The sequence below is a fragment of the Streptomyces sp. NPDC001606 genome (assembly GCF_053596835.1).
The window spans coordinates 57,035-227,594 of record NZ_JBSFHC010000014.1; the positions used below are offsets into that span (position 1 = coordinate 57,035).

At 71.9% G+C, this 170,560-nt stretch carries 146 protein-coding genes and 1 riboswitch (1 of these 147 only partly in view); of the genes, 52 read left to right on the forward strand and 94 right to left on the reverse strand.

Annotated elements, in window-relative coordinates:
- Both ACWCV9_RS24350 and ACWCV9_RS24355 read right to left on the reverse strand, forming a co-directional pair.
- A protein-coding gene (locus tag ACWCV9_RS24350) for a pyridoxal-phosphate dependent enzyme (protein ID WP_450789502.1) crosses the window boundary here: on the reverse strand, window positions 1-84 show its 5' end (the start). Its footprint begins 1,236 nt before the window's first position; only the first 84 of its 1,320 coding nucleotides appear in the window; it begins with the start codon at window positions 82-84; its stop codon lies off the left edge, out of view.
- Window positions 81-1,571: a Y4yA family PLP-dependent enzyme gene (locus ACWCV9_RS24355; protein ID WP_450789504.1), complete on the reverse strand. Its 1,491-nt coding sequence runs from the start codon at window positions 1,569-1,571 to the stop codon at window positions 81-83. The genes ACWCV9_RS24350 and ACWCV9_RS24355 overlap by 4 nt, the downstream gene beginning before the upstream one ends.
- A 295-nt stretch (window positions 1,572-1,866) precedes the next feature.
- Between ACWCV9_RS24355 and ACWCV9_RS24360 the strand changes: the two genes are divergently transcribed.
- Window positions 1,867-2,493, forward strand: a complete 627-nt coding sequence (locus ACWCV9_RS24360; protein ID WP_450789506.1) for a carbonic anhydrase — start codon at window positions 1,867-1,869, stop codon at window positions 2,491-2,493.
- Between the two features lie 69 nt (window positions 2,494-2,562).
- On the opposite strand, the gene ACWCV9_RS24365 is transcribed toward ACWCV9_RS24360, so the two are convergent.
- Window positions 2,563-3,990: a non-reducing end alpha-L-arabinofuranosidase family hydrolase gene (locus ACWCV9_RS24365; protein WP_450789508.1), complete on the reverse strand. Its 1,428-nt coding sequence runs from the start codon at window positions 3,988-3,990 to the stop codon at window positions 2,563-2,565.
- A gap of 511 nt (window positions 3,991-4,501) precedes the next feature.
- Here ACWCV9_RS24365 and ACWCV9_RS24370 point away from each other — a divergent pair.
- Window positions 4,502-5,938: an endo-1,4-beta-xylanase gene (locus ACWCV9_RS24370; protein WP_450789510.1), complete on the forward strand. Its 1,437-nt coding sequence runs from the start codon at window positions 4,502-4,504 to the stop codon at window positions 5,936-5,938.
- 66 nt (window positions 5,939-6,004) lie between these two features.
- Here the strand turns inward: ACWCV9_RS24370 and ACWCV9_RS24375 are convergent, their stop codons facing one another.
- On the reverse strand, window positions 6,005-7,354 hold the full coding sequence (locus tag ACWCV9_RS24375; RefSeq protein WP_450789511.1) for an extracellular catalytic domain type 1 short-chain-length polyhydroxyalkanoate depolymerase: 1,350 nt from the start codon (window positions 7,352-7,354) through the stop codon (window positions 6,005-6,007).
- 295 nt (window positions 7,355-7,649) lie between these two features.
- Complete coding sequence (locus tag ACWCV9_RS24380) at window positions 7,650-8,231, reverse strand: Dps family protein (protein WP_385840499.1); 582 nt, start codon at window positions 8,229-8,231, stop codon at window positions 7,650-7,652.
- 275 nt (window positions 8,232-8,506) lie between these two features.
- Here ACWCV9_RS24380 and ACWCV9_RS24385 point away from each other — a divergent pair, with 275 nt between their 5' ends.
- Complete coding sequence (locus ACWCV9_RS24385) at window positions 8,507-9,667, forward strand: low temperature requirement protein A (RefSeq protein ID WP_450789513.1); 1,161 nt, start codon at window positions 8,507-8,509, stop codon at window positions 9,665-9,667.
- A gap of 54 nt (window positions 9,668-9,721) precedes the next feature.
- Here ACWCV9_RS24385 and ACWCV9_RS24390 read toward each other — a convergent pair whose 3' ends face one another.
- Entirely contained in the window at window positions 9,722-10,441 is a 720-nt protein-coding gene (locus ACWCV9_RS24390; RefSeq protein WP_450789515.1) for an alpha/beta fold hydrolase, read from the reverse strand.
- A gap of 21 nt (window positions 10,442-10,462) precedes the next feature.
- On the reverse strand, window positions 10,463-11,434 hold the full coding sequence (locus tag ACWCV9_RS24395; RefSeq protein ID WP_450789517.1) for an alpha/beta hydrolase: 972 nt from the start codon (window positions 11,432-11,434) through the stop codon (window positions 10,463-10,465).
- A gap of 362 nt (window positions 11,435-11,796) precedes the next feature.
- Between ACWCV9_RS24395 and ACWCV9_RS24400 the strand changes: the two genes are divergently transcribed.
- From ACWCV9_RS24400 to ACWCV9_RS24420, 5 genes are all read left to right on the forward strand, one after another.
- Window positions 11,797-13,683: an amidohydrolase gene (locus ACWCV9_RS24400; RefSeq protein WP_450789519.1), complete on the forward strand. Its 1,887-nt coding sequence runs from the start codon at window positions 11,797-11,799 to the stop codon at window positions 13,681-13,683.
- A 96-nt stretch (window positions 13,684-13,779) separates the two neighbouring features.
- Window positions 13,780-14,442 carry a hydrolase gene (locus ACWCV9_RS24405; RefSeq protein ID WP_385840494.1) on the forward strand — a complete coding sequence of 221 codons (663 nt, stop codon included), beginning with the start codon at window positions 13,780-13,782 and terminating at the stop codon, window positions 14,440-14,442.
- A gap of 37 nt (window positions 14,443-14,479) precedes the next feature.
- Entirely contained in the window at window positions 14,480-15,004 is a 525-nt protein-coding gene (locus ACWCV9_RS24410) for a DoxX family protein (protein ID WP_450789521.1), read from the forward strand.
- Window positions 14,985-15,722, forward strand: coding sequence for a YoaK family protein (locus tag ACWCV9_RS24415; protein ID WP_450789523.1), 738 nt, complete (start codon window positions 14,985-14,987; stop codon window positions 15,720-15,722). The genes ACWCV9_RS24410 and ACWCV9_RS24415 overlap by 20 nt, the downstream gene beginning before the upstream one ends.
- Before the next feature lie 118 nt (window positions 15,723-15,840).
- Window positions 15,841-16,188, forward strand: a complete 348-nt coding sequence (locus tag ACWCV9_RS24420; RefSeq protein ID WP_450789525.1) for a GNAT family N-acetyltransferase — start codon at window positions 15,841-15,843, stop codon at window positions 16,186-16,188.
- Here ACWCV9_RS24420 and ACWCV9_RS24425 read toward each other — a convergent pair.
- The 8 genes from ACWCV9_RS24425 to ACWCV9_RS24460 form a co-directional block, all read right to left on the reverse strand.
- Entirely contained in the window at window positions 16,181-17,011 is an 831-nt protein-coding gene (locus ACWCV9_RS24425) for a carbohydrate ABC transporter permease (RefSeq protein ID WP_450789527.1), read from the reverse strand. The two genes, ACWCV9_RS24420 and ACWCV9_RS24425, sit on opposite strands and share 8 nt — an antisense overlap.
- On the reverse strand, window positions 17,008-17,919 hold the full coding sequence (locus ACWCV9_RS24430) for a carbohydrate ABC transporter permease (RefSeq protein WP_450789529.1): 912 nt from the start codon (window positions 17,917-17,919) through the stop codon (window positions 17,008-17,010). Before ACWCV9_RS24430 ends, ACWCV9_RS24425 begins: the two co-directional genes overlap by 4 nt.
- The gene (locus tag ACWCV9_RS24435; protein ID WP_450789530.1) at window positions 17,916-19,169 is read right to left on the reverse strand and encodes a sugar ABC transporter substrate-binding protein; all 1,254 of its coding nucleotides are present in this window, start codon (window positions 19,167-19,169) and stop codon (window positions 17,916-17,918) included. The genes ACWCV9_RS24430 and ACWCV9_RS24435 overlap by 4 nt, the downstream gene beginning before the upstream one ends.
- Before the next feature lie 118 nt (window positions 19,170-19,287).
- Window positions 19,288-20,052 carry an alpha/beta fold hydrolase gene (locus ACWCV9_RS24440; RefSeq protein WP_450789532.1) on the reverse strand — a complete coding sequence of 255 codons (765 nt, stop codon included), beginning with the start codon at window positions 20,050-20,052 and terminating at the stop codon, window positions 19,288-19,290.
- A 107-nt stretch (window positions 20,053-20,159) separates the two neighbouring features.
- Entirely contained in the window at window positions 20,160-22,904 is a 2,745-nt protein-coding gene (locus tag ACWCV9_RS24445; RefSeq protein ID WP_450789534.1) for a helix-turn-helix transcriptional regulator, read from the reverse strand.
- A gap of 195 nt (window positions 22,905-23,099) precedes the next feature.
- Complete coding sequence (locus ACWCV9_RS24450; RefSeq protein ID WP_450789536.1) at window positions 23,100-24,125, reverse strand: AraC-like ligand-binding domain-containing protein; 1,026 nt, start codon at window positions 24,123-24,125, stop codon at window positions 23,100-23,102.
- A 120-nt stretch (window positions 24,126-24,245) separates the two neighbouring features.
- Window positions 24,246-24,863, reverse strand: a complete 618-nt coding sequence (locus ACWCV9_RS24455) for an FMN reductase (RefSeq protein WP_450789538.1) — start codon at window positions 24,861-24,863, stop codon at window positions 24,246-24,248.
- A complete protein-coding gene (locus tag ACWCV9_RS24460) occupies window positions 24,860-25,945 on the reverse strand; it encodes an LLM class flavin-dependent oxidoreductase (protein WP_450789539.1) in 1,086 nt (361 codons plus the stop codon). The genes ACWCV9_RS24455 and ACWCV9_RS24460 overlap by 4 nt, the downstream gene beginning before the upstream one ends.
- Window positions 25,946-26,262: 317 nt before the next feature.
- On the opposite strand from ACWCV9_RS24460, the gene ACWCV9_RS24465 reads away from it, so the two are divergent.
- Window positions 26,263-26,637, forward strand: a complete 375-nt coding sequence (locus ACWCV9_RS24465) for an SsgA family sporulation/cell division regulator (RefSeq protein WP_450789540.1) — start codon at window positions 26,263-26,265, stop codon at window positions 26,635-26,637.
- Between the two features lie 181 nt (window positions 26,638-26,818).
- On the opposite strand, the gene ACWCV9_RS24470 is transcribed toward ACWCV9_RS24465, so the two are convergent.
- Together ACWCV9_RS24470 and ACWCV9_RS24475 are read right to left on the reverse strand one after the other, a co-directional pair.
- Window positions 26,819-28,147, reverse strand: a complete 1,329-nt coding sequence (locus ACWCV9_RS24470; RefSeq protein WP_450789542.1) for a class I SAM-dependent RNA methyltransferase — start codon at window positions 28,145-28,147, stop codon at window positions 26,819-26,821.
- A 109-nt stretch (window positions 28,148-28,256) separates the two neighbouring features.
- On the reverse strand, window positions 28,257-30,308 hold the full coding sequence (locus ACWCV9_RS24475) for an APC family permease (RefSeq protein WP_450789544.1): 2,052 nt from the start codon (window positions 30,306-30,308) through the stop codon (window positions 28,257-28,259).
- 392 nt (window positions 30,309-30,700) lie between these two features.
- Here ACWCV9_RS24475 and ACWCV9_RS24480 point away from each other — a divergent pair, with 392 nt between their 5' ends.
- Both ACWCV9_RS24480 and ACWCV9_RS24485 read left to right on the forward strand, forming a co-directional pair.
- Window positions 30,701-31,372: a potassium channel family protein gene (locus tag ACWCV9_RS24480; RefSeq protein WP_385840470.1), complete on the forward strand. Its 672-nt coding sequence runs from the start codon at window positions 30,701-30,703 to the stop codon at window positions 31,370-31,372.
- Complete coding sequence (locus ACWCV9_RS24485) at window positions 31,372-32,043, forward strand: potassium channel family protein (RefSeq protein WP_450789546.1); 672 nt, start codon at window positions 31,372-31,374, stop codon at window positions 32,041-32,043. The genes ACWCV9_RS24480 and ACWCV9_RS24485 overlap by 1 nt, the downstream gene beginning before the upstream one ends.
- 140 nt (window positions 32,044-32,183) lie before the next feature.
- Here the strand turns inward: ACWCV9_RS24485 and ACWCV9_RS24490 are convergent, their stop codons facing one another.
- The 7 genes from ACWCV9_RS24490 to ACWCV9_RS24520 all read right to left on the reverse strand — a co-directional run bounded on the left by ACWCV9_RS24490 (window position 32,184) and on the right by ACWCV9_RS24520 (window position 38,695).
- Entirely contained in the window at window positions 32,184-32,903 is a 720-nt protein-coding gene (locus ACWCV9_RS24490) for a DUF3159 domain-containing protein (RefSeq protein WP_450789547.1), read from the reverse strand.
- A 3-nt stretch (window positions 32,904-32,906) separates the two neighbouring features.
- Window positions 32,907-33,305, reverse strand: coding sequence for an OB-fold nucleic acid binding domain-containing protein (locus ACWCV9_RS24495; protein ID WP_450789548.1), 399 nt, complete (start codon window positions 33,303-33,305; stop codon window positions 32,907-32,909).
- A gap of 60 nt (window positions 33,306-33,365) precedes the next feature.
- Entirely contained in the window at window positions 33,366-34,055 is a 690-nt protein-coding gene (locus ACWCV9_RS24500) for a response regulator (RefSeq protein WP_450789550.1), read from the reverse strand.
- A complete protein-coding gene (locus ACWCV9_RS24505) occupies window positions 34,052-36,607 on the reverse strand; it encodes an ATP-binding protein (RefSeq protein ID WP_450789552.1) in 2,556 nt (851 codons plus the stop codon). The genes ACWCV9_RS24500 and ACWCV9_RS24505 overlap by 4 nt, the downstream gene beginning before the upstream one ends.
- Before the next feature lie 192 nt (window positions 36,608-36,799).
- The gene (locus tag ACWCV9_RS24510; protein WP_450789554.1) at window positions 36,800-37,561 is read right to left on the reverse strand and encodes a DUF3710 domain-containing protein; all 762 of its coding nucleotides are present in this window, start codon (window positions 37,559-37,561) and stop codon (window positions 36,800-36,802) included.
- Window position 37,562: 1 nt separating this feature from the next.
- Window positions 37,563-38,114, reverse strand: coding sequence for a dUTP diphosphatase (gene dut, locus ACWCV9_RS24515; RefSeq protein ID WP_450789556.1), 552 nt, complete (start codon window positions 38,112-38,114; stop codon window positions 37,563-37,565).
- Window positions 38,111-38,695, reverse strand: coding sequence for a PaaI family thioesterase (locus ACWCV9_RS24520; RefSeq protein WP_450789557.1), 585 nt, complete (start codon window positions 38,693-38,695; stop codon window positions 38,111-38,113). Before ACWCV9_RS24520 ends, dut begins: the two co-directional genes overlap by 4 nt.
- A 58-nt stretch (window positions 38,696-38,753) precedes the next feature.
- On the opposite strand from ACWCV9_RS24520, the gene ACWCV9_RS24525 reads away from it, so the two are divergent.
- On the forward strand, window positions 38,754-39,218 hold the full coding sequence (locus tag ACWCV9_RS24525; protein ID WP_450789558.1) for a DUF3093 domain-containing protein: 465 nt from the start codon (window positions 38,754-38,756) through the stop codon (window positions 39,216-39,218).
- 35 nt (window positions 39,219-39,253) lie between these two features.
- Here the strand turns inward: ACWCV9_RS24525 and ACWCV9_RS24530 are convergent, their stop codons facing one another.
- The 4 genes from ACWCV9_RS24530 to ACWCV9_RS24545 all read right to left on the reverse strand — a co-directional run bounded on the left by ACWCV9_RS24530 (window position 39,254) and on the right by ACWCV9_RS24545 (window position 42,779).
- Complete coding sequence (locus ACWCV9_RS24530) at window positions 39,254-40,168, reverse strand: hypothetical protein (protein WP_450789560.1); 915 nt, start codon at window positions 40,166-40,168, stop codon at window positions 39,254-39,256.
- Window positions 40,169-40,181: 13 nt separating this feature from the next.
- Window positions 40,182-40,478, reverse strand: coding sequence for a DUF4193 domain-containing protein (locus ACWCV9_RS24535; protein ID WP_003997302.1), 297 nt, complete (start codon window positions 40,476-40,478; stop codon window positions 40,182-40,184).
- Window positions 40,479-40,871: 393 nt separating this feature from the next.
- On the reverse strand, window positions 40,872-42,119 hold the full coding sequence (locus tag ACWCV9_RS24540; protein ID WP_385840459.1) for a sensor histidine kinase: 1,248 nt from the start codon (window positions 42,117-42,119) through the stop codon (window positions 40,872-40,874).
- A gap of 6 nt (window positions 42,120-42,125) precedes the next feature.
- Entirely contained in the window at window positions 42,126-42,779 is a 654-nt protein-coding gene (locus tag ACWCV9_RS24545) for a response regulator transcription factor (RefSeq protein WP_003993508.1), read from the reverse strand.
- A gap of 410 nt (window positions 42,780-43,189) precedes the next feature.
- Between ACWCV9_RS24545 and ACWCV9_RS24550 the strand changes: the two genes are divergently transcribed.
- Window positions 43,190-43,363, forward strand: a complete 174-nt coding sequence (locus tag ACWCV9_RS24550) for a hypothetical protein (protein ID WP_173456694.1) — start codon at window positions 43,190-43,192, stop codon at window positions 43,361-43,363.
- A 122-nt stretch (window positions 43,364-43,485) separates the two neighbouring features.
- Here ACWCV9_RS24550 and ACWCV9_RS24555 read toward each other — a convergent pair whose 3' ends face one another.
- Together ACWCV9_RS24555 and ACWCV9_RS24560 are read right to left on the reverse strand one after the other, a co-directional pair.
- Window positions 43,486-44,301, reverse strand: a complete 816-nt coding sequence (locus ACWCV9_RS24555) for an inositol monophosphatase family protein (protein ID WP_385840458.1) — start codon at window positions 44,299-44,301, stop codon at window positions 43,486-43,488.
- 8 nt (window positions 44,302-44,309) lie between these two features.
- Window positions 44,310-45,437 carry a ferrochelatase gene (locus ACWCV9_RS24560; RefSeq protein WP_450789563.1) on the reverse strand — a complete coding sequence of 376 codons (1,128 nt, stop codon included), beginning with the start codon at window positions 45,435-45,437 and terminating at the stop codon, window positions 44,310-44,312.
- Window positions 45,438-45,609: 172 nt separating this feature from the next.
- Here ACWCV9_RS24560 and ACWCV9_RS24565 point away from each other — a divergent pair, with 172 nt between their 5' ends.
- The 3 genes from ACWCV9_RS24565 (at window position 45,610) to sepH (ending at window position 49,614) form a co-directional block, all read left to right on the forward strand.
- Complete coding sequence (locus ACWCV9_RS24565) at window positions 45,610-46,848, forward strand: MFS transporter (RefSeq protein ID WP_450789564.1); 1,239 nt, start codon at window positions 45,610-45,612, stop codon at window positions 46,846-46,848.
- Window positions 46,808-48,127 (forward strand): D-arabinono-1,4-lactone oxidase, encoded by a 1,320-nt coding sequence (locus tag ACWCV9_RS24570; RefSeq protein ID WP_450789566.1) that lies wholly within the window; start codon window positions 46,808-46,810, stop codon window positions 48,125-48,127. Before ACWCV9_RS24565 ends, ACWCV9_RS24570 begins: the two co-directional genes overlap by 41 nt.
- A 446-nt stretch (window positions 48,128-48,573) precedes the next feature.
- Window positions 48,574-49,614 carry a septation protein SepH gene (gene sepH / locus ACWCV9_RS24575; RefSeq protein ID WP_385840454.1) on the forward strand — a complete coding sequence of 347 codons (1,041 nt, stop codon included), beginning with the start codon at window positions 48,574-48,576 and terminating at the stop codon, window positions 49,612-49,614.
- A gap of 81 nt (window positions 49,615-49,695) precedes the next feature.
- Here sepH and ACWCV9_RS24580 read toward each other — a convergent pair whose 3' ends face one another.
- Entirely contained in the window at window positions 49,696-50,547 is an 852-nt protein-coding gene (locus tag ACWCV9_RS24580) for a sulfurtransferase (RefSeq protein ID WP_450789567.1), read from the reverse strand.
- Between the two features lie 321 nt (window positions 50,548-50,868).
- Here ACWCV9_RS24580 and ACWCV9_RS24585 point away from each other — a divergent pair, with 321 nt between their 5' ends.
- Window positions 50,869-51,660, forward strand: coding sequence for a VOC family protein (locus ACWCV9_RS24585; protein ID WP_450789568.1), 792 nt, complete (start codon window positions 50,869-50,871; stop codon window positions 51,658-51,660).
- Between the two features lie 12 nt (window positions 51,661-51,672).
- Here ACWCV9_RS24585 and ACWCV9_RS24590 read toward each other — a convergent pair whose 3' ends face one another.
- The 4 genes from ACWCV9_RS24590 to ACWCV9_RS24605 form a co-directional block, all read right to left on the reverse strand.
- Complete coding sequence (locus ACWCV9_RS24590; protein WP_450789570.1) at window positions 51,673-52,323, reverse strand: thymidine kinase; 651 nt, start codon at window positions 52,321-52,323, stop codon at window positions 51,673-51,675.
- Window positions 52,324-52,369: 46 nt separating this feature from the next.
- Window positions 52,370-53,560, reverse strand: coding sequence for an alkaline phosphatase family protein (locus ACWCV9_RS24595; protein ID WP_450789571.1), 1,191 nt, complete (start codon window positions 53,558-53,560; stop codon window positions 52,370-52,372).
- Window positions 53,560-54,156: a DUF5998 family protein gene (locus tag ACWCV9_RS24600; protein WP_385840449.1), complete on the reverse strand. Its 597-nt coding sequence runs from the start codon at window positions 54,154-54,156 to the stop codon at window positions 53,560-53,562. The genes ACWCV9_RS24595 and ACWCV9_RS24600 overlap by 1 nt, the downstream gene beginning before the upstream one ends.
- Window positions 54,157-54,294: 138 nt before the next feature.
- A complete protein-coding gene (locus ACWCV9_RS24605) occupies window positions 54,295-57,318 on the reverse strand; it encodes a GNAT family N-acetyltransferase (RefSeq protein ID WP_450789573.1) in 3,024 nt (1,007 codons plus the stop codon).
- A 177-nt stretch (window positions 57,319-57,495) separates the two neighbouring features.
- On the opposite strand from ACWCV9_RS24605, the gene ACWCV9_RS24610 reads away from it, so the two are divergent.
- Complete coding sequence (locus ACWCV9_RS24610) at window positions 57,496-57,777, forward strand: HPr family phosphocarrier protein (protein WP_030563197.1); 282 nt, start codon at window positions 57,496-57,498, stop codon at window positions 57,775-57,777.
- 148 nt (window positions 57,778-57,925) lie between these two features.
- Here ACWCV9_RS24610 and ACWCV9_RS24615 read toward each other — a convergent pair whose 3' ends face one another.
- The 4 genes from ACWCV9_RS24615 to ACWCV9_RS24630 all read right to left on the reverse strand — a co-directional run bounded on the left by ACWCV9_RS24615 (window position 57,926) and on the right by ACWCV9_RS24630 (window position 62,778).
- Window positions 57,926-58,612 carry a GntR family transcriptional regulator gene (locus ACWCV9_RS24615; RefSeq protein WP_450789575.1) on the reverse strand — a complete coding sequence of 229 codons (687 nt, stop codon included), beginning with the start codon at window positions 58,610-58,612 and terminating at the stop codon, window positions 57,926-57,928.
- Window positions 58,613-58,809: 197 nt separating this feature from the next.
- Window positions 58,810-59,553 carry a M23 family metallopeptidase gene (locus ACWCV9_RS24620; protein WP_450789576.1) on the reverse strand — a complete coding sequence of 248 codons (744 nt, stop codon included), beginning with the start codon at window positions 59,551-59,553 and terminating at the stop codon, window positions 58,810-58,812.
- 12 nt (window positions 59,554-59,565) lie between these two features.
- Window positions 59,566-59,729: riboswitch (cyclic di-AMP (ydaO/yuaA leader) on the reverse strand.
- A gap of 260 nt (window positions 59,730-59,989) precedes the next feature.
- Entirely contained in the window at window positions 59,990-61,378 is a 1,389-nt protein-coding gene (locus ACWCV9_RS24625; RefSeq protein WP_450789577.1) for a M16 family metallopeptidase, read from the reverse strand.
- Entirely contained in the window at window positions 61,375-62,778 is a 1,404-nt protein-coding gene (locus tag ACWCV9_RS24630; RefSeq protein WP_450789579.1) for a M16 family metallopeptidase, read from the reverse strand. The genes ACWCV9_RS24625 and ACWCV9_RS24630 overlap by 4 nt, the downstream gene beginning before the upstream one ends.
- 320 nt (window positions 62,779-63,098) lie before the next feature.
- On the opposite strand from ACWCV9_RS24630, the gene ACWCV9_RS24635 reads away from it, so the two are divergent.
- Complete coding sequence (locus ACWCV9_RS24635) at window positions 63,099-65,558, forward strand: DNA gyrase/topoisomerase IV subunit A (RefSeq protein ID WP_450789581.1); 2,460 nt, start codon at window positions 63,099-63,101, stop codon at window positions 65,556-65,558.
- Here ACWCV9_RS24635 and ACWCV9_RS24640 read toward each other — a convergent pair.
- Both ACWCV9_RS24640 and ACWCV9_RS24645 read right to left on the reverse strand, forming a co-directional pair.
- Window positions 65,555-66,613 (reverse strand): CobW family GTP-binding protein, encoded by a 1,059-nt coding sequence (locus ACWCV9_RS24640; protein ID WP_450789715.1) that lies wholly within the window; start codon window positions 66,611-66,613, stop codon window positions 65,555-65,557. The two genes, ACWCV9_RS24635 and ACWCV9_RS24640, sit on opposite strands and share 4 nt — an antisense overlap.
- A gap of 195 nt (window positions 66,614-66,808) precedes the next feature.
- Entirely contained in the window at window positions 66,809-67,975 is a 1,167-nt protein-coding gene (locus ACWCV9_RS24645) for a citrate synthase/methylcitrate synthase (protein WP_450789582.1), read from the reverse strand.
- A gap of 113 nt (window positions 67,976-68,088) precedes the next feature.
- Here ACWCV9_RS24645 and ACWCV9_RS24650 point away from each other — a divergent pair, with 113 nt between their 5' ends.
- The 4 genes from ACWCV9_RS24650 to ACWCV9_RS24665 all read left to right on the forward strand — a co-directional run bounded on the left by ACWCV9_RS24650 (window position 68,089) and on the right by ACWCV9_RS24665 (window position 72,815).
- Entirely contained in the window at window positions 68,089-69,345 is a 1,257-nt protein-coding gene (locus tag ACWCV9_RS24650; RefSeq protein ID WP_450789584.1) for a citrate synthase, read from the forward strand.
- An 87-nt stretch (window positions 69,346-69,432) separates the two neighbouring features.
- A complete protein-coding gene (locus ACWCV9_RS24655; protein WP_450789585.1) occupies window positions 69,433-70,374 on the forward strand; it encodes a sucrase ferredoxin in 942 nt (313 codons plus the stop codon).
- A gap of 84 nt (window positions 70,375-70,458) precedes the next feature.
- Window positions 70,459-72,135, forward strand: a complete 1,677-nt coding sequence (locus tag ACWCV9_RS24660) for an ATP-binding protein (protein ID WP_450789586.1) — start codon at window positions 70,459-70,461, stop codon at window positions 72,133-72,135.
- On the forward strand, window positions 72,135-72,815 hold the full coding sequence (locus ACWCV9_RS24665) for a response regulator (RefSeq protein WP_450789587.1): 681 nt from the start codon (window positions 72,135-72,137) through the stop codon (window positions 72,813-72,815). The genes ACWCV9_RS24660 and ACWCV9_RS24665 overlap by 1 nt, the downstream gene beginning before the upstream one ends.
- 18 nt (window positions 72,816-72,833) lie before the next feature.
- On the opposite strand, the gene ACWCV9_RS24670 is transcribed toward ACWCV9_RS24665, so the two are convergent.
- The 3 genes from ACWCV9_RS24670 to ACWCV9_RS24680 all read right to left on the reverse strand — a co-directional run bounded on the left by ACWCV9_RS24670 (window position 72,834) and on the right by ACWCV9_RS24680 (window position 75,609).
- Complete coding sequence (locus ACWCV9_RS24670) at window positions 72,834-73,877, reverse strand: ABC transporter substrate-binding protein (RefSeq protein WP_450789589.1); 1,044 nt, start codon at window positions 73,875-73,877, stop codon at window positions 72,834-72,836.
- A 63-nt stretch (window positions 73,878-73,940) separates the two neighbouring features.
- On the reverse strand, window positions 73,941-74,804 hold the full coding sequence (locus tag ACWCV9_RS24675) for an ABC transporter permease (RefSeq protein WP_385840436.1): 864 nt from the start codon (window positions 74,802-74,804) through the stop codon (window positions 73,941-73,943).
- Window positions 74,794-75,609, reverse strand: coding sequence for an ABC transporter ATP-binding protein (locus ACWCV9_RS24680; protein ID WP_450789591.1), 816 nt, complete (start codon window positions 75,607-75,609; stop codon window positions 74,794-74,796). The genes ACWCV9_RS24675 and ACWCV9_RS24680 overlap by 11 nt, the downstream gene beginning before the upstream one ends.
- A 159-nt stretch (window positions 75,610-75,768) precedes the next feature.
- Here ACWCV9_RS24680 and ACWCV9_RS24685 point away from each other — a divergent pair, with 159 nt between their 5' ends.
- On the forward strand, window positions 75,769-76,461 hold the full coding sequence (locus ACWCV9_RS24685) for a response regulator (protein WP_450789593.1): 693 nt from the start codon (window positions 75,769-75,771) through the stop codon (window positions 76,459-76,461).
- A 34-nt stretch (window positions 76,462-76,495) separates the two neighbouring features.
- Here ACWCV9_RS24685 and ACWCV9_RS24690 read toward each other — a convergent pair whose 3' ends face one another.
- The 6 genes from ACWCV9_RS24690 to ACWCV9_RS24715 form a co-directional block, all read right to left on the reverse strand.
- Window positions 76,496-78,088 carry a solute symporter family protein gene (locus ACWCV9_RS24690; protein ID WP_450789594.1) on the reverse strand — a complete coding sequence of 531 codons (1,593 nt, stop codon included), beginning with the start codon at window positions 78,086-78,088 and terminating at the stop codon, window positions 76,496-76,498.
- Window positions 78,085-78,552 carry a DUF485 domain-containing protein gene (locus ACWCV9_RS24695; protein WP_450789596.1) on the reverse strand — a complete coding sequence of 156 codons (468 nt, stop codon included), beginning with the start codon at window positions 78,550-78,552 and terminating at the stop codon, window positions 78,085-78,087. The genes ACWCV9_RS24690 and ACWCV9_RS24695 overlap by 4 nt, the downstream gene beginning before the upstream one ends.
- Before the next feature lie 161 nt (window positions 78,553-78,713).
- On the reverse strand, window positions 78,714-79,403 hold the full coding sequence (locus tag ACWCV9_RS24700; protein WP_450789598.1) for a response regulator: 690 nt from the start codon (window positions 79,401-79,403) through the stop codon (window positions 78,714-78,716).
- Window positions 79,400-80,551: a sensor histidine kinase gene (locus ACWCV9_RS24705; protein WP_450789599.1), complete on the reverse strand. Its 1,152-nt coding sequence runs from the start codon at window positions 80,549-80,551 to the stop codon at window positions 79,400-79,402. The genes ACWCV9_RS24700 and ACWCV9_RS24705 overlap by 4 nt, the downstream gene beginning before the upstream one ends.
- Window positions 80,548-81,069 carry a DUF1453 domain-containing protein gene (locus tag ACWCV9_RS24710; RefSeq protein WP_450789601.1) on the reverse strand — a complete coding sequence of 174 codons (522 nt, stop codon included), beginning with the start codon at window positions 81,067-81,069 and terminating at the stop codon, window positions 80,548-80,550. The genes ACWCV9_RS24705 and ACWCV9_RS24710 overlap by 4 nt, the downstream gene beginning before the upstream one ends.
- 308 nt (window positions 81,070-81,377) lie before the next feature.
- Window positions 81,378-83,501 carry a DNA gyrase/topoisomerase IV subunit B gene (locus ACWCV9_RS24715; protein WP_450789603.1) on the reverse strand — a complete coding sequence of 708 codons (2,124 nt, stop codon included), beginning with the start codon at window positions 83,499-83,501 and terminating at the stop codon, window positions 81,378-81,380.
- 439 nt (window positions 83,502-83,940) lie between these two features.
- On the opposite strand from ACWCV9_RS24715, the gene ACWCV9_RS24720 reads away from it, so the two are divergent.
- Window positions 83,941-84,171, forward strand: coding sequence for a DUF7455 domain-containing protein (locus ACWCV9_RS24720; RefSeq protein ID WP_171114502.1), 231 nt, complete (start codon window positions 83,941-83,943; stop codon window positions 84,169-84,171).
- Between the two features lie 110 nt (window positions 84,172-84,281).
- Here ACWCV9_RS24720 and ACWCV9_RS24725 read toward each other — a convergent pair whose 3' ends face one another.
- The 7 genes from ACWCV9_RS24725 to ACWCV9_RS24755 all read right to left on the reverse strand — a co-directional run bounded on the left by ACWCV9_RS24725 (window position 84,282) and on the right by ACWCV9_RS24755 (window position 96,676).
- A complete protein-coding gene (locus ACWCV9_RS24725; RefSeq protein WP_450789605.1) occupies window positions 84,282-85,142 on the reverse strand; it encodes a serine protease in 861 nt (286 codons plus the stop codon).
- 122 nt (window positions 85,143-85,264) lie between these two features.
- The gene (locus tag ACWCV9_RS24730) at window positions 85,265-86,806 is read right to left on the reverse strand and encodes an RNA polymerase sigma factor (protein ID WP_450789607.1); all 1,542 of its coding nucleotides are present in this window, start codon (window positions 86,804-86,806) and stop codon (window positions 85,265-85,267) included.
- Window positions 86,807-87,243: 437 nt separating this feature from the next.
- Entirely contained in the window at window positions 87,244-88,131 is an 888-nt protein-coding gene (locus ACWCV9_RS24735) for a FadR/GntR family transcriptional regulator (protein ID WP_450789609.1), read from the reverse strand.
- Between the two features lie 163 nt (window positions 88,132-88,294).
- On the reverse strand, window positions 88,295-91,165 hold the full coding sequence (locus tag ACWCV9_RS24740; protein WP_450789611.1) for an ATP-binding cassette domain-containing protein: 2,871 nt from the start codon (window positions 91,163-91,165) through the stop codon (window positions 88,295-88,297).
- 149 nt (window positions 91,166-91,314) lie between these two features.
- Window positions 91,315-92,073, reverse strand: coding sequence for an NUDIX hydrolase (locus tag ACWCV9_RS24745; protein ID WP_385840423.1), 759 nt, complete (start codon window positions 92,071-92,073; stop codon window positions 91,315-91,317).
- 140 nt (window positions 92,074-92,213) lie between these two features.
- Entirely contained in the window at window positions 92,214-94,163 is a 1,950-nt protein-coding gene (locus tag ACWCV9_RS24750; protein WP_450789613.1) for a glycogen debranching N-terminal domain-containing protein, read from the reverse strand.
- 863 nt (window positions 94,164-95,026) lie between these two features.
- Complete coding sequence (locus ACWCV9_RS24755; protein WP_450789615.1) at window positions 95,027-96,676, reverse strand: DUF4192 domain-containing protein; 1,650 nt, start codon at window positions 96,674-96,676, stop codon at window positions 95,027-95,029.
- A 142-nt stretch (window positions 96,677-96,818) separates the two neighbouring features.
- On the opposite strand from ACWCV9_RS24755, the gene ACWCV9_RS24760 reads away from it, so the two are divergent.
- Window positions 96,819-98,975 carry a RecQ family ATP-dependent DNA helicase gene (locus ACWCV9_RS24760; RefSeq protein ID WP_450789617.1) on the forward strand — a complete coding sequence of 719 codons (2,157 nt, stop codon included), beginning with the start codon at window positions 96,819-96,821 and terminating at the stop codon, window positions 98,973-98,975.
- A 268-nt stretch (window positions 98,976-99,243) separates the two neighbouring features.
- Window positions 99,244-99,864 (forward strand): hypothetical protein, encoded by a 621-nt coding sequence (locus ACWCV9_RS24765; RefSeq protein WP_450789619.1) that lies wholly within the window; start codon window positions 99,244-99,246, stop codon window positions 99,862-99,864.
- A 417-nt stretch (window positions 99,865-100,281) separates the two neighbouring features.
- Here the strand turns inward: ACWCV9_RS24765 and ACWCV9_RS24770 are convergent, their stop codons facing one another.
- From ACWCV9_RS24770 to ACWCV9_RS24790, 5 genes are all read right to left on the reverse strand, one after another.
- A complete protein-coding gene (locus ACWCV9_RS24770) occupies window positions 100,282-100,911 on the reverse strand; it encodes a hypothetical protein (protein WP_450789621.1) in 630 nt (209 codons plus the stop codon).
- Window positions 100,912-100,980: 69 nt separating this feature from the next.
- Entirely contained in the window at window positions 100,981-101,682 is a 702-nt protein-coding gene (locus tag ACWCV9_RS24775) for a ribonuclease HII (protein WP_450789623.1), read from the reverse strand.
- 361 nt (window positions 101,683-102,043) lie between these two features.
- Window positions 102,044-102,955 (reverse strand): ADP-ribosylglycohydrolase family protein, encoded by a 912-nt coding sequence (locus ACWCV9_RS24780; RefSeq protein ID WP_450789625.1) that lies wholly within the window; start codon window positions 102,953-102,955, stop codon window positions 102,044-102,046.
- A 12-nt stretch (window positions 102,956-102,967) separates the two neighbouring features.
- Window positions 102,968-103,627: a histidine phosphatase family protein gene (locus tag ACWCV9_RS24785; RefSeq protein WP_450789626.1), complete on the reverse strand. Its 660-nt coding sequence runs from the start codon at window positions 103,625-103,627 to the stop codon at window positions 102,968-102,970.
- Window positions 103,628-103,733: 106 nt separating this feature from the next.
- Window positions 103,734-104,339: a YdbC family protein gene (locus tag ACWCV9_RS24790; protein ID WP_450789628.1), complete on the reverse strand. Its 606-nt coding sequence runs from the start codon at window positions 104,337-104,339 to the stop codon at window positions 103,734-103,736.
- 154 nt (window positions 104,340-104,493) lie between these two features.
- On the opposite strand from ACWCV9_RS24790, the gene ACWCV9_RS24795 reads away from it, so the two are divergent.
- On the forward strand, window positions 104,494-105,027 hold the full coding sequence (locus tag ACWCV9_RS24795) for a TerD family protein (RefSeq protein ID WP_385840410.1): 534 nt from the start codon (window positions 104,494-104,496) through the stop codon (window positions 105,025-105,027).
- A 70-nt stretch (window positions 105,028-105,097) separates the two neighbouring features.
- Here ACWCV9_RS24795 and ACWCV9_RS24800 read toward each other — a convergent pair whose 3' ends face one another.
- Both ACWCV9_RS24800 and nrdR read right to left on the reverse strand, forming a co-directional pair.
- Window positions 105,098-107,989 carry a vitamin B12-dependent ribonucleotide reductase gene (locus ACWCV9_RS24800; protein WP_450789631.1) on the reverse strand — a complete coding sequence of 964 codons (2,892 nt, stop codon included), beginning with the start codon at window positions 107,987-107,989 and terminating at the stop codon, window positions 105,098-105,100.
- A 164-nt stretch (window positions 107,990-108,153) separates the two neighbouring features.
- The gene (nrdR, locus tag ACWCV9_RS24805; protein ID WP_450789633.1) at window positions 108,154-108,705 is read right to left on the reverse strand and encodes a transcriptional regulator NrdR; all 552 of its coding nucleotides are present in this window, start codon (window positions 108,703-108,705) and stop codon (window positions 108,154-108,156) included.
- 565 nt (window positions 108,706-109,270) lie between these two features.
- On the opposite strand from nrdR, the gene lexA reads away from it, so the two are divergent.
- Entirely contained in the window at window positions 109,271-110,050 is a 780-nt protein-coding gene (lexA, locus tag ACWCV9_RS24810; RefSeq protein ID WP_450789635.1) for a transcriptional repressor LexA, read from the forward strand.
- Between the two features lie 154 nt (window positions 110,051-110,204).
- Here the strand turns inward: lexA and ACWCV9_RS24815 are convergent, their stop codons facing one another.
- The 5 genes from ACWCV9_RS24815 to ACWCV9_RS24835 form a co-directional block, all read right to left on the reverse strand.
- The gene (locus tag ACWCV9_RS24815; RefSeq protein ID WP_450789637.1) at window positions 110,205-112,178 is read right to left on the reverse strand and encodes an ATP-dependent DNA helicase; all 1,974 of its coding nucleotides are present in this window, start codon (window positions 112,176-112,178) and stop codon (window positions 110,205-110,207) included.
- Between the two features lie 248 nt (window positions 112,179-112,426).
- Window positions 112,427-113,086: a GNAT family N-acetyltransferase gene (locus tag ACWCV9_RS24820; RefSeq protein ID WP_450789639.1), complete on the reverse strand. Its 660-nt coding sequence runs from the start codon at window positions 113,084-113,086 to the stop codon at window positions 112,427-112,429.
- Window positions 113,087-113,122: 36 nt separating this feature from the next.
- Window positions 113,123-115,165: an IucA/IucC family protein gene (locus tag ACWCV9_RS24825; RefSeq protein ID WP_450789641.1), complete on the reverse strand. Its 2,043-nt coding sequence runs from the start codon at window positions 115,163-115,165 to the stop codon at window positions 113,123-113,125.
- Between the two features lie 196 nt (window positions 115,166-115,361).
- Window positions 115,362-116,831 (reverse strand): diaminobutyrate--2-oxoglutarate transaminase family protein, encoded by a 1,470-nt coding sequence (locus ACWCV9_RS24830; protein ID WP_450789643.1) that lies wholly within the window; start codon window positions 116,829-116,831, stop codon window positions 115,362-115,364.
- Window positions 116,832-117,059: 228 nt separating this feature from the next.
- Window positions 117,060-118,079, reverse strand: coding sequence for an alpha/beta hydrolase (locus tag ACWCV9_RS24835; RefSeq protein WP_450789645.1), 1,020 nt, complete (start codon window positions 118,077-118,079; stop codon window positions 117,060-117,062).
- Between the two features lie 466 nt (window positions 118,080-118,545).
- Here ACWCV9_RS24835 and ACWCV9_RS24840 point away from each other — a divergent pair, with 466 nt between their 5' ends.
- Window positions 118,546-119,769, forward strand: coding sequence for a trypsin-like serine peptidase (locus ACWCV9_RS24840; RefSeq protein WP_385840397.1), 1,224 nt, complete (start codon window positions 118,546-118,548; stop codon window positions 119,767-119,769).
- A gap of 69 nt (window positions 119,770-119,838) precedes the next feature.
- Here the strand turns inward: ACWCV9_RS24840 and hflX are convergent, their stop codons facing one another.
- The 6 genes from hflX to miaA form a co-directional block, all read right to left on the reverse strand.
- Window positions 119,839-121,329 carry a GTPase HflX gene (gene hflX / locus ACWCV9_RS24845; protein WP_450789648.1) on the reverse strand — a complete coding sequence of 497 codons (1,491 nt, stop codon included), beginning with the start codon at window positions 121,327-121,329 and terminating at the stop codon, window positions 119,839-119,841.
- Window positions 121,330-121,500: 171 nt separating this feature from the next.
- Window positions 121,501-123,012, reverse strand: coding sequence for a M1 family metallopeptidase (locus tag ACWCV9_RS24850; protein ID WP_450789649.1), 1,512 nt, complete (start codon window positions 123,010-123,012; stop codon window positions 121,501-121,503).
- 123 nt (window positions 123,013-123,135) lie between these two features.
- Entirely contained in the window at window positions 123,136-125,307 is a 2,172-nt protein-coding gene (locus ACWCV9_RS24855; RefSeq protein WP_450789651.1) for a RelA/SpoT family protein, read from the reverse strand.
- A gap of 284 nt (window positions 125,308-125,591) precedes the next feature.
- Window positions 125,592-126,461, reverse strand: a complete 870-nt coding sequence (gene dapF, locus ACWCV9_RS24860; protein ID WP_450789653.1) for a diaminopimelate epimerase — start codon at window positions 126,459-126,461, stop codon at window positions 125,592-125,594.
- A 59-nt stretch (window positions 126,462-126,520) separates the two neighbouring features.
- Window positions 126,521-127,099, reverse strand: coding sequence for a hypothetical protein (locus ACWCV9_RS24865; RefSeq protein ID WP_450789717.1), 579 nt, complete (start codon window positions 127,097-127,099; stop codon window positions 126,521-126,523).
- Between the two features lie 107 nt (window positions 127,100-127,206).
- On the reverse strand, window positions 127,207-128,145 hold the full coding sequence (miaA, locus tag ACWCV9_RS24870) for a tRNA (adenosine(37)-N6)-dimethylallyltransferase MiaA (protein WP_450789655.1): 939 nt from the start codon (window positions 128,143-128,145) through the stop codon (window positions 127,207-127,209).
- A gap of 183 nt (window positions 128,146-128,328) precedes the next feature.
- Here miaA and ACWCV9_RS24875 point away from each other — a divergent pair, with 183 nt between their 5' ends.
- Window positions 128,329-128,661 (forward strand): hypothetical protein, encoded by a 333-nt coding sequence (locus ACWCV9_RS24875; protein WP_450789657.1) that lies wholly within the window; start codon window positions 128,329-128,331, stop codon window positions 128,659-128,661.
- Between the two features lie 25 nt (window positions 128,662-128,686).
- On the forward strand, window positions 128,687-128,971 hold the full coding sequence (locus tag ACWCV9_RS24880; protein ID WP_450789659.1) for an antitoxin: 285 nt from the start codon (window positions 128,687-128,689) through the stop codon (window positions 128,969-128,971).
- Window positions 128,972-129,059: 88 nt separating this feature from the next.
- Here ACWCV9_RS24880 and ACWCV9_RS24885 read toward each other — a convergent pair whose 3' ends face one another.
- From ACWCV9_RS24885 to ACWCV9_RS24915, 7 genes are all read right to left on the reverse strand, one after another.
- Window positions 129,060-129,779 carry a class III extradiol dioxygenase subunit B-like domain-containing protein gene (locus ACWCV9_RS24885; protein ID WP_450789661.1) on the reverse strand — a complete coding sequence of 240 codons (720 nt, stop codon included), beginning with the start codon at window positions 129,777-129,779 and terminating at the stop codon, window positions 129,060-129,062.
- 86 nt (window positions 129,780-129,865) lie between these two features.
- Window positions 129,866-131,395 carry a tRNA (N6-isopentenyl adenosine(37)-C2)-methylthiotransferase MiaB gene (gene miaB, locus ACWCV9_RS24890; protein ID WP_450789662.1) on the reverse strand — a complete coding sequence of 510 codons (1,530 nt, stop codon included), beginning with the start codon at window positions 131,393-131,395 and terminating at the stop codon, window positions 129,866-129,868.
- Between the two features lie 56 nt (window positions 131,396-131,451).
- Window positions 131,452-132,060, reverse strand: a complete 609-nt coding sequence (locus ACWCV9_RS24895; RefSeq protein WP_450789664.1) for a sarcosine oxidase subunit gamma — start codon at window positions 132,058-132,060, stop codon at window positions 131,452-131,454.
- Window positions 132,053-134,932: a sarcosine oxidase subunit alpha family protein gene (locus tag ACWCV9_RS24900; RefSeq protein WP_450789666.1), complete on the reverse strand. Its 2,880-nt coding sequence runs from the start codon at window positions 134,930-134,932 to the stop codon at window positions 132,053-132,055. Before ACWCV9_RS24900 ends, ACWCV9_RS24895 begins: the two co-directional genes overlap by 8 nt.
- The gene (locus tag ACWCV9_RS24905) at window positions 134,929-135,210 is read right to left on the reverse strand and encodes a sarcosine oxidase subunit delta (RefSeq protein WP_450789667.1); all 282 of its coding nucleotides are present in this window, start codon (window positions 135,208-135,210) and stop codon (window positions 134,929-134,931) included. Before ACWCV9_RS24905 ends, ACWCV9_RS24900 begins: the two co-directional genes overlap by 4 nt.
- Window positions 135,211-135,220: 10 nt before the next feature.
- Window positions 135,221-136,441, reverse strand: a complete 1,221-nt coding sequence (locus ACWCV9_RS24910; protein WP_450789668.1) for a sarcosine oxidase subunit beta family protein — start codon at window positions 136,439-136,441, stop codon at window positions 135,221-135,223.
- A complete protein-coding gene (locus tag ACWCV9_RS24915; protein WP_450789670.1) occupies window positions 136,438-137,757 on the reverse strand; it encodes a serine hydroxymethyltransferase in 1,320 nt (439 codons plus the stop codon). Before ACWCV9_RS24915 ends, ACWCV9_RS24910 begins: the two co-directional genes overlap by 4 nt.
- A 95-nt stretch (window positions 137,758-137,852) precedes the next feature.
- On the opposite strand from ACWCV9_RS24915, the gene ACWCV9_RS24920 reads away from it, so the two are divergent.
- From ACWCV9_RS24920 to ACWCV9_RS24935, 4 genes are all read left to right on the forward strand, one after another.
- On the forward strand, window positions 137,853-138,518 hold the full coding sequence (locus tag ACWCV9_RS24920) for a GntR family transcriptional regulator (protein WP_450789672.1): 666 nt from the start codon (window positions 137,853-137,855) through the stop codon (window positions 138,516-138,518).
- Window positions 138,519-138,586: 68 nt separating this feature from the next.
- A complete protein-coding gene (locus ACWCV9_RS24925) occupies window positions 138,587-138,955 on the forward strand; it encodes a DUF6204 family protein (protein WP_450789673.1) in 369 nt (122 codons plus the stop codon).
- A gap of 85 nt (window positions 138,956-139,040) precedes the next feature.
- Entirely contained in the window at window positions 139,041-139,484 is a 444-nt protein-coding gene (locus tag ACWCV9_RS24930) for a MarR family winged helix-turn-helix transcriptional regulator (RefSeq protein WP_450789675.1), read from the forward strand.
- 231 nt (window positions 139,485-139,715) lie between these two features.
- On the forward strand, window positions 139,716-141,191 hold the full coding sequence (locus ACWCV9_RS24935) for a hypothetical protein (RefSeq protein WP_450789676.1): 1,476 nt from the start codon (window positions 139,716-139,718) through the stop codon (window positions 141,189-141,191).
- Between the two features lie 46 nt (window positions 141,192-141,237).
- On the opposite strand, the gene ACWCV9_RS24940 is transcribed toward ACWCV9_RS24935, so the two are convergent.
- Complete coding sequence (locus ACWCV9_RS24940; protein WP_450789678.1) at window positions 141,238-141,645, reverse strand: pyrophosphohydrolase domain-containing protein; 408 nt, start codon at window positions 141,643-141,645, stop codon at window positions 141,238-141,240.
- Between the two features lie 127 nt (window positions 141,646-141,772).
- Here ACWCV9_RS24940 and ACWCV9_RS24945 point away from each other — a divergent pair, with 127 nt between their 5' ends.
- A complete protein-coding gene (locus ACWCV9_RS24945; protein ID WP_450789680.1) occupies window positions 141,773-142,771 on the forward strand; it encodes a TAXI family TRAP transporter solute-binding subunit in 999 nt (332 codons plus the stop codon).
- Here the strand turns inward: ACWCV9_RS24945 and ACWCV9_RS24950 are convergent.
- Window positions 142,750-144,219, reverse strand: coding sequence for an ATP-binding protein (locus tag ACWCV9_RS24950; RefSeq protein WP_450789681.1), 1,470 nt, complete (start codon window positions 144,217-144,219; stop codon window positions 142,750-142,752). The two genes, ACWCV9_RS24945 and ACWCV9_RS24950, sit on opposite strands and share 22 nt — an antisense overlap.
- A 9-nt stretch (window positions 144,220-144,228) precedes the next feature.
- A complete protein-coding gene (locus tag ACWCV9_RS24955) occupies window positions 144,229-144,915 on the reverse strand; it encodes a response regulator transcription factor (RefSeq protein ID WP_450789683.1) in 687 nt (228 codons plus the stop codon).
- 288 nt (window positions 144,916-145,203) lie between these two features.
- Between ACWCV9_RS24955 and ACWCV9_RS24960 the strand changes: the two genes are divergently transcribed.
- The 8 genes from ACWCV9_RS24960 (at window position 145,204) to ACWCV9_RS24995 (ending at window position 151,493) form a co-directional block, all read left to right on the forward strand.
- The gene (locus ACWCV9_RS24960) at window positions 145,204-145,980 is read left to right on the forward strand and encodes an amino acid ABC transporter ATP-binding protein (protein WP_450789684.1); all 777 of its coding nucleotides are present in this window, start codon (window positions 145,204-145,206) and stop codon (window positions 145,978-145,980) included.
- A 79-nt stretch (window positions 145,981-146,059) separates the two neighbouring features.
- Complete coding sequence (locus tag ACWCV9_RS24965; RefSeq protein ID WP_450789686.1) at window positions 146,060-146,896, forward strand: glutamate ABC transporter substrate-binding protein; 837 nt, start codon at window positions 146,060-146,062, stop codon at window positions 146,894-146,896.
- A gap of 75 nt (window positions 146,897-146,971) precedes the next feature.
- Complete coding sequence (locus tag ACWCV9_RS24970) at window positions 146,972-147,637, forward strand: amino acid ABC transporter permease (protein WP_450789688.1); 666 nt, start codon at window positions 146,972-146,974, stop codon at window positions 147,635-147,637.
- Complete coding sequence (locus tag ACWCV9_RS24975; protein WP_450789689.1) at window positions 147,634-148,524, forward strand: amino acid ABC transporter permease; 891 nt, start codon at window positions 147,634-147,636, stop codon at window positions 148,522-148,524. The genes ACWCV9_RS24970 and ACWCV9_RS24975 overlap by 4 nt, the downstream gene beginning before the upstream one ends.
- A gap of 177 nt (window positions 148,525-148,701) precedes the next feature.
- The gene (locus tag ACWCV9_RS24980) at window positions 148,702-150,306 is read left to right on the forward strand and encodes an FAD-dependent monooxygenase (protein WP_450789690.1); all 1,605 of its coding nucleotides are present in this window, start codon (window positions 148,702-148,704) and stop codon (window positions 150,304-150,306) included.
- A gap of 91 nt (window positions 150,307-150,397) precedes the next feature.
- Entirely contained in the window at window positions 150,398-150,469 is a 72-nt protein-coding gene (locus tag ACWCV9_RS24985) for a putative leader peptide (RefSeq protein WP_309544753.1), read from the forward strand.
- A gap of 71 nt (window positions 150,470-150,540) precedes the next feature.
- A complete protein-coding gene (locus ACWCV9_RS24990) occupies window positions 150,541-151,083 on the forward strand; it encodes a cupin domain-containing protein (RefSeq protein WP_385840362.1) in 543 nt (180 codons plus the stop codon).
- On the forward strand, window positions 151,074-151,493 hold the full coding sequence (locus ACWCV9_RS24995) for a rhodanese-like domain-containing protein (protein WP_450789719.1): 420 nt from the start codon (window positions 151,074-151,076) through the stop codon (window positions 151,491-151,493). The genes ACWCV9_RS24990 and ACWCV9_RS24995 overlap by 10 nt, the downstream gene beginning before the upstream one ends.
- A 65-nt stretch (window positions 151,494-151,558) precedes the next feature.
- Here the strand turns inward: ACWCV9_RS24995 and recX are convergent, their stop codons facing one another.
- Both recX and recA read right to left on the reverse strand, forming a co-directional pair.
- Window positions 151,559-152,386, reverse strand: a complete 828-nt coding sequence (gene recX / locus ACWCV9_RS25000; RefSeq protein WP_450789691.1) for a recombination regulator RecX — start codon at window positions 152,384-152,386, stop codon at window positions 151,559-151,561.
- Between the two features lie 3 nt (window positions 152,387-152,389).
- The gene (gene recA, locus ACWCV9_RS25005; RefSeq protein WP_385840359.1) at window positions 152,390-153,517 is read right to left on the reverse strand and encodes a recombinase RecA; all 1,128 of its coding nucleotides are present in this window, start codon (window positions 153,515-153,517) and stop codon (window positions 152,390-152,392) included.
- A 370-nt stretch (window positions 153,518-153,887) separates the two neighbouring features.
- Between recA and ACWCV9_RS25010 the strand changes: the two genes are divergently transcribed.
- The 3 genes from ACWCV9_RS25010 (at window position 153,888) to ACWCV9_RS25020 (ending at window position 156,472) form a co-directional block, all read left to right on the forward strand.
- Entirely contained in the window at window positions 153,888-154,166 is a 279-nt protein-coding gene (locus ACWCV9_RS25010) for a polyprenyl synthetase (RefSeq protein ID WP_385840358.1), read from the forward strand.
- Window positions 154,156-155,211, forward strand: coding sequence for a polyprenyl synthetase family protein (locus tag ACWCV9_RS25015; RefSeq protein ID WP_450789693.1), 1,056 nt, complete (start codon window positions 154,156-154,158; stop codon window positions 155,209-155,211). Before ACWCV9_RS25010 ends, ACWCV9_RS25015 begins: the two co-directional genes overlap by 11 nt.
- Window positions 155,212-155,308: 97 nt before the next feature.
- Window positions 155,309-156,472, forward strand: coding sequence for an oxygenase MpaB family protein (locus ACWCV9_RS25020; protein ID WP_450789694.1), 1,164 nt, complete (start codon window positions 155,309-155,311; stop codon window positions 156,470-156,472).
- Window positions 156,473-156,551: 79 nt separating this feature from the next.
- On the opposite strand, the gene ACWCV9_RS25025 is transcribed toward ACWCV9_RS25020, so the two are convergent.
- Window positions 156,552-157,823, reverse strand: coding sequence for an AI-2E family transporter (locus tag ACWCV9_RS25025; protein ID WP_450789696.1), 1,272 nt, complete (start codon window positions 157,821-157,823; stop codon window positions 156,552-156,554).
- 59 nt (window positions 157,824-157,882) lie between these two features.
- Window positions 157,883-158,077, reverse strand: a complete 195-nt coding sequence (locus ACWCV9_RS25030) for a DUF3046 domain-containing protein (RefSeq protein WP_385840353.1) — start codon at window positions 158,075-158,077, stop codon at window positions 157,883-157,885.
- Between the two features lie 80 nt (window positions 158,078-158,157).
- Between ACWCV9_RS25030 and ACWCV9_RS25035 the strand changes: the two genes are divergently transcribed.
- The 4 genes from ACWCV9_RS25035 (at window position 158,158) to ACWCV9_RS25050 (ending at window position 165,973) form a co-directional block, all read left to right on the forward strand.
- Window positions 158,158-159,102 carry a hypothetical protein gene (locus tag ACWCV9_RS25035; protein WP_450789698.1) on the forward strand — a complete coding sequence of 315 codons (945 nt, stop codon included), beginning with the start codon at window positions 158,158-158,160 and terminating at the stop codon, window positions 159,100-159,102.
- Between the two features lie 174 nt (window positions 159,103-159,276).
- On the forward strand, window positions 159,277-164,256 hold the full coding sequence (locus tag ACWCV9_RS25040; protein WP_450789700.1) for an ATP-dependent helicase: 4,980 nt from the start codon (window positions 159,277-159,279) through the stop codon (window positions 164,254-164,256).
- Window positions 164,257-164,289: 33 nt separating this feature from the next.
- Window positions 164,290-165,135 (forward strand): DNA-formamidopyrimidine glycosylase family protein, encoded by an 846-nt coding sequence (locus ACWCV9_RS25045; protein WP_450789701.1) that lies wholly within the window; start codon window positions 164,290-164,292, stop codon window positions 165,133-165,135.
- A 73-nt stretch (window positions 165,136-165,208) separates the two neighbouring features.
- Complete coding sequence (locus tag ACWCV9_RS25050; RefSeq protein WP_450789703.1) at window positions 165,209-165,973, forward strand: SDR family NAD(P)-dependent oxidoreductase; 765 nt, start codon at window positions 165,209-165,211, stop codon at window positions 165,971-165,973.
- A gap of 446 nt (window positions 165,974-166,419) precedes the next feature.
- Here the strand turns inward: ACWCV9_RS25050 and ACWCV9_RS25055 are convergent, their stop codons facing one another.
- From ACWCV9_RS25055 to rimO, 5 genes are all read right to left on the reverse strand, one after another.
- Entirely contained in the window at window positions 166,420-166,890 is a 471-nt protein-coding gene (locus tag ACWCV9_RS25055) for a Dps family protein (RefSeq protein WP_450789705.1), read from the reverse strand.
- Between the two features lie 215 nt (window positions 166,891-167,105).
- The gene (locus ACWCV9_RS25060; RefSeq protein ID WP_385840345.1) at window positions 167,106-167,480 is read right to left on the reverse strand and encodes a helix-turn-helix domain-containing protein; all 375 of its coding nucleotides are present in this window, start codon (window positions 167,478-167,480) and stop codon (window positions 167,106-167,108) included.
- 109 nt (window positions 167,481-167,589) lie between these two features.
- Window positions 167,590-168,135: a CinA family protein gene (locus tag ACWCV9_RS25065; RefSeq protein WP_450789707.1), complete on the reverse strand. Its 546-nt coding sequence runs from the start codon at window positions 168,133-168,135 to the stop codon at window positions 167,590-167,592.
- Window positions 168,132-168,902 (reverse strand): CDP-diacylglycerol--glycerol-3-phosphate 3-phosphatidyltransferase, encoded by a 771-nt coding sequence (pgsA, locus tag ACWCV9_RS25070; RefSeq protein WP_450789709.1) that lies wholly within the window; start codon window positions 168,900-168,902, stop codon window positions 168,132-168,134. The genes ACWCV9_RS25065 and pgsA overlap by 4 nt, the downstream gene beginning before the upstream one ends.
- On the reverse strand, window positions 168,899-170,371 hold the full coding sequence (gene rimO / locus ACWCV9_RS25075) for a 30S ribosomal protein S12 methylthiotransferase RimO (protein WP_450789711.1): 1,473 nt from the start codon (window positions 170,369-170,371) through the stop codon (window positions 168,899-168,901). Before rimO ends, pgsA begins: the two co-directional genes overlap by 4 nt.
- Window positions 170,372-170,560: the final 189 nt, after the last annotated feature.

Here is a 170,560-nt window from a genome sequence, read left to right on the forward strand (position 1 = left end):
GATGTGGCGCAGACCGTGCACGGCCGGGTCGATCCGCACCAGCGGTGTGTTGCCGATGGCCTCGGTGATGCTGTCGTACCTCACTGCGCTCCCCCCAGGTCGTGCCCCGCCCCGCCCATGGACGCGGTCGGCCAGTACTCGTCGTCCAGGCACCAGCGCCATGCCCCGCCCTCCCGCCAGACGGCGGCCTTGCGCGCGACCGGCTGCCGCTGGGCGTGCGTGGCGTGGAAGTCCATGCAGTAACCGGCGGTGTTGGCGAAGGCCAGCAGATCGCCCGGTGAGGGGCGGTGCGGCAGAAAGACCGTCCGGCGCGTGATCAGGTCGGTCTCCAGGCACAGGGCGCCGAAGAGATGGACGGCCACCGGCCCGTCCGCGTCCCCCCGCGCCGGGTCCCGGGGGACGAGGACGGGGTCCATGAGCACACCGTGTTCCTCCAGCCCCACGTCCGTGGCGGTCGCCGCGAGCCGTACGAGGAGTTCGCCGCCGTCGTCCTGGGTCCGCACCTCCAGCACCCTGGCCAGGGTCAGCCCGCACTGGTCCAGCAGGGCGCGGCCGGGCTCGACATACAGGTCGTACAGGTGCTCCAGCAGCAGCCCGGCGAGCGGCCGGCCGCCGAAGGAGGCGGCGGGATGCGCGAGCAGTTCGTCGAGGTAGCGCGGGCCGGCGACCGGGCGGTGGGCGGGGTAGAGGCCGAGCGAGCCGCGCAGTGTGCCACCTTCGTTGCGCAGCCCGTAGCCGTGCCCGCCCCAGGTCAGCGGCGGCCGGGTGCCGAGGACGGCGGCCGTCAGCTCGGTCGTGTACCGCTCCCACTGCTCGCCGTCGGCGAGATAGCCGGCGCCGAAGCCGCCTCCGATGTCCACGGCCGACGGGCGCAGTCCGCGGCCGCGGCACTCCTCCAGGATCCGCAGACAGCCCTCCAGCGCCGTCGCCTTCTCGGCGACGCCGGTCGTGTCCAGGTGATAGGCGAGACCCGTCAACTCCACGGCGTCGGTGTGCCGTTCGACCGCCGCCAGCAGCCCCTCCCACTCCTTCACGGGCGTGCCGAAGCGGCTGCGCCGGCTCAGCACCCGCACCCCGGAGGCCTCGAACCCCGACAGCCGGAGCAGCACCCGGGTACGCGGCAGTCCGAACCTGCGCACCAGCGCCGCGAGTTGCTCCAGCTCGGCCGGGCCGTCGACACCGACGGTGACCGCGGTGCGCGCGGCCAGCCACAGGAACTCGGGGTTCTTCGGGCCGGTGGCCATGATCCGGTCAGGGGTGAAGCCGGCGCCGAGCGCGTGCTGCAACTCCCCCAGCGAGGCCACGTCCACCCCGGCGTCGGTGGCGGCCAGCCGCCGCAGCAGGGCGCTGGACCGGTTGGCCTTGTGCGCGAGAAACACCTGCCCGGACAGCCGATGACGCCCGTACACCGCCCTGAACTCTTTCAAGTTGAGGTCGAGTTGCTCGGGCACCACCAGATTCAGAGGTGATCCGAGGGCGTCGGTGAGGGTGTGCAGCAACTCGCGGGAGTCGAGGAGCGAACGCAGCCCCTCCTCCAGCCGCGGTGCGAGATACAAGGGCTGCCCGCCCATACCCGGCCCTCCCCCAGCACATCGGGCCCGGCAATTCCGGGCACTCCTCCCACTCCCCGCAGCGCGCCGTAGAGCACCCTTCCCACCCGTCGGCCGCTTTACCCCCCACTTGGGGATGTTCGGGGCGCAGCGCGGGGCGCGACCGTAGAGGGGATGCGCCGTGGCAGCGCGTCACGGGCCGGCTCGACCAGCCCGCCCGCACGGTCCCCTCCATGGGCCGCGCCCGGGCGCCGATGTGGTCCGGCCGCCGTGAGCCGTATGCGGGCGGGCCGGGATCGCGTCGTAACCTGCGGACATGAGCGATGTCGCCCCCCACACCCCGCGCGAGGCGTTCGACCTGCTGCTGGCCGGCAACCACCGCTTCGCCGCCGGGACGCCCGAGCACCCCAACCAGGACTCCGCCCGCCGCGCCGGCCTGACCTCCTCCCAGCGCCCCTTCGCCGTACTGTTCGGATGCTCCGACTCCCGGCTGGCCGCCGAGATCATCTTCGACCGCGGGCTGGGAGACCTGTTCGTCGTGCGCACCGCCGGACACGTGGCGGGGCCGGAGGTCCTGGGCAGCATCGAGTACGGCGTGCGTGTGCTGGGCTGTCCGCTGGTCGTGGTCCTCGGCCACGACGCCTGCGGTGCGGTGGCGGCGACCCGTGAGGCGGTGGCGGAGGGTACGACCGCCCCCGGCTTCCTGCGGGACGTGACGGAACGGGTGACGCCGAGTGTGCTGGCCGCTCAGGCCGCCGGGGTGAGCACGGACGACGAGTTCATCGACACGCACGTCCGGCACACGGTGGACCTCCTCGTGGAGCGCTCCCGGGAACTGGCCGACCAGGTCGCCGCCGGCCGCACAGCGGTCGTGGGCCTCTCCTACCGCCTGGCCGACGGCAACGCCCGGCTGGTCACCGCCCGCGGCCTGGATCCCAGATGACGAGTGCGGATCAGCCGGAACCGGCCCCACCTGGGTGAGGCCGGCCGTCGGTGAGCTGCGCAGGCCGGTTCAGCGCTGGAGGGTGAGGAGACCCGGTCGCCAGGGCAGCTGGTCGTAGGGACCGCTCGCGGAAGGCGACTTGCCCTGGTAGAGGAGCTGGAGGTTGCAGGGGTCGACGGTCATGGTCTGGTCGGGGTTGTCGCGGACCAGGTCACCGTGGCTGATGTCGTTGGTCCAGGTGGCCCCGCTGTTGGCCTTGCCGGCGAAGGGATTGCTCTCGGTGGCGGCCTGCGGGGTCCACGAGCCGTTCAGGCTGGTGGCGGTGAAGGAGCGGAAGTAGCGCTGCTCGTTCGCGCCCCGCGCCTCGACGATCATCAGGTACTGGTTCTGACCCTTGACCTTGTAGACCTGCGGCGCCTCGAACAGGTTCTTCACCGAGTCGCTCATGACCGTCGTGTACGACGAGCCGAAGTTGCCCGGGAAGTTCCCGATCGGCATGCTCGCCCGGTAGATGCTGCCGTTGTCACCGGCGAAGAACAGGTACATGTTCTGGTCGTCGGCGATCAGGGTCTGGTCGATCGGGGCGGCGCCGCCGGGGAGGCTGCCGGTGAACAGCGCCTGCGGCGCGGACCAGCCGTTGGGGTTGGTGGGGTCGGTGGAGGTGCGGTAGAAGAAGGGCCACTGACCCCACTGGGACGCCAGTACCCAGATCTTCTTGGGCGCGAAGTAGAACAGGGTGGGCGCGACCGTGGCCTGGTTCATCCCGGTCTGGCCGGCCGACGCCATGTCCGACCAGTTCGTGAAGGGCTGGAACATCATCGAGCCGTACGACGACCCCGACACGTTCGACGCGTAGACCAGGTGCTTGCCGTTGTACGTCACGTTGGTGAAGTCCTTCAGCGAGACCCAGCCGTTCGCCGGCTGCGCCAGCGCACCGGTCGAGGACCACCGGTAGGTCGACGGCAGCGAACACGTGCCGCCACCCGGCGGGGTCGTCCCGGACAGGCCGGTCCACTTCTGGTTGTCCGTGCCGGCGCAGTTCCAGAGCTGCACCGCCGTGCCGTTGGCGGTGGCGCCGCCCGAGACGTCCAGGCACAGTCCGGACTCCACGGCGACGACCGTGCCGTCGGAGTTCACCCGCCACTGCTGGTTGGTGCCGCCGTTGCAGGACCAGATCTCCACCTTGGTCCCGGCCGTGGTGGCGTGGCCCGGGACGTCCAGGCACTTGTTGCCGTACACGGTGAGCTGGTTGCTGTCCGTCAACGTCCACTGCTGGTTGGTCCCGCCCCAGCAGTCATAGATCTGTAGAGACGTGCCGTCGGTCTGGCTGGCGCCCGGCACATCGAGGCACCGGCCGGAACCGACACCGCGCAAGGCGCCGCTGGAAGCCGCCTGCGCCGGGGCGGCGACGAGCATCGCGGCCAACGCGGCCAGGGCCGCCACCACGGCGGCGAGCACCCCTGACGGATGCCTGCGGCTGAAACTTCCTGGGTGCATGGATACGTCCTCAACCTTCAGTTGGCGGGGCCATGACACGCGCATCCCTGACATGCAGCGCTGGCCGGATGTTCGTTATGCCGAACAAGGATCGAAGGGTCGAGCAACCCGAATGATAGAGAACCGTTGAACGGCGTCAATACCTCTCGCATGGATCGCCATCATCATCGAAACATTCGCACCGCCAAAGGTCGACCAGCGCCCGGCACGCCGTCAAACGGCTGGCTCGTAAGCGACTTGACCCCGGAACGGAGCGATGTACGGACGGTGCAGGCGCCGGTCGGCCTTGCCTCAAACATCCGGGATACACCGCAATTTCCGCACGCCGTCGACGTCAGCATCGGCGGCCGCCGTCCGCTTACCGGATTATCGAAAGTTTCGTAAGTCAATCGGAAATTTCTGCTGTGAAGAGGATTGACGATCCACGGTCACGCCTCAATCATCACTGGCCGGACGACGCAATTCCCTGCTCATCAATCGATCAGCGATTTCTACCTCTGGAGGCACACCCATGGGCTCGTATGCCCTTCCCAGATCCGACACCCGCCACAAGAGCCGCAACCTGCTGCTGGCGCTGGTCGTCGGCGTCCTCGGTGTGGTCACCGCACTGGCCGCACCGCCGCCCGCCCACGCCGCCGAGACCACGCTCGGCGCCGCGGCGGCACAGAGCGGCCGCTACTTCGGCACCGCCATCGCCGCCGGCCGGCTGGGCGACTCGGCGTACACGTCGATCGCAAGCCGTGAGTTCAACATGGTGACGGCCGAGAACGAGATGAAGATCGACGCCACCGAACCCCAGCGGGGCCAGTTCGACTTCAGCGCCGGCGACCGCGTCTACAACTGGGCGGTGCAGAACGGCAAGCGGGTGCGTGGCCACACACTGGCCTGGTACGCCCAGCAGCCCGCCTGGATGCAGAGCCTCAGCGGCAGCTCACTGCGCCAGGCGATGATCGACCACATCAACGGCGTCGTGGGCCACTACAAGGGCAAGATCGCCCAGTGGGACGTCGTGAACGAGGCCTTCGCCGACGGCAATTCGGGAGCCCGGCGGGACTCCAACCTGCAACGCACGGGCAACGACTGGATCGAGGTCGCCTTCCGCACCGCGCGCGCCGCCGACCCGGCGGCCAAGCTCTGCTACAACGACTACAACATCGAGAACTGGAACTGGGCCAAGACCCAGGCCGTGTACGCCATGGTCCGGGACTTCAAGCAGCGCGGCGTGCCGATCGACTGCGTCGGGTTCCAGTCGCACTTCAACAGCGGCAGCCCGTACGACAGCAACTTCCGCACCACCCTGCAGAATTTCGCCGCCCTCGGCGTCGACGTGGCCATCACCGAACTCGACATCCAGGGCGCCTCGCCCACGACCTACGCCAACGTGACCAACGACTGCCTGGCCGTCTCGCGCTGCCTCGGCATCACCGTCTGGGGTGTGCGCGACACCGACTCCTGGCGATCGGGGGACACTCCACTGCTGTTCAACGGCGACGGCAGCAAGAAGCCTGCCTACACCGCCGTCCTCAACGCACTCAACGGCGGCAGCTCCACGACGCCCCCTCCTGCGACCGGCGGAGAGATCAAGGGCGTCGGCTCGGGCCGCTGCCTGGACGTGCCCGGATCCAGCACCACCGACGGAACCCAGGTCCAGCTGTGGGACTGCCACAGCGGCACCAACCAGCAGTGGACGTACACCGACGCCGGTGAGCTGAGGGTCTACGGCAACAAGTGCCTTGACGCCGGCGGCACAGGCAATGGTGCCAAGGTCCAGATCTACAGCTGCTGGGGCGGTGACAACCAGAAGTGGCGCCTCAACTCCGACGGATCCATCGCCGGCGTCCAGTCCGGCCTCTGCCTCGACGCCGTCTCGGCCGGCACCGCCAACGGCACCCTGATCCAGCTCTACTCCTGCTCGAACGGCACCAACCAGCGCTGGACCCGTACCTGACGGTCCCGGGGTCGCCGCCGTGATGGCGGCGACCCCGTCAGACGCCCTGTGCGGCGGGCTCGGAGCCTATCCGAGGGCCCACTGCTGGTTGCTGCCGCCGGAGCATGACCAGAGTTGGACCGGAGCGCCGTTGGCGGTGGAAGCTCCGGCCACATCCAGGCACAGGCCGGACTGGGCGCTGGTGATCGTGCCGTTGGAGTTGATGTTCCACTGCTGGTTGGCCTGACCGTTGCAGGACCAGACGATCGCCTTGGTTCCGTTGGTGGTGCCCTTGGCGTCGGCGTCCAGGCAGAGGGTGCTGCCTCCGACCGTGACCGTCAGCTCGTTCGACGAGGTGTGCGTCCAGGTCTGGTTGGCCCCGCCGCTACAGCTGTATATCTGCTGCTGAGTGCCCAGGGTCGTGGTCGAGTTCGGGTCGTCCAGGCACTTGCCCGCACCCATCGCGTGCAGCGCACCCGTGGTGCCGGTGGTGGAGCCGCCGCCGTCCAGCCCCATGAAGTGAAGGGCGTAGGCGGCCATCTGCGTGCCCTGGATCGGCAGTTGGTGCCCGGCCCCGGCGATGCTGTACGCCTCGACCTGTGTGCTGCCGGAGCTGTTGTTGTACCGGGTCCGGTTCCAGTTGGCGACCGGGGTGTCACTCGACGACGGGGTCTGACTCACCCCGAGCACGTTCGTCCACTGTTTGATCTCTTCACCGAGATTGTTGTGGCTCAGCGTGGTGTCGGCGGTGCCGTGCCACAGCTGCACACGGGGGCGCGGCCCGGTGTAGCCGGGATCGGCATGACGCACCAGGTCGCCCCACTGCTGTGCGGTCATGGAGACCTGGCCCCCGGCGCACGGCCCGTTCCAGCCGCGCGAAGTGCCCGTGTAGAAGCAGTGGTACGGCACGCCCATGAACGCGGCGCCCGCTTTGAACACGTCCGGGTAGTCCGCGAGCATGACGTTGGTCATCATCCCGCCCGACGACTCGCCGGTGACGTACACGGCGTTGGGGTTCCCGCCGTAGTGCTGCTCGGTGTAGGTGATCATCGACATCAGCCCGACCGGATCGCTGCCGCCGTTGCGCGTCAGCGCCTGGTCCGACGAGACGTCCCAGCAACTGCCGCCGGGGTTGGTCGAGGGATAGATGACGATGAAGCCGTACCGGTCGGCCAGCGATCCGAAATCGGTGCTGGAGTACAGGTACGGTCCGGAGCCCTGGCACCCGTGCAGCGCCAGGAGGATCGGCGGGTTGGCCCTGACGTTGTTCGGCACGTAGACGTACATCTGCAAGCCGGTCGGGTTGGTGCCGAAGTTCGTGATCTGGGTGAGCGAGGCGGCGGCGGCCTGGGGCGCGGCGGGCAGGATCACCCCGATCGCGGCGCCGAGGGCTAAGAGCACGCCGAGCAGGCGGAACTTCAGGCGGGATCGAAGCATGGGATGTCATCCTCCACGGGCTGTCGTTGGCCTGCCTGAGTCCAGGCATGGCTCGCTCTCGTGGGTGCGCGTCGATGCAGGTGGGAAGGTCTCATCGGCGCTGCCACGATCTCAACCAGATGGGTTCAGGGAGTGACACTGCCCCGATGTCCGTGTCCTGTCAAGGAGTCATGGGATGTCTTCCCGGCCGCTGCGTGTCCGCGTCACCGTGGCCTGCGGAGCCTCGGCGCCGCCCAGGCGCGTTGTCCTGCGTTCGGGTGTCAGGAGCGGCAACCGAGCGTCAGGAGGTCATTGCTCAGGCCCGGACACGGACCAAGGGCGTATCGACCAGGTGTTCGGCGAGGAACCACGCCTGGAGTTCGCCGGTCCGGATCGCCTGGGAGACGAGCAGGTCGTTGGTGCCGTCGTCGCCCAGCTCGGCGGTGCGGGTGGCCGCGTCATGGGCCTCCGTCAGGATGACCTCGTGGGCCTCCAGCAGTCGCGAGAGCATCGCCGGGACCTCCTCGACACCGTCCGGAGGGCGCGGGATCGACGTGATCTCGGCGACGTGCCGGGGATCGCCCACGGCGACACCGCCCAGGGTCTGGACCCGCTCGGCGAGGGCGTCGACGAGTTCCAGCTGTTCCCCCGCGTGCTTGTCCAGGACCAGGTGGAGTTGGTAGAAGGTCGCCCCGCGCATCAGCCAGTGGTGCTTCTTGTAGAGGCCGTAAAGGATCTGGGTGTCCGCGAGGACCTTGTTGAGGCGCTGGCAGGAGTACATGCGCGTCTCGTAGGACAGGCCGAGGGGGAACTGCTTCACGGTCCCGAACTCCTGGATGATCTCGCCCTTCTGGTGCAGCCACGGCTGGCTGCCGACGTGCTGGGATTCGATGGTCATGTTCCGCCTCCTGCTGACTGGCCGTGGACACGGATGACGCTAGGTGCCGGCACGGCGGGCGGTTGCCCTGAAGCGCACATGCACGTGCTCGGGAGCGCACGGAACGATCCGTGCGTGCCCTTGTTCCCTCTCGGGCAAGCCCCCGTGCGCCGGCGGGCACGGCTCGGCACCTCGTCCCGCCTAACGTCGCTGACGACATGGGCCCGGAAAACGACGAGGAGAGGCATGATGCCGAGCGAGCAGCGGAGGGTGGATTGCGCCCCGGGAGCCCCGCGTTGAGCCTGCGGGGGCGGGACCCGAGGGAAGCGCACAGAACCGCCACGACGCTGGAGTGCTTTTTCGACCTGTGCTTCGTCATCGCGGTCGCGCAGGCGTCCGCGTGTCTGAACACGGCGGTGACGAGCGGACACTGGCTCACCGGCGCCCTGCGCTTCGCGCTGGTCTTCTTCACGATCTGGTGGGCCTGGATGAACTTCACCTGGTTCGCATCCGCCTATGACCCCGACGACGTCCCCTACCGGTTGACGGTGCTGGTCCAGATCGCGGGCTCCCTCATTCTCGCCGCCGGTGTCCCCAGCGCGTTCGAGGAAGGCGATCTGCGCGTCGTCACGCTCGGATACATCGTCCTGCGTACGGCGCTGACCACGCTGTGGCTGCGAGTCGCACGATCGGATCCCGCTCGGCGGCGGACCGCGCTCCGCTTCGCCACGGGAGTGACGGGTTGCCAGGTGGGCTGGGTCGGGGTGCTCTTCCTCCCGGCCCCGGCGCGCCTGCCGGCCATCATCGCGTTGATCGTCGCCGAGGTCTGTGTTCCGGTGTGGGCGCAGTCCGCGAGAATGACCCCGTGGCATCCGCACCACATCGCCGAGCGGTACGGGTTGTTCGTCCTCATCGTGCTGGGTGAGTCCGTCGCGGCCGCCGCTGCGGCGGTCCGCGGTGCCCTGAACCGGGACCATGGCACCGCGGCGCTGTACCTGCTGGCGGCAGGTGGCCTGCTTCTGGTCTTCGCCCTGTGGTGGCTGTACTTCGCCCGGCCGGCCCATACCCTGCTCGCCACCTCGCACCAGGCCCATCGCAGGAGGTTCACCTGGGCGTACGGCCACTACCTGATCTTCGCCTCGGCAGCCGCCGAGGGAGCCGGCCTGGCAGCGTACGCCCAGCTGATCACCGGGCGCACCGGTGTCCCGCCGTTGTCGGCGGGTGGCGCGGTCACGGTGCCGGCGGCGGTCTTCCTCATCACCGTGTGGGCTGTGCATGTCCGGCCGCACCGGCGGAGCCGGGTCGAACAGCTTGCGTTTCCCGCGGTGGCGGTGGCAGTCCTGATGGCTGCCCGCTCGCCGGCGCCGGCCCTCCTGGCCGCTCTGGCGGCGGCGGCCCTGGTCGTCGTGGTCACCCTGGTCGACCGGGCCGAGCGGGTACGGCGAGAGGGGCCGTGAGACGGAGTGGGGTGCCGCCCGGAGTCCGTCTCCGCGCAGCACCCCTTTCCCGGGTCAGCTCGTGGCGCGCACCGCCTCGCGGATCAGCTCGGCGACCTGCTTCGGCTGGGAGACGGCGACCGCGTGCGAGGCGCCCTCGATCTCGACGACGGTCGCCCCCGCGCGCTTCGCGCCGAAGCGCTCGACCTCCGGGTTGATCGCGGCGTCGGCGCCCGCGACCAGCGCCCAGGACGGCTTGGTCTTCCAGGCAGCGGCGGAGGCCGTCTCCTCGAAGGCGGCGGCGGCCAGCGGGCGCTGCGCCACGGCCAGCACCTTCGTGACGTCTGCGGGCACGTCGGCGGCGAAGACCGCGGGGAAGGCGTCCGCGGCGATGGTGACCTCGACGGCCGGGTCGCCGTCCGCGACGGGGTACGTCCACTGCTTGAGGTTGCTCACCAGCGGGGAGAGCGGGAAGCGGCCCTGCAGCTCGCCGAGGCTCTCGCCCTCTTCGGGGACGTAGGCGGCCACGTAGACCAGCCCGACGACGTTCTCCGTGGTGCCGGCGACGGTGATCAGCGCACCGCCGTAGGAGTGGCCGACCAGCACGACGGGGCCGTCGATCTGGGCCGCCACGGAGGCGATGTACGCGGCGTCCGAGGCCAGGCCGCGCAGCGGGTTGGGCGGGGCGATGACCGGGATGTCGTGGCGCTGGAGCTCCTCGATGACGCCGGACCAGCTGGCCGCGTCGGCGAAGGCGCCGTGGACGAGGACGACGGTGGGAGTGGTGGTGCTCATGTCTGTCGGATCTCCTTGCGGTCAGGCGGTGTGCAGGGCGGCGCGCAGGGTGCCGGCGGCCATCGTGATGGCGGCCTCGGCGGCGTGGGTCCCGCGCAGGGCGTTGAGCATCACGAAGTCGTGGATGATGCCCTGGAAGCGGACGGCGGTGACGGGGACGCCGGCCTCGCGAAGCTTGTTGGCGTACGCCTCGCCCTCATCGCGCAGGACGTCGGCCTCGCCGGTGATGACCAGCGCCGGGGGCAGGCCGGTGAGCTGCTCGGTGGTGGCGCGCAGCGGGGAGGCGGTGATCCGGGCGCGCTCGGCCTCGTCGGTCGTGTACTGGTCCCAGAACCACTGCATGCCGTCGCGGCGCAGGAAGTAACCGGTGGCGAACTGGTGGTAGGACGGCGTGTCGAAGTTCGCGTCCGTCACCGGGTAGAACAGCACCTGCTGCACCAGGGAGACGTCGCCGCGCTCCTTGGCCATCAGGGTGAGGGCGGCGCTCATGTTGCCGCCGACGGAGTCCCCGGCCACGGCCAGCCGGGTGCCGTCCAGGCCCTTGGCGGCGCCTTCCTGCACGACCCACCGCGCGACCGCGTAGTTCTGCTCGATGGCGACCGGGTAGCGGTGCTCGGGCGAGAGGTCGTACTCAGGGAAGACCACGGCGGCGTTCGCGCCGACGGCGAGTTCGCGCACCAGGCGGTCGTGGGTGTGGGCGTTGCCGAACACCCAGCCGGCCCCGTGGATGTAGAGGATCACCGGGAGGGTGCCGGTGGTCCCGGCGGGCTTGACGATGCGGGCCCGGACACTGCCCGTGGGGCCGCCGGAGACGGTGATCCACTCCTCGTCGATCGCCGGCTTGTCGATCTCGCCGGACTGCACCTCGTCGACGGCCTTGCGTCCCTCCGCCGGGGGCAGGTCGAAGAGGTAGGGCGGATTGGCGGTCGCCTCCGCGAAGGCGGCTGCCGCGGGTTCCAGTACCGGCTGAACCGGCTCGGCGGTGTGGGACATGTGCCTCTCCCGATGTTCCAAGGGACTGTTTCGTGTGGTGCGCCGGTCACGCTAGTGAGCGTCACCGGGTCGGGATGCTCCGTACGCGCACACCGCTGTTCCCCCAGCGCACTGCGGGTTTCCGGCCGGCTGGCGAGCGTGCGGAGTACTGAGCGACGCAGTGCACGGTGGGACCAAGCCCGGTGCACTGCGGAGACATTGCCGCAGGTCGGTCGCGTCTAGCGTGAGGGCGGAAGCGAGACGGTGGCCCCTTGCCGCGTCTGCCCTCCATCCCACCGGCGCGGCGCGTATCCCGGACTTCGCCTTGGCGCGCCGCGGATGGGTGGAACCGAACTCCCCTGTCCCGGAAAGGACTTCACGCGATGTCGACAATGCCGGTCGGCGGGCTCGTTCCGCGTGCCTCCGACGACGCCGCAGACCTCGTCGTCCGCAACGCGAAGATCCACACAGCCGACCCGAGACGCCCGCACGCCGAGGCCATCGCGGTCCGGGACGGCGTCATCACCGTCGTCGGCGACGACAACGACGTGGCCCCGCACATCGGTACGGCCACCACGGTGGTCGACGCATGCGGCCGCCGGGTCGTCCCCGGCCTCAACGACGCCCACCTGCACGTGATCCGCGGGGGCCTGAACTACGTACTGGAGCTGCGCTGGGACGGGGTGCGCAGCCTGCGGCAGGGGCTGGCGATGCTGCGTGAACAGGCCGCGCGTACCCCGAAGGGCCAGTGGGTGCGGGTGGTGGGTGGCTGGTCCGTCGAGCAGTTCGCCGAGCGCCGGCTGCCAACCGTCACCGAACTGAACGCGGCCGCTCCGGACACCCCGGTGTTCGTGCTGCACCTGTACCACTCGGCCGTGCTGAACCGTGCGGCGCTCAAGGCCGCCGGCTTCACCAAGGACACGCCGGACCCCAAGGGCGGCCAGATCATGCGCGGCCGGGACGGGGAACCGACCGGCATGCTGCTGGCCGCGCCCAGCGCCCTCATCCTCTACTCGACCCTCGCCAAGGCGCCGCTCCTGGAGAGCGAGGAGGACAAGAAAACCTCCACCCGTCATTTCCTGCGCGAGCTGAACAGGTTCGGACTGACCTCGGCGATCGACGCCGCCGGCGGATTCCAGAACTTCCCCGACAACTACGCCACCGTCATCGAACTGGCCAAGGCCGGCCAGCTCTCGATGCGCATCGCCTATCATCTCTTCCCGCAGACTCCGGGCCAGGAGGTCGACGATCTCGCCCGCTGGATCGAGACGGCCCGCCCCGAGGACGGGGACGAATGGCTGCGCCTGAACGGCGCGGGCGAGAATCTCACCTGGGCCGCCGCGGACTTCGAGAACTTCGCCGAGCCGCGTCCCGAACTCATCTCGGACTACGAGGTCGAGTTCGAGAAGGCGGTCCGTCTCCTCATGGAGAACGGGTGGGGCTTCCGGCTGCACGCCACCTACGACGAGACCATCCGCCGGGACCTCGCGGTCTTCGAGAAACTCGCCGCGGACGGGCTTTTCCCGGCCGGGAACCGGTGGCTGTTCGACCACGCGGAAACCGTCTCCACGGACAGCCTCGACCGCATCGCCGCGCTCGGCGGCGCGATGTCCGTGCAGAATCGTCTGTCTTTCCAGGGTGAGGCGTTCCTGCGCCGGTACGGTCCCGGCGCCGCCGCGGACGCCCCGCCGATCCGGGCCATGCTGGACCGCGGGCTGACCGTGGCTGCCGGCACCGACGCCACCCGGGTGTCCTCCTACAACCCGTGGGTGGCCCTGCACTGGCTGGTCAGCGGCCGCACCGTCGGCGACCTGACGCTGCGCCCTCCGGCCAACCGCGTCGGCCGGCAGGCCGCGCTGACGATGTTCACCCGCGCCGGGGCCGTACTGACCGGCGAGGACGAGGTCAAGGGCGTCCTGCGGCCGGGCTGCTACGCGGACCTGGCGATGCTGTCCGAGGACTACTTCACCGTGCCCGAGCCCGAGATCGCTCACATCGAGTCGCTGCTGACGGTGACCGGCGGGCGGATCGTCTACGCCGCCGGCACCTACGAGGGGCTGGACGAGGAACTGCCGCCCGTCAGCCCCGCCTGGAGCCCGGTGGCGCATTTCGGCGGCTACCAGGCGTCTCCCTCAGCGGCCGGCGCCCGCCAGGCGGAGTCCCTCGGCCAGGCCGTCGCCGAATCGGAGCAGCACCGCCAGTGGCGCATCGCCCGTGGCCTCACCCCGGAGACCGCGAGCACGCCCTTCGATCCCTGCTTCGACCTCTAGAACACCCGGCAGAGGCCGCGCCGTTGAGCGCCCGTGCCGGGACACCCACCGACCCCGTCCGCACACGGACGGTTCCACCAAGAAAGGTTCATCCTCGTGGTCAACATCTCCGACGTCACCGCCGCCCCCAGCCCCGACCTGCTCACCCCCGACAACTGCGCCGTGCTCTTCGTGGACCACCAGCCACAGATGTTCTTCGCCGCCGCCAGCGGTGACCGCACCTCGATCATGAACGCCGCCGTGGGCCTGGCGAAGGCCGCCAAGGTCTTCGACGTGCCGACCGTGCTGAGCACCGTGGCCGCCGAGTCCTTCTCCGGCCCAATCATGCCGCAGCTGGCCGCGGTCTTCCCCGACCAGAAGATCATCGACCGCACCTCGATGAACGCCTGGGAGGACGTGCCCTTCGTCGAGGCCGTCAAGGCGACCGGCCGCAAGAAGCTGGTCATCGCCGGCCTGTGGACCGAGGTCTGTGTCGTCCTGCCGACGCTGTCGGCCCTCGCCCAGGGCTATGAGGTCTACGTCGTCACCGACGCGTCCGGCGGCGTCAGCCCGCAGGCACATGAGCACGCCGTCCAGCGCATGATCCAGGCCGGCGCGGTTCCGGTGACGTGGGTGCAGGTACTCCTGGAGCTCCAGCGGGACTGGGCGCGCACGGAGACGTACGTCCCGGTCACCGAGGTCGTCAAGGAGCACGCCGGCGCCTACGGCCTCGGGGTCGTATACGCGCAGGCCGTCATCGGCGCCCACGCCGCCGGCTGACCGCACCGATTCCGATCCAGGAACAGGCAGGAACACGATGGACGCTGGACTACTGGTCCTCCGGCTGGTGGCGGGCTTGCTCATCGCCGGTCACGGGGTGCAGAAGGTGAGCTTCCGGCTCGGGGGCAACGGCTTGGCGGGCGGGACCGAGGAATTCCGCCGTGACGGATTCCGCGGCGGGGTGCTGACCGCACTCGTCGCGGGAGCCAGTCAGATCGGTGCCGGCCTGTTCCTGGCCCTCGGGCTGCTCACGCCCCTGGCCGCGATGGCCGCGACGGGCGTGATGACGGTCGCGGGCTCGGTCAAGTGGCACAAGGGGCTGTGGGTACAGAACGACGGCTACGAATACCCCCTGGTCCTCGTCACCGTCTCCGCCGCGCTGTCCCTCGCCGGGCCCGGACGGTGGTCCGTGGACCACGCTCTGGGCATCGCCTCCTGGCCGGTGGGGGTCGCCGTCGCCGCGATCGTGCTGGGTCCGGCGAGCGGACTGCTCACCCGCGTGGTGCTGCACCGGTCGGACGCCGGGCCGGAAGGGGTGCAGCATGCGCACGTTGCTGACTGACGCGGTCCACACCCTCCTTCCCCGCGGCGAGGAACGTCATGGTCCGCTCCCCCCGCTGCTGCTGACCATGACGGTGGTCACCGGCCTGGTGGACTCGGTGAGCTATCTGGCCCTCGGACACGTCTTCGTCGCCAACATGACCGGCAACGTGGTCTTCCTGGGGTTCGCCTTGGGAGGCGCCGGCAGCCTGTCCGCGCTCGCGTCCGTCGTCTCGGTGACTGCGTTCCTCCTCGGCGCGCTCGCGGGTGGCAGGCTCGGCACCCGGTTCGCCACGCACCGCGGGCACCTGCTGAGGACGGCGACGGCGGTGCAGACGGTGCTGGTCGCCGTCACCGTGGTGGTCGCCGCGGTCGCCGACGGCCGGGTCACCACCTCCGTCCAGTACACGCTGATCGTATTCCTGGGGCTCGCCATGGGGCTGCAGAACGCGGTCGCCCGGCGCCTCGGCGTCCCGGACCTCACCACCACCGTGCTGACCCTGACGCTGACGGGCCTGGCCGCCGACTCCACGGCGGCCGGCGGCGAGGCGCCGCGCCCCGGCCGCCGGATCCTGTCCATGCTCGCCATGTTCCTCGGCGCCCTGGTCGGAGCCGCGCTCCTGCTGCACGGCCACCTGGTCCTGGTCCTGAGCCTCACCCTGGTCCTGCTCGCGGTCACCTCCGTGACCACCCATCGCCTCTCCGCCGCCGACGCCCCCTGGCTGCGGCCACGGCCGTGAACACGACGGGGACCACCCCCGGCGCGAACGCCGGAGCCGGACCTTCGGCGCCTCCTCGGGACCCCTCGTCCATGGAGGCCCGGCGCACCACCGACCCGCACCCACCGAAAGGAACCCGATGAACCGGCCCTGCCCCGCCCCGGCCGTCGAACGGGCGGACGACAGGCACCGTTACGAGATTCTGGTCGGCGGCCGGCTCGCCGGTCTGACCGCCTATCTCGACCATGCCGAGCAGCGGGTCTTCTACCACACGGAAGTCGACGACGCCTTCGCGGGACAGGGGCTGGCCGCGCGCCTGGTCCAGGAGGCCCTCACCGACGTACGCCGCTCAGGCATGCGCATCGTGCCGGTGTGCCCCTATGTGTCCAAGTACCTGGAGAGGCATGGGGAGTTCGCGGACATCACCGACCCGGTGACCCCGGAGATCCTGCACTGGCTCACGACGGAGCTGCGGACGCTCACCTGATCGCGCCGCTGGTGGCGTCGTCGGTGATGAAGCGCTGGGCTGCGACCAGCAGCACCGCCGCCGGCACCGACGCCAGGACCGCGGTGGCCATCACCGCGTTCCACTGGGTCGTGTGAGCACCGATGTACCCGTAGATGCCCAGGGTGACCGGCCGGACCGTCTCGGTGGTGGCCAGTGTGAGGCCGAAGAGGAAGTCGCTCCAGGCGAAGAGGAAGGTGAAGACCGCGGCGGTGACCAGAGCGTTCCGGCTCAGCGGCAGCACCACGGCGCAGAAGGTGCGCAGCCTCCCGGCGCCATCCATGCGCGCGGCTTCGATGATCTCCCTGGGAATGCCCCGCATGAACGAGTGCAGGATGATGACGGCGAACGGGACTCCGGAGGTGGAGTCCGCGAGGACGAGTCCCAGGCGGGAGTTCAGCAGTCCCAGGTCGTTGTAGGCGCCGTAGAGCGCGTTCGCCACGACGACGCCCGGCACCATCTGCGTGAACAGGATTGCGAAGAGTACGAGGCGGGTTCCCCGCAGGGAGAACCGGGCCAGGGCGTAGGCGGCCGGGGCCGCCAGCCCGAGGCTGAGCGCGACACTGCCGAGGGCCACGACGAGGCTGGTGACCAGGTTGGGGCCCTGATCGCGCAGCGCCGTGGCGTAGCCGCCGAGGTGCGGGCGGGAAGGGAACCAGGCCGCCCCCGGTGTGGTGCCCGTCGGCTGCAGAGAGGCGTTCACCATCCAGTAGACGGGAAACAGCATCACCGCGAGCAGGACTGTCCCGACGACGGTGGAGAGCAGGCCGCGGCGGCGTCCGCGCCGCGCCGGCCCGCCCCTCATGGGTGCGCGGCGCGCCGCTCGGCGCGCAGGAAGACGAGGGCGAGGACGAGCGAGAGGATGATGAGTACGTTGCCCATGGCGGCGCCGCGCCCGAACTCGAACTGCTGGAAGGACAGTTCGTAGGACCGGGTGGCGAGGGTCTGCGTGGCGTCGGCCGGTCCTCCGCCCGTCACGACGAGAATGGTGTCCAGCACCTTGAGGGTGTAGACCACGCCCAACACCAGCACGATGCTCACGGCGGGCCGCAGCAGCGGCCACGTGATGTGGCGGAACGACGCCACCGGACCGGCGCCGTCCAGCTCTGCCGCCTCGTACAGCTGGGCCGGGATGTTCCGCAGGCCGATGTACAGGATCGCAGTGTTGAAGGGGATTCCCACCCAGATGTTGACGAGGGTCACCGACACGAGTGCCTGTGAGGTGCCGGTGAGCCAGGGGATGCCGGACGACACGAGGTGGAGGGCGCGTAGTGCGTTGTTGACGACTCCGTCGTCGGTGTCGAGCATCCACTTCCACGTCGTGGCCGAGACGACCAGCGGCAGCAGCCACGGCAGCAGCAGGAGCGAGCGCAACAGACCGCCGAGCGGGAAGCTGCGGCGGAAGAACAGGGCCAGGGCGAGACCGAGCAGGAACTGCCCGGCCACCGAACCCGCGGTGAACAGGACCGTGGTCAGCAGTGTCTGGGAGAACAGGCCCGACGACAGGATCTCCGCGTAGTTCCGCAGCCCGACGAACGGCGCGGCCCCGGTGTAGAAGGTGGCGGGCGTGTACTGCTGGAAACTCAACACCAGGTTCTCGACCACCGGGTAGCCGAAGAACAGCAGCAGGTAGACCGCGGCGGGCACGACGAACAGCCATGGCGCGAGCAGTTCCCGCAAGCGGGTCCGGGTCGCGGTCGGCGGACAGGTCATGAACCGGTCGCGGTCCGCTGCGCGCGTCGGAGCGCCTCCTGCGGCGTCTGCTCGCCCGTCAGCGCGGACTGGATCGCCGTGGATATCGCGGTCGCCGTTCCGGGCCACTTGACTCCGAGTTCGGCGGTACGGGACCGGGCCCGCTCCATGCTGGTGACGAAGCCGGACATCGACGGGACCCGCTCGGCGTACCGGGCCGCCACCGCGGTGCGGGAGGGCACGGTGAAGTGCTCCTTCGCCAGGGCGAGCATGGTCGTGGGACCGTTCAGGCAGGCCAGGACCTGGGCGGCCTTCTCCTGCCGGGACGGGGAGGAGTTCTGCGGCACCGTCCACACCTCGCCGCCGAGGGGCGTGACGAGCGTCTGCCCCTTCTGGCGGACGGGGAGGGGGGCCACTCCCCAGTGCAGGTCATGGTCCTTGTTCAGCGCGGGAATCCGCCAGGGGCCGTTGACCATCATGGCGGTCTTTCCAGCGGCGAACTGGTCGTGGAGGTCGGCCTGGGTCCAGTTCAGTGCCGACCTCGACATGGATCCGCTCTTCACCAGGTCGGTCCACAGCCGGAGGGCCTGCGCGGCCTGCGGCGAGTCCAGGTGCTTCTCGTCCCCGCCGTTGGACCACAGGAAGGGCAGGAACTGCCAGGTGCTTTCCGGGGTGGCGTCGGCGGAGACGGCGATGCCGTAGCGCCCCGGGCGGGTCAGGCGGGCGGCCGCCGTCTTCAGCTCGTTCCAGGTCCGTGGCACGGCGACACCGGCCTCGGCGAGCATGTCCTTGTTGTAGACGAGGGCGATCGTGTTGACGGTGGGCGCCAGCCCGTACACCTTCCCGCGGTAGGTGCCCGCCGACAGGATGCCCTCGGCGAAGCCGGTGGTGTCGATGCGGTAGCGGTCCAGCGGCGTCAGTGCGCCGGTGCTCGCGATCTGCTGGAGGTCGGGGTTGTCGAGCATCAGCAGGTCGGGCAGGGTGCGTGACGACGCCTGTCGCAGGACCGTGGGGATGAGCGACGGCAACGGGACACTGGTGTGCTCGACCTTGACCCCGGCGGTCCTGCCGCAGTCGGTGAGCCGCTTGCTCCACTGGGCGTGCTCGGTCGTGTCGGTGTAGTAGTCGAGCGCGGTGATGGAGGTCGCCTTGTCCGGGGCCGACGCGGCGCCGGTTCCCCCGCCGCAGCCGGCGGCAGCCAGTGCGAGGGCAACGGTCCCGAGGAGGGTGGTGATCCGTCGCGCCGACGGTCTGGGGGCCGGTGAGTTCAAGGTGGTGCCTTCCCGAGCGAGCCTGTGGTCGAGGCCAGGCGTCCCGCGTCGCCGAGGAGAGGCTTTGACACCGGCGTCTTACCCATCGAACAGGGATGCTAGCCGAGTGACCTGCGCGTCAGCCGCGCGGGAGCCCGTAGCCGTCGCCGCGGTCCATGCCCTGTTCGGCGGCTTCCCGGATCATCGCCGCCACGGCGCCGGGCTGTGACAGGGCGACGCCGTGCGAAGCGGCCACCGAGTACTCGGTGGCCGCCATGCGCTGGGCCATGAAGCGCTGGGCCGTGGGGGCGAGCATCCGGTCGGCGGCCGCGATGGCGTACCACGACGGCTTGCAGGCCCAGGCCGGCGGCCCCGACGTACCGGTCAACGCCCGTCGTGCGATGGGGCGTTGGGTCACGGCCAGGGCATCGGTGACCTGCGGTGACAGGTCGGCGGCGAACGTGGGCCCGAACTGTTCCTCGATGAGGTACATCTCGCTCTCCGGGCCACTGGTGAACCGGGCGGGCAGCGCTGCCGTGATGGTGGTGGCGGTCACCGGTGCGGAGGCGAAACGGCTCAGGATGTCCAGGACGGACTCTCCGGCGTCCAGCCCGAACGCCGCGACGTAGCACAGGGCCACGATCTGGTCGCGGTCGCCGGCGGCATGGGTGATGACCGCGCCTCCGTAACCGTGTCCGGCCAGCACGACCGGGGCGTCGATCTGACGCACCACGCTCCTGATGTAGGCGGCGTCCTGCGCCAGTCCGCGCAGCGGGTTCGCCGGGGCGAGCACGGTCAGGCCGGCGGCCTGCAAGAGGGTGATGACCCCCGCCCAGGAGGAGGCGTCGGTGAACGCCCCGTGCACGAGCACGACGGTTGGCAGGTGGGCGGCGGGTCCGTTCACGTTCCGATGACCTCCGAATGAGTCCTGGCGTTCCAGCCAAGCGCATCCGGTTACCGCGGGCCTCGCGTGAACGTACCAAGACGTGCCGGACGTACCGGCAGATCCGCTCAGTCCTCGGGCAAGGCCATGACCACATGGGCCAGCTGGACCCTCGAGTTGACCGACAGTTTGCGGAAGGCGGAGGTCAGGTGGGTGTTGACCGTGTGCGGGGAGACGACGAGCAGGTCGGCGGCCGACCGGTTGGTGTGGCCGGCGGCGACCAGGCGCGCGATCTTCTTCTCCGAGGCCGTGAGCGCCTCCCAGCCCTGGACCGGGCGCGGTGGGGCCGCCCCACGGCTGCCGGCCCCGGCACGGTCCAGATCGCGCTGTACGCGTGCGGCCGCGGCGTGGGCACCCGACTCGGCGAACAGGCCGTGGGCGCGGGTCAGTGCGGCCTTGGCCTCGGTTCCCCGGCCTGCCGTCAGCAGTGCCCGGCCGAGGTCGGCTTGGGCCCCGGCCCGGACCAACGGGCGCGGACTCTCCTCGAGGAGGGCCACCGCGCGTTCCAGCAGGGTGAGGTCGCCCCGCACCAGGCCCGCGGCCTGGGCGGCGATGCCCGTGGCGGTGGGCACGGCCGGGTTGCGAGCGCCGTGTGCCTCGGCCTGTGCGGCCAGATCCTCGGCCAGCGCCCGGTCCGCGCCGCTGAGGGCCATGCGTATCGCGGAGTCGACCCAGGTGCGCAGCAGCCGCCAGCGCATGAAGGGACCCTCCCGCTGCACCTGCCGGATCCTGTCGAGGGCGAGCGCGGTGTTCCCCTCGTCGTCGGCGATGAGCGCCTCCAGGAAGCGCACCGCCGCCGTGTTGCCAGGGTTCGGTTTGGTCGCGCGTCGTTCCCGCGCGGCGGTCAACTGGTGCCGCGCCGCTTCCCGGTCGCCGCGCAGCAGGGCGATCCAGGAGCGGATCACCCGGGCGTTCACCTGCTGGACGCAGATGTGCACGTCGTTCTCCAGGCGCTCCATGGTGACCAGGTCGGACTCCGCGTCGTCGAGGTCACCCAGCCCCAGGTGCTGCGAGGCCTGTGCCCACAGCAGCATGGTCTGCGGCACCGAGCCGCCGTCGTCCGCCGTCCGCCGCAGCAGCCGCCGGCCGGCTTCGAAGTCGTCCATGTGCTGGTGCGCGACGATCTCCTCGGGAAGGAAGGCGGGCTCGACGGCGCTGAGCGCGGTGAAGCGTTCCAGCGCGACGGCGTTCGCACCGGCGTTCAAAGCGCTCTCCCCCAGACCGAACAGGGCCAGCACGTGTGCCTCCCGGTCACCGGTCGCGATGGCCGCGCGCAGGGCGTTCTCGCCGGCCTCCAGTGCCGCGCCGAGATCCTCGCCCCGGGAGAGGGCCAGCGCACGCAGGGCGGTGAGCCGCGCCTCGACCTCCGGGGCGGCACCGCCGAGCGCGAGGGCTGTCTCGGCGCGGCGGCGCAACTCCTCGGCGACGTCCAGGTTCCAGAGCGTCCCGCCGAGGGCGGCCTGGATCCGGCCGAACGCCTCCAGCGGCGGCTGGGCGGCCAGCAGCCGGTCGCCGGTCTCCAGCGCCTCGCGGTTCCGGCCGGCCCGGGTCAGACAGACGATCGCCTGCACACCGACGTCGTACCACAACGGCCTTCCGGGAGGCACCAGTTCCAGGGCGCGCGTCATCAGGTCGGCCGCGAGGCCCGGCGTGACCGACCGGACGTCGTCGGCGGCCTGCCGCAGCAGGTTCACCGCTTCGTCGTCTCCGGGCCGAGCGCCCCGGAGAATGTGCGACACCGCGTCGATCGGCCGGTGCCCGGCCGCGACCAGGTGTCCCGCGGCCTCCCGGTGCAGAGCCTTGCGGGCCGACGGCGGGATGTCCACGTAGACGGCCTGGCGCAGCAGGTCGTGCCGGAAGACCAGCTGGTCGCCGTCGTCGTCCAGGAGGCCGGCGCGCACCGCCTCCTCCAGCTCCGCGAGCAGGCCGGCGGACGGTCGGCCGTAGAGCGCGGCGGCTTCGAGGAGGCCGAATCTGCGTCCCAGCACCGCTCCCATCTGTAGGAAGCGCAGGGTGCTGGGGTCAAGTGACCTGAGCCTGCCGCGCACGCCCACCACGAGCCCCTCGGGCACGGGCTCCCCCGACGGGCCGGTGGTCCGCAGTCCCGTGAGCATCTCGACCGCCAGGAACGGGTTCCCGCCGGCTCCGTCGAGCAGTTGCCGTACCCGCTCGTCGACGGCCGCGCCCAGGGTGTCGTCGGCCAGCTGGCCGATCGCCGTGCCGGAGAGCGGTCCCAGGGGCACGGTGACCGACAGGAGCCCGCTCTCGGCGGCCTCGACGATCTCCTGCGCCGGGCCGGCGGGATCCTGCCGCCCGGTGAGCACCCACAGAACCGGCGATGTCCGCAGGCGTGCCGGGAGCTGCTTCAGGGCGAACCGGCTCAGTGGGTCGGCCCACTGCACGTCGTCCAGGGCGATCAGCACGGGCATCTCGGCGGCCCTGGCCTCGATCGCCTCCGCCACGCGCTCGACCAGCCAGATCCGCTGGTCGTGATGGCGGGTGAAGTCGGCGAACGCGTCACTGGACAGCAGCGGCCGGTCACCATAGAGGAGGCAGGCGGCCAGCGAGGAGAGCGGGACGATGTGGTGCAGTTCGTCGGCCTTGCCCAGACCGACCGCGAAGCCCGCCGCAGCGGCCGTGGTGACGACCTCGCCGAGCAGCGCGGTCTTGCCGATGCCCGGCTCCCCCCGGAGCAGGACCAGCGCGCCGCTTCCGGTGCGGACGACCGATGTGAGCACTGCGCGCAGCTGTTCGAGTTCGGCCTCTCGGCCACGCAGACCGCGCCGGGACAGCGACCCGTCCGACCGCTCCACCCACGCCCCTCTGTCCGCACTCGCCGACCGCCTCCGATCCAGGCAGCCATGCGGAGCGGCGATGTCGCCCTCTGCCGTCGCCCGCCTGTCCGGGTGGGGGGCCGGCCGGGGCGCGGACGGCGCTCCGCGTGTCCACTATCGCAAGAACCGCAGCTCAGTGCATACCCGGGGGGCGACCAGGGCCGTGCGGCGGCTCTAGGCGCCCGGTGGCGACGTGTGCGTACGACGCTCGAGTGCTACGTGGTCCCGCCACTCGACGGGGGACATCCCGTAGGCGCCCCGGAACGCCCGGCTGAAGTGGGCGGCGCTGACGAAGCCCCACCGTCGGCCCACCGCGGCGATGGTCCGGCTCGCGGCGTCCCGGCGGGCCAGCTCACGTCGGCACTGCTCCAGCCGGCGGCCCTGGATCCACCGGCGGACGGTGGTGCCCTCGTTCTGGAAGAGGCTGTACAGGTAGCGCAGGGAGATCTGGTTGGCCCGGGCGATGGCCTGCGGGGCCAGGTCGGGGTCCGCCAGGTGACGGTCGATGTACGCCTGGACCCGCATCAGCAGCACGCGGGTGGCGCTCGGTGTGCCCGTGGTGTCACCGCCGCGTCGCTCGTCGGCCAGCACCGTGAGCAGGTCCAGGACATTGCGGGTGATCAGGTCGCCGACGTGCTGCGGATACGCGCCCGCGCTGTCCACGAGGCGGGACAGGAAGGGGGACAGCAGGTGGCCGAGGGGCGTCGTGGAGTCGAGGGGAGAGGCCGTGATCCGGCACAGGTCCGACTCCCTCAGGCTCAGCAGGTGCCGGGGCAGGACGAGGGCCTTCGTCTGGAAGGTGTCGGGGAAGGTCAGCCGCATGGGACGCGCCCGGTCGTAGACGAAGAGCTGCCCGGGCTCGACATACGCGTCGCGCGCGTCCTGCTCGACCCGGGCGAGCCCGCTGCTCAGCAGCATCACGACCACGTGGTCGTCGCCGGTGGACCCCGCGATGAGCCGCGGTGTGCGCACGGTCTGCAAGGCTTCGCTGTCCACCGTGACGCCCCGGGTGCGGCCCGCCGGTGACGCATGGATCGTGCCGGAGAACACCTCCTCGGCGATCTTGACGTCCACGGCTCCGAAGGTGTGGGCCACGGCGTCGCGCCAGTAGGTCCGTCTTCGCTCCCGGGGCACCCCGTCCGTGGTGTAGAAGATGCCCGCGGGCTGCTTCCCCGTCCCCTTCACCGATACGTCCGACATGATCTCCGCCCTTCAGCCGGTGTGCGCTGCGGACACCGTGCCAGCGGGGCACGGGGTGCCGCATCGAGTGAACGCACTAGATCCGGGATACGGGGCGGAGATCCGGGGGACCGCGGGGCCTCAGTCGAAGCGCAGGTCGGAGAGCTGCCGTTCGAGGGCGGTGACCTCGTCGTCGGGCGTCGTCCCCGACGCCGGGCGGGCCGCCATGGCGACGGCCAGTTCACCGGCCGCCCGCTGGATGCGGGCGGGCAGGCCCTCGGTGTGGTCGTCGCCGCCGGACCCCCAGTCCTCGGACGCCGCGTACACCGCGGTGGGGACGACACCGGCTCGGAGGTAGGCGAAGAGCGGGCGCAACGCGTGCTCCAGAACCAGGGAGTGGCGGGCCGTCCCTCCCGTCGCCGCGATCAGGACCGGCGTGCCGGTGAGGGCGTCCGGGTCGATGAGGTCGAAGAAGGACTTGAACAGCCCGCTGTAGGAGGCGGTGAACACGGGTGTCACGGCGATCAGGCCGTCCGCGCCCGTCACCGCGTCGATCGCGGACGCCAGCTGGGGCGGCGGGAAACCGGTCACGAGGTGGTTGGCGACGGCGACGGCCAGTTCGCGCAGCTCGATGACCTCGGTCTGTACGTCGTGGCCCTCGGCGGCCAGGTCGGCGCGGGCCGACTCGGTGAGCCGGTCGGCGAGCAGGCGGGTGGACGACGGGGTGCTCAGCCCCGCCGAGACGGCGACGAGCTTCACGCGGCGGCCACCTCCCGCGCGGTCCGCAGGGACTCGTGGGTGGGCGCGTCCGGCACGTCGGCCGGGCGGCCGATCGCGAACTCCTTGCGCAGCACCGGTACGACCTCCTCGCCGAGGATGTCGAGCTGCTCCAGCACGGTCTTCAGCGGCAGGCCCGCGTGGTCCATCAGGAACAGCTGCCGCTGGTAGTCGCCGACGGTCTCGCGGAAGGACAGCGTCCGCTCGATGACCTGCTGCGGGGAGCCCACCGTCAGCGGGGTCTGCTCGGTGAAGTCCTCCAGGGACGGCCCGTGGCCGTAGACCGGCGCGTTGTCGAAGTACGGGCGGAACTCCCGTACGGCGTCCTGGGAGTTCTTCCGCATGAACACCTGCCCGCCCAGGCCGACGATGGCCTCCTCGGGCCGGCCGTGACCGTGGTGGGCGTACCTGCGCCGGTACAGCTGGACCATCCGTCGCGTGTGGTCGGCGGGCCAGAAGATGTTGTTGTGGAAGAAGCCGTCGCCGTAGAAGGCGGCCTGTTCGGCGATCTCGGGCGAGCGGATCGAGCCGTGCCACACGAACGGCGGTACGCCGTCCAGCGGGCGGGGCGTGGACGTGAAGCCCTGCAAGGGAGTGCGGAACGTCCCCTCCCAGTCCACGACGTCCTCGCGCCACAGCCGGCGCAGCAGCGCGTAGTTCTCCTTGGCGAGGTTGATGCCCTGCCGGATGTCCTGACCGAACCAGGGGTAGACCGGGCCGGTGTTGCCCCGCCCCATCATCAGGTCCACCCGGCCGTCGGCCAGGTGCTGGAGCATCGCGTAGTCCTCGGCGATCTTCACCGGGTCGTTGGTGGTGATCAGGGTCGTGGCCGTGGAGAGGATCAACTTCTCGGTGCGGGCCGCGATGTAGCCGAGCATCGTGGTCGGCGACGACGGCACGAACGGCGGGTTGTGGTGCTCACCGGTCGCGAAGACGTCCAGGCCGACCTCCTCCGCCTTGAGCGCGATGGCGACCATCGCCTTGATGCGCTCGTGCTCCGAGGGGGTACGGGCGTTGGTCGGGTCGGGGGTGACGTCCCCCACCGAGAAGATTCCGAACTGCATGGGCGCCTCTTCGTTCCGGCGAGCTGTGTGGATGCCGGAAATGTAGGCCCGGCCCGGGCGATGCCCCTTGTCCGTGCGTGCAGCGGTGCTGGTCCCTCGGTGCCCTCCTGAGGCCCGCGGAGTGAGCTGCACCCCCGCGTTGGTGCGCCTTTTCGGACAACCCCCGGTGCACTTGTCGGCAAGGCGACGGAGCAGTCGCGGCTTACGGTCGCCCACAACCGTACGAACAGTCAGATACAGGGGGCGGAGTGAGAATCCCTCTTTCCGATTCCGCGGATGCGGGCTCGATCGTCTTCTCCACGGAAGTCCATATCAGCGTGGCCGGCGAAGGGTGGGTACCGCTCCCCGCCGCGCTCCGTTACGACGCGGCCGACCCGTATGCCGTGCGCCTGTCCGTGGGCGCCCCTGTGGCCCCTTCCGTCGACTGGGTCTTCGCCCGGTCGCTGCTCGCGGACGGACTCCACCGGCCCACGGGAATCGGAGACGTGGTGGTCATCCCGCGGCACCGCCGCCGTCCGGAGTCGGTCCGCATCCTCTTCAGGACCCGCGCCGGGGCCGCGCTTCTCGCGGTCCACGCCCTCGTGGTCACGGGCTTCCTGCGCCGGTCCGAGGCGCTGGTGCCGCCGGGCACCGAGCACCACCACATCGATGTGGACCGCGTCATCGACAGGCTCACGGCCGGCCACGAATGAGACGCCGCCCGGCGCGATCCGAGTGACGGCCTCCACGCACAGCCGGGGTCAGGCCGCCGCGTGCCGTAGATGCGCGAACCGGCCGCCGAGTCGCTCGACCGCCGCCTCACCCTCCGGCTCCGGTACGACGGCTCCTTCTCAGCACCCGTCAACCCGAGACCTGTCGCCGTACAGCCAGAGGTCAGAGCCCCTTCGCGGCCGGTTCAAGGATCGCCACGCACTCCACATGATGCGTCATCGGGAACAGATCGAACGCCCGCAGCGTCCGCACCCGGTATCCGCCCTCGCGGAAGTAGGCCAGGTCGCGGGCGAGCGCAGCGGGGTCGCAGGCGACGTAGGCGATGCGGCGGGCGCCCAGGGAGGAGAGGTGGGCGACCGTGCTGCGGCCCGCTCCGGCGCGGGGCGGGTCCAGGACGATCAGGTCGACCTCCGTGATGCCCGTGCGCGGCAGGACCGACTCGACCTTGCCCTGCTCGATGCGGACCCGCGGGAAGTCGGCCAGGTTGTGCCGCGCGTCCTCCACCGCCCGCTTGCCGGACTCGATCCCGAGGACCGCGCCCTTCTCGCCGAGGCGGTCGGCGAGCGCGCCCGCGAAGAGGCCGACGCCGCAGTAGAGGTCGAGGGCGGTCTCGCCCTTGCGGGGCAGCAGCCCCTGCATGACCGCCGTCACCAGGGTGTCCGCGGCCTTCGGGTGGACCTGCCAGAAGCCGCCGGCTCCGACCCGGTGGGTACGGCCGTCCGCGCGCTCCCGGACGAACGGGCGGCCGTGCACCCGGTGCACCCCGCCGGACTTCTCGTCCACCCGCAGGACCGAGACCGGCTTGTCCAGCTCGACCAGCGGGAGCCGGGCGCCGGGGCGCGGGGTGAGGATCACCTGGCGGTCCTGGGAACCGCTGGCCGCGATCGCCTCGACCGACTCCATGCCGGCCCAGTCCCGCTTCTCGATGCCCAGCTCGCTGACGCCCTCCGCGGCGATCATGCAGTGGTCGATGCGCTCGACCTCGTGCGAGCGGTGCCGGCGCAGGCCCGCGTGACCCTCGGCGTCGACGGCGTACTGGACCCGGGTGCGCCACTGCGGCACCTGTCCGGCCGGCAGCTTGTCGCCCTCGGCCGGCATCACCGTGCCGTCCCAGCCCGCCTCCTCGGGGGTGAGACCGGCGAGCCGGCGCAGCTGCTCGGCGATCACCTCGCCCTTCAGCCGGCGCTGGGCGCCCGGCTTGGCGTGCTGCCAGTCGCAGCCGCCGCAGCGGCCGGGACCGGCGAAGGGGCAGGGCGCCTCGACCCGGTCCTTGGACGCCTCCAGGATCCGCACGGCGTCCGCGCGCAGGAAACGGGCGCCCTGCTCGCCCTCGGTCACCCGGGCCACGACCCGCTCACCGGGCAGCGCGTGCCGGACGAACAGCACCTGGCCCTCGGACGTACGGGCGATGCAGTGGCCGCCGTGGGCGACGGGGCCGACCTCGACCTCGTACTCCTCGCCCACCAGAGACTTCGTCGGTTCTGCCTGCATGGCGGGGTGACTCCAGATCAAGAAACGGGAAAGCGGACGCGGAAAACGGAGACGGCCGCACACCGGTGGGCCGGACAACAGCCCACCAGTCTACGGCCTCCCCGCAGCGTCACTCGCTCTTCGTCGCCGGCTCCTTCGGATGCTCCGTCGCCGGGCCGCGGCGGACCGCACCCGGGGCGCTCCACTCCTGCCGCTTGCGGGCGCGCATCTTGGCCGCCTCGGAGGAGGCCAGCTGGTAGGGCACGGAGGTGACCATCACGCCGGGGGTGAACAGCAGCCGGCCCTTCAGCCGCAGGGCGCTCTGGTTGTGCAGCAGATGCTCGTACCAGTGGCCGACCACGTACTCGGGGATGATCACCGACACCGCGTCCCGCGGGGACTCCGCGCGCAGGCTCTTGACGTACTCGATCACCGGGCGGGTGACCTCGCGGTACGGCGAGTCCAGGACCTTCAGCGGTACGTCGATGCCGCGCCGCTCCCACTCCTCGCGCAGCGCCTTGGTCTCGCCCTGGTCGACGCCGACGGTCAGCGCCTCCAGGGTGTCCGAGCGCATCAGCTTGGCGTAGGCCAGGGCGCGCAGGGTGGGCCGGTGGATCTTGGAGATCAGGACCACCGAGTGGACCCGGGAGGGCCGCACGCTGTCGTCGCTCGGGCCCTCGGGGGCCGCGATCTCCTCGGCGACGCGGTCGTAGTGCTTCCGGATCGCGGTCATGGTCGCGTAGAAGATGCACATGCCGAGCAGGGCCACCCAGGCGCCGTGCGTGAACTTGGTGACCAGGACGACGACGAGCACCAGGCCGGTGAAGAAGGCGCCGAACGCGTTGATCGCGCGCGAGCGCACCATGTGGCGGCGCGCCGCCGGGTCCTGCTCGGTCGCCAGGTGCCGGTTCCAGTGCCGGACCATGCCGGTCTGGCTGAGCGTGAAGGACACGAACACGCCGACGATGTACAGCTGGATCAGACGCGTGGAGTCGGCGCCGTAGATGACCGTCAGCAGCGCCGCGGCGCCGGCCAGCAGCACGATGCCGTTGGAGAAGGCGAGGCGGTCGCCGCGGGTGTGCAGCTGGCGCGGCAGGTAGCGGTCCTGGGCGAGGATCGAGCCGAGCAGCGGGAAGCCGTTGTACGCCGTGTTCGCGGCCAGGAACAGCACCAGGGCGGTGGCGGCCGCGAGGACGACGAACAGGAAGCTGCCCTTGCCGAAGACGGCCTCGGCGACCTGGGAGATCACCGGGTTCTGGACATAGCCCGAGCCGATCGGGTGACCGTTGTGGATCAGGTCGGTGGCCGGGTTCTCGGCCATCCGGACCTTGGTCGACATGGCCAGGGCGATGATGCCGCAGAACATGGTGACGGCCAGCAGACCCATCATGGCGAGCGTGGTCGCCGCGTTCTTCGACTTGGGCTTGCGGAAGGCCGGGACGCCGTTGGAGATCGCCTCGACACCGGTGAGCGCGGCACAGCCGGAGGAGAACGCGCGCAGCAGCAGGAAGACGAGGGCGAAGCCCGCCAGGCCCTGGTGCTCGGCCCTGATGTGGTAGTCGGCGGTGGGGGCGCGCATGGTGTCGCCGAGGACCAGCCCCCGGACGGCACCCCACGCGATCATGACGAAGACACCGCCGACGAACACATAGGTCGGGATGGCGAAGAGCTTGCCGGACTCCTTCACACCGCGCAGGTTCATCAGTGTGAGCAGCAGGATCACGACGACGGCGCACAGCACCTTGTGCTGGACGACGAAGGGGATCGCGGAGCCGAGGTTCTCGATGCCGGAGGCGATGGAGACGGCGACGGTCAGCACGTAGTCCACGAGCAGGGCGCTGGCGACGGTCAGACCGGCCTTGGGGCCCAGGTTGGTGGTGGCGACCTCGTAGTCACCGCCGCCGCTCGGGTACGCGTGGACGTTCTGCCGGTAGGAGGCGACCACGGTGAACATCAGCACCACGACCGCGACGGCGATCCAGGGGCTGAAGTGGTACGCCGACACGCCCGCGATGGACAGGACCAGGAGGACCTCCCCCGGTGCGTAGGCCACGGAGGACAGCGGGTCGGAGGCGAAGACGGGGAGTGCGATGCGCTTCGGCAGGAGGGTTTCTCCCAGCCGGTCACTGCGCAGTGCGCGCCCGATCAGGATCCGTTTGGGCACGTCGGTCAGTTTGGACACGAGAGAGGATCGTAAGCCTTCGAACTGGCACCCGCCCACCCGGTGGGGGGAATCTGCCTCACGAGTGAAATCGGGGGCGCGCGGACCTGCGGATTCCGTGGTGATCGTGCCCGTCGTGCCTAGATGTCAAACCCCGCACATCTTCGCACCTCGGAGGTGCCATGCCCGCGCCCGCAGAGCTGATCGGAGCCACTCTCGGCCTCGTCGGCCTCGGAATCCTCACCCTGTGCAGCGTGCGCAGCATCACGCGCCGCCGCCCTCCTCCGGCACCCGGACCGCGATAGGGGGTGCCCCTCCGGGACGGTGCGTGTGTAGCTTGGGCCGCGGTCTGAGAACCTGTTAAGGCCAAGTCAATAATCCTTCGAGAATCTCTTGACACCGGAAGGACGGTCGTGCACATCGTCATCATGGGCTGCGGGAGAGTGGGTTCCGCTCTCGCCCAGACCCTGGAGCAACAGGGCCATACGGTCGCCGTGATCGACCAGGACCCGACCGCCTTCCGCCGTCTGGGCCCGGGCTTCGGGGGCCGCCGTGTCACGGGTGTCGGCTTCGACCAGGACACCCTTCGCGAGGCGGGCATCGAGGAGGCCGACGCCTTCGCGGCCGTCTCCAGCGGTGACAACTCCAACATCATCTCCGCGCGCGTGGCCCGCGAGATGTTCGGTGTGGAGAACGTGGCCGCCCGCATCTACGACCCGCGACGCGCGGAGGTCTACCAGCGGCTGGGCATCCCCACGGTGGCCACGGTCCGTTGGACCGCCGACCAGATGCTGCGCCGGCTGCTGCCCTCCGGGGCCGAACCGCTGTGGCGCGACCCCACCGGCGGGGTGCAGCTCGCCGAGGTGCATGCCTCCGCGAAGTGGGTGGGCCACAAGATCAGCAAGTTGCAGGAGGAGACGGGCGTCCGCGTGGCGTTCCTGACCCGCCTCGGCGAAGCGGTCCTGCCGACCTCGCAGACGGTGTTGCAGGAGGGCGACCTCGTGCATGTGATGATGCGGTCGGACGACGTCGAGAAGGTCGAGGCGGCGTTCGCCCAGGGCCCGGAAGAGGAGAGCGGTCACTGATGAGGGTCGCCATTGCCGGAGCCGGTGCCGTCGGCCGCTCGATCGCGGGCGAACTGCTGGAGAACGGCCACGAGGTCCTGCTGATCGACAAGGCCCCGACCGCCATCTCGGTGGAGCGGGTGCCGCAGGCGGAGTGGCTGCTGGCCGACGCCTGTGAGATCACCTCCCTGGACGAGGCGGCGCTCCAGCGCTGCAACGTCGTCATCGCCGCGACCGGCGACGACAAGGTCAACCTGGTCGTCTCGCTGCTCGCCAAGACCGAGTACGGCGTTCCGCGCGTCGTGGCCCGCGTGAACAACCCCAAGAACGAGTGGCTGTTCAACGAGTCCTGGGGCGTGGACGTCGCCGTCTCCACCCCGCGCCTGATGTCCGCCCTGGTCGAGGAAGCGGTCTCGGTCGGTGACCTGGTCCGTCTGCTCCGCTTCAGCCACGGCGACGCCAACCTGGTCGAGCTGACCCTGCCCGAGGAGTCGGCGCTGGCCGGCACCCAGGTCGGCGCCGTCCAGTGGCCGGAGGACACCTCCCTGGTCACCATCATCCGCGGCACCCGGGTGCTCACCCCGTCCAAGGACGACTCCCTGGAACCGGGCGACGAACTGCTCTTCGTGGCCGCCCAGGCCCGCGAGGAGCAGCTGGAGCAGCTGCTGTCGGTACGGCGCGAGGAAAGCTGACACAGCCACCGCCCGCCGTCCGTCTCCCGACCTGGTCGGTCCGGAGACGGACGGCCGGGGTGGGGTGACGGGGGCCTGAGGGCAACCGATCCGGGACGTCCACGGAGCCGGGGTCCCCGGAGGGCGTCCCCGGCAGGCGGTCAGCCCTGGCGGCGGGCCTCTTCCGCGGCTTTCTCCTCCGCCTCCAGCTCCGCGAACACGTCGATCGGCGCGGGCGCCTTCGCCAGGAAGACCCAGGTCAGCCAGACGGCCAGCAGAAACGGCGGGATCTTCAGGGCGACCAGGACCCAGCCCAGCTTGGTGGTGTCGGACCACCAGTACAGCGGGAAGAGGATCGCGCACTTGGCGAGCAGGATCAGACCCCAGGCCCAGCTGGCCTTCGCATAGGCCTTCTTGCGGCCCGGGTTCCGGGTCCGCCAGGAGAGGTTCTCCTTGAAGACCGGGCCCAGGATGAGACCGATCAGCGGCACCCCGGCGAGGGTCGTGACGATGTACGCGACCGCCAGCCCCAGCGTGTAGAGCATGCCGGGCAGATAGAAGTCCTTGGCGTTGCCGGTGAACATCGCGAACACCACGCCGAAGACCACGCCGAACACCCCGCTGAAGGCGTGCTTGACGGTGTCCTTCATCACCAGCCGGACCACGACCAGCACCAGGGACACCGCGAGCGCGGCGATCGCCGAGATGTGCAGGTCCTTGTTGACCGTGTAGATGGCGACGAAGAGCAGCCCCGGGACGACGGTCTCGACCATGCCCCGGACACCGCCGAACGCCTCGAAGAGCGCCGCTTCGGTGACCGCGCGGGCGTCGTCCGGCGGGGTCTGGTCGGTGTCCTGGGTCGGCTTGTCGAGGGACGTCACCGGCTACTCCCGTCCGAGGGGTCGCAGTTCGTACTTCGGGTTGAACAGCACCCGGCGGCCCCGGCTCATGGAGATCCGGCCCGATGCGATCAGCCGGCGCCCCGGTTCGATACCCACGATGGAGCGCCTGCCGAGCCACACCACGTCCAGCGCCGCGGAGCCGTCGAACAACTCGGCCTCCAGGGCCGGGACTCCGGCGCGGGGACGCAGGGTGACCGTGCGCAAGGTACCAGTTACGGTGACGATCTGCCGGTCCTGGCAGTCGCCGATCTTCGTACAGCCCGCCGTCTCGGCGTCCTCACGCAGCTCCTCGGACTCCAGGTCCTCCTGCGACGAGGAAAGCCGGTCGAGCATGCGCCGGATCCGGCCGGCCGGCTTTGCGGAACGAGGAACAGCACCCATACCTGAAGCGTACCGGGGCCCGCCGACACCGCCGTAGCCGAGCTCACTTCACCACCGGGCTCATCTCTCGAACCGGTATCCCATCCCCGGCTCGGTGATGAAGTGCTTCGGGTGGGAGGGGTCCGCCTCCAGCTTGCGGCGCAGCTGCGCCATGTACACGCGCAGGTAGTTGGTCTCCGTCCCGTACGACGGCCCCCACACCTCCTGGAGCAGCTGCTTCTGGCCGACCAGGCGGCCGGTGTTGCGGACCAGCACCTCCAGCAGGTGCCACTCGGTCGGGGTGAGCCGGACGTCCTTGCCGTCCCGGTTGACCTTCTTGGCGGCGAGGTCGACGGTGAACCCCTCGGTCTCCACGGTCGTCAGCTCGTCCTCGCCCGCCCCGACCGGCTCGGCCCGGCGCACCGCGGCCCGCAGCCGGGCCAGCAGCTCGTCCATGCCGAAGGGCTTGGTGACATAGTCGTCGGCGCCCGCGTCCAGCGCCTCGACCTTCTCGTCGGAGGAGTGCCGGGCGGACAGCACGAGGATCGGTACCCGGGTCCAGCCGCGCAGCCCCCTGATCACCTCGACGCCGTCCATGTCGGGCAGGCCGAGGTCGAGCACGATCACGTCGGGGTGGCGGGAGGCGGCCAGTTCCAGGGCGGTACGGCCGTCGGGCGCGGCGTCGACCTCGTACTTGCGCGCCTTGAGGTTGATCACGAGGGCGCGCACGATCTGCGGCTCGTCGTCGACCACGAGCACCCGGGTCGTCATAGGGTCTGCCTTTCTGGTTCTGCGGTGTCCTCCGCTGTGTGGAGGGGGTCCGGAGCCGCTCCTGCCGCGCGCAGGGTGAGCACCATGGTGAGCCCGCCGCCCGGCGTGTCCTCGGCCTCGAGAGTGCCGCCCATGGCCTCGGCGAAGCCCCGGGCGACCGCGAGACCGAGCCCGACGCCGGCGCCGCGCGGGGCGTCGCCGTACCGCTGGAAGGGCGCGAAGATGCGGTCCTTGGCCTCGTCGGGGACGCCGGGCCCGCGGTCCACCACGCGCACCTCGACCCGGTCGGCCATGGCGCTCGCCGAGACCAGTACGGGCCGTCCGGGCGGGCTGTACTTGACGGCGTTCTCGACCAGGTTGGCCACCGACCGCTCCAGCAGTCCGGGGTCGGCCTCGATCATGGGCAGGGTTTCGGGCACGTCCAGTTCGACGCTGTCGTCGGGCACCCCGCCGAGCGCCATCGGCACGACCTCGTCGACGTCGGTCTCGCGGATCAGCGGGTTGACCGTGCCGGTCTGGAGCCGGGACATGTCGAGCAGGTTGCCGACGAGGTGGTCGAGGCGGTCGGCGCCCTCCTCGATGCCCTCCAGCAGCTCGGCCCGGTCCTCCTCGGACCACTCCACGTCGGCCGAGCGCAGACTCGACACGGCCGCCTTGATCCCGGCCAGGGGCGTGCGCAGGTCGTGGCTGACGGCGGCCAGCAGGGCGGTGCGGATGCGGTTGCCCTCGGCGAGGGCGCGGGCCTGGTCGGCCTCCTCCTTCAGCCGCCTGCGGTCCAGCGTGACGGCGGCCTGCGCGGCGAAGGCGGCGAGCACCCGGCGGTCCTCTGCGGGCAGCACCCGGCCGGTGAGCGCGAGGGCCAGGTGGTCGCCGACGGGCACGTCGACGTCGGCCTGCTCGGGCCGCTCCAGCTGCGGCCCGAAGCCGGCCCGCGCGGCGCAGGTCCAGGGCTCCAGGTCGCCCGCGCGTTCCAGCAGGGCCGCCGACTCCATGCCGAAGGTCTCCCGGACCCGCTCCAGCAGCTCCTCCAGGCTGGTCTCGCCGCGCAGCACGTTGCCGGCGAGGAAGGAGAGGATCTCCGACTCGGCGCGCAGCCGGGCGGCCTGGTGGGTGCGCCGGGCCGCCAGGTCCACCACCGAGGCCACCGAGACGGCGACGCCGAAGAAGATCGCGATGGCGACGATGTTCTTGGGGTCGGCGATGGTCCACCGGTGCAGCGGCGGGGTGTAGAAGTAGTTCAGCAGCAGGGAGCCGAAGGCCACCGAGGCCAGGGCGGGCAGCAGGCCGCCGATGAGGGCGGCGGCGACCGTCACGGCCAGGAACAGCAGCATGTCGTTGGCGAGGCCGAGGTCGGTCGCGCTCAGCAGCAGCGCGAGCACCGCCGGGCCGGCCAGCGCCGTCAGCCAGCCCGCGATGATCCGGGCCCGCCCGAGCCGGGCGCCCCGGGCGACGGGCAGTCCGCGGCCCTTGGCGACCTCTTCGTGGGTGACGATGTGCACGTCGAGGTCGGGCCCGGAGTCCCGGGCGACCGTGGCGCCCACGCCCGGCCCGAAGACGTACTGCCAGCTCTTGCGGCGCGAGGAGCCGAGCACTATCTGGGTGGCGTTGACGCCCCGGGCGAAGTCCAGCAGCGCGGCCGGGATGTCGTCGCCGACCACCTGGTGGAACGTACCGCCCAGGTCCTCCACCAGGGTCCGCTGGACGGCCAGCTCCTTCGGGGAGGCCGAGGTCAGCCCGTCGCTGCGCGAGATGTACAGCGCCAGCACCTCGCCGCCGGCGCCCTTCTCGGCCAGCCGCGCGGCACGCCGGATGAGCGTACGGCCCTCCGGCCCGCCGGTGAGCCCCACGACGATCCGCTCGCGCGACCCCCAGATCGTGGAGACCCGGTGCTCGCTGCGGTACTGGTTCAGGTACTCGTCGACCCGGTCGGCCACCCACAGCAGCGCCAGCTCGCGCAGCGCGGTGAGATTGCCCGGCCGGAAGTAGTTGGACAGGGCCGCGTCGACCTTGTCCGGCTGGTAGATGTTGCCGTGCGCCATCCGGCGGCGCAGCGCCTGCGGGGACATGTCGACCAGTTCGATCTGGTCGGCCCGGCGCACGACCTCGTCCGGCACCGTCTCCTGCTGCCGCACCCCGGTGATGGACTCCACCACATCACCGAGTGACTCCAGGTGCTGGATGTTGACCGTCGAGACCACATCGATCCCGGCCGCCAGCAGCTCCTCGACGTCCTGCCAGCGCTTGGCGTTCCGGGAGCCGGGGACGTTGGTGTGGGCCAGCTCGTCCACGAGCGCGACCGCGGGGGCGCGGCGCAGTACGGCGTCGACGTCCATCTCGGTGAAGACGCCGCCCCGGTACTCGATCTCCCTGCGCGGCACCTGCTCCAGGCCGTGCAGCAGCGCCTCGGTGCGCGCCCGGCCGTGGTGCTCGACGAAGGCGACGACGCAGTCGGTCCCCCGCTCCACCCTCCGATGCGCCTCGGACACCATGGCGTACGTCTTGCCCACGCCCGGTGCGGCACCGAGATAGATCCGAAGCTTGCCGCGCGCCATGCTCTTATTGTCTTCCCGTCACTCTTGCCCACGCAGCGTCGACCTTACGGCCAACGATGCGGACACAAGGGACGAGCGCCTGCCGAAGGGCACACTTTGACGCAACCCTGACGGCCGCGGGCCCCGCGGCTGGGGGGCCGTGTCGCACGAACGGGCCGCGCCCGACGAGGGCACGGCCCGTGAACCCGTCCGCTAACGGACTTCCGTGATCTCGGGGCCCCGCTGCAACTGCCCCATGCCGCCCGAGAAGCGCGAGGACTCCTCCTGCTGGACCCCCTCGGGGACCATCTGCGCGTCGTTCGGCAGCTTGAGGACGATCGGGTCGCGAGGCGCCATCGGCCCCTCGCCGCGGACCACGACGGTGTCCCGGAAGATCTGCTCCAGCAGCCCGGCGGCCTGCGGCTGCACGGCACCCTGCCCGGAGATCACACCGCGCAGGAACCACCGCGGACCGTCCACGCCGACGAACCGCACGACCTGGAAGCCGCCCGTGCCGTCCGGCAGCTGCACCGGCACCTGTGCCCGCAGCTCCCAGCCCAGCGGGCCCTCGACCTCGTCGACGATGCCACCCTGCTGGGTGATGCCGGACGCGATCTCCTCGCGGACCTCGCCCCAGATGCCCTCCCGCTTGGGCGCGGCGAAGGCCTGGAGCTGGATCGCGCTGTCCCTCAGGACGACGGTCGCGGCGACGATCGCGTCACCGGCGACCTCGACCCGCAGCTCCATGCCGTCGACGCCGGGTACGAACAGACCGCCGAGGTCCACGCGGCCCTCGGCCGGGTCGCGCACCTCCTCGCTGTCCCAGGGGCCGTCGGGCCGGGGCCCGGGTTCCAGCCGGACGCGCTCGCGCCCGGCCTCCTCTTCGTCCGCCTCGGTGTCGACGTTGTCGACGACCTGCTCGGCCTCGCCGGCCGCGTCCTCGGCGGCACCCTTCTTCTTGCGACGTCCGAACACGTCACTGTCCTTCCCGGTCGGATACGACCGAAGCGTATCGATTCCCACCCGTCGGGCCGCCCATGGCGGCCTGACCGCTTGTGCCGCTCTCGCCGCCCACCGCGGCGTGGCCGCCGGTGGACCCGAAGCCCCCTTCGGCCCGCGCCGAGCCGGGAAGCTCCGCGACCTCCTGGAAGCGGACCCTCTCGACCTGCTGGACGACCAGTTGGGCAATCCGGTCGAAGCGCTCGAACCGCACGGACTCGCGCGGGTCGAGATTCACCACGATCACCTTGATCTCCCCACGGTACCCGGCATCAACCGTCCCCGGGGCATTCACGAGGGCGACACCGCAGCGGGCTGCCAGGCCGGAACGGGGGTGCACGAAGGCCGCGTACCCCTCGGGGAGCGCGATCGACACACCGGTGGGCAGCACGGCCCGCTCGCCGGGCGCCAGCTCGCACGCCTCGGTGGTGCGCAGATCCGCTCCGGCGTCCCCCGGGTGCTCATAGGCCGGAAGCGGTACGTCCGGATCGACGCGCCGGATCAGCACGTCCAGGGGGTCACGGCTCACGGGTTCACCTCGAAGGCTCGGGCGCGCCGGATCTGGTCCGGGTCGTTCATGGCGGCCTGGATCTCCTCCGTGCGGCCGTGGTCGATGAAGTGGTCGACCTTGACCTCGATGAAGAGGGCGTCGGCGCGGACGGCGACCGGTCCGTCGGGGCCGCCGATGCGGCCGGTCGCGGTGGAGTAGATCTTCCGCCCGGCGACGGCGGTGACCTCGGCCTCCAGGTGGAGCGTGGTGCCGACGGGCACGGGCCGGACGAAGTCCGTCTCCAGCCGTCCCGTCACGGCGATGGTGCGCAGCAGCCAGTTCAGCGAGCCGAGGGTCTCGTCGAGGGCGGTGGCCAGCACCCCGCCGTGCGCGAGGCCCGGGGCGCCCTGGTGGGCGGGCTGGACGGTGAACTCGGCGGTCAGCGAGACGCCCTCGCCGGCCCGCGCCTCGAGGTGCAGGCCGTGCGACTGTCCGGGGCCGCATCCGAAACAGTGTTCGTAGTGGGCGCCGAGGAGTTCCCCGGGCGCGGGCGCGTCGGGGTGCCGTACCGGTGTCACGGCGTCGGCGGGAGGCTGAAGGCTTGCGGAACTACCACTCACAGCCGCAGACCTTACCCGCGCATCGGCCCGGTCCGGATGCCGTGCCAAGCTTGGCTTCATGCAGCTCTCCGCCACCCCTTACGAAGAACGCCTCACCGCCCCCCGCTCGTGGTGGCTGATCAGCTTTCTCGTGGGTGTCTCGTTCGCCCTGATCCTGCTCCCCTTCGGCACCCTGCCGATGCTCGGCGGTCTGGTCGGCGGTACGGCCGTGGCGGCGGTGGTCGCCAGCTCGTACGGCTCGATGCGGATCCGGGTGGTGGGTGACGCGCTGATCGCGGGCGAGGCGAAGATCCCGGTGTCGGCGCTGGGCGAGTCGCACGTCATGGACGCGGAGGAGGCCCGGGCCTGGCGCACGTACAAGGCCGACACCCGCGCCTTCCTGCTGCTGCGCGCCTACATTCCGACGGCCCTGCGCGTGGAGGTCACGGACCCGCAGGACCCGACGCCGTACCTGTACCTGTCGACGCGTGAGCCGGAGCGGCTGGCGGCGGCGATCGAGACCGCGAAGAAGGCGCACGCCTAGCACCCGTCCAGCGCCCGCCGGGGCCTCGGGAGCGTTCAGAGCTCGCCGGGCAGGTCGCGCAGCTCGAGCGGGTTCTCGGGTTTCTCCAGCGCCGGCAGCTCCCGCAGCCGGTCCCACGGCACCTGGTGTCTGCGCAGGTCGGCGCGGATGCGCGCGGCGAGTCTTCGGGTGTCCCGGCGGTTCATGACCGCGCCGACCGCGGCTCCCACCAGGAACGGCGCCAGGTTGGGCAGATCGCGCAGGGCGCGCTTCATGATCTGCTGGCGCAGTTCGCGTTTCATCCGGCCGCCGAGGGCGGCGTCGTACGTCGAGGGCTTCAGCACCTCGATGCCGCGCTCCCCCGACCAGGAGGACAGATACGCGGCGCTGCGGGCCTTGAGGTTCCCGGGCGGACGCAGGCCGTAGACCTCGTGCAGTTCGGCGATGAGCTTCAGCTCGATCGCCGCGACCCCGGTGATCTCGGCCGCCAGCTCGGTCGGCATGGCCGGCGGTACCGGCAGCATCGCCGCCGCGCCGATTCCCGCGCCGATCGTGGAGGTCCCGGCCGCCGCGCCCGCCACCAGCTTGTCGGCCAGCTCTTCGGGCCCGAGGCCCGGGAACTGCCGGCGCAGGGTCGCGAGGTCGCGTACGGGCACACGCGGGGCGATGTCGATGATCCGGTCGGCGACATGGGCGATCCCCACGAGGGCGCGCCTGCGGCCCCTGAGGGCCCCTTCCCGGGCCATCGTCAGGGCTTTGCCACGCAGGACCGCCACCCGTCGCTGGACGGCGGGCGCGGTCTGCTGTTCCGGCTCCGGCGGCTGGTCCCGGTCGGCCGCCGGTCCGAGCGAGGCTCCCGTACCGAATGAGCCCCGCTCGTCGTCACGCGTACCGTGCGGGCCGTGCACCCGCCGTTGGTCCGCTCCCCGCCGGGGGAAGCGGCGCTTCCGATGAGGGGTCGAGCCAGTCATGGCCGACCCGTCCTCAGTCGCAGTCGCGGCAGATCGGCTGGCCGTTCTTCTCGCGGGCGAGCTGGCTGCGGTGGTGTACCAGGAAGCAGCTCATGCAGGTGAACTCGTCCTGCTGCTTCGGCAGCACACGGACTGCCAGCTCCTCGTTCGAAAGATCGGCGCCGGGCAGCTCGAGGCCTTCGGCGGCCTCGAACTCGTCGACGTCCACCGACGAGGTGGACTTGTCGTTCCGCCGGGCCTTCAGCTCTTCAAGGCTGTCCGAGTCGACGTCGTCGTCGGTCTTGCGTGGAGTGTCGTAATCGGTTGCCATATCGCTCTCCCCCTCTGGGTGTCTGCGGTGTCTCCAGCGCACGTAACGCGTGAGAGGCCGGACTTGTGCCCGACCTGAGGCGGAGATTTTGCCTCACATCAAGGGCTGTTACTCAATCGACACCCAACCCGACCCCTCAAGAGTGATCGGCTTGGATGGCGCTGTGGACCGTACACGGTTCGAATGCCGCACCTCAAAGGCGCCTCACCGTGTACTTCCCGTGATCAAGAGCCCTGAAAACCAGGACTTTCCCGGCTTTCCGGCTTGTGTCATGATCACGGACCGTACATGGCTGGAAATCCGCCTATGTGATCGATCACACAAAGTGAAGCCCATTCGGCCCCCGGAAAATTCCGCGTGAAGCGAACATCCTTCGCGTGTGTCGGTCGTAGATCACAACGGCAGGGTGACGCGCATCACCAGGCCGCCGCCCTCCCGTGGCTGCGCCACGATGTGGCCGCCGTGCGCGCGGGCCACGGAGCGGACGATGGACAGGCCGAGGCCGACACCCTTGTCGCTGCCCGTACGCTCCGTACGGAGCCGCCTGAAGGGCTCGAAGAGGTTGTCGATCTCGTACGCCGGCACCACCGGGCCGGTGTTCGACACCGTCAGCACCGCCTGCCCGTGCCGCACCTCGGTGCTCACCTCGACCCATCCGTCCTCCGGCACGTTGTACCGCACGGCGTTCTGCACCAGGTTCAGGGCGATCCGCTCCAGCAGGACGCCGTTGCCCTGGACCACGGCGGCCTTGCGCTCGCCGCGCACGCTGACGCCCTTGGCCTCGGCCTCGGCGTGCACCTGGTCGATGGCCTGCGAGGCGACCTCGGCCAGGTCGACCGGCCCCCGCTCGACGATCTGGTTGTCGCTGCGGGCGAGCAGCAGCAACCCCTCGACCAGCTGTTCGCTGCGCTCGTTGGTGGCCAGCAGCGTCTTGCCGAGCTGCTGGAGCTCCACCGGCGCGTTCGGGTCCGAGAGGTGCACCTCCAGCAGCGTGCGGTTGATCGCCAGTGGGGTGCGCAGCTCGTGGGAGGCGTTGCCGACGAAGCGTTGCTGGGCCGTGAATGCCCGCTGGAGGCGCTCCAGCATGTCGTCGAAGGTGTCCGCCAGCTCCTTCAGCTCGTCGTCCGGGCCGTCCAGCTCGATCCGGCGGGACAGGTCGGAGCCGGCCACCTGGCGGGCGGTGCGGGTGATCCGGCCGAGCGGGGACAGCACCCGGCCGGCCATCGCGTAGCCGAACGCGAAGGCGATCACCGCGAGGCCCAGCAGGGCCAGCAGCGAGCGGCTGAGCAGGTTGTCCAGGGCGGCCTGGCGCTGCTGGTCCACGCAGTGGGCGATCGCGTCGTTGAAGTCCGACAGCGGGAGGCTCGTGGTGTTGATCGCGGGGCAGCTGTCGCTGGAGACCTTCAGCTCCTGGAAGCTGACGATCTTGAACAGTGGCTGGTTGCCGGTGCTGATCGCCTGCGCGGCCAGCAGATAGATGATCGACAGCAGCAGGATGCCGGCGATCAGGAACATGCCGCCGTACAGCAGCGTGAGCCGTATGCGGATGGTGGGGCGCAGCCAGGGGAAGGGCGGCTGCGGCCGCCTGGGGTCCCAGGTGGGCTTCGGTGGCGCCTGCGGCGGCGCGGGTGTCGTGGCCACGGCGGATCAGATCCGGTAGCCGGAGCCGGGCACGGTGACGATGACGGGCGGCTCGCCCAGCTTGCGGCGCAGGGTCATGACCGTGACGCGCACCACGTTGGTGAACGGGTCGGTGTTCTCGTCCCAGGCCTTCTCCAGCAGCTGCTCGGCCGACACCACGGCGCCCTCGCTGCGCATCAGCACCTCCAGGACCGCGAACTCCTTGGGCGCCAGCTGGACCTCCTTGCCGTCGCGGAAGACCTCGCGGCGGTTGGGGTCGAGCTTGATGCCGGCGCGCTCCAGGACCGGCGGCAGGGGCACGCTGGTCCGGCGGCCGAGGGCGCGCACGCGCGCGATCAGCTCGCTGAACGCGAACGGCTTGGGCAGGTAGTCGTCGGCGCCGATCTCCAGGCCCTCGACGCGGTCGCTGACGTCGCCGGAGGCGGTGAGCATGAGCACGCGCGTGGGCATGCCCAGTTCGACGATCTTGCGGCAGACGTCGTCGCCGTGCACGAGCGGGAGGTCGCGGTCGAGGACGACCACGTCGTAGTCGTTGACGCCGATGCGCTCCAGGGCGGCCGCACCGTCGTACACGACGTCGACGGCCATGGCCTCCCGGCGCAGTCCGGTGGCCACCGCATCGGCGAGCAGCTGCTCGTCCTCGACGACGAGTACGCGCACGTCGCTTTCCTTCCTGATGTCCACCCGCGTAGCACGCCGTGGGCGGGTGCGGGCAGGGGTGTTCGTGGGATGTGACCTCCATCCTGCCCTTTTCGGCCGTAAGTCGGCTGTAAGGCGGTGGGTGGACCGCAGGATCGGCGTTCCGGGGCGGGAATCCCGGACTTTCTCCGCCGGTTGAGGTTTCCGGGGAGTGAAGCGGGGGGAGGACGGCTTTACACCCCGCGATCACGCTCTGCATGTGCCGTAACACCATGCGGTACCTTGATCCGCTTCGCAGCGTGGGCGCGGGTGTCCGGCACCGTCGCCGCCCAGCAGGGCAGCGCTGGGCACCCTCGTCAGACGTGATCGCCGCTTCCCATACGGCACACCCCCGTGCCACCGACCCACGACCCAGGACGAGGGGGCGCAGCATGGACGCTTTCACCGCAGGACTTCTGCAGCGCATAAAGGCGACCGAGTCCGACCTGTCGCGGGCTCGTGACGAGGGCGACGACTTCCTCGCCGAGGTGGAGCAGGCTGAGCTCGACGACCTGCGCCGCCTCGCCGCCGAACACGGTGTGGAGGTCGGCGCGTCACGCGTCTGATCGGCCCGGCAGCGCATGAAGGGCCCCCGGCGAATCCAGCGCCGGGGGCCCTTCGCATGCTCAGACGCGCTCAGCCGGACCCTTCGCATGCTCGGCCGGGCCCGGTCGGGCCCTTGGCGTGCTCAGTCGTGCCAGGCGCCGAAGTCCTCCAGCAGCCGCTGGAGGGGCTCGAAGACACCCGGCGACCCGGCGACGGTCAGCTCGCGTGAAAGCCGCTCTCCGGGCCGTCCACCGGTCTGCGCGCCGGCCTCCCGCGCGATCAGGTCCCCCGCCGCGTAGTCCCACGCGTTGAGGCCCCGCTCGTAGTACGCGTCCAGCCGGCCGCAGGCCACATCGCACAGGTCGATCGCCGCCGAGCCGCCGCGCCGGATGTCCCGCACCAGCGGGATCAGCCGGGCGGCCACCTCGGCCTGGTGGGCGCGGACCTCGGTGACGTAGCCGAAGCCGGTGGAGACCAGCGCCTGGTCCAGCGGGGGCGCGGGACGGCAGGCGAGGGTCCGCTCGCCCTCCCAGGCGCCCGTGGCCCACGCACCGCCGCCGCGCACCGCCTGGTACGTCTCACCGCGCATCGGGGCCGCCACGACCCCGGCGACGGTCTCGCCGTCCACCTCGGCGGCGACGGACACCGCCCAGGTGGGCAGGCCGTAGAGGTAGTTCACGGTGCCGTCGAGCGGGTCGATCACCCAGCGGACACCACTCGTGCCCGGGGCGGAGGCGCCCTCCTCGCCGAGGAAGCCGTCGTCGGGGCGGCGCCCGGAGATCAGATCGGTGATCAGCTTCTCCGCCGCGATGTCCATCTCGGTGACGACATCGATCGGGCTGGACTTGGTCCTGGCGACCTCCAGGCCGGCCGGGCGGCCGTCGCGCAGCAGCTCGCCGGCGCGGCGGGCGGCCTCCTGGGCCAGTTCCAGCAGTTCCCGGTGCAGGGCGTCGGTCACGGGTCTCCTCACGCGTAGGGGCTGTCGGCACCGGCGGCGGCCGGGCGCGGGGCGCGGGCCGGGCAGCAGCCGACCGGGCACAGGTGATGGCTCGCACCCAGCGCGCCCAGGGCGCAGGGGGTGACGTCCTGGCCGCGCTCCACGGCGGCGCGCTCCGCGATCAGCTCGCGGACGGCGGCGGCGAACCGGGGGTCGGCGCCCACGGTGGCCGAGCGGCGCACCGGCAGGCCCAGCTCCTCGGCCTTGGCCGTGGCCTCGGTGTCGAGGTCGTAGAGGACCTCCATGTGGTCGGAGACGAAGCCGATGGGGGCCATGACGACCGCCGGGACGCCCGCGGCGTGCTGCTCCTCGAGGTGGTCGCAGATGTCGGGCTCCAGCCACGGGATGTGCGGGGCGCCGGAGCGGGACTGGTAGACGAGCCGCCAGGGGTGGTCGACGCCGGTGCGCTCGCGGACCGCGTCGGCGATCAGCTGGGCCACCTCCAGGTGCTGCTCGACGTAGGCGCCGCCCTCGCCGTGCGCCTCGACCGGGCCGGAGGTGTCGGCCGCGGAGGTCGGGATGGAGTGGGTGGTGAAGGCGATGTGGGCGCCGGCGCGGACGTCCGCGGGGAGGTCCTCCAGGGAGCGCAGCACGCCGTCGATCATGGGCTCGACGAAGCCGGGGTGGTTGAAGTAGTGCCGCAGCTTGTCGATCTTCGGCAGCTCCAGCCCCTCGGCCTTCAGGGCGGCCAGCGCGTCCGCGAGGTTCTCGCGGTACTGCCGGCAGCCCGAGTAGGAGGCGTAGGCGCTGGTGGCGAGCACCAGGATGCGGCGGCGGCCGTCGGCGACCATCTCGCGCAGGGTGTCCGTCAGGTACGGCGCCCAGTTGCGGTTGCCCCAGTAGACGGGAAGGTCCAGGCCGTGCTCGGCGAAGTCCTTGCGCAGGGCGTCCAGCAGAGCGCGGTTCTGTGCGTTGATCGGGCTGACTCCGCCGAACAGGAAGTAGTGCTGCCCGACTTCCTTCAGGCGTTCCTTCGGGATGCCACGCCCGCGCGTGACGTTCTCCAGGAAGGGGACGACGTCGTCCGGGCCTTCGGGGCCGCCGAAGGAGAGCAGGAGCAGGGCGTCGTAGGGCGTGACATCGAGCGCGTCTGGCATGTGTCGATCCTGCCACCCGGTGCCGACAGCCGGGAAACAGCCGGATGAAGAGTCGGACTACAGCGGGTTTATGACGCTTTTTCCCCTGACTTTCGAGGGTGCACTTAGGTTTACCTAACTCGTAAGCTGTATCCGCCGCATTCGCGCCTTACCGAGCCGCTTCGGAGACCACGTGCCCAGCCCTTACCGCGCCCTGTTCGCCGCCCCCGGCACCAAGGCCTTCTCCGCCGCCGGGTTCCTCGGCCGGATGCCGCTGTCGATGACCGGCATCGGCGTGGTCACGATGGTCTCCCAGCTCACCGGGCGGTACGGCCTCGCGGGCGCGCTGTCGGCCACCATCGCGCTGTCCGCCGCGGCGATCGGCCCGCAGATCTCCCGGCTGGTCGACCGGCACGGTCAGCGCCGGGTGCTGCGCCCGGCGACCCTGGTGGCCCTCACGGCGGCGGCCGGGCTGCTGCTCGCCGCCCATCTGCGATGGCCGGACTGGGTGCTGTTCGTCTGCGCGGCGGGGATCGGCTCGGTGCCGAGCCTGGGCGCGATGATCCGGGCCCGCTGGGCGGCGCTGTACCGGGGCACGCCCCAGCTGCACACCGCGTACTCGCTGGAGTCGGTCGTCGACGAGGTCTGCTTCATCTTCGGCCCGATCATCTCCATCGGGCTGTCCACGGCCTGGTTCCCGGAGGCCGGCCCGCTGCTGGCCGCCTGCTTCCTGGCCGTCGGCGTCTTCTGGCTGACCGCCCAGCGCGGCACCGAGCCCGAGCCGCACCCGCGCGAGCATCTCGGCGGCGGTACGGCCCTGCGCTCGGCCGGGCTCCAGGTGCTGGTGGCGACCTTCGTGGCGACCGGCGCGATCTTCGGGTCCGTGGACGTCGTCACCGTCGCCTTCGCCGACGACCGCGGCCACAAGGGCGCCGCGAGCGTGGTGCTCGCGCTGTACGCGGCCGGCTCCTGTGCGGCCGGGGTGGTCTTCGGGCTGCTACGGTTCGCCGGGGCACCGGAACGCCGCTGGCTGCTGGGCGTGGCGGCGATGGCCGTGAGTATGATCCCCCTCCTACTGGTCGGAAACCTGCCGCTTCTGGCCGTGGCGCTGTTCGTTGCGGGGCTGTCCATCGCGCCGACGATGATCACGACGATGTCCCTCATCGAAGAGCACGTACCTCGTGCCCGGCTCACCGAGGGCATGACCTGGGTGAGCACCGGTCTCGCGGTCGGTGTCGCGCTCGGCTCCTCCGTGGCCGGCTCGGTCATCGACGCCGCCGGGGCACGCGCGGGGTACGGGGTTCCGGTGGTCTCCGGGGCCGCCGCGGTCGCGGTCGGTTTTCTCGGGTACCGCCGGCTGCGCAGGCCGGCCGCGGGGCGGGGAGGCACCGTTGAGCAGCACAGCGAACGGGAAGATCGGCACCTGGCGTAACTGGGGCGGCAATGTCACCGCCCGCCCCGCCCGGCAGGTCGCTCCGGCCTCCGTGGCGGACCTGGCGGCGGCCGTGCGCCGGGCCCGGGAGGACGGCCTGAAGGTGAAGGCCGTGGGGACCGGCCATTCCTTCACCTCGATCGCGGCCACGGACGGAGTGTTGATCCGCCCTCAGCTGTTGACCGGAATACGCACCATCGACCGTGCGTCCATGACGGTCACGGTCGAGGCGGGTACTCCGCTCAAGAGACTCAATGCGGCCCTGGCGCGCGAGGGGCTGTCGCTCACCAACATGGGCGACATCATGGAGCAGACCGTCGCCGGGGCGACCAGCACCGGCACGCACGGCACGGGCCGCGAGTCCGGCTCCATCGCCGCCCAGATCAAGGGGCTGGAACTCGTCACCGCGGACGGCTCGGTGCTCACCTGCTCCGAGAAGGAGAACCCCGAGGTCTTCGCCGCCGCCCGGACAGGCCTCGGCGCGCTCGGCATCGTCACCGCGATCACCTTCGCCGTGGAGCCGATCTTCCTGCTCACCGCGCGCGAGGAACCGATGCCCTTCGACCGGGTGCTCGCCGAGTTCGATCAACTCTGGGCCGAGAACGAGCACTTCGAGTTCTACTGGTTCCCGCACACCGCCAACACCAACACCAAGCGCAACAACCGCAGCGCGGGCCCCGAGCAGCCCGTGGGCCGGCTGGCCGGCTGGTTCGAGGACGAGTTCCTCTCCAACGGCGTCTTCCAGGTGGCCCAGTGGGTCGGCCGCGCCGCCCCCGCCACGGTCCCGGCCATCGCACAGATCTCCAGCAGGGCGCTGTCCGCCCGGACGTACACGGACATCCCGTACAAGGTCTTCACCTCACCGCGCCGGGTGCGCTTCGTGGAGATGGAGTACGCCGTCCCGCGCGCGGCCCTGGCGGACGCCCTGCGCGAGTTGAAGGCCATGGTCGACCGCTCGGGGCTGCGGGTCGGCTTCCCGATCGAGGTGCGCACCGCGCCGGCCGACGACATCACCCTGTCCACCGCATCCGGCCGGGACAGCGCCTACATCGCCGTCCACATGTTCCGGGGCACCCCGTACCAGGCGTACTTCACCGCCGCGGAGCGCATCTTCACCGCGTACGAGGGGCGTCCGCACTGGGGCAAGCTGCACACCCGGGACGCGGAGTACTTCGCCCGGGTGTATCCGCGTTTCGAGGAGTTCACGGCGTTGCGGGACCGCCTCGACCCGGACCGGCTGTTCCAGAACGACTACCTGCGGAGGGTTCTGGGCCGGTAGACGGTGCCCTGGTGAACTCCCCGGGAGCGGACGGAACTTGCCTGCCATTCGTTCCGTTTCCGGGGATTGCGTGAAGTTCGCCACGTTCATGATCCGCAAAACCGCTTGCGCCGGGCCGAGTTGCAACCCTTGCCAGAAGTTGGGCGGCGCGCCAATCCACGCACGTGGTCCGAATGGAGTACTGTTGCGAGCCCTGGGTCCGGTCTCCCACCAGGGTGTCCGCGGCCCCGCAAGGACCGCCGGGAGGGGGCTAGTTGCACACGGTGACGGAGTTGGTCACTGAGCGTTGCGAACAGGTAACCGTGCCATAACGGCGACTCAGGGCCCGCGCCCGACACGCCGGGCAACTCGGCAAGGTTGTGGCAGGCTGCACCCGGGCAGGCCACACTCGACTAGCGGAAGCAGCGACGCACGTGACGTCGGCAGGCACCACCCGGGAGGTCCCCATGCCCGAACTGCGTGTCGTGGCCGTCTCGAATGACGGCACACGACTGGTGCTGAAGGCTGCCGACTCTACGGAATACACGCTTCCGATCGACGAACGGCTCCGCGCCGCCGTGCGCGGCGACCGGCCCCGCCTCGGCCAGATCGAGATCGAGGTCGAGAGCCATCTCCGGCCCCGTGACATCCAGGCGCGGATACGCGCGGGTGCCACCGCCGAGGAGGTCGCCCAGCTGGCCGGCATCCCCGTCGACCGGGTACGGCGCTTCGAGGGACCCGTGCTGGCCGAGCGCGCCTTCATGGCCGAGCGCGCCCGCAAGACCCCGGTCCGCCGCCCCGGCGAGAACTCCGGCCCGCCGCTCGGCGAGGCCGTGCAGGAGCGGCTGCTGCTGCGCGGCGCCGAGAAGGACACCGTGCAGTGGGACTCCTGGCGCCGCGACGACGGCACCTGGGAGGTGCTCCTCGTCTACCGGGTCGCGGGCGAACCGCACTCGGCGAGCTGGACGTACGACCCGCCCCGGCGGCTCGTCCAGGCCGTGGACGACGAGGCGCGCTCGCTGATCGGCGAGTCCGACGACCTCGCCGTGCCGGAGCCCAGCTTCCCGTTCGTCCCGCGCATCGCCCGGCTGCCGCGCGAGCGGTCGATGGACCGGGCGCTCGACCGGAGCGACCGGGAGCGGCCCGCGCTGTCCGCGCAGCCGTCCGAGCCCGACGAGGAGAGCACGGGCGAACGCGACTCGCTGACCAGCCTGCTGGAGGCCGTGCCCAGCTTCCGGGGCGACCTGGTGGTGCCGGAACGCCCCGCGGAGGACCCCGAGGAGCCCACCGACGAACCGGTGGAGGAGGAGCCCCCGGCGCCCGCCGCCTCGGCCGGCTCGGCCTACGCGGACGTCCTCATGCCCCGCTCGGTCGGCAGCCACCGGGACCGGCTCATCGGCGCCACCGACCGCCAGGCCGAGGCCGACGGCGTCCGCCCCGGGCGCCGTGCCGCCGTTCCGAGCTGGGACGAGATCGTCTTCGGCACCCGCCGCAAGAAACAGGAGTAGCCCGTCGTACGGACGCGCGAAGAGCCGTACGGACGAACGCGGAAGCGGGGGCACGCGCGCGTGCCCCCGCTTCGCCCTGCCCTACTGCGGGTCCGCGCCCACCGCCACCGGCCGGGACGGGTCCGAGGACCACTCGGACCAGGAACCGACGTACAGGGCCGCCGGGATGCCCGCCACCGCGAGCGCCAGCACCTCGTGCGCGCCGGAGACGCCCGAACCGCAGTAGACGCCCACCTCGGTGTCCGGCGAGACACCGAGGGCCTTGAAGCGGTCGCGCAGCTCCGCGCCGGGCAGGAAGCGGCCGTCGGGGCCCACGTTCTCCGTGGTCGGCGCCGACACCGCGCCCGGGATGTGCCCGCCGACCCGGTCGATCGGCTCCACCTCGCCCCGGTACCGCTCCCCCGCGCGCGCGTCCAGCAGGACGCCCGTACGGGCCAGCGCCGCGGCCCCGTCCGCGTCCAGCAGGCCCACCGCGCCCGGCTCCGGGGTGAAGTCGCCCTCGGGCACGGTGTGTTCCCCGGTCTCCAGTTCGCCCTGCCAGGACGGCAGTCCGCCGTCCAGGACCCGCACGTCCGGGTGACCGGTCCAGCGCAGCAGCCACCACGCGCGCGCGGCCGCCCAGCCCTGTCCGCCGTCGTACACGACGACCGGACGGGACCTCGACACGCCCGCGCGGCGCATCGCCGCGCCGAACTCCGCGAGGTCCGGCAGCGGATGCCGGCCCCGGGCCCCGGGTGCGGAGGCCAGCTCCCGGTCCAGGTCGACGTAGACCGCGCCGGGCAGATGCCCGGCCGCGTACTCGGCCCGGCCGTCGAAGGCGGGAGCGCCCGCCGCCTTCGCCAGACTCAGCTGCCAGCGGACGTCCAGCAGCACGGGCGGGGTCTGCGCGGTCAGCTCGTGGGCCAGATCGGTTGCGGTGATGATGGCTGTCATGGCGTCCATCCATACGCCAGGGGTGGCCGCGGCGTCCAGGTCCGGCTACTCTGCTCCGCCGACACCTCGATCACGAGGCGTAGGGGATCGAGCACGTGCTGTACAGCCGAACAGGCAGCCGCCGGCCGTCCCCAGGAGAGCGGCGAAAGACGGCAGATCTGGCATTCTCCCGGACACACCGCCGGGTCGCGGCGCGGTACGGCCCGCGGCACCGGAGAGGATGCGGGCACCGGCACGGGCGGACACGCGAGCCGCGTGGACACCCCTTCCGGGGAGCGGAAGCGACACGGCCCCCACGAGGGGCCGAGGAGAGAGTGATCGATGACCGAGGCACGGGAGTCGGCCGGTCCGCACGCGTGGTGCGTGCCCGGCGCACCCTGCTGGGTGAGCCTGATGGCGCACGGGCTGACCGCCACCGAGGAGTTCTACGGCGAGCTGTTCGGCTGGGAGTTCCGGCCGGGCCCGCAGCAGCTCGGCCCGTATGTGCGGGCGCTGCTCGACGGGCACGAGGTGGCCGGCATGGGCCAGCTGCCGCCGGATCACCGGCTGCCGATCGCCTGGACGCCGTACTTCGCATCGGACGACGTGGACCGGACGGCGGACGCGGTCCGGCTGTGCGGGGGCACGGTCGCGGTGGGCCCGCTGGACGCGGCCGACGCCGGGCGGATGGCCATCGCCGCCGACCCCTCCGGGGCGGTGTTCGGGATCTGGCAGGGCTCCGCGCATCTGGGCACGGCGATCACCGGGGTGCCCGGCACACCGGCCTGGAACGAACTGCTCACCTTCGAGACCGAGGGCGTCGCCAAGTTCTACGAGACGGTGTTCGGTTACGAGGAGGAGCCGATGGTCTCCCCCGGCTTCGACTACGTCACGCTGCGCGTCGGCGGCCGTCCGGTGGCCGGTCTGCACGGCGTGGGGCATGCCCTGCCCCGGGACCGGGGCCCGCACTGGCAGACGTACTTCGAGGTCGCCGACACCGACGCGGCGCTGCGACAGGTCGCCGGCCTGGGCGGCCGGGTGCTCAGCCCGGCCCACGACAGCGCGCACGGCCGGGTCGCGACGGTCGCGGACCCGGAGGGCGCGGTCTTCTCGGTGCTCCAGAACCCGCGCTGAGCCGCTGCGCGATCAGGCCGGCTGGACCGGCAGGACGTCCGGGGAGAGGGCCGCCGCGTGGGAGGACGCGGCGGTCATCCGGCGCCGGTGATGACGGCGGCACAGCACCTCGTAGCCGACCTCGCCGGCGGACTGGTTGACGTCGCCCACGACCACCTGGGCGCCCTCGACGACCATCTCTCCGCCGACCGTGCGGGCGTTGTGCGTGGCGCGGGCGCCGCACCAGCACAGCGCCTCCACCTGGAGCACCTCGATGCGGTCCGCCAGCTCCACCAGCCGCTGCGAGCCGGGGAAGAGCTTGGAGCGGAAGTCGGTGGTGATCCCGAAGGCGTAGACGTCCAGACCGAGATCGTCCACCACGCGCGCGAGCTGGTCGATCTGCTCGGGGGCGAGGAACTGCGCCTCGTCCGCGATCACGTAGTCCACCCGGCCGCCCTGCGAGAGGTGGTCGACGATGTACGCGTACAGATCCTGGTCGTCCGCGACCTCCACCGCGTCGGTGACCAGCCCGAGCCGCGAGGACAGCTTGCCCTCGCCCGCGCGGTCGTTCCGGGTGAAGATCATGCCGACGAGGCCGCGCGCGGAGCGGTTGTGCTCGATCTGGAGAGCCAGCGTCGACTTCCCGCAGTCCATCGTTCCGGAGAAGAACACCAGCTCGGGCATGAGGAGTTGAGCACCTTTCGGTGAGAGGTCACAGCGGTGGGAAGGGTCAGGAGCGTACTTCGAGCAGCGGGACGAACTGCTCGGCGGGCGTCATCGAACCGTGGTTGCCGACGAGCGCGGACTCCTTCGGCTCCCGCTCGGAAGCGATGATCAGCACGTCGTCGTGCGCGGCCGCGATCACATCGCCGAGGCGGGCGAGGACCCGGTCGTCGACCCGTGGCCCGAACCAGCCCGCCGCGACCGCCTCGTCCCGGGAGGCCACCCAGAACTGCTCGCCGAGCACCTCGCGCCAGCAGGCCAGTACGTCGTTCTCGGCGCCCTGCACCGCGTACACATGCCGCGCCCGGCCCTCGCCGCCCAGCAGGGCGACCCCGGCGCGCAGCTCCCAGTCGGTGTCGAAGTCGAGGCGGTGGTCCTCGTCGAAGGGCACGTCCACCATGCCGTGGTCGGCGGTGACGTAGAGCACGCTGCGCGGCGGCAGCTGCTCGGCCAGGCGCTGGGCGAGCCGGTCCACGCACATCAGCTGGCCGCGCCAGGTGTCGGAGGCGACGCCGTAGCGGTGGCCCGCACCGTCCAGCTCGGAGTAGTACGTGTACACCAGCGAGCGGTCCCCGGCGGCGAGTTGCTCGGCCGCGAGGTCCATGCGCTCCTCGCCGGTGAGCCGGCCGTGGAAGGTGCCACCGCTGAGCGCGACCTTGGTGAGCGGGGTGTTTTCGAACAGCGGCGAGGAGACCTGGGCGGCGTGCACCCCGGCCTGGTGGGCCAGCTGGAAGACGGTCGGGTACGGCTGCCAGGGGCGCGGGTCGGTGTACGGCTGCCAGCGGAGCTGGTTCATCAGCGCGCCGGTGGCCGGGTTGCGCACGGTGTAGCCGGGCAGGCCGTGGGCGCCCGGCGGCAGTCCGGTGCCGACGGAGGCGAGGGAGGTCGCGGTGGTCGCCGGGAAGCCCGCGGTCAGCGGGCGGCCGGTGCCGCCGCGCGAGCCGGCGAGCAGGGAGGTCAGGAAGGGGGCCTCGGCGGAGTGCGCGCGCAGCTGCTCCCAGCCGAGCCCGTCGATCAGGAAGACGCAGACCCGGTCGGCCGCGGTCAGCTCCGGGATGGTCGCGGTCAGGTCGGGCACGCCCATCCCGGCGGCCAGCGTGGGCAGCAGGTCGGCGAGGGAACCGGTGCCGTACTCGGGCAGCGGTGCGGTGTCCAGGGCGAGCGGTTCCGGGTGGTCCCAGGCGGAGAGCTGGGACATCAGCGGGCGATGTCCGCGGTCGCCTCCGAGATGGCCTGCGCGAAGGCGAGCGCCTGGCGCACCGTCTCCGGGCCGTCCCCCGCCTCGCTGACGCGCAGGCTGAGGTCGTCCGCCGTGGAGCTGCCCGTGTAGCCGTGGTCGGCGTCGCAGTTCGGGTCACCGCAGGCCGCGGGCTCCAGATCGAGGCGGTTGACCGCGCCCCACCCGATGGTCAGCACGACCTCGCGGGGCAGGGTGCCCGGCGTGTACTGCTCCGGGTTCGCCACGACACGGCTGACCACGACCGACGAGATCCGGTCGAGCTTCACGGACTCGGTGGAGGTGGTGGCGTACGGCGTCGGGGAGGTGTTGTCGGCGGCCTGCTCGTCGGTGTGGCTGACGATGAAGCGGTTGGTGCTGAGGACCAGCACGGTGACGTGCCGGCGCACCTCGTTCTGGTCGAACGTGGTCTCCTGGTGGACCAGGTACGACCGGATGGGCTCGCCGCCCACAGCGGCCTCCACCGCCTCGGCCACGAGGGCCGGGTAGTAGCCGCTGCGCTCGATCGCCGCGCGCAGCCCCTGGGTCGTCGTACTGGTCTTGGCCATGGCGTCCATCCTAGTCCGTGGGCAAGGGGGGTCCGGGACAGTCGTACAGACCCGGGGCGGGCAGCGCGGGCACGCTCCCGGGCCTCGGGGCGGTCCCCGGCGGCTCCCCGGCGAGCCGCGCCGGCCGTCCCGGTCGCGGGCGGCGGGTCAGTACGCCGGCAGTGTGCGCGGGCCGAGGTCGTCGCGGGCGGGGGGCGGTGCGAGCCGTACGGTGGCGCCGAGGACGCTCGCGCCGTGCGGGGCGACGACGACCGGTTCCAGGGTGACCGCCACCACCTCCGGGTGGTCGTCCACCAGCCGGGAGACGCGCAGCAGCAGCTCCTCCAGCGCGGGGGTGTCCACGGGGGTGGACCCGCGCCAGCCGAAGAGCAGCGGGGCGGTGCGGATGGACCGCACCAGGGAGGCGGCCTCCCGGTCGGTGACCGGGATCAGCCGGTGCGCCATGTCCCCGAGCAGCTGTGAGGCGGCCCCGGCGAGCCCGAAGGACAGCACGGCCCCGGCCGCCGGGTCGATCACGGCGCGTACGACGGTGTCGACGCCGCGCGGCGCCATGCCCTGTACCACCGGGCGCAGCTCCTCCGGCGCCCCGAACAGCTCGGTCAACTCGGCGTACGCCCGGCGCAGTTCCTCCTCACCGGCGAGGTCCAGCCGGACCCCTCCGAGGTCCGCGCGGTGCCTGAGGTGCGGGGCGGTGGCCTTCAGGGCGACCGGGTAGCCGAGGGTGCGGGCGGCCTCGGCGGCGGCGTCCGGGGTGGGCGCGGGCAGCGCCCGGCGCACGGGTATGCCGTACCTGCCGAGCAGCTCGCAGGTCTCCGCCTCGGAGATCGTGAGGCCCTCCCCGCGCGCGAGCAGCTCCCCGATGAGCCGGGCGGCCCCCTTCTCGTCGATGTCGTCGTATTCGGGCACCTTCCCGGGATCGGCCGCCTCCCGCCGCCACTGCGCATACCGCACGGCCTCGGCGAGCGCCCGCACGGCACGCTCGGCGGCGGGGTAGGCGGGAATGAGACGGCCGTCCTCGGGGAGGGCTGGCACGGACGGGGGGACATCTGGTCCGGGTGCTGGCGTGGCGGCCTCAGGGCTGGGTGCCGGCGCGGGAGGCTGGGTGCCCCCTGCCGGAGCGGCGGACGAGGTGCCGGGTACAGGTGCGACGGCCTGCGAAGCGTTGCCGGGCGAGGGGGCCTGTGGGGCAGTCCTGGGCGTGGGGGGCTCGGATGCGGTGCTCGCGGCACCAGCCTCAGTGCCCTGCCCCGCTGCCACGGCCCGCGGCGCGGTGCCGGGTGCCGGTGTTGCGGGTTGGGGGGCCGTGCTGGTCGCGGCCGAGAGCGCTTCCGCCAGGCCGCCCAGTTCCACGTGCACCACCAGGACCGGCTTCCCCGGCACCGCGGCCGACGCCGACCTGAGCGCCTCCGCCAGCTCCGCGTCCCCCGGCGACCCCTCACCGATCGCGGGGATCGCCGTCACCACGACGGAGTCGACCGTGTCGTCCGCCAGCGCGGCGCCCAGCGCCCGGTGGAAGTCCTCCGCCGTCGCCGCCGTGGTCAGGTCCACCGGCCGCGCCGGCCGCAGCCCCTCCGCCAGACACCGGTCGTACGTCAGCACGCCCAGCGACTCGGAGTTGCCGAGGATCGCCACGCGCGGGCCGGCGGGCAGCGGCTGCCGGGCGAGCAGCAGGCCCGCGTCGACCAGCTCGGTGATGGTGTCGACGCGGATCACCCCGGCCTGCCGCAGCAGCGCGGAGACGGTCGCGTACGGCAGCCGGGTGGCCCGTACCGTGTGGCCCTGCGGCGCCGTGCCGGTGCCCTGCACCACGACCAGCGGCTTGGCGGCGGCCGTGCGCCGGGCGAGCCGGGTGAACTTGCGCGGGTTGCCGATGGACTCCAGGTACATGAGGACGACGTCGGTGTCGTGGTCGTCGTACCAGTACTGGAGGACGTCGTTGCCGGAGACGTCGGCGCGGTTGCCGGCGGACACGAAGCTGGACACGCCCGTCACCCCGGTCACCCCTCCACCGCGCCGGTGCAGCCGGGACAGCAGGGCGATGCCGATGGCGCCGGACTGGGTGAACAGGGCGATGCGGCCGGGGCGGGGCATCTCGGGCGCCAGGGAGGCGTTCAGCCGGACGCCGGGGGCGGTGTTGATCACCCCGAAGGCGTTGGGGCCGAGGATCCGCATGCCGTACGTGCGCGCCTGCCGGACGAGCGCCCGCTGGCGCTCGCGTCCCTCGGCCCCGCTCTCGGCGTATCCGGCGGAGAGCACGACGAGTCCCTGGACGCCGTGCTCCCCGCACTCGGCGACCACCGCGGGCACGTGCTCGGCCGGTACGGCGACCACGGCGAGGTCGACGGGGCCCTCGATGTCCCGCACCGAGCGGCGCGCGGGCACGCCGTCGACCTCCTTGAGATCCTCGGGGAAGGCCCGGTTCACGGCGTACAGGCGGCCGGGGAAGCCGGCGTCGCGGATGTTGCCGAGGACGCTGCGGCCGACCCCGCCGGGGGCGCGGCCGACGCCGACGACCGCCACGGAACCGGGGACCAGGAGCCGGCGTACCGAGTGGGCCTCGGCGCGCTGTTCCCGCGCGCGCTGGACGGCCAGGGACCGGTCGGTGGGTTCGAGGTCGAACTCCAGGCGGACGACGCCGTCCTCGAAGCTGCGCTTCTGGGTGTACCCGGCGTCCGTAAAGACCTTGATCATCTTGGTGTTGGCAGGCAGCACCTCGGCGGCGAAGCGGCGGATGCCCCGCTCGCGCGCGACCGCGCCGATGTGCTCCAGGAGCGCGGAGGCGACTCCGCGGCCCTGGTGGGCGTCCTGCACCAGGAAGGCGACCTCGGCCTCGTCGGCGGGGGCGGAGGCGGGCATACCGTCGGCGCCGATGCGGTCATAGCGTACGGTGGCGATGAACTCGCCGCCGACGGTGGCGGCGAGCCCCACCCGGTCCACAAAGTCGTGGTGCGTGAAGCGGTGGACGTCCTTGGCGGACAGTCGTGGGTACGGCGCGAAGAAGCGGTAGTACTTCGACTCGTCCGAGACCTGCTCGTAGAAACTGACCAGGCGGTCGGCGTCATCAACGGTGATGGGCCGGATGCGCGCGGTACCTCCGTCGCGCAGCACCACGTCCGCCTCCCAGTGGGCGGGGTACTCGTACCGGCCGTGCCGGTCCGCCGAGGTCTGCATGGGCCCCAGAGTACGGCTCGCGTACGACAACGGCGCGAGGCAGTCTGTGGAGGACGAAAACCCGGACCGAGGCCGCGGTCCGGGGACACACCGGGGTGGACGCGGGTCCGCCCCGGGCACGCTTCACGATATGGGAAACTGGTCTAGACAACCCTGAACTCCGAAGGGCAGCAACACATGGCTGAGCGCCGCGTCAACGTCGGCTGGGCCGAGGGCCTCCATGCCCGCCCCGCCTCCATCTTCGTCCGAGCCGCCACGGCCGCAGGCGTCCCGGTGACGATCGCCAAGGCCGGGGGCAACCCCGTCAACGCGGCCTCGATGCTGGCTGTCCTGGGCCTGGGCGCCCAGGGCGGCGAGGAGATCGTCCTCGCCTCCGACGCCGAGGGCGCGGACGCCGCCCTGGACCGGCTGGCCAAGCTGGTCGCCGAGGGCCTGGAAGAGCTGCCCGAAACGGTCTGAACATCGGCCCACTGAATGCCGGAGCCGCGTCGCCCATTTCCGGGCGGCGCGGCTTCCTTCGTTTTCCGCGACGATGCGAGCACACCATAATTCGGGCAGCGGAAATACACTGCCACCGAATTACTCTTCTTTGTATACGGCGTCCGTGTTAATGCCGCAGGCTCGGCGTGTTTACGGCATGTTGCGAAGTCCTCACACGTTCCGCCGCGGCGGAGAAACGGAGTCGGTGCGCGGCCGTGGTGCGTTCGGTGTGCAGGGCGGTGAGCGCACGCGCGCGCTCGCCGTCGCCGCGCGCCACCGCGTCCACGATCGCGCCGTGTTCCCCCCAGGAGTCCACCGGGCTCGGCGGGGCGTCCACCGTGTACATCCAGGCGATCTTGTGCCGCAGCTGGGTGAGCATCGAGGTCAGCGAGGGGCTGCCGGACGCCTGGGCGAGCGTCTCGTGGAACCAGCCCCCCAGCGAGCGCAGATCCTCGCTGTGACCTCGCCGGGCCCGCTCCTGGCCCAGCCGGACGAGGCCGCGCAGCACCTTCAGATGGGCCTCGGTGCGCCGCTGCGCGGCCCGCGCCGCCCCGAGCGGCTCCAGCAGCATCCGCATCTCCAGCAGGTCGGCGGCCTCCTGCTCGGTCGGCTCGGCCACGCACGCGCCCGCGTGCCGGCGGGTCACCACGAAGCCCTCGGCCTCCAGGGTGCGCAGCGCCTCGCGGACCGGGACGCGGGAAACGCCGTAACGGCGGGCCAGGACTTCCTCGGTGAGGCGGCCGCCGCGCTCGTAGACACCCGCGACGATGTCGTCCCGGATGGCCGTGCACACCGAGTGCGCCGGAATACGCATGACCGACCTCCGCCTTAATCCCCGTGAAACGTCGACGATGGACGTGTGTTCCGTGACTCTATTGCAATGAGCCGGAATTTCCGACGGCGAGCCGGAATCCAGGGATATTTTTTGGACAGCGGATCAGGCGGACACTGCGAAAAACGGCGAAAGCCCCGGCCGATGGGCCGGGGCCGCCGATGCCGGGCGAGGCCGGGTCAGACGCTCACACCGTGCGAGCGGAGGTAGGCGACGGGGTCGATGTCGGAGCCGTACTCCGGGGTCGTACGGGCCTCGAAGTGCAGGTGCGGTCCGGTGACGTTGCCGGTCGCGCCGGACAGCCCGATGTGCTGGCCCGGGGTGACCTTCTGACCGACCGTGACGCCGATGGACGACAGATGCCCGTACTGGGTGTACATGCCGTCGGCCATCCGGATCACGATCTGGTTGCCGTACGCGCCGCCCCAGCCGGTGGAGACGACGGTGCCGGAGCCGACCGCGAGCACGGGCGTGCCGGTCGCCGCGTGGAAGTCGATGCCGGTGTGCGAGCCGGAGGACCACAGGGAGCTGCTGGCCTTGTAGCCCGTGGAGACGTAGGAGTGCGCTATCGGCGCGACGAAGGCGTTCAGCCGCGCGCGCTCGGCCGCGCGGGCGGCACGGGCCGCGGCCACGCGCTCCTGCTGGGCCTTCTGCGCCGCCGCCCGCTCGACCGCCTGCTGCTGCGCGGCCTCCTTCTGGGCGGCCGCCTGCGCGTCGATGTGCCGGGCGACGTCGTCGCTGACGGTGAGGACCGGGGTGAGGCCGGTCTGCTCGACGGAGTTCTCCGTGGCGAGCGCCGGGGAGGCCGCGAGGGTGCCGATGACCCCGGTGGTGGTGAGGGCCGCGACACCGGCCGCCTGAGCGGTGGTGCGCTTGACCCGGCCGGGCTTGCGGTGCTTCCCGGTGGCGCACATGAACGCCATGAAGTGGCTGTTCCTTTCCTTCCCTCTCGCCTACCGGGTTAGCTGACGGGTTCGGAGCAGGAAGGTCTCCTACGGACCCCCTCGCTCACGCGCGGGCGTCCGATTCACCCCAGGGACTGCTGTGGGTCCCCGGCTCCCCTGGCTCGCGCCGTACGGGGACTCGGCGATGGCTGTCCGGTGCCGCGGGCGCGGCGCACTGTCTACCGACGAACAGCCCGGACGACGCTAAGGGGCGGCGAAGTCAAACCCCAAACGGATCACCGCTTTTGTAGTGCATCCCACAGGGCAGACGGGCAACCTCCGTCCCAAACCGGGCATCTGGGGAACACGGTGCAACAGCCGGGAATGCCGTGGGGCCCTGACGGCCCGTAGGTCGTCAGGGCCCCACGCCCGTGCACTGCCGCCGGGCCATGGCCGGCCGCCGCGCGGCGTTCGGCTAGTCGGCCGCCACCACGGTGACTTCACCGATGCCGAGCGCCTCGACCGGCGCCTTGATCTGCGCGGCGTCACCGACGAGCACGGTCACCAGGCGGTCCACCGGGAAGGCGTTCACGACGGCCGCCGTGGCCTCCACCGTGCCCGTCGCGGCCAGCTGCTGGTACAGCGTGGCCTGGAAGTCGTCGGGCAGGTGCTGCTCGACCTGGTCGGCCAGGGTGCTCGCGACGGCCGCCGCCGTCTCGTACTTCAGCGGCGCCACGCCGACCAGGTTCTGCACGGCGACGTCCCGCTCGGCGTCGGTCAGGCCCTCCGCCGCGAGGGTGCGCAGCACCTTCCACAGGTCGTCCAGGGCCGGGCCGGTGTTCGGGGTGTCCACCGAGCCGCTGATCGCGAGCATCGACACGCCCGTGCCGTCCGGAGCCGACCTGAGGACCTGTCCGAAGGCGCGCACGCCGTAGGTGTAGCCCTTCTCCTCACGCAGGACGCGGTCCAGGCGGGAGGTGAGGGTGCCGCCCAGGCAGTAGGTGCCGAGCACCTGCGCGGGCCACACCCGGTCGTGCCGGTCGGAGCCGGCCCGGCCGATGAGCAGCTGGGTCTGGACGGCGCCGGGCCGGTCCACGATCACCACGCGCCCGGTGTCGTCGGCGCTCACCGGCGGCACGGGGCGCGGCTCGCCCGGGGTGCCGGTCCAGGCGCCCAGGGTGTCGCCGAGCAGCGCGTCCAGGTCGACACCGGTGAGGTCGCCGACCACCACCACGGTGGCCGTACCGGGGCGCACATGGCGGTCGTAGAAGGCGCGCACGGCCGCCGCGTCGATCTTCTCGACGGTCTCCTCGGTGCCCTGACGCGGCCGGGACATGCGCGAGGTCGCCGGGAACAGCTCCTTGGAGAGTTCCTTGGCGGCGCGCCGGGAGGGGTTGGCCAGCTCGTGCGGGATCTCGTCCAGGCGGTTGCGGACCAGCCGCTCGACCTCGCTCTCGGCGAAGGCGGGCGCGCGCAGCGCGTCGGCGAGCAGGCCGAGGCCCTTGGCCAGACGGGAGGCCGGGACCTCCAGGCTGAGCCGGACACCGGGGTGGTCGGCGTGCGTGTCGAGGGTGGCGCCCGCGCGCTCCAGCTCGGCCGCGAACTCCTCGGCCGAGTGCTTGTCGGTGCCCTCGGAGAAGGCCCGCGCCATGATCGTGGCCACGCCGTCCAGGCCGGCCGGCTCGGCGTCCAGCGGCGCGTCCAGCAGCACCTCGACGGCGACGACCTGCTGGCCGGGGCGGTGGCAGCGCAGCACCGTCAGGCCGTTGCCCAGCGTGGCGCGCTCCGGGGCCGGGAACGCCCACGGCCTGGCCTCGCCCGGCTGCGGCTGGGGGTGGAACTCCATGGTGGCGAGCTCGGTCACTTGGCCGTCTCCTCGTTCTCGTTACCGGCCTCTACGGTGGCTTCCTGCTCCGGGTCCTCGCCGCGCCCCGCCTCCTCGGTGTGCTCGGCGGACTCGGGGGACAGCGGCTCGTAGACCAGCACCGCGCGGTTGTCGGGGCGCAGCCGGGCCTGGGCGACCTGCTGGACCTCCTCGGCGGTCACCTCCAGGACGCGCTGGACGGCGGTGAGGGCGAGCTGCGGGTCGCCGAACAGGACGGCGTACCGGCACAGTTCGTCGGCGCGGCCGGCGACCGTGCCGAGCCGGTCCAGCCACTCGCGCTCCAGCTGGGCCTGGGCGCGCTCCATCTCCTCCGGCGTCGGGCCCTCCTCGGCGAACCGGGCCAGCTCCTCGTCGATGGCGGCCTCGATGACCGGCACCTCGACGTCACCGGAGGTCTTCACGTCCAGCCAGCCGAGGGAGGGGGCGCCCGCCAGGCGCAGCAGGCCGAAGCCGGCCGCGACGGCCGTACGGTCGCGGCGCACCAGACGGTTGTACAGCCGGGAGGACTCGCCGCCGCCGAGCACGGTCAGGGCCAGGTCGGCCGCGTCGCACGCGCGCGTGCCGTCGTGCGGGAGGCGGTAGGCGGCCATCAGGGCGCGCGCCGGGACCTCCTCGACGACGACCTCGCGCAGCTGCTCGCCGATGATGTCCGGCAGCGAGCCGTCACGCGGCGCGGGCTTGCCGTCGTGGGACGGGATCGAACCGAAGTACTTCTCGACCCACGCCAGGGTCTGCTCCGGGTCGATGTCGCCGACCACGGAGAGCACCGCGTTGTTCGGCGCGTAGTAGGTGCGGAAGAACTGGCGGGCGTCCTCCAGGGTGGCCGCGTCCAGGTCCGCCATCGAGCCGATCGGCGTGTGGTGGTAGGGGTGGCCCTCCGGGTAGGAGAGGGCGGTCAGCTTCTCGAAGGCGGTGCCGTAGGGAACGTTGTCGTAGCGCTGGCGGCGCTCGTTCTTGACGACGTCGCGCTGGTTCTCCATGGACTCGTCGTCCAGGGCGGCCAGCAGGGAGCCCATGCGGTCGGCCTCCAACCACAGGGCCAGCTCCAGCTGGTGGGCGGGCATGGTCTCGAAGTAGTTGGTGCGCTCGAAGCTGGTGGTGCCGTTGAGGGAGCCGCCGGCGCCCTGCACCAGCTCGAAGTGTCCATTGCCCTTGACCTGCGCCGAACCCTGGAACATCAGGTGCTCGAAAAGGTGAGCCAGGCCGGTACGCCCCTTGACCTCGTGGCGGGAGCCGACGTCGTACCAGAGGCAGACCGCCGCCACGGGGGTCAGGTGGTCCTCGGAGAGCACCACGCGCAGACCGTTGGCCAGGCGGTGCTCGGTCGCTGTCAGGCCCCCGGAGCCTGCCTCGGCTGTGGTCGTGTGACCCATGGGCATGTACGTCCCTTCGCGAGCGGAGGCGGTTGTGGAAACCGCGCTTTTCCTGCCGGTCCTGCCACTGTATGCAAAGCGTGCGGGGGCCCGGCGAAGTTCCCGCGGGACGTACGCCCACAGCGGATCACGTAGCCTGCGACACGCGCGCCACGCGGCGGCTCACCGGCACCGTCCGGGACCGCACGGACCGGGCCGTGCCCGCGTTGTCGGTGGCACGGTCCACAATGGTCCGCGACAGATCCGTCAACCGCTTCAGCAGCACGAGCGAGCCGAGGGGTGCGCGTCCCGTAGGCGAGCGAACCGATCAGGAGGAGCCGGCAGCGATGGCCCGCCGCAGCACGAAGACCCCGCCGCCCGACGATTCGTACGAGGAGAAGATCCTCGACATCGACGTCGTGGACGAGATGCGTGGCTCCTACCTCGAGTACGCCTACTCGGTCATCTACTCGCGCGCCCTGCCGGACGCCCGCGACGGCCTCAAGCCGGTGCACCGCCGGATCGTGTACCAGATGAACGAGATGGGCGTGCGTCCCGACCGCGGCTATGTGAAGTGCGCCCGCGTGGTCGGCGAGGTCATGGGCAAGCTGCACCCGCACGGCGACGCGTCCATCTACGACGCCCTGGTGCGCATGGCACAGCCGTTCTCCATGCGCCTGCCGCTCGTCGACGGCCACGGCAACTTCGGCTCGCTGGGCAACGACGACCCGCCGGCCGCCATGCGGTACACCGAGTGCCGGATGGCCGAGGCGACGGGCCTGATGACGGAGTCGATCGACGAGGACACCGTCGACTTCACGCCCAACTACGACGGCCAGGAGCAGGAGCCGGTGGCCCTGCCCGCCGCCTTCCCGAACCTGCTGGTCAACGGCGCCTCCGGCATCGCGGTCGGCATGGCGACGAACATGCCGCCGCACAACCTGCGCGAGGTCATCGCCGCCGCCCGCCATCTGATCAAGTACCCGAACGCGGACCTGGACGCGCTGATGCGGCACGTCCCCGGCCCGGACCTGCCCACCGGCGGCCGGATCGTCGGGCTGGCCGGCATCCGCGACGCGTACGCGACCGGCCGTGGCACCTTCAAGATGCGCGCGACCGTCTCGGTCGAGGCGGTCACCGCCCGCCGCAAGGGCCTGGTGATCACCGAACTGCCCTTCGCGGTCGGCCCCGAGAAGGTCATCGCGAAGATCAAGGACCTGGTCAACGCGAAGAAGATCCAGGGCATCGCGGACGTCAAGGACCTCACCGACCGCGAGCACGGGCTGCGCCTGGTCATCGAGATCAAGAACGGCTTCGTGCCCGAGGCGATCCTGGAGCAGCTGTACAAGCTGACCCCCATGGAGGAGTCCTTCGGCATCAACAACGTCGCCCTGGTGGACGGCCAGCCGCTCACCCTGGGCCTGAAGGAGCTGCTGGAGGTCTACCTCGACCACCGCTTCGACGTGGTCCGCCGGCGCAGCGAGTTCCGCCGCGGCAAGAAGCGGGACCGGCTGCACCTGGTCGAGGGTCTGCTGACCGCGCTCGTCGACATCGACGAGGTCATCCGGCTGATCCGGTCCAGCGACAACTCCGCGCAGGCCAAGGAGCGCCTGATGCAGCAGTTCTCGCTGAGCGAGGTGCAGACGCAGTACATCCTCGACACGCCGCTGCGCCGGCTCACCAAGTACGACCGCATCGAGCTGGAGGCGGAGAAGGACAAGCTCACCGCGGAGATCGCGGAGCTGACCCGGATCCTGGATTCCGACGCGGAGCTGCGCAAGCTGGTGTCGGCCGAACTGGCCGCGGTGGCGAAGAAGTTCGGCACCGACCGGCGTACGGTGCTGCTGGAGTCCGCGGGTTCCCCGACGGCCGCGGTGCCGCTCCAGGTGGCCGACGACCCGTGCCGGGTGCTGCTGTCCTCGACGGGTCTGCTGGCCCGTACGTCGACCGCCGAGCCGTTCACGCAGGAGGAGGGCGCCAGGCGGGTCAAGCACGATGTGATCGTCTCGGCGGTCCCGGCGACCGCGCGGGGCGAGGTCGGCGCCGTGACCTCGGCGGGCCGGCTGCTGCGGATCAACGTGGTCGATCTGCCGCAGCTGCCGGACACCGCGGCCGCGCCGAACCTCTCGGGCGGTGCGCCGCTGGCGGAGTTCGTCTCCCTGGAGGACGACGAGACGGTGGTCTGCCTGACCACGCTGGACGAGTCCTCCCCGGGTCTCGCGCTCGGCACCGAGCAGGGTGTGGTCAAGCGGGTGGTGCCCGACTATCCGTCCAACAAGGACGAGTTGGAGGTCATCACGCTCAAGGAGGGTGACCGGATCGTCGGCGCGGTGGAGCTGCGCACCGGCGAGGAGGACCTGGTCTTCATCACGGACGACGCCCAGCTGCTCCGCTTCCAGGCCTCCATCGTCCGTCCGCAGGGCCGGCCGGCGGGCGGTATGGCGGGCGTCAAGCTCACCGAGGGCGCGAAGGTGATCTCCTTCACGGCGGTCGACCCGGCCGCCGACGCGGTGGTGTTCACGGTGGCGGGCTCGCGCGGCACGCTGGACGACTCGGTGCAGACGACGGCCAAGCTGACCCCGTTCGACCAGTTCCCGCGCAAGGGCCGGGCCACGGGCGGCGTGCGCTGCCAGCGGTTCCTGAAGGGCGAGGACTGTCTGGCGCTGGCCTGGGCCGGCCCGGCTCCCGCGCGCGCGGCGCAGAAGAACGGTTCCCCGGCGGAGCTGCCGGAGCTGGACCCGCGCCGCGACGGCTCGGGCACCTCGCTGCCGAAGACGGTGTCGGTGGTGGCGGGGCCGGTGTTCTAGTACGCCTCGGCGCCGGCGTTCTGGTACGCGTCGGCGCCGGGCTCCTCCTCGGAGCCCTGCACGTAGCGCAGGACGCCCCACATGCCGTGCTCGTCGGCCTGTGGGGCGTCGTTGACGCACCCCTTGAGTTCCTTGCCGAGGGCTTCCGTCTCGATGCCGGAGCCGATCAGCACGAGCTTGCTGCCGCGGGTGTCCCCGGCCGGCCAGGGCTCGGGGTAGAAGCGCAGGAACCGGCCGACGGCGTGTACGGCGTACCGGTTGCGGGTGTCGTACGGCCCGAAGTCGACATAGCCCTTGATCCGGTATAGCCCGTCGGGCCGGCTGTCCAGGAAGCGCATGAGCCGGCGCGGCTCCATTGGCTGCTCGGAGGCGAAGGACAGGCTGTCGTAGCCGGTGTGGAGATGACCTGCGTGCTCCTCGTCGCCGGTGTGTTCGTGCAGGTCGTCGAAGGACAGCTGCCCGATCCGCTCCTCACTGGGCCGGCAGTCGAACAGGAACTCGGGGTCGATGCGTCCATAGGTGGCGGGCACGACGGCGGCACGGTCGGTGAGCGAGCGGACCACGCCGAGGACGCGCTTGGGATCGGTGGCTCGGTCGAGCTTGTTGACCACGACCAGGTCGGCGAGGGCGAGATGCCGGTCGATCTCGGGGTGCTGCGCGCGCGTGCCGTCGAACTCGGCGGCGTCGACGACCTCGACCAGGCCGCCGTAGACCACCCTGGGGTGCTCGCTGGCCAGCACCATCCGCACGAGTTCCTGGGGCTCGGCGAGCCCGCTGGCCTTGATGACGATCACGTCGATGCCGGCCGCGGGCGCGGCGAGCCGGTCCAGGTAGACGTCGAGTTCGCTCGCGTCGACCGCACAGCACAGGCAGCCGTTGCCGAGGGAGACGGTCGAGTCGCCGAGCGCGCCGGCGACGGCCATCGCGTCGATCTCGATGGCTCCGAAGTCGTTGACGATCGCCCCGATCCGGCTGCCGCCGCTGTGGTGCAGCAGATGGTTGAGGAGGGTGGTCTTGCCGGAGCCGAGGAAACCGGCGAGCACGACGACCGGGATCTGCTGCGGGCTACGGCTCTGCTCCGGGCTGCGGCTGCTGTCCTGGCTGTGCGTGCTGTCCGGGCTGTGCGCCAACCTGTTCCCCAACGGGCGACCTCTCTCCTGTCTCCTGCGGACCGGCTGCCGGTCCAGGATAGGAGGGCGCTGGGACACGTGGGTCCTGTGCACCCGGAAGGGGCCTGAGCGCCCTGGGCGTCAGCCTGCGGCGGGGACCGCGACCGGCGGCTCGGGGCCCACATAGCGCGCCACCGGGCGGATGATCTTCGGGTCGGCGGCCTGTTCCAGGATGTTGGCGCTCCAGCCCACGACGCGACCCGCCGCAAAGGTGGGGGTGAACATCTCCCGTGGCAGGCCGCACAGCTCCATGACGACGCCGGCGTAGAACTCGACGTTGGTGTGGAGTTCGCGGCCCGGCTTCAGCTCGGCCAGGATCGCCTCGACCCGGTGCTCGACCTCGACGGCGAACTCCACCCGCGGCCCGCCGAAGCCCAGGGCGATCTCGCGGAGCATGCGGGAGCGGGGGTCCTCGGTCCGGTAGACGGCGTGGCCGAAGCCCATGATCCGGTCTCCGGCGAGCACCCGCTCGCGGATCCAGGGGTCGATCCGGTCCGGGGTGCCGATGGCGTCCAGGGTGTCCAGGGCCCGGCTGGGCGCGCCTCCGTGCAGCGGTCCGGACAGGGCGCCGACGGCACCGGTCAGGCAGGCCGCCACATCGGCGCCGGTGGACGCGATGACACGGGCGGTGAAGGTTGATGCATTGAATCCATGGTCAATGGTTGAGATGAGGTATTGCTCGACCGCACGGGCCCGCCGCGGCTCGGGTTCCGACCCGGTCAACATGTACAGATAGTTGGCCGCGTACGAGAGGTCCGCCCGCGGCTCGACCGGTTCGAGGCCCTGGCCGAGGCGGTACAGCGCGGTGAGGAGCGTGGGTACGGCCGCGCACGCGACCAGGGTGTCGGCCCGGCGCCGGTCGGCGTCGAGGTCGTAGACCGGCCGGAAGCCGTGGGCCGCGCCCAGCAGGGACAGCGCCGTGCGCAGCCCCTCCAGCGGGCCGGAGAGGCGGCTCGCCGCCGCGATCGCGGGCAGCGCCGCCCGGACCTCGTCGGGTAGCGGGCGCAGTGCCGCAGTCTCGGCCGCGAAGGCGGCGCGGCCCTCGGCGTCCGGGAGCCGGCCGTGGACCAGGAGATGCCAGACGTCCTCGAAGCCGCGGCTCTGCGCGAGTTCGACGGCCGAGTACTGGCGGTAGTGGTAGAAGCCCTCGCGTCCGCGGACGTCACCGATCTCGGTGTCGGTGACGACGACGCCGGCGAGGCCGCGCGGTACGTCGACAAGAGGGGTTGCAGCCCTGTTGATGGCCATGATTCTCCTCCCTGAACTTGATTCGACTGTCCATGCTTGACGCACATTCTGTCAATGTTGATTGAATCAATGCAGCGCTATCAACCCGTGCAGAGGCGACTACGGTGACCCCCATGCGCGATCACGAAACCGCTCCCGGCCGCGCCGGCCGCCGGCTGACCACCAAGGAGACCGCCGAACTTCTCGGCGTGAAGCCCGAGACGGTGTACGCGTACGTGAGCCGCGGGCTGCTCAGCAGCAGACGCGAACCCGGCGGCCGCGCCAGCACCTTCGAGCCCGCGGAGGTCGAGGCCCTCGCCCGGCGCCACCGGCGGGAGAGCGCGGGGACCCCGGGCTCGGGCGGCGACCTCTCCGTCCGGACCCGGATCACGCTGATCGACCAGGACCGGTACTACTTCCGTGGCGTCGACGCCACGGAACTGGCCGCACACCACACCTACGAAGCGGTCGCGGAGTGGGTCTGGACGGGCCGGCTCACCCCCGGGGTGGCCTTCTCCGCACCCGAGGCGACCGTCAAGGTCGCCCGCCGCGCGGTGAACTCCCTGTCCGAGCACGCCTCCCCCATCGACCGGCTGCGGGTGGCTGCGATCGCGGCGGCTGCCGAGGACCCGCTGCGCTTCGACCTCTCCGAGGACGCCGTGCTGAACACCGCGCGCACCCTCATTCCCACGCTCGTCGCCGCGCTGCCGCCGGTGCTGCGCGACCACGCGGACGGCGCCCCGCTGGCCCACCGCCTGTGGAGCCGGCTCACCGGCCAAGCCCCCGACGAGGCCTCGCTGCGCGTGCTGGACACCGCGCTCGCCCTGCTCATCGACCACGACCTGGCCGCCTCCACGCTCGCCGTACGGGTCGCGGCCTCCGCCCGGGCGCATGCCTACGCGGCCGTCTCGGCCGGGTTCGGCGTCCTGGAGGGCCCGCTGCACGGCGCCGCGAGCGGGCTCGCCCACCGGCTGCTGCTCGACGTGCTCGACCAGGGCACCGCCGTGCCGGTGATCGCCGACGAGCTGCGCGCCGGCCGCCGCGTCCCCGGCCTCGGCCATCGGCTGTACGCGGGCGAGGACCCGCGCGCGCGGGTGCTGTTCGGCCTTCTGGAGCAGCTTCCGCGCGCGGAACCGGCCCTGCTCGCGGCCCGCGACATCGTCGCCACCACCGCCCGCCACCGGCCCTTGCACGCCAATGTCGACCTGGCCCTGGCCGTCTTCACCGCCTCCTCCGGCATGTCCGCCACGGCCGGCGAGACGATCTTCGCGGTCGCCCGCACGGCGGGCTGGATCGCGCATGCGCTGGAGGAGTACGGCGAGCGTCCGCTGCGCATGCGCCCCGTCGGTCACTACGTCGGGCACCGGCCGCCGCAGCCCCTGCCGGAGTAGGCGCCCCCGCTCCCGCGGGAGCCGCCCGCGCAGGACACGGGCACGGCCGGAAGTCACCGCAGGGAAAGTCAGGTTAGGCTCACCTGTGTGAGTAGGTGTGCGACCGTCTCCCGGAGCCTTGACGAGCCGGTATCCGGTACGGCGGCCACGGCGACGACGTGGCTGCTGCTGGAACAGCCGGGCCCGTGGGGTGCCAAAGCGCTCACTTCGAGCCATCTGGACCCCGTGCTGGGCCGGGCGCTGGAGGCCGCGGCCGAGGGGACAGGCGTGCGTGTCGCCCTGATCCGGCACCCCGGGCGGCACGCCGACCCCGGCACTCCCCCGGTCCGGCAGGTGTTCGCCGCGCACACCGTCCCGGGTCGGGTGTGGGTGCACAGCGCCACCACCCGCGATCCGGGCCGGCTGCTCGACCTCGACTTCCGCGCGCTCGGGGCGGGCGACCACCGTTCCTTCGGCACGGCGCTCGGCGGACGGCCGTACACCGGCGACCCGCTCGCGCTCGTGTGCACCAATGGCAAGCGCGACCGCTGCTGCGCCCTGCTGGGACGTCCGCTCGCCGCCGAACTGGCCGCCTCGGGTGTCCGCGGGGTCTGGGAGGTCACCCATCTGGGTGGCCATCGCTTCGCTCCGACGGTGCTCGTCCTGCCGTACGGCTACGCCTACGGCCGCGCCGAGGCGCACACCGTCAAGGCGGCGCTGCACGGCGCCCGGGACGGGCGCGTGGTCGTCGAGGGGTGTCGCGGGTGCTCCGCCTGGGAGCGGCCCGGCCAGGCGGCCGAGCTGGCCGTCCGGTCGGCGGCGGACGAGTACCGGGCGGGCGTGCTGAGCGTCGTACGGACCGAGGGCACCGCCCCGCACTGGGAGGTCACCGTCGAGCACGCGGACGGGCGCCGCTGGCGGGTCACCGTGGCACAGGGCGCCGCGCTGCCGCCCCGCCCGGAGAGCTGTGGAGCGGCGGTGCTGGGCGCTCCCGCGCGGATGGACGTGATGGCGGTACGCGAACTGCGGCCGACCGCGCTGGCGAGCTGACCGGCCGGCTCTTCCCGGCATGGGGCAGGAGATCCACGCCACACCCTCTGGGGTGCGTCGGGGCTTGCCACGTACCGTCGTTCCATGAGCCCCACTCCCCCCGTACGCCGGCTGCGTCTCGGTCTGCCCCGGCGGGTGTTCTCGCAGGTGCTGCTGATGCAGGTGGCGATCGCGGCAGGGGTGGCGGTGCTCGCGACCGGGCTGTTCCTCGCGCCGCTGAGCAACCAGCTCGACCACGAGGCGATGCGCCGCGCGCTGGCCATCGCGCAGACGACCGCCCAGGACCCGCAGATCGCCGCCGGCGTGCTGACCACCCCGCCGAGCAGAAACGGTCCTGTGCAGCGGGAGGCCGAGCGAATCCGGCATGCCACGCACGCCGAGTACATCGTCGTGATGGACCACCATGGGGTGCGCTGGTCGCACCCGACCCCGGGGCAGATCGGCCACCACGTCTCCACCAGCCCGCATGACGCCCTGGCCGGCCAGGAGGTCATGGAGATCGACAAGGGCACCCTCGGCCGCTCGGCACGCGGCAAGGTGCCGTTGTACGACGCCCGGCACCGCATCGTCGGGGCCGTATCGGTCGGCATCGCCTACGACAGTGTCCGGGCCCGGCTGATCAGCGCGATACCGGGGCTGTTCGCCTACGCCGGCGGTGCCCTGGCGGTGGGCGCCCTGGCCGCCTGGCTGATCTCCCGCAGGGTCCAGCGGCAGACCCGGGACCTGGCCTTCTCCGACATCTCCGCGCTGCTCGCGGAGCGCGAGGCGATGCTGCACGGCATCCGGGAGGGCGTGGTCGCCCTGGACCGCGGCGGCCGTATCCGGCTGCTGAACGACGAGGCCGGACGGCTGCTGGGCATCGGTGACGAGGCGGTCGGGCGCACCCCCGACGAGGCGCTGGGCGCGGGCCGTACGACGGATGTGCTGGCCGGCCGGGTCACCGGCACCGACCTGGTCACCGTGCGCGGCCAGCGCGTGCTGATCGCCAACCGCATGCCCACCGGCGACGGCGGCGCCGTGGCCACCCTGCGCGACCGCACGGAGCTGGAACAGCTCGGGCGCGAACTCGACTCCACGCGCGGGCTGATCGACGCCCTGCGCGCGCAGGACCACGAGCACGCCAACCGGATGCACACCCTGCTCGGGCTGCTGGAACTCGAGATGTACGACGACGCCGTGGAGTTCGTCGGCGAGGTGGTCGGCGACCACCGGGTCACGGCGGAGCAGGTCACCGAGAAGATCCAGGACCCGCTGCTGGCCGCGCTGCTGGTCGGCAAGGCCACCGTGGCCGCCGAACGCGGTGTCGCCCTCTGGGTGACCGACCGGACCCGGCTGCCGGACCGGCTGATCGATCCGCGGGGCCTGGTCACCGTCGTGGGCAACCTCGTGGACAACGCCCTCGACGCGGTCGCGGGCACCCTGCACGCGCGCGTGGAGGTCGAACTGCGCACACAGGGCCGTACGGTCGTCCTCCGGGTGCGCGACACGGGTCCCGGCATCCCGCCCGAACAGCGGGAACTCGTCTTCACGGAGGGCTGGTCGACCAAGCAGCCGCCGGCCCACGGCAAGCGGGGCATCGGGCTCTCCCTGGTGCACCGGCTCGCCGAGCGGCAGGGCGGGAGCGCGGTGGTGGGCACGGCGGACGGCGGCGGCGCGGAGTTCACCGTGGTCCTGCCCGAGGCGCTGGCCGAACCGGAACTGGCACCCGCGGGGCTCGACGAACCCCTCGGGCGTGCCGCCGTCGCCGAGGAGGAGGCGTGATGATCGAGGTCCTGGTCGTGGACGACGACACCCGGGTCGCCCAGGTGAACGCCGCCTATGTGGAGAAGGTGCCCGGCTTCCACGTGGCCGGTGAGGCGCACAGCGCGGCCGAGGCGCTGCACCAGGTGGAGACACTCCCACGGCTGGACCTGGTGCTCATGGACCACTATCTGCCCGACGAGACCGGTCTCGCGGTCGTCCAGGAGATGCGCCGGCGGGGCCACCAGACCGACGTGATCATGGTGACGGCGGCGCGGGACATGTCCACCGTGCAGGCGGCGATGCGGCACGGGGCGGTGCAGTACCTGGTGAAGCCGTTCGCCTTCGCCGGCCTGCGGGCCAAGCTGGAGGCGTACGCCGGGCTGCGGCGCACCCTCGACCGGGGCGGTGAGGCGGAACAGGCGCAGGTGGACCGGATCTTCGGGGCGCTGTCCACGCCGGCGGAGCCCGACCTCCCCCAGGGGCACTCCCCCACGACGGCCGATCTGGTGCGCCAGGCGCTGATCCACGCCTCCGGGCCGCTGTCCGCGCAGGAGATCGCCGCGCGGACGGGGGTGAGCCGGCAGACCGCCCAGCGCTATCTCAAGCTCCTGGAGCGCACCGGACGGGCCCGGCTGACCCTCAAGTACGGCGACGCGGGCCGCCCGGAACACCGTTACGTGTGGGCGGCCCGCGTCTGAGCGCGGCTCAGGGTCCGACTACTTGGCGGCCTTGACGAACTCGGTTGTGTACGTCTTGCTCAGGTCCACCTTGGCGTTCTGGACGTTGGGGTTGAACGCCTTGAGGACCTTCTCGACGGTCTCGGGGCCGTTCTGGGGCATCACGCCGTCGTCGGTGAACATCGGCAGGGTGCTCTTGATGGCCTGTGCGTAGAGCGTCTTGTTGCCCTGGGAGTAGTCGGCGGGCATCTTGGCGGCGATCTCGTCGGCGCTGTGCGTGGACATCCACTTGAGCGTCTTGACGAATGCATTGGCCAACTTCTGGACGGTGTCCTTGTGTCCGTTCACCCAGTCCGTCTGCATGTACAGACTTGACGACGGGTACGGTCCGCCGAGCGCCTCCTGCGACCCCTCGGGGGTGCGCATGTCGATGAGGACCTTGCCCGCCTTCTTGTCCAGGATGGTGGCGACGGTCGGGTCAGTGGTCATACCGCCGTCGATCGCCCCGTTCTGGAGGGCGGCGATGAAGGTCGGACCGGCGCCCACCGCGACCGGCGTGAACTCGCTGACCTTCACGCCGTTCTTGACGGCCAGGTACTTGGTGAGGAAGTCGGTCGAGGAGCCGAGCCCCGTCACACCCAGCTTGCGGCCCTTGAAGTCCTTGGGGTCCTTCAGTTCGCCGGCCGCCTTGCCGGAGACCACCTCGACCTCGCCGGGCGCGTGGGAGAACTGCACCACGGACTCGACCGACTTGCCCTTCGTCTGGAGGTCGAGGGTGTGGTCGTAGAAGCCGACCGCCCCCTGGACCTGGCCGGAGACGAGCGCGGTCTCGGCCTGGACTCCGGCGGGCTCGCTGAGGAGCTGGACGTTCAGGCCCTCGGCCTGGAAGTAGCCGAGCTGCTGGGTAAGCATCGCCGGCAGGTAGATGACCTTGTCCAGGCCGCCGACCATGATCTTGACGGTCTCGCCCTTGCCTCCGCCGGTGTCGGCCGTGGTGCCGGCCGCGTCGTTGGCGCAGGCGGTGAGCGTGGTGAGGGCGAGCAGGCCGGCGGCCAGCGCGGCGTGTCTGGCGGTCTTGCGCATGCGGTTCACGTCCTTGTGAGAGGGCGGTGCGGGGAGGAGGTGGGGGGCGGCGGTGGGGGCCGGTCAGTCGCCGGAACGGGCGGGCTTCCAGCGGAAGATGCGGCGCTCGGCGAAGGTCAGCAGCCCCTCGGCGACGAGGGCGACGACCGCGAGGATGACCATGGCGGCGTAGACGCCGGCCGCGTTGAAGGTGTTCTGCGACTGCGAGACGAGCAGGCCGATGCCCTTGGTCGCGCCGATGTACTCGCCGACGATGGCGCCGATGAGCGCGAAGCCGAAGCTGACGTGGAGGCTGGTGAAGATCCAGGAGGTGGCCGACGGGATGACCACCTGAAGGGTCACCCGGCGGTCGCTGGCGCCCAGGATGCGGGCGTTGGCCACCAGGTTGCGGTCCACCTCGCGGGCGCCCTGGAAGGCGTTGAAGAACACCGGGAAGAAGACCAGCACCACGGCGGAGGCGACCTTGGAGGAGGGACCGAGCCCGAACCAGATCAGGAAGATGGGTGCAAGGACGATCCTGGGGATCGAGTTGAGCACCTTGATGTACGGACCAAGGACCTCGGCGAGCAACCTGATCCGCCCGAGCGCAATACCGAGCAGTACACCCGCGATCACACCGATGACCCAGCCGAGCAGTGCCTCGTAGAGCGTGTACCAGACCTGTTCGCCCAGGGAGCCGAGGGCGGTCCCGTGCATCACCCAGGTCCAGATCTGGTCCCAGATCTTCGTGGGCATCGAGAAGTTGAACGGGTCGATGACCTTCGCCCGGGACAGTCCCTCCCAGAGCCCGAGGCCGGCCACCAGGAGCAGCACGCGTACCACGGTGACGAGCGCCTTGCGGCGGCGGGCGGCCTGGGCGCGGGTCTGTGCCCGGTCGGGGACCTTGGCCGTTTCGACGACCGCGGGCTTGAGAACCTCAGGCGACACGGGCGGCACCCCTCTCACGGGTGATGCGGACCTCTTCGCCGAGCGACTCCCAGATCTCGCGGTAGATCTCGATGAACCGCGGCTCCAGCCGCACCGACTCGACCTTGCGCGGCCGGGGCAGGTCGATGGAGAAGACCTGCTTGACGGTCGCGGGCCCAGCGGTCATCACGACGACCTTGTCGGCCAGCGCGATGGACTCCTCCAGGTCGTGGGTGACGAAGACGACGGAGGCGCCCGTGCCCTCCCACAGCTCCAGCAGCTCGTCCGACATCAGCGCCCGGGTCTGCACGTCGAGCGCCGAGAAGGGCTCGTCCATCAGCAGGATCTCGGGGTCGTTGACGAAGGTGGCGGCGAGGGCGACGCGCTTGCGCTGACCGCCGGAGAGCTGGTGCGGATAGCGGTCCTCGAAGCCGGCGAGCCCGACCCGGGCCAGCCAGTCGCGGGCCTTCTCCTTCGCCTCCGCCTTGGGCACGCCCCGGAAGCGCAGGCCTGCCATGACGTTGGACAGGACCGTACGCCAGGGGAAGGTGGCGTCCTGCTGGAAGACGAAGCCGACCTTGTCGCCGACGCCGTCGACCGGCTCCCCGGCCACCAGCACCTCGCCTTCGCTGGGCTCCTCCAGACCGCTGACCAGCGTCAGCGTGGTGGACTTGCCGCAGCCGGTCGGGCCTACGACGGCCACGAACTCGCCGCGCTCGACGGTGAGGTTCAGGCCGCGCACCGCCGTGTGCAGTCCCCCGGACGGGGTTCTGAAGGTCTTGCTAGCGCCCCGCAGCTCGATGGCGGGGCTGGTGTGTGCGCTCATGGCCCGGGACGGTAGGTGTGAGCGCGGCCACGGCAGCAGTCTTGTGAGCACAAGCTGTTCTTTTGCTCGCAAGAACCTGTTGTGCTCATTTTGCTCGCGCTACAACTGCGGAGCACGAAACACGGGCTTAACGCTCGCCGGCCTTGAAGGAGAGGCCTGATGATTGACGTCCTGGTGGTGGACGACGACTTCCGCGTCGCTGAGATAAACGCAAAATACGTGGGGAAGGTTCCCGGCTTCCGGGTGGCCGCCCGCGCGCACAGCGCCGCCCAGGCGCTGGCCGCCGTCGAGCGCGGCGCCATCGACCTGGTCCTGCTCGACCACTACCTGCCGGACGGGACCGGCCTCGAACTCGTCCACCGCATGCGTGAGCAGGGCCACGGCGCGGATGTCATCATGATCACGGCGGCCAGTGATGTGGCGACCGTCCAGCAGGCGATGCGCCTGGGCGCCCTGCACTACCTGGTCAAACCGTTCACCTTCGCGGCGCTGCGCACCCGCCTGGACTCCTACGCCGCGCTGCGCCGCACGGTCGACCGCGTGGGCGGCCGGGGCCTGACCGGCCAGGAGCAGGTGGACCGCATCTTCGGCGCGCTGCGTACCGCCCCCGCCCCCTCCGCGCCCGGCCTGCCCAGCGGCCACTCGGAGCCCACGACAGACCTGATCTGCGGCATCCTGCACCGCGCCGGCCATCCGCTGTCGGCCCACGAGGTCGCCGCCCGCACCGGCCTGAGCCGCTCCACGGCCCAGCGCTACCTCCGCCACCTGGAACAGGCCGGCCGCCTGCGCCTCTCCCTGAAGTACGGCGACACGGGCCGCCCGGAGCACCGGTACGCCTGGGTGGCCCCGTAGACCCGGCGTGGGATCGCCCGGGGTGCCTGGTGAGCTACACGGCTCCGGCCCCGGTCAACGACCGCACCTCGGTCTCGGCGTACTTCGCCTCGTCGGCGACCTCGTCCGAGGTGATCGTGCCCAGCCAGCCGGCGAGGAAGCCCAGCGGGATGGAGACGAGGCCGGGGTTCTGCAACGGGAAGTACTGGAAGTCGACCCCCGGGAAGAGCGAGCCCGGACTGCCGGAGACCACCGGGGAGAGCAGCACCAGCCCGAGCGCCGGGACCAGCCCGCCGTATACGGCCCAGACGGCGCCGCGGGTGGTGAAGCCGCGCCAGAACAGCGAGTACAGCAGCACCGGAAGGTTTGCCGACGCGGCGACCGCGAAGGCGAGACCGACCAGGAAGGCGACGTTGAGGTCACGGGCGAGCAGACCGAGCGCGATGGCCACGACGCCGATTCCGACCGCCGCCAGCCGGGCCACCGTCACCTCGCTGCGCCGGGTGCCGCGTGAGCGCCGCAGCGACGCGTACAGGTCATGGGCGACCGAGGCCGAGGAAGCGAGGGTGATGCCCGCGACCACCGCGAGGATCGTGGCGAAGGCGACCGCCGCGACGATCGCGAACAGCACCGTGCCACCGGTGGAGCCCGCTCCACCGCCCAGGTCGCGGGCGAGCAGGGCCACCGCGGTGTTCCCGGCCGGGTTCGAAGCGCGCACCGCGTCCGTCCCCACCACCGCAGCGGCCGCGAAGCCGAGGACGATCGTCATCAGGTAGAAGCCGCCGATCAGCCCGATCGACCACACCGCGGAGCGCCGGGCGGCCCGCGCGGTCGGCACGGTGTAGAAGCGGGACAGGATGTGCGGCAGCCCCGCCGTGCCCAGCACCAGCGCGAGTCCCAGGCTGATGAAGTCGAGGCGGGCGGTCCAGCTCCCGCCGTACTTCAGGCCCGGTGCCAGAAAGGCTCTCCCGTGGCCGCTGCGCTGCGCGGCGGCCACCAGCAGCCGGTCCACATCGCCGTGGAAGCGCAGCAGGACCAGCACGGTCAGGGCGACCGTCCCGCACAGCAGCAGGACCGCCTTCACGATCTGGATCCAGGTGGTGGCCCGCATGCCCCCCAACGACACATAGACGACCATGAGCGCGCCGACCCCGATGACCGTCCATGCCTGGGCCGCCCCGCTGGTCCGCCCCAGCAGCAGCGCCACCAGGCTGCCCGCGCCGACCATCTGCGCCACCAGATACACAACGGACACGGTGACGGAGGCGGTTCCCGCGGCGATCCGCACCGGCCGCTCGCTCATCCGGGCGGCGATCACGTCGGCGAGCGTGAACCGTCCGCAGTTGCGCACCAGTTCGGCGACCAGGAACAGCACGACCAGCCACGCCACCAGGAAGCCCACCACGTACAGCATCCCGTCGTACCCGTACAGCGCGATCAGCCCGGTGACGCCGAGGAAGGAGGCCGCGGACATGTAGTCGCCCGCGATGGCAAAACCATTCTCCATCGGCGAGAACAACCGGCCTCCGGCGTAGAACTCGTCCGCCGACCCCTGCCGCCGCCGGCTCACCCAGGTGGTGATGGCCAGGGTGACGGCCACGAAACCGCTGAACATCAGCAGCGCCAAGGTCTGGTGATCACCGGTCATGAGGCGCCTCCCCGCGCTCCGCCCTGTGCTTCCCGGGTCAGTTCCTGGGTGTCCCAGCGCAGGTCCAGCGCGGCCCGGTCTCGGCGCAGCCGCGCATGCCGGGCGTAGGCCCAGGTGAACAGGAAGGTGGTGAGGAACTGCCCGAGTCCCGCGAGCAGCGCCACGTTCACCGCTCCTGCCACGGGTCGGGCCATGAGCCCGGGAGCGGTCGTCGCGGCGACCACGTAACCCACGTACCAGGTGAGGAAGGCCACGACTCCCGGCACCACGAACCGCCGGTATCTGCCGCGCACTTCCTGGAAGGCGGCGCTGCGCTGCACTTCGAGGTACACCTCGCATGCGCGGGCCGCCGTCCCGCTCCCCTCCCCACGGGCCGACGGTACGGCCGCTGCCGGCATCCCGGTGCCGTCCAGCTCGCCCCAGCCGGTGGCCAGCGCGTCGTACCAGGGGTCCTCGTACGTCATGTCGCGGGCGGGGACACCTTCGGTCTCCCGGTGCTCGGCCGATCTCCCCTGGCCGTCCCCGGCTCCGCGGGAACCACCGTTGCTTGGCTGCATGCCCAAGTGTGGACAGATCCGGAGGAGTTCCGACTATTCTTCCCCGGCTCTTCACCCCATCAGGTGATTCACCGGGTGGGCGGCCGCACCAGTCCCTTCGCATACGCGTAACGCACCGCCTGGGCACGGTCCTTGAGACCCGTCTTGGTGAAGAGGTTGTTGATGTGTGTCTTCACGGTCGCGGTCGAGACATGGAGCCTGCGGGCGATCTCCTGGTTGGAGAGGCCCTCGGCGATCAGCGTCAGCACCTCGGTCTCCCGCGCGGTCAGTCCGTCGGGCGCGTCGGCGGTCGCCGGGGCGGGCTCGGGTCCGGGCTGTGACAGCCGCTCCAGCAACCGGGCTTGCACGCTCGGCGACAGCCCCGCTTCCCCCGACAGCACGCTCTGCACGGCCCGCACGATCTCGTCGCCGCCCGCGTCCTTGGTCAGATATCCCCGCGCTCCCGCGCGCAGCGCCGGGAACAACGACTCGTCGTCCGCGTAGGTGGTGAGCACCACGACCTGGGTTCCCGGGTACTGGGCCCGGATCCTCCGGGTGGCCTCCACACCGTCGCAGCGCGGCATCCGCAGGTCCATCAGGACGACGTCCGGACCGAGTTCCCCGACCAGCCGCACCGCCTCCTCACCGTCCCCCGCGGCACCGACGACCTCGACCCCGGGCAGCAGCCCGAGCAGCATGACGATGCCCTCCCGGACCACCGTCTGGTCGTCCACGACCACCACGCGGGCCGGCTTCCTCTCCCCCTCCTGCTCCGTCATACGGGCACCTTCAGCGTCACCACGAACCCCTCCTCGTCCGGCCCGGCGTCCAGCGAGCCGCCCAGCAGTTCCGCGCGCTCGCGCATCCCCAGCAGACCGTACCCACCGCCGGCTGCGGTGAGTTCGCCCGGCCGGCCGCCCGAGTCCCGGACGTTCAGCCTCACTTCGTGCTCGCCGTAGTCGAGGCGGACCTCCACCTTGGCGCCGTGGGCGTGCTTGCGGACGTTGGTCAGCGCTTCCTGCGCGACCCGGCGCACCGCCTGGGACGCCTCGGCCGTCAGCGCTCTGCGCTCACCCGTGACGGTGACCTCCGCGCCGTCGGTGCCGCTGACCAGCTCGCTCAGGAAGTCCTCGAGCGGAGTCAGCTCGCCGCGCAGCGCGGACAGCGCCTGCCGGGTCTCGGCGAGGCCGTCGCGAGCCATGCCCCGGGCCGCCACCACCCGCTCCAGGATCTGTTCTCGATCCGCGCCCCGCTCGATCAGCAGCCGGGCCGCCTCCAGGTGCACGAGCTGCGCCGAGAGGCTGTGCGCCAGCACGTCGTGGATCTCCCGGGCGATCCGGGCCCGCTCCGCCAGCGCCGCCGACTCCGCCTCGGCCGCCCGGGCGGCCCGCTCCTGGGCGAGCAGCCGCTGTGCGTTGCCGCGGGCTTCGGCGTCCAGCCGGAGGACGTAGCCGGCCAGTCCGAGGCCGACCATGGTGGCGGCGGTGGTCAGCCACGCGTCGTTGTTCACCGTGGCGTACGCCTGGAAGGAGATCCAGGTCACCGGCAGCGCGGCGGCCATCGGGAGTCGCTCCAGCGACACGACACCGCAGCCGCACCAGATGACCAGCGCCGGGACCCGGAAGCCGGCGACCTGGGCGACGACCGCCATCGCCACCAGGAGCAGAGCCAGGGCCACCGACGGCAGAAGCCGGTGCTCGAGGGTGGTGCGGAAGAACGCCACGGCGGCGGCAGCGGCCGCGATGACCACCGCGACGGCCGCCACAGTGCCCCAGCCGTGGACCTGGCCGCTGGTGAAGGCGCTCCAGAGCAGCAGGCCCAGTGCGATGCCGCGTGTACCCCAGCCGAGCACCCTCCGGGGCCTGCTGATGCCGGCGTGGCCGAGCGCCTCGCGCGACGGCCAGCGGGTCCAGACGTTCCCCGTCACACGCGCTCCTTCCCGGCCGACCGCACACCGTCACCGTACGCCGGGACAGGGCGGGCCGCCGGGCCCAGGGACTGCGCCCGCCAGGCCAGGACCGCCCCGCGGACCAGCAGGGTGGCGGCGAAGCCGAGCATCAGGACCGAGCTGTCCTGGTGCAGACCGAGCGCGGTGCCGAGGGCGAAGAGACCGATGCGCAGGGCGATTCCCACGCCCCACACGGCGGCGCTCGCCGTGGAGCTCTTGGCCCATACGACGCCGTCCGGCGCCGTCCAGACACGGCTGGTCCAGCCCCAGCCGGCGCCGATGGCCACGCCGAGGAGCAGCTCCACGACGAGCAGTGCGCCGGATTCGATCCGATGGTGGGGGTCGAGGATGCCGGAGTGGCTCAGCGAGAGCGCGGCGAGGACGACGGGCACTATCCACCAGCGCCGGTCGGTGTCGATCGCGCGGGCACGGAACTGCCGCGCGATCACCAGGGCGACCACGGCCACGATCACCAATGCGTTGGCGAGCCCGGACATCAGATCCTCCGTGAGCGAGAAGGGCGGTGCCGGAAGCGAGCGCCGCCGACCCTTCGAAGCTACGGAAATGCGCTGGTCGGCAGATCGGCGCACGGGTGGATCACGGGTGGATTCCCACAGCGCGGTGTCTCCACCCCCGGGTGGAGAAATCCGGGCGGCGGGCGCCGGACCATCCCAGCGGACGCGGGGGAAAGCAGACGTCGGCGAGCCGGGGCGCAGCCGAATCCTCGATCAGCTGCGCCCGGTCGGCTCGCGGTCGTCGTCCCGGTCGGGCCCGTCAAGCGGAGCCCGGTCGGCTCCGCCCGCGGCTACGCGTCGATGCGGGACCGGTCCAGCGTCGCCGCGGAGCTGGAGATGAACTCCTTGCGCGGCGCCACATCGTTGCCCATGAGCAGGTCGAAGACCTGTTCGGCGGCTTCCAGGTCGGAGAGGTTGATGCGGCGCAGGGTGCGGTGACGCGGGTCCATCGTGGTCTCGGCCAGCTGGTCGGCGTCCATCTCGCCCAGACCCTTGTAGCGCTGGATGGAGTCCTTGTACCGGATGCCCTTGCTCTGGAACTCCATGAGCTTGTCGCGCAGCTCCCGGTCCGAGTACGTGTAGACGTACTTGTCCTGGCCCTTCTTCGGCTGGACGATCTCGATGCGGTGCAGCGGGGGCACCGCGGCGAAGACCCGGCCGGCCTCGACCATGGGCCGCATGTAGCGCTGGAACAGCGTGAGCAGCAGGCACCGGATGTGGGAGCCGTCCACATCGGCGTCGGTCATCATGATGATCTTGCCGTAGCGCGCCTGGTCGATGTCGAAGGTACGGCCGGAGCCTGCCCCTATGACCTGGATGATCGCGCCGCACTCGGCGTTCTTCAGCATGTCCGTCACCGACGACCGCTGGACATTGAGGATCTTGCCGCGGATCGGCAGCAGGGCCTGGAACTCCGAGTTGCGGGCCAGCTTGGCGGTACCCAGCGCGGAGTCGCCCTCGACGATGAACAGCTCGCTGCGGTCGACGTCGTCGCTGCGGCAGTCGGCGAGCTTGGCCGGCAGGGACGAGGACTCCAGGGCGGTCTTGCGTCGCTGGGCGTCCTTGTGCTGGCGGGCGGCGACACGGGTGCGGGCGGCGGCGACCACCTTCTCCATGACGACCCGGGACTGGGCGGCGGCGTCCCGCTTGGTGGCGGTCAGGAACGCCTTCAGCTCCCTGGACACCACGTTGTTCACGATGCGGCGGGCCGCGGAGGTGCCGAGGACCTCCTTGGTCTGCCCCTCGAACTGGGGCTCGGCCAGACGCACGGTGACGACCGCGGTCAGACCCTCCAGGGCGTCGTCCTTGACGATGTTGTCCTCGGCCACGCGCAGCAGCTTCTTGGCGCGCAGCACGTCGTTCAGCGTCTGGGTGAGGGCCTGCTCGAAACCGGCCACGTGGGTGCCGCCCTTGGGGGTGGCGATGATGTTCACGAAGGACCGGACGGTGGTGTCGTACCCCGTGCCCCAGCGCATCGCGACGTCGACACCCAGCTCGCGGGTGACCTCGGTGGGGGTCATCTGGCCGTGCTCGTCCAGGACCGGGACGGTCTCCTTGAAGGTGCCCTGGCCCGAGAAGCGGAGGACGTCGCAGATCGGCTTGTCGGCCGCGAGGTACTCACAGAACTCGCTGATGCCGCCGTCGAAGCGGAAGGATTCCTCGCCCTTGCTGCCACCCTCGCCGAGGCCGAACTCGTCACGGACGACGATGGTCAGGCCGGGCACGAGGAACGCGGTCTGCCGGGCACGCTGGTGCAGGTTCTCCAGGGAGAGCTTGGCGTCCCTGAGGAAGATCTGCCGGTCGGCCCAGTACCGCACCCGCGTGCCGGTGCGGGTCTTGGGGATCTTCTTGGCCTTGCGCAGTCCGCTCTTGGCCTCGAACTTCGCATCGGCGCCGTCCGCCGCGAAGGCGCCCGGCACACCGCGCCGGAAGCTGATCGCGTGCGTGTGGCCACCGCGGTCCACCTCGACGTCGAGCCGGGCGGACAGGGCGTTGACCACGGAGGCGCCGACGCCGTGCAGACCGCCGGAGGCGGCGTAGGAACCGCCGCCGAACTTGCCGCCCGCGTGGAGCTTGGTCATGACGACCTCCACGCCGGACAGCCCGGTCTTCGGCTCCACGTCCACGGGGATACCGCGGCCGTTGTCCCGCACCTCCACGGAGCCGTCGTCGTGGAGGATCACCTCGATGTGGTCGCAGTACCCGCCGAGGGCCTCGTCCACGGAGTTGTCGATGATCTCCCACAGGCAGTGCATCAGCCCGCGGCTGTCGGTCGATCCGATGTACATACCCGGGCGCTTGCGCACGGCCTCGAGGCCCTCGAGGACGAGCAGGTGCCGCGCGGTGTAGTTGGAACCGTCCCGGTCTGCTCCTGCCAGCAGCGCTGTGGACGGGACGGACGTCTCGGCGGTCACGCGGTTCGCTCCTCGCTGAATTTCAGGTGGGCCCCTTCTGGGTAAGGGGGTGGCTTCGGTTGCCGCTCAGAGGGTACCGAGGCCTGGTAGAGCCGGTGTAACGCCACCCTCGTCGAGAACTCAGACTAGTCCAGCCTCGCATGCATGTTCGATCCCTCGTTGGAGTGAAGTACATATCACGTTCCCTGGGAGGCATGAACCAATTAGGCTCCGGGCACGTCCTCATGAACAACCGGCAACCCCGCCGGGAGGACCGAGACCAAGACCGCGCGAAACCGTACGCACACAAGAGACGCACTACGGCACATTCGCCGCCAACCGGCAGCAGACAGTCGACCCGGAAAGATTTTTTCGAGAAAGAGCCCCGAGCGGGAACGTTTTCGGGCTGGTTGGATGTTGACCCTGGTACGACAGCTCGTCGAGCTAGAGAAGAGGCGACGTGACTACTGTTCTGACCCCCGCGAGCCCGCTGACGGCCGCTGATCGATGCGACCGCTGCGGCGCCCAGGCATACCTGCGCGTCGTCTTGCTCAGCGGCGGAGAGCTGCTCTTCTGCGCCCACCACGGTCGCAAGTTCGAGCCGGAACTCAAGAAGATCGCCGCTGAGATACAGGACGAGACGGAGCGGCTGACGGCCGTGCCGAACACCGCTTCCGAAGAAGAGCGCTGAATCTCGCATATACGACGAGCCAGCCCCGGCCCAGGCCGGTGAACGGGCGGCCGCTCCCCTCTGGGAGCGGCCGCCCGTGCTCGTGTCTCCGGGATCGCCCTCAGCGGCCCTCAGGAGCGCGTGCGGGGGCCGCTGCGGGCTCCTGAGGCTGGTTCCAAGGCTCGTGCGACCTCGGAGACGCGCGTGTAGACGCCGGGACTGCCCGGTTGCCCGCAGCCGCTCCCCCACGACACGAGCCCGATCAGCCGCCCTCCGGCCACCAGTGGGCCGCCGCTGTCGCCCTGACAGGCGTCCGGGCCCCCGGCGGGCTCTCCGGCGCAGAGCATGGTGCCGGCGCGGTAGGTGCCCTGCGGGCCGCCCGGGTAGGCGCGCGCGCAGAGATCGTCGGCGAGCACGCGCACCCGTGCGGCGTGGAGATGGCTCGCGTAGGCGCCCGTACCGGTCGTGTCGCCCCAGCCGGAGACCAGTGCCTCCGTGCCCGGCGTGTAGGCGGGATCGCCGGCTCCGGCCATGGCGACCACCGCGCTCTGCGGCAGCGGCTCGGCAAGCGTCAGCAGGGCGAAGTCGCCGGAGCTGGCCTCGGCGTCGTACCCCGGGTTGACCTGGACGTTTTGGACGGCGATCTCCTGGCCCTCGCTCGACAGCAGATCCGTGCGGCCCGCGATGACCTTGAGATCGCGCGCGCGGTGCGGCGGCTCCCCGAGGACGTCGTCGGCGAGGCAGTGGGCAGCGGTCAGCACCGTCGTAGGGGCGATCGGCACACCGCCGCAGAACTGACCCGCCCGCGTACCGCCGAACCGGTCACGGCTGGACAGCGCGACGGTCCACGGGGCCTGGGAGACCTCTATCGGGAACCCCCCGACCACGACGCCGTGGGCGGCCACAGGGGCCGCGCCGACCAGGGGTATGACGGTCAGGGCGGCCGCCAGGGCCACCGGCCGGATCAGTGCGCGGGCAACGGAACGGCGCATGCATGCTCCTCACTCCGTGGTTCCGATGGAACACCCAGAGTCAGTCACGGCGGCTCCGTGCGCAGCACGAAGGCCCGGCTCCCGCGTGGGGAACCGGGCCTTCGTCGTCGTACGGCCGCGACCTAGTCGAGGTAGTCGCGCAGCACCTGGGAACGCGAGGGGTGGCGCAGCTTCGACATGGTCTTGGACTCGATCTGGCGGATGCGCTCACGCGTCACGCCGTACACCTTGCCGATCTCGTCGAGGGTCTTCGGCTGACCGTCGGTGAGACCGAAACGCATGGAGACGACGCCGGCCTCGCGCTCGGACAGGGTGTCCAGAACCGAGTGCAGCTGCTCCTGGAGGAGCGTGAAGCTGACGGCGTCGGCGGGCACGACGGCCTCGGAGTCCTCGATGAGGTCACCGAACTCGCTGTCGCCGTCCTCGCCGAGCGGGGTGTGCAGCGAAATGGGCTCGCGGCCGTACTTCTGGACCTCGATGACCTTCTCCGGGGTCATGTCGAGCTCCTTGGCCAGCTCCTCCGGGGTGGGCTCGCGGCCCAGGTCCTGGAGCATCTGACGCTGCACGCGCGCGAGCTTGTTGATGACCTCGACCATGTGCACCGGGATACGGATGGTGCGGGCCTGGTCGGCCATGGCGCGGGTGATCGCCTGACGGATCCACCAGGTGGCGTACGTGGAGAACTTGTAGCCCTTGGTGTAGTCGAACTTCTCGACCGCGCGGATCAGACCGAGGTTGCCCTCCTGGATGAGGTCCAGGAAGAGCATGCCGCGGCCGGTGTAGCGCTTGGCCAGGGAGACCACCAGACGGAGGTTGGCCTCCAGGAGGTGGTTCTTGGCGCGGCGGCCGTCCTCGGCGATGATCTCCAGCTCGCGCTTCAGCTTCGGGGCGAGCTTGTCGGCGTTGGCCAGCTTGTCCTCGGCGAACAGACCCGCCTCGATGCGCTTGGCCAGCTCGACCTCCTGCTCGGCGTTGAGCAGGGGGACCTTACCGATCTGCTTCAGGTAGTCCTTGACCGGGTCGGCGGTGGCGCCGGCGGCGGCGACCTGCTGGGCGGGCGCGTCGTCCTCGTCCTCGTCGGACAGCACGAAGCCCGCGCTCTCGGCGCCCTCGGGCTCGTCGCCGACCTTGGTGTCCTCGAGGACCTCTTCCTCGAGAAGCTCGACGTCGTCCTTCTTGGCGCTGGTCTTCTTGGCGGCCGTCTTCTTGGCGACGGTCTTCTTGGCGACCGCCTTCTTGGCGGTCGTCTTCTTTGCGGCGGCCTTCTTGGCGGGTGCGGCTTCCTCGGCGGAATCGGCTGCGGACGCGGCGACGGGCGTCGCGGCGGCGGCCGTGGGGGCGGTGGCCTTGCGGGTGGTCACCGTCTTCGCCGCGACCGTCTTGGTGGCGGTGCGCTTCGCCGGGCTCTTCGCTGCGACGCTCTTTCGGGTGCGCTTGGGCTCTGCTGCACTGACCATCAGCGTCACACCCTCTTCCTCAAGAATCTGGTTGAGGTGGCGCAGTACGTTCTTCCACTGAGTGGCCGGAATCTGGTCAGCTTCGAAGGCCCGACGGACATCGTCGCCGGCGATCTGCCCCTCAGCCTTTCCCCGCTCAATGAGCGCCATGACAGAGACGGACTCGGCGATCTCCGGCGGGAGCGTACGGGATGTGCTGGCCGACACGAACAACCTCTCGGAACGTTGGAAAACGGCTTCCGGCACCGTCCACTGCGGACGGGAGCCGACCACCGGCCTGGGGATGGGCCGACGGGGCGGGCGGGTACCGGGGAAGATGCACAGCGCCTGGCATGGCGTCCGTATTCCCTCCGCGGCTGTCACCTCTTAGGTCATCGCGCTGCCCCCACGAGCGTTACGCCCAATCTGCGTGGCCCGAGTCACACCCCGTAAGCGGTCAAAAGTGGTCGTACATGCACAGATGAGATCACGCAGGGTGTAGCCGCTGATCGCGCCCGCCGGCGCGGCGGCCCGTCATGGCGCCGGACCCCACCGGATTCCAGGGATCCGGGGGGTCCGGCGACGGCCGACGCTCGGCCGGCGCCGCCATGAGACCCATCGAGGACACCGCACACCGGCGACCGCACCGCCCCGCGCGTCGCGGATCAGTGCTCGCGAGGGGCGGGAACCACGCGCTCCACCTCGGGGTGCACCGTGAGCAGCTGACGCATGGCCGCCTCCGCCGCAGCGCCGTCCCCGGTGCCGAGCGCGTCGACGATCCGTGCGTGCTGCGCGAGGGACGCCTCGTTCGGCCGGTCACAGCCCGTGACGGGGCCGCCCGAGACCTGGAGGGCGGCCGAGACGATGCCGGAGAGGTGCTCCAGCATGCGGTTGCCCGCGATCTGGATGAGCAGTGCGTGGAACTCGGTGTCGGCGCGCGAATACGTCAGCGCGTCCCCCTGCGCCATGGCGTGGCTCATGATCTCGACCATGTCGCAGAGCCGCTGCTGCACCTCCTCGCGCCCGTGCCCGGCGGCGAGGCGGGCGGCGAGCGGCTCGATGGTCCAGCGCAGCTCGCTCAGCTCGCGGCGCTGGTCGTCGCGCTGCGGCCCGAAGGCCCGCCACTCGATGATGTCCGGATCGAGGAGGTTCCAGTCACTGACCGGGCGCACCCGTGTGCCGACGTTCGGCCGGGCGCTGACCAGGCCCTTGGCCTCCAGGACACGGAGGGACTCGCGGACGACGGTGCGGGAGACCTCGAAGCGCTGGCCGATCTCCTCGGGCACCAGCGGGCGGTCCGCGCCCAGATCGCCGGAGACGATCATCTGTCCGAGCTGCTGGACGAGTTGGCCGTGCAGGCCGCGGCCGCGGCTGCCCGCGGCCCGCCTGCCGACCCGGCCCAGCTCGGGGTCGCCTCCGTCCCAGGCGGGCATTCCGACACGGTCGGCCACCGGGGCCTCCGCGTAGGGATAGCGGTCGAGTTCGCCCGGGCCGGCCAGGCCGGAATCTGCGGAGCGGGCGGCGGTCATCATGGTGTGCGCAAGGGTACTCACGGATCCTTTGTCGGCGCTGCCTCCAACTCCCTTGAGGTCTTTGGTGAAAAGCACACGAAAGGGTGATCGCTCACCCCGTCGCAATTGACGCCTTATCGGAAAGAAATTGGCTTTCTTCGAGGGATTTGTGCACACAGTGGAACCGAACGAGGACGGACGGTCATCATCGAAACCTGGTGCTCAGCGTCGTGCACAGATACGCGCACAGCAGCGCGGTCAGCGACAACGCCAGTGCGCCGCCCACGGGTTGCGCGAGGATCCGCACGGCCCCGAGGAGGTACCGCTCCCCGCCGAACGGCCACTGCAACAGGAACACCTCGCGCATCCGCGCCGGGAAACCGGCGGCCATCCGCACGGCCGGATCCCGCAACACCTGGTGCACCAACGGCACGACGACGACGGGCACGGCGAGGACCGCGGCCAGACCGGCCGTGGTGGACCGGAACACACCGGCCGCCAGCACGCCGGCCCAGGCGCAGCCGATGACCAGGCAGAACCAGCCGGCGGTCAGCGAGAGCCAGTCTCCGGGAACCTGCGTCAGCTCCCGTCCGTAGACGATGTAGAGCGCTTCGGCGTCGCAGCCCAGGGTGAGAAAGGCCAGCAGGGCGGCGGTGACGCCGGAGACGAGGAGTTTCGCGGCCAGCAGCCCCAGCCGACGGGGCACGGTGCCGCGGTCCGCCGCCAGCGCGGGGTGGCGGAACTCGTCCCCGAAGGCCAGCGCCCCGAGCAGCCCCGCGCCGAGCGCCGCGGGCGCCAGCGGCAGCTCCCTCGGCCATGCCGCGAACAGCCGCTCCTGCGGGGTGTGCCCGAGCCTGGCCAGGAGTACGGCGGTGAGCGCGGACACCACCAGCACGGCACCGCAGGTGAGGAAGCCGGTGCCGATACCGGCGGCGCGCCGGATCTCGTAGCGCAGGGGCCGGAGCGGACTGGGGGCGGGGCGGACGGAGATGGGGGGTGGAAGGGTGGAGAGCGCGTCGAGGGGGCGGACCACGCCGGGCTGGGCTCCGCCACGGGTCGCGGCCTGCCGGGGGCCGGATGTCCCGGCCCCCGGCAGAGGGGTACGGGTGGAGGGAATGGCCTTGCCGCCGGTCTGCGGCCTCGGACCCGCCGACGCGCGATCATGGCCGGGCTGCGATGGCGTGGCCGCGGGAGTGCGGTCACCTCCGGACTGCGCCCCCGCCCCGGCGGCGGTCGGACCGGCTTGCGGCTCCGATTCCGCCTGGCCACGCCGACCCTCGGTCTGCGCTTCCGGGCCCGACCCAGCACGGTTGCCGCCGGTCTGCGCTTCCACACCAGAGGCGGAGCGGTTGCCTCCGGACTGCGGCTCCGGATCCAGGGCGGCGCACCCGACCTGCACAAGCGCTTCCGGCACCGCGGCGGCGCTCTCCCCGCCGGTCCGCGGCTGCGGACCCTCGGTTGTCGGCCCGGCAGCGCCCGGCGACCGTGAGGGGAAGGAAGGGTGCCTGCCGCCGGCCTCCGGTGCCTGCGCCATGGACCCCGGGCTGCCACCGGCCTCCGGTTCCTGCCCCGCCGCGGCGGTACGGCTGTCGCCCTGCGGCCCGGGTGCCGTGGGACGGATGAGGTGTGCGGTGGCGGTCGCGGCGGCGGCCGGGGCGGTACCGGCCCCGGCGAGCGCCTCCGCGGACACCGTCGGTACCCCGTCCGCGCCCACCCTGCCCTCGCTGCTCGCTACGGCCGTGGCCCAGGCCGCGCTGTCCGGCTCGGCTTCCCGGCCGAGGGCTCCGGCGAGCCCTGCCCGCTCCTCGCCATCGCCCGATGCACGCTCCCCCGACCGAGCAGCGGACGCGGTTCGCCCCGCCTCGGCCGAGGAGCGACCGGCCACGGTCCGGTCCTGCTGGTGTGACGCGGCGACGGCCGGGTCCGCCGCCGAGAAGCCGAACACGATCTGTCCCCGCTCCGCCGGCGGGCGGACCGCCGGGGTCTGCTCCCGCTCCTCCACGGTTGCAGCGGGCGGCGCATCCCCCTGCTCCGCGGGGCCGGACTCCGCCGCGCCCGCCCGCCCGACCGCCGCCGGAGCACCGGGCTCCGGCACGCCCGGCACGGCCTGCTCCCGCTCGCCGGCCCGTCGCGTCCGGTCCTGCTCCTGCTCCGCGCCGCCCTCGGCGATCGCGACCGCCGCTGCCCCTGCCCCCGCACCTGGGCCCATGTCACCGACCTCATCGGCGAGTTGGTGGACAAGGATGCCGTGGCGGAATGCCATCTCGCCGACGTCGGCGGTCGTACTGCCATACACCGACAGGCGGTTACCGCCCTCGTGCACGACCTCCACGGACCGGCGGGAGGTCCGGGCCTCCTTGGTGAGCAGCGCGGCGAGGCGGGTGGCGTGCGGGCTGCGCACGGCCACGCGCGGGCGCAGCCGGGTGCGGGCGAACTCCCTGGCGTCCTGGTCGGCGACGAGCCGGCCCCCGTCGAGGGTGACGACCCGGTCGGTCGTGCGCGCGGCCTCCTTGGGGTCGGCCGTGGTGAGGAGGACGGTGCCGCCCTGGTCGGCATGGGCCCGCAACATGCTGTGCAGCCACTGGGCCTCGCGGGCCGAGAGGCCGTCGGACGGCTCATCCAGGACGAGTGTGTGCGGGTCGGGCAACAGGGCGCCGGCCAGACCGAGCCTGCGGTCCATACCGCGGGACAGGGAGCCGAGGCGTTCCTCGCGCAGGCTGACGAGACCGACCACTTCGAGGACCTCGTCGGCTCGTCGCGCGGGCACTCCGGACGCGGCGCACAGCATGCGCAGATGGCCGCGGACCGAGCGGGCCGGATGCCCGGGCACATCGCCGAGCAGCACGCCGACTTCCCGCGACGGGTGGGCGATCCGGTGCAGGGGCCGGCCTCTGAAGTAGGTGATGCCGCGGCCGGGTTGGAGTTCGAGCATCAGTCTGAGCACCGTCGACTTGCCGGAGCCGGAGGCTCCGAGGAGCGCGGTGACCTGTCCGGCGCGCGCTTCGAAGGAGACGTCGTCGACGACGGGCGGGTGCGCCTTGCGGGTGGCGCTGGTCAGTCCGAAGGCCTGGATCACCCGAAGCAAGATAGCGCGCTATGCCTGATTTTCCTGGTATGAGGCGATCTCTTGACGGGTGCCGTGTGACCTGGCCGCTTCATGTCCACCGTTCGACGCAACCGGCGACCGGCAACCGAACCGGCACGCGCGGCCGGCCGCCATCACCCTCAGACCTCGGGACGCAGCATCGGGGGGTTGAGCAGGGTCGCCCCGCCGGCGCGGAAGAGCTGGGCGGGCCGGCCGCCCTGCCGGGTGGTCGTACCCCCGGTGGGGACGAGGAACCCGGGTGTGCCGGTGACCTTGCGGTGGAAGTTGCGCGGATCGAGGGCCACGCCCCAGACCGCCTCGTAGACCCGGCGCAGCTCGCCGACCGTGAATTCGGGCGGGCAGAACGCGGTGGCCAGCGACGAGTACTCGATCTTGGACCGGGCCCGCTCGACCCCGTCGGCGAGGATCTGGGCGTGGTCGAAGGCGAGCGGCGCGACGGGCTCGCCGTCACGGCCGTAACCGCCCTGCTGGAGCAGTTCCTCGACCGGTGCCCAGCGTGCGTTGCTGGCGTCGCCTCCCGCGCGCGGTGCGGGCAGGTCGGGCGCGAGCGCGAGGTGCGCGACGCTGACCACACGCATCCGCGGGTCCCGCTTCGGGTCGCCGTAGGTGGCAAGCTGCTCCAGGTGGGCCCCGTTGTCCTGGGCCGGGGCGGCGGGACCGTGTGCGCACAGCCCGGTCTCTTCCGCCAGTTCCCGTGCCGCCGCCTGGGAGAGGTCCTCGTCCGCCCGTACGAAGCCGCCGGGCAGGGCCCACCGCCCCTGGAACGGGGCCTCGCCCCTGCGCACCGCCAGCGCGCACAGGGCATGGCGGCGTACGGTCAGCACGACCAGGTCCACGGTCACGGCGAAGGGCGGAAAGGCTGACGGGTCGTAGGGCATGCCGTGATCATAGTCGTCTTCCTGACGATAAACACACCCTTCGGTGGTGGTTCCGCCGGGTTCCGGTATGAGGTGCAGGGTGGTCTCCTGTTCCCGCGTCGGCTCTCGTCGTACGAGGTGAGGGTCCGGTCGGTGGGTGATCACGCTCCTAGTTGGAGTCCGTCCGCCGCCTCCTCGACCATGGCGAGTCCCAGCCGGCTGATCCGTACGGCGAACGGCGCGCCCGCGACCCGGAGGCCCGCCAGACTGAGTTCGCCGAGCGGAGCGCTGCGCATCGGGCGCAGGGTGACCGTCCGGGCCGGGGTGTCGGGGCGGATACCGGCGTAGGCGGTGAGCATGAGGACCGCGGCGGCCGCTGCTGTGGCCGCCGGCCGGCAGGCGGCCGGGTGCGCGACGGGTGCGCTCCCGGCGGTGCGCTGTTCACCGGCGAACATCTCGGGCAGCCGGTGACCGAAGTGTTCTGCCGCTTCCAACAGTCCCTTGAGAAGGCCGCCGGCCTCCTTCTCGTAGCCGGCGGCGGCCAGTCCGGCGACCGCGACGGCGGTCTCCTGCACCCGTACGGCCCCGGTCCGGTGGCCGAAGGGGTTGTGACCCGGTTCCTTGGCGCCGAGCCCCCGCACTCCCCAGCCCGCGTCCAGAGCGGGGCTGCCGAGCAGCCGGGCGAGGTGTTCGGTCTGTGCCTTGTCGAGCAGGCCGGGGGCGAGCCGGCCCGAACCGAGCAGGCCAGTGTCGAGGAGGTGTACGGCGGCGGAGCCCAGGTGGGGAGCGGGGCGGCCGTCCGGGGCCAGGGCGGCTGCCGGGCGTCCGCCGCCGTGGTCGTCGACCCAGAACCCGGCCCGGAACGCTGCGCGCAGGGCCTCGGCCCACTGCCGTAACTCCGTGGCGCCGGGTCTGTCGTACGCGTCGAGGAGATCGGCGCCGAGTACGGCCGCGCGATGGGCGTGTGCCTGGGTCTCGCAGCGGATCGGGCCAGCGGGCTGCGGGTCCGGCAGGTAGGGGCCGTCGCCCACGGCGGTGCGCAGCCAGGTCAGACAGCGTTCGGCCGCGGGCAGCAGTTCTCTCGTCTCCTGTTCGGGAAGCCCCCAGCGGCGGGCCTCGGCGAGCAGGGCGGGGAAGAGGAGTGTGGCCTCCGTGCCTGTGCAGCCCGGCGGCAGGAACGGTCCCGCGTCCCGCCGGGGCCCGGGGATCAGCCCGGCCTGTGGGCCCGGCCCGGTGAGCTGGGTGCGGGCCAGGGCGCGCAGAGTGCCGGCGGCGAGCCGGGTGCCGAGGGGCAGGGCCATGCGTGCCGCGGCGAGGGCCTCGGCGGGTGCCATGCCGCAGCGCCAGGGGGCGCCCGCGGCGAGATGGGTGTCGGCGGGGTGTGCGGGGTCCCGCAGGAGCAGGGCTCTGAGGTCGGCGATCGCCGTGTGCAGCAACGAGCCCGCCCGGGGGTCGTCGCCGGTCGCGCGGGCCTCGGCGAGCGGGCTGGTCGCGGCCTGCCCCGCGGCTCGCAGCGGGCCCGCGCCGTCGGGTCGCACCCGGAGTTCCACGGTGGCCGTGGCACCCGGGGGCAGGTCCAGTTCCCAGCGCAGCAGGCCGGCCGATGCCAGGGCGTCGGCGGGCGGCGGGGCGCTGGTGACACAGGCGGTGACACCCCCTGAGGCCCAGCGCAGGCCCGAGTCGTGGACGCTGGCGGGGAGTTCGGGGCCTGCCCTGCCGGAGGCGATGGCCGCGAGGTCGGCGAGGTCCGTACCGAGGGCGACCTCGACGGGCAGCCGCAGCGGGCGCAGGGCGGCGTTGCGCAGCGTGATCCGTTCGGTGCCGTCCGCGTGGCGTGTTCGCTCCACCACGACGTCCGGGTCGGGACCGGCTGCCGGAGAGACCCGGAGCGTTCCCAGGAAGCGGGCGCTGTCGGCACCGGCCATCCTGGCCTGCACCGCGAGCGGCTCGCGGCCGGCTACGCGGACCTGGCACCGGGAGAGCAGCCGCCTTCCGCCTCGGTAGAACCCGTCCAGCCCCCGGCCGTCCAACTGGCCCGACTCACCGGAGACGGCGAGGCCGGGCAGGGCGACGCAGATCAGCGCGGTGTGTGTGGGCGGCAGCGCGGGCACAGCTCGGGTGCCCGGTGCGGGGTGGGCCGACGGGGCTTGGGCGGGCCGGCGGAGTCCGCTGGGGGGTGTGGGCCCGGGCCTGGTGTGCGTTGCCCGGCTGTCGGAGCGGGGGCCCGGCCACGGTTGCGGGGGCGGCCGGAGCGGGGTGCCGCTGCTCTGCGGAGCGGTGGTCTCCGGCGCGGTGCCGGCACCGTCCGCGGGGAATGGCGCCCGCCGGCCCGGAGGCGGGCGTCCGTCGTCGGCGGAGGGCCGCGTCGGCTGCTGGTGCATGAGGTGGCTTCTTCTGCGCTCGGTCCGCTGCGGACGTGCCGGGCCGCCGGTGGGACGCCCCGGGGGACAAGGGTCGTACGGCGGCAGAGGCCGTCCAGGCGTTCCGCCACTCAGGTGAACGGCAGGGGACTCGTCCGGGTCACGGCTCGGGCGAAGGAAGCCGACCGAATGGCGGGGTGCGGGGAGCACACAGGCATCGCGGCGCGAGGGGAGCACGGAGGCGCTGAGCCGGTGCGCGCGGGCGACCGGCGGGGCGCCCGAGAGCCGGGGACTGCGCGCGACCAGCAGAGCGCCCAGGAGGCGGCGGGGGGCGACCAGCAGAGCGCCCGAGAAGCGGCAGCTGCGGGAGATCTGCGAGGTGCTCCCCCGACGGCACCGGAGGACCGTCGGCAGGGTCTTCGGCACGTGGGGGCTGTGCCCGGCCGGCAGGATCCTCGGGACGCGCAGGCTTCGGACGGCCGACAGGAGACCGGGGGCACGGGCTCCGCCGACGGCCGACAGGAGACCGGGGGCACGGGCTCCGGCGACGGCCGGCCCGTGCGGGCAGGCCTTCCTCAGCATGGTCCGGAGTCCGTCCTTGCCCCACCGGACCCTCATCCGTCTCCCTCCGGCGTGCGGCGGCCGTCGCCGTCCGCCGAGGGGGCGATCTCGGTCGTGCCCTCGCCCCTGCCCACGGCACGCGTGTGTGTACCGCCGAGACGCCGGGTGCCGGGGCGCGAGGGTGCGGTCGGAGACGGCCGGGGGTGGGCGCCGGCCGGGCGCCGGCCGTCGGCCTCCCGGGCCCGGTGGACGCCGTCACCGCCGCCGGCGGCTCGAGCGCGGCGCCGTCGGACGGTGCCCGCTGCGCCGGCCTGCCCCGTCCGGTCGGCCCCGCCTCGTCCGCCCTGGGCGGCGGCCGGAGCGATCGGTCCCGTCACATCTGCCGGCCCCTTGTCCAGGTCCGGGTCGGCACCCGTGTCGGCCGCCCGGATGTCCGCCCTGGACGTGGTGTCCTCGGGCGCCGGCGGCTCGAGGCGGGCCCGGTCCATGGCCGGCTCGGGCTCCGCGTCGTCGGCCGGTGTGCGCCCCTGGCGTTCGGCGCGCAGGCAGCGGCGGACGGATTCGGGGTCGAGACCTTCGTTGCAGGCCTGGTGCAGCAGGCGGGCGAAGAGATAGTCGGGGTCCGCGCCCAGGGCCATGGCCAGGGCTTCGCGTGCCTCCAGTTCGTCACCCGTCGACCAGGCGACCCAGCCGGCGAGGGTCAGCGGCGCGGCGGCGTGCTCGCCGTACGGGCCGACACAGCGGCGGGCGAGGGCGCGCCAGAGCCGCAGCGCCGGGACCGCCTCCTCGCCCTCCATCCACGCGGCCGCCTTGTCGCGGGTGGTGCGGTCCTGGAGGCCGAGGATCAGCGCCGCCGCCTCGTCGTCCGAGAGCAGGTCGTCGTCGCGCAGGTCCGCCGGGTGGATACCGGACACGGGTGTGGCCGAGGCGTAGCGGTGGATGATCCGTTCGGCCAGGGCGAGGGTCTGCGCGGCGACGTCCGGGCGGGTCGCTTCGTCGAGGATGCGGGGGACCAGGGTCAGGCCGGCCGCGTCCAGGGCGATCTCCTGCTCCAGGGCGGCGCTGGTCTGCCAGGGTTGCAGCCGGGCATGCAACTCCTTGAGGGTGCCGCGCACTTGGATACCGGCGTAGGTGGCGGCGGCCGCGAGGACGGAGGTGCCGGGGAGGCCCATCGGCGAGCCGTCCTCGGGGCAGCAGCCCGGGATCGGGCAGCAGTACGACCAGAAGCGGCCGTCGGAGATGCAGAGCGCCTCGGCGACGGGCACGTCGAGGTCTCCGCACGCGGTGCGCATGAGCTCGGCCAGCTTCCCGAGTCGTCGCTTGACGTCCCGGCCCGACTCGCCGGGGCCCGGTTCCTGGCAGACGTAGGCCACCATCTGCTCGGGCCTGGCGCCTCGCCGCTCGCTGCCGGTGACCAGGCCGTGGGCGAGCTGCCGGGCCGCCGCCGGCCAGTCGGCCTCGTCGGCGGGGATGCCGAGCCTGGCCCGTCCGCCCAGCGTGCCGCGGCCGCCGCGGTCGTGCAGGGCGACCAGCACCATGCTGTCCTCCGGGCGGTAGCCGAGGAGATAGGGGAGGGCGTCGGCCAGTTCGCCCGGGGTGCGCAGGGTGACCTGTGTCTCGTGCGTGGAGGGTCCGGCCAGCGGCTCGGGGCCCGGGATGTCGCTGTTTTCGAGGGGTCCGGTGGTTTCGCCGTGATTCGTCATGCGCCGACGATCTCGCGGATCTTGAGATTCCGCTTGAGCCTGTGGATAAGTCGAATCAGGGACACGACAAGCGCCGGGCGGTTGTCCACAGCCGTGACCGGCCTGGTGGCTGATTGTCGGTGGCATCGGGTTGCATGGAGCCATGGACGACCTGGAACTGCGCGCCGAAGCCGATGCCATCCTCGCCGAACTCGTCGGGGACCCCGGAGGCTCGGCGCGGCTGCGGGAAGATCAGTGGCAGGCGGTGGCGGCCCTGGTGAAGGAGCACCGGCGCGCCCTGGTGGTGCAGCGCACCGGCTGGGGCAAGTCCGCGGTGTACTTCGTCGCCACCGCTCTGCTGCGCCGGCGCGGCAGCGGCCCGACCGTGATCGTCTCGCCCCTGCTGGCCCTGATGCGCAACCAGGTCGACTCGGCGGCCCGCGCCGGGATCCGGGCACGCACCATCAACTCGGCCAACCCGGAGGAGTGGGACTCCATCCATGCGGAGGTCGAGCGCGGTGACGTGGACGTTCTGCTGGTGAGCCCGGAGCGCCTGAACAACCCCGAGTTCCGCGACCAGGTCCTGCCGAAGCTGTCCGCGGCGACCGGGCTGCTGGTGGTGGACGAGGCCCACTGCATCTCCGACTGGGGCCACGACTTCCGGCCCGACTACCGGCGGCTGCGGACGATGCTGAGTGAACTCCCGCCGGGCGTCCCCGTGCTGGCCACGACGGCCACGGCCAACGCCCGCGTCACCGCGGACGTCGCCGACCAGCTCGGCACGGGCGGCACGTCGGGCGCCCTGGTGCTGCGCGGACCGCTGGACCGGGAGAGTCTGAGTCTCGGTGTGCTGCGGCTGCCGGACGCGGCGCACCGGATGGCGTGGCTGGCCGATCACCTGGACGAGCTGCCGGGCTCCGGCATCATCTACACCCTGACCGTCGCGGCCGCCGAGGAGGTCACGGCCTTCCTGCGGCAGCGCGGGCAGACGGTCGCCTCGTACACCGGCAGGACGGAGAACGCCGAACGGCAGCAGGCCGAGGAGGACCTGCTCGCCAACCGGGTCAAGGCGCTCGTCGCCACCTCCGCGCTCGGCATGGGCTTCGACAAGCCCGACCTCGGTTTTGTGGTGCACCTGGGCTCGCCCGCCTCCCCCATCGCCTACTACCAGCAGATCGGCCGGGCCGGCCGCGGTGTCGAGCACGCCGAGGTGCTGTTGCTGCCGGGCAAGGAGGACGAGGCGATCTGGGAGTACTTCGCGTCGCTCGCCTTTCCCTCCGAGGACCTGGTCCGGCGCACCCTGGACGTCCTCGCCCGGGCGGACGGGACCCTGTCGCTGCCTGCTCTGGAACCCCTGGTGGAGCTGCGTCGTTCCCGTCTGGAGACGATGCTGAAGGTGCTCGACGTGGACGGAGCGGTGCGCCGCGTCAAGGGCGGCTGGACCGCGACCGGACAGCCCTGGTCGTACGATGCGGAGCGTTACGCCTGGGTGGCCCGGCAGCGCGCGGCCGAGCAGCAGGCGATGCGCGAGTACGCCAGCACGACCGGGTGCCGGATGGAGTTCCTTCAGCGTCAGCTGGACGACGAGGGCGCCAAGCCCTGCGGTCGCTGTGACAACTGCGCCGGGCCGCGCTTCACCGTCGACACGTCCGCCGTGGCCCTGGACGCCGCGCGCAGCGACCTGGGCCGCGCCGGGGTGGAGGTGGAGCCCCGCCGGATGTGGCCGACTGGGCTGCTGGCCATCGGCATCGACCTCAAGGGCCGTATCCCGGCCGGTGAACAGGCCGCGCCGGGCCGGGCTCTCGGCCGTCTCTCGGACATCGGCTGGGGCAATCGGCTGCGTCCTCTGTTCGCGCCGCAGGCGGCGGACGCTCCTGTGCCGGACGACGTGGCACGAGCCGTGGTCGGCGTCCTCGCGGACTGGGCCAAGGGCCCCGGCGGCTGGGCGTCCGGGGCCCCGGACGCCCAGGAACGGCCGGTGGGTGTGGTCACCGTCGACTCGCGCAGCCGTCCCCTGCTGATCCGTTCCCTCGGGGCGCGGATCGCCGAGATCGGGCGGCTGCCGCTGCTCGGCTCCGTGGAGTACGCCGAGGACACGCCGCGGGTGCCGCGCAGCAACAGCGCACAGCGGTTGAAGGCCCTCGACGGGGCGTTGACGGTGCCGCCCGACCTGGCGTCGGCCCTGGCCTCGGCGCAGGGTCCGGTACTGCTGGTCGACGACTTCACCGAGACAGGCTGGACCCTCACGGTCGCGGCCCGCCGGCTGCGCAGATCCGGTGCGCGCGCGGTGTTGCCGCTGGTCCTCGCAGTCCAGGGCTGACCCCGCCGACAGTCCGCTGCGGCCTGAGGTGCTGTGCCGAGGCGCCTCAGGCGTCGTCAGCCGGCTCTGTGGGTAGGGATATAAACCCCGCACCATCAGATAACAGACGGTGGCCCCAATTGCTCGTTGCCGCATCCACGTTCGACAGGAAGAATTGAGATCCGCTCCCTGCACGGTTCGTCCGTGGTCCGGTTGGGCTTCGCTGCGGCGCGGGCTCCCCCGAATCCGACCTCGCCCCCAGTGTGGGCGCGTAGCCGAAGGGAGGAACGTGACCTTCGGATTCGCCTCGTCCTCGGCGGCCTCGTTGTCGACGCCAGCGTCCGCCGCCTCCGCCAGTCGCCTGCTCGAGCCGGCCGAGTGGGCCGCCGCCGGAATCCCCCTGCTGCGCAACCCCCGTGAGGTCGTCAGCGGGTTGCACGCCCGCCATCACCCGCAGCCGTCCACGGCGATCGTGGCCGTGCTGGATCCGGATGAACGGCTGTGTGCCAGCGCTTCGTTCACCCGCCGTACCGCGCCGGCCGACGGCTGGATGTTCCGCAACGCGCTGCTCGCCCAGCTGCGCCGGATCATCCCGCACGACCTGCGCCGCCGGGCGCCGGTGCGCACCGCCGTCCTGCTCTACTGCCGTGAGGGCGAAGGACATTGGACGGAGGAGGACGGTGCCTGGATGTGGGGGCTGCGCGACGCCTGCACGCTGCACGGGCTGCGCTGCGGTGCCTACATCACGCTGACCCAGGACGGGTGGCAGGTGCTCGGTGAGGGGCGCGGTGGCCGCCGCCCCCACGCCCACTCCGCGCCGGAGCCCTTCGCCACGTCGGAGGCTCCGCCGTCCGCACCGCGCACCGGCGGCCCGATGTCCGAGGTGCTGCGCCGCGCGGCGGCCCGCTGAGGGACACCGCACCGGGCTCCGGGCGGCCGTACGGGACCAGGAGGGCGTACGGAAAGGCAGGGTGGCCGGGTCGTGAGCCCGCCGCCGTGCACAGCCACCCGGTACGGGCGTCCGGCCCGGCCGGCATCGGCATCCGCACACCGTGCCCCGCAGCTTCGCCGCTCGCAGCCGGGCGGGGTGAACCGACCGACGCACAGGGACCGGACGTGCCGCCCCGGGCCGCGCGGACCGGCACGGCACGTGTCAGTGCCGTACCCGGGCTCCGCACGACCACCCGGTCGTATCGCCGGGATCCGCCGGCGGACCGCCCGGAGTGGAGCAGCCGCCCGGCGTCCGGGCACGCGGAAAGCCGCACCGTGCGCATATCGCCGGAGCAGCCCCTGCGTCATCCCGGCACCCTGGGGTGCCGGGAGCGGCTCAGACGCCGGCGCCCAGCACCGAGTTGATCTGCTGCGGGTCACCGCAGACGATCAGCAGCGCACCGGCCCGGGCGTGGGCGAGCGGAAGCGTGGTGGCAGCTGCGGAGGTGGGGCCTCCGTTGACCGCCACGACGACCACGGGGCGCGAGGCGGCACGGGCGGCGAGGGCGCCGTCCGCGTAGAAGACGTCGTCACCGGCGTCGTGCTGCGCCCAGTAGGACGCCTCGCCGAAGGACAGCTCGTGCTCGGCCCACGGGTGCTGGGCACCAGTGGTGAGCACGAGGACGTCGCCGGGCGCGCGACCCGAGTCCAGCAGCAGGTCCACCGCCTCGTCGGCGGCGTCGAGCGCACCCTCGGCCGAGGCCGGGATCAGCTGGATCTGCGGGGCCGCAGCGGCGGCGGGAGCGGCCGGACCGGACGGGCCCGGATTGGCCGGAGCCACGTCACGCGGAGTGCGCTGCACCGGCGGCGTCGGCCGCAGGGGGCCGGGACGACCGGGGCGGGCCGGAGCCGCGGGGCGGGGGCCGGGTACGGGGCGGGGGGTCGGCGCGGTGCGGCCACTGGCCGGCGTGGCGCGGGGACCCTGGGCACTCTCGTGAATCTGAGGCTCCTCGGGAATGAGAGGCATGAGCTGATATTTATCAAACGTTGGTGCGGCGCGGATGGCCGGGTGGCACATCAGTGCGAGCGGAACCGGTCAGAAATCGAAGCCGAGCTGACCTTCGATTTCCGGAACGCTTCCGTCCGCCCAGTTGCGGGCCTTCTTGAGGTGCCGCCACTGAGGCAACGCATCAAGATACGCCCACGACAAGCGGTGGTGCGGGGTGGGCCCCCGCTCCTCCAGTGCGGCCTTGTGCACGGGCGACGGATACCCGGCGTTGTCCGCAAATCCGAAGTCTGCATGGTCGATACCCAGTTCGGCCATCATTTTGTCGCGCTGAACCTTGGCGATCACCGACGCCGCTGCGACGGCCACGCAGGACCGATCGCCCTTGATCACCGTACGCACCCGCCAGGGGGCACCGAGATAGTCGTGCTTCCCGTCGAGGATGACGGCCTCGGGGCGGACCGGCAGGGCGTCCAGAGCGCGGACCGCGGCGAGCCGCAGGGCGGCCGTCATCCCCAGGTCGTCGATCTCCTCGGGGGAAGCATGCCCCAGCGCATAGGCCGTGACCCAGGTCCGGAGGATCTCGGCGAGTTCCGTGCGCCGCTTGAGCGTCAGCAGCTTGGAGTCGGTCAGGCCCTCGGGCGGCCGGCGAAGTCCGGTGATCGCCGCGCAGACGGTGACAGGCCCGGCCCAGGCGCCGCGCCCCACCTCGTCGACACCGGCAATGACCTTGGCTCCGGTCGTGGCGCGAAGAGAGCGCTCGACGGTGTGAGTAGGAGGTTCGTACGGCATGGCGCCCTTAGCGTACGCCGCCGGGATCGGCCCGCGACACCCCGGTCTCCCCACCGGTTCCGAGAGGGCCGAAGCGGACTCCGGGAACGCTCGGGCCGGCGGCGGCAGGGGCGCCGACCCGCTGGTCACACCCCTGCGGTCACGGGTCAGCGCATTCACTGATGCACACATTTACCCGGCGTGCCGTCACGGTCGTAGCGGCGACAGGAAACCCACCTGTCGCGCGCCCCGAAGGCGCCAAATGCCCTTACTTCCCAGGGCTTTGGCCAGGACACCTTGAACAAAGCCTTCCACCCGCCGAGCGGAGCCTTGGCAGCGTCCACTCCAACTGATCGCATTCGTGAACCAGTGCGTCGGGAGTTCAGCCGCCGGATCCCGTCGGCACCCAGTCCGGGAGGGCCTCGGTCCGCTGCGTCCATTCGGCGGGCGGCGCTCCGGCCTTGGTCGCACCGAGGATGCCGCCCATGATCGCGCAGGTGGTGTCCACATCCCCGCCCACCTGGGCGGTCGTCCAGAACGCCGTCTCGAAGTCGCCGAGGTGCCGGGCCGCGGACCAGAGGGCGAAGGGAACGGTGTCGTGCGCGCTCGTACGCCGTCCACAGCCGAGCACGGCCGCGACGGTGGCCGCGTCGCCGTAGTCCAGCATGTCCCGGGCGCGGCGCAGCCCCTGGCCGACCGCGCTCTTGGGCACCAGGGCGACGACTCCGTCCAGGAGCGCCTCCGGGATGGGCGGGCCGTCCGGCGAACCGGCCAGCGCGGCGGCCGCGGCCACCGCCATGGCCCCGACCACGGCCTCACGGTGCTGGTGCGTGGGATACGCGGAGATCTCCGCCTGGTGGACGGCCTGCTCGGGGTCGTCCGCGTACCAGGCGCCCAGGGGGGCGATCCGCATGGCCGCCCCGTTGCCCCAGGAGCCGTGGCCATGGAAGAGCCCGGCGGCCAGCTCCCGCCAGTCCTCGCCCTCGCGGACCAGCCGGAGCAGCCGGTTGACCGCAGGGCCGTAGCCCCGGTCGAAGTCATGGTGCTCGGCGAACGAGCGGGCCAGCGCGTCCTGGTCGATGCGGTGGTGAGCGGCGAGGACGGCGACCACCGAGCAGGCCATCTCGGTGTCGTCCGTCCACTGCCAGGGCCCCGCGGGCAGCTCGCGCCGCTTCAGCAGGGAGTGGTTCGCCGGAACGAAGAACTGGGAGCCCAGGGCGTCCCCCACGGCCAGGCCGCGCAGGCTCGCCAGGGCGCGCTCCAGGCGCCCGAGGGAAGAGAGGTCAGCGGTCATCGCTCTGCCACTTTATCCGCCAATCCAGTAGGGCACCGGCTCGCGCCAGCGTTGAAACGGCCGATCAAGGGTGTACTTGCCGTCGTCTCCCAGAACGAGCATGCGCATCTCGGCGTTCCCCGGGTTCGACAGCGACTCGAATTCGGAGACGGTCCAGTGGAACCAGCGCATGCAGAACAGCCGCATCGCGAGCCCGTGCGTCACCAGGAGCACGTTCGGCGGATGATCGGGGGCCTCGAAGCTGCGGAACAGGCTCTCCAGGAAGCCGCCGACCCGGTCGTACACGTCGGCGCCGGACTCCCCCTGCGGGAAGCGGAAGAAGAAGTGGCCGTACGCGTCGCGGTAGGCCTTCTGCAAGCGCACGTCGTCGCGGTCCTGCCAGTTGCCCCAGTCCTGCTCGCGCAGTCTGGGCTCCTCGCGGACGCGTATCAGCTGCGGGTCGAGGTGGAAGGCGCGGAGCGTCTCGTGGGTACGGCGGTACGGGGAGACGTACACGCTCACGCGTTCCCGGCCGAAGAGTTCGCGGAGCGTCTTGCCGGTCTCCTCGGCCTGCCTCCAGCCGCGCTCGGTCAGGGCGAGCGCGTGGTCGGGCTCCCGCTCGTACACGGAGTCGTCGATGTTGCCCGTCGACTCGCCGTGCCGGACAAGGACGATGCGCCGTGGTCGTGCCATGCCAAAACCCTAGATCGAACGGCGCATGGTCGAGCACTCGTACGGGGTCCATACGGCGTAGGTCACACAGAAGCAGGGTTGGATTTTCCAACCCGCGGGGCTGCCCTCAGACCGTCCAGGTCGGCTCCAGGTCCACGATGTCACCCGAGAGTGCGGCGATGTCCGCCTCGGTCTGGGCCCGCAGGGCGAGGCGCTCCACGCGTTCGGTGCGGTACTTGCCGTGCTCGGCGGCCGACCGCCACATCGACAGGATCAGGAACTCATGCTCGGGCGCCTCGGCGAACATGCCGCGGATCATGCCGGGGGAACCGGCCATCGCCGGGTTCCAGACCTTCTCCTGCATGAGGGTGAAGTGCTCGACGCGCTCCTCGTGCACCCGGCACAGGGCCACCCGGATCAGGTCGGTGTCGGTGAAGCGCGGCTCGAAGCCCGTCTTCACGTCGAAGCGGTACTCGAAGAGTTTGGTCTGGGCGTCCTTGAACGTGCCGGTCTGGGCGGCCGCGAGCCGGTCGTGCGAGCGGGCCATGAAGGAGTCGTAGAAGGCACGGCTCTCCCAGAAGGCGAAGATGTGCGCGACCCCCGGCCGCTGCCGGCTCCACCCTCCGCCCTGTCCCCTGAAACCCGGCTCCCCCGGAAGCCCCGCCCATTTCCGCTGCCCCCGCTCGAAGCCGCGGCGGTCCACCACGGTGCAGCGAATCCACTTGACCAGCACCGCGCCATCGTAAGGCCACCGGGCGTGGCGTCGGTCACGCTCCGGCGGAGATCGCCCGCGCGTGCGCCCCCGCGCACGTGGCACGATGGACAAGCAGCCCTGGCTTCACGGGAGTTGGGGGACGAGGGAGCCCACAGGGGGAAGGGGAGGCCTGGTGACCGGCTTCAGCAAGGGAATCCGCAAGGTCGAGGTCGGGGTGAAGTGGGATCCCAGTCCCGCGGGTCAGCCGCCCACCGATCTGGACATCATCGCCGCGACGTTCGTCTCGGGCGACGCCTACGGGCCACCGGCCTATCTGGTGCACTTCGACAGCCGCTCACCGGACGGCACCATATTCCTGGACCGGGACAGCACGGACGGCAGGGGCTTCGGCTGGGACGAGGTCATGACCCTCGAACTCGACCGCCTGGACGGCCGGTACGCGCGCGCGGTGGTCGGTGTCGTCATCCAGCAGCGCTACGGACGCCGGACGTTCGCCGAGGTCCTGAACCCCGCCCTGCGTGTCCGGGAGGGCTACACGGTACTGGCGGCGGACGACTTCGGGTCGGTTGCCGACGCCACGGCGGCCACGATCGCCGAGTTCGTACGGGACGAGTCCGGTGACTGGGCCTTCCGTCCCGGGGTGCACGGCTTCGACGAGGACCCGGCTGCCTTCACCCGGGTGATGGGCCGGGCGCACCAGCCCTGACGCCGAGGCCGTGCACGGGTAAGGGGCGCCGGCCATGGCCGGCGCCCCTTACTTCAGGAACGGCGTGTCATCAGCTGCAACCGCTGGTCGAGCCGCAGCCCTCGCAGATGTAGCAGGAACCGGCCCGCTGCATCTTCGTACCGCAGGAGAAGCAGAGCGGGGCGTCGGCCTGGATGCCCAGCTGCATCTCCACCAGTTCGGCGCTGGTGTGTGCCTGCTTCGGGGCGGGCTGGGCCGCCTCGGTCTCGGCCTTCGGCGTGGCGACCGCCTTCAGCTCCTGGGTGCGCGGCGCCGACTGGGCCAGGCCCTCGACGTCGACCTCGTCGTCGGCCGGCTCGTAGGAACCGGTCTCCAGGTGACGCTGACGCTCCTCGGCGGAGTGGATGCCGAGCGCGGAGCGGGTCTCGAAGGGCAGGAAGTCCAACGCCAGGCGGCGGAAGATGTAGTCGACGATCGACTGCGCCATCCGCACGTCCGGGTCGTCCGTCATACCGGCCGGCTCGAAGCGCATGTTGGTGAACTTCGAGACGTACGTCTCCAGCGGCACGCCGTACTGGAGGCCGACGGAGACGGCGATGGAGAAGGCGTCCATCATGCCCGCGAGGGTGGAACCCTGCTTGGACATCTTCAGGAAGACCTCGCCGAGACCGTCGTCCGGGTACGAATTGGCGGTCATGTAGCCCTCGGCACCGCCGACCGTGAAGGACGTGGTGATCCCCGGGCGGCCCTTCGGGAGGCGCTTGCGCACCGGGCGGTACTCGACGACCTTCTCGACCTTGGGCTCGACGGCCGCGGGCTGCTCGGCCTTCTTCTCCTCGGTCTCCTTCTTCTTGGCCGAGAGCGGCTGGCCGACCTTGCAGTTGTCGCGGTAGATCGCGAGCGCCTTGACGCCGAGCTTCCAGGCCTCGAAGTAGATCTCCTCGACCTCCTCGACGGTCGCCGTCTCCGGCATGTTGACCGTCTTGGAGATGGCGCCGGAGATCCACGGCTGGATCGCGGCCATCATGCGGACGTGGCCCATCGGGGAGATGGCGCGCTCGCCCATGGCGCAGTCGAACACCTCGTAGTGCTCGTGCTTGAGGCCGGGGGCGTCGATCACATTGCCGTTCTCGGCGATGTGGGCGACGATCGCCTCGATCTGCTCCTCCTGGTAGCCCAGGCGGCGCAGGGCCTGCGGCACGGTGCCGTTGACGATCTGCATCGAGCCGCCGCCGACCAGCTTCTTGAACTTCACCAGAGCCAGGTCGGGCTCGACACCGGTGGTGTCGCAGGACATCGCGAGACCGATGGTGCCGGTCGGGGCGAGGACGGACGCCTGCGAGTTACGGAAACCGTTCTTCTCACCGAGACGGACGACGTCCTGCCAGGCCTCCGTGGCGGCGGCCCACACCGGGGTGTCCAGGTCGTCCATGCGGACGGCCTTGCCGTTGGCGTCGGCGTGCTGCTGCATGACGCGCTTGTGGGCGTCGGCGTTGCGGGCGTAGCCGTCGTACGGGCCGACGACCGCGGCCAGCTCCGCGGAACGGCGGTAGGCCGTACCCGTCATCAGGGAGGTGATGGCGCCGGCCAGGGCGCGGCCGCCGTCGGAGTCGTACGCGTGGCCGGTGGCCATCAGCAGGGCGCCGAGGTTGGCGTAGCCGATGCCGAGCTGACGGAACGCGCGGGTGTTCTCGCCGATCTTCTGGGTCGGGAAGTCCGCGAAGCAGATCGAGATGTCCATCGCGGTGATGACCAGCTCGACGACCTTCTGGAAGCGCTCGGTCTCGAAGGACTGGTGGCCCTTGCCGTCGTCCTTCAGGAACTTCATCAGGTTCAGCGAGGCCAGGTTGCAGGACGTGTTGTCCAGGTGCATGTACTCGCTGCACGGGTTCGACGCGGTGATCCGGCCGGACTCGGGGCAGGTGTGCCAGTTGTTGATGGTGTCGTCGTACTGGATGCCGGGGTCGGCGCAGGCCCAGGCGGCCTCGGCGATCTTGCGGAAGAGCGCCTTGGCGTCGACCTCCTCGATGACCTCGCCGGTCATGCGGGCGCGCAGGCCGAAGCCGGTGCCGTTCTCGACCGCCTTCATGAACTCGTCGTTCACGCGGACCGAGTTGTTGGCGTTCTGGTACTGGACGGACGTGATGTCGTCGCCGCCCAGGTCCATGTCGAAGCCCGCGTCGCGCAGGACGCGGATCTTCTCCTCCTCCTTGACCTTGGTCTCGATGAAGTCCTCGATGTCGGGGTGGTCGACGTCGAGCACGACCATCTTGGCGGCGCGGCGGGTGGCGCCACCGGACTTGATGGTGCCGGCGGAGGCGTCGGCGCCGCGCATGAAGGAGACGGGACCGGAGGCGTTGCCGCCGGAAGAGAGCAGCTCCTTGGAGGAGCGGATGCGGGAGAGGTTCAGGCCGGCACCGGAGCCGCCCTTGAAGATCATGCCCTCTTCCTTGTACCAGTCGAGGATCGACTCCATGGAGTCGTCGACGGACAGGATGAAGCAGGCGGAGACCTGCTGGGGCTGCGGGGTGCCGACGTTGAACCAGACCGGGCTGTTGAAGCTGAAGATCTGGTGCAGGAGGGCGTACGCCAGCTCGTGCTCGAAGATCTCGGCGTCGGCGGGCGAGGCGAAGTACTTGTAGTCCTCACCGGCCTTGCGGTACGTCTTCACGATGCGGTCGATCAGCTGCTTGAGGCTGACCTCGCGCTGCGGAGTGCCGACGGCACCGCGGAAGTACTTGCTGGTGACGATGTTGACCGCGTTCACCGACCAGAAGTCGGGGAACTCGACGCCACGCTGCTCGAAGTTGACCGAGCCGTCGCGCCAGTTGGTCATGACGACGTCACGGCGCTCCCACGAGACCTCGTCGTACGGGTGTACGCCGGGGGTGGTGTGGATGCGCTCGATGTGCAGTCCCTTGCTACCCGCCTTGGTGCCCTTGGCTCGGGAACCTCGCGCCGGACCGCTCGCCGTCTCTGTCATGCCGCCTCCCTGTACGGGCAAAAACGCCCTGAAGTGCCCCGTTTGTTCCCGTGGCACGGTGTTCTGTCTGTGTTGCGGGCACCCTCAGCTGCCACCCGCAACAGGTCTTCGGTCGCCGCCTCGCGGCCGGAACCCGGGTCTCCCCCCGGTTTCCGGCCCGCCGGTCAGTCGGCGGCGTGGGCGGGCAGGGGAACCGAAGTGGTTCCCGCGGACCCGCGATCGTCTTCCTGGCTCCCCGGGTCCGCGTCTTCCTCGTCCGCGGCGGGTCCTCGCGTCGCCTCCCTCAGCTCCGCGATGGCGGCCTCGAAGTCATCGAGCGAGTCGAACGCCCGGTAGACCGAGGCGAACCGCAGATAGGCGACGAGGTCCAGCTCCTGCAACGGGCCGAGTATGGCCAGCCCCACATCGTGGGTGGTCAGCTCGGCGCTCCCGGTGGCCCGCACCGCCTCCTCGACCCGCTGGCCGAGCTGGGCGAGCGCGTCCTCGGTGACAGGCCGTCCCTGGCATGCCTTGCGCACACCATTGATGATCTTGGTACGACTGAAAGGCTCGGTGACTCCGGACCGCTTGACCACCATGAGCGAGCACGTCTCCACGGTCGTGAAACGACGGGAGCAGTCGGGGCACTGGCGGCGCCTGCGGATCGACGTGCCGTCGTCGGTCGTACGACTGTCGACCACGCGGCTGTCGGGGTGCCTGCAGAAGGGGCAGTGCATGTTCTCCAACCCTCCTCACAGCAGACTCAAGAACCTCACCGGACCCAAAGGCCCCGCGAAGCAGCCCTAAGCATAGGCGATCGCGGGCCCGGCTCAGACCGGGGGGACCACAATTTGTGGGCCGCGGTAGCCATCCAACCACTAGATGTGGGGATCGACTCATTCAGCGAGGCCGGCGCGCGTGTCGCGGTGAAGCGGCCGGTCCCAGGGTGCCGGCGGCGGCGCACCGGACACGCGGACACAGAGCCGTGCCGCTGTGGCGCTTGCGGAGATAGCGTGGGCGCCGCACGGAGGAGCCGTAGGACTCCGGCACAGAAGAGGGCCCGGATCCGGGCGGACCGGAGTCCGGATGGCAGACTGGGGAAACGGCCCACGAGGTCACCCATCCCGGCGGTGAAGAGTACAACGATGCACGCTTTTGTCCGCCAGGCACCGCGTTAGCCATTACACCCAGACACATGATCACGTCAGGTGAAACGCACTTTTTCACTCGAACGTGTGTTTGGCGCAACCTTTCGAAAGCATCTACCGTTGTGCAGCAGGGAGACCATCGAGAGGGGCCGACGTGACCACGACCGCAGACAGTGCCACCATCACCGCCCAGGACCGCTCCCAGGGCCGAGTCGAGCCGGTACACGCGATGAACGAAGCCATGAATCCCGAGGCGCACAAGCGCTCTCTGCCGGGGCGACCTCCAGGCATCCGAGCGGACAGCTCGGGGCTCACCGACCGGCAGCGCCGGGTGATCGAGGTCATCAGGGACTCCGTGCAGCGTCGGGGCTACCCGCCGTCGATGCGCGAGATCGGCCAGGCCGTCGGCCTCTCCAGCACCTCCTCGGTCGCGCACCAGCTGATGGCCCTCGAGCGAAAGGGCTTCCTGCGCCGCGACCCGCACCGCCCGCGCGCGTACGAGGTGCGCGGTTCGGACCAGGCCGTCACCGTGCAGCCCACGGACACCGCCGGCAAGCCCGCCGCGTCGTACGTCCCGCTGGTCGGCCGTATCGCGGCCGGTGGCCCGATTCTCGCGGAGGAGTCCGTCGAGGACGTCTTCCCTCTCCCCCGCCAGCTCGTCGGTGACGGCGAACTGTTCGTCCTCAAGGTCGTCGGCGACTCCATGATCGAAGCCGCCATCTGCGACGGCGACTGGGTCACGGTCCGCCGTCAGCCGGTCGCCGAGAACGGCGACATCGTGGCCGCCATGCTCGACGGCGAGGCCACCGTGAAGCGCTTCAAGCGCGAGGACGGCCATGTCTGGCTCCTCCCGCACAACTCGGCCTACGAGCCGATCCCCGGTGACGACGCGACCATCCTCGGCAAGGTCGTCGCCGTGCTGCGCCGCGTGTGACAGCCGCGGCGGGCGGGCCGGCCGGCTCGCTCCCTGACCGGGCCCCGGAACCCCTGCGCCGGTTCCGGGGTCCTGCGTTTCACCCCACCCGACGGGCCGGTCACGCACCTGTCCGGGGGTGGTCCGACCGTCACCGGTCGGACCACCCCCGGACTCACTTCTGCTCCGCCTTCGCCACCGCGTCGATGGCGGCCAGCGACTTGCGGACCTGGTTACGGTCCGTGGTGTACCAGAAGTCGGGCAGCGACGCCTTGAGATAACCGCCGTACCGCGCGGTCGCCAGCCGCTGATCCAGTACGGCGACCACGCCCCGGTCGCCCGACGCGCGTACGAGACGGCCGGCGCCCTGGGCCATCAGCAGGGCCGCATGGGTCGCGGCCACCGCCATGAAGCCGTTGCCGCCCGCGTCCTCGACCGCCTTCTGCCGGGCGCTCATCAGTGGATCGTCGGGCCGCGGGAACGGAATCTTGTCCATGACCACCAGCTGACAGCTGGGACCCGGCACGTCCACGCCCTGCCAGAGGGACAGCGTGCCGAAGAGACAGGTCTTCGGATCGGCGGAGAAGTTCTTGATCAGTTCGCCGAGCGTCTCCTCGCCCTGGAGCAGGATCGGGAACTCCGGGATCCGCGAGCGCAGCTCCTCGGCGGCGAGCTGGGCGGCCCGCATCGACGAGAAGAGTCCGAGAGTGCGTCCGCCGGCCGCCTGGATCAGCTCGGTCAGCTCGTCCAGCATGTCCGTGCGCTCGCCGTCACGGGCGGGGCGCGCCAGGTGCTTGGCGACGTACAGGATGCCCTGCTTGCGGTAGTCGAAGGGCGAGCCGACGTCGATGCCCTTCCACTTGGGTAGATCATCGCCCTCCGCCCCCTCGGGGCCGAGGCCGAGCGAGGCCCCGACGCCGTTGAAGTCGCCGCCCAGCTTGAGCGTCGCCGAGGCGAGGATCACGGCACGGTCCGCGAACAGCTTCTCCCTGAGCAGGCCCGAGACCGACATGGGGGCGACGCGCAGGGAGGCGCCGAAGCGGTCGTGCCGCTCGTACCAGACGACGTCCCACTCCGAGCCGTTCAGCACGCGCTCGGCCACGTCGTGCACCGTCTCCACGGAGGCCAGCGCCTGCTTGCGGACGGCGTCCTCGTCCTGGACGGACTTGTCGCGCGTGGCGCCGATCGCGGAGATCACCGTACGGGCGGCGTCCCGCAGCGCCATCAGGGCGTAGCCGAGATCCTCCGGGATCTCCTCCAGGCGGCCGGGCAAGGCCAGCTCCATGAGCCGCTCGAAGCCCTCGGCGGCGGTCTGGAGCTGGTCGGCGGCCTTCTCGTTGACGAGCTTGGCCGCGCGGCGCACGGCCCGGTTGACCTGGCCGGGGGTCAGCTCACCGGTGGCCACGCCGGTCACCCGTGAGACGAGTTCGTGCGCCTCGTCCACGATCAGCACCTCGTGCTGGGGCAGCACCGGCGCGCCCTCGATGGCGTCGATGGCCAGCAGTGCGTGGTTCGTCACCACGACCTCGGCGAGCTTGGCGCGCTCCCGGGCCATCTCCGCGAAGCACTCGGCGCCGTACGCGCACTTCGTCGCGCCCAGGCACTCCCGCGACGACACCGACACCTGCGCCCAGGCGCGGTCCGAGACACCGGGGGTGAGATTGTCCCGGTCGCCGCTCTCCGTCTCGTCCGCCCAGTCCCGCAGCCGCAGCAGGTCCTGGCCCAGCTTGCTGGTGGGGGCGGCGGCCTCGAACTGGTCGAAGAGGCCGTCCTCCTCGTCCTGCGGCACGCCCTCGTGGAGCCGGTGCAGGCAGAGGTAGTTGGAGCGGCCCTTGAGCATCGCGAACTCGGGACGGCGGCGCAGCAGCGGATGCAGGGCGTCGACGGTGCGTGGCAGGTCGCGCTCCACGAGCTGACGCTGCAAGGCGAGGGTGGCCGTCGCGACCACCACCCGTTCTCCGTGCGCGAGCGCGGGCACGAGATAGCCCAGCGACTTTCCGGTGCCGGTGCCGGCCTGCACCAGCAGATGGGATCCGTCATCGATCGCCTCGGCGACCGATTCGGCCATGGTCACCTGGCCGGGGCGCTCCGTGCCGCCGACGGCTGTGACAGCGGCATGCAGGAGTTCGGAGAGTGAGGGCTTCGTCATAGCCCGACCACCCTACGGCCCGGCACTGACAAACGGGGGATCACCGAGGGGACGGGGGACGCGATCACTGACCGGCTCCTGGGGGGACGGTGGGGAGGAGGGGCGGAGGCGAGGGGTGGGGGGCGAGAGGCGGCGGGTGGGATGCGGTGAGGCGAGGGGGCCGGCTCGGGCCGGAAATTTTTTTGAGAGATGTTCGGGATCCAGGGAACCCGCCTGGATCGCCGTTCGTACTAGGTGTGACGGATCAATCACCGACCGCTACGACGAGGGGGTCGGTCCCGGTCACGCATCACGAGCGCGGCCCGCTTGCCGGGCAGGTCGACCTCGGCGGCGATACGGAATCCCGCGCTCACGAACGCGGAGACGGAGGGGGTGTTGCGAAGATCGGGTTCCGCCACGACCCGTGCGCATGCGGGGCGCCGGTCGAGGACGAGGTCGGCCACTGCTCGGATCAGGGCTGTCCCCAGCCCCCGGCCCCGGTCGGCCGCTTCGCCCAGGAGCAGGTGGATGCCGGTGTCCTGGGGAAGAGCCGGATAGTGGCGGGCCAGGGGGTCGAGATCGGCCCGGTAGATCTCCCAGTAGCTCATGGGGGTGCCGTCCAGGATCCCGAGGCACGGCACGCTGCGTCCGTCGCCGTCGAGTTGCGCACGCAGGTGGGCTTCCGTGCGGTGCCGGGCACCGGCCAGCTCCCAGAACTCCGCCACGGCGGGGTCGTTCATCCAGCGGTGGATGAGCGGCAGGTCGCGGTCGATGCGGACGGGGGCCAGCCGGAAGAAGCCTGCGGGAGTGGGCGTCGGCCCCCATGCCCAGAGGTGGTCGAGGAGTCCGGCTGCCTCATCGGCGGCAGGGGTGACGGGCTCGGCGGGCAGGCGGGAGGCGGCACCGGGGCTCGCGTCGGTGGGCGGCATGGGGACTCCTCTCGGCGGTGTCGGCGGTGTCGGCGTTCAGGGATGGAGGGGGTTGGCGATGGTGACGTAGACGGACTGGGTGTCGACCGGGCCGACGAGTTCGTCCAGACCGTGCAGCCGGGTCAGCAGGTTGGCCTTGCAGCGCAGGACCGGTGAGTCGAGCAGGACGGCGGGCAGGGAGGTGCGCACTGGATCGGGCCCCGAGAGGAGGTCGGTGAGGAAGCGGCGGAAGGCGGCGAGGAGCAGGCGCTCGTCGGCGAGGCGCTGGAAGCCGAAGGCGCCGATCAGACCCAGCACGTTGTTGATGCCGAGGTAGTAGGCGAAGCGCTCGTCGGTGACCTCGTCGGAGACGAAGGTGTCGCTGTGGTCGCCGATACCGGGCAGCCGGGTGGCGAGTTCGGCGCGATGGGACTCGCGGAAGTAGTAGCCCTGGTTGTCGCGGTAGCGGCCGCCGGTGGGCCAGCCGTCGGCGTCCAGCAGCACCAGGGTGTTCTGCTGATGGGCTTCGAGCGCGATGCCGGCCTCGCCGTCCAGCCAGAGCACGGGGCGGACCACGTGCTCCAGATAGCGCAGGAACCACTCCGCGGCGACGGCTCCGACGGGCCGGCCGGTGCGCGCGGCGAGCCGCGTCGTGATCCGGGCGAGCCTGGACCGCATGCGCCAGGGGGCCTGCCGCGGTGGCGTGGTGCCGGCTGCACCGGCGAGGGGACGGGGCGAGACGAGTCCGGCGAGGCATCCGGCGTCGTCGCTCGGGCCGAAGGGGTTGTGCCTGATCATCACGGAGAGGCCGGGCACGGGAAGACCGTCCTGCCCGTCGACGTCGAGCCAGGCCGGGTCGCGGACGATGTCGAAGCCGGGGTGTGCGGCCTGCCACTCCTGGAACAGACCGGCGCGCAGCAGTCGGTGTACCTCGACTCCGCGGTGGAGTTCCTTGCGCAGGTTCTCCCGGCGGGAGTTGGTGATGCGCAGCCCCAGCGACAGCTTGAGCATCGCGGAGGCGCCGGACCGGTGGACCGTGCGCACCGAGGAGGTGGGGTGCCAGGCGGGGCCGTGTGGGCCCAGGTCCCGCAGGAGCCCGGAGTCGAGCAGGGCCGCGACGGCTTCCCTGTGCCGTACCTCGCGCGCCTGCCAGGGATGAAGGGGCAGGGCGGCGTACCCGTCGGGGAGGGGCAGCTCGGTTCCGGCGAGACGGCGGGTGAGGTGGTCGGCGGGTACGGGACGACCGCGTTCGGTCCAGGCGGAGTCGGCGGCGAGCAGGGAGGGGGCGACAGCCAGCCAGTGCAGGGGGAAGGAGCCGCGCAACTCCGGTGAGTAGAGCCGCTCTTCCGATGCGGTCAGACCGTCCCGGCTCTTGGGGGTCGGGTGCAGGGGATGGCCGAGGAGGAGGGCCTGTTCGGCGCTGAGGAAGAGGTCGGGGGTGTCGGTGGGGTGTGCACGCCGGTCACGGATGAAGGTGGCCGTGCGGCGGAGGGAGTCGGCCACTCTGGCCACGAGGTCGCCGTGGTCGCCGTCTTCGCCGTGGCGGGAGGCGGCGGGATGGGCGGCGCCCGGCGGGTCGGCGGGGGTGGTCTCCCTGGCGAGCAGTGCGGCGAGGGTGACGGCGTCGACGGGCGGGGCGGTTTCCGGGGCGTCGGCGAAACGGGGGGCGCCGAAGCGGTGCCAGCCCGTCGGGGACCAGTGGCGGACGGGGACCAGCAGGGAGGTGGCGCTGGCGGGCAGCGGGATGTGGAGGGTGTGGGTTGCGGGTGCAGGGAGGTCCGTCTCGCGTACCCAGCAGCGCAGAAGGTTCTCCACGGCGGCGGCCTGGGCTGCGAGGAGGGGATCGGGGTGATCGAGCGGGTCGGCGGCGGGGTCTGCGAGCCGTGGGGGTTCGGGCTGGTGCCGCGGGTGGGGTGGGACCGGTTCGGCGGCGGGGTCTGCGAGCCGTGGGGGCTCGGGCTCGTGCCGCGGGCGCGGCGGAACCAGCTCGGCGGCCGGGGATGACGGCCGTGCGGGCTCGGGCTGGAGGGGTTCTGCGAGGGGAGCCGGGGCGGTGCTGGTGTCGGGGCGGCCGCCGGGTGTGGGGGTGGTGGTGTTCATGACGGCTCCTGGGGCTGTGGGCGACCGCTCGCTCGCCGGTCCCCGATGACCGGTGACCGGGGTGGGGGTTGGCCAGGGTGGGGACCTGGGGTGAGCGGGCGTCCGGGCGGTGGACGGCGGGGAGTGGCCTGAGTGGCCGGTATCGAGGGGAGTTGGTATGTGCCGGGGATATGGGCGGGTGGGACGGGTGCCGGGTTCAGCCGGTGCGCTGGGCCGGGCCCTGATGGTGTGGGTGATCGGGGCCGTTGCGTTCGTGGTCGCGCGCTGCGGCCGCCACCGCGTCGGTCAGGCGGTCCAGGACGGCCTCCGCCTGTTCGTCACTGATCGTCAAGGGGGGAAGCAGCCGGATCACGGCGGCGTGACGGCCGCCCAGCTCGACGATGAGCCCCCGCCGGAGGCACTCACGCTGGACCGCCGTGGCGAGTTCGGGGGCGGCGGGTCGCGGAGTGCGGACGGCGGTGGGCTCCAGCTGGGACGCTGTGGAGGGCATCGGGAGGCTGTCGTCGGCCGGAGGTGCTTCGGGGAGGCCGGCGGCTTCCCGCTCCGGGTCCACCATTTCGACCCCCATCATCAGTCCGCGCCCGCGTACCTCTCCGACGCATGGGAAGGCACCGAGGTCGCGCCGGAGTCGGGTGAGCATACGGGAGCCGAGGTCGGCTGCTCGGGCGGCGAGGCCGTTCTCACGGACATGGGCGAGGGTGGCGGTACCGGCGGCCATGGCGAGCTGGTTGCCGCGGAAGGTGCCCGCGTGGGCGCCGGGTTGCCAGACGTCGAGGTCGTCGCGGTAGACGATCACAGCCAGCGGGAGGCTGCCGCCGATGGCCTTGGACAGGACCATGACGTCGGGCGTGATCCCGCTGTGGTCGACGGCCCAGAAGGCACCGGTCCTGCCGACGCCGGTCTGCACCTCGTCGGCGATGAGCGGGACCGACCGGTCCGCCGTCAATTGGCGCATCCGGCGCAGCCAGTCGTCCGGCGCGGGGATCACCCCGCCTTCCCCCTGGACGGGTTCCAGGATCATGCCGGCGGGCAGCGGGACGCCCGACTTGGGATCGTCCAGCAGCGACTCCGTCCAGCGGATGCCGAGCTCGGCACCGCGCGGACCGCCGATGCCGAACGGACAGCGGTAGTCCTGCGGATAGGGCAGTCGGGTGACCTGGACGTCGCGGGCGCCACCGGAGGCGGCCAGGGCGCCGGCGGTCATTCCGTGGTAGGCGCCGGTGAAGGCGAGGAGGCCGGTGCGGCCGGTGGCGGCGCGGACCAGTTTCAGGGCGGCCTCGACGGCGTCGGTGCCGGCCGGTCCGCAGAACTGGACGCGGGCCCGGGCGGCGAGGGCGGGCGGCAGTGTGCGGAACAGCTCGGTGACGAAGGCGTCCTTGACGGGGGTCGCGAGGTCGAGGACGGAGAGCGGGGCGCCGGAGTCGAGGACACCGCGGACGGCTTCGAGCACGACGGGGTGGTTGTGGCCGAGGGCGAGCGCGCCGGCGCCGGAGAGGCAGTCCAGGTAGCGGCGGCCGTCGGCGCCCTCGATGGTGAGTCCCCGGGCCCGGACCGGGACGATGGGCAGCGCCCGGGCATAGGTGCGCGCCGAGGACTCACGCGCCGACTGCCGTCTGAGGATCCCCTCGTGTACGGCACGCCGTTCCCTGTCTGTGCCTTCAGCCATCGGCTCCGTCACGGCCACGGTGGGCTGTCCTCCCCGCTGTTCGGAGGCGAGTTGATGAGCGGGGAGCGGCTTCGCCGGCACGCCCCCACCGCCTACAACCGCGGACCGTGCGGCGGGTTACGGGTCATGCCGGGTTCGTTGCCGTGCCGAAAGTGCCGCTGGGGTCGCCGTTGGGATGGCCGTTGGGGTCGCCGCCGGGCGCGGCGGCGGAATGCGGCGCCGCGGCCGTCAGCGTTGCTCGGCCAAGCCCCGCTCGACCAAACCCCGCTCGGCCATCACCGGCTCATCGACCTCCGGTTCCGCGGCCCCCGCTCCGACCGTCTCCCGTTCCACGGCCCCCGCTCCAGCCGTCTCCTGCTCCTGCCGGGCCCGGCATTCCTCGAGGAAGGCGAGGACGGAGCGGTGGTGGCGGTGGGCCGCGTGTCCGAGGCTGATGTTGTGGCCGGCACCCGCCTCATGCCGGACGCGCACCAGCGGAGCGGTGAGGGGTGCGGTCAGTTCGCGCACGGCGTCGGGGTCGCAGGCCCAGAAACGCTCGTGCTCGGCGAAGGTGAAGCGCACCGGCACCCGGATGGCGGCGGCCAGCCCGGCGTAGGCGCGGGGCCAGTCCCGGACGGACTCGGCCTCCCGGGGCGGGAACGGGCCGACGACCTTTCGCGCCACCAGGAAGGTGCCCGAGGGGTACAGCGACAGCGGGCCCCAGTGCAGCCGGGAGTCGGGGATCCGTCCGGGGGAGGACAGCCGGTCCGGGGGCAGGGCCCAGCGGCCGCCGACGCCCGACACGTCGACCCCGATCAGCCGGTCGTCCGGCACTGCCGAGGCGGCCATGGTGAGGGCCAGCGTTCCCCCGAAGGAGTGGCCGACGAGAAAGCATCCGGCGCCCGTCGGATGCTCGGCGGCATAGCCGCGCAGTGCTTCCCGGACGCAGGACGCCTGGTCGGCCAGGTCCATGCCCTCCGGCAGCAGGCCGGCCGAGGCGCCGTAGCCGGGGCGGTCGAGGGCGAGGGCGGCATATCCGGCCGCGGTCGCGAGCGACAGCAGGGAGGCGGACGGGTCCACATGCCCGTGGAAGTAGCCGGCTCCCATGCCTCCGCCGTGGAGGGCGACGAGCAGGGCACGCGGTTCCGTGCCGGTGGGCAGGGCGAGCAGCCCCGACAGCCGTACCGCGCCCGCGGTCAGCTCGATCTTCTCGACGGGGGGCGACGGAGGCGGGACGGATGCCGCCGGCGCCGGAGCGGTGTGTGACATCGGTGTCGTCTCCCTCTGTGTCGCCGGACGGTCCACAGGATGTCAGCCGTTCGGCCGAGTGGACGAGGGGCCCGGGGAGCGAGGGAGGTCCTCGCCTCCGTACCCTCCGGCGCGCCGTCGTTTCCCGGGGTGCCCCTCCCAAGGCACCCCGTGCGGGGTGGAAGGAGAGAGTTTCACGGTTCGTCAGCGTGTGCACCCCGGCGCGGCCATCCGGCGGATCCCCGGGGGGAGGGTCCGGCAACTCTCCCACGGGTCTCGGGATATGAGCCGGCTCCCTGGATACCGACCAGGTCAGACGGCTTGTAGCCGAACCGTTGCCGTTCCATCGGATGTCCCCCACAGGGAACGCATAAGGTGTGGTGCCGTTCCCAGAACGTCGTGGGACCGGTGGGTGAACTCTCCCTGGGTTCACCGCTGGTGCCCTCGATGAGCGCCGAGTCACTTCACCACACGGGGAGTCAAGAACATGCGATCCATACGGCCGTCGTCCACCGCTGGGCGAGGGAGGGGCCCGCGTCGCGCCTCCACGTCGCTGGCGGCGGTCGCCCTCGCCTCGGCGCTGGCGCTGACCGCCACCGGCTGCAACGGCGACGACCAAGCCGACGGCTCGCCGACCGCTTCCGCGACGGCGGCCGGCTCGGGCGACGGCAAGATCAAGATTCCGGACGACTTGAAGCAGAAGCTCAAGGAGCACGGGATCGACATCGACAAGTGGAAGAACGGCGCCTGGAAGAACTGGAACAGGCAGGACTGGCTGCGCGAGGCCAACGACTTCATCAACCCGATCATCAAGGGTCTGTGGGACCCGAACCGGATGCGCCACGCCAACGACCCGGACAAGGGTGTCGACAACAACGACATCTCCGGTGACCAGGGCGTGACGGACCCGACGCCGCAGCCGGTGAAGGCGCAGGCGGTCGCGGCGCCGTACCACACCAACGCGGCCCCGTTCGGCAAGCTGTTCTTCGACTCGCCCGAGGGCACCATGGTCTGCTCGGGCACGGTCGTGGAGGACCCGGCGCACCCGGGCAAGTCCAACCTCGTGTGGACGGCGGGCCACTGTGTGCACGCGGGCAAGAAGGGCGGCTGGTACCGCAACCTCGCCTTCGTGCCGTCGTACAACAACGCGGCCATGTCGACCGCCCAGCTGAATAAGGCCTCCCGCTCGCAGATCGCCCCGTACGGGGTCTGGTGGGCGGACGCGGCGCAGACCTCCCAGCAGTGGATCGACCAGGGCGGGGAGACCGGCGGCAACGGCGCCTCCTACGACTTCTCCGTCATCCATGTGACGCCGGAGCAGGGCAACAAGGGCAAGTCGCTGGAGGAGACGGTCGGCGGTGCGCTGCCGGTGAACTTCGACGCGCCGGCCGTGCCGAAGGTGCAGAGCATCAGCGCGGACGGTTACCCGGCGGCGCCTCCGTACGACGGTCAGCTGCTGTACCAGTGCAAGGACAAGCCCGGGCGGCTGTCGATCAACCAGTCCGACCCGACGATGTACCGCATCGGCTGCACGATGACCGGTGGTTCCTCCGGCGGCGGCTGGGTGGAGACGGGCTCGGACGGCAAGCCGGCGCTGGTGTCCAACACCTCGATCGGCCCGGTCAGCTCGGGCTGGCTGGCCGGTCCCCGGCTGGGTCCCGTGGCCAAGGGCGTGTACCAGGCGGTGAGCAAGAAGTTCGCCGGGCAGTGACGAGCTGAGACCGGTAGGCGGAAGGCCCGCCGCCCCAGGGGGGGTGGCGGGCCTTCGTCGTGCCGTGGGTCAGGCCGCGGAGACCGCCGTGTAGGGGGCCAGGTCCGCCGCCAGCTCCTCATGCACCCGGACCTTGAGCAGGGTGCCCTCCGCGGTGTGCTCCTCGGAGATCACCTCGCCCTCGGTGTGGGCGCGGGCGACCAGCTTGCCGTGGGTGTACGGCACGAGAGCCTCGACCTCGACCGAGGGCCGGGGCAGCTCGTCGTCGATCAGGGCGAGCAGCGTCTCGATGCCCTGGCCGGTGCGGGCGGAGACCGCGAGGGAGCGCTTCTCGATCCTGAGCAGCCGCTGAAGGACCAGCGGATCGGCCGCGTCCGCCTTGTTGATCACGACGATCTCGGGTACGTCGGTGGCGCCGACGTCCCGGATCACCTCGCGCACGGCGGCGAGCTGCTCCTCCGGGTTCGGGTGCGAGCCGTCCACCACGTGCAGGATCAGGTCGGAGTCGCCGACCTCCTCCATGGTGGAGCGGAACGCCTCGACCAGGTGGTGCGGCAGATGCCGGACGAAGCCGACGGTGTCCGCCAGCGTGTACAGGCGGCCGCTCGGGGTCTCCGCGCGGCGGACGGTCGGGTCCAGGGTCGCGAACAGGGCGTTCTCGACCAGGACGCCGGCGCCGGTGAGGCGGTTGAGCAGGGAGGACTTGCCGGCGTTGGTGTAGCCCGCGATGGCGACGGACGGCACCTTGTTGCGCCGGCGCTCCTGGCGCTTGACCTCGCGGCCGGTCTTCATGTCCGCGATCTCCCGGCGCATCTTCGCCATCTTCTCGCGGATCCGCCGCCGGTCCGTCTCGATCTTGGTCTCACCGGGGCCACGCGTGGCGAGGCCGCCGCGGCCACCACCCATCTGCCGGGACAGCGACTGACCCCAGCCGCGCAGCCGCGGCAGCATGTACTGCATCTGCGCGAGCGCGACCTGCGCCTTGCCCTCGCGGGACTTGGCGTGCTGGGCGAAGATGTCGAGGATCAGCGCCGTACGGTCGATGACCTTGACCTTGACGACGTCCTCCAGCTGGATCAGCTGGCCGGGGCTCAGCTCACCGTCGCAGATGACGGTGTCCGCGCCCGTCTCGAGGACGATGTCACGCAGCTCGGCGGCCTTGCCGGAGCCGATGTAGGTGGCCGCGTCGGGCTTGTCGCGGCGCTGGATGACGCCGTCGAGCACGAGCGCGCCCGCGGTCTCGGCGAGCGCCGCCAGCTCCGCGAGGGAGTTGTCGGCGTCCTGCGCGGTGCCGGTGGTCCACACCCCGACGAGCACGACCCGCTCCAGGCGGAGCTGGCGGTACTCGACCTCGGTGACGTCCTCCAGCTCGGTGGAGAGGCCGGCCACGCGGCGCAGGGCCGCGCGCTCGGAGCGGTCGAACTGGTCGCCGTCCCGCTCGCCGTCGATCTCGTAGCTCCAGGCGACGTCCTCTTCCATCAGGGCATCGGCCCGAAGACCCTCGGGATAGGCGTGCGCGAGGCGCTTGGTGTCCTGGGAAGGGGAAGAAGAGGAGGTCATTTGATCCTTATGTCGATGGAGAGTGCCGGAGTGCCGTGATGGCCTGGACACGGCGGTCGCGAGGGACCGCTCGTGTGGTGTCAACGTACGAGTACCCCGGGAGATTCCCGGGTCCCGCGTGTCGCGCCGACCGGAAGATGGTCGCACGAGGCGGCACGTCGCGTCACCGTGTTATCGCACGGCCCGCTGGGGGGCGGAGGTGGTCGGCGGCAGGGGCTTCCAGTCCGGGTGGCCGGGCATCGGCGGGGTCTTCGCGCCGTACAGCCAGTCCTTGAGGAAGCCGCTCAGGTCGCGGCCGGAGACGGTCGAGGCGAGCTGGACGAAGTCGGCGGTGGTGGCGGTGGAGTCCCGGTGCTCCCGGACCCAGATCCGCTCCAGGCGCTCGAAGGCGGGCCGGCCGATCTTCTGGCGCAGCGCGTAGAGGACGAGCGCGGCGCCGTCGTAGACGTTGGGCCGGAAGATGCCGATCTTCTGGCCGGGGGCGGGAGGCTTGGGCCGGGCGGGGGGTCCGCCGGCTTCGCGCCAGCGGTCGGAGGCGGCGTAGGCGGCCTTCATCCGGTCCGCCATGGGCCGGTGCGCGGTCTCCTCGGCGTACAGCTCCTCGTACCAGGTGGCGTGGCCCTCGTTCAGCCAGACGTCGGACCAGGTACGGGGGCTGACGCTGTCGCCGAACCACTGGTGGGACAGCTCGTGCACCATGATCGACTCGAGGTACCAGCGGGGGTAGCCGGGCTGGGTGAACAGGCTCTTCTCGAAGAGCGAGAGGGTCTGCGTCTCCAGTTCGAAGCCGGTGGAGGCCTGGGCCATGAGCACGCCGTACGTCTCGAAGGGGTACCGGCCGACCTTGCTCTCCAGCCAGGCGATCTGGTCGGGGGTCTTGGCGAGCCAGGGTTCCAGGGCCTTGCGGTCGACGGTGGGCACGACGTCGCGCACCGGCAGCCCGTGCGGGCCCTCGCGGTGCAGCACGGAGGAGCGGCCGATGGACACCTGGGCGAGTTCGGTGGCCATGGGGTGCTGGGTGCGGTAGCTCCAGGTGGTGGTGGGGCCGACCCGGTCCGCGCCGACGGGCAGGCCGTTGGCGACGGCGGTGTAGCCGTTCGGCGCGGTGACGTGGAAGGTGAACATCGCCTTGTCGGACGGGTGGTCGTTGCACGGGAAGACCAGGTGGGCGGCGTCGGCCTGGTTGGCCATGGCGAGCCCGTCGGAGGTGCGCACCCAGCCGCCGTCCTGGTCCGGGGCGGAGACGGGGTCGCTGCTGTGCCGCACGGTGATCCGGGTCCACTCGCCCTCGGCCAGCGGATGGTCGGGGGTGACCACCAGGTCGTCGCCGGCCCGGGTGAACGCGGCGGGGCGCCCGTCGACCTCGACCGAGCGCACCGTGCCGTGGGCGAAGTCGAGGTTGATGCGGTCCAGGTCGGCGGTGGTCCAGGCGTCGATGGTGGTGACGGCCTGGAGCGGCTTGTCGTTGGTGCCGGGATAGCTGAAGGACAGGTCGTACGACGCCACGTCGTAGCCCGGGTTCCCCAGGTACGGGTAGAGGCGGTCGCCGATGCCGAGCGGCTCGGGCGGGGCCGCGGCGGCGAGCAGGCAGACGGAGACGGCGGAGGCGAGCAGGGCCGCCGCCCTGCGGTGCCGTACGGTCCGAGTCCGGGTCCGGGGGCGGGAGCGGGGGGTGAGCAGCATGCATCACCGCTACCAGGACGCGCGCGTGCCGGGACGGCGACGCGCGACGGCCCCACCCGAACGGGTTGGTCCCGGGACGCCGTCCACAGCCGTCCACAGGAGGGCGTGAGCAGGATGCTGTGCTCAGGAGGCGGTGTGCCGGGCGCGGCTCACGTCGTACACGCCGGGGACGTCCCGCATGGCGCGCATCAGGGCCGGGAGGTGGGCCGCGTCGGGGAGCTGGAGGGTGTAGGTGTGCCGCACCCGCTGCTGGCTGGGCGGTTCCACGGTGGCGGAGACGATGTCGACGCCTGCCGAGGAGATCGCCTCGGTGAGGTCGGCGAGCAGATGGGGGCGGCCGAACGATTCAGCGACCAGGGTGACCCGGCACTCGGTGGCCTCCCCCCAGCGCACGCCGATCTCCGCACGCCCTCTGGCCTTCATGTGCGCCGCCGCCGCGCACTCCGCGCGGTGTACGGTCACCACTCCCCCGCGGACGGCGAAGCCGGTGATCTCGTCGGGTGGTACGGGCGTACAGCACCCGGCGAGGCGTACGGCGGCCCCGGGCCGGTCGGCGAGCACGTCGGCGCCCCTGGGGCGGGCGGCTCCCGGCGCGGGGGCGCTGTCCGCCGGACGGGCGGCGGGCGGTTCGGTACGGGCACCGGAGGTGTCCTCGGTCGCGGTGCCGCCGCCGGGGTGGGTCGCCAGCCAGCGCTGGATGGCGATGCGGGCGGCCGGGGTGTGGGCGTGCTCCAGCCACTCCCGGGAGGGCTCCGAGGCGGGGTCCTGGCCCATGAGGAGCTGGACGGTGTCGCCGTCCCGGAGAACGGTGCTCAGGGTGGCCAGGCGGCCGTTGACGCGGGCGCCGATGCACGCGTGCGCGTCCTCGCCGTACTGGGCGTAGGCGGCGTCCACACAGGTCGCGCCGTCGGGCAGGCCGAGGGTGCCGCCGTCCGGCCGGAACACGGTGATCTCGCGGTCCTGGGCGAGGTCCTCGCGCAGGGTGGACCAGAAGGTGTCGGGGTCGGGGGCGGCCTGCTGCCACTCCAGGAGGCGGGAGAGCCAGCCGGGGCGGGTGGGGTCGGCCCGCTCCCCGTCGGCGAGGGCGCCGGTGCCGGCCGGGTCCGCGACGGGCGCGTAGGGATTGCCGAGCGCGACGACACCGGCCTCGGCGACCTTGTGCATCTGGTGGGTGCGGATGAGGACTTCGACGACCTGGCCGTCGGGGCGGGCGACGGCGGTGTGCAGCGACTGGTAGAGGTTGAACTTGGGTACGGCGATGAAGTCCTTGAACTCCGAGACGACCGGCGTCATACAGGTGTGCAGTTCACCGAGGACGCCGTAACAGTCGGCGTCCTCCTGGACGAGCACCAGCAGGCGGCCGAAGTCGGCGCCGCGCAGCCGGCCGCGTTTGCGGGCCACGCGGTGGACGGAGACGAAGTGCCGCGGCCGGATGAGGACTTCGGCCTGGATGCCGGCCTCGCGCAGCACCCCGCGCATCTCGTCGGCGACCTCGGTCAGCGGGTCGTCCGCGCGGGCCGCGTTCCCGGCGATGAGTTCGCGGGTGTGCTCGTACTCCTCGGGGTGCAGGATGGCGAAGACCAGGTCCTCCATCTCGGTCTTCAGCGCCTGCACGCCGAGGCGTTCGGCGAGCGGGATGAGGACGTCCCGGGTGACCTTGGCGATCCGCGCCTGTTTCTCGGGGCGCATCACGCCGAGGGTGCGCATGTTGTGCAGCCGGTCGGCGAGTTTGATCGACATCACGCGCACGTCGTTGCCGGTGGCGACGAGCATCTTGCGGAAGGTCTCCGGTTCGGCGGCGGCTCCGTAGTCGACCTTCTCCAGTTTCGTGACGCCGTCGACCAGATAACGCACTTCCTCGCCGAACTGTTCCCGGACCTGGTCCAGCGTCACATCGGTGTCCTCGACGGTGTCGTGGAGCAGCGAGGCGGTCAACGTGGTGGTCTCGGCGCCCAGTTCGGCGAGGATCAGCGTCACCGCGAGCGGGTGGGTGATGTACGGCTCGCCGCTCTTGCGCATCTGGCCGCGGTGGGAGGACTCCGCGAGCACGTAGGCGCGGCGCAGCGGGTCCAGGTCCGCGTCGGGGTGGTGGGCGCGGTGCGCCTCCACGACATGGCTGATGGCGTCGGGGAGTTTGCCGCGGACGGCGGGGCCGAGCAGCGCGGCCCGGCCGAGCCGGCGCAGATCGAGGCGGGCCCGGGACTTCCGCCGGGTCGTGGTGGGCGCGACGGACACGGTGGCCGCTGTGGGCACTACCGGGCCAGGGGTCGCAGGGTTTGTGGCCTCCGCACTCATGGGCACCTCCGGCTCGTGGACCGGCGGACGGGGCCCCCAGGGCATACGCGGCTCAGGGATGGCGACGTTCCCCCGTCCGTGCCGGTGCTTGATGCTACCGAGCCCACCACCCGCGGCAGACCGCCTCTCGCCGAGCGTGAAACGGATCACCCATTCGAGCGACGACGGCGAGGTTTACGGTTTGCGCCATGCGTGCGGGGATCGATCGCGCCGACGGTCAGCCCCGGCCACCGGAAACCGCTGTTCCGACGGCCCTGGGGCAAAACGGCCTGCATGACACCGGGTCAGCGGGCGGCGTTTTCCAGCCAGTCGCCGTCGATCTCGCCCTCGGCCACGATCACCGCGGGCCCGGTCATCTCGATCTCGCCGTCGGGCCGTTCGGTGATGACGAGGCGTCCGCCGGGCAGGTCCACGGTGTAGGTCGCCGGGGTGCCGGTGACGGCCGGGTCCGCGCCGTCGCGCCGGGCGGCGGCCACGGCGACGGCACACGCGCCCGTGCCACAGGAGCGGGTCTCGCCGGAGCCGCGCTCGTGCACCCGCATGGCGACGTGCCCGGGGCCGCGGTCCACGACGAACTCGACGTTGACCCCGTCCGGGTAGGCGGTCGCCGGGCTGACCGGCGGCGGGGTGTAGAGGTCGCCGGCCTGCGCGAGGTCGGCCACGAAGGCGACCGCGTGCGGGTTGCCCATGTTCACGTTGCGCGCGGGCCAGCTGTGCTCACCGACGGAGACCGTGACCTCCCCTTCGGGCAGGAGGGCGCGGCCCATGCCGACCGTGACGTCGCCGTCCTTGGCGATGTGGACGGTCTTCACACCCGCGCGCGTGGCGATCGCGAGGTCGCCCTCGCCCACGAGTCCCGCGTGCTGGAGGTAGCGCGCGAACACCCGCGAGCCGTTGCCGCACATCTCGGCGATCGAGCCGTCGCTGTTGCGGTAGTCCATGAACCACTCCGCCTCGGCGGCCATCGCCCGCGCCTCCGGGTGCGCGGCGGACCGTACGACACGCAGCACTCCGTCGCCACCGATGCCGGCCCGGCGGTCGCACAGGGCGGCGACGGCGGCCGGGGACAGGTCGAGGGCGTTCTCGGGGTCCGGGACGATCACGAAGTCGTTCTCGGTGCCGTGACCCTTGAGGAAGGGGATCCGCGTGCTCATTCCTCGATCGTACGGGGTCGGATCGTACGGGTCGGAGTACGGGCTCGCTCCGCGGAGGTTCAGCGCAGCCGTGCCACGCGCCACACGGCGAGTACGGCCACCAGGGCCACCAGCAGCACATAGCCGAGCACGACCCGCCAGTCCGGGCGGCGGCCGGAGCCGCGCGCGGGCAGGCCGGGCCAGGTGTAGCCGACCCGGCGGGCGGCCATCATGCCCCAGCCCGCGGCGCAGGAGCAGATCAGCAGACCGAGCATGGCGATCACCGCGCCGCTGTCGCCGAAGTCGAAGGCGAGCGGGAAGGCGAACATCAGGGAGCCGACGGCGGAGAGTCCCACGATGGGCGCGAGCTGCCAGATGCGCAGCCGGCGCTGCGGGCGCAGCTCGACCTCGACCTCGGGCCCGCTGGTGTACATCTCCTCGGGCGCCGGTCCGTCCTCGGTCACGCCGACCGGTGTCTCGTCGGGCCCGTCGTCGGTGAGCCGCTCCTCGTCCAGGAGTTCCCCGGCGAGGGGGTCCCCGGACAGGGCGTCCTCGCCGGGGCGGTCCACGGCCGGACGGCCCTCGGCCGGGTCCGGCTCGTCACCCTCGGTGGTGAGGTACTCGGCACTGTGTGCGGTGTCGCGAGGGCCGGCCTCCATCGCCACGCGCCCTCCCAACTTGGCTCCACTTGGTCGATCGAAGCTCGATGATGGCACGGCGCCGAAGGCCGCGATGACCGGCGGCGCATCCCGATGCCATCACGTGATCAGGCTGTAACCGGTCGTTCGACCAACGTCAGCGCCCGGTGCGGAAGTTCCGCGCGGTCCGCCGCCGCCCCACTCAACCAGTGCACCCGGGGATCGCGCCTGAACCAGGAATCCTGGCGGCGCGCGAAGCGCTTGGTGGCGCGAACGGTCTCGGCCCGCGCTTCGTCCTCGGTGCACTCCCCGGCGAGCGCCGCGAGAACCTGCTGGTAGCCGAGTGCGCGCGACGCCGTACGCCCCTCACGCAACCCCTGCGCCTCCAGTGCGCGCACCTCGTCCACGAGGCCCGCCTCCCACATGCGGTCGACCCGGCGGGCGATGCGGTCGTCCAGTTCCGGACGGGCGACGTCGACACCGATCTGGACGGTGTCGTAGACCGAGTCGTGGCCGGGCAGGTTGGCGGTGAAGGGCTGGCCGGTGATCTCGATCACCTCCAGGGCGCGGACGATCCGGCGGCCGTTGCTCGGCAGGATCGCGCGGGCGGCGTCCGGGTCGGCGGCGGCCAGGCGGGCGTGCAGCGCGCCGGAGCCGCGCAGCGCCAGTTCCTCCTCGAGGCGTGCCCGGACCACCGGGTCGGTGCCGGGGAACTCGAGGTTGTCGACGGCTCCGCGGATGTACAGGCCGGAGCCGCCGACCAGGATCGGCCAGCGGCCCTCGGCGAGCAGGGCGTCGATCCGCGCGCGGGCGAGCTTCTGGTACTCGGCGACCGAGGCGGTGACGGTCACGTCCCAGATGTCCAGCAGATGGTGCGGGACGCCGGCGCGTTCGTCGGGCGTCAGCTTGGCGGTGCCGATGTCCATCCCTCGGTACAGCTGCATGGAGTCCGCGTTGACGACCTCCCCGCCGAGTTGCTGGGCCAGAAAGACGCCGAGATCGGACTTTCCGGCCGCGGTGGGGCCGACGACGGCGATGACGCGGGGGGCTGGACGTGCACTGCTCACCGCACCAGTCTCGCAAACGCCGGCGCGGGGTCTCGAACGAGTTACGTGACGGTGCCGCCTGCGGGTCGTTGCCCGTGGCGAGGTGCCGTCTGCCGGTTCGCCGGAGGCGGTGACCCGGGCGGCGCAACTGTACGCACCGGGTGACGCGGGAATTCCCCCGCACGAGTACCGTATGGAGTGGATATGGGCGTGTTTTCACGACTCCTCGGCAGGTCGAAGCCGACTCAGGAGGGGTCGGCCGAGGCGGCACAGGCCGAGGCGGCACAGGCCGAGGCGGAGCCGGCCGAGGCGCAGGAGGCGGAGCCGGCCGAGGCGAAGGGAGCCGGTCCGGCGCAGGCGGAGGAGGCAGCCGAGGAGGCGGCCGAGGACGGGCGCGAGGCCGAGGCCGTGACGGCGGGCGCGGAGGCCGCTGTGGACGAGGAGGACGCGTCCGCGGCCGAGGGCGCCGGGATCCCCCGTCAGCAGTCCGCCGGGGAGGCCGTCGACAGCGAGGCCGGCGAGGGCGCCCGCAGGTAACTGGCCCGCGAGGGAAGGTGGACCAATGGGTCTATTGGACAACATGAAGGCCAGGCTGGGCCCGGCCAAGGACAAGGTGTCGGACCTCGCGCGACAGCACGGGGACAAGGTCCAGCACGGGATCGACAAGGCCGCCAAGGTCGTCGACGAGCGGACCAAGCGCAAGTACACCGACCGGATCCACGCAGGTCAGGGCAAGGCCAGGCACGCGATGGACCGGCTCGCGCACATGGACGCCAAGGACACCCCGGGCAGGTCCGCCGGCCCGACGACGCCGACCCGCCCGGAGGGCCCGCCTCCGACCTCGTGAGCCTGGGCGGACGCCTGCACGGGCGACGGCGCATCGGCGGACGGCCGGGAGCGGCACGCAGGACGCGCGCCTTCCCGGCCGTCGCCGCTCAGGTCCAGGTGGCGACCAGGTATCCCACGCCGTACGGCGCGTCCTCGTAGAGCAGCGCGCCGGTGAGCCGGGTGTTCTCCGCGGCACCGGCCAGGAACTGCCAGGGGGCGCGGCCGGAGGCCTTCAGCTGGGCGGCCAGCTCGGCGTCCAGCGCCGTAACGGCCGCCAGGTCCGCGGTGCCGAGCGCGCGGGCGATCTCCGCGTCGAAGGGTGCCGCCCGCTCGTCCAGATAGCCCGGCGCCTTGACCGTGCGGCACGCGCTGGCGTCGCCCATCACGAGCAGCGCGACCCGCTCGGCCCGGGCGCCGGTCTCGCGGCCGGCCGCGAGGCACGACTCGACGTCGAGGCTCTGCTCGATGCCGAGCCCCTCGACCGGGGCGTCCGCCCAGCCGGTCCGTTCCAGCAGCCAGCCGGCGACGGCCAGCGAGGCCGGCAGCCGGCGCTCGGGGACGGTGCCGGTGTCCGGGGCGGGGCCCAGCGCCACGCCCAGGTCCACCCCGAAGCCGCCGAAGGATCCCGGGCTGCCCTGCGGAAAGACCCCGGTCGGGCCGTGCTCGACGGGCCCGACGACCACCAGCAGATCGGGGCGGCCGGCGGCGAGCACCCCGAGCGCGTCCGCGCACGCCGCGCGGGCGGCGTCCAGTTCGGGCGCGGCACCGGCGGCGACCTCGGGCACGAGCAGCGGAGGACAGGGGCAGAGGGCGGCGGCGACAAGCATGATCGGCAGCGTAACGCCGGGCCGCCGCCCGGCGGCACTCCAGGTCACGGCCCGGCGCCTCACAAGAACAACCCGCTCTCGCCCGGTCAGTCGCAGCCGCAGCCCGTCGTCGCCGCCGCCGGCAGCGGGGCAGGAACGCCGATCTTCGGCAGGCCGAGCATGACGCCGGCCGGCTTGGCGGCCTCGGCGGCGTTGCGCTTCTCCCACGCGTCACCCGCGCGCGTGCGGCGCACAGCGAGGACGGGGCCCTCGGCGAGCAGGTGGTGCGGGGCGGCGTACGTCACCTCGACGGTGACCACGTCACCGGGGCGCACCTCCTGCTCCGGCTTGGTGAAGTGGACCAGGCGGTTGTCGGGGGCGCGGCCGGACAGCCGCTGCGTGGCGCCGTCCTTGCGGCCCTCGCCCTCGGCGACCATCAGCTCCAGGGTGCGGCCGACCTGCTTCTTGTTCTCCTCCCAGGAGATCTCCTCCTGGAGGGCGACGAGACGCTCGTAGCGCGCCTGGACGACCTCCTTGGGGATCTGGTTCTCCATGGTCGCGGCCGGGGTGCCGGGGCGCTTGGAGTACTGGAAGGTGAAGGCCTGGGCGAACCGCGCCTCGCGCACGACGTGCAGGGTCTGCTCGAAGTCCTCCTCGGTCTCGCCGGGGAAGCCCACGATGATGTCGGTGGTGATCGCGGCGTGCGGGATGGCCTCGCGGACCTTGCGGATGATGTCGAGGTAGCGCTCCTGGCGGTAGGAGCGGCGCATCGCCTTGAGCACCGGGTCGGAGCCGGACTGAAGCGGCATGTGCAGCTGCGGCATCACATTGGGCGTCTCGGCCATGGCGGCGATGACGTCGTCGGTGAAGTCGCGGGGGTGCGGGGAGGTGAAGCGGACGCGCTCCAGGCCCTCGATCTTCCCGCAGGCCCGCAGCAGCTTGCTGAAGGCCTCGCGGTCGCCGATGTCGGAGCCGTAGGCGTTGACGTTCTGTCCGAGCAGGGTGATCTCGCTGACGCCCTCCGCCACCAGCGCCTCGACCTCGGCGAGGATCTCGCCGGGCCGGCGGTCCTTCTCCTTGCCGCGCAGCGCGGGGACGATGCAGAAGGTGCAGGTGTTGTTGCAGCCGACGGAGATCGACACCCAGGCGGCGTACGCGCTCTCGCGCCGCGTCGGCAGGGTGGACGGGAACGCCTCCAGCGACTCGGCGATCTCGACCTGCGCCTCCTCCTGGACGCGGGCGCGCTCCAGCAGGACCGGCATCTTGCCGATGTTGTGCGTGCCGAAGACGACGTCCACCCAGGGCGCCTTCTTCACGATGGTGTCCCGGTCCTTCTGGGCCAGGCAGCCGCCGACCGCGATCTGCATGCCGGGCCGGCTCGCCTTCTTCGGCGCGAGCCGGCCGAGGTTGCCGTAGAGCCGGTTGTCGGCGTTCTCCCGCACCGCGCAGGTGTTGAAGACCACGACGTCGGCGTCCCCGTCGGAGCCCTCCGGGGCGCGTACATAACCGGCCTCCTCCAGCAGCCCGGACAACCGCTCGGAGTCGTGCACGTTCATCTGGCACCCGTAGGTGCGCACTTCGTAGGTCTTGGGTCCCTGAACGTCCACGTCGAGGCTCCGGTCGCTGCTGCTGGTCATGTCCTCAAGGGTAAGGGCGCGCCGGGAACGCCCCGACCTGTGCATGGCCTCCGCCGTCAGGGGACCTCCGGGCCGCCGTACTCGGCCATCGCGTCGATGAGCCAGCGGGCCAGGTAGTCGGCGAAGGACGAGCGCGGCAGGAGCCGGTACGTCGGTGCGTCGTCGGTCTGCCAGAGGAGTACGGCGACGGGGCCGACCGTGGTGGAGAGCGCCGTGCCGGGTGCGAAGGCCCTGGGGTGCAGGTCCAGCGGGCAGCCCTTCTCCAGCACCTGCCGGGCGGCGGGGCCGCTCAGCTCCAGGGTGGTGCGGTTCGCCGAGACGTCCACGGCCGAGCCGGGGTCGCCGTCGAGGGCCTCCCGCAGTTCTGCGGTGACCGCGTCGGCGTCGGCCCGGGACAGCACGAGCCACTCGTCGGGGCCGAGCCAGACGACCGTGTGGGGGCCTGCCGTGGTGGTGTGGCCGCACCGGCGCGGCAGCGGTGTCCCCAGGGTCTTCTCGATCCGCCCGGCCGCCGCGGAGGCGGGGTCGGCGCGCAGGTTCACCATGGTGCCGAACGGCAGCTCGGCCAGCGTGACGCCGCGGGCGCCGGTGACGGCGGCGGCGCGCATCCGCTCCGCCAGGTGTGCCAGCGGGCTCACCCGGGGGTCGGTCGTCGGCTCAGCCATCGCGCCTGGTCCCTTCGGGGTCGTAGAGGACGGAGTCGGTCACCTCGACCGGCACCAGCTCCTCGCCCACCGGGGCGAGCAGGGTCTGGCCGATCCGCGCCCGACCGTCGGCGACGAGGGCGAGGGCGAAGGGGCGGCCGAGGGCCGGGCTGTGGTAGCTGGAGGTGACATGGCCGAGCATCGGGACCGGCCCGGCCTCCGGGGTGACCGGCACGCCCGGTGCGACGAGCTGGGTGCCCTCGGGCAGCCGGGTGCGGCGGTCGCTCGGCAGCAGGCCGACGAGTTGTCTGCGGCCGGTGCGGGAGGTGTCGGCGCGGACGTGCGACCGCTTGCCGATGAAGTCCTTGTGCCGGGAGACCACCCAGGACATGCCCGCGTCCTGCGGGGTGACGGTGCCGTCGGTGTCCTGGCCGACGATGATGTAGCCCTTCTCGGCCCGCAGCACGTGCATGGTCTCGGTGCCGTACGGGGTGATGCCGTACGGCTGCCCGGCCGCGTCGACCTGGTCCCAGACGGCCGGGCCGTACCAGGAGCAGACGTTGATCTCGTAGGCGAGTTCGCCGGAGAAGGAGATCCGGCAGATGCGGGCGGGGATGCCGGAGGCCAGGGTGGTCTCGCGGAAGGCCATGAAGGGGAACGCCTCGGCGGACAGGTCGAGGTCCGGGGCGAGCCGGGCGAGGACCTGGCGCGAGCGCGGTCCCACGACGGCGATGGTCGCCCACTGCTCGGTCACCGAGGTGCAGTGCACGTCGAGTTCCGGCCACTCGGTCTGGAGCCACTCCTCCAGCCAGTCCAGGACCGCGGCGGCGCCGCCGGTCGTGGTGGTCATGAAGTAGCGGCGGTCGTCGAGGCGCAGGGTCACCCCGTCGTCGAAGATCATGCCGTCCGCCCTGCACATGACGCCGTAGCGGGCCGTGCCGGGCTTGAGCTGCTTGAAGGCGTTGGTGTAGACGCGGTTCAGGAACTCGCCGGCGTCCGCGCCCCAGAGCTCGATCTTGCCGAGGGTGGAGGCGTCCATGAACGCCGCCCCTTCCCGGGCCGCGCGGCACTCGCGGGCCACCGCGGTGTCCATGTCCTCGCCGGGCCGGGGGTAGTACCGGGGGCGCTTCCACTGCCCGACGTCCTCGAACACCGCGCCCCGGGCGACATGGCGGGCGTGCAGGGAGGTGGTCCGCTCCGGGTCGAACAGCTCGCCGCGCTCGCGTCCGGCCAGGGCGGCGAAGGCCACCGGCGTGTACGGCGCCCGGTAGGCCGTGGTCCCGATCTCCCCCGGCGAGCCGCCGAGGATCCGGGCGATCACCCCGATCGCGTTGACACCCGAGGTCTTGCCCTGGTCGTTCGCCGTGCCCAGCGAGGTGTAGCGCTTGACGTGCTCGACACCGCGCATACCGGCGCCGGTGGCCCGCAGGACGTCGGCGACGGTGGCATCGCGCTGGAGGTCGACGAAGTGGGTGTCCCAGCCGGCGGGTCCGCCGTCGGGGGCGGGCACCAGCCACAGCGCGCGGACCGGTGCGACCGGGGGCCGGGCCTCGCGGGCCGCCGGCACGGGCGCCGGGAACCCGGCGTCCGTCGCGGCCCGCGCACCGGCCCGTGCCCCTTCGGCCAGGCAGCCGCCGAGGTCGTACGTCCCCCGGGCGGCGCCCACGACCTGCTGGCCGCGTACGACCCCGTCGGGGACGAAGGCGGCCAGGTCCTCGTCCCAGCGCAGCCGGCCCTGGCGCTGGCTGTGCAGATGGACCACCGGGCTCCAGCCGCCGGAGACGGCGAGCAGGTCGCAGTCGAAGGACTCGGGGACGCCGGTGAGCCGGTCGTCCGCGCCGAGGGCCTGCACGGTGACGCCGGTGAGCCGGCCCTCGCCCGCGGTGCCGGTCACCGCGCTGCCGGTCAGCACCCGCACCCCGGTCGCCGCGGCGACCTCGGCGGCCCGGTGCGACAGTTCCGGGCGGGCGTCCACGACGGCGGCGACGCCGGTCCCGGCGGCATGGAGGTCGGCGACCGTGTCGTAGGCGCTGTCGTTGGTCGTGCACACCACGGCCCGGGAGCCCGGGGCCACGGCGTAGCGGTTGAGGTAGGTGCGCACGGCCCCGGCGAGCATCACCCCGGGACGGTCGTTGCCGGCGAAGACCAGCGGGCGCTCGTGCGCACCGGTGGCCAGCACGACCTGGCGGGCCCGGATGTGCCACAGCCGCTGGCGCGAGACCCCCGCGGGAGCGGCGGTGCCGAGGTGGTCGGTGCGCCGTTGCAGGGCCAGCACATAGTTGTCGTCGTACGACCCGAAGGCCGTGGTGCGGCGCAGGACGACGGCCTCGGGGGCGGCGTCGAGCGCGGCGCGGACCTCGGCGACCCACTCCAGGGCGGGCTGTGCGCCGGTCCGCTCGGCGCGCCCGGACAGCAGGGAACCGCCGGGCTCGGGCTGGTCGTCGAGGAGGATCACCCGGGCGCCGGAGCCGGCGGCAGCGGCGGCGGCCGCGAGCCCGGCGGGTCCGGCGCCGACCACCAGGACGTCGGTGTGCACGTACTTCTTGTCGTAGACGGCGGGGTCGGGGGCCGGGTCGAGCCGGCCCCTGCCGGAGAGGGTGGTGGCGGACAGGCCGTCGTGCAGCTCCACGGTGGTGGCCGGGAGCATGCCCTCGGCGCACGGGCCGTCGAGGCGGACCAGGGCGTTGGGCTCCTCGACGCCCGCGGCGACGATGCCGCGCGGGCGGCCGCGGTAGAGGGAGGGGGCGACCTCGAGGAGGCCGTTCGCCAGCATCGCCGAGGCGAGGGTGTCCCCGGGGTGCCCGGTCAGCTCCCGTCCGTCGACGGTGAAGCGCAGTGCGGTGCCGCGGTCGATGCGGCCGCCCTGCGGGAGCCGGAGGTGCTGGTGGGTCATCGGTTCCCTCCGGGGCGGGGTTCGTCGGGCCGGTAGGAGGTCAGCACCTGGTGGGTGGCGGTGTCGCGCAGGACGTTGAACCAGCGGCGGCAGCCGGTGCTGTGCACCCACCGCTCGGCGAAGGGGCCCTTGGGGTTGTCGCGGTAGAAGAGGTACTCGGCCCACTGCTCGTCGGTGAGGGCGTCGGGGTTCTCCGGGTAGGGGACATGGGCCTGTCCGCCGTAGTGGTACTCGGTCTCGTCCCGGGGGCCGCACCACGGGCAGGTGATCAGCAGCACGGTGTCCTCCTCAGTGGGCCACGGCCGCGGCGCCGTGCTCGTCGATCAGCGCGCCGGTGCGGAAGCGGTCGAGGGCGAAGGGGGCGTTCAGCGGGTGCGGCTCGCCGGTGGCGATGGTGTGCGCGAAGGTCCAGCCGGCGGCCGGTGTGGCCTTGAACCCGCCGGTGCCCCAGCCGCAGTTGACGTAGAGGTTCTCCACCGGGGTGGTGCCGACGATCGGGGAGGCGTCCGGGGTGACGTCGACGATGCCGCCCCAGGTGCGCAGCACATGCGCCCGCGCGAAGACCGGGAACAGCTCGACGGCGGCGGCCATCTGCTGCTCGATCACATGGAAGGAGCCGCGCTGCCCGTAGCCGTTGTACGCGTCGACGCCGGCGCCCATGACCAGTTCGCCCTTGTGCGCCTGGGAGACGTAGACGTGCACGTGGTTCGACATGACCACGGTCGGGTGCACCGGCTCGTGCAGTTCGGAGACGAGGGCCTGCAACGGGTGGGACTGCACGGGCAGCCGGAAGCCGGCCCGCTCGGCCAGCACACTGCTGTGCCCGGCGGCGGCGAGACCGATCCGGCCGGCCAGGATGCGGCCGCGGTCGGTCTCGACGCCCACGACGCGGTCGCCGTCCTTGAGGAAGCCGGTGACCTCGCAGCCCTGGATCAGGTCCACGCCCATCGCGTCGGCGCGCCGGGCCAGCGCCCAGGCGACGTGGTCGTGCTTGGCGATGCCGGCGCGGGGCTGGAAGGTGGCGCCGAGGACCGGGTAGCGGGTGCGCGGCGAGACGTTGAGGATCGGGCAGACCTCGGCGGCCTGGTCCGGCTCCAGCCACTCGGCGTCGACTCCGCCCAGCCGGTTGGCGTTGACGCGGCGCACGCCCTCGCGGACGTCCTGGAGGGTGTGCGCGAGGTTGAGGACCCCGCGCTGGCTGAACAGGAAGTCGTAGTCCAGCTCCTCCGGCAGCCGCTCCCACAGCTTCAGCGCGTGCTCGTAGATGGCCGCGCTCTCGTCCCACAGGTAGTTGGAGCGGATGATCGTGGTGTTGCGGGCCATGTTGCCGCCGGCCAGCCAGCCCTTCTCCAGTACGGCGACGTTCGTGATGCCGTGGTTGGCGGCGAGGTAGTAGGCGGTGGCCAGGCCGTGGCCGCCCGCGCCGACGATGACGACGTCGTACGAGGAGCGCGGTTCGGGGGTGCGCCAGAGGAAGTCCGGATGCTCCGGCAGCGGCTGGGCGGTCATGCCGCGGCTCCGTTCGGGGAGAGCGGGAAGGCATGCGGGTAGAGCGGGAAGGCGGAGGTGAGCTTCTCGACGCGGGCGCGCAGTTCGCCGTCGGGCCGTCCGCCCTTCAGGGCCTCGGCGACGATGTCGGCGGCCTCGCGGAACTCCGCCGCCCCGAAGCCCCGGGTGGCCAGCGCCGGGGTGCCGATCCGCAGCCCGGACGACACCATCGGCGGTCGCGGGTCGAAGGGCACCGCGTTGCGGTTGACGGTGATGCCGATGCGGTGCAGCCGGTCCTCGGCCTGCCGTCCGTCGAGCGCGGAGTCGCGCAGGTCGACCAGGACCAGATGGACCTCGGTGCCGCCGGTCAGCACCGTGATCCCGGCCTCGGCGACGTCGTCGGCCAGCAGCCGTCCGGCGAGGATGCGGGCGCCGGCCAGGGTGCGCCGCTGGCGCTCCCTGAACTCCTCGCTCGCCGCCATCTTGAAGGCCACCGCCTTTGCCGCGACGACGTGCTGCAACGGGCCGCCCTGCTGGCCCGGGAAGACCGCGGAGTCGATCTTCTTGGCCAGCCCGGACCGGCTGAGGATCACTCCGCCGCGCGGGCCGCCGAGGGTCTTGTGCGTGGTGGTCGTGACGACGTCGGCGTACGGCACCGGGCTCGGGTGCAGCCCTGCGGCCACCAGCCCGGCGAAGTGCGCCATGTCGACCAGGAGATACGCGCCCACCGCGTCGGCGATCCGGCGGAACGCGGCGAAGTCCAGCCGCCGGGGGTGGGCCGACCAGCCGGCGACGATCATCCTGGGCCGGTGCGCCAGGGCGAGCTGTTCGACCTCGTCCATGTCGACGCGCAGGTCGGAGCGGCGCACGTGGTACGGCACGACGTTGTACAGCCTGCCGGAGTAGTTGAGGCGCATGCCGTGGGTCAGATGACCGCCGTGCGCCAGGTCGAGGCCGAGGACGGTGTCGCCGGGCTCGAGCAGCGCGAACATCGCGGCCGCGTTGGCCTGGGCCCCCGAGTGCGGCTGTACGTTCGCAGCCTCGGCGCCGAACAGCTCCTTGACGCGGGCGATGGCCAGCCGCTCGATGACGTCGACGTGTTCGCAGCCGCCGTAGTAGCGGCGGCCCGGGTAGCCCTCGGCGTACTTGTTGGTCAGCACCGAGCCCTGCGCGGCCAGTACGGCGGCCGGCGCGAAGTTCTCGGAGGCGATCATCTCGAGGGTGGACCGCTGGCGGTGCAGTTCGGCGTCGACGGCGGCGGCGACCTCCGGGTCGACTTCCCCGAGCGGGAGGGAGAGAGGGGAGATGGGCGTGCTGATCGACGGGTTCGTTGCCATCTGCGCACCATTCTGGGAGCCATCTCGTGGGCAACTGATATATCAGCCTGTGCGGTAAGGTATGGGAGCTCGCCGGACAGGTCAAGGGGGCATCCATGCAGCAGGTGGCGACCGAGCCCGGGGGCGAGGAGCTGTCCCTCGCCGAGCGCGCCTACCGCGCCATCCGCGACCGGCTCGTCATGCTCGACATCCGCCCCGGCGCCCCGATCAACGAGGAGCAGCTGGGGCAGTCCCTCGGCGTCGGCCGGACCCCGGTGCGCGAGGCGCTCAAGCGGCTCCAGTACGAGCGCCTGATCACGACGTACCCCCGGCGCGGCACCTTCGCCACCGAGGTCAACATCACCGACCTCGCCCATATCTCCGAGGTGCGCCAGGAGTTGGAGCCGCTCGCCGCCGCCCAGGCCGCCCGGCGCGCCACGGCCGCGGACCGTGCGGCCCTGACGGCCCTGCGACAGGACCTGGAGGGCGCGGACACCGCCCGGCGCGATCCGGCCGACCTCATGCGCCTGGACCTGCGGGTCCACCGCGCCGTCTACGCCGCCACGCACAACCCGTACCTGGAGGACACCCTCGTCCGCTACGACAACCTGGCCACCCGGATCTGGTGCCTGTTCGTCGACCGCCTCTCCGACATGCCCGGCCATGTCGGGGAGCACGGGCCGCTGATCGAGGCGATCGTCGCCGGGGACGCCGAGCGGGCGGCGCAGCTCGCCCGCGGCCATGTGGTGGGCTTCGAGCGGGCGGTTCGCGAGGCCATCTGAGCGGGGCGTGACGGGCCGCCGCGGAAACCCGATGGAGAAGGCGCGCCCCCTGCGCCTATGGTCGCGCCATGAGTACCCGTACCTTCCGTGTCACCGTCCGCGGCGCCTTCGACGGCCTCACCGAGTCCCAGCGGGCGACGCTGCTGGCCGAGGCCGCCGAACACGACGTGCTGCGCGCGGCGTTCACCCCCGAGGGAACCCTGACCTACGACATCGCGGCCCGGCCCGCCTTCGTCTTCCGCTTCTCCGCCACCGGAGAGGAAGAGGAGGACATCCTGGAGGCCACCGAGCAGGCCGAGCAGGCGGCGACGGCGTGGCTGACCGAGCGCGGCTACGGCTTCAAGAACCTCCGGTCCACCGCCGAGGACCTCTCCCAGGCGCCGATGGGCAAGCGGCAGCGCCGCGCGGCACGTTCCTCGGGTGGGCAGGGCGCATGAAGACAGCACATCGACACCGCCCGAAACTTGAGCAGTCAAGGAGATGTCACATGACTGGGATGCGTGACGGCGGTGAGCTGGGCCGATGAGCGAAGCTCTGGACGCGTCACTGCGGCTGCTGCGGGCCCAGGCGGCACTCGCCCGGCGGTTCGACGCCCGGCTGAGCGGGCTGCACGGGGTGAGCCTCGCCGACTTCACGCTGCTGCTGCGGCTGGGACAGGCGCCCGGCGGCCGGATGCGCCGGGTCGATCTCGCCGAGGCACTGGGCCTGACGGCCTCCGGGGTCACGCGCGGGCTGGCTCCGCTGGAGCGGATCGGGCTGGTGAGCCGTGAGTCGGACGCCCGGGACGCGCGCGTGGCGTACGCGGCACTGACGGCGACGGGCCGGCAGCGGCTCACGGAGATGCGGGCCACGGCCGAGGAGACGGCCGCCGAGCTGTTCGCCGCGCCGACCTGGAACGCGGAGGACATCGCCCTGCTCTCGGGCCTGCTCACCCGGCTCGGCGGCATCGGCCTGCCCGGGCACTGAGGCGCTGAGCGGCGTGGACCTCCCGAGGCGCTGAGGCACCGTCAATTCCCCGCCAGGGCAGGCCGAAACGCATCCGTGTCCCACCTCACGCGAGCCTGTGTGCGGTGGGTGAGGGAACCGCGGGCGAACCGTGGCATGCTCATGGCTTACCACTTGGTTACCGGCCGGTTCTACCTACGAGTAGCAAGACCGGCCGGTCCCTTCTGCCACCCCCCTCACCCAGGACCGACCTTGCGCAGACGCATGAGGCAACGGCGCGCCCTGCTGCCCGCCTTCGCCGTGACCGCTCTCTTTCTCACCGCGGCCTGCTCCTCACCCGGGCCGCATCCCGGGCAGCCGGCGGCCGCAGCCGGGCCCGGACAGCCGATCACGGCGACCGCGGCCCCCGCCGACGGCACGGGCGGCCGCTCGCTCACCGTCGCCGCCGCTCCCACCGCTCCGACGGCCACCGCGACCGCGACCACCGCCGCGGGCCGGGCCGGCTCCGGACAGCGGGCCCACCGGACGGCACTGAGCATCAGCAGCTACGACAGCCGCACCGGGCGCGCGGTCCTCACCGACCAGCCGCACGGCCACGGCAACTCCCCCGGCCCCGCCTCCCCTTCGGCCTCCCCTTCCGCTTCTCCCTCCGCCTCGTCCCCCGCCGCGCCGCACCGGACCGCCGTGGGTGATGTCATCGCCAGCGCGCCCGCGCCCGGCGCTCCGCACGGGCTGCTCGCCAAGGTCACCAAGGTGCTCGGCGAGACGGACCACGGCACCGAGGTGCAGACCGAACCGGCCACCCTCAACGCCCTGTTGGGCGATGCCACGGCGAAGGGTGCCGTGCCGGTCGACCCGTCCTCCTTCGCCGTGGACAAGCTGCTGCCCGATGTGAAGGTGTCCTGGTCGAAGGCGGGCGACGTGCACATCGGCCCCCGGGGCAGCACCGTGCCCCTCGGCAGCCTCCGGCTCGACGTGAGCGCCGGCATCCCGACGGCCCCGGGCGCCCCGGTCTCGGCGACCGCCTCGGTGAAGGGCTATGTCCAGGTCGCGCCCCGGGTCGACTTCGGCTACGGCGGCACGGGGACGAACGCGGCGCCCGGCTCGGCGTACCTCGGCGTGTCCGGCGACTGGACCTCCGGCTGGGCGGTCCGGGGCCGGGCCGCCGCGACCACCGGCACGGCACTGCGCATCCCGTTCGCCAAGCTGCACGCCGACCCGGTGCTCCAGGTCGGCCCCGTCCCCGTCGTCGTCAACCTGGACCTGACCTGCTACCTCCAGCTCAGCGGCGACGGACACGCGACCGTCGACGTGGAGCAGAGCGTCAAGGGCGGGTTCCGGGCGGGCGGCACCTTCGGCCTGGCCCGGGGGTGGACGCCGGTCAGCTCCTCGGACGTGACGAGCACACCCGTGCACGCCTCCGTCACCAGCGAGGGGCAGCTGCGGACGGCGCTCGGCGCGGAGGCCTCGGTCGGCCTCTACGGCACCGTCGGCGTCACCGCCGACCTGGCCCCGTACCTGCGCGGTACGGCCTCCGGCACGGTCACCACCTCCTCCGGCGGCGGCGCCAGGGCGACCGGCACCTGGGACGTGTACGGCGGGATCGACCTGTCCGGGACCCTGCGGCTCCAGCTCTCCGTCTTCGGCACGCCGTTCGTCGAGCGGAGCATCCCGCTGGGCAGCCTGCACCGCGAGTGGAAGCTGGCGGGCGGTTCCCTGCCGTCGTGACCGCCTGCGGCGGTCACCCTCGTAGCCGCCGTACCCCTTCCGGCCGTCAGGCCGCGCCGCCCGGTATCCAGCCCTGGCGGCGCAGGACGGCCGAGACGTCCGGCGCCCGGTAGTGCTCGCCCTTGAGGACCTTGCCGTCGGCCCGGCGGGCGACCTGTCCGTCCGGGCCGAGCTTGCTCATGTTGGCCCGGTGGATCTCGGCGATCACCTCGTCCAGGTCGATGCCGTGGACCAGGGCCGTGCCGTAGGCGACGTAGACCACGTCGGCCAGTTCGTGCGCGAGCCGGTCCAGCGGACCCTCGACCGCGACCTCGGCCACCTCCGCGGCTTCCTCGGCGAGCAGTTCCCCGCGGTGGGCGGCGAGTTCGGGGTCCACCTCCACCGGTCTGGTGCGCGCGTCCAGGCCGAAGGCGCGATGGAACTCACGGACGAGATCGGCGGGCGAAGTGCTCATGCGGCGACTCTAACGGCCGCCACTGACAACGCCCCGCGGGCAACCGACGGCGAGGGCGCCCCGGGTCGGGTCCGGGGAAGTGACCTCCGCCCTGGTCAGGGCCCGGCCCGCCTGGCAGGATCGCCGCATGTCCAAGGTGTTCCACCGGCTCCAGCGGCGCCGGGCCGTGCAGGGTGCGGCCGTCGGCGTGCTCGCCCTCGGGCTGCTGCTGTGGTGGCTGCTGCCGCTGGGCGAGAAGCCGCCGAGCGGGACCATCGTCTTCAGCACCGGTACGCCCCGCGGGGTCTACCAGGAGTACGGCGAGCGGCTGCGCACCGAGCTGGCCAGGGACATGCCCGGGCTGAAGGTGAAGCTGCTCAACAGCGCCGGTTCGCAGGAGAACGTCGAGCGAGTGGCGACCGGCAAGGCCGACTTCACCATCGCGGCGGCCGACGCGGTCGAGGCGTACGAGCTGAGGCATGGCAAGGGCGCCGGCACCCTGCGCGGAGTGGCCCGGCTCTACGACGACTACGTGCACCTCGTCGTGCGGCGCGGCTCGGGCATCAGCAGCATCGCGGACCTGCGGCACAAGCGCGTGGCGACCGGGCTGCCCGACTCCGGGGTACGGCTGATCGCCGACCGGGTGCTGAAGGCGGCCGGCATCGACCCGGACAAGGACATCACGCCCGCCGCGGACGGCATCGACACCGGTCCGAACCGGCTGGCGCGGGGCGGGATCGACGCCTTCTTCTGGTCGGGCGGCCTGCCCACGAAGGGGCTGGCCGGGCCGGCGAAGACGAACGACTTCACGTTCGTGCCGATCGACGGCGGCACCGTCGCACGGCTGCACGGGCAGGGCGAGGAGGCGCGCTACTACCGGGTCACCACCATCCCCGAGTCCGCGTACCCGGCCGTGCAGCACGGCTCCCCGGTGCCCACGATCGCGGTGTCCAACCTGCTGATGACCCGCGCGGACGTCGATCCCCGGCTGACCGAGTGGCTGACCCGTACGGTGATCGACAGCCGCGACGGGATCGGGGCGCACGTCCACTCCGCACAGCTGGTCGACCTGCGCACCGCCATCTACACCGACCCGCTGCCCCTTCAGGAGGGCGCCCGCCGGTACTACCGGTCGGTCAAGCCGTAACGGACACCCGGCGCCGACGGCCCGGCGGTCCCGCCGGCCACCTCACCGACCTCCGCGTGCCGCGGCACCGTGACCGTCACCCGCAGTCCGCGGGGCTCGTGGTGGGCGAAGTCGAGCGAGCCGCCGCCCGCCGCGAGCAGGGCGCGGGTGATGGACAGGCCGAGGCCGGAGCCCTGCACGTTCTGGTGCCGGTTGCTGCGCCAGAACCGGTCGCCCACGCGCGCGAGTTCCTCCTCGGTCAGACCGGGGCCGGTGTCGGTGACGACGACGGTGCACAGGCCACCGTCGGCAAAGACGGTGACCTCGACGGTGCCGCCCTCGGGGCTGAACTTCACGGCGTTGTCGATGACGGCGTCCAGCGCGCTGGACAGGGTGATCGGGTCGGCCCAGGCGGTGGTGGGCGGGCAGGTGCCGGTCAGCCGCACGCCCTTGGCGGTGGCGGCCGGTGCCCAGGCGGCGACCCGTTCCTCGGCCAGCGCGCCGACGTCGGTCAGCATCAGGTCGGCCTCGGCGTGCTCGGCCAGCGCCAGGCCGAGCAGGTCGTCCAGGACCTGGGCGAGCCGTTTGCCCTCGGTGCGGACCGAGGCGATCTCCTCGTTGCCCTCGGGGAGTTCGAGGGCGAGCAGTTCGATGCGCAGCAGCAGTGCGGCGAGCGGGTTGCGCAGCTGGTGCGAGGCGTCGGCGACGAAGGCGCGCTGCTGTTCCAGCACGTCCTCGACATGGTCCGCCATCTCGTTGAACGAGCGGGCCAGCCGTCTGAGTTCCGGCGGCCCGCCGGCCGCCGCGACCCGGGACTTCAGCCGCCCGGTGGCGATGTCGTGGGTGGTGGCGTCCAGGACCCGTACCGGTTTGAGCACCCAGCCGGTCAGCCGCAGCGCCGCCCCGACGGCGAGCAGCATCGCCGCGATCTCGCCGGCCCCGATGAACAGCCAGCCGCGCAGGATCCGCGCACGCATCTGCCCGGTGGGCGAGTCGGTGACCACGACCGCCACGACGTCGCCGTCCCGGATCACGGGTGAGGCGACGACCAGCCGGCCGCGCTGCCAGGGCCACACCTGCCGGGGGTCGTGGCTGCGCCGGCTGAGCAGCGCCTCGTCGAAGGCCGCACGGACCGCTCCCGCGCGCGGGACGGACCAGTCGCCGGGCGCATGGGCCATTGCCGTGCCGTTGCGGTAGAAGACCCCGGCGCGGATGCCGTAGACGTCGTAGTAGCTCTTCAGTTCGCTGCGCAGGGCCTCCCCGCGGTCGTCCGGGCCGGCCCGGCGGGAATCGCCGGGGCCCTCGGCGACGAACTGGGCGAGCGCCGCGAAGCGTGCGGTGTCGTCGATCCGGTCGACGACGACCCGCTGCTGCTGGGCGGCGGCCACACTGACGGCGAGCGGCACACCGAGCGCGAGCAGGACCGCCGCCAGCAGGACGATGAGCAGCGGGAGCAGACGTGCGCGCACCCGGCCCCGCTACCCGGCCGGGGCGACGAGACGGTAGCCGACGCCGCGTACGGTCTCGATCAGTGCGGGCATGCGCAGTTTGGCGCGCAGGGAGGCGACATGCACCTCCAGGGTGCGGCCGGTGCCCTCCCAACTGGTGCGCCAGACCTCGCTGATGATCTGCTCCCGCCGGAAGACCACACCGGGACGCTGGGCCAGCAGCGCCAGCAGGTCGAACTCCTTGCGGGTCAGCTGGATCGCCGAACCGTCCACGCTGACCTGCCGCGTGGGCAGTTCGATGGTCACCGGGCCGAGCCTGAGGCCGCTCTCCGCGCCCGTGCCGGCGTCCTCGTGGACGGTGCGCCGGCTGACGGCGTGGATCCGGGCGAGCAGCTCACCGGTGTCGTAGGGCTTCACCACGTAGTCGTCGGCGCCGAGGTTGAGCCCGTGGATGCGGGAGCGGACGTCGGAGCGCGCGGTGACCATGATCACCGGGGTGCTGGTGCGTTTGCGGATCTTGCCGCAGACCTCGTAGCCGTCCTGGTCGGGCAGGCCGAGGTCGAGCAGGACCACCCCGAACCCGGCGCCTTCGGGGACGAGCGCCTGAAGCGCCTCCTCGCCGCTGCGCGCGTGGGTGACGTCGAAGCCGTGCCGGGCGAGGACGGCGGACAGGGCCGCGGCGACATGGTTGTCGTCCTCGACAAGCAGCAGTCTCATCCCGGCCCCCTCCGGTTCAGCGGTCGTACGGTCTCGGTTCTCGTGCGGCCGGTAGGCCACGCGCGTGTGCACCATGCAGTGACGCCGATGGACAAGGACGGCGTCAAGAGGGTTCCGGTTGCCCGCCGCTTCCGTTATCCGGCCGATACGCACACAGGGGGCAACTGCTACGACACGTGTCCGATTGCTATCGGATCGTGATGCTCAGATCTCCCTCAGATGTGATGACGCAGGTCACAGGCGCTCACTACTGTCCTGCGAAACCGAGGAGGACGGAGCCTGAAAGCGATGACCAAAGTACCGGTGGCCAAGGAAGACGTGGCCACGTCCGACGCGCTGGTCGTCCTGAAGAGCGTCAACAAGCACTTCGGCGCGTTGCACGTACTCCAGGACATCGACCTGACGATCGCCCGCGGCGAGGTCGTCGTGGTCATCGGGCCCTCCGGGTCCGGAAAGTCGACCCTGTGCCGCACCATCAACCGGCTGGAGTCGATCGACTCGGGCGCCATCACGATCGACGGCAGGCCGCTGCCGCACGAGGGCCGCGAACTGGCCCGGCTGCGCGCGGACGTCGGCATGGTGTTCCAGTCGTTCAACCTCTTCGCGCACAAGACCGTGCTCGAGAACGTGGTGCTCGGCCAGGTCAAGGTTCGCAAGGCGGACAAGAAGCAGGCCGAGGAGAAGGCGCGGACCCTTCTCGACCGGGTCGGTGTGGGTGCCCAGGCGGACAAGTACCCGGCCCAGCTGTCCGGTGGCCAGCAGCAGCGCGTGGCCATCGCGCGGGCGCTGGCGATGGACCCGAAGGTCATGCTCTTCGACGAGCCCACCTCGGCCCTCGACCCCGAGATGATCAACGAGGTCCTGGAGGTCATGCAGCAGCTCGCCCGCGAGGGCATGACCATGGTCGTCGTCACCCACGAGATGGGCTTCGCGCGCTCGGCCGCCGACCGGGTCGTCTTCATGGCGGACGGACGGATCCTCGAACAGGCCGCTCCCCAGCAGTTCTTCAGCAACCCGCGCAGCGACCGGGCCAAGGACTTCCTGTCCAAGATCCTGCACCACTGACGGCGTCGGCCCCGCTCCCACACGCTCCGAGTCGCCCTTTCCCACGGACCTCGGTCCGCACACCCGAAGGATGTTCAGCATGCAGCTCCGCAAGGTCACCGCCGCCTCGGCCGTCGTCCTCGCCCTCTCCCTGTCCGCCACCGCCTGCGGCGGCGACAAGAAGGACGACAACGGCTCCTCCGGCGGGGGCAAGAAGATCGCCATCGGCATCAAGTTCGACCAGCCGGGCCTCGGCCAGCAGACCCCGCAGGGCTACTCCGGCTTCGACGTCGACGTGGCCACCTATGTCGCGAAGAAGCTCGGCTACAGCGCGAACCAGATCGAGTGGAAGCAGTCGAAGAGCGCCGACCGCGAGACGATGCTCCAGCGCGGTGACGTCCAGTTCATCGCCGCCACCTACTCGATCACCCCGGAGCGTCAGCAGAAGGTCGACTTCGCCGGCCCGTACCTGCTGGCCCACCAGGACGTGCTGCTGCGCGCCGACGAGACGAAGATCAAGTCTCCGTCGGACCTGAACGGCAAGAAGCTCTGCTCGGTGGCCGGCTCCACCTCGGCGCAGAACGTCCACGACAAGCTGGCGCCCAAGGCCGACCTCGTGACGTACCCGACCTACTCGGCCTGCCTCGGCGGCCTCCAGAGCGGCGCCATCGACGCCCTCACCACGGACGACTCGATCCTCGCCGGTTACGCCGCCCAGGCCCAGTTCAAGGGCAAGTTCAAGCTCGGCGGCTTCAAGATGACCAACGAGAACTACGGCATCGGCGTCAAGAAGGGCAGCGACCTCAAGGCCAAGATCAACAAGGCCCTGGAGGAGATGGTCTCCGACGGTTCGTGGGACGCGGCCGTGAAGAAGAACTTCGGCCCGGCCGAGTACAAGAACGAGCCCGCCCCGAAGATCGGCGACATCAAGAGCTGAGGCCATGCCCGGCCGGTGCGCCGCTCCTGACGGCGGCGCACCGGGGCATCCCTACACGCGGAAGCGCGGGAGATCGTGTTCGACTTTCTTGACAAGTACGACCTGCTGGGCGCCTTCTGGACGACGGTGCAGCTGACGCTGCTGTCGGCCGTGGGCTCCCTGGTCTGGGGCACTCTGCTGGCCGCCATGCGGGTGGGCCCGGTACCGCTGATGCGCGGTTTCGGCACCGCCTATGTGAACATCGTGCGGAACATCCCGCTCACGGTGATCATCCTGTTCTCCTCCCTCGGCCTCAACCAGACGCTGGGCATCAGCCTCGGTGCGGACGACTTCAAGACGATCAACTTCCGGCTCGCCGTACTCGGCCTGATCGTCTACACCTCGGCCTTCGTGTGCGAGGCGATCCGGGCCGGCATCAACACCGTGCCGGTGGGCCAGGCGGAGGCGGCGCGGGCCATCGGCCTGAGCTTCGGTCAGGTGCTGGGGCTGGTCGTGCTGCCGCAGGCCTTCCGCGCGGCCGTCGGCCCGCTGACCAACGTGCTGATCGCGCTGACCAAGAACACGACCGTGGCCGCGGCGATCGGTGTGACCGAGGCGGCGCTCCTGATGAAGGACATGATCGAGAACGAGGCGGAGCTGCTGCTGATCTCGGCGGTCATCGCCTTCGGGTTCGTCTGTCTGACCCTGCCGACCGGTCTGATCCTCGGCTGGGTGGGCAAGAAGGTGGCGGTGAAGCGATGAGTTCGGTCCTGTACGACGTCCAGGGGCCGCGCGCCAAGCGGCGCAACATCCTCTACACGGCGGTCTTCCTGGTCGCCCTCGCCGCTCTCGTGTGGTGGGTCTACTCGTCCTTCGACGAGAAGGGCCAGCTGGACTGGAGGCTGTGGAAGCCCTTCTTCACCGGCACCGCGGCGTACTCGGCGTACATCTGGCCCGGTCTCCAGAACACGCTGGAGGCGGCGGCGCTGGCGATGGTCGTCGCGCTTCCGCTCGGCGCCGTCCTCGGTATCGCCCGGCTCTCGGACCACCGTGGGGTACGCGTCGTGGCCACCACCGTGGTGGAGTTCTTCCGCGCGATCCCCGTCCTGGTCCTGATGATCTTCGGCCTGGCGCTGTTCGCCCAGTACACCGATGTCAGTTCGGACGACCGTCCGTTCTACGCGGTCGTCACCGGTCTGGTGCTGTACAACGCGTCCGTGCTCGCGGAGATCGTCCGCGCGGGCATCCTCGCCCTGCCGAAGGGCCAGTCCGAGGCGGCCCTCGCGATCGGCCTGCGCAAGGGGCAGATGATGCGGCTCATCCTGCTGCCGCAGTCGGTCAGCGCCATGCTCCCGGCCATCGTCAGCCAGCTGGTGGTCATCGTGAAGGACACCGCCCTCGGCGGCGCGGTCCTCACCTTCCCCGAACTGATGTCGTCGGCCAACACGATGGCCGCCTACTACGGCAACATGATCCCCTCGCTGACCGTGGTCGCCGTGATCTTCGTGATCATCAACTTCTCGCTGACCTCCTTCGCGAGCTGGCTGGAGGGCCGGCTGCGGCGGGGCAAGAAGTCGACCGGCGCGATGCTGAAGGTCGACGACACCGTCGCCATCCCGGGGCACGCGGGAGCGGGAACCGCGGCCTGACACCCGGTCAGTCCTCACAGCGTCACCCGGAGGCAGTGGCATGATCGCCACTGCCTCCGGTCACTTGACGCAAACTCTGCCAATGGGTTGCATACGTTCTGTGATCGTGCACCCCGCTTCACCTTGCTGTTCATCCACATCCGTCAGGGCACCGCTGCGGGCAGGGGGCGCCGCGTCGTGGACCCGGTGATCATCGTCGGAGCGGGGCCCGTCGGGCTCACGCTCGCCCTGGCGCTGGCCCGCCAGGAGGTGCCGTCCGTCGTCCTGGACGAGGGCCCGGGCAAGGACGAACCCCGCGCGGCGCGCACCGTCGTACTGCGCGAGGACACCGCCGCCCTGCTGGAGCGGCTGACCGGAACGGCGCTGGGCGAGCGGGGCGTGCGCTGGGCCGGATGGCGGTCCGTGCGGCGCAAGCAGGTGATGAGCGAGATCGACTTCCCCGAGTCCGGTCCGGCCGCCCCGCTGCACATCGCCCAGCACCTCGTCACCGACGCGCTGCGCGCGGCCCTGGCCGACGAGCCCCTGGTGAAGGTGGCCGTGGAGAGCCGTCTGGACACCATCGAGCAGGAGCGTTCCGGCGTCACCGCGCACACCCGTGGCCCCAGGGCGACCTGGTGGCGGGGCAGTTACCTGGTCGGCTGCGACGGTCCCCGCTCCACGGTGCGCAAGCTCCTGGACATCCGCTTCCCCGGCCGTACGGCGGTGGAGCGGCACGCGGTCGCCGCGCTGCGTGCGGAACTTCCGTGGGAGGGCCGGGCGTTGCTCCATCGGATGCCGCCGTGGCGGTCGTCCGGGCCCTCGGCCGGGGAGGTGACCGCCCGCCCCCTGCCGGACGGGGTGTGGCGTCTGGACTGGCTGCTGCCGCCGGGCAAGGACCTGGTCACACCCGAGCTGCTGCTGGCCCGGATCGGCGAGACCCTCGCCGGCTGGACCGACGACCCGTCACCGGCGTACGACCTGCTGGACACCGGTGTGCACACGGTGCACCACCGGCTCGCCCGCCGCTGGCGCGCGGGCCGGGTCTTCCTCGCCGGGGACGCCGCCCATCTGCTGGGCGCGTTCGGTACCCAGGGCCTGGACGAGGGCCTGCGGGACGCGGACAACCTCGCCTGGAAGCTGGCCCCCGCCTGGCACCACGGCCCGCACGAGGCGCTGCTGGACAGCTACCAGACCGAGCGGCGCGCGGTGGTCGCCTCCCGGCTGCGCGCCGCGGACCAGGTACTGCCGGTGCTGCGCGGTGGTGGCGGGCTGCGGCACATCGTGCCGGGCGCGGGCCGCGGCCATGACGCGCTGCTCACGGACGGCCATCTCGGGCGCGGCCCGCTCGGCGCGCCGGGGACGTACGCCGGCTCCCCGCTCGCACCCCGGCAGCTGGAGGGCGAGATCCCGGTCGACACCCCGCCCGGAGCGCCGGTCACCGACGTCCGGGTGACGGCGGAGGACGGCTCCTTCGTACGGCTGCGCGACCGGCTGGGCCGCAACGCGCTGCTCGTCGTGCTGATCGCGCCGGGTACGGGCGTGTGGGACCGCAAGCACTGGGTGTCCGCGGGGGTGATGCCCCGGCTCGCGGCCGCGGTGGCCGCACTGCCGTACCCGGCGGAACTGCTGGTCGCCGAGAGCTATCCGGGTGCGCCGGCGCACAGCGTGCTGCTCGTGCGCCCCGACGGCCATCTGGTCACCGCGCTCAGCGGGGTCCGCCCGGCCGACCTGTACACGGCGGCCGAGGCAGTGGTGGGCGGCGCGGTGAAGGAGGAGGCGGAGGCCGGCTCCGGGGTGCGCTGACCCGCGCTCCGGTCTCGCCGCGTCCACGGAGTGAGATGAGTTGACCGGGGTACGGCCGCATGCTGTACTCCGGATCGTGACCGACACCTGTGTGCGCCTGTGGCGGAGGGTCCATATGGACCTCGTCCGCTACGCGGGCTGCGTGTGTCGCCCGTCCTGCTGAATTCGCATCCGTTGTTTCTCCGGGCGCCGTCACGCGCCCGCTTCCGCGAACCTCCTCAGCGCCTCAGGACGGTGCACGTGTCTGTTTCCTTCCTCGCTTCCGTGTCCCCTGCCGCCGGTCCGGCGCCCACGCAGGCGGACCTCCTCGACTTCGTCCGGCGTACGGCCGCCGACGCCGGGCTGATCGCCTCCCTCCCGCTCGACCCGGAGGGCCGTACCTGGGTGCGCCTGGACGGGCCCGGCGGAGTGGAGGCCTGGCTGATCGGCTGGCCGCCCGGCACCGGTACCGGCTGGCACGACCACGCCGACTCGGTCGGTGCCTTCGTCACCGCCTCGGGCGAGCTGACGGAGAAGTCGCTCGCCGCACGGCTGCCCACCGACGGCTGGCAGAGCCTGGAACTCAGCGACGGCGTGGACCGCGAGCGCCGGCTGCCCGCCGGTCAGGGACGCGCCTTCGGCCGGCACCACGTCCATGAGGTGCTCAACGAGTCCCGCGACCGGCACGCGATCTCGGTGCACGCCTACTATCCGCCCCTGCCGCGCATCCGCCGCTACAGCCGCACCGGCCGCGTGCTGCGCCTGGAGCAGGTCGAACGCCCGGAGGACTGGCAGTGAGCGACAGCACCCGGCGGACGCCGACCGGTATCGACGCGCTGTTGGAGCAGGTCCGGGCCGGGTACCGGCGCATCGAGGCAGTCGAGGCGCATACGGCGGCGCGTGCCGGCGAGGCCCTGCTGGTGGACATCCGTTACGCCGCCCTGCGCGACCGGGACGGGCTGATCCCCGGCGCCCTCGTCATCGAGCGCAACGAACTGGAGTGGCGCCTCGACCCGCAGGGCAGCCACCGGGTTCCGGAGGCCACCGGGCACGACCTGCGGATCGTCGTGATCTGCAACGAGGGTTACGCCTCCAGTCTCGCGGCCGCCTCCCTGCACCAGTTGGGCCTGCACCGGGCGACCGACCTGGTGGGCGGCTTCCAGGCCTGGCGCGCGGCAGGGCTGCCGGTGTCGCCACCGCCCGGCTGAGCAACGCCCGGCTCCGGCCGGGTCACTCCTTGGCCGGGGCTACCGTCACCGCGTGACGTCCGCGTTCAGAGGTCGGCGTCTCCCAGGAACTCCGTCTCCTCGCCCTCTTCCTCCAGGGCCTGGCGGACGAGGCGGAGGGCCATGCCCTCGGAATAGCCCTTGCGGGCGAGCATGCCGGCGAGGCGCCGGATCCGCTTGTCGCGGTCGAGGCCACGGGTGGCGCGCAGCTTGCGGGCGACGAGCTCCCGGGCGGTGGTCTCCTCCTGCTCGGAGTCGAGCCGGCCGACGGCCTCGTCGATCAGCGCCGAGTCGACTCCCTTGGTGCGCAGCTCCTGGGCGAGCGCACGCCGGGCGAGGCCACGGCCGTGGTGCCGGGACTCCACCCAGGCGCCGGCGAACGCGCCGTCGTCGATCAGTCCGACCTCCTCGAACCGGGCCAGCACCTCCTCGGCCACGTCCTCGGGGATCTCCCGCTTGCGCAGGGCGTCCGCGAGCTGCTTGCGGGTGCGCGGGGTCCCGGTGAGCAGGCGCAGGCAGATCGCCCGTGCCCGCTCAGCCGGGTCCCCTGAAGACTCCCCCCGCTCGGCCCTCGACGAGGGAGGGTCGCCTTCGTCCTCACCGGGCGTGTCCCCGAAGCCGCGCCGTCTCCGGCCGCGCCCACGCCCGCCCCCTGGCCTGCCGCTGTCCCGGCTGCCGTAGCCGCCGCGCTCGCCCGGCCCGCCGTACTCGCCCGATGCGCCGTACTCGCCGTACTCGGTGTGGTCGCCGTGTCCTTCCCCCGGGTATCCGTCGTCACCGCCCGGGGCGGAGCGCGGGCGGTCGCCGGTGCCCCTCCCCCGGGGGGCACCGGGGGTGGCGTACTCGTACTCGGCCCAGTCGGTTCGTCGTGTCACGGGTCAGCTCTTGGCTGCGGCGGCCTTGGGCTTGGCGGCCTTGGCGGCAGCGGGGGCGGCGGCCGTCTTGGCGTCGTCGGCGGCCGCGCCGGTCACCGCGGCGTCCGCGCCGGGCTCGGCCGTGGGCTCCTCCGGCCGGACACCGACGCCCAGCTTCTCCTTGATCTTCTTCTCGATCTCGTTGGCCAGGTCGGGGTTGTCCTTCAGGAAGTTGCGCGCGTTCTCCTTGCCCTGGCCGAGCTGGTCGCCCTCGTAGGTGTACCAGGCGCCGGCCTTGCGGACGAAGCCGTGCTCCACACCCATGTCGATCAGACCGCCCTCGCGGCTGATGCCCTGGCCGTAGAGGATGTCGAACTCGGCCTGCTTGAAGGGCGGAGCCACCTTGTTCTTGACGACCTTGCAGCGGGTGCGGTTGCCGACCGCCTCCGTGCCGTCCTTCAGGGTCTCGATGCGGCGGATGTCGATCCGCACGGAGGCGTAGAACTTCAGCGCCCGGCCACCCGTCGTGGTCTCCGGCGAGCCGAACATCACGCCGATCTTCTCGCGCAGCTGGTTGATGAAGATCGCCGTGGTCTTCGACTGGTTGAGCGCGCTGGTGATCTTCCGGAGGGCCTGGCTCATCAGGCGGGCCTGGAGACCCACGTGGCTGTCGCCCATCTCGCCCTCGATCTCCGCGCGCGGGACGAGCGCGGCGACGGAGTCGATGACGATCAGGTCGAGGGCACCGGAGCGGACCAGCATGTCCACGATCTCCAGCGCCTGCTCGCCGTTGTCCGGCTGGGAGAGGATCAGGTTGTCGATGTCGACGCCCAGCTTGCGCGCGTACTCGGGGTCGAGGGCGTGCTCGGCGTCCACGAAGGCGACCTGGCCGCCGGCCTTCTGGGCGTTCGCCACCGCGTGCAGGGTCAGGGTCGTCTTACCGGAGGACTCCGGTCCGTAGATCTCCACGACACGGCCGCGCGGCAGGCCGCCGACGCCGAGGGCGACGTCGAGCGCGGTCGACCCCGTCGGGATGACCTCGATGGGCTCCCTCGACCGCTCGCCCATGCGCATGACCGCGCCCTTGCCGAACTGCCGTTCAATCTGTGCGAGCGCGGCGTCGAGCGCCTTCTCGCGGTCGGTTCCTGCCATGGGTTCCACCCGGTTTGCTTGAGTCGATCGCTTCACGTCAAAGACGCTAACGCCTGCCACTGACAATGCGTCCCGACGCAGGTCCGGCCTGTGGATAACCGGGGCACACACCCCAGTAAATCAGGGCAAAACCCCTCACCCCTCGCCGCACCCGAGCCCCCATGAGAATGGATGTTCGATTTTCGTGTCAAGCGCACCACGCGCACACGGAGGGCCGAAGTGCCATGCCGGAGATTCGCTCAGCCGAACGATCCGATCACCCGATGGTGCGCCGCTGATCCATCTCCCGCCTCCCCCGCTTCTCCGGACGCGATCATCGGCGGGGCGGCGCGTGACCGGCGCTGCCCGGACGCGCCAGTGGGGAGAGGGAATGACACAGGGAGCGGGCCGGCGCCCGGGGCTGGACGAGCAGGCCTTACTGCTGGCCGCGGGGATGGCCGACCTGGCGGTGAGCACACTGGGCTCGGCGCTGACGACGGTACGGGGACTGCTGCGCCGCTCGGACGCCTCGGAGCTGGCGGCGCAGGCGGAGCAGGATCTGGTGGCACGCGGCCGGTTGGTGCTGGACCGGTACGCGTCCGTGCCGCCGGCCCACCTGGAGATCCTCGCCCGGCACGCGCTGGCCAGGCGGGGCGCCGATGGCGACTGAGCGGTGGCACGCGGCCGCGTTCAAGGACCGCGTCGACCAGGTGCTGCACCGCTTCGTCGCCCAGGAGGCCGATCTGCTGGCCGACGTCGACCCGGGCCTCGCCCCGGTGGCCGAACAGTTGGAGGCGGCGGTCACGGACGGCAAGCGGCTGCGCGCGGCCTTCTGCTACTGGGGCTGGCGTGCGGCCGGCCAGCCGGACAGCGAGGCGCTGCTGCGGGCCGCGGCCTCCATGGAACTGGTGCATGCCGCAGCCGTCGTACACGACGACCTGATCGACGACAGTCCGCTGCGCCACGGCCGGCCCACGGCCCATGTGGCCCTGCGCGGTGCCGCGGCCGCGCATCCGCGGCCGGACGCCGCCGCGCGCTCGCTGGCGATGCTGGTCGGCGATCTGCTGATGGCACTGGCCGGACAGCTCTTCGCCACCAGCGGGCTACCCGCCGCGTTCCTCGCGCGGGCCCGTCCGCTGTGGTCGCTGCTGGCCCGGGAACTGATCGCGGGCGAGTGCCTGGAGATCCTGCACACCGGCGCCGTCCCGGACACCACCGCGTCACTCAAGGTGATCCGGTACAAGACCGCCAAGTACACGGTCGAGCAGCCCCTGCTGATCGGCGGCACGCTGGCGGGGGCCGGGGAGCCGCTCCGCGCGGGCTACTCCGCCTACGGCCTGCCGCTCGGCGAGGCGTTCCAGCTGCGGGACGACCTGCTCGGTCTGTTCGGGGACCCGGCACTCACCGGCAAGGCCGACACCGACGACGTCCGCGGATGCCGTCCCACCGCGCTGCTCGCGGAGACCTGGCGCATCGCCGGCCCCGACGAACGGCGCCGGCTGCGGGAGCTGCTGGACGACGACGGAGCGGACCCGGCCGGCGTCGATGCCGTCCGCGAGGTGATGCGCCGGCTGGGAGCGCCCGACCGGGTCGAGAAGATGATCGCCGCCCGCGTCGAACAGGCGCTCGACGCCCTCCAGGAGCTGACCGTGCCCGCGCCCGCCGCCGACGCCCTGGCGGCGCTGGCGCGTGCGGCGACGGTGCGCCCCTTCTGACCCGCGCGACGGCCTCGCCGCCGGCGCGGCCCCGGGACCGGCACCACGCGGCCGGCAGCGCCCGGGCCTCGAAGCCACCAGAAAAGGAGCCCCTGTCATGACCGTCACCGAGGCGTCGCTGGACGCCCTCCAGGAGGCCGGCGACGAACTCGCCGACGCCACCGTGGCCACGCTGTTCGAGCGCGGGGAGGTCGGCACGTTCAACACGCTGATGCGCCACGTCTCCACCGCCGGCGCTCCGCTGCCGGACGGGCTGCCGGACGTCGCCCGCGAGTACCTCCAGGCGACCGGCGCCCCGCCCGCGTGGGTGGACTGGGCGGAGATGGAGAAGGCGCGGCTGTTCTTCATCGACAACAACGTGCACATCTCGACGGCGCTGTCCTTCGCCTCCATGCCGGCCTGCTATGTCGTCCCGCGCGTGGCGAAGCTGCTGTCGGCCACGCATTCCCTGGCGTACCCCTCCAAGCGCATGGCGGAGACGGGACAGTTCACCGTCTACCTGATGCAGCCCGACGCCTTCGAGGCCGGCAGCCGGTTCATCCCGGCGGCCCAGAAGGTACGGCTGCTGCACGCGTCCATCCGCTATCACCTCAAGCGCGAGAACCGCTGGGACACCGGGACGCTCGGGACGCCGATCTGCCAGGAGGACATGATCGGCGGGCAGATGTTCTTCTCCATGCTGGTCCTCGACAGCCTGCACCGGCTGGGCATCCACATGAGCACGGAGGGCGCGGAGGCGTACTACTACGCGTGGCGGGTGGTCGGTGCCATGCTCGGCGTCGACCAGGAGGCCGTACCGAAGACGCTCGACGAGGCACGCGCCTTCCTCGATCTGTACATGGTCCGGCACATGGGCCCCTCCACGGAGGGCGCGCATCTGACCCGGCAGCTCATCGGCCTCTACGAGGAGGTCGTGCCCGGCACCTTCTTCGACCCGATCGTCTCCGCCCTGATCCGCTATCTCGTCGGCGACACCTGCGCCGACTGGCTCCAGGTGCCCCGCACCCGCTGGGACACCCTGGTCAAGGCCGTCCCGCACCTCCTGGGCGTGCTGGAGACCATCGAGGACCGCTCCCCGCTCGGCGCCTGGGCGCTGGACCGGCTGGGCCATCTCACGACCGTCTTCGAGCTGTCCTCCCTCACCCGGGGGCGCGTGATGCACTACGCCGTCCCGGAGCAGCTCAAGAAGGACTACGGCGTCGACGGCACGGTGCCTCGCACCAGGCGCTGGACACCGCCCGCGGCCACGGTCTCCGCGTGACCTGACCCCGCGGTACGGCGCCGGGTGGCACCGCTCCCGTACGCCCGGCGCCCCTGGGACCGCGCGGGCACCGTTCCGCTCAGCCCGAGGCCTCCGCGGGCCCCTGCGAGGGCTCCTGCGCACCGGCCCGCTCACTCCGCAGCCCTCGTATCCGCGTGAGCAGCCCGGGACCGCCCGGCCCTCTGCCACGGTGCCCGTGCACACGGGGGTCGTCCGTGACGGCGTACCGCTTCACATACGCGCCGAGGAACGCCTGGAGCGTGGCCACCGCGGGAATGGCGATCAACGCGCCCACGGCGCCCAGCAGCGCGGTGCCGGCGATGACCGAGCCGAACGCCACGGCCGGATGGATGTCGACCGTCCTGGCGGTCAGCTTGGGTTGCAGCATGTAGTTCTCGAACTGCTGATAGACCACGACGAAGACCAGCACCCACACCGCGTACCAGGGGGCGACGGTGAACGCGATCAGCATCGGCAGCGCGCCCGCGAGGTACGTCCCGATGGTGGGGATGAACTGCGAGACCAGTCCCACCCAGACGCCGAGCACGGGCGCGTACGGCACGCCCAGGGCCTGGAGCAGGATGTAGTGCGCGATGCCGGAGACGAGCGCCATCAGGCCACGCGAGTAGAGGTAGCCGCCGGTCTTGTCGACGGCGATCTCCCAGGCGCGCAGCACCTCGGCCTGGCGGGCGGGCGGCAGCACGGAGCAGATCGCGCGGCGCAGCCGTGGGCCGTCGGCGGCGAAGTAGAACGAGAACAGCCCGACGGTCAGCAGCTGGAAGAGCCCGCCGAGCACCTGCGCGGACACGTCGAGGACGCCGGCCGCGCTGCTCTGCGCGTACTTGCGCAGCCAGTCGGAGTGCAGGAGACCCTCCTGGACGTCCACCCGTCTGAGCTTGGTGTGGAAACTGTGGTTGATCCAGTTGATGAGCGAGTCAAGATAGGCCGGGAACCCCTCGATCATCTTGATGATCTGGCCGGCCAGCATGGAGCCGAGCAGGGTGACGAAACCGGCGACGACGATCGTGAGCCCGAGGAAGACCAGGAAGGTGGCGACTCCCCGGCGCATGCCCCGGGCAGCCATCCGGCTCACCGCGGGCTCGATCGCGAGGGCCAGGAAGAACGCGATCAAGATATTGATCAACAGTCCGGTCAGCTGGTGGAAGGCCCAGCTGCCCAGCTGGAACACGGCGATCAGCGCGAGCGCGAGCACCATGGCGCGCGGCAGCCAGCGGGGCATGCGGGCGGGCGGTGCGACGGCGCCGGGGGTCGGCGGTCGGTCGGACGCCGTCGTGCCGGTCGGTGCCGCCTGCCGGGTCAGCGGCTCGTTGTCCTCGTCAGTCGATGCCACCCGCCCAGTCTCGCCCACGCCACTGACAACCTGCGCCCTGCGGCGATCTTCGTGACCGGTCAGTGCCTTTCCCGTGGCACGTTCATCACCGTGCAGACCACGCGCCACACATCCTTGGCCGCCCAGCCGGCGTCCAGCGCCTGGTTCACCGTGCGTCCGCCCAGCTCCGACATGACGTGATCGCGCGCGAAGGTGTCGGCGTACCCCGGACCGAAGTGTTCCGCCATCCGCTGCCAGAAGACCGTCAACCGCATGACTCCAGTATCCCGCCCCTGAGGGTGGGCCCCGGCCGGGACCGCTCGCCGAGACCGCTTTCCGTCCTACGGTCTGACGCATGTCCGAAACAGGAGCTTCCCCCCTGCCTTCCACGCCCTCGGCGCGCTCCCCGCTGTTCCGCGCGGAACAGTTCGTGTGGCTCACCGCGCGCGTGCTGGAGCAGCGTCTCTTCGCCCACCACTTCCTGCACGGCGGCCCGGACGCGGTGGAGGCGGCGCTGGACGCCTACCGCAACGAGGACGGCGGTTACGGCCACGCGCTGGAGCCCGATCTGCGCGGCCCGGTGAGCCAGCCCCTGCACACCGCGCACGCGCTGCGGGTCCTGGACGCCGTCGGGCGCTGCGGCGGGCAGCGGGTGGAGCGGGTGTGCCGGTATCTGACCTCTGTCTCCACCGCGGACGGCGCGCTGCCGGCGATCCATCCGAGCCAGCGTGGCTATCCGGCGGCGCCGTTCGTCCCCCTCGTGGACGACCCGCCCAGCGACCTTCTGGCCACCGGCCCCGTGGTCGGACTGCTGCACCGCAACGAGGTGTGGCACGCGTGGCTGTTCCGGGCGACCGACTTCTGCTGGCGGGCCGTGGAGTCCCTGGGCACGTCACACCCCTACGAGGTGGAGGCCGCCGTGGCCTTCCTGGACTCCGCTCCCGACCGTCCGCGCGCGGAGGCCGCCGCCGACCGGCTGGGCCGCCTGGTACGCGAGCAGCGGCTCGCGGCTCTGGAACCGGACCGGCTCGACGCCTGGCCGGTCTCGCCCGGGTACGCACCGGGCGAGCACCATTTCCCGCACGACTTCGCCCGCACCCCGAACTCGCTGGCGCGCGCGTGGTTCACGGACGAGGAGATGGCGCGTTCCCTGGATCACCTGGCCGCCGAACAGCAGGAGGACGGCGGCTGGCCGATCCGGTGGCGGCAGTGGGCCCCGGCGCCCGCGCTGGAGGCCCGCCCGATGGTGACGATCGAGGCACTGCTCACCCTGCGCGCCCACGGCCGCTTCGTGGGCTGAACTTCCCCGGCACTCGCGCCACCTCCCCGGCACCCCGCCCCCTTCTCGGCGCCTCCGCCGCTTCCCCCGCCGTCGGTGCAGTGCCTCGATCGTCACCATCGGGCAAGCCGCCTGCGGCGCACGGCGTTTTCCCAGGTCAGCGTGATTGTCAGTGGCCGGGTGCAGGATGGACGCATGGTCAGCTCCGCACACCGGGCCCTCGACGGCTTCTCCCCCGCGACCCGCGGCTGGTTCACGGGGGCGTTCTCCGCGCCCACCGCGGCCCAGGCGGGCGCGTGGCAGGCCATCCAGGCGGGCTCGGACGTGCTGGTGGTCGCCCCGACCGGCTCCGGCAAGACGCTCGCCGCGTTTCTCGCCGCTCTGGACCAGCTGGCCTCGACCCCTCCCCCGGCCGACCCGAAGAAGCGGTGCCGGGTGCTGTACGTCTCGCCGCTGAAGGCCCTCGCGGTGGACGTCGAGCGGAACCTGCGCAGTCCGCTGACCGGCATCCGCCAGGAGTCCGTCCGCCTCGGCCTGCCCGAGCCCGAGATCAAGGTCGGCATCCGCTCCGGCGACACCCCGGCTGCCGAGCGCCGCGCCCTGTCCACGCGCCCGCCGGACATCCTGATCACCACCCCCGAGTCGCTGTTCCTGATGCTGACCTCGGCCACGCGTGACGCGCTGACGGGCGTGGAAACGGTGATCCTGGACGAGGTGCACGCCGTCGCGGGCACCAAGCGGGGCGCGCATCTCGCGCTCTCCCTCGAGCGGCTGGACGAGCTGCTGCCGCGGCCCGCCCGCCGGATCGGCCTGTCGGCGACCGTCCGCCCGGTGGACGAGGTCGCCCGGTATCTCTCCCCGCGCCGCAGGGTGGAGATCGTCCAGCCCGAGTCGGGCAAGGAGTTCGACCTGTCCGTGGTCGTCCCGGTCGAGGACATGGGCGAGCTGGGCGGCGCCCCGGCCTCCGACGCCGGTGAGGGCGGTGAGCGCCCGTCGATCTGGCCGCATGTGGAGGAGCGGATCGCCGACCTGGTCCAGGCCCACCGGTCCACGATCGTCTTCGCGAACTCCCGGCGCCTCGCGGAGCGGCTGTGCAACCGGCTCAACGAGATCGCGTACGAGCGCGCGACCGGCGAGCCCCTCGGCGAGCACCACGCGCCCGCCCAGCTGATGGGCGGCTCGGGCGCCGCCCAGGGCGCGCCCCCGGTGATCGCCCGCGCGCACCACGGCTCGGTCTCCAAGGAGCAGCGCGCCCTGGTGGAGGAGGACCTCAAGGCCGGCCGGCTGCCCGCCGTGGTCGCCACCTCCAGCCTGGAGCTGGGCATCGACATGGGCGCCGTGGATCTCGTGGTCCAGGTCGAGTCCCCGCCGTCGGTCGCCTCCGGCCTCCAGCGCGTCGGCCGCGCGGGCCACCAGGTGGGCGCCGTCTCCACGGGTGTCGTCTTCCCCAAGTACCGGGGCGACCTGGTGCAGGCGGCCGTGGTCACCGAGCGGATGCGCACGGGCTCGATCGAGTCCCTGCGGGTCCCCGCGAACCCGCTCGACGTGCTCGCCCAGCAGCTCGTGGCCATCACGGCGCTGGACACCTGGCAGTTCGACGACCTGCTCGCCCTGGTCCGGCGCGCGGCGCCGTTCGCCGCGCTGCCCGAGTCGGCGTTCACGGCGGTCCTCGACATGCTCGCGGGCCGCTACCCGTCCGACGCGTTCGCGGAGCTGCGCCCGCGCGTGGTGTGGGACCGCGTGGCCGGCACGATCACCGGCCGGCCGGGGGCCCAGCGCCTCGCCGTCACCTCCGGCGGCACCATCCCCGACCGCGGCCTGTTCGGGGTCTTCCTCGCCGGTTCCGACCCCAAGAAGGGCGGCGGCCGGGTCGGCGAGCTGGACGAGGAGATGGTGTACGAGTCCCGGGTGGGGGACGTCTTCACCCTGGGCACCAGCTCCTGGCGCATCGAGGACATCACCCGCGACCGGGTCCTGGTCTCCCCCGCACCGGGTGTGCCGGGCCGGCTGCCGTTCTGGAAGGGCGACCAGCTGGGCCGCCCGCTGGAACTGGGCCGCGCGGTCGGCGCGTTCCTGCGCGAGGTCGGCTCGCTGCCCAAGGACGACGCCCGGCTGCGCCTGCTGGCGGCGGGCCTGGACGCGTGGGCGGCGGACAACGTGCTGTCGTACCTGGACGAACAGCGCGAGGCCTGCGGCCATGTCCCGGACGACCGCACCATCGTGGTGGAGCGGTTCCGCGACGAGCTGGGCGACTGGCGGGTCGTCGTCCACTCCCCGTTCGGCGCCCAGGTCCACGCCCCCTGGGCGCTCGCCCTCGGCGCCCGCCTGTCCGAGCGGTACGGCATGGACGCGCAGGTCATGCACGCCGACGACGGCATCGTGCTGCGCCTGCCCGACGCCGACCTGATGGGCCTGGACCTGCTCGATGGGCCGCCGGCGAAGGCCGGCACGGAGTACGACAGCGAGCAGGCGCCCGTGGGCGCGGCGGACGTCGCCTTCGACAAGGGCGAGGTCGACCAGGTCGTCACCGACCAGGTCGGCGGATCGGCCCTGTTCGCCTCCCGGTTCCGCGAGTGCGCCGCCCGCGCGCTGCTGCTGCCGCGCCGCAACCCGGGCAAGCGCACCCCGCTGTGGCAGCAGCGCCAGCGGGCGGCCCAGCTGCTGGAGGTGGCCAGCGAGTACGGCTCGTTCCCGATCGTCCTGGAAGCGGTCCGCGAATGCCTTCAGGACGTCTTCGACGTTCCGGGGCTGGTGGAGCTGATGGGCGACATCGAGTCCCGCAAGGTCCGCCTGGTCGAGGTCACCACCCCCGAGCCCTCCCCCTTCGCCCGCTCGCTGCTGTTCGGCTATGTCGCCCAGTTCCTGTACGAGGGCGACTCCCCGCTCGCCGAGCGCCGCGCTGCCGCGCTCTCCCTGGACTCCCGGCTGCTGGCCGAGCTGCTCGGCCAGGCGGAGCTGCGCGAGTTGCTCGACGCCGAGGTGCTGACCGAGCTGGAGCGCGAGCTGCAATGGCTCACCGAGGACCGCCGGATCAAGGATGTGGAGGGCACGGCCGACGCCCTCCGGGTGCTCGGCCCGCTCACCGACGCGGAGCTGGCCGAGCGGGGCGCGGACCCGCAGTGGGCGCGGGAGCTGACCGCCGCCCGCCGGGCCATCAGGGTCCGCATCGCCGGCGCCGACCACTGGGCGGCGGTGGAGGACGCGGGCCGGCTGCGCGACGCGCTCGGCACCGCGCTGCCCGTCGGCGTCCCCGAGGCGTTCATGGAGCCGGTCAAGGACCCGCTCGGCGACCTCCTCGCGCGCCATGCCCGTACCCACGGGCCGTTCACATCGGCCACGGCGGCGGCCCGCTTCGGCCTGGGCGTGGCGGTCACCGAGGGCGCACTGCACCGGCTGGCCGCGAGCGGCCGCGTCGTCCAGGGCGAGTTCCACCCCGCGGGCATCGGCCAGGAGTGGTGCGACGCGGCCGTGCTGCGCCGGCTGCGCCGCCGCTCCCTGGCGGCGCTGCGGCACGAACTGGAGCCGGTTCCGCCGGCTGCGCTCGCCCAGTTCCTGCCGCAGTGGCAGCACATCGGCAAGGGCCACGCAGTGCGCGGCATCGACGGACTGGTGCGGGCCGTCGAGCAGCTCCAGGGCGCCTCGGTGCCGGCCTCGGCGCTGGAGAAGCTGGTCCTGCCGTCCCGGGTGGCGAACTACACCCCGTCGATGCTCGACGAGCTGACCGCGGCCGGCGAAGTCGTGTGGGCCGGCGCGGGCGCCCTGCCCGGCAAGGACGGCTGGGTCTCGCTGTACCTGGCGGACGCTGCCCCCCTGCTCCTCCCGCCACCGCACCCGCTGGAGCTGACGGCGCTGCACCAGTCCGTGCTGGACGCCCTCTCCGGCGGCTACGGCCTGTTCTTCCGCCAGATCGCCGACCAAGTGCGCGCCACCACCCACCCCGAGGCCACCGATCCCCAGCTGGCCGACGCGCTCTGGGACCTGGCCTGGTCGGGCCGGCTCACCAACGACACCCTCGCGCCGATGCGCTCCCTGCTGGGCTCGGGCCGTACCGCGGGTTCGACGGCCCACCGCGCCAAGCGTGCCGTCCCACGCGGCCGCTACGGCTCCCTGACGGCCGCCGCCCGCACCGCGTCCCGTACCGGCCCGCCGACCGTCGCCGGCCGCTGGTCCCTGCTGCCCGCCGCCGAACCGGACGCCACGGTGCGCGCGCACGCGCTGGCCCGCACCCTGCTGGACCGGCACGGCGTGGTCACCCGTGGCGCGGTCGCCGCGGAGGGCGTCGAGGGCGGCTTCTCCGCGGTGTACCGGGTGCTGTCCGTCTTCGAGGAGAGCGGCCAGGCACGGCGTGGCTATGTGGTCGAGGGCCTCGGCGCCGCCCAGTTCGCCATGGACGGTGCGGTGGACCGCCTGCGCGCGGTGTCCAACGCCCGTGACCGCGGCGAGCGGCTCGCACCCGCCGCGGACTTCGGCGATCCCTTCGACTCCGCCGACGGCCTCCCGCACGGCCACACCTCGCCCGGCGCCTTCGAGGGGCCCGGCGGCGGTTTCGCCCACCCCGGCCTCGACGGCGACTTCACCTGGCCCCCATCGGACCACCCGCCCGCTCCCGGTGATCACGTCTCGCCCCGCGACCTCGCCGACCCCTTCGCGGCTCCCGGCTACGGCGGTCCCCGAGGCGGTGGAAGCCCCGGTTACGGCGGTCCCCGGGGCGGCGCGGCCCCCGCCTACGGCCCGGGCTCGCACCGGGGCTACGGGAGCGGCCGTACGAGCACGCCTTCGCCCGACCCCCGTGCCGTGGTCCTCGCCGCGGCCGACCCTGCCAACGCCTACGGCGCGGCCCTGCCCTGGCCGGAGCCCCCGGCCGGCGCCGGGCACAAGCCGGGCCGCAAGGCAGGCTCCCTGGTCGTGCTGGTGGAGGGCGAGCTGACCCTGTACATGGAGCGCGGCGGCAAGACACTGCTGGCCTGGCCCACGGCCCCGGACCTCGGCGCCGCGGACGACCCGCGCCTGCGGACGGCCGCCGACGCCCTGGCAGCGGCGGCCCGGGCGGGCTCCCTCGGCACGGTCACGGTCGAGCGGATCAACGGCGCCCAAGCCCTCACCTCCCCCACCGGCACCCTCCTGGAGGCGGCGGGCTTCGTGGCCACCCCGCGCGGCCTGCGGCTGAGACCCTGACCGGCGCCGCACCCGCCGTGGCACCCTTGACGCATGCCCGAAGGTGACACGGTCTGGCAGGCCGCGCGGCGGCTGCACGAGGCGCTCGCGGGCAAGGCGCTCACCCGCAGCGACTTCCGGGTGCCGAAGTACGCGACGGTCGACCTCACCGGCCGGAGGGTGCTGAGCACCGTCCCGCGCGGCAAACATCTGCTGACCCGCTTCGAGGGCGGCCTGACCCTGCACACCCATCTGCGCATGGAAGGCTCGTGGAAGGTCTACGGCCCGGACGAGCGCTGGCGGGGCGGCCCCGCACACCAGATCCGGGCGATCCTCGGCACCGCCGACCGGACGGCCGTGGGCTACCGCCTCCAGGTCATGGAGCTGCTCCGCACGAGCGAGGAGGAGCGGGTCGTCGGCCATCTCGGCCCCGATCTGCTCGGCCCGGACTGGGACCCGGAGCGCGCCCGGGCCAACCTCCTGGCCGACCCCGCCCGCCCACTCGGCGAGGCCCTGCTCGACCAACGCAATCTGGCGGGCATCGGGAACATCTACAAGAGCGAGCTGTGCTTCCTGCTCGGCGTGACCCCCTGGCTGCCCGTCGGGGCGCTCCCCGCGGACCGCGCCGAGCAGCTGCCCGCGCTCGCCAAGCGGCTGCTGGAGGTGAACCGCGACCGCCCGGTCCGCCAGACCACCGGCCTGCACCGGCACGACCTGTTCGTCTACGGCCGTGCCCCGCGCCCCTGCCTGCGCTGCCACACCCCGGTGCGGGTGGCCGACCAGGGCGACGGTTCCCAGGACCGGCCCACCTACTGGTGCCCCACCTGCCAGCGGGGCCCCGCGCCGGCGCCCGGAGCCCCGCAGAGATGGCGCGAGCGGTATCCCCGCCGCACCGGCTGACGCCGCCCCCGGCCGTGAACCCGTCACCGCCCAGTAATTGACGGGCCGTCAGAAACGCTCGTACGGTCACCGCATGCCCCTCACGGCGTACGACCTCACCGGACGCACCGCGTTCGTCACCGGAGCCGCCGGCGGCATCGGCCGGGCCACCGCGGTCCTGCTCGCCGAGGCCGGCGCGGCGGTGCACTGCGCCGACCGGGACGCGGACGGGCTGCACGGCACGGCCAAACTGATCGAGGACCGCGGCGGAACCGCCCGTACACACGTCCTCGACGTCACCGACCGGGCCCGGCTGGCGACGGCCGTGCGGTCCTGCGGGTGGCTGGACGTCATGGCGGCGGTCGCCGGGATCATGCACAGCAGCCCGGTCCTGGAGACCCGCGACGAGGACCTCGACCGGGTGCTGAACGTCAACTTCAAGGGCGTGCTGTACGCCTGCCAGGAGGCGGCGCGGCTGATGCTGGCCCAGCGGAGGCGGGGCAGCATCATCACCATGGCCTCCGGCGCGGTGGACACCGGCGGCCCCGGGCTGCTCTGCTACGGCGCGGCCAAGGCGGCCGTGGTCCAGCTGACCAGGACGCTGGCCACCGAGGTCGGCCCGCACGGGATCCGGGTCAACGCCGTCGCCCCGGGCTGGATCCGCACCCCCATGACGGACCGTCACGACCGGGCGGCGCAGGCGCACAGCGAAACACTGATGGCCCGTAGGGCACCGCTCGGCCGGGTCGGAGAGCCGGACGACGTGGCGCACGCGGTGCTCTATCTGGCCTCGGACGCCTCCGCGTTCACCACGGGTCAGATACTTCGCCCGAACGGGGGTGTGGCGATGCCCTGGTAGCGTCGTCCACCCGCCAGGCGGCCGCCCACCGCCCGGCCGACAGGGCCCCGACGGCCCGCCCCTTGGGCACACAGTGCACGGGCAGCAGGCTCACCCCCCACCCACCGGTCACCACGGCGCCCTCCAGCACCCCGGCGCCCTCCCCCCGGGCGATCCGCAGCACGGCCCACCACCACAGCACCCCGAACCCCAGCGCTACTCCGCACCGCACGATCCGCCCCACCATGGCCACCCCCTCCCGCGGGACGCTAGGGCCTCTCTTTCGGATCTTGCCGGAGTCGCGGGCCGGGGCAGCCGAGAAGGCACCGCCAGCCGAAGCCGACCTGATCCGGAAGAAAGACCCTAGACCGCCACCGCCCCCACCCACCAGGCGCACCCGTGGGCTCACGGGTGCATCAGCGGACGGCAGGCGCGGCACAGGGCACCGGAACAGCACCGGCAACCGGCTACGCGTTCTCCGCCTGGAACATCCAGTGATGTTTCTCCAGGTCCGCGGTGATGCCAATGAAGATGTCCTGGGTCACCGGATCCGGTTCCCCGGTGGACTGGACCCGCTGCCGCATCCGGGTGATCACCGCGCCGAGCGCGTCCACCATGGCGCCGACCGCGTCCCTGTCCTTGATCCAGCCGGCCGGAGTGGTGCCGATGCCGCTGGCCGAGGCCACCGTGGCGGCGCGCCCGTCGGGCGGGACACCGAGCGCCGAGGCCCGTTCGGCCACCGTGTCGGAGTGGGTGCGGGCGGAGGCGACGACCTCGTCAAGCTGGAGGTGGATGGACCGGAAGCGGGGCCCGACGACGTTCCAGTGGATCTGCTTCGCGACCAGTGAGAGGTCCACCAGGTCGACCAGGGCGCCCTGCAACGCCTCCGACACGGTCTTCAGATCCGCGTCGGCCAACGGGCTCTTCACGACGTACATCCGCTTCCTCCGGTGCGTTCGGCGCCGTCACGTCCCTCCACCATGACCGCACCGCACAACCGCGGCAAACCGGCGCATACCGGCGCGACTGCGGCTCGGATACGGCAAAGACCCCGGTCGGCTCCCCCAGGTCTCCCTGAAGCAGCCGGCCGGGGCCTTCACCCGATCGGTCGTCGTATCGGCGGTGACGGACCGCCGCGCCGTGGACGGTCGCGTCAGGCGGCGACGACGTCCACCGCCTCCGCGGGCGCCTTGATGGTCACCCGTTCCGGCGGCACGCCGGTCACCGACACGGAACCCAGCATCGGACGGACCGGCGCGGGTACGGTCTCGGTGGCCGCGGCGGACTGGGCCAGTTCGGCGAGCGCCAGTTCGTCGCTCACCTCTCGCATCAGTTCCGACATCCGTACGTCCAGCGCGTCGCAGATGGCGGCGAGCAGCTCGGAGGAAGCCTCCTTCTGCCCCCGCTCCACCTCGGAGAGATAGCCGAGTGAGACTCGGGCGGACGAGGAGACTTCGCGCAGAGTACGGCCCTGGCGTTGGCGCTGCCGACGCAGCACGTCACCCAGCAGGCGACGGAGCAGAATCATCGGTGGCTCCCTCCTCGGACCGCGTAGCCGCATCCTTCACGCCCCACCGTACCGCCTTGCGCCGCGGCCGTGCGGGGAGCGATGTCGTGTTCACTCAGGGCTGCAAACATCAAAACCCCCCGTTCCGTTCCGTATCCTGTGCCCGCTCATTCCCAGTGTGTTCGCCCGCAAGCTGCTCCAGAAGCACTGCGAGTACGCTCCGTACACTCTCCATACGAATTTCCGCACGGCTGCCGTTCAACCGCAGGGCCTCGACTTTTCCGCCACCGGCAGAACCGGAACGGGCGGTGAGCGGCCCGTCCACGGCCACGAAAACCGTCCCGACGGGCTTGCCGTCCTGCGGATCGGGGCCGGCGACTCCGGTCGTCGCGATGCCCCAGTCGGCACCCAGCGCCTTCCGCACTCCGGCCGCCATCTGGGCCGCGACCTGCGGATCCACCGCTCCTCGCTGGGCCAGCAGCGTCGCGTCGACACCCAGCAGCTCGTGCTTCAGCTCGGTGGCGTAGGCGGTGACCGATCCCCGGAACACCCTGGAGGCCCCGGGTACCCCGGTGATCTCCGCCGCCACCAGGCCACCCGTGAGCGACTCCGCGACGGCGAGGGTCTCGCCTCTCACGGTCAGTAGTCGCACCAGCTCGGTGGCCTGAGCAATCACGTTTCCGTCTCCTCCAACACCGCGGCCCGCTCGGCGATTCCCCGGCGGCGCAGCACAATGGCTTGTCTTACGTAGTCCAGGCCTGTGACGACGGTGAGGACGACCGCCACGGCCATCACCCAGAACCTCAGCGTGGCCAGCCACCCCGTCAGTGCCAGGACGTACATCCCGACGGCGACGCCCTGGGTGAGCGTCTTCAGCTTGCCGCCGCGGCTGGCGGGGATCACGCCGTAGCGAATGACCAGAAAACGCAGCAGCGTGATGCCGAGTTCCCGGCCGAGGATCACGATCGTCACCCACCAGGGCAGATCGCCCAGGGCGGACAGGCAGATGAGCGCCGCCCCCATGATCGCCTTGTCGGCGATGGGATCGGCGATCTTACCGAAATCGGTGACCAGGTTGTAGGTGCGGGCCAGATGCCCGTCGAACAGGTCGGTGATCATGGCGATGGCGAAGGCCGCCCAGGCGAACGAGCGCCAGGCCGGGTCGTAACCGCCGTTGGCCAGCATCAGCGCCACGAAGCCGGGCACCAGGACCAGCCGCAGCATCGTCAGCAGATTGGCGACGTTCCAGACGCTGGCCTGGTTGACGGCCGCGGCCGCGATCTTCCCACCGCGCGCGGGCCTCGGGTCGGCCGTCCCGTCGGCACCGGGAGCGGATGCGGAAGCGGAGACCCCGGAGCGGGCGCCGTCGGCAGCGGCGGCGGAACCCCGGGCGCCGTGCGCACCGGAGGAGCCGCCCGCGGCGGATGCCGGGACTCCGGTCATCTGCCCGCCTCCTCACTGCGTGCGGGCGAGCCGGCCAGCGGCTCGGCCACCAGGTCGACACCTTCGGTACCGACCACCTTTGCCTCGACCATACGTCCGACGCTCAGCCCCTCGCCGCTCGTGAGCAGCACCTGGCCGTCCGTCTCGGGCGCCTGGTGCGCGGCCCGGCCGTACACGCCCTCCTCGTCGTCCACCGACTCCACCAGGACCCGCACGGTCTCCCCGACGCGCTCCTCCGCACGCTGCGAGACCAGCTCCTCGGCCAGCCGGGAGATACGGGCCAGGCGCTCGGCGACGACCTCCTCGTCGAGCTTGTTGTCGTACGTCGCCGCCTCCGTGCCCTCCTCGTCGGAGTAGCCGAAGACACCGATGGCATCGAGCCGGGCGCCGTTCAGGAACCGCTCCAGTTCGGCCAGGTCGGAGTCGCTCTCGCCGGGGAAGCCGACGATGAAGTTGGAGCGCACACCGGCCTCGGGGGCCTTGGAGCGGATGGTGTCGAGCAGCTCCAGGAAGCGGTCGGTGTCGCCGAAGCGGCGCATGGAGCGCAGCACGTTCGGCGCGGAGTGCTGGAAGGACAGGTCGAAGTACGGCGCGACCTTCGGGGTCGAGGTGAGGACGTCGATCAGCCCGGGGCGCATCTCGGCCGGCTGGAGGTAGCTGACCCGCACCCGCTCGATGCCGTCGACCTCCGCCAGCTCGGGCAGCAGGGACTCCAGCAGGCGGATGTCGCCGAGGTCCTTGCCGTAGGAGGTGTTGTTCTCGGAGACCAGCATGATCTCCTTCACACCCTGCTCGGCCAGCCAGCGGGTCTCGTTGAGGACGTCGCTGGGGCGGCGGGAGATGAAGGAGCCGCGGAAGGACGGGATGGCGCAGAAGGTGCAGCGCCGGTCGCAGCCGGAGGCCAGCTTGACCGAGGCCACCGGGGCGCCGTCCAGCCGGCGCCGCAGGGGCGCGCGCGGGCCGGAGGCGGGCGCGACACCCTCCGGGAGGTCGGTGGGGCCGTGCCCGGGCAGGGCCACGGCCGCGGCCGACTCCTGGCGCTCGGCCGGGCTGATCGGCAGCAGCTTGCGGCGGTCGCGCGGGGTGTGCGCGGCGTGGATACCGCCGGACAGGATGGTCTGCAAGCGGTCGGAGATGTTCGTGTAGTCGTCGAAGCCGAGCACGCCGTCGGCCTCGGGCAGCGCCTCGGCCAGCTCCTTGCCGTACCGCTCGGCCATGCAGCCCACCGCCACGACGGCCTGGGTTCTGCCATGGGCCTTGAGGTCGTTGGCCTCCAGCAGGGCGTCGACGGAGTCCTTCTTGGCGGCGTCCACAAAGCCGCAGGTGTTGACCACGGCGACATCGGCGTCTGCGGCGTCCTCGACGAGCTGCCAGCCGTCCGCCTCCAAACGGCCTGCGAGCTCCTCGGAGTCCACCTCGTTACGGGCGCAGCCAAGAGTGACGAGTGCGACGGTACGGCGTTCAGGCATGGGCTCAAGACTACTTTGTCTCGCTGACAGCCCACGTCGACGGGGTTGGCCGATCTTGACCGACCCCGTCACATCCGCTCCCCCACGGCCTAGGTGTGCTGTCCCGGGACGTTGGTGACACGCGTGCTGGGTTCTTGAACGGGTGAGGGCCTTCTGGGTTCGGTGTGGATTGCGACATCTACGACCGGT

Bases quoted from the DNA above. Each gene is read 5' to 3' on its own strand.
- ACWCV9_RS24355 (WP_450789504.1), bottom strand. From the start codon at position 1,571: ATGGGCGGGCAGCCCTTGTATCTCGCACCGCGGCTGGAGGAGGGGCTG.
- ACWCV9_RS24360 (WP_450789506.1), top strand. From the start codon at position 1,867: ATGAGCGATGTCGCCCCCCACACCCCGCGCGAGGCGTTCGACCTGCTG.
- ACWCV9_RS24365 (WP_450789508.1), bottom strand. From the start codon at position 3,990: ATGCACCCAGGAAGTTTCAGCCGCAGGCATCCGTCAGGGGTGCTCGCC.
- ACWCV9_RS24370 (WP_450789510.1), top strand. From the start codon at position 4,502: ATGGGCTCGTATGCCCTTCCCAGATCCGACACCCGCCACAAGAGCCGC.
- ACWCV9_RS24375 (WP_450789511.1), bottom strand. From the start codon at position 7,354: ATGCTTCGATCCCGCCTGAAGTTCCGCCTGCTCGGCGTGCTCTTAGCC.
- ACWCV9_RS24380 (WP_385840499.1), bottom strand. From the start codon at position 8,231: ATGACCATCGAATCCCAGCACGTCGGCAGCCAGCCGTGGCTGCACCAG.
- ACWCV9_RS24390 (WP_450789515.1), bottom strand. From the start codon at position 10,441: ATGAGCACCACCACTCCCACCGTCGTCCTCGTCCACGGCGCCTTCGCC.
- ACWCV9_RS24395 (WP_450789517.1), bottom strand. From the start codon at position 11,434: ATGTCCCACACCGCCGAGCCGGTTCAGCCGGTACTGGAACCCGCGGCA.
- ACWCV9_RS24400 (WP_450789519.1), top strand. From the start codon at position 11,797: ATGTCGACAATGCCGGTCGGCGGGCTCGTTCCGCGTGCCTCCGACGAC.
- ACWCV9_RS24410 (WP_450789521.1), top strand. From the start codon at position 14,480: ATGGACGCTGGACTACTGGTCCTCCGGCTGGTGGCGGGCTTGCTCATC.
- ACWCV9_RS24415 (WP_450789523.1), top strand. From the start codon at position 14,985: ATGCGCACGTTGCTGACTGACGCGGTCCACACCCTCCTTCCCCGCGGC.
- ACWCV9_RS24420 (WP_450789525.1), top strand. From the start codon at position 15,841: ATGAACCGGCCCTGCCCCGCCCCGGCCGTCGAACGGGCGGACGACAGG.
- ACWCV9_RS24425 (WP_450789527.1), bottom strand. From the start codon at position 17,011: ATGAGGGGCGGGCCGGCGCGGCGCGGACGCCGCCGCGGCCTGCTCTCC.
- ACWCV9_RS24430 (WP_450789529.1), bottom strand. From the start codon at position 17,919: ATGACCTGTCCGCCGACCGCGACCCGGACCCGCTTGCGGGAACTGCTC.
- ACWCV9_RS24450 (WP_450789536.1), bottom strand. From the start codon at position 24,125: ATGTCGGACGTATCGGTGAAGGGGACGGGGAAGCAGCCCGCGGGCATC.
- ACWCV9_RS24460 (WP_450789539.1), bottom strand. From the start codon at position 25,945: ATGCAGTTCGGAATCTTCTCGGTGGGGGACGTCACCCCCGACCCGACC.
- ACWCV9_RS24470 (WP_450789542.1), bottom strand. From the start codon at position 28,147: ATGCAGGCAGAACCGACGAAGTCTCTGGTGGGCGAGGAGTACGAGGTC.
- ACWCV9_RS24485 (WP_450789546.1), top strand. From the start codon at position 31,372: ATGAGGGTCGCCATTGCCGGAGCCGGTGCCGTCGGCCGCTCGATCGCG.
- ACWCV9_RS24495 (WP_450789548.1), bottom strand. From the start codon at position 33,305: ATGGGTGCTGTTCCTCGTTCCGCAAAGCCGGCCGGCCGGATCCGGCGC.
- ACWCV9_RS24500 (WP_450789550.1), bottom strand. From the start codon at position 34,055: ATGACGACCCGGGTGCTCGTGGTCGACGACGAGCCGCAGATCGTGCGC.
- ACWCV9_RS24505 (WP_450789552.1), bottom strand. From the start codon at position 36,607: ATGGCGCGCGGCAAGCTTCGGATCTATCTCGGTGCCGCACCGGGCGTG.
- ACWCV9_RS24525 (WP_450789558.1), top strand. From the start codon at position 38,754: ATGCAGCTCTCCGCCACCCCTTACGAAGAACGCCTCACCGCCCCCCGC.
- ACWCV9_RS24530 (WP_450789560.1), bottom strand. From the start codon at position 40,168: ATGACTGGCTCGACCCCTCATCGGAAGCGCCGCTTCCCCCGGCGGGGA.
- ACWCV9_RS24535 (WP_003997302.1), bottom strand. From the start codon at position 40,478: ATGGCAACCGATTACGACACTCCACGCAAGACCGACGACGACGTCGAC.
- ACWCV9_RS24550 (WP_173456694.1), top strand. From the start codon at position 43,190: ATGGACGCTTTCACCGCAGGACTTCTGCAGCGCATAAAGGCGACCGAG.
- ACWCV9_RS24560 (WP_450789563.1), bottom strand. From the start codon at position 45,437: ATGCCAGACGCGCTCGATGTCACGCCCTACGACGCCCTGCTCCTGCTC.
- sepH (WP_385840454.1), top strand. From the start codon at position 48,574: ATGCCCGAACTGCGTGTCGTGGCCGTCTCGAATGACGGCACACGACTG.
- ACWCV9_RS24580 (WP_450789567.1), bottom strand. From the start codon at position 50,547: ATGACAGCCATCATCACCGCAACCGATCTGGCCCACGAGCTGACCGCG.
- ACWCV9_RS24585 (WP_450789568.1), top strand. From the start codon at position 50,869: ATGACCGAGGCACGGGAGTCGGCCGGTCCGCACGCGTGGTGCGTGCCC.
- ACWCV9_RS24590 (WP_450789570.1), bottom strand. From the start codon at position 52,323: ATGCCCGAGCTGGTGTTCTTCTCCGGAACGATGGACTGCGGGAAGTCG.
- ACWCV9_RS24595 (WP_450789571.1), bottom strand. From the start codon at position 53,560: ATGTCCCAGCTCTCCGCCTGGGACCACCCGGAACCGCTCGCCCTGGAC.
- ACWCV9_RS24600 (WP_385840449.1), bottom strand. From the start codon at position 54,156: ATGGACGCCATGGCCAAGACCAGTACGACGACCCAGGGGCTGCGCGCG.
- ACWCV9_RS24605 (WP_450789573.1), bottom strand. From the start codon at position 57,318: ATGCAGACCTCGGCGGACCGGCACGGCCGGTACGAGTACCCCGCCCAC.
- ACWCV9_RS24610 (WP_030563197.1), top strand. From the start codon at position 57,496: ATGGCTGAGCGCCGCGTCAACGTCGGCTGGGCCGAGGGCCTCCATGCC.
- ACWCV9_RS24615 (WP_450789575.1), bottom strand. From the start codon at position 58,612: ATGCGTATTCCGGCGCACTCGGTGTGCACGGCCATCCGGGACGACATC.
- ACWCV9_RS24620 (WP_450789576.1), bottom strand. From the start codon at position 59,553: ATGGCGTTCATGTGCGCCACCGGGAAGCACCGCAAGCCCGGCCGGGTC.
- ACWCV9_RS24630 (WP_450789579.1), bottom strand. From the start codon at position 62,778: ATGCCCATGGGTCACACGACCACAGCCGAGGCAGGCTCCGGGGGCCTG.
- ACWCV9_RS24635 (WP_450789581.1), top strand. From the start codon at position 63,099: ATGGCCCGCCGCAGCACGAAGACCCCGCCGCCCGACGATTCGTACGAG.
- ACWCV9_RS24645 (WP_450789582.1), bottom strand. From the start codon at position 67,975: ATGGCCATCAACAGGGCTGCAACCCCTCTTGTCGACGTACCGCGCGGC.
- ACWCV9_RS24650 (WP_450789584.1), top strand. From the start codon at position 68,089: ATGCGCGATCACGAAACCGCTCCCGGCCGCGCCGGCCGCCGGCTGACC.
- ACWCV9_RS24660 (WP_450789586.1), top strand. From the start codon at position 70,459: ATGAGCCCCACTCCCCCCGTACGCCGGCTGCGTCTCGGTCTGCCCCGG.
- ACWCV9_RS24665 (WP_450789587.1), top strand. From the start codon at position 72,135: ATGATCGAGGTCCTGGTCGTGGACGACGACACCCGGGTCGCCCAGGTG.
- ACWCV9_RS24670 (WP_450789589.1), bottom strand. From the start codon at position 73,877: ATGCGCAAGACCGCCAGACACGCCGCGCTGGCCGCCGGCCTGCTCGCC.
- ACWCV9_RS24680 (WP_450789591.1), bottom strand. From the start codon at position 75,609: ATGAGCGCACACACCAGCCCCGCCATCGAGCTGCGGGGCGCTAGCAAG.
- ACWCV9_RS24685 (WP_450789593.1), top strand. From the start codon at position 75,769: ATGATTGACGTCCTGGTGGTGGACGACGACTTCCGCGTCGCTGAGATA.
- ACWCV9_RS24690 (WP_450789594.1), bottom strand. From the start codon at position 78,088: ATGACCGGTGATCACCAGACCTTGGCGCTGCTGATGTTCAGCGGTTTC.
- ACWCV9_RS24695 (WP_450789596.1), bottom strand. From the start codon at position 78,552: ATGACGTACGAGGACCCCTGGTACGACGCGCTGGCCACCGGCTGGGGC.
- ACWCV9_RS24700 (WP_450789598.1), bottom strand. From the start codon at position 79,403: ATGACGGAGCAGGAGGGGGAGAGGAAGCCGGCCCGCGTGGTGGTCGTG.
- ACWCV9_RS24710 (WP_450789601.1), bottom strand. From the start codon at position 81,069: ATGTCCGGGCTCGCCAACGCATTGGTGATCGTGGCCGTGGTCGCCCTG.
- ACWCV9_RS24725 (WP_450789605.1), bottom strand. From the start codon at position 85,142: ATGCGCCGTTCCGTTGCCCGCGCACTGATCCGGCCGGTGGCCCTGGCG.
- ACWCV9_RS24745 (WP_385840423.1), bottom strand. From the start codon at position 92,073: ATGCCCTACGACCCGTCAGCCTTTCCGCCCTTCGCCGTGACCGTGGAC.
- ACWCV9_RS24755 (WP_450789615.1), bottom strand. From the start codon at position 96,676: ATGACGAATCACGGCGAAACCACCGGACCCCTCGAAAACAGCGACATC.
- ACWCV9_RS24760 (WP_450789617.1), top strand. From the start codon at position 96,819: ATGGACGACCTGGAACTGCGCGCCGAAGCCGATGCCATCCTCGCCGAA.
- ACWCV9_RS24770 (WP_450789621.1), bottom strand. From the start codon at position 100,911: ATGCCTCTCATTCCCGAGGAGCCTCAGATTCACGAGAGTGCCCAGGGT.
- ACWCV9_RS24775 (WP_450789623.1), bottom strand. From the start codon at position 101,682: ATGCCGTACGAACCTCCTACTCACACCGTCGAGCGCTCTCTTCGCGCC.
- ACWCV9_RS24780 (WP_450789625.1), bottom strand. From the start codon at position 102,955: ATGACCGCTGACCTCTCTTCCCTCGGGCGCCTGGAGCGCGCCCTGGCG.
- ACWCV9_RS24785 (WP_450789626.1), bottom strand. From the start codon at position 103,627: ATGGCACGACCACGGCGCATCGTCCTTGTCCGGCACGGCGAGTCGACG.
- ACWCV9_RS24800 (WP_450789631.1), bottom strand. From the start codon at position 107,989: ATGACAGAGACGGCGAGCGGTCCGGCGCGAGGTTCCCGAGCCAAGGGC.
- nrdR (WP_450789633.1), bottom strand. From the start codon at position 108,705: ATGCACTGCCCCTTCTGCAGGCACCCCGACAGCCGCGTGGTCGACAGT.
- ACWCV9_RS24815 (WP_450789637.1), bottom strand. From the start codon at position 112,178: ATGACGAAGCCCTCACTCTCCGAACTCCTGCATGCCGCTGTCACAGCC.
- ACWCV9_RS24820 (WP_450789639.1), bottom strand. From the start codon at position 113,086: ATGCCGCCCACCGACGCGAGCCCCGGTGCCGCCTCCCGCCTGCCCGCC.
- ACWCV9_RS24825 (WP_450789641.1), bottom strand. From the start codon at position 115,165: ATGAACACCACCACCCCCACACCCGGCGGCCGCCCCGACACCAGCACC.
- ACWCV9_RS24830 (WP_450789643.1), bottom strand. From the start codon at position 116,831: ATGGCTGAAGGCACAGACAGGGAACGGCGTGCCGTACACGAGGGGATC.
- ACWCV9_RS24835 (WP_450789645.1), bottom strand. From the start codon at position 118,079: ATGTCACACACCGCTCCGGCGCCGGCGGCATCCGTCCCGCCTCCGTCG.
- ACWCV9_RS24840 (WP_385840397.1), top strand. From the start codon at position 118,546: ATGCGATCCATACGGCCGTCGTCCACCGCTGGGCGAGGGAGGGGCCCG.
- hflX (WP_450789648.1), bottom strand. From the start codon at position 121,329: ATGACCTCCTCTTCTTCCCCTTCCCAGGACACCAAGCGCCTCGCGCAC.
- ACWCV9_RS24850 (WP_450789649.1), bottom strand. From the start codon at position 123,012: ATGCTGCTCACCCCCCGCTCCCGCCCCCGGACCCGGACTCGGACCGTA.
- ACWCV9_RS24855 (WP_450789651.1), bottom strand. From the start codon at position 125,307: ATGAGTGCGGAGGCCACAAACCCTGCGACCCCTGGCCCGGTAGTGCCC.
- dapF (WP_450789653.1), bottom strand. From the start codon at position 126,461: ATGAGCACGCGGATCCCCTTCCTCAAGGGTCACGGCACCGAGAACGAC.
- ACWCV9_RS24865 (WP_450789717.1), bottom strand. From the start codon at position 127,099: ATGGAGGCCGGCCCTCGCGACACCGCACACAGTGCCGAGTACCTCACC.
- ACWCV9_RS24875 (WP_450789657.1), top strand. From the start codon at position 128,329: ATGGGCGTGTTTTCACGACTCCTCGGCAGGTCGAAGCCGACTCAGGAG.
- ACWCV9_RS24880 (WP_450789659.1), top strand. From the start codon at position 128,687: ATGGGTCTATTGGACAACATGAAGGCCAGGCTGGGCCCGGCCAAGGAC.
- ACWCV9_RS24885 (WP_450789661.1), bottom strand. From the start codon at position 129,779: ATGCTTGTCGCCGCCGCCCTCTGCCCCTGTCCTCCGCTGCTCGTGCCC.
- miaB (WP_450789662.1), bottom strand. From the start codon at position 131,395: ATGACCAGCAGCAGCGACCGGAGCCTCGACGTGGACGTTCAGGGACCC.
- ACWCV9_RS24895 (WP_450789664.1), bottom strand. From the start codon at position 132,060: ATGGCTGAGCCGACGACCGACCCCCGGGTGAGCCCGCTGGCACACCTG.
- ACWCV9_RS24900 (WP_450789666.1), bottom strand. From the start codon at position 134,932: ATGACCCACCAGCACCTCCGGCTCCCGCAGGGCGGCCGCATCGACCGC.
- ACWCV9_RS24910 (WP_450789668.1), bottom strand. From the start codon at position 136,441: ATGACCGCCCAGCCGCTGCCGGAGCATCCGGACTTCCTCTGGCGCACC.
- ACWCV9_RS24915 (WP_450789670.1), bottom strand. From the start codon at position 137,757: ATGGCAACGAACCCGTCGATCAGCACGCCCATCTCCCCTCTCTCCCTC.
- ACWCV9_RS24920 (WP_450789672.1), top strand. From the start codon at position 137,853: ATGCAGCAGGTGGCGACCGAGCCCGGGGGCGAGGAGCTGTCCCTCGCC.
- ACWCV9_RS24925 (WP_450789673.1), top strand. From the start codon at position 138,587: ATGAGTACCCGTACCTTCCGTGTCACCGTCCGCGGCGCCTTCGACGGC.
- ACWCV9_RS24930 (WP_450789675.1), top strand. From the start codon at position 139,041: ATGAGCGAAGCTCTGGACGCGTCACTGCGGCTGCTGCGGGCCCAGGCG.
- ACWCV9_RS24940 (WP_450789678.1), bottom strand. From the start codon at position 141,645: ATGAGCACTTCGCCCGCCGATCTCGTCCGTGAGTTCCATCGCGCCTTC.
- ACWCV9_RS24945 (WP_450789680.1), top strand. From the start codon at position 141,773: ATGTCCAAGGTGTTCCACCGGCTCCAGCGGCGCCGGGCCGTGCAGGGT.
- ACWCV9_RS24955 (WP_450789683.1), bottom strand. From the start codon at position 144,915: ATGAGACTGCTGCTTGTCGAGGACGACAACCATGTCGCCGCGGCCCTG.
- ACWCV9_RS24960 (WP_450789684.1), top strand. From the start codon at position 145,204: ATGACCAAAGTACCGGTGGCCAAGGAAGACGTGGCCACGTCCGACGCG.
- ACWCV9_RS24965 (WP_450789686.1), top strand. From the start codon at position 146,060: ATGCAGCTCCGCAAGGTCACCGCCGCCTCGGCCGTCGTCCTCGCCCTC.
- ACWCV9_RS24975 (WP_450789689.1), top strand. From the start codon at position 147,634: ATGAGTTCGGTCCTGTACGACGTCCAGGGGCCGCGCGCCAAGCGGCGC.
- recA (WP_385840359.1), bottom strand. From the start codon at position 153,517: ATGGCAGGAACCGACCGCGAGAAGGCGCTCGACGCCGCGCTCGCACAG.
- ACWCV9_RS25010 (WP_385840358.1), top strand. From the start codon at position 153,888: ATGACACAGGGAGCGGGCCGGCGCCCGGGGCTGGACGAGCAGGCCTTA.
- ACWCV9_RS25015 (WP_450789693.1), top strand. From the start codon at position 154,156: ATGGCGACTGAGCGGTGGCACGCGGCCGCGTTCAAGGACCGCGTCGAC.
- ACWCV9_RS25020 (WP_450789694.1), top strand. From the start codon at position 155,309: ATGACCGTCACCGAGGCGTCGCTGGACGCCCTCCAGGAGGCCGGCGAC.
- ACWCV9_RS25030 (WP_385840353.1), bottom strand. From the start codon at position 158,077: ATGCGGTTGACGGTCTTCTGGCAGCGGATGGCGGAACACTTCGGTCCG.
- ACWCV9_RS25035 (WP_450789698.1), top strand. From the start codon at position 158,158: ATGTCCGAAACAGGAGCTTCCCCCCTGCCTTCCACGCCCTCGGCGCGC.
- ACWCV9_RS25040 (WP_450789700.1), top strand. From the start codon at position 159,277: ATGGTCAGCTCCGCACACCGGGCCCTCGACGGCTTCTCCCCCGCGACC.
- ACWCV9_RS25045 (WP_450789701.1), top strand. From the start codon at position 164,290: ATGCCCGAAGGTGACACGGTCTGGCAGGCCGCGCGGCGGCTGCACGAG.
- ACWCV9_RS25050 (WP_450789703.1), top strand. From the start codon at position 165,209: ATGCCCCTCACGGCGTACGACCTCACCGGACGCACCGCGTTCGTCACC.
- ACWCV9_RS25055 (WP_450789705.1), bottom strand. From the start codon at position 166,890: ATGTACGTCGTGAAGAGCCCGTTGGCCGACGCGGATCTGAAGACCGTG.
- ACWCV9_RS25060 (WP_385840345.1), bottom strand. From the start codon at position 167,480: ATGATTCTGCTCCGTCGCCTGCTGGGTGACGTGCTGCGTCGGCAGCGC.
- pgsA (WP_450789709.1), bottom strand. From the start codon at position 168,902: ATGACCGGAGTCCCGGCATCCGCCGCGGGCGGCTCCTCCGGTGCGCAC.
- rimO (WP_450789711.1), bottom strand. From the start codon at position 170,371: ATGCCTGAACGCCGTACCGTCGCACTCGTCACTCTTGGCTGCGCCCGT.